The following is a 228,137-nucleotide window of genomic DNA, read 5'->3' as shown; positions in this document are numbered from 1 at the left end:
CCGGACGATCGCCCGGCCCATCGCCACCCGCTGCCGCTGGCCGCCGGAGAGCGTGCCCGGCTTGCGGTCGAGCGTCTCGTCGATGTGCAGCGCCTTGGACAACTCGGTGACGCGCTCCTGGACGAGCGCCGGGTCGGACTTGGCGATCTCCAGCGGGAAGGCGATGTTCCCGCGCACGGTCCTGTGGGGGTAGAGCGCGCCGTTCTGGAACACCATCGCGACGTCGCGGTCGCGGGGCGGCAGGTGGTTGGCCACCTCGCCGTCCAGCCAGAGATCCCCTTCGGTGATCTCCTCCAGGCCCGCGATCATCCGCAGCAGCGTGGACTTGCCACATCCCGAGGGGCCGAGGAGGACGAGGAACTCGCCGTCGTCCGCGTGGAGGCTCAGCCGGTCGACGGCGAGGTAGTCGCCCGGATACACCTTGGTCACTTTGTCGAGAACGACCGAGCTCATGGGCCCACACCTTGCGCGCGTGTCACCTGTGACGGGGGCTGATTGAAGAGGTAGTACATCGCGCCTTAACGCTGCATGTCCACCCTTGACATAAAGAATCTCGCTCATAGGAGTTTTCGAGTGACGATTTGTACATTAAACAGCCTCTATTTCTGAATCGAGGAAGGTGGAAGGGCTTGCGGAAAATTGCGGCAAGAGCTTTCATGGTCGGGACGTCCAGGGAGATCCGGAGGGCACGATTGGCCGCATGGTGCGAGAAGCGCGAGCGCCGCGTCCCGCGCGGCCCGGCCGTGGCACCCGCGACGCCCGCGAACGACGCGGCGCCCGGCGGAGCGCTCCGGGCCGCCCCCTGCGCCCCTGGAGCAGCGGATTCGGCGGTCCGGCGGAAAGTAAAGTGTCAGCCATGAACGGTCACGCTCGCCTCGCCGACGTCGCCGCCCAGGCCGGGGTGAGCGAGGCCACCGTCAGCCGGGTGCTCAACGGCAAGCCCGGCGTCTCCGCCGCCACCCGCCAGGCGGTGATGACCGCGCTCGACCTCATGGGCTACGAGCGCCCGCCCCGCCTGCGACAGCGCAGCAACGGGCTGGTCGGCCTGGTGACGCCCGAGCTGGACAACCCGATCTTCCCCGCCTTCGCGCAGGCCATCGAGAAGGCGCTGACCCAGCACGGCTACACGCCCGTCCTGTGCACCCAGCTCCCCGGCGGCGCGCCGGAAGACGAGTTCACCGAGCTGCTCGTCGATCGCGGTGTGAGCGGCATCGTGTTCGTGTCCGGTCTGCACGCCGACACCACCGCCCGGATGGACCGCTACACCCGCCTGCGCGACCGCGGCCTGCCGATCGTGCTGGTCGACGGCTACAGCGAGCACATCGACGCGCCGTTCATCTCGCCCGACGACCGCCTGGCCGCCCGGCTGGCCGTGCAGCACCTGGTCGACCTCGGCCACGAGCGGATCGGTCTCGCACTCGGGCCGCGCAGGTTCGTCCCGGTGATCAGGAAGATCGAGGGCTACCGGCAGGCCATGGCGCAGCTCCTCGGCGCGCGCGACGTCGACGAGCTGATCGCGCACTCGTTGTTCTCGGTCGAGGGCGGGCAGGCGGCGGCGGCCCAACTGCTCGCCCGCGGCTGCACCGGCATCGTGTGCGCGAGCGACCTCATGGCGCTGGGCGCGATCCGCGCCTGCCGGGAGAGGGGGCTGTCGGTGCCGGTCGAGGTGTCCGTGGTCGGCTTCGACGACTCGCCGCTGATCGCGTTCACCGATCCGCCGCTCACCACCGTGCGCAAGCCGATCGGGGCGATGGCCTCGGCGGCCGTGCAGACCCTGCTCGAAGAGGTCAACGGCGCGTCCGCCCGGCACGTCGAGCTGGTCTTCCAGCCCGAGCTGGTCGTGCGCGGCTCCACCGGCTCCGGCCCGCTGGTCAACCGGTGACCCGCGACCTGCCCGCCCCGCCCGACCCGTTCGACCTCCTCGTTCTCGGCGGCTCCGGGGTCGACACCACGGTCTACGTGCCCGGCCTGCCCCTGGCGTACCGCGACACCTACCACGTGCCGCCGGTCGTCGACCGGATCGGCAACACCGGCGCGGGCGTCGCGCTCGGCTGCCACGCGCTCGGGCTCGGCGTCGCCTTCGCCGACCTCATCGGCGACGACCCCCAGGGCGCGCTCATCCGCCACGCGCTGCGCGAGATCGACTGCCGCTTCGGCCCGGCTCGGGCAGGTACCCGGCGCAGCGTCCTGCTCGTCGGCCCCGACGGCCGCCGCACCTCGCTGCACGACGCCAGGGCCACACCCGGCGAGCGCCTGCCCCGAGACCTGTACGCCGGGCCGCGCCCCCGGCACGCCCACGTGTCGATCACCGACTTCTGCCGCCATGCCTACCCCGACCTCGACGGCCTGCCGATCTCCACCGACCTGCACGACTGGGACGGCGTCGACGACTACCACGAAGACTTCGCCTACCGCTCCGACCTGGTCTTCATGTCGGCCGCCGCCCTGGCCGACCCGCTCGCCGTGATGCGCGGCGTCATCGAGCGCGGACGGGCCCACACCGTCGTGTGCACGCGCGGGGCCGACGGCTGCCTCGTGCTCACCCGCGACTCCGCCGTACGGGCCTTCCCCGCCGCGCCGCTGCCCGGCCCGGTGGCCGACAGCAACGGCGCGGGCGACGCGTTCGTCTCCGGCTTCCTGTACGGCACCCTGCGCGGCCGTCCGCTGGACGAGTGCGTACGCCTCGGCGCGATCGCCGGGGCGCACGCCTGCACGGCGCCCGGCACGCACGAGTCGCCGATCACCGAGTCGCTGCTGCTGGCCCGCGCCTCGGCGTAGGCCCCGGCCGGCCGCCGGGCCCGGTCAGGCGCCGGCCGGGTGCGGCTGGTCGAGCTCCCGCCACGAGCGGAAGACGAAGGGCGGCACGGAGATCACCAGGTAGACGCCGGTGAAGGCGAGGAGGGTGACGTGCAGCCCGGCCAGGGCGCTGAGCGAGCCCGCCAGCAGGCCGCCGACGGGCATGCCCACGTACGCGGCGGCCGTCATGGTGCCGATCACCCTGGCCCGCAGCGGGACGGGGATGCGGTCGTACTGGAGGATGCCCAGGATCGGGTTGATGGCGCCCGCGGCGAACCCCGACAGCATGGTGACGGCCAGCGCCAGGGGGAAGGGCGCGCCCAGCGCCAGCACCAGCACCCGCGGCACCCCGGCCAGCAGGAAGCACAGCCCGTACGTCAGCCGCATCGGCAACCGCCCGCCGGCCGCCCCGTACACGATCGTCCCGGCCACCGCGCCCGCCCCGAGCACCCCGGTGAGCAGCCCGAACGCGCGGGGGTCGGCGGCCACGTCGCGCGCGTACAGGGCGAGCAGCACCTGCGTCACGCCCGTGTCGAGCAGGTTGACGATCACGATCATCCCGGTGGCGCTGAGCTGCAGCCGGTCGCGCCAGAGGAAGACCATCCCGGCTCTCAGGTCGTTCAGGTAGCCGTCCGACTCGCGCCCGCTCCTGGCGACGCGCGACACCCCGGTCCCGACGACCAGCGCCGACAGCAGGAACGTGACCCCGTCCACGAACAGCAGCGTGCTCGGGCCGATCCACAGGATCAGCACCCCGGCCAGCGGCGCGCTCACCATCGCGGCCCCGCGGGACACGCCGTCGTAGGCCGCCGCCGCCCGCTCGATGCGTACGCCCGCGCCCTCGGCGAGGTCGGGCAGCATCGCCTTGCGCGCGGTCTCCCCAGGAGTGGTCGTCAGCCAGCGCAGGAAGAGCAGCACCAGCAGCAAGGGGTAGCTCAGGCCGGTGGTCAGGAAGAGCGCCGGCACCGCGAGCACGATGAGCCCGCTGATCAGGTCGGACCACACGCTGGCCGCGCGGAACCCGAGCCGGTCCACCAGCGAGCTGCCGAAGGCGGCGGAGATGATCGTGGGGAAGGTCGTGGCGAACGAGGCCAGCCCCGTCAGCACGGCACTGCCGGTGGTCTCCAGCACGAACCAGGGGATGGCGAGGAGCGAGACCATGTTCCCGGTGACGGAAAGGGCGTTGGCGGCCAGCAAGGTGATGTATGGACGCCTCACGCGCAATGCCCCCGGCAACGGTTGTCGATTCAGCGTTGCTCACGGGTGGCCTGTGGTCAAGCGAACCTGTTGGCACTGGTTTGTGGCTCTTGAGCAGGTACATCCGCCTGCCCCTTCGTCACGTGACCGCCCGGAGACGAGGCGCCCCCTATGCTCATTCGCGATCAACGCGTCACAACCCGGGAGGCTGCCCCGATGACCAGACCCCACGCCAGCCCCGCCGCGAGGATGGTGCTCAGGTGACCGTCGCCGTCCACGTCGGGCCCGAGCCCGTGCCCGCGCTCGTCGACGCCGTACGCCGCGCCGGCGGCCGGGTCGTGCCCCTGGAGGAGGCCGAGGCGATCGTCTACTTCGGCACCGGCGACCCCGGCGAGCTGCGTTCGATGATCCACGAGGGCATCCGCTGGGTGCAGCTCCCGCACGCGGGCGTCGAGCGGTGGGCCGACGCCGGGGTCGTCGCCGCGCACCCGGTCTTCACCGCAGCCGCCGGCGCGTACGGGCCGCAGGTGGCCGAGCACGCCCTGGCCCTGATGCTGGCCGCCGCGCGCGGGCTGCACCGGCTGGCCAGGGCCACCTCCTGGGGGCCCAACACCTCCAGGGAGCTGGCCGGTTCGACCGTGGCGATCCTCGGCTGCGGCGGCATCGGCCGGGCGCTCGTCCGGTTGCTGGAGCCGTTCGGCTGCACGGTGGTGGCGGTCACCGATCGCGGCGAGGTGCCCGGGGTGGCCAAGGTGGTCCCGCGCGCCCGCTACCGCGAGGCGCTGCCCGAGGCCGACTACGTCGTCGTCGCCGCGCCCGCCACCCCCGGCACCAGGGGCATGATGGGGGCGCGCGAGTTCGGCCTCATGCGGTCCGACGCGTGGCTGGTGAACGTGGCCCGAGGCGGCCTGGTCGTCACCGGCGACCTCGTGGAGGCGCTGCGCGAGGGCCGGATCGGCGGGGCCGCGCTCGACGTGACCGACCCCGAGCCGCTGCCGGCCGGCCATCCGCTGTGGGGGCTGGACAACGTACTGATCACCCCGCACTGCGCCAACCCGCGCCCGGCCTACTGGCGCGGCCTGGCCGAGCGCGTCACCGCGAACGTGCGCCGCTTCCGCGACGGCGCCCCGCTGGACGGCGTCGTCTCACCGTCACAGGGCTTCTGACCCGGCGTGGGGCCTAGCCCCGGCCTAGCCCAGGTTGAGCCTGGCCCCGGCGCTCAGGCCGGAGTCGTGCACCTCGAGCCCCGCCGGCTCCAGGTTCTTCGGCAGCTCGAAGACCAGCGTGCCGGTGAACGAGCGGCCCGCCTCGATCCGGATCGGCATGATCTCCTTGCCCGCCTCGTCGAGCAGCCCGGTGCCGCCGTGCAGGGCGTCGTCCTCGTCGATCAGCTTCTGCTGGCCCGGGTAGAGCACCCTGGCCTCCGTGCCCACGTTGCTCACCTCGACGCCGACCCGGCACGTACGCTTCGTCGCCGCGCTGTCCGGCTTGGGGCACTTGGTGTCCGTGACGGCGAACCGCAGCTTGCCGTCCTGCACCGGCCCGTCCTCGCCGACGGCGGGGGACCTGAACAGCCAGCCCATCAGCGTGAGCAGGCCCACCATCACCAGGGCCGCGATGACCAGGGCGGTCAGGCAGCCCGTGAGCACGCGCCGCTTCGGCCGCGCGGGCGGGTAGCCCGGCAGCCGTCCCTGGCCGGTGACCGAGTGGTGCGGCAGCGGTCCCTGGCCCGTGTGGTGGGGGAGCGGCCCCTGCCCGGTCTGGTGCGGCGGCGGCATCCGCGCGCCGCCCGGCAGCGGGCCGGTGCGCTCGGCGGGCGGCGGCTGCCGCACGCGCGACGACGAGCCAGGCCCGGGCCCGGCGCGCTCGGCGGGCGGGGGCTGCCTCATCCGGCCAGTTGGCCCCGTACGTTCGGCAGGCGGGGGTTGCTGCATGCGGCCGGTCGGCCCCGTGCGCTCGGCGGGCGGCGGCTGCCCCATGCGGCCGGTCGGCCCGGTGCGTTCGGCAGGCGGGGGTTGCTGCATGCGGCCCGTCGGCCCCGTGCGCTCGGCGGGTGGCGGCTGCTGGGGGACGTGCGGCCCGCGCGGCGAACCCGGCGTCGGCCCGGTGCGCTCGGCCGGTGGCGGCTGGGGCAGCCGGGAGGCGCCAGGGGTGGGCCCGGTGCGCTCGGCGGGCGGTGGCTGGGGCAGGCGGGTGGAGCCGGTGCGTTCCGCGGGCGGCGGCCGGTGCCCCTCGGGGCGGCGCGGCGGCCCGGCGGGGCCGGGCACCTGGCCCGTGCGGTCGGGCGCGACCGGCGGCGGCATGAGCGGCCCGAACTCCGACGGGTTCCACGCGCTGGTCAGGTGCTTGGTGGCGGCGAGCTGGGCCGCCGGCTCGTCGGCCGCGCCCACCAGCTCCAGCAGGAGCTGCCGGGCCGCGGGCCGCCGCGCCGGGTCGGGGTGGATGGCCGTCGCGACCAGCCGGTCGAGGGGCGCGGGCAGCCCCCGCAGGTCGGGCGGCGCCTGCCGGGCCCTGGCCGCCATCACGTACGCGTCGCCCTCGCCGAACGGATGCCCGCCCAGCCCCGCGTACGCGATCAGCGACCCCCACGCGAACACGTCGCCCGCCGGGCTCGTCCGCCCCTCGAAGACCTGCTCGGGAGCGATCCAGCCAGGGGTGCCCATCACCATGCCGGCGTTGGTGTGCCGGGAGTCGACGTGCGTCGAGCGCGCCAGCCCGAAGTCGATCACCCGCGGCCCCGCCAGGGTCAGCATCACGTTGGCCGGTTTGAGGTCACGGTGCACCAGGCCCGCCGCGTGGATCGCGGTCAGCGCGGCGGCCACGCCCACGGCCGCCGAGTGCAGCACCGACGGCGACAGCGCGCCGTGCTCGATGAGGTGGTCCTCCAGGGAGATGCCGTCGATGTACTCGGTGACGAGGTAGAGGACGCCGTGGTCCTCGCCGTGGTCGAGCACCCGCGCCGTGCAGAACGAGGCCACCTTGCGCGCGTTGGACACCTCTTCGTGGAAGCGCGCCCGGTAGACGGGGTCGGCGGTGAAGTCGCGCCGGATCGCCTTGAGCGCCACCCGCGAGCCGTCGGCGCCCTTGGCGAGGTAGACCACCCCCATGCCACCGGAGCCGAGACGGCTGGCCAGCTCGTAGGGGCCGATCGCCGGCGGGTCATCCGGCTGGAGAGGAGTGCCTGCGGAGCGCCCCAACGTCGCCGTCCTCTCGCCGTCGTCATCCCGTCTCAACCCGAACCGTTCCTCCCGCCGGTTCGTCCCTGGCACCCGAACCGTTCCGCCGCCCGGCATCCCGTTTGTACCCCAAGACTCTAACGGAGGAAGGGCCTGCCCGTAGGCCACTAGCCCTGAGCAGGGTCGCGCCGCAGGGGGCGCATCGACACGCGCAGCCGGGTCAGGTCGATCGCCTGGGGCAGCGGACGGTGCGGCGACAGCAGCCGTCCGACCGGCTTGGGCCGGGCCGTGCGCAGGACGGCCGCCAGGAAGGCGGTGCCGACGGCGAGGGTGAGGTTCACGCCGTCACAGCCCGGCCGGGCCCACCACTCGTCGGCGGCGGTCCCGTCCAGCCAGATCTCGGGGGCGAACGTGTTCGCGTACGGCAGGCGCGGGCTGCGCTGGTGGGCGGCGACCGGCACGAGCACGGTGCTGCCCGCGGGCAGGGTGACGCCGTACCACTCGGTCTCGGCGGTCGTGACCCGCGACAGGGCCGGCACCGGCGGCCACAGGCGCAGGCCCTCGCGCAGGCAGGCCCGCAGGTAGTCGGGGTCGGCGCGGGCCGACTTGCGGTGGGGCGGGTGGGCGGCCAGCAGCGCCAGGGTCTGCGTCAGCCCTGCCGCGGTCGAGCCCAGCCCCATGAGCCAGAACGCCGCCTGCATGAGCCCGCGTGACTCGGGCTCCGGCGTCTCCGCGATCAGCCCGGCCAGGCTGCCCGGCTCGGCCCTGCGCAGGTGGTCGATGATGCGGGCGTCGTAGCGGCCCGAGAGGATCTCCTGTCGCCGCCTGGCCCGCCACCGCCCGGCCCGCATGACCCCCTCGAGCAGCCGGGTCAGCTCCTCGTCGCGGGCCGCGCCGTCGCCGTAGACGCAGCGCCTGGCCACGCGCTGCCAGCAGGAGTTCAGGCGGGCGTGGTCCAGCACGCCGCTGGTCACCTGCTCGGCCTCGGCCGTGGCGATCTCGATGAAGCGCGGGCGCAGCACGTCCGCGGACAGGTCGAAGGGGCGCTCGCAGAGCACCGGGCCGTAGGCGTCGTCGTCCTCGCTCAGCACCCGCAGGGCGTCGCGCTTGGACAGGACCAGCAGGACCTGGCCGCGCAGCCCGCGCACCAGCACGGGCCGGCCGCCGTAGCGGGATTCGAGGGTGGCCAGCAGCGTACGGGAGCGCAGCGGGTCGCGGCCGTACGCCGCGTGCGCGGCGCCCGGTGGCACGAGGACCCCCGTCAGGCGCAGGCTCTCCATCAGGGTGGCCCTGGGCAGTCCTCTGGGCACGTGCGACCTCCCGGGATCCGGCCGCCCACGCTCGGGTCCCCGCGGCGGACGGGACGTTCATGCCTCGATGTGATCGTCCCGGGAGGCGCGCCCGCAATCGGGGGTTTCGGCCAATGGAACACTTCCGGTCCCAAGATCGGTCGGTGTTCCGATGATCGGAACGCGGTCAGACGCCGAGGAGCATGGCCGAGATGGCCTGGGCGGCGCCGCGTACGGAGATGCCCAGCTTGGCCAGCGGCGCCTGATGGGCGGGCGCGGCCACGCCGAGCGACATGCAGACGCGCCCGCCGGGACCGAAGACGGGCGCGGCCACGCAGGCCACGCCCTCGGTGTACTCCTCCTGGGAGTAGGCGATGCCGTGCCTGCGGACCTGGGCCAGCTCGCGCTCCAGCGCGGCCAGGCCGGTGATCGTACGGCGCGTCATCCGCTCGAACGTTCCGCGTGCCAGCAGCTCCTGGCGCAGCCTCGGGTCGAAGGCCAGCAGCGCCTTGCCGGTCGCCGTGCAGTGCAGCGGAGCCCGGTCGTGCCCGTCGGAGCGCGAGCCGACCCGGTTGTGGCCGTACAGGCGTTCGACGTAGCGGGCCTCCAGGCCCGAGGGGACGGCCAGGTTCACCGTCTGCCTGGTGGTCTCGTACAGGTAGAGCAGGTACGGGAGCACCGCCTTGCGCGTGCCGGGCACGCGGGCCCTGGTGATGCCCGCCATCGACTCCAGCAGCTCGCCCGGCAGGTACCCGTTGCCCACCCGCCGGGCCAGCTCGCGCGAGCACAGCACGCCCAGGATCCGGTGCGCGGTGGACTTGGGCAGGCCGGTGACGCGGCAGAGCTGCGACAGCGTGACCGGGCGCGAGGCGGCGCTGAGCGCGAGAAGGAGGTCGATCCCGCGCTCGAGGCTGCCCGGCTGGGACGCGGGGCGCTCGTCCGCCAGGGGCTGTGCTTGACTGACCGTTTCCGTCGGCATCAATGTCCCTTTCGCTCTCCGAGGAGCGAAAGGGGCTTCCCGGGGCTGCGGTTTTACATGTCCTGGCGTACCCGGCTGCCGCGTGGTGATACACGCTCAGTGAGGAGCGGTGATCTCCGTGTGCGCGGAGATCGCTCTCCCGGGTCAGCGCAGGGCCGCGGCCTCGGCTGCGAGCTTCTCCACGCGCCCCCAGTCGCCCGCGGCCAGCGCGTCGGCCGGGGTGAGCCAGGTGCCGCCGACGCAGCCCACGTTCGGCAGCGCCAGGTAGTCGGGGGCGGTGTTCACGCGGATGCCGCCGGTCGGGCAGAAGCGCAGGTCGGGCAGCGGCCCGGCCAGCGACTTCAGGTACGGCACGCCGCCCGCCGCCTCGGCGGGGAAGAACTTCAGCTCCTTGATCCCCCGCTCGGCCAGCGCCATCGCCTCGGACACGGTGGCCACCCCCGGCAGGTACGGGACCCCGCTGGAGTCGAGCGCCTCGACCAGCGACAGCGTCGTGCCCGGCGAGACCAGGAACCTGGCCCCGGCCGCGACGGACCCCGCGATGTCGTCGGTCGTCCGGATCGTGCCCGCGCCCACCACGGCCTCGGGCACCTCGTCGGCGATCCTGGCGATGGCCTCACGCGCGGCCGGGGTGCGCAGGGTGACCTCGATGACCGGCAGACCCCCGGCCACCAGCGCGCGGGCCAGCGGGACTGCCGTCGAGGCGTCCTCGATCACCACGACGGGGATCACTGGGGCGAGATCGAGCAAGCTCATGGATTCCTTCTCCTCATCGGCCCTCTGCGAGGCCGCATCGTCGGCCCCGTTCGAGGCCCCTCGTCGGCCTCGTCGCGAGGCCGGGTCGTCACGCGGTGGTCGCGCGGGGGTCGCGCGGCCGTCCCTGTGCTCGGCACGGCCGCGCGCCGCGCTCAGCCCACCAGCTCCCTGCGGGCGCGCCGGCTCAGCCAGGCGGCCGCGCCCGTCATGCCCGGCTGCGGCGCGACGATCAGCACGGTGCCGATCCCCGCGAGGTAGGCGGCCATGTCGGGATTGGACTCGAACCGCGTACGGAAGCCACTGGTGCGCACACGTTCCACGATACGGGGCAGCACTCCGCCGGCCAGGTACACCCCTCCACGGGCACCCAGGGTCAGCGCCACGTTCCCGGCGAAGCCCCCCAGCATCCCGCAGAACAGCTCGATCGTCTCCGCGCACAACGAGTCGTCGACCCGCGCCACGATGTCGGAGGCGCTCAGGTCGGGGGCGCCGACGCCGTTCACCAGGGCGAGCGCCCGGTGCAGCCGCACCAGGCCGGGCCCCGACAGCACGTGCTCGGCCACCACGTGCGCGAGCCCCTGCTCCCGCAGCGCCCGGACGACCTCGAACTCCCGCGGCTCGACGACCGGCACCGTCACGTGCCCGCCCTCGCCGGGGATCGGGGACCAGCCGTCGTCGACCGGCACCAGCCCGCCCACGCCGAGCCCGGTGCCCGGCCCGAGCACCGCCTTGACCCCGTGCGCGGGCGCGGGCCCGCCCAGGGACACCAGGTCGTCGCCCTCCAGGTGGGGCAGCGACACGGCCAGCGCCTCGAAGTCGTTGAGCAGGCGGGCGTACGGGATGCCCAGCTCGCGTACGGAGCCGGCCCACGCGGAGTTCGTCAGCCGGTAGTCGTCGCCCTCGACGGGACCGGCCAGCGCCAGGCAGGCCGCCCCCGGCCGTACGCCGCCCGCGTGTTCGGCGAGATAGGCGGCCACGGCCTCGGGGAGGGTCGCGTAGTCGGCCCCGGCCAGCACCGCGACGTGGGACGGGCGCGCTCCGAGCGAGGTGACCAGGCCGAACCGGGCGTTGGTCCCCCCGATGTCGGCGACGAGCCAGGGAAGGTCAAAGGCACTCACGCATACCTCCGGACGGACGCCTGGCACCGTGCCGGGCACCGTACTGAGCACTGTAGTGAGCCTCCAAGTGACACCGTCGTGCCTGGGGTCCGCTCACCGGGCGAGCCCGGCGGGCCGCGCGCCGACCGGCGTGCCCGTCTCCAGGTGCGAGGCGCCGGCCTCCACGGGGAACCCCAGCCCCGGGCCGTGGTCCGGCGACTCTGCGCCGCTCACCCCGAAGATGCCCGCGCCCTGCTCGGCGTGCCCGGCCATCCTGCGGAAGGTGGCGAACAGCTCGCGGCCGGTGCCGACCCACTGCGCGTCGCTCAGCGGGCGGCCCTCGGGGGAGCGCCCGGCCAGCACCTCGGCGGGCACCAGCAGCTCAAGGGTGCCCGCCGCCGAGTCGAGCCTGATCACGTCGCCCTCGCGGACCAGCGCGATCGGACCGCCGTCGGAGGCCTCGGGCGACAGGTGGATGGCCGCGGGAACCTTGCCGGACGCGCCCGACATGCGGCCGTCGGTGACGATCGCCACCCGCTGCCCCCTGTCGAGCAGCACGGCCAGCGGCGGCGTGAGCTTGTGCAGCTCCGGCATGCCGTTCGCGCTCGGGCCCTGGTAGCGGATGACCGCCACGAAGTCCTGCCCGTCCAGCTCGCCCGCCTCGAACGCCTTCAGCAGGTCGAGCTGGTCGTCGAAGACCTTGGCCGGAGCCTCGATCACCAGGTGCTCGGGCTTGACCGCCGAGACCTTGCTGACCGCGCGGCCGAGGTTGCCCTCGAGCATGTGGATGCCGCCGTCGGCCGAGAACGGGGCGGAGACCGGCCGCAGCACGTCCAGGTCCTGGCTGCCGCCGGTCAAGGGCGCCCAGACCAGCTCGCCGTCCACCAGCTCCGGCGCCTGCCGGTAGCGGCCGAGGCCGGGGCCGGCCACCGTCATGACGTCGTCGTGCAGCAGCCCCTCGTCGAGCAGGTCGCCGATGAGCACCTGCATGCCGCCGGCGTCGCGGAAGTGGTTCACGTCCGCCTCGCCGTTGGGGTAGATCTTGGTCAGCGACGGCACGACCCGTGACAGGCAGGCGAGGTCGTCCCAGGTCAGTACGATGCCGGCGGCGGCGGCCATGGCCACCAGGTGCAGCGTGTGGTTCGTGGAGCCGCCGGTGGCCAGCAGCGCGACGCAGGCGTTCACGATCGACCGCTCGTCGACCAGCTCGCCGATCGGCGTGTACTCCGCGCCGTGCGCGGTGATCTCCACCGCCCGGCGGCCGGCCGCCTCGGTGAGGGCGTGGCGCAGCTCGGTGTGCGGGTTGACGAACGTCGAGCCGGGCAGGTGCAGGCCCATGACCTCCATGAGCGCCTGGTTGGAGTTCGCGGTGCCGTAGAAGGTGCAGGTGCCGGGGGAGTGGTACGACCTGGCCTCGGCGTCGAGCAGCTCGACCCTGCCGACCTTGCCCTCGGCGAAGAGCTGCCGGGTGCGCGCCTTGACCTTGTTCGGCAGGCCCGAGGTCATCGGCCCGGCCGGTACGAAGATCGCGGGCAGGTGCCCGAAGTGCAGCGCCCCGATGAACAGTCCGGGCACGATCTTGTCGCACACGCCCAGCAGCAGGGAGGCGTCGAACATGTCGTGCGACAGCGCGATCGCGGCGGCCATGGCGATCACGTCGCGGCTGTAGAGCGACAGCTCCATGCCGGCCCGGCCCTGCGTGATGCCGTCGCACATCGCGGGAACGCCGCCCGCCACCTGCGCCACGCCCCCGGCCGCGCGCACGGCCGCCTTCAGCTCCCCGGGGTACGTCTCGTACGGCTGGTGCGCGGACAGCATGTCGTTGTAGCTGGTCACGATGGCCACGCCGGGCTTGGCCGCGGCGCGCAGCGCCGGCTTGTCCTCCGCGGGGGCGCCCGCGAAGCCGTGCGCGAGGTTCGCGCAGCCGAGGTGGGCGCGGGCGGGACCCTTGGCCCTGGCCGCCTCGCCGTCGCGCCGGATCCGCGTCAGGTAGGCGGCCCGGCTGGCAGCGCTCCGCTCGGCGATGCGGTCGGTGATCTCCTGGATGACGGGGTTCACAGTTCCTCCTCGTGCCACGCGCGACCGCTGCGGCCGAGCAGTTCGTGGGCTCCGGCGGGGCCGGTGGTTCCTGCGGGGTAGGGCTCGGGCAGGGCGGGATCGGCCGACCAGGCGTCCAGGATCGGGTCGATCCAGCGCCAGGCCGCCTCGACCTCGTCACGGCGCATGAACAGCGTCGGGTTCCCGGCCAGCACGTCGGTCAGCAGCCGCTCGTACGCCTCGGGCACCCGCGCCGTGAACGTCTTGCCGAAGCTCAGCGACAGCGGCACCGGCTTCAGCGACACCTCGCCCGCGCCCGGCTCCTTGGCCATGATGTGCAGCTCGATGCCCTCCTCGGGCTGCAGCCGCAGCACGAGCCGGTTCGGCGTGCCGCCGGGGTAGATGGAGTGCGGCACGTCCTTGAACTGCACCACGATCTCCGAGCGCCGGTACGGCATCCGCTTGCCCGTACGCAGGTAGAACGGCACTCCCGCCCACCGCCAGTTCTTGACCTCGGCCCGGATCGCGGTGAACGTCTCCACCCGCCGCGACGCCTCGGTGGGCGCCGTGGAGGCGGGCTCGTCGAGGTAGCCCGGCATGTCGCCGGCCGCGGTGTACTGGCCGCGCACGGTGAACCGGCCGACCTCGCCGCCGGTGATCGGGCGCAGCGCCTGGAGCACCTTGACCTTCTCATCGCGGATGGCCTCGCGGTCGTTGCGGGCCGGCGGCTCCATCGCGGTCAGCGTCAGGAGCTGGAGCAGGTGGTTCTGCACCATGTCGCGCAGCGCGCCCGCGTGGTCGTAGTACCCGCGCCGGCCCGGCGTGCCGACGGTCTCGGCGGCGGTGATCTGGACGTGGTCGATCCACAGGGAGTTCCAGATCGGCTCCAGGAAGGCGTTGGCGAAGCGCAGCACCAGCAGGTTCTGGACGGTCTCCTTGCCCAGGTAGTGGTCGATCCGGAAGATCTGGCGCTCGTCGAAGATGGCCCCGACCTCGTCGTTGATGCGCTGCGCGCTGGGCAGGTTGTGGCCGAGCGGCTTCTCCAGCACCACCCGCGAGCGCGGGGTCACCAGGCCGGCGTCCTGCAGCTCGCGGCAGAAGGGGCCGAACGTCCTGGGCGGGCTGGCCAGGTAGAAGACCCGGTCGCGCTGCTCGTGCCCCGCCAGGAGCCGGGTCAGGGTGCTCCAGCCGGACCGGTTCTCGCCTCCGACGTCCACCGAGACGTGGTGCAGGCGCTCCAGGAAGCGCTGCCACTCGGCCGGGTCGTCGACCGGGACCTGGCCGCGGACCTCGGCGTCCACCTTGCCGCGGAAGTCGGCGTCGGTCAGCCCGCCCCGGGACATGGCGATGACGCGGGTCTCCGGCGCGAGCCGGCCCTCCCGGTCGCTGTGGTAGAGCGCAGGGAGCAGCTTGCGCATGGACAGGTCGCCGGTGCCGCCGAACACGACGAGGTCGGCGCTGTGCCGGACAGCGGAGGCCGCGGCGGAGGCGGCAGGCGCGGTGGGCACGGCGGGCGCGGTGGAGGTGGCGGGTGCGGCGGACGTGGTGGACACGGTGAGGGGCTCCGATGATCTACCAAGCAAGGACAGAACGGACACTATCGAGAGTTTGGGTCCTATACAAGCAGAGTTTTGGCACGCGAGATAAAAAAGTCTCGACTTTTCATTACGTAACCCCGTGTGGTTCACTTAGCCGATGCCACGACGTACCGCCGCCGCGCTCGCCACGAGTGGCGAGGTGCTCCGCCTCATCCGCACCGGAGAGGCCGTGACGCGGGCCGACCTCGGCCGGGTGACCGGCCTGTCGCGCCCCGCGGTGCAGTTGCGCGTCGGCGAGCTGCTGGAGCGCGGCCTGGTCGTGGAGCGCACCGACGCCCCCTCCACGGGCGGGCGGCCGCCGGTCCGGCTGGAGTTCAACGCCGCGGGCGGCGTGGTGCTCGTCGCGGCGCTCGGCGCCAGCCGCACCCGGGTCGCCGTGTGCGACCTGGCCGGGAGCGAGCTGGCCGGCCGCGAGTTCACGATGGACGTGGAGGAGGGGCCCGACGTCGTGCTGCCCCTGCTCATGGACACCTGGGACGAGCTGCTCGGCGACCGGCCGCGCTCGATGATCAGGGGTGTCGGGATGGGCGTGCCGGCCACGGTCGAGTTCGCCCAGGGCCGTACGGAGAGCGCCCGCGTCATGGCCTCCTGGACCGGCGTGGTGATCCCCCCGCGCATCCACGAGCGCTTCCCCGTGCCGGTGCTCGTGGACAACGACGTCAACGTGCTGGCCATCGGCGAGCACCGGGGCGCCTACCCCGACCTGGACGACCTGATGTTCGTGAAGATCTCCACGCGCATCGGCGCGGGCGTGATCGCCGGTGGCGGCATCCTGCGCGGCGCGCTCGGGGCGGCGGGCGAGATCGGCCACATCCCCGTGCTCGACGGGGGCGGCGTGCTGTGCCGCTGCGGCAACCTCGACTGCGTCGACTCGGTCGCCAGCGGCACCGCGCTGCTGCGCGACCTGCGGGCGCTCGGCAAGGACGTCAAGACCATCGGTGACGTGACGGCGCTGGTGCGTGCGGGCGACGCCGAGACGATGGCCACCGTGCGCGAGGCCGGCCGGCGGATCGGGGAGGTGCTGGCCGGGGCGGTCAACATCCTCAACCCGTCGGTGGTCGTCCTGGGCGGCGACGTGGCGGAGGCGTTCGGGCCGCTCGTGTCGAGCATCCGCGAGGTCGTCTACCGCCGCTCCACGGCCCTGGCGACCCGGCGGCTGCGCATCGAGCCGAGCCGCCTGAGGGCCGGGGCGGGCATCAGCGGGTGCGCGGTGATGGTGCTGGACCACGTGCTGTCACCCGAGGCCGTGGACGACGCCGTGGCCGAGAGCATGACGCTCACCCCCCTGAGCCGCGCCGCCTCGACCCGGGCGGGTTAGAGGTCCCAGTGGGGTTCGCCGCTCTCCCGCACCACCCCGTCCGCGCCGAAGATCAGGTATCGGTCGAGGTCGTCGGCGAACCACCGGTCGTGCGTGACGGCCAGCACCGTCCCCTCGAACCCGCCGAGCCCCCGCTGCAACGCCTCCGCGCTGGCCAGGTCGAGGTTGTCGGTCGGCTCGTCGAGCAGCAGCAGCGTCGCCCCCGACAGCTCGAGCAGCAGGATCTGCAGCCTCGCCTGCTGCCCGCCCGACAGCGTCTCGAACGGCTGCCCGCCCGCCGGGGCCAGCTCGTAGCGGGCCAGCGCCGCCATCGCCTCGTTGCGGGTCATCGCGTGCTCGCGCATCACCACCTCGGCCACGAGCCTTCCCTGCAGGTCGGGCCGCAGGTGCGTCTGGGCGAACCGGCCGGGGGAGACCCGGGCGCCCAGGCGGGCCAGGCCCCGGTGCGCGATCGGCTCGCCGGCCAGCAGGCGCAGGAAGTGCGACTTGCCGGTGCCGTTCATGCCGAGCACGCCGACGCGCTCGCCGTACCAGATCTCGGTGGAGAACGGCCGTAGCAGCCCGGTCAGCTCCAGGTCCGCGCAGACGACCGCCCGCTTGCCGGTGCGCCCGCCGCGCAGCCGCATGCGGACGTTCTGCTCCTTGGGCGCGCGTTCCGGCGGCCCCGCCCGCTCGAAGCGCTCCAGCCGCGTCACCGCCGACTGGTACGCCCCCGCCAGCGCGTCGTTGCCGGCCGAGCGCTGCCGCAGCGTGTGCACCAGCCGCCGCAGCCGGGCCCGCTCCTCCTCCCAGCGCTGCCGCCGCTCCTCCAGCCGCTCCTTGCGCTGCCTGCGCGCCTCGGCGTAGCTCGCGAACCCGCCGCCGTGCACCCACACGCCCCGCCCCTCGACGGTGACGACGCGATCGGCGGCCTCGGCCAGCAGCCGCCGGTCGTGCGAGACGAGCAGCACGGTCTTGGCCGAGGCCCTGATCGCGCGTTCGAGCCACTGCTTGGCGCGGACGTCGAGGTAGTTGTCGGGCTCGTCGAGCAGCAGCACCTCGTCGGGGCCGCGCAGCAGCGCCTCCAGCATGAGCCGCTTCTGCTCACCGCCCGACAGCGTGGCCAGGCTCCGGTCCTTGATCCGCTCGTACGGCAGGCCCAGCGCCTCGGTGGCGCACACGTCCCAGACGACCTCCAGCTCGTAGCCGCCCGCGTCGGCGTAGTCGGCGATGGCCTGGGCGTAGCCGAGCTGGTGCGGCTCGTCGTCGCACGCGGCCAGGGCCGCCTCGGCCCGCTCCAGCGCCGTGAGGGCCTCGCGGGCCCGGCGCGGGGCCACGTTCACGAGCAGGTCGCGCACGGTCCCCTCGCCGAGGAACTGCCGCATGACCCCGATCCCGCCCCCGACCGTGATCCGCCCGTCCATCGGCGTCAGCTCGCCGGCGATCAGGCGCAGCAGCGTGGTCTTGCCCGCGCCGTTCGGCCCCACCAGCGCGGCCTTGGCGCCCTCGCCCACCTTGAACGACACCTCCAGCAGCAACGGCCGCCCGTCCGGCAGCAGGTACGTCACCCCGCTCACGTCGACGTGTCCCATGAGGCCCTCCTCCTCGACCAACGTTCTACTTACTAGACCATCGATCCGGTCATCCGTACAACGTATTATTCCGAGGTGGACACCGTGTGGTCGCGCCCCCAGCGGGCGCCCAGGCAGACGCTGACGCTCGACCGGATCGTCGAGGAGGCGCTGGCGCTGCTCGACGAGGAGGGCGTCGGCCGCCTGACCATGCGCCGGCTGGCCGAACGCCTCGGCACGGGCTCGACCACGCTCTACTGGCACGTCAAGACCAAGGACGACGTCCTGGACCTGGCCCTCGACGCGATCTTCCAGGAGGTCCGCGTGCCACGCGGCGAGGCGGACGCGGGCGGGCCGGAGGGCGACTGGCGGGTGCGGGTGCGCGGGCTCATGCGCGGCTGGCGCGCGACCCTGCTCCGGCACCCGTGGTCGGCCACGCTCCTCGACCGGCCGCTCCTGGGGCCGAACGCGCTGGAGCGCACGGAGTTCCTCTACCAGACGCTGACGGCCGCCGGGTTCGGTGCGCCGAAGGCGGCGGCGTACAGTCTGTCCAACTATGTGATGGGCTCGGTCATCATGCAGGTGACCTGGGAGGGGCGCGGCGAGACGGGCGCGGGGGTGTTCCTGGGCGAGCACGCCGGCCGCTACCCCGCCCTCGCCGAGCACGGCCTCGACCACGAGTGGGACACCACGTTCGACGAGGGCCTCGGCTACCTCCTCGACGGGATGGCCCGCTCGCGCGCACCGCGCAACGACGCCTGACCGGCGGCGCGCGGCCGCTCGGGGCTCAGCAGGCGCAGAGCAGCCCGCGCAGCGCCGTCTCCAGGCACAGGCTCGAACGCGCGGGCGTCGGCCACGGGAAGCGCACGAGCGACTCGTCCACCCGTACCGTCGCCCCGAACCGGTCCAGCTCCCACAGCCACACCTCGTCGGCCCGCTCACCGAGCTGCCGCGCCACCCCGGCCGCGAGCTGCGGGCGGTGCGAGGCGTTGACGTGGGCCAGCGCCCGTTCGGCCGTGTCCGTCAGCGGGTCGGGCGCCGCCGCCAGGTAGTCGTCGGCGTCCAGGAGCCCCGACTCCTGTCCCGTCAGGTACACGACCTGTCCCACGTCGAGTCGCAGCAGCCGGGGCGCGTCCGGCCGGCCGAACCGTTCCAGCGCCTCGAACAGGCTCTCGTCCGCGCAGTGCGCGGCCACCGCCACCGCCGCCGAGCGCGCCTCGGCCTCCGGTACGGCCTCCGCCCAGCCCTGCACCTCGATCAGCCCTCGCGGGTGCGTCACGGAGCCCAGTTGCCGCATCGCCGTCAGGTTCACCGCCACGACGGCGTCCTCGCGCAGGCCGTGCAGCGCCTCGCCGGGACGTACCAGCAGCACCGGCCGCCCGCGCGGGTCCACCCCGCCCCGGGCGGGGGAGGGCGCGCCGTCGACGGAGAGCTTGGCGACGTCGGCGGTCGCGGCGAGGGTGCGGACCCGCTCGGGGATCGGCAACATGGGCGCCTCCTTGAGGGCGACGGCAGTGATAGGTTAGCCTTGCCTAAGTAAGGATTACCTAATCACATCGAGGTGAACGTGCGCTACACCGGTCCGAAGGTGCGACTGTCGCGTCGCGCGGGCGTGCCGCTGACCAGGAAAGCCGTCCGCTACTTCGAGCAGCGCCCCTATCCGCCGGGCGAGCACGGCCGCAAGACCAACCGCCGCAACACCGGCGACTACGGGCTGCGGCTGATGGAGAAGCAGAAGCTGCGCTGGTACTACGACGTGTCGGAGCGGCAGCTCCGCCGCTACTGGGACCTCGCCGTACGCAAGTCGGGCGCCTCCGGCGCCGAGCTGGTCACGATCCTGGAGAGCCGCCTGGCCTCGCTCGTGCTGCGCGCCGGCCTGGCCCCGTCGATCTACGCCGCCCGGCAGTACGTCAACCACGGCCACATCGCCGTCGACGGCCGCAAGGTGGACATCCCCAGCTACCTGGTCAAGCCCGGCCAGGTGGTGACGGTACGCGAGCGCTCCCGCCGCATGCAGCCCTTCGTGGCGGCGGCCGAGGGCGTCCACGCCGACGAGCGGACGGCGGCGTACCTGTCGGTCGAGCTGCCGGACCTGCGTTTCACGCTGACCCGCCGGCCGGAGCGAGCGGAGATCGCCATCCCCGTGGACGAGCAGCTCGTGGTGGAGCACTACTCCCGGTAGTTGCGGTGGGGCGGTGGGGGCCGGTCAGGTCGCGCGGCGGGCCCGGCCGCCCGATCGGCCCCGCTTGTTCCGCGCGCCGCCGGTGGCCGTCGCCGGCGGCGCCTCCGCGCGGAGCCCGCGCAGCTCGGCGACCTCCTTGCGCAGCTCGGCCAGCTCGTCCAGGATCCGCTGCGCCTGCCCCGCCGAGTCCTCCAGCACGCGCCGGGCCTGGTCGGCGGAGTCCGCCAGCGCGAGCTGGGCCTGGTGCGTGGAGCTCTCCATCGCGGCCCGCTCCTCGGCGTTCTCCTCGTCCATCGCGCTCACCACGACGGCGAGGAAGAGGTTGAGCACCACGAAGGTGCACACCAGGATGAACGTCGCGAAGAAGATCCAGGCCGTGGGGTGCCGGGTCATCACCTCACGGGCGATGTTGCCCCAGTCGTCGCCGGTCATCGTCTGGTAGAGGGTGAACAGCGAGGTCGGCAGGCTGCCGAAGCGGTCGGGCGCGGTCTCGCCGTAGAGCTTGGTGGCCATGACGGCGGCCACGTACAGCACCAGCGACAGCAGCACGACGATCGAGCTCATCCCCGGCATCGCCCGCAGCAGCGCCGAGACCACGCGGCGCAGGCTCGGCACGACCGACAGCAGCCGCAGCACGCGCAGGATACGCAGGGAGCGCAGCACCGACAGGCCGCCCGTGGTGGAGGCGAAGGCGACGCCGACGATGAGGGTGTCGAAGAGGTTCCAGGGGTCGCGCGGGAAGGCGGTGCGCTCGACGTACAGCTTGGCGGCCAGCTCGGCGGCGAAGATGTAGAGCGCGACGTGGTCGACCACGGTCAGCAGGGTGCCGTGGCGCTCCACGACGGCCGGGAAGGTCTCGAGGCCGAGGGTGGCCGCGTTGATCAGGATGACGGCGATGATGAACCGCTGGAAGTGCCGGTGGGAGAGGAAGTCGCGGGTGCGTTCACGCACGGGGGCAGGCTCCTAAGGCATGGATCTTGTGCCCCACCATGATGACGCAACATGATCAAGCAGGAGACTGTGGTATAAAATCGCACCTGCCCCCAAAGAGAGGGAGCCGAGCGACGGTGTCCTACCCCAACTACGGCCCCGGCCCCTACGGCCAGGCCCCGCAGAGCCACCCCAACGGCACCACGATCCTCGTGCTGGGCATCCTCAGCCTGGTGGTGTGCACCTTCATCGGCCCCTTCGCGTGGTCGATGGGCAACAAGGCACTGCGCGAGATCGACGCCAGCGGCCATTACTACGACAACCGCGGCCACATCCAGGCCGGGCGCATCTGCGGCATCGTCAGCTCGGCGCTGCTAATCCTCACGCTCGTCCTCGTCGCGCTCGGGCTCACGGCCGGCATCATCGGCGCCGCCTCGGAGGGCGGCTACTAGGGTCGCGGCGGGGCCTCCCCACGCCCCCAGCCCCGCCTCCAGCAGGTCGAACGCCTGCTCCGCCTGCGTCCTGAGCAGCGGCGCGACGCGCTCCCACGGCTCGCCGGCCAGCAGCATCGCCACAGCGTGCTCGGTCAGGATGCGCGTGGTGCCCAGCAGGTACGCCGCCGCCATCTCCGGCGCGAGGTCGTCGGCGTCGGCGCCGAACTCGTCGGCCAGCGCCCGCGCCAGCGCGCGCTCCCGCCCGACGCCGACCTCGCGCATCCGGGCGACCAGCGCGGGGCTGTCGTTGACGATCCTGGCGAACACGTCGTTGCCCGCGTTGAGGCCGTGACGCCAGTCGCGGGTGTCGATCGCGTCGAGGTAGTCGCGCCGGAACGCGCGTACCACGCTCTCTCCCGGCCGCCGCTCCCGCAGCACCCGCACCGGCAGGTCGATCGCCACCTCCTGCCGGTCGGCGAAGAGGTCCTCCTTGGTGCTGAAGTAGTTGAACACCGTGTTGACCGACACGTCGGCGGCCTGCGCCACCTCGGCCACCGTCACGTTGTCGAAGCCCCTGGCCATGAACAGGCCCGTCGCGATGTCCGAGATGCGCTCCCTCGTCTCGCGCTTCTTCCGCTCCCGCAGGCCCTCTCGCATGCCGCCCATCGTACCAAGTTTGCAGTGACTCCAAAATTGTGGTTACTTAAATTTTGGAGGCGATAAAATGATCAAGACTTCGGGTCTGGGCAAGACCTTCAAGGACGGCGCGGAAGCCGTCAGAGGCGTCGACCTTTCTGTGGCGCCCGGCGAGATCGTCGGGTTCCTCGGTCCGAACGGCGCCGGCAAGACCACGACCATGCGCATGCTGACGACCCTGCTGCGCCCCACCGCCGGCACCGCCACGGTGGCCGGCCACGACCTGCTCGCCGAGCCGAGGCAGGTGCGGCGGCGCATCGGCTACGTCGCCCAGGGCGGCGGCGTGCCGTCCTTCACCCCGGCCAAGGGCGAGCTGGAGCTGCAGGGCCTGCTGTACGGCCTGAGCCGCCCCGTGGTCGCCGCCAGGATGGAGGAGGTCCTGGCCGCCCTCGACCTCACCGGGCAGGAGACCAAGGCCCCCGCCACGCTCTCCGGCGGCCGGCGCCGCCGCCTCGACCTCGCGTTCGCGCTGCTGCACCACCCGGTGCTGCTCTTCCTCGACGAACCCACCACCGGCCTCGACCCGCAGAGCCGGGCCGGCCTGTGGGACCACATCCGCGCCCTGCGCGCCGACCGGGGGATGACCGTGTTCCTGACCACCCACTACCTCGACGAGGCCGACGCGCTCTGCGACCGGGTGCTGATCATCGACCACGGCCGCATCGTGGCCGAGGGCGCCCCGGCCGAGCTGAAGACCGGTGGCCGCACGCTCGACGACGTCTTCCTCGACCTCACCGGCAGGTCGCTGCGCGAGGAGAGCGCCGCGCCGGGAACGGGGGCCTGATGCCGCGCGACACCTGGGTGCTGTTCCGCCACGGCGTGCGCACCACGCTCCAGCAGAAGGTGGGCGTCGTCTTCGGCGCGATCCAGCCGCTGCTGTTCCTGGTGCTGTTCGGGCCGATCTTCGCCACGTTCGGCGCCTGGGAGACGCTGGTGCCCGGCCTCATCGTCCAGCTCGGCCTGATGAGCGCGGGGATGGCCGGCTTCGGGATCGTCTTCGAGAAGCGCACGGGCGTGCTGGAGCGGCTGCGCGTCACCCCGGCCAGCCGCCTGGCGCTGCTGCTCGGACGGGTGCTCGACAACGTCGTGACGCTGGCCGTCCAGACGGCGCTGCTGCTCGCCGTGGCCTTCGCCTTCGGCCTGCGCGCTCCCGCGCTCGGGCTGGCCGGCGGGTTCGTGCTCGTCATGGTGCTCGGGGCGAGCCTGGCCGCGCTGTCGTACGCGATCGCGCTCACCATCGACGAGCAGCTCTTCCCGCCGGTGATGACCACGGCGGTGGTGCCGCTGGTCCTGCTGTCCGGCTCGTTCCTGCCGATGTCGATGGCGCCCGGCTGGCTCGACGGCCTCTCCCGCCTCAGCCCGTTCCGTTACGTGCTGGAGGCCCTGCGCGACCTCTTCCACGGCCGCTACGCGACCGGCACCGTGGGCGTCGGCGTGGCGGTCACCGTGGTGTTCGCGGCGGTGTCGCTGGCGATCGGGACGCGCGTCTTCAACCGGGAGCACGCCTAGCGACGAGGGCGCCGGCGGACGTCATTTCTTCCGGGCGGCGAGACTTCCCTGTTCTCGCTCGGTTCACTACGGTGAGGCGTTATGACGCTCCAGGCGCAGAAGCCGGTCGGTGACGGGGAGAAGGCACACTGGCTGGCGGTGCGGCCGAGGCTCGTGCTCGCCAGCGCCTTCATGCTCTTCCTCGAACTCGCGCTGATCCGGTGGACCGGATCCAACATCGTCCACCTCAGCTACTTCACCAACTTCGTGCTGCTCGGCTCCTTCCTCGGGATCGGGCTCGGCTTCCTGCGCGTGGGGCGCTCGCGGCGGCAGCCGTACTACTCGCCCGTCGTGCTCGCGGTGCTGGTCATCGTCGTGCTGCTGTTCCCGGTCACCGTCGACCGCAACACCGAGGGCGTCCTGTACTGGACGAGCCTGTCCACCAGCGGGCCGCCCGCCTGGGCGATCCTGCCGGTGATCTTCTGCGCCGCCGCCGTCGTGCTCATGGGCCCCGCCGAGCTGGTCGGACGCTGCTTCCCCGAGCTGCCCCGCCTGGAGGCGTACCGCTACGACCTGATCGGCAGCCTCACCGGCATCGCGGCGTTCACCGCGCTGTCCTTCCTGAGCGCGCCGCCGGTCTTCTGGGGGCTGATCGCCGCCGTCTGCTACGCGCTGCTGCTGGTGCCCCGGCCGCGTTCGCTGTACGTGGGGCTCGTCGTCGTGCCCGCCCTGGGCGTGGTCGGGCTGCTGCTGACCGAGACGCTCACCGCCGGGGCCATCTGGTCGCCGTACTACAAGGTCACCACCAAGCAGCTCACGCAGCTCGGCGTCCCCGTCACCGACATCGCGGTCAACGGCATCCCGCACCAGCAGGCCGTGCCCGCCGCCGCTCGCCTGCAATGGGAGGCCCAGTACGGCCTGCCGTACGAACGCACCACCAAGCCGCCCAAAGACGTGCTCATCGTCGGCGCGGGCAGCGGCACCGACGTGGCCATCGCCCTGTCGAAGGGGGCCACCCGCGTCGACGCCGTGGAGATCGACCCCAAGCTGCGCGAACTGGGCGGCTCGACGCACCCCGACCGCCCCTACGACGACCCGCGCGTCACCACCCACGTCACCGACGGGCGCGCCTTCCTGGAGCGCACCGCCGCCAAGTACGACCTCATCCTCTTCGCGCTGCCCGACTCGCTCACCCTCGTCTCCGGCGCCAGCTCGCTGCGCCTGGAGAGCTACCTGTTCACCGAGGAGGCCATGCGGGCCGCCCGCGACCACCTCAGGCCGGGCGGCACGTTCTCGATGTACAACTACTACCGGGAGAGCTGGCTGGTCGACCGCCTGGCCTCGACCATGCAGAACGCCTTCGGCCACAAGCCGTGCGTCGACGTCGTCAGCACCGCGGGCCAGCAGGCCGTGATCACCGCCGGGCTGTCCGCCGCCGACCAGCGCTGCGCCGCCGAGTGGCCGGGCGCCGCCGCCGGCACCCCCGAGCCCGCGGGCGACGACCGGCCGTTCCTCTACCTGAAGGACGCCACGATCCCGCCGATCTACATCATCACGCTCACCCTGATCCTCATCGTCAGCCTGCTCGCGGTGCGCGTCGTGGCCGGTCCCTACCAGCGGATGCGCCCGTACGCGGACCTGTTCCTGCTGGGCGTGGGCTTCATGCTGCTGGAGACCAAGAGCGTGACCGGGTTCGCGCTGCTGTTCGGCACCACGTGGGTGGTCAACGCGATCGTCTTCGCCGGGGTGCTCGTCGCGGTGCTCGCCGCCGTCGAGGTGACCCGCCGCTTCCGCACGCCGCCGCTGCCGGTCATGTACGGCGTGCTGTTCGCGGGCCTGCTGCTGGCCTGGCTCGTGCCGAACGAGTGGCTGCTGTCGCTGCCGTTGCCGGTGCGCGCGGTGGCGGCCGTGACGGTGGCGTTCCTGCCGATCTTCGCCGCGAACGTGGTCTTCGCCAAGCGCTTCGCCGAGACCGCCGACGCCACCACGTCCTTCGGCGCGAACCTGCTGGGCGCCATGGTCGGCGGGTGCCTGGAGTACGCGGCACTGGTGATCGGCTACAAGGGCCTGCTCATCGTGGCGGCCGTCATCTACGTCGGGGCCCTGGCGCTGCTGCCGAGGAAGAACTCGGCGCTGGTGTGACGCCGAGCCCGTTCCGCGGGGTTTTCGCGGCCGGTCAGCGGCCGCAGAGGGTCAGAGGCCGCAGAGGTCGTCGATGGCCTGGGAGTTCTGGGTGGGCGTCTGCGTCGGACGGCGCTGGGTGGACGTCTGCGCGGACGGCTGAGCGGGCTTCTGCGCCTGCGCCGCCGTGGGCGTCGTCGTGGGCGTCGGCGGCGTGGCGCGGGCGCCGCTGGGGGAGGCGCTCACGTTCGCGGTCTGGGCGCGGCGCGGGCGCGTCGAGTCGCTGATCGCCTTCTTCGTCGCCTGGCGGATCTTCGCCCAGTCGGGGCGGCCCGAGTAGAACTCCGGCGGCACGAACTGCAGACTGGTGATCTTGGCGTCCTTGACCTTGACGCCCAGTTCGAGCAGCGGCGGCAGCAGGTCACGCGGGATGTTCGTCTCGGCCAGCCGCTTGGCCGCCCCGGCGATCTGCTCGAACCGGGAGAGGATCACGGTGGGCGTGGCCTGCTGGGCGAAGGCGCCGATGACGCAGCGCTGGCGGGCCATGCGGGAGAAGTCGTCGCTGCCGACGCGCGAACGGCCGTACCAGAGGGCCTGCTCGCCCGTCAGCTTGCGGTAGCCCGCCTTGATCGTGCCCGCCGTGCCGTACAGGCCGCCCCACTTGACGTCCTGCTCCACGCGGATCTTGAGGCCGCCGATGGCGTCCACGAGGTCGGCGAAGCCGTACATGTTCATCAGCATGTAGTAGTCGATGTCCAGGCCGAGCGTGTGGCCGATGGCGTCCATCAGGGCCTGCGGGCCCTTGTTCTTGCCGCCCATGATCTGCGGGTTGTCGTTGGCGTACTGCCAGACCTCGTTGAGCAGGCCGCCGTTGGGCAGTTCGGCCATGAAGCCGTGCGGGAACTGCTTGTGCAGCGGGGAACCGGCCGGGAAGCGTACGTGCTGGAGGTTGCGCGGCAGGCTGAACAGGACGGTGGCGCCGGTCTTGAGGTCGACGCTGGCCACGTTCATGCTGTCGGTACGCACGCCGGTGCGGTTGCCCGCCGCGTCACCGCCGATGAGCAGGAAGTTCACCCGGTCCTTGTCGCCCCACGGGTTCTCGGGGTCCTGGCCCACCTGGGGGACGCCGGGCTCCGGAGTGGAGCGGAAGATGCTGCCGATCGTGTCGCGCGCGGCCAGCACCTTGCTGGTGGCCAGCGCGAACGGCGACATGACCGCCACGCACAACACGCCCACCACGATGCCGGTCACCACCTGGCCCTGCTGGTGCAGCCTGCTGGGGCCGAGCGCCACGTACGAGGACACCACCACCGCGAACCAGGCCAGCGCGCACACCGACGCGACCACGATCACCGTGACCAGCACGCCGTCCCGGGCGAGCAGTGCGGCGTTCGACAGGTCGCCGAGCACGCTCAGGCCGTAGGCCAGGACCGCCAGCAGCAGCATCGCGTACAGGCTGACCAGCACCAGGCCGGTGCGGCGGCGCCCGGCCCGCAGGTGGGCGGCGCCGGGGACGAGGGCGGACAGGGCCGTCCAGCCCAGGACCGAGCCGGTCGTGAGCGGCTTGGCGAACCGCGGCGCGCCCTGCCCGGAGCCCCGTCCCGAGCCCCGTCCCGAGTCCGGTCCGGAGTTCGGGCGGGAGCCTCGTCCCGAGTCCGGCCCGGAGTTCGGGCGGGAGCCTCGCCCTGAGTCGGGTCCGGAGTCGGGCCGGGAGCCTCGCCCTGAGCCCGGCCCTGAGTCGGGCCCGGAGTCCGGCCGGGCGTCGCGGGCCCCCGTGGGTTTCGCGGGCCGCCTGGCGGGCCTCGTGGCACGCTCTCCGGAGCCCGGGGCGGCCGCCTCACGCGGTCCGGAGCCCGGTGTGGTGCTCCTGCGCGGCCGGGGCCGCGCGGAGGCCGCGTCGGGCGCTCCGGAATCCGGGGAGGCCGCGCGGGGTGAGGCGGAGTCCGGGGTGGGCGTGGCGTCAGGCGCGGCCCCCGCGCCGGGCGCGGAACCGGCCGGGCCGGGAGCGGGCTCGCCGGACGACCGGGGCGACCGGGAGGGCCGGGGCGAGCGGGACGCGGGCTTGGCCGCCGTGCCGGAGCCGGGGTCGGTGGACGAGCGGGATCGTCGCGTGGGGCGCCGTTTCCTGCCTTCTGGCACGGGTTCATCCCCATCGCGATTGCTCACACCTGGCTCCTTATATGCCTTACCAGGAGAAACCTGGTATTTGCCCACAAAGGCAGAAGATTGCCAGGAGTCTAGTCCCCTTATATGGACAACAGGGACATGTGCTCAAGCTGAGATGAACGTCCCACGTCCATCAGGAGACCGTCGAAGAGGGCGCCAGCCACGTGTTGCACTGGTACGCCTTGTTCCGCTCCCACCCCTGCCGGAACCACCGGTTGTTGTTGACCGGCTTGCCGTGGTCGCGCGGCCAGCCGGGATAGTCGCCCACCTGCGCGTAGAACGCGAACAGCCGGCCGCGATCGGCCGTGCTCACCGGGTACGACGACGCCACCGACCGCATCCACATGCCGCCGAAGCAGGTGGCCTGCAACTCCAGGCGCCGGCTCAGCGCCAGCTTGCCGCTCTGGCTGCCGGAGTCGAGGGTCGAGCGCCACCACGAGTCCATCAGGCCGGTGATGTTCTGGACGTGGTGGCCGTACTCGTGGGCCATCATGCTGATGATGCCGCCGTGCCACGAGATGATCTGGCCGTACCCGCGGGCGTTGCCGTTGCCCCTGGCCATGGCCGAGGTGGAGGCGTAGATGGTGTTGTTGCGCGGGCAGTAGTACGGCACGATGCTCCCCGCCGACGGATAGTCGCCGCACGCGCCCCTGCCCCGTCCGGACGCGATGGCGTAGCCGGGCGGGCTGAACCGGATGCCCTGCTTGTCCAGGATCGGCTGCCAGGCCCGGTCCATGCACTTGCCGGTCTTCAGGATCAGCGCCTTGAGCTGGCTGTGGCTGTGAATGCTGGCGTTGCCCGCCCGGCAGTTGTGCCGGGGCAGCGTGCCGGCCCTGTACATGGTGTTGTTCTTCAGGCTCGTGTCGAGCGTGACCGTGGTCTCGGGCTCCTCCGGCTGCCGGGTCGGCTCCTGGGTCGGCTGCCGGGTGGGCTCGTCGGTCTCCCGGTCCGAGGGCTCGTCGGACGGGTCGTCGGAGGGCCGGTCCGAGTGGCGGTCGTGGGGGTCGTCCGACGCTTCGTACGTCGGGATCGCGAGCGGCGTCGAGGTGTCCGAGCCCGCCGCCCGGTCGATCAGCACCGCCCCGACGACGATCAGCACGAAGAGCGCCGCCAGCGACCCGAACACGACACCGAGCACCCCGCCGACGCCCATCCCCTGCTTCCTGCGCGGCTGCGGCTGCCACTGCCGCCCCGGCATGGGCGGTGGCGGCATGGGCGGCGGTGGCGGAGGCGGCGGCTGCCGGTAGGGCTGACCGTGCGGCCCCTGGGGCCCATGCGGCCCGGGAGGTCGCTGTGGCCCGTGCGGCCCATGGGGCGGCGGCGGGTAGGGCCCCTGCGGATGAGCCGGCGCGGGCTGGTACGGATTCCCCCGAGGAGGCGGCGGCGGCGGGGGCGGCGGCGGGTACGGGCTCCCCTGCCCGCCCCCCGACGGCCGGTGGCCCGGCGGCGGCCAGGGTAACGAGGGTGGCCGCTGAGGCTGCCCTGGCCCTGGGGGCGGGGGTGGATATTGCCCGTTCCCTGTCACACTGTCTCCCCGTTTGCCCCGTTGTCCGCAATGCCCAGCTTTGTGCGGCGACTTGCCGGGCCCTTGGCAAATTTGGGGCAAAAGCATACTGATGTATCACCCGTCACGGATGTAGCAGTGCTCGGTCACAGTCCGAAATCATTCGAGGTGATCTCCGCTATCTCCCGGTCCGGGCGGCGGGTGGTGTCCTAGCTTTCTTGCATGAATCTCCAGCAGCTCCGCTATGTGGTCGCGACTGCGGAGCACCGCACCATGACCGACGCGGCCAGGTCGCTCTACATCGCGCAGCCCGCACTGTCCCGCGCGATCCGCGATCTCGAGCGCGAGCTCGGCATGACGCTCTTCGCACGTTCCGGTCGCGGGGTGGTCGTCACCACGCACGGACGGCGAGTGGTCAAGCTGGCGAGGGAGGCGCTCGACGCGGTTCACGAGATCGAGGGCCTGGCCAACCAGAGCACGGTCACCGAGGCGGAGCTCCGCATCGCCGCCACACCCAGCCTCGAACCGGGACTGGCCGGCCGCCTGCTTCCCGCCTACGCGGCAGCGCATCCGGGCGTACGCGTGCACATCGTCCGCTGCGACGGCCGTGACGGCGTCGTCAGCGCCATCCGGGACCAACGGGCCGACCTCGGTCTCACGGACCTGCCCGTGCCCACCGATCTCATCACCCATCCACTCGAACGCCAGGAGATCGTCCTGATCTCACCCCCCGGGCTCGACCTGCCCAACCCGGTGCCCATGGGCAAGCTGAACGGCATGCGCCTGGCGCTGCCCGCCCGTGGCAGCATGCGGCGCAGAGAGCTCGACGCGATGTTCGGCAAGTTCGCGGTCACCCCGGTGGTCGTGCTCGAGACCGACGAACGCAACGGCTGGCTCAAGGCCGTACGCAACGGGCAGGCGTCGCTGCTGTGGTACCGCGGCCTGGCCGAGCAGGCCGGACGCGCGGGCCTGGTGGTGCGCTCGCTCGAACCCGCGGTGCGGCGCGTCATCGCCGTCGTGCACGCCCGCCGTCGGCTGCCGCTCATCGCCCAGGACTTCCTGGCCACCGCAGAGAAGGGAACAGCCGCCTGACCGCATTGGGAACGATCCATTTCCGGTTTCGAGCCATGAGAGCCGCCGGTCCTCCGGCCGCCCGTCCCGCCCGGAGCCGTCGCCGACCATCCATCACCCCCTGATCCGCAGCACCTCCCCGGAACCCGCCATTGTGCCCTTTCTGGGCCCTTTCTGGACACGGAGTACGCGCCGTCCGGCCCGGCCGCCACTCCCGTCGGGGAGAGCAGGCCGTCCCTGGCGATCAGCGTCCTGGTGCCGCCGCGCTCGACGCGGTGCAGGGCGCCCGCCGGGTCGCCGAAGGCCGGGCCGCCGGAGGCGATCTCCAGTACCGGCACGTCATCGGCGCCCGCGTCCACGACCGGCGCGCCCGCGCCCTCGGGCAGCACCGCGTACGGCCGGTTGCCCGGGCCGGCGCCGGGCTGTCCCCGGTCGGGGTCGTGGGCGCTCTCGTGCGCGCCCAGGCCGGCGACGTGAGCACGGCCGCGCGGGCGGCGCTCAGCGTGGAAGAGGCCCTCGCGTGCTGCGCGCATGACCTGTGCCTAACACGCCACGCGCCCCCGGACCAGGGTCCGGGGCCGATCCCGACAGGACGGGTATGGCTCACGCCATCCGCGGGAGGGTGACGACCGCGCGCAGCCCCGGCCCGGCGTCCTCCAGGGTGACGGTGCCGTCGTGCGCCCGTACGGTCTCGCGGACGATCGCCAGCCCCAGCCCGGCCCCGCCCTCGTCGCGGCTGCGCCCGGAGTCGAGCCTGGTGAAGCGGTTGAAGACGCGCTCGCGGTCCTGCTCGGGGATGCCGGGGCCGTCGTCGGTGACCGTCAGCACGCCGTCGGCGGTCAGCGCCACCTCGACCTTGGTGGTGGTGTGGCGGACGGCGTTGTCCATGAGGTTCGTCAGCACCCGGCTGAGGTCGAGGGCGTCGCCGCGCACCACGACGGGGTCGCAGACGGCCAGGCGCGCCTCGGCGTACCTGTCCACCGTCTGCCGTACCACCTCGTCGAGGTCGACCGGCTCGCGACGCGCGGGGACGCCGCCGCGTTCGTCGAGCCTGGCCAGCGCGAGCAGGTCCTCGGCCAGCCGCGACAGCCGCAGCGTGTCCTCCAGCACGCCCTCGGCGGTCTCCTGCCAGTCCTGCCCGTCGGGGTGCCCGAGCGCCACCTCCAGTTGCAGCCGGATGCTGGCCAGCGGGCTGCGCAGCTCGTGCGCGGCGTCGGAGACCAGCGCCCGCTGGCGCTGCTCGGCCTCCTCCAGGCGGGCCAGCATGCCGTTGAGCGTGGTCGCCAGCGAGTGCACCTCGTCCCGCGACTGCGGCACCGGCAGGCGGCGCGACCTGGCCGTGTGCGTGATGTCCGCGGCGCCCCTGCGCAGCGCCGCGATCGGGCTCAGCGTACGGCCGATCATGAGCCAGCTCGCCACCCCCAGCAGCACGACCAGCGCCGGGGTGCCCACGAGCAGCACCCGCCCGGCCGTGACCAGGCTCGTCTGGATCTCGCTGATCGGCCGGGCCGCCACCACCGTCAGCCCCCGGTCCGCGCTGAGCACCACGACCCGCAGGAACCCGGGGATCGCGTACGGCCGCCCGTCCAGCAGCGTCGCCTTCCCGTGGGTGAGCACCCCGGCCCTGGCCCCGGCGTCGAGCAGCGGCACCAGCCGGTCGGTGCCGTACGTGACGTGCGTGATCCGCCCCTGCGCGTCGATGACCTGCACGATCGTGCCGTCGTGGGTGGTGATCGGGCTGGTGAGCGTGCCCGCGTCGGCCGCCACGCGCACGGCCTGCGCCTGGGCCCTGGTGGACTCGTCCACCGTGTCCATCAGCGCCCGCTCCAGCACGCTGAGCAGCACCGACGCCGACAGGGCCAGGGCCAGCGCGAGCACCGCGGCGGCGGCCGCCGTGAGCCGGAAGCGCAACCCCTGGCGCCGCCACCAGACCAGCGGCGAGTCAGCCACCGTCGCCCGCCAGCCGGTAGCCCGCGCCGCGCACGGTCTGCAGCGCGTTCCTGCCGAACGGGGCGTCGATCTTGCGGCGCAGGTAGCCGACGTACACCTCGACCACGTTCGGGTCGGTGTCGAACGTGTCCCAGACGTGCTCCAGGATCTCCGCCTTCGACACCACCTCGTCCCGCCGCCGCATCAGGAACTCCAGCAGCGCGAACTCCCTGGGCGTCAGCTCGATCGGGCTCTCCCCCCGCTCCACCCGGCGCCGGGCCGGGTCGAGCGACAGGTCGCCCGCCAGCAGCACCGACGGCCGCCGTCCCGCGTCGCGCCGCATCAGCGCCCGCAGCCGGGCCACCAGCACCACGTACGAGAACGGCTTGGTCAGGTAGTCGTCGGCGCCCAGGTCGAGCCCGTCGGCCATGTCGTACTCGCCGTCCTTGGCGGACAGCATGAGGATGGGCACCCAGTTCTCCTCGGCGCGCAACTGCTTGCACACGTTGTAGCCCGACAGCCTGGGCAGCATGATGTCGAGCACGACCACGTCGTAGTCGCCCTGCCGGGCCGCGTGCAGCCCCTCCTCGCCGTCGTGGGCGAGGTCCACGGCGAACCCCTCGGCCTGCAGCCCCCGCTGGAGCGCCGCCGCCATGCGGCGCTCGTCCTCGACGACAAGTACTCTCATGTGGCAATTCTCCTGTTCCCGCGCTGAGACCACGCTGAGAAGGCTGAGAGCCGTCTCAGGCCGCCAGGATCAGCGCCGCGACCTGCACTCTAGCCAGCCAGGACGGCTGCTCCCGCCGCCTCCCCACAGCCTCCCCACCGCCGCCGGCCCGGCCGGCCTGAGAGGCGTCTCAGACTGTCTCAGGCTTGCCACAGGAACGATGCCGCAGGCTCTGGGCATCGACATAACGTTAAGGAGTGAGATGCGCAGAGGCACGTTCGTGAGGTGGGGAGTCCCGATCGCGGCGGCTGCCGTGATCGGAGCCGCGGTCGGCGCCGGCCCCGTCATCGCCGCGGTGAGCGGCGAGCCCGTGCTGCCCGAACGCTCGGCCCAGCAACTGCTGGCCGACGCGGCGGCGGCCACCAGCAAGAAGGGCGGCGTCCCGCCCATGTCCGGCACCGTGCAGCAGACGGCCTCGCTCGGCCTGCCCGCGCTGCCGGCGACCAGCGCCGCGTCACCGCTGAGCCTGCTGTCCGGCTCGCACGAGGTGAAGGTCTGGTACGGCGCCGCCGACAAGCTGCGGGTGGCCATGCCGACCCAGCTCAACGAGACCAACCTGATCGTGAACGGCGACCAGGCGTGGTACTGGGACAGCGCCACCAACACCGCCACCAAGCTGACCGTCAAGCAACCGGCCGGGGGCCAGGAGCACACCCCCGTGCCGCAGCCGACCGACCTGACGCCGCAGCAGTTGGCCCAGCGCCTGCTGGCCAACGCCGACGAGCACACCGCCGTCCGTGTGAGCAACACGGCGACGGTGGCGGGCCGCCCGGTCTACCAGCTCGTCCTCTCGCCCAAGGCGGAGGGCTCGCTGGTGCAGGAGGTACGCATCGCGCTCGACGGCGAGACGTACGTCCCCCTCCAGGTCGAGGTCTACGCCAAGGGCTCGGCGGAGCCGGCGTACCAGGTGGGCTTCACCCAGGTGACGTTCACGCCCCCGGCCGCCGAGAACTTCACCTTCACCCCGCCCGCGGGCGCCAAGGTGGAGGAGCGGACGCTCGGCGGGGACGACGGCCTCGGCGCCAAGGCGGAGGAGCGGGCCGAGCACGCCAAGGACGTCGCGGGCGAGGTGAAGGTCGTCGGCGAGGGCTGGGCGAGCGTGGCGGTCCTGCCGTTCTCGGTGTCCGACCTCACCGCCGGGCCCGCCGAGTCGTCCGCGTCTCCCGAGTCGTCCGCATCGCCCGGGTCGTCCGCATCGCCCGGGTCGTCCGAGGGGCGCGGCGGCGGCGCGGGCTTCGGCGGCGAGACCGACCCGAGCGCGCTGGTGGACAGCGTGCTCGAGTCCGCCACCCCGGTGAGCGGAACATGGGGCTCCGGCAAGCTGATCAGGACCAAGCTCGTCACGGCCCTGGTGACCGACGACGGCCGCCTTCTGGTCGGCGCGGTCACGCCGGAGGAGATCACCAAGGCGGCGGGCATCAAGTGACCGCCGTCACGCAGGAAGCGGGGGCGCCCTTCGGGGCGGCCCCGCCCTCCGGGGACGCCGCCATCGTCACCGAGGGGCTCACCAAACGCTTCAGGGGCGGCCAGGTCGCGGTGGACGCGCTCGATCTGAGCGTGCCGCGCGGCTCGGTGTTCGGCTTCCTCGGGCCCAACGGCTCGGGCAAGACCACCACGATCCGCATGCTGCTCGGCCTCGTGGCGCCCACGTCGGGCGACTACTCCGTGCTCGGGCTGCCCCAGGCCCAGGCCCTGCCCAGGGTGGGTGCGCTGGTCGAGGGGCCGGCCTTCTACCCGTACCTGTCGGGCACGGCCAACCTGATGCGCTTCGACGCGGCCGACCCGGCGGCGGCGCGGAGCACCGCCGGGCGGCGTGTCACGGACGCGCTCGAACGCGTGGGGCTCTCGGCCGCCGCGGGCAAGCGTTACCGCAACTACTCGCTCGGCATGCGCCAGCGCCTGGCCATCGCCGCCGCCCTGCTCGGGCCGCGCGAGCTGCTCGTGCTGGACGAGCCGACCAACGGGCTCGACCCGCAGGGCACGCGCGAGGTGCGCGCGCTGGTCAAGGAGATCGCCGCCGACGGCACCACGGTGTTCGTCTCCTCCCACCTGCTGGCCGAGGTCGAGCAGATGTGCACGCACGCCGCGATCATGCGGACCGGCAGGCTCGTCGCGCAGGGCACGATCGCCTCGCTGAGCGGCGGCCGGGTCGCCAGGATCCGGGTGGAGACCCCCGACGCGGCGCAGGCCGCCCGGGTGCTGGCCGGGCTGGGCCTGGACGACGTGCGGCCGGAGGCCGGCCGGGTCACGGCGGAGCTGGCCGGGCACGCGCCGGAGCGGATCAACGCCGCCCTGGTCGAGGACGGTGTGGCCGTGCGCGGGCTGGCCGTGGTGCGGCCGAGCCTGGAGGACGTGTTCGTGGGACTGACCGGGGAGGGTTTCGATGTCGACGGCTGACGGCGCGACGCCTGCGGGGGGCGCGACCGGGACGACGACGCTCGGGTCGCAGGAACGGCGCACGCCCGGGCTCGTCCCGGTGACGGAGACCATGCGCACCACCGAACGCCGGGCCCCAGAACCCACGCCCGCCGCCTCCCCGCCCGCTGGGCGCGCCTCTGTGCCGGAGGCGGGCACGGGGCCCGTGGGGGCGTTCTGGCGGCTGCTCGGCTCGGAGCTGGGGCTGACCTTCCGCCGCCCGCGCAACGTGGCGATGCTGGCCGTGCTGGCCGCCGTGCCGATCGTCATCGGCGTCGCGCTGCGCATCATCGGCTCCTCCGACGACGGCGGCATGGGCGGGATCATCCAGGACGTGGCGGGCAACAGCCTCATGCTGACGTTCCTGTCGTTCTCGTTCCTGGTGATGCTGCTGATGCCGGTGGCCGTCAGCGTGGTGGCGGGCGACTCCGTCGCGGGCGAGGCCGGCGGCGGGACGCTGCGCTACCTGCTCGCCGCCCCGGCGGGGCGGACCAGGCTGCTGGTGGTGAAATACCTCAACGCGGTCGTCTTCGGTTACGCGGTGACGGCGGTGGTGGCGGTGTCGGCGCTGGTCACGGGGCTGATCCTGTTCCCCGCCGGGCCCGTCACGCTGCTGTCGGGCACCACGATCTCCATGGTCGACGGGCTGCTGCGGATCGCCGTCGCCGTCGGGTACGTCGGGGCCGCCATGGCGGCGCTGGCCGCGATCGGGCTGGCGCTGTCGACGTTCACCGAGGTGTCCATCGGGGCCATCGCCGGGACCATGGTCCTGGTCATCGTCTGCCAGGTGCTGCGGGCCATCCCCGACCTCGCCGCGATCAGCCCGTACCTGCTGCCGACCTGGTTCACGAACTTCGACGCGGTGCTGCGCAGCCCGATGGACGCCGGGGCGCTGGGGGAGGGGCTGCTGGTGTTCGGGGCGTACATCCTGCTGTTCGGGTCGATCGCGTGGGCGCGGTTCTCCGGCAAGGACATCACGTCCTGAGCGGCCGGGAAAGGCGCGGTCGGGAGAGGGAGAGGAACGGGCGGTGACCCGCTCCTCTCCCGGGAGCGCCCGTCAGGCGGACGGGCGGCGGCGCAGGCCGAGGGCGCCGATCACCACGCCCACGACGCCCACGGCCAGCCCGGCCCCGCCGAGCAGCCGGGCCGTCCCGTCGGACGACGAGGACGCGCCGGCGGCCACCGGCGTCACCGACGGAGCAGCCGCCGCCGGGCTCGCGCTCGCGCTCGCGTGGGCGGTGCCGTCCTCGGCGGCGGGCACCAGCTTGAGCAGCGGCGCCGGGTGCTCGGGCTCCGTGCCGTCGGCCTTGGGCGCCTCGGACCAGTCGACGACCTCGCCCCCGGAGTACGTCTGCTTCGTCGGGAACATCAGCGAGTCGACGTCCTCGGGCAGTTGCCCCATGGAGACCTCGAACTCCTGGAACTCCCCGGGATTGATCTTGCCGCCCGACCAGACGACCTTGGTGACGGCCTCCTCGAGGTCGCCGTACTCGGTCTTGACCGGTGCGGGCAGCTTGCCCTCGGTGACCTTGACCTCCCATCCGGGCACGGGCTTGACCGACACGAAGGCCAGCGGGTGATCGGCGGGGAAGGACACCTCGACCTGGGTGGTCGAGTCGTTGTCGCGCTCGTTGGGCACCCGGAACGCGACCTTGCTGAAGCCGCCCTGCTCGGCGGTGCCCGGCTGGATGCTGACGTGGGCAAGCGCGGGCAGCGCCAGAGCGGCGGTGACGGCGGTGGCGGCGGCGAGCACGGTCGCCGCACGGCGTACGAAGGACATGCGAGAACTCCACTTGGCTGAAAAGGGGATGGAACAGGGGTGTCAGACGGTCAGGCGGGAAGTGGAGGACCACGCCTGGCCACGCAGAGCCGGACACCCGGCTGGAGCGGCACCACCCTGGTGCGGACGATCGGCACGCACGGCCACAGGACGGGCACGGCGGCCGGGGTGAGCAGCACGAGGCGGCGGCCGAGCCGGCGCAACACCGACCAGAGCGCGGCCTCGCCGCGCGAGAGCCAGAGCCCCGTGATCACCGTGGCGGTCACGTGCGTGAGCAGCATGCCCGCGTTCACCGCCAGGCCGCCCTGCGCGTGCCCGTGCACCGAGACGTAGGCGGCGCCCTCGCCCGCGAACAGTTCGTGCAGCCCGAGCTGCGCCGCGACCAGCGCCAGGTTGATCGTGCCCGCCGAGCGCTCCCTGCCGCACAGCGCCAGCCCCAGCACGCAGACCGCCGCGAGCCCGAGCCCGGCGGCCGGGGGCGCGGGCGCCGCGCCACCGCCGAGCATGTGGGCGAGCGCGGCCAGAGTCACGCAGACGGCGGAGAAGGCGGCCGCCCGCGCGAGCCTGAGGGGGAGTAGCGCACGCATGGGTGTGCCCCATGCTCTCACGGGGGGCGCAATCTTGAGCCCCCCGAGTTCCAACCTGAGCATTAGGTGGGACGAAAGGGGCATTTCTCGCTAGGGTCGTGCCGATCGCGTCGACATTGAGGTGAGAACGTTGCGGCACTTAGCAGGTTTGCTCATCGGGCTCGTGGTGACGGCGGCCGTGCTCGGAGGTGGCGGATGGGCGGTGCAGCAGGCCCTCGCGAACGCCGCGGCCACCCCGCCCGACGAGCAGAAGACGTGGATCGCGCTCGGCGCCATGGCCGCCGTCGGGCTCGTCGTGGGGCTCGTGACGGCGGGCCGGGTCTCGCCCGTGGCCACGTTCATCCCGTCGATGGTGCTGCTGGCCTGGACCGTCGTGTACGCGCTCGACGTGAACCGGGCGCTCTCCTTCATCCCGACCGAGCCCTCGGTCAACCAGATCATCAGGGACGCGGGGCTCGGCGACAGGACCATGCTCACGACCGGCGTGTTCGCGCTGCTCGGCGTGGCCCTGTTCATCCCCGTGCTGATGCCGTCGCGGTGGTCGCGCCGGCAGGACGACCTCGACGACGACTACGAGGCCACCCCGGAGGGCGGCTACTACTAGCCCACTCCCCGGGGCGACCTCCCGGTGGTCAGGTGGTGCCGGGGCCCTTGTAGAGGCGGGTCACCACGTCCTCGATGGACGCATGGCCGGGCGCCGTGGCCATCAGGTCGTCGAGCGAGCCGTCGAAGGCCAGCCGCCCGTGGTCGATCAGCATGACCCGGCGGCAGAGGCGTTCGATGTCGCCGAGGTCGTGCGTGGTCAGCAGCACCGTCACGCCCCGCTCGGTGTTCAGCCGCAGCAGGAAGTCGCGGATGCCGGCCTTGCTGACGACGTCGAGGCCGATCGTCGGCTCGTCGAGCACCAGCACGTCGGGCGCGTGCAGCAGCGCCGCCGCCAGGTCGCCGCGCATGCGCTGGCCCAGGCTGAGCTGCCGCACCGGCGTGCGCAGGAACCCGCCCAGGTCGAGCGTCTCGGTCAGCTCGCCGAGCCGCGCCGTGAACGCGGCCCGCTCCACCTTGTACAGGTGCCGGATCAGCTCGAAGCTGTCGGCCAGCGGCAGGTCCCACCACAGCGTCGTACGCTGCCCGAACACCACCCCGATGCGCCGCGCCAGCGTGGTGCGCCGCCGCGACGGGTCGAGCCCGGCCACCCGGACCTTCCCCGAGGTGGGGGTGAGGATGCCGCACAGCATCTTGATCGTGGTGGACTTGCCCGCGCCGTTCGGGCCGAGGTAGCCGACGAACTCACCCGCCGAGACGGTGAACGACAGCTCGCGTACGGCGTGGACGACGTTCCGCTTCACTTTGAACGAGCGGCCCGCCCGGTCAAGCTCGATCATCGATCAACTCCCCGTGGATCGGTAGTGCCGGACGCCCTGCCGCCAGGCCAGCGCGGACAGCAGGGCCAGGACCAGCGCGGCGGCCGGTCCGAGGAAACGCATGAACTCGGGTGTGCCGAAGGGGTCGTCGCGGCCCAGCGCGTACAGGCCGGGCTGCCAGTTGATGTACGCCAGCGGCAGCACGTACGTCACGCCCTTGACCAGGTCGCGGCCGTAGACGTTGAGCGGGTACTGGGTGAGCTGCTGGCTGCCGTAGGTGAAGGCGTTGACCACCTCGGTGGCCTCGGTCAGCGCGAACTGCAGCGCCCCGGCGATCGTCCACAGCGAGGCGAAGATCACGATGCCGGTGAGCACCATGACCGGGATCATCCAGGCCCGCCGCCCGTCGATGCCGAGTTCGGCGACCGCGTAGCCGAGCACGAGCCCGGCCTGCACGATGCGTCCGGCGCGGGTGGCGTTGAAGCGGTCGGTGGTGAGCTGGATCCACGCGCTGACCGGCCTGATGAGCACGGTGTCGAGCGTGCCTGCCTTGATGTGCTGGCCGACCCGGTCGAGGTTGCTGACGAACGTGTCGCAGATGGTGAAGGACAGGCTCGCGGCGCCGTACAGGAACAGCACCTCGTCGCGGGAGAACCCGGCGAGCGTGGTGGTGTTGGCGAAGATGATCAGGATCACGGCCACGTCGAGCGCGGCGATGACGAAGCCGAGCAGGGTCATCAGCGCGAACGAGACCGGGTAGGCGGCGGCGGCCCGCGTCCACGTCCACAGCAGCAGGAAGTACGTCCTAACCACCCTGGATCACCACCTTGTGGCGGATCGCCCGGGTGCCGAGCGCGCCGAGCCCGAGCAGGACCACGGCCCAGAACGCCTGGAAGGCCAGGGCCTGCGGCACCGAGCCCCTGCCGAGGTAGACGTCGGTGGGCACCTGGACCATGGCCGCCCAGGGCAGCGACCTGGCCAGGTCGCCCAGCCAGCCGGGGAAGATGTGCAGCGGCACCATCATCCCCGAGAAGAACGTGGTCAGCACGAGCGACAGGACCGCGACGCCCCGGTCGTCGAGCAGCCAGCAGACCGACAGCGCCAGCAGGTAGCGCCATCCGAAGCTGACCACGACGGCGAGCGTGAAGCTCGCCGCGAAGCCCGCCCACCGCCCCGGGTCGGTGGGCACGACGATGCCGAAGACGGCCGCGCCGACCAGTACGGGCGGCAGACTGCGCACGAGGAACAGATAGGAGGCCCTGCCCACGTCCTCCGACAGCGTCCACAGTTGCAGGGAGGCGGGGCGGACCAGGTCGAGCGCGATGTCACCGCTGCGGATGCGCTCGGGGATGCCGAGGCCCCCGCCGAAGAGCTGCATCGGGCCGATGCACGCCTGGGTGACGAAGCAGTAGGTGATGGCGTCGGCCACGTCGTAGCCGGCCAGGCCGGGGCGGGCCTGCCACAACGCGATGAGGATGTAGGCACGCAGGATGCCGAACACGCTGTTGGTGAACGCGCCGGCGAGGGCGGCCCTGACGTAGGTGGAGTGTTTGCGGAAGCCGTACCGGACGAGCCGGGCGTAGAGCGGTATGGTTTTGCACCTCCGGTGGGTGAGGGCACGGTGACGGACCGTGCTGGGGATCGGGCACGGGTTCACGGGCGGGAAACACGGATTATCGAGGGTGGCACCGTCGGTCCGCAACGCAATAACCGGGGCTTGGTGCCCGGCCGGGCACGCGGGGGCGGGCGTAGCACCCGATATGCGGGGAATCCAGTTACAAAGGCGAAATGTCCGCGTAAGAGATGAGTTACTTACTGGCCGGTAGGAAGATGGTCATGGGGGAAGAACTGTTCTTGGAGGGTCGATATGCGGATCGACGAGGACGTGCTCCTGGAATACCCCTTGAGCTGGCAGGCCCGCGCGCTCACCGGACTCCTGCGCGGCACGGTGAAGCCGGCCTTCAGCCTGTTGATGCGTCATCCCCTCGCCCTGGCCGGGGTCGCCCACCTCGGGGAGATCGGGCGGCTGGTCCAGATGGCCTGCCCCGAGCACGTCGTGGTCGAGCCGGTGTCGTTCGCCTCGTGCGGGGGTGAATGGGTGCGCGGCGGGCGCAGGCTCGATGAGCGCAAGGCCGTGCTCTACTTCCACGGCGGCGGATACTTCTCGTGCTCGCCGCTCACGCACCGGTCCATCACGTGGCGGTTGTCGGTGGCGGCCGGGCGGCCGGTGCTGGCGCTCGACTACCGGCAGGGGCCGGAATATCGGCTGGCCGACGCGCAGGCCGACGCGCTGGACGCGTACGAGGGCCTGCTGCGGCGCGGCCACGCGCCCGAGCACATCGTCCTGGCGGGCGACTCCGCCGGCGGCCATCTGACCCTGGTGACCCTGCTGGCCCTGCGTGACGCCGGGCGTCCGCTGCCCGCCGCGGCGATCTGCCTGTCGCCCTGGGCCGACCTGACCGACATCCCGCGCCGGGTCAACCGCTGGCAGGACCCCATGGTGCCGGCCGGTCGCGTACGGTGGCTGGCCCGCAGGTACACCCTGGGCCTGGACCCGTGGGACCCGCTCGTCTCGCCGGTGCACGGCGACTTCACGGGCCTGCCGCCCCTCATGATCGTGACGGGATCGACGGAGGTGCTCAGGGACGAGGCCCGGCGGGTGGCACTGCGGGCGCGGGAGGCGGGGGTGCCAGTGCGGTACGAGGAGTGGCCCCAGATGCCGCACGTCTTCCCGATCCTGGCCGACGTGCTCCCGGAGGCGCGGCTGGCCTTCCGGCACATGTCGCGCTTCCTGCGGGCCGCGGCCCGCAGGTCCGAACGGATGGGCGGCACGACGGCCGCCTGATCGCGCGTGGGCGGGCCCCTGACCGCTTGACCGCCTGATCGCGGGTGGGGCGGCACGAGCGGCCGCCTGATTTCCGCCCGACCCTTTTAGGGGGATCGGCTTACCCGGAGCGACCAGAGCGGTGTAGGTTAGGTATACCTAACTTTTTGCAGGGGGCTTTTGATGGCGGACCAGCATCGGGGTGTCGTCCAGAGGACCGAGCGCCTGTCCCGGAACATGGTACGCGTCGTCGTCGGCGGCGACGGGCTGGCCGGCTTCGCGACCTCCGGTCTCACCGACCACTACGTGAAGCTGGTCTTCCCGTACGAGGGCGTGCGCTATCCGGAGCCGTTCAGCGTGAAGGTCTGCCGTGAGACCATGCCCCGCGAGGTCTGGCCGAGGCTGCGCACCTACACCGTACGCGCCTGGGACCCCTACTCCCGCGAGCTGACCCTCGACTTCGTCGTGCACGGTGACGAGGGCCTGGCCGGGCCCTGGGCGGAGCGCGCGGCCCCGGGCGACGAACTGCTCATCCTGGGCCCCGGCGGCGGTTACGCCCCCGACCCCGGGGCGGGCTGGCACCTGTTCGTGGGCGACGAGAGCGCGTTGCCCGCCATCGCGGCCTCGCTGGAGGCGCTGCCCGAGGGCGCGCGGGCGCACGCGCTCATCGAGGTGGACGCCCCCGAGGACGAGCAGAAGCTGCTCACCCCCGCCGACGTCCTGGTCTCGTGGATCCACCGGGGACGGCGGCCCGTCGGCGAGCGGCTCGTGGCCGCGGTGCGGGCGCTGGAGTTCCCCGGCGGTGACGTGCACGCGTTCGTGCACGGCGAGGCCGGGTTCGTCAAGGAGCTGCGCCGTCACCTGCGCCTGGAGCGGGGCGTCGGGCTCGACCGGCTGTCGATCTCCGGCTACTGGCGGGCCGGCGTGGACGACGAGGCGTGGCGGCAGGTCAAGGGCGACTGGAACCGGCGGGTCGAGGCCGAGGAGCAGGCCGCGATCGCGTCCTGATCCCATCGCCGGGCAGCCATGATCCCGCCTGGCACCCCAGGCGCAAAGATGCACTTCGTACCCGCTCTGTCACATCACTTACTCACCTCGAAGATATGACCGCCTTACCTCCAATACCCCTTATGTAAGACATGCGGAAAGCCTCCGCGGATGCCGCCACAGTGTGCTTTGGCCACGACACTGATCAGGAGAGGCGGACCCGGATGGCGCGTGGTGCGAGCGGCATGCCTCCTGGCGTGCGACCGCTTACGGTGGGGGACCCGGTCATCATCGGCCGACACCTGCTCCTCGGCCGCCTCGGAACGGGCGGGATGGGAGTGGTGTATCTGGCCGAACACCCTCAGGGTGGCCTCGTCGCGCTCAAGACACCGCATGCGGTGCATCTCAACGATGCCACGTTGCGGGCGCGTTTCGCGGAGGAAGTGGCTTTCTCCCGCAGATTGGTGCCCTTCTGCACGGCGGCGGTCGTGGCGGACGGCACCGACGGAGACCGTCCTTACCTGGTCAGCGAGTACATTCCCGGCCCCGCGCTCTCCCAGGTCGTCATGGCCCGGGGGCCGCTCACGCCCGACCTGGCCTACGGCGTGGCGCTCGGCGTCGCGGCGGCGCTGGTGGCGGTGCACGAGGCGGGGCTGGTGCACCGGGACCTCAAGCCGGGCAACGTGCTGCTGTCCACGCGGGGGCCGCGCGTCATCGACTTCGGCATCGCCCGCGACGTCGACACGCTCGCCGCGCACACCCAGGCCGGGCAGGTCATGGGCAGCCCGGGGTGGGTGGCGCCCGAGCGGCTGACGGGCGGCCCCGCGCTGCCCGCCTCCGACGTCTTCGCGTGGGGCTGCCTGGTGGCCTTCGCCGCCGCCGGGCACCACCCGTTCGGAGGCGGCGAGGACGACGTGCTGACCCGGCGCATCCTGTTCGAGCCGCCCCGTGTGGAGGGCGTGCCCGCGCTGCTCAGGCCCGCCGTCGAGGCCGCGCTGGCCAAGGAGCCCGCCGGCCGGCCCAGGGCCGCCGACCTGCTGCGGGCGCTGCTGGCGGCCGGTGGGGTGGGGGATCCGTGGGATCTGCGGCAGTCGGTGGCGGAGGTGCTGGAGGCGATCTGGACGCCGGTCGCGTACCCGGCGGGGGGAGGGGCGGTGAGCCCCGCGGATCCCTACGGCGGGCCGGGATCGGACGGGTCGGTGAGCGGCGTGGACCCGTACGGCGGGCTGGGGTCGGACGGGGCGGTGGGTGGCGCGGATCCGTACGGCGGGCCGGGGGCGGGCGCGTCGCGGCCGTCCGGTGAGCCGGGGACGACGGTGGAGCGTTCCCGTACGCGACGGCGCAGGGTGAAACCGGCGGCCCAGCTCTCGCACGCCACCTTCGCGGCCCTGGCCACGGTCTCGATCGCGGCCCTCACGGTCATCGCGGCGGCGAGCGGCGACGGGCTGAGCGCCGGGGGCGGCTCGCCGCTGCCCGGAGATCCGCCTGCCGTGCGGTCGTCCGGCAGCGCGCACTCCACGGCGCGTCCCAGCGTGGCGACGGGCCGGGTGCCGCCGTCGGTCCGGTCCGTGACCACGACCGCGCCGGGCACGCCCACGGTGTCCGTCACGCACACCCGCACCAAGGGGCCGGGGACGCCGGCGCCGCCGCCGGAGCGGGAGGGCGGCGACACGTTCCCGCCCTCGCAGACCAGCGGCCCCGGCGACCAGGGCGATGACGACCCAGGCGAGTGCGAGAGCCCCGCCGGGCGCGGTCGCGGTGACGCGGCGGCCCGCCGTGACTGCCCGCGGCCGTCCGGTTCGGTCACCTCGATCCCTCAGGACGGGCCGGGCGAGTCCCCGGGCCCGTCGGTCCCCGTCTCCGAGACCCCGGCGGCCACCGCGACCGTCAGCCCATGACGTCCGCCCGTGACGTCCGCACGGCCCCGCCGGTCACGGGGCCGCGCGGCGGGATGCGCCGGGCTCAGTGGGCGAACTGCTCCTCCTCCGTGGAGCCCTTGAGCGCGGTCGTCGAGGAGTCGGGCGCGACGGCGGTGCTGACCAGGTCGAAGTAGCCGGTGCCGACCTCGCGCTGGTGCCGGGTCGCGGTGTAGCCGCGCGCCTCGGCGGCGAACTCGGCCTCCTGCAGCTCGACGTACGCGCTCATGCCGTCGGCGGCGTACCCCTGGGCCAGGTCGAACATCGAGTGGTTCAGCGAGTGGAACCCGGCCAGCGTGATGAACTGGAACTTGTACCCCATGTGCCCCAGCTCCCGCTGGAACTTGGCGATCGTCGAGTCGTCCAGGTGCTGCTTCCAGTTGAACGACGGCGAGCAGTTGTAGGCGAGCATCTGGTCCGGGTACTCGGCCTTGATCGCCTCGGCGAACTCGCGGGCCACGTCCAGGTCGGGCGTGCCGGTCTCCATCCAGAGCAGGTCGGAGTACGGCGCGTACGCCAGGCCGCGCGCCACGCACGCCTCCAGCCCGTTCCTGACCCGGTAGAAGCCCTCCGAGGTGCGCTCGCCGGTGGTGAACGCCTGGTCGCGCGGGTCCACGTCGCTGGTCAGCAGGGTCGCGGCCTGTGCGTCGGTCCGCGCGACGATCAGCGTGGGCACCCCGGAGACGTCCGCGGCGAGGCGGGCGGCGCTGAGGGTCTTGATGTGCTGGCCGGTGGGGATCAGCACCTTGCCGCCCAGGTGACCGCACTTCTTCTCGGAGGCGAGCTGGTCCTCCCAGTGCACGCCCGCGGCGCCGGCCGCGATCATGCCCTTCATCAGCTCGAACGCGTTGAGCACGCCGCCGAAGCCGGCCTCCGCGTCCGCCACGATCGGCGCCAGCCAGTACGGCGCGTCACTCACGCCCTCCGACCAGGTGATCTGGTCGGCCCGCAGCAGCGCGTTGTTGACGCGGCGCACGACGGCGGGCACGGAGTTGGCCGGGTACAGGCTCTGGTCCGGGTACGTCTGGCCGCCCAGGTTCGCGTCCGCGGCCACCTGCCAGCCGGACAGGTAGATCGCCTTCAGACCGGCCTTCACCTGCTGTACCGCCTGGTTGCCGGTGAGCGCGCCGAGGGAGTTGACGTAGTCCTCGGTGTGCAGCAGGCTCCACAGCCGCTCGGCGCCGAGCCGGGCCAGCGTGTGCTCCTCCTGGACGCTGCCACGCAACCGGATCACGTCCTCGGCGCGGTAGGTGCGCTCGATCCCCTCCCAGCGAGGGTCGTTGTCCCATTCGTCCTGTAGCTGCTCGGCAGCTCCCTTGAGGCGATCGATCATCGTCCGCTCCTTTGTCGTCCCCTGGGGCTCACGCCGAGTCTGTGCCCCGGTGGGTGGCGTCAAACAGGATGGAGGAGTGAGAAGAAGAGCAGAAATTTCGTCGATGTGCATTACTCGCGGGTATTCGGCAGTGAAGAAATCGCAAGTTTTACCGTTGGCCTAGACCAATGGCGCGGTGGGAACGGCGGGCCCGAAGGCGCCGCCCGCGGGCTCGCCGAGACTAGAAAATGGGCTGAATTTCTGTCTAAGATGCCCGTATGGCCTCCTTGCTGGGCGAAGAACCGCTGTCTTTGACGCAGGAGCTTGATCTGATCGCGTTCGGCCAGCGGCTGCGCCACCTGCGCAAACAGCGCGGCTTCACGCTGTCCGACCTGGGGTCCCGGGTCGGAAGGGCACCCAGCCAGCTCTCCCTGCTCGAGAACGGCAAGCGCGAGCCCAAGCTCTCCCTGCTCAAGGCGCTGGCCACCGCCCTGGGCGTGCCCGTCGAGGAACTGCTGCGCCGCCAGCCGCCCAACCGCCGCGCCCAACTGGAGATCGCGCTGGAGGAGGCCCAGCGCGACCCCGTCTACGCCGGGCTCGGCCTGCCCCGGCTGAAGGTCTCCACCCGCGTGCCCAACGACGTGCTCGAACACCTCCTCGGCCTGTACGGCGAGCTGCGCGCCCGGCAGGCCCGCGGCACCGCCACCCCGGAGGAGGCCAGGGTCGCCAACGCCGAGCTGCGCCGCCGCCAGCGGGAGGTGGGCAACTATTTCCCCGACATCGAGCAGGCCGCCGCCGAGGCGCTCGACGCCGTCGGGTACCGCACCGGGGCGCTGTCCCAGAGCATGATCCAGAGCCTGGTCACCCACTTCGGCTACACGGTGCACACCGCACAAGACCTGCCCCGCTCCGTACGTTCCATCACCGACCTTCGCAACCGCCGCATCTACGTCAAACACGAGCAGCTCGGCATGCACACCCCGCGTACGATCCTGCTCCAGACGCTCGGCCACCTCGCGCTCGGCCACGACAAGCCCCGCGACTTCGCCGACTTCCTGCGCCAGCGCACCGAGGCCAACTACTTCGCCGCCGCCGTCCTCGTCCCCGAGAAGGCCGCCGCCCTCTACCTCCAGGAGGCCAAGTCCGGCCGGGCGCTGTCGGTGGAGGACCTGCGGGACGTGTTCGCGGTCTCGTACGAGATGGCCGCCCACCGCTTCACCAACCTCGCCACCCACCACCTCGGCCTCGTCTGCCACTTCGTGCGCAACGACGCCGGGGGCACGATCTACAAGGCGTACGAGAACGACGGCATCGTCTTCCCCGCCGACGAGCAGGGGGCCATCGAGGGGCAGCGGATGTGCCTGCAGTGGTCGGGGCGGCAGGTGTTCGCCTCGCCCGACCGGTTCTCGGTGTACTACCAGTACTCCGACTCGCCGACCGGCACCTACTTCTGCGTGGCCCACGTCGATCCGTCGCGCGAGCGGGACTTCGCGATCACGCTGGGGGTGCCGTACAAGGAGTCGCGGTGGTTCCGGGGGCGCGAGACCACCAACCGCACCAAGTCCAACTGCCCCAACGGCGACTGCTGCCGCCGCCCCCCGGCGGCCCTGGCCGAGCGCTGGGAGGGCTACGCCTGGCCGTCCGCCCGCGCCAACTCCCACGTGCTGGCCGCGCTGCCCCCTGGCTCGTTCCCCGGCGTGGACGAGGCCGACGTCTACACCTTCCTCGAACGCCACGCCACCACGGCCTGAGGGGGCTCATGCCCGCGGTGCGGGCCTCCTGAGCACCTCGGTGAGCGCGGAGACGCTGTGGTCGCCGTGGCCCGCCTCCGCCGCCCGCCGTACCAGGTCGTGCATGGGGGCGAGCCAGGCCGTGTCGACGTTCGTCTCCTCGGTCAGGTCCGCGTCGTCGGCCTCTGCGGTCAGGAAGAGGTTCACGGAGGAGGCGGCGTCGGTGTAGTCGCCGGTGTCGATCTCGCGGGCGAAGACCGGGAGCAGTGACTTGATCATGTCCAGCCACTTGCCGGCGAACCGCACCATCGAGGCCACCTCGAGACCGCGCGCCTGGACGGCGGCGGCGCCCTGGAAGAAGCCCACGAGGGCGGGCAGCAGCATGGCGCCCACGGCCATCTCGTACAGGGCGGCCAGGTCGGGCTCCTCGCCCAGGTGCACGGTGTCGCCGCCGAGCACGTGCAGGGCCGCCCCGAACTCGTCGAAGGCGGTCCTGTCGCCACTGTAGTAGAGCAGGGTGTCCGGCGCTCCCACGGCCGAGGGGACGTTCTTGACGGCGCCGGCGAGGAACCGCGCCCCGTGACCGGCCGCCCAGGCCGCCGTCTCGCGGGCGTCCGCCGGGGAGCCGCTGTTCAGGGTGACCAGGGCCCGGCCGGGCAACGCGGCGACCGCCCGGCCCAGGGCCTGCCGGGTGTCGTCGAAGGTGGTCAGGCAGGTGACGACCAGCGGGCTCGCCGCCACCGCGGCCTCGACGTCCGCCGCCCGCGTGGCTCCCAGGGCGAGGAGGGGCTCGGCGCGGGCGGCGGTCCTGTTCCAGACCGTGGTCGGGTGCCCGGCCCGGACGAAGGCCCCGGCCAGGGCGGAGCCCATCGAGCCCAGCCCGATGACGGACACCGGCGTGAGATGAGGTGCGGGCATGCGCGTACTCCAGACAAAGAGGGGACGGTGGTGCGGCGCCAGGTCCATGCTGGATCCGTACCGGCATTTGCTCAAGTACCGACATTTTTGCCAGGTACTGATAAGAAGGTAAGTGTGGAGAAGATGATGAAGAGGACGTTCACCTGCGGGCTCGACGCCGCCATCGCCGTCATGGGAGGCAAGTGGAAGGGGCTGATCCTCTTCGCGCTCCAGGACGGCGCGCTGCGCTTCGGCGAGCTGCGGCGGGCGATCCCCGGCATCAGCGAGCGGGTCCTGATCCTCCAGCTCCGTGAGATGGAGGCCGCCGGGCTGCTGCACCGGGAGGTCCACCACCAGGTGCCGCCGAAGGTGGAGTACTCGCTCACGGCGTTCGGCCATTCGCTCAACAGCGCGATGGCGCCGCTGGGGGAGTGGGGCGAGGAGCACATCGAGCGCATCGAGGCGATTCCCTGGGACCGGCCGACCCCGTCCGCCCGCTGACCCCGTGAACGCCTGCCGGGATCAGGGAGCCTGGGACGGCGGCGGCGGGTCGGCGGGGGAGGGACGGGTGAGCACGTCGAGGGCGTGGCGGCGGTGGGCGGCGAAGAGCGCCAGGGCGTCGCCCGCGTCGCGGGCGCGCAGCGCGGCGGCCAGCTCGCGGTGCTCCTCGGCCAGGTGCGAGCGGTAGTCCTCGGCGCTGCGGCCGATCCGGGTCAGCAGGAACAGGTGGACCTGGGAACGGATGGCCTGCCACGCCTCCTGGAGGCGCCGGTGGTGGGTGGCGGCGTACACGGCGTCGTGGAAGGCGATGTCATGGCGCACCGACGCGTGCGCGTCCTCGGCGCGTTCCATGTGCTCGGCCGCCGTCTCGACGGCCGCGAGGTCGTCGTCCGTGGCGCGGGCGACCACCAGTTCGACGGCGAGCCGCTCCAGCGCGCCCCGCAGGCTGTCGAGTTCGGCGACGTCGTCAGGGGTGAGCGCGGTGACGGTGGCGCCGCGGTGCCAGGCGCTGCGTACGAGGCCCTCGCTCTCCAGCCGGAGGAGCGCCTCGCGTACGGGGCCGCGGCTGACCTCCAGCGCGCCCGCCAGCTCCACCTCGCGCAGCGGCGCCCCGGGGGCGTAGACACCGGCGAAGACGGCGTCGCGGATGCGGTCGGCGACCTCGTCGGCGAGGCCCCGGCGGCGGGCCGGCGTCACCTTGCCGCGACCGCTCCCGGCCCCGGGTTCGCTCATGTGTCCCAGCCTCTCACGCCCTCACCTGGCCTGCCTGATTGTCCGAATGTTAACATTCAGACATCGTTGGTGATTTCCGGAAGGACGTGCCCCGTCATGACCGTTCTCGACTCGCCGATCCCGCGCTTCCACCTCGCCGTGCCGGTCGACGACCTGGCCGCCGCGCGGCACTTCTACGGCGAGACGCTGGGCCTGGAGCAGGGCCGCAGCGCCGACACCTGGGTCGACTGGAACCTGCGCGGCCACCAGTTCGTCACCCACCTGGCGCCGGGCCGCTCCCAGCGGATCCACAACCCGGTCGACGGCCACGACGTCCCGGTGCCCCATTTCGGGCTGATCCTGACCGTCTCGGAGTTCCACCGGCTCGCCGACCGGCTCCGCGCCGCGGGCACCGCCTTCGTGATCGAGCCGTACGTGCGCTTCGAGGGGCAGGCCGGGGAGCAGTGGACGATGTTCCTGCTCGATCCCGCGGGCAACGCCCTGGAGTTCAAGGCGTTCGCCGACGACGCTCAGGTCTTCGCCGTCTGACGCGGGCCTCGGGTCACCTCGTCAGGCGTTGTACCACGAGGCGGAGGCCGGTCGCAGGAGCAGCACGATCGCCGCCGCCGCGAGCGCGAGCCCGGCGATCGTGCCGAGGCTCAGCTCGCTGAACAGGCTCGTCACGTAGGAGACCACCAGGATGACCTGGACACCCAGGCCCGTCCACCTGACCCAGCCCTTGCGCGTCCCCGTCCTGAACACCGCCAGGCTTATCGCCACGACGGCGACCACCCCCACGAGCACGTTGACCAGGAGGCCCGCGTCGAGGCCCGCGGCCAGGGTGAGCATGGTCACGAGGGCGGTCCCGACGAGCGTCAGGGCCAACTGGACACACATGATGACCCGGGCGGCTCGTACGGTGCCGGGCATGATCGAACTCTGCGGGGGGTGCAACGAACCTCCACGGCGCGAGGGACCGAACGTGGCTTATCACCCAAGCGGCATCGGCTGGGGCTGTCAAGGCGCGCGTGGCAGGGCCTGACGGACCTCGCCTCGGGCCGCTCCGGCGGGGACCGGCAGATCGGCCCCCGCCCTGTCGTGGGCTCGCCGGGCGTGCCTATGATGCGCCCCATGTCTCCCCTCACGCTTCCCCGTCAGCACGCCCGTACGGCGCGGTTCAGGCTCGGTGTCCCCCGCGACTTCACGATCGCCCCCGACGGCAGCCGGGTGGTCTTCCTCAGGTCCTCGGCCGGTGACGACCCGGTGAACCGGCTGTGGGCGCTGACCGTGGCCACGGGGGAGGAACGCCTGCTCGTGGACCCCGGCCGGCCCTCGGGTGAGGCCCTGTCGGAGGCCGAACGCGCGCACAGGGAACGCACCCGCGAACGCGCCGCCGGCATCGTCGCCTACGCCACCGACGCCGCCGTCACCAAGGCCGCGTACGCGCTCAACGGTGAGATCCACACCGTCGACCTGCTGACCGGCGAGGTCACCCCGCTCGGCGTGACCGGCTCCGTCCCGCGGCCCGACCCCACCGGGCGGCACGTCGCGTACGTGTCCGACGGCGCGCTGCACGTCGACGGCAGGGCGCTGCTGACGCCCGACGGCCCCGAGGTGACCTGGGGGCTGCCCGAGCACGTGGCGGCCGAGTCGATGGCCAGGCACCGCGGCTACTGGTGGGCGCCCGACGGCACCCGCCTGCTGGCGGCGCGGGTGGACAACGCCGGGGTGACCAAGTGGCACCTGTCCGAGCCCGCCGACCCGGCCCGGCCGCCCAGGACCGTGGCCTACCCGGCGGCCGGCACCGACAACGCCGACGTGACGCTCTGGCTGACCACGCTGGACGGGGAGCGTACCGAGGTGGTGTGGGACAGGGCGGCCTTCGAGTACGTCGCCGCGGTGTCGTGGACCGCGCAGGGCCTGCTGGTCCTGGTGCAGAGCCGTGACCAGCGCACCACCCGCGTCCTGGAGGCCGACCCCGAGACGGGCGGGACCACGCTGCTGCGCGAGGAGACCGACGCCGCCTGGCTGGAGCTGGTGCCCGGCACGCCCGCCCGCACGGCCGACGGGGAGCTGGTCAGGACGGTGGACCGCGACGACACCCGCCGCCTGGCGCTGGGAGACGACCTGGTCACGCCGCCCGGTCTGCAGGTGCTCGGGATCCTGGCGGTGGACGGCGACACCGTCCTCATGCAGTGCTGCGACGAGCCCACAGAACGCCACCTCTACACCTACTCCCGGGCAGAAGGGCTGGTCAGGGTCACCGTCGAGCCGGGGGTGCACACCGGCACCCGCGCCGGCGGCGTCACGCTGGTGGTGAGCCGCACCTTGGCGGAGCACGGGGTGCGCGTCACGGTGACCGGCGGCCCGGCGGCCACCCGGATCGCCTCGAACGGCGCGGTGCCCGTCCTGCGGCCGACGGTGGAGATGGTGGCGCTGGGGAAGCGGGAGCTGCGCGGTGCGATCATGTTCCCGTCCGGGCACGTGCCGGGCTCGCGGAGGCTGCCGGTGCTGCTGTCCCCCTACGGCGGGCCGGCTGGCGCCCTGGTCCTGCGCGGTCTCGACGACTTCGCGGTCGGGCAGTGGTTCGCCGACCAGGGCTTCGCGGTGCTGGTCGTGGACGGACGCGGCACGCCGGGCCGGGGCCCCGCCTGGGAGCGGGCCGTTCACCTCGACAAGCTGAGCGCGGCGCTGGAGGACCAGATCGACGCCCTGCACGCCGCCGGCGCCCGCTTCCCCGACCTGGACCTGGGCCGAGTGGCGATCCGCGGCTGGTCGTACGGCGGGTATCTGTCGGCCGCGGCCGTGCTGCGCCACCCCGAGGTGTTCCATGTCGCCGTCGCGGGCGCGCCGGTCACCGACGCGCGCCTCTACGACACCCACTGGCAGGAACGCTTCCTCGGCCACCCCGACACGCACCCCGAGGCGTACGACCGCAGCTCCATCGTCGCCGACGCCCCGAACCTGCGCCGCCCGCTGCTGCTCGTGCACGGCCTGGCCGACGACAACGTCTTCGCCGCCCACACGCTGCGGCTGTCGGGCGCGCTGCTGGCCGCCGGGCGCCCGCACACCGTGCTGCCGCTGTCGGGGGTCTCCCACATGACCGCCCAGGAGGACGTCGCCGAGAACCTCCTCCTGCTCGAACTGGACTTCGTCCGCAAGAACCTCCGATAACCGGCCCGGATCACGCCTCGAAAGGAGCCATACCGGAACAGGCGCATCTCTTTACCCGATCGCGCACGTCGCCGGACCCGCGGGGAGGGCGGCGTCGCGGAACGCGCGCCCTCCCCACCGATCCGATCGCCCTCCCTCCGGCGGGCCGCCCTTGAAGGTGATCAAGGAATCTGCAGGTAGGCGGGGGGTTTTGTGGAAAGGGGCAGGCGGACCGGCTTCACCTAAGCTGAAATGTGGGGCAACGGGGGGAGGTGTCGCGTGCTTCGTGAAGTGAGCGGATGGTTGCGGCGCCGCACTTCGTCCGCCGGGGACTGGCCGATCCGGGACCTGGTGGCCGCCAAAGGGAGCACCACGGTCAGCGTGGTGCTCCCGGCCCGTGACGAACGCGAGACCGTGGGAGAGATCGTCGGAGTGATCCGGCGGGAGCTGGCCCCGCTCGTGGACGAACTCGTGGTCATCGACTCGCGTTCGACCGACGACACGGCGCTGGTCGCCGCACGGGCCGGGGCCAGGGTGCACGCCCAGGACGAGATCCTGCCGCGGCTCAAGCCGCTCGACGGCAAGGGCGAGGCGCTGTGGAAGTCCCTGGCCGTCACGTCGGGGGACGTGGTGGTGTTCGCCGATGCCGACATCCGCGACTTCCGCGCCTCCCTGATCCTCGGCGTCCTCGGGCCGCTGCTGGCCGACCCGACCGTCGTGTACGCCAAGGGTTGCTACGACCGTCCCCTCCACGGGTCTCCCAACGGCGGCGGCCGGGTCACGGAACTGGTGGCCCGCCCCCTGATCAACCTGCACTGGCCGCTGCTCGCGGGCTTCGTGCAACCGCTGGCGGGCGAGTACGCGGGCCGGCGCTCGGCCCTCGAACGCGTACCGTTCATGACCGGCTACGGCGTGGAGCTGGGGCTCCTGATCGACCTGCTGGAGCTGGCGGGGCTGGACGCCTTCGCCCAGGTGGACCTGGGCTCCCGCGAGCACGCCCCGCAGTCCACGGAGGCACTCGGGGGGATGTCGGCGCAGATCATGCTCGCGGCCTGGTCCCGCCTGGAACGCCAGGGAAAGATCCGCTCGTTCCACGAGCCGTCGGGCCGCCTGTGCCAGTTCCGCAGGTGCCAGGGCGGCCACGACGTCCTGATCCGCGACGTCGGCATCGGCGAACGCCCTCCGATGCTCACGATCACCACGACCTGAGACCAGCTCGACGTCCTGCGCGCCACGGCGGTCGTGCCGGCCGGGTCACGGTCCGATGCCGAAACCGGTCACCCCTCGCGACAGGTCGAACTGGTGGATCCGGGTCAGCGGCCACTCCTCGTACGGAAAGGTCCGCGGCGCGTCGCCGTCGAGAGCGTCGGTGACGTGCTCGGACCGGAGCCGATCGGCGAGCAGCGCGGTCAGCCGATCGGCGTCCCGCGGCCGTTCCGCCTGCACCGGCGTCAGCTCGTGCGGATCGGCGGCGAGATCGAACAGCAGCCGGTGCCCGCCGTTGGCCAGCCAGATCAGCTTCAGGTCGCCCTGACGGACCATCGCCTTGAACCGCCGGGTCCCGGGCCGTCCGAGGAAGCCGAACAGCGTCTGCCTGGCGGGCGCCGCACCGGTCAGCAGGCCGAGCAGGTCGCTGCCCTGCCGCAGCTCCGGCCGCCCCGCCGCGGAGGTCGCCAGGCCGAACAGGTCGGTCAGGCACGCCGGCTCCGACCGGCGGTCGCCGGCCGCGATCCGCTCCGGCCAGGAGACCAGGAACGGCACCCGGGCGGAGGCCTCGAAGAAGCTCTCCTTCTGCCAGCCGTGATGGTCGCCGAGCAGGTCGCCGTGATCGGCGTAGAAGCAGATCACGGTGTTGTCCGCGTCCGGTCTTCGCTCCACCGCGTCCAGCAGGTCGCCGACGCATCCGTCGATGTAGCTGATCTCGCCGTAGTAGCGGGCCTTGAGCGTCCTGGCCCGGTGCGGGTCGACGTCCTCGGCGTAGACCAGGTGGTTCATCCAGGGGATGTGCTGGTCGAGATGGTCGATGTCGCGATCGCCGCACACCGGGTCGGGCATCCGGTCCGGGTCGTACATCCGGTTGTACGGCAGCGGCGGCGCGAACGGCGGGTGCGGGCCTATGTAGGACACGAACCCGAACCAGGGCCTGCCGTCGTCGGCGGCCATCAGGCCGATCGCCTCCCTGGTGGCCCAGGACTCGACCGTGCGGTCCGCGGGCAGGGGGCTGAGCTGCGGCATGTAGTACATGTCGGTCCGCTCGCCCATCAGCGCCTCGATCCAGTCGTAGGCGGGATGCTCGGCCGCGATCCACGACGCGTACGCGTCACCGGCCCGCTGCTCGGGACTCTCGTAGAACTCCTCGCTGTGCCGCTGCACCTCGTAGCCGACCGGCGCGTCCCAGGGCGTGGTGTGGAACTTGCCCACCCCCCAGGTGCGGTACCCGCGCAGACCCATCGCCTCGGCCAGGTACGGGCCGCAGCGCTCCCGGATCAGGGCGTGCCCCCTGTCCGGGACGGTGTTGTCGTACACGCCTGTCCTGGTCGGCTCGCATCCGCTGCGGAGCGTGTAGCGGGCCGGGACGCAGACGGGAGCGGTCGAGTACGCGTTGTCGAAGACGGTCCCGCGGGCGGCCAGGCGATCGAGGTTGGGCGTCGCGAGGTGCGGGTTGCCGAGCGCCGCGATGGTGTCGAACCGCTGCTGGTCGGTCATCACGAACAGCACGTTCGGGCGGGTGGGCATGGACGGATCTCCTCACAGAGCGGGCGGCGGGCCTGACGGCCGGCGAAGGTGCACGACGACGTCCTGAGCCGTCACGCGCGGAACTCCTGCGGGTCGATCTCGCCGCTCTTCACCGCGGCGTCGTAGGCCGCCTGCATCCGCCGCTGCATGTCGGCGAGCGCGGGCCCGAGCGGCACGGACGGGTCGAGCAGCAGCTTCTCCACGGTCTGGTCGACGCTCTCGCCCTCCACCTGGAGCAGGCCGCCGGGCGTCTTCGGCCACTGCCGATCGAGTTCGGCGGGACGGAACCGCTGCAGGAGCGCGTTGTCCCTGACCGCGGCGGAGTCCCAGACGGCGGTGTTCAGCGGCGGCGCGGACTTCGCGGCCAGCGCCTCCTGGACTCCGTCGCCGACCATCACCTCGAACACCCTGGCGGCCTGGTCCGGGCTCCTGGTGGTCGACGAGATCGCGTACGGGTACCCGGCGTTCATGGGCGAGCGCACCAGCCGCTGTCCGTCGGGCACCGGCAGCGGCACCGCGACCGCCTTCACCGTGCTGCCGAGTTCGGCCAGCGACGACACCACCGCGCTGCTGCCGAGGTACATCCCGGCCTCTCCCTTGCCGAAGGCGTTGATCGCGACGTCGCCGGTCAGGGTCGCGGCGCCAGGGTAGGCGGTCTTGTCGATGATCAGGCTCCGGTAGAGCTCCAGCAGCGGCGCGTACTTGGCCGACTCGTACCGCTGCGTGGTCGCGTTGAACAGCCCGAACATGGCCAGCGCCGGGTCACCCGCCATCAGCGGGACGTCCACGTTCCACTGCCGGAACCCGGTCGCCTTGATCGGGACCAGCAGGCCGAACGCGTCGCCGCCGCCGGCCTTGGTGATCGCCGCCGCGGCCTGCCGGACCTCGGAGAACGTCGAGGGCGGCGCGTCCGGGTCCAGCCCGGCCCGCTCGAACAGGTCGGTGTTGATCACCATCCGGTTGGTGAAGGCGGTGGTCGGCACCGCGTACGGCACGCCGCCCCAGACCAGCTCCCCGTTCTTCTGGTGGTACGGCGCGGCCTTGTCCAGCACCGCCTGGTCGACCAGGTCCGGCAGCGGCTGGACCCATCCGGCCGCGACGAACGCGCCGAGCTGCGCCGACGGGCTGTGGAACAGGTCGGGGGCCCGCTTGGTCTGGAAGCCGAGCCGGACGATCTCCTCGTACTTGTCCGTCGCCTGCGGCTCGTACCGCACCGCGATGCCGAGAGACCTGCCGTGCTGCTCGTTCCACGTGCGGAAGAACTCCTGCCGGGCCGTGGCGTGCGCGCCCGCGCGGTCCCAGACCACGATGGTCGTCAGCTCGTTCGAAGCGCCGGTCGGGGAGCCGGTCGAGGAGTCACCGCATCCGGCCAGGACGCCCGCCGCGCCGGCGGCGAACGTGCCGAGGAAGCCACGGCGGGTCAAGGAGGAATCAATCATCAGGGGGCCTTTCTCATCCGGAAGGGACCGAACCGGACCCGATCCGGCCGGAGGGGCTCACGTCCAGGCGCGGCGGCTCGGTCGGCGAGCCCGGCCACGAGGCTCGCCACGGCCGCCGGCAGCGCGACCAGCAGCAGCGGACCGGCGTACGGCACCCGGACGGCCAGGAAGAGACCGGCGACGACGGCGGCGGGTACGGTCGCCGCCGCGAGCAGCGCCAGCTCCGGCCGCGACAGCGCCAGCCGGTACGCCGCCGGCAGCGCCGCGCCGACCCGGCCGTCGCGTTCGAAGACGACCACCGACCACGGGGCCACCAGCAACCAGGTCACCCCGGTCACCGCGCTGGTCACCAGCACCAGCCAGCCGTAGGGCCCGCCGGGCGACGGCCCGAGCAGGCCGACGAGCACCAGGCCGGCGATGCCGGCATGACAGCCGGCCAGCCGCAGGCCCGGCAGCAGCCGGCCGGCCAGGAACCGCAGCGTCTCACCCGGTCCGAGCGCGGGCTCGCCGGCGGCGTGCCGCCGTTGCTGGGCCACCAGCCACAGGGTGGCCGCCGGCGCGGTGACCAGGGGGAGGCTCAACAGCAGCCAGCAGCAGCTCGTCCAGGCCCAGAACCACCAGCGGGACCAGCCGCGCATCAGCGCGCCGTCGGGAGCGAACGGGGTCATCCCTTCACCGACCCGTCCGTCCAGCCGCGCACGAAGTGCCGTTGCAGCACGATGAAGATCACCACGATCGGCACCAGCGCCATGTTCGCGCCCGCCAGCACGGTGTTGTACGGCGTCATCCCCTCGGCGGCGTCGTACTGCAGCGCGCTCACGCCCACGACCAGGGTGCGCAGGTCGGGCTCGGCGAGGGAGAACACCAGCGGCACCTGGTAGTTGTTCCAGGAAGCCTGGAATCCGAGTATCACCGTGGTGGCCAGGATCGGCCGCATCATCGGGAAGGCGATCCGCCAGTAGGTGCCGAACAGCCCGCACCCGTCGACCCGGGCCGCGTCCTCCATCTCGGTGCCGAGGCCGAGCACGAACGCCTTGATCAGGAAGACGTGCACCAGCATGATCCCGGCCATCTGGACCAGTGCGATCCCGAGCAGGTTGTCCAGGCCCAGCGCCTGGGCGATCACGTACTGGGGGTAGAGCGTCGCGGTGGTCAGGCCGACGAACAGGGTCCCGACGTACAGGCCCTCCAGCAGCCGCTGGCCGCGCAGCCTGCGCCGCGCCAGCACGTAGCCGGTCATGCTGGAGGCGAGCGTGTCCAGCAGCACGACCAGCGCCGTGACGATCAGGCTGTTGACGAAGTAGCGGGAGAAGTCGGCCGTGGTCCAGGCGCGCAGGTAGGTGCCCCACTCCCAGACCCGGGGCAGGATGCCGCCGTCCCTGCTGAGGATCTGGTCCAGCGGCGACACCGAGGCGAACAGGCCGAAGACCAGGGGCGAAAGCATGATCAGTGCCACCGCGGTCAGGGCCGCGTGCAGCAGCACGGTCCGCGGGCGGACCCTGCGCCGACGCCGGGCCGGCGCGGTCCGGGCGGTCTGCTCGGTGGTGCGGCTCGCGGGACCGGTGACGGTGGGTGTGCTCATGACGGGGTCCTCCCGCTTCGGCTGATCCGCAGGTAGGCCACGGAGATGAGGCCGACGATCACGCTCGCGGTGACGCCGAGCGCGGCGGCGTACCCGATCTGGGGGATGGATTCCGGCTCGAAGAAGAACCGGTAGAGGTAGGTGAACATCACCTCGGTGCCGCCGGCCGGGCCGCCGTCGGTGAGGGTCTTGACCAGGTCGAAGCTGCGCAGCGTACCGATGATCGAGATCAGGACCACCACCCGGGTCACCGGGGCCAGCATCGGCAGGACGATGTGCCGCAGCGTCGACCAGTGACCCGCGCCCTCCAGCGACGCGCTTTCGAGCACCTCGTTCGGGATGGTCGTCATCCCGGCGAAGAAGAGCAGCAGGTTGATCCCGAGGTGGGCCCACACGCCGACCCCGATGAGGCTGCCGAGCGCGCTGCCCGCCTCGCCGAGGAACCGGATCGGCGTCTCCAGCAGGCCCGACCCGGTGAGCAGTTGGTTGACCGGCCCGCCTGTCTCCCGCAGCAAGAAGACGAAGACGATGCCGACGATCGCCGGCGACAGCACGTGCGGCAGAAACAGAATCGTCCGGTACGCCGTCCCGCCGCGAACCCCGCGGAAGAACACGTAGGCCAGCACCAGCGCCAGCGGAATCTCGATGGCCAGCCGCCCGGCCCCGAACTTCACCGTGTTCAGCACCGCCAGCCACCACTGCTCGTCGCCGATCATCCGCTCGTAGTTGGCCAGCCCGGTGAACCGCGGCGCCGAGAACCCGTTCCAGCGCTGGAAGCTGAACCAGAACAGCCAGCCGATCGGCAGCAGGGCGAAGGCGAGATACGGCAGCAGGCTGGGCAGCAGCATCAGGCGGCCGACGCCGTCCTCCTGCCTGCGCCAGTGCGCGGGACGCGGGGAACGGACAGTTCCGGGCATCCGTGCCCTCCCTCGGTCGGTGGGCCGGGGCTCGCGCCGGTTCGGCCTCGTGAACTCGGATACCGACCTTAGATCGATCTAAATGAATGGGTCAACCATATCGGCAAAAACCGGTAGGTCAACTATGAAATAGCTGTGAACCGGCAGCCGCGAGCGACTGCTCAGCGGCAGCCGCAGGACGCGCGGGCGTGCACCTCGGGCCGCGGCGGGGTGCGGCTGCCCTCGACCGGCATCCCCATCTCGGCCAGCAGCACCCGGCCGCAAACCCGGCCCAGCTCGACCGGCTCGGTGGCGATGCTGCTGATCGACGGGTTCCACATCGCCGACTGGCGCAGGTCGTCGATGCCCAGCACCGCGCAGCGCGCCGCGTCGGGCGTGCCGAGCCGCAGCGCCCGCGCCACGCCGTAGGCCACGTTGTCGCTGTGGCACAGCAGCCCGTCGGGCGGCGGCCCGGCCGCGAGCAGCTCGGCCGCGCGGCGGTACGCGGCCTCCGCGGTCGCCTCCACCGGCTCCGACCAGGTCGCGTCCCAGTCGGCCCCGGCTTCGCCGACCGCCCGGCGGAAGCTGTCCAGGCGGCGCACCCGCGGCGAGGCCAGCGGGTCGCCGCCGAAGTAGGCCACCCGGCGGCAGCCGTGCACGGCGGTCAGGTGCTCGGCGCCGAGCCGGCCGATGGCCACCTCGTCGGTGCCGACGAAGGGCAGCTCCACGCCGTCGATGTGCCGCAGCAGCAGCACCGTCGGCAGACCGCTGCGGCGCAGGCCGGTGAAGTGGTCGGCGGCCGAGGTCAGCGCGGGGATGGAGACCACGCCGGCCGCCCGGTGCTCGACCAGCGACTGAAGGATCTGCCGTTGCAGGTCCAGCCGGTCGACGGTGTTGGCGATCACGACGAAGAAGCCGAGCCGGCCGAGCACCTCCTGCACGCCCAGGGACACCTCGGCGACGAACGGGTTCATCACGTCCGGCATCACCAGGCCGACCAGGTCGTTGCGCTGGGTCCGCAGGTTCGCGGCGGCCTGGTTGTAGATGTAGCCCAGCCGCTCGGCCTCGGCCAGGACGGCGGTCCTGGTCGCCGCCGACACCAGCGGGCTGTCGCGCATCACCAGCGAGACGGTGGCCCGGGACAGGCCGAGCGAGTTGGCCACGTCGATCATCCGCACCCGCCGGACGCGGTCACCCCGTTCGCGCGCTTCCCGCACGTCTCACCTCCCGCGCCCGTATCGCGTGCGTGGGCCGGCACGTCGTCGCCGAGGCCGGCACCGTCGCGATCATCAGGTGATCGGACGGCCCCAGGATAGCCCGATCCCGACCGGCGGGAGCAGCGCGAGGGCCGTGGGAGGCGTTCCTGGCCGGGTTCGGGGGCCTTAAGGTGTTACCAGTGGTAACGGCTGCTCGCTTCGAGGGGTGCGGCGCATGACGGGGTTCTGCCCGGAGCTGAGTGACGACGTGGTGCGGGTGCGCGACTGGGTGCACGGGTTCGCCCGCGACGTGATCCGCCCGGCGGGTGCCGAATGGGACGAGCGCGAGGAGACGCCCTGGCCCGTCATCCAGGAGGCGGCCAAGATCGGGCTGTACTCGCTCGACTTCTTCGCGACCCAGTGGTTCGAGGAGAGCGGGCTGGCGCTGCCGGTGGCGTTCGAGGAGATCTTCTGGGGCGACGCGGGGATCGGCCTGTCCATCACCGGCACCGGCCTGGCCGCCGCCGCCCTGGCCGCGAACGGCACCCCCGAGCAGATGGGGGAGTGGCTGCCGCAGATGTTCGGGACGGAGAGCGAGGTCAGGCTGGGCGCGTTCTGCGCCTCCGAGCCCGACGCCGGCTCCGACGTCGGCGCCATCCGCACCAGGGCCGTCCGCGACGGTGGCGACTGGGTGCTGAACGGCGTCAAGACCTGGGTCACGAACGGCGGCATCGCCGACGTCCACGTGATCGTCGCCTCCGTGGACCCGTCGCTCGGCACCCGGGGCCAGGCGTCGTTCGTCGTCCCGCCGGGCACGCCGGGGCTGTCCATGGGGCGGAAGTTCCGCAAGCACGGCATCCGCGCCTCGCACACGGCCGAGGTCGTCCTGCGGGACGTACGGGTGCCCGCCGCCTCGTGCCTGCTCGGCGGTGCGGAGAAGCTGGAGGCGCGGCTGGCTCGCGTACGCGAGGGGGAGCGGGCGGGCGAGCAGGCCGCGATGCGTACGTTCGAGACCACGCGCCCGTCGGTGGCGGCGATGGCGGTGGGCATCGCGCGGGCGGGCTTCGAGTACGCCAGGGACTACGCCCGCGAACGCGAGCAGTTCGGCCGCAGGATCGGCGAGAACCAGGCCGTCGCCTTCCTGCTCGCCGACATGGCCACGCGGGTGGACATGGCCCGGTTGCTGACCTGGCGGGCGGCGTGGATGGCCCGCCGGGGCAGGCGGTTCGAGCGGGCGGAGGGCTCGATGTCGAAGCTGGTGGCGGGGGAGACGGCGGTGTGGGTGACGGAGCAGGCGATCCAGATCCTGGGCGGCGCCGGGTACACCAGGGAGCACCCGGTGGAACGCTTCCACCGGGATGCCAAGATCTTCACGATCTTCGAGGGCACGTCCGAGATCCAGCGACTGATCGTCGGCCGCGCGGTCACCGGCCTGCCCGTCAGGTGACGTTCCCGCGTCAGCAGTCGCAGGAGACGGCGAGGGCCGGAGCGGTCAGGTCGTCCGCCGGACGCCGGATCAGGCCCCGCTCCGTGCGCACCGGGAAGCCCTCCCGCACCCAGTACTCGTAGCCGCCGATCATCTCCTTGACCGGGTAGCCGAGCCTGGCGAACTCCAGGGCCGCCCGGGTGGCCCCGTTGCAGCCGGGACCCCAGCAGTAGGTGACGACGGCGGCGCCGGGCGGGACGGTCTCCGCCGCCCGCGCGGCGATCTCCCGGGCCGGCAGGTGGACCGCGCCGGGCAGGCGCCCCTGCCGCCAGGACTCGGCGCCGCGCGAATCGACCACGACCAGCCCAGGTACGCCCGCCTCCAGGTCGGCGTGGACGTCGCTGACATCGGTCTCGAACGACAGCCGCGCGGCGAAGTGGGCGAGAGCCGCCGCCGGGGCGGCCGGAGGGACGGAGAGGACGTTCGACGAGAGGGGAAGCGCGTTCGCCGGGTTCGGGATTCTGCTCATGTCCAGGATCCTGCTCATGGCCGGAGGGCGAGACCAGCGGCGTAAACGACAGCCTCCGCTAATATTCCGCCACATGGCGCCACGACCCGACCGTCCTGACCGTCCTGGCCGACGCCGTACGGTGGCCGTCCTCGCCTACCCCGGCATGTCGGTCTTCGAGACCGGGATCGTCACCGAGGTGTTCGGGCTGCCCCGCCCCGAACTCGACGTCCCCTGGTACGACCTGACCATCTGCGCCGAGCGGCCAGGACCGGTGCCCGTCATAGGTGGCGCCGGCCTGCACACGCCGTACGGCCTCGACGTCTTCGCGCGGGCGGAGACCCTGATCGTGCCCGGGGTGCCCGACGTCCGGGCCGACCCGTCGCCGGAGCTGGCGGTGGCGCTGCGCCAGGCGCACCAGCGGGGCGCCCGGGTCATGTCGATCTGCTCCGGGGCGTTCGCGCTGGCAGGGGCGGGCCTGCTCGACGGGCGCCGGGCCACCACCCACTGGCAGTACGCCGACCTGCTGCGCCGCCGCTACCCGAACGTCGACGTCGACCCCAACGTCCTCTACGTCGACCACGGCACCCTGCTGACCAGCGCGGGCAGCGCCGCCGGGCTCGACCTCTGCCTGCACGTCGTCCGGCAGGACCACGGCTCGGCCATCGCCAACGCGGTCGCCCGGCGGCTGGTGACCCAGCCGCACCGGGAGGGCGGGCAGGCCCAGTTCATCGAGGCGCCGATGCCCGCGGGCCCGGACGACGACCGCGTCACGCAGAGCATGACCTGGGCGCTGGAGAACCTGGGCCGTCCCATCACCGCCGACACCCTGGCCCGCCGGGCGCACATGTCGACCCGTACGTACCTGCGGCACTTCGCCCGCGCCACCGGCACCAGCCCGATCCGCTGGCTGATCAACCAGCGGGTGCAGGCCAGCCTGGCGCTGCTGGAGGGCACGGACGCGCCGGTCGAGGAGATCGCGCGGACGGTGGGGTTCGACACCCCCGTCACCTACCGCCACCACTTCACCCGGGTGATGCAGACGTCCCCGTCCGCCTACCGCCGCGCCTTCCACACCGGAGGCTAGCCCGCTGTCGGGACGCCTGCCGAGACGGCGGCGACTCGCTTCGACAGGGTGACATATGGGCTGAGCTGCACACTTTTCATTACATCGTAAGCAGAGCTAATATTTCTCTATGAGTGTGGAGGATCTGCCCGTAGCCCTGGCCGGTGTCCTGACCGGGATCAACCGGTTGATCCGGCGCAGGCTGCGGCGGGAGATGACCGGGCCGCCGTTGCGTGGCGCGCAGGTCGAGCTGCTGCGGCTGGTCGTCGCCGAGCCCGGCGTCAGCGTCTCGGCCGCGGCCAAGGAGCTCTACCTGGCGGGCAACTCGGTGTCCACGCTGGTCAACCAGCTCACCGCCGCCGGGCTGCTGCGCCGCGAGACGCGCCGCGACGACCGCAGGGCCGTGCGGCTGCTGCCCACGCCCGAGGCCGAGGCGCGGCTGCGGGCCTGGCAGGAGCGGCGCGCGGCGCTCGTACGCGAGCACGTGGAACGACTGGACGAGGACGACAGGAAGGCGCTGGCCGCCGCGCTCCCCGCACTGCGCAAACTGGCCGGCAACCTGCGGGAGGAGGCGACCACGGCGTGACGGACACGCGTGAGAATGACGACGGGATGCCGCCGGAGGCGGACGCGGTGACGTGCACCGGTCTGAGCTACGCGTTCGGCGGCTCGAAGGCCGTCGACGGGCTCGACCTGACCGTGCGTTCCGGCGAGGTGTTCGGGCTGCTCGGGCCCAACGGCGCGGGCAAGACCACCGCGATCCGCTGCGTGACGACGCTGCTGCCCGTCCCGCCCGGCATGGCACGGGTGTTCGGGCACGACGTGGCCACCGACCGGATGGGCGTGCGCCGGCTGCTCGGCTACGTTCCCCAGCAGTTGTCGGCCGACGCGAGCCTGACCGGCCGCGAGAACGTCTCGCTCTTCGCCCGCGTCTTCGACGTGCCGCGCCGCGAGCGCGCCGGCCGCGTCGCCCAGGCGCTGGAGGCGGTCGGGCTCGCCGACGCCGCCGAACGGCTGGCCGGCACCTACTCCGGCGGCATGGTACGCCGCCTGGAGCTGGCCCAGGCCCTGGTCAGCGCGCCGCGACTGCTGATACTCGACGAGCCCACGATCGGGCTCGACCCCATCGCCCGCACCGGCGTGTGGGAGCACATCATGGCGGTACGCGCCGCCAGCGGGATGACCGTCCTGGTCACCACGCACTACATGGACGAGGCCGACCAGTACTGCGACCGGGTCGCGCTCATGCACCAGGGGCGGATCCGCGCGCTCGGTGAGCCGGACCGGCTCACCGACGACCTGCGCGCCCGGCTCGGCGGCGACTCGGCCCCGACGCTGGAGGACGTCTTCCGCGACGTCGCCGGCAGCGGCCTCGACGACGGAGGGGAGTTCCGCGATGTCCGCCGTACCCGCGCCACCGCCTCCCGCGTCGGCTGACGGCGGGATCGGGCTGCTGCTCAGCCCGCCGCGCTCGCGGCCGGCGTGGCGGCTGGTCCCCGCCAGGGTCGTCGCGATGTGCGTGGTGGAGCTGCAGAAGCTGCGCCACGACCGTACCGAGCTGTACACCCGCGCGATCCAGCCCGCACTGTGGCTGTTGATCTTCGGAGAGACGTTCACCCGCATCAACGTGATCCCGACCGGCGGCATCGCCTACCGCGACTACCTCGCGCCGGGGATCATCGCCCAGTCGACCATGTTCATCGCCATCTTCTACGGCATCCAGATCATCTGGGAACGCGACTCCGGTGTCCTGACCAAGCTCCTGGTCACGCCGACGCCGCGGATCGCCCTGGTGACGGGCAAGGCGTTCGCCGCCGGGGTGAAGGCGATCATCCAGGCCGTGGTGGTGGTGGTCATCGCCGCGCTGCTGGGGGTGAGCATGTCGTGGAACCCGCTGCGCCTGGCGGGGGTGATCGTCGTCGTGCTGCTCGGGTCGGCGTTCTTCGCCTGTCTTTCGGTGACGATCGCCGGGATCGTACGGACGCGCGACCGGCTGATGGGCATCGGGCAGGCCATCACCATGCCGCTGTTCTTCGCCTCGAACGCGCTCTACCCGACCGCGGCCATGCCCGGCTGGCTGCAGGTCATCAGCGCGGTCAACCCGCTCAGCTACGAGGTGGACGCGCTGCGCGGGCTGCTGCTGGGCATCCCCGCGCACCTGCCGCTGGACTTCGCGGTGCTGGTGGTGGCCGCGGCCCTCGGCATCACGGCGGCCTCGGCGCTGCTGGGACGGCTGGCCCGCTGACCGCCCGCCGCGCGCGGCTCACGCCGTCTGGCCCGCCTGCTCCTCCAGATGGGCGAGGGCCCCGACGGGCTCCTCGGCGAAGAAGACCAGGTCGGTGAGCGGCAGCGGCAGGAAACCCTCTTCTTCCATGCGCTGGAACTGCTGCTTGAGCCCGTCGTAGAAACCGGCGGTGTTCAGCAGCACGACCGGCTTGGCGTGCAGGTTGTGCTTCTTCAGCTCCAGGATCTCGGTGGCCTCGTCGAGCGTGCCCGTGCCACCGACCATGATCACGATGGCGTCGGCGCGGGAGAGGAGCTGCGCCTTGCGTTCGGCCAGGTCGCGGGCGATCACCATCTCGTCGGCGCCCGCGCGGGCCTTGTCGGCCAGGAACTCGACCGAGATGCCGACCAGGCGCCCGCCCGCCTCCTGCACGCCGTCGGCCATGACCTTCATCAGGCCCACGTCGGAACCGCCCCACACCAGGGTGTGGCCGCCCTTGCCGAGCAGCTCGGCGAACTGGCGGGCGGGCACGGTGTAACGGTCGTCGAGGTCGGCGGCGGAGCAGAAGACGCAGACTTTCACAGCCGCCACTGTACGCCAAGCCCGGCAGGAGCGGGCCTTTCGCCCGAAGCGGGCACCCGTCGGCGTGGTGGTCCGGTCAGTCGCGAGGGCGGTGGAGGAGGAGCATGGCGGCGTCGTCCAGCAGCGGGCCGCCCGTGTGCTCGACGAGGTCCGCGCGCAGCGTGTCGAGTGCCGCCTGCGGGTCCTCGCGCCGCAGCAGCCCGGACCGCTCCACCAGCGGGTAGAACTCCCCGGCCGCGTTCCTGGCCTCGATGACGCCGTCGGTGAAGAACAGGATCCGGTCCCCGCCCTCGAACGGGATACGGTGCGCCTTCGCCGCCGTCGGGTCGAACGCCCCCAGCCCCAGGGGCAGCCCCGGCTCGGACGGCTCGACACTGAGCAGCCCGCCGGCGCCCAGGACGAGCAGCGGCGGCGGATGGCCGAAGTTCACCAGCGCCATCTCCGTCTCGTGCACCTCGGCGATGATCGCGGTGACGAACTTCTCGCCGCCCAGGTGCCGGGCCAGGCTGGCCTCCAGCCGGTCGCCGATGTCGGCCAGGTCGGCCTCGTCGTAGGCCGCCTCCCGGAAGGCGCCCAGCACCCAGGCCGCCGTCTCGACCGCCGCCAGGCCCTTGCCCTGCACGTCGCCGATCAGCAGCCGGACGCCGTGCGGGGTCGTGACGATCTCGTACAGGTCGCCGCCGATCCGCGCCTCGGCCGCCGCCGACGTGTACGACAGCGCCACCCGCAGATCCCCGGCCCGCCGCGGCACCGGCCGCAGCAGCACCCGCTGGGCCGCCTCGGCGACCTGCCGGACGCTGGCCAGCTCCCGTTCGCGCTCCAGGCGCAGGCGGGCGGCCAGCATGCTCGCCGCGGTGACGCCGGCGATGCCGATGACGGTGAGGTTGTTCTCCCAGGTGAACAGCAGGTCGTTGTAGAGCGCCATGGGCACGCAGATGGCTAGCGCGACCGCCCCGACGGCGGCGGTCCTGCGTACGCCGCCCGACACCGACGCGAACGCCGGCCCCAGCGTGAGCAGCGGCAGGAAGACCACGGATTGGCCGGCCAGCAGATCGATCGCGGCGACGCCGAGCATGACGACGAACGGAAGCCACCGCAGAACCCGCAAAGACCTCACCCGACCCCCGAAGAACACGCATCAACCGCCGTTGACGTACCAGCATCGCGTACGGCGTGTCCCGTTCTCAAGCGAGATCGGCATCCGGTGCTGAACAGACTCCGCTGCTGGTTCCGTCAATTGATGATTTCGCCGCTTCTATTATCATATTTGCCGGAATTTGTGGTCATCACGGTACGCAGCGTGAATCCGCCCGTCGTTTCCCGCGCCCCGCCGCATTTCCTTGAACCCGGCTGGATTCGGGTTTGACAGAAAGGGGTCACGAGGGGGGGCCGTGGCCGGCCCGGGCCTTCGGTGATCACTGGTGGACTCCCAGGTCGGACCGCAAGGACACCCGGACCTGGGGCTCTCCGGCGTTGTCAGGGGTCTCAGGGGTCGGGCTGATGGTCGACGCCTGGGCGCACACCAATCTGCGCGAAATGGAGACGTACTTCACACCGTGGCACGCGGTGCTCTATTCAGACCAATGCGGCACACGTTCCTCGGTATCTAGACAAGTCTTGATATTCTGCTCATCCGGCCCCAGCACGCCACCGGCGACCACATCGCCACCCTCGCCTCGCCGCCGTGACGGTGTTCGGGGCGAGCGGGTGCCTGGTGGCCGAGCCCCTGCCTCGCCACGACAGGCACGCGGCGCGCCGTCACCGCGCTGGTCGAGCACCCGGTCCCCGGGTGCGGCACCTTCCCCCAAATGCCCACCTCCAAAGGGTTGACAGAAGCCAAGGCTCCTTAAATTATTATTCCGACTTGTATAGTAGGAATCATAGGGAAGGGGAGATCGTGCGAGCGCTCATCCTGCTCGGGCTGGTCGGCCTCGCGGCCCAGCTCGTCGATGGCAGCCTCGGCATGGCGTACGGCGTCACGTCGACGACACTCCTGCTGGCCATCGGCACGAACGCGGCAGCCGCCTCGGCCACCGTTCACCTCGCCGAAATCGGCACCACGCTCGCCTCGGGCATCTCCCACTGGCGCTTCGGGAACGTGGACTGGAAGGTCGTCGCCAAGATCGGCATTCCCGGGGCCGTCGGGGCGTTCGCCGGGGCGACGTTCCTGTCCAGCCTGTCCACCGAGATCGCCGCCCCGGTCATGTCGATCATCCTGCTGACCCTGGGCCTCTACATCCTCATCCGCTTCACCGCCTTCGGCCTGCCGCGCGGCAACCTGGGCAAGCCGCTGCGCAGGCGCTTCCTGGCGCCGCTCGGCCTGGTGGCCGGCTTCGTCGACGCCACCGGCGGTGGCGGCTGGGGCCCGGTCGGCACCCCCGCCATCCTGGCCAGCGGCCGGATGGCCCCGCGCAAGGTGATCGGCTCGATCGACGCCAGCGAGTTCCTCGTCGCCATCGCCGCCAGCATCGGCTTCTTCGTCGGCATCGGCTCGGAGAACATCAACTTCTCCTGGGTGGCCGTGCTGCTGCTCGGCGGCGTCATCGCCGCGCCGATCGCGGCCTGGCTCGTTCGGCACATCCCGCCGCGCATCCTGGGCTCGGCCGTGGGCGGCGTCATCATCCTGACGAACGTGCGCACCCTGCTGCGCAGCGACTGGATCGACGCCTCCAGCGCCGTCCAGACGGTCGCGTACGTGGTCATCGCCATCCTGTGGGCGGCCGCCATCGCCTGGTCGGTCCGCGAATACCGTCGTGACAAGGCGAACGAGTCGGTCGAGGCGGTGGAGAGCGACCTGCAGCGGCGTACCGAAGAGGAGGAGACGGCCCCCGCCTGAGCCGGCCCATGAGAATATCCGCGCGCACTCAGTACGCCCTCGGCGCCATGCTCGCCCTGGCCGTGGCCGACCGTCCGGTGCACGCCGAACGGATCGCCGTCACCCAGGAGATCCCGCGCCGATTCTGTGACAACATCCTTCTCCAACTGCGCCGGGCCGGGCTGATTCGCAGTCAGCGCGGCCCGGACGGAGGCTACTGGCTGGCCCGCCCGGCCGGGGAGATCGCGCTCGCCGACGTCATTCGCGTGACGGAGGGCGTGGAGCCGGAGATCCGGCCCTTCTCCCCGGCCGCCGCGCCGCTGGCCGCGATCTGGGACCGGCTGCGCAGCCACGAGGACGCGCTGCTCAGCGAGATCACCCTCGCCGACGTCGTCGCCTCCGGCGCCTCCTCCGCCAACGGTCACCCCGGCCCCGCCGACCTGATCGAGCCCGCCGCGCCCGCCGCGTTTGCCCGGTCAGCCGAGTCCGCCCCGTCCGACCACCCGGCCGACCCAGAGCCCGCCCCGGCCCCTCCCGAGTCCGACCGGCCGGCCGATCCAGGGTCCGTCCCGGTCGCTCCCGAGTCGGCCCGCCTGGTCGGCCCAGGGGCCGTCCCGGTCGCTCCCGAGTCCGACCGGCCGGCCGACCCCGAGCCTGTCCCGGCCGATCCGGGGCCCGCCCGGCTGGCCGCACCGGAGGCGTCATGACGTCCGGCCGCCGCCCGGAGTGCCGGGGCTCCGTGACATGGCAAGCTGGCACCCGTGGGTTTCGGAGTGCGGGAGTTCGAGCTGGCGTTGATGCACCGCATGCGCGACCTCAACCCCGCCAGGGTCGAGCAGGCGCTGCACGCGATCGACGCCTCCCGCGCCGAGCTACGTGACGCGCACACCCGCTGGACCCGCCTGGCGCACGCCCCCCGAGCGCCGAAGGGGGCCGCCGCGCTGCGGATGGCGCTGGGCCCGGCCCCCTACCGGGGCAGCAGACCGGCGGGCAGCCTGACCTGCGACGTCCTGCGCTGGCCGCTGCCCTCGTGGCCGGGCCTGGAGTACGAGGCGCTGCTCGGCCCCGGCGGCGAGCTGTGGAACCAGTGGTTCGTCCGCGCCTCCGGCCCCGCCGCGCTCGCGCTGACCGACCTCACCCCCTGGACGTGCGTCGTCGCCGACCTCGGCGCGAGCTTCCCCGGCGCGGTGCAGATCGACGGCCCCGCCCCGCACCATTGGACGGTCGACTTCCGCCACGGCGGGCGGGCCCACCGAGCCCGGTTCGTCCACGGCCTCCTCCAGCGCCTCGACCCGGCCCCGCCCGGCTCCATGGGGGAGGGGCGCAGCGGCTGATTAGAGTGCCGGGCATGACGAATCTTGATCTGAATCGTCCGGAAATGGCGGCGTTGGGGCGGCAGGCCGTGGAGGTGCTGGCCGACTGGCTGGAGGCGCTGGAGGAGTCCCCCGCCAGCGACTACACGAGCCCCGCCGGGCTGGCCGAGCGGGTGCGGCGGCCGCCCGGCGACGATCCCGGCGACTTCGGCGAGCTGGTGGCGACCTTCCTGGAGGCGGCCGGGCAGGGCGTCAACACGGCGGGGCCGGGCTACCTGGCGTACTTCCCGGCCGGTGGGCTCTACTCCGCCGCGCTGGCCGAGCTGCTGGCCAACGCCGCCAACCGCTACACCGGTCTGGCGCAGACGGCTCCCGCCCTGGTCGGCATGGAGCACGGCGTGCTGACCTGGCTCTGCGAACGGTTCGGGCTGCCCCGCGGCGCGGCCGGGATCACCACCACCGGAGGGTCGGTGGCCACGCTGTCGGCCGTGCTGGCCGCCCGGCACGACCGCCTGGGCGAGGACCTGTCCGGCGGCACCCTGTACGTGACCGGCCACACCCACCACTGCGTGGCCAAGGCCGCGCGGGTGTGCGGCCTGCCCGCGAAGAACGTCCGTCAGGTGCCATCCGCCGACGGCCTGCGCATGGACGTGCGCGCCGCCGCCGAGCTGATCGCAGCCGACCGGGCCGCCGGGTTACGGCCCTTCCTGCTGGCCGGCACCGCGGGCACCACCGGCACGGGCACGATCGACCCGCTGCCCGAGCTGGCCGGGCTGGCCCGCCGCGAAGGGCTGTGGTTCCACGTGGACGCGGCCTACGGCGGCGGCTTCCAGCTCACCCGGCGCGGCCGGGCCAGGCTGTCCGGGATCGAGCGCGCCGACTCGATCGCGCTCGACCCCCACAAGAGCCTCTTCCTGCCCTACGGAACCGGGGTGCTGCTGGTGCGCGACCCGGCCCCGCTGCACGCCGCCCACGCCGCAGACGGCGACTACCTGCAGGACCTCAACCCGCTGGACGACCTGCCCGACTACGCGAACCTCGGCGTCGAGCTGACCCGCGAGTTCCGCGGCCTGCGGCTGTGGCTGCCGCTGCACCTGCACGGCGTACGGGCCTTCGAACGCGAGCTGGACGAGAAGCTGGACCTGGCCGCGCTCGTGCACCGCGAGCTGGCCGCCGACCCCCGCTTCGAGGTGCCCTGGGAGCCGGATCTCACGGTCGTGATGTTCCGGCTGCGCGACGAAGGGGGCGGCGGCGACGGCGGCGACGAGCTGAACCGGCGGCTGCTGCACGAGATCAACGCCACCCGGCGGGTCTACCTCAGCAGCACCACCGTGGGCGGCCGGTTCTACCTGCGCCTGTGCGTGCTCAGCTTCCGCACGCACGCCCACCACGTCCGGCGGGCGCTGCGCATCGTGCGGGAGTCGGCCGGCCGCCTGGCCGATGGGTGCCTGCCCGATGGGTAACCGTCCGGCCGGGTCAGGCCACCTTCGTCCGGTGGGCGACCTTGCCCCACACCTTGAACAGCCGCTTGGCCGAGCCGCCCACCGGGCCGACCGCCTCGTAGAGCACCTTCCGCGAGACCGGCTCGGCCGTCTCGACGGCGGTGACGGCGTCGTCCGCCGAGGTGATCGTGTGCGTGCAGACGCTCAGCAGGTAGTCGGGGATCTTCAGCTCCGGATCGGTGCAGCCCACCAGTGGCACGCCCATGGCGGCGACCACGGGGAAGACGGTCCCGGGGATGCCGATGGCGGCCTCCGCCCTGGCCGACGCCTGGACCGACGTCACGGTGCTGATCTCATACTTGTCCCAGAGCGTGCGGTCCTCGCGCGGGTGCAGGCCGACCAGGATGTGCTTGCCGGCCGCCGCGAGCCGCTCGGCCGCGGCGAGCAGCAGCTCGGTGCCGGGCGCGGAGCCGCCGGTCTCGCTCGACTTCGTCACGCTGGTCAGCACCAGTACGGTGCCCGCCTCAGGCGCGTACCTGGGCAGGTCGTCGGTCTGCGGCGTGCCCAGGACCTCGATGTGCTGGCGCGTGCCGAGGTAGTCGTCGAACACCTTCGCCTCCGCGGGCGACGACGCGGTGATCGCCCGCAGCCGTCTGCGGAACTCCTTGGCCCGCGGCGCCTCGACCGGCAACTGGTACGCCAGCGAGCTGGCCACCAGCGGCAGCCGGCGCAACCGGGCGGCGCACTCGGCCGGCCAGTCGCCCGCACCCGTCACCACGAGGATGTCGGCCTCGGTGATCTCGTCGATCAGCGCGACCGGCACCGGGTCGCCCGGCTTGATCCCGGACCGGTCCGGCACGAGCTGCACGACCTCCCAGCCCTGGCGGCGCGCCTCGGGGAGGAGCGGGGCCGCGTGGTAGGTGCCCCATTGCTCGTTGGTGGCGATCAGCAGGCGCGGCTTGCGCCCGGGTCGCGTCGCCGCCTGAGCCGGGACGCCGCCGCCCAGGACGGTGAGCCCGGCCCCGGCCAGCGCACCGGTGAGCAACGACCGCCGGGAAAGGGTGCTTACGGGAGAAATGTCATTCAAAGCCATGAAATGGCAATTTATGGGGTAGTTCAGGCTGTTTTGTGAACACAGCTCGTCCGCCAGGCGAACGGGAGCGGGGAAGGCCCGCGACGGCCGGGCCCGCCCACCAGGCCGCGGCCTTCCTGATGGTCACCGCAGAAGGCCGCGGCCCTGGCAGCCTACTCCCTCGAACGGGTCAGGCGACCGCACTCAGGCGAACCGCGTTGATCTCGTCGGCCAGGGCCTGCAGCCGGGGCCGCAACTCCTCGTCCAGCGGCGTGATCTGGGTGTCCAGCACGAACAGGCCGCGGGTCACGTGCCGCGCCCCCAGCACGCTGAGCACGGGCCGCAGCGCGTAGTCGACCGCCAGCAGGTGCGCCTGCGTGCCGCCCGTGGCGATGGGCACCACGGTCTTCCCGGCGAACGCCTTCTGCGGCAGCCCGTCGAGGAACGCCTTGACCAGCCCGGTGTAGGCGGCCTTGTAGATGGGGGTGGCCAGGACGATCACGTCCGCCTCCGCCACCGACCGTGCCGCGTCGGCCAGGGCCGGATCGTCGGAGTGGCCCAGCAGGAGCGGCTCGGCGGGCAGGTCGCGCAGCCGCAGCAGCGAGACGGCGCCGTGCACCAGGCCGGCCACGTGGTTGAGCAACTGTCCGGTACGGGAGCTGGCGGAGGGGCTGCCCGATACCAGGAGCACGCGGGTCGTCACGGAGGATCCCTTCAGAAGAGGCCGTTCAGCGGAGGTTGCGCGCCGGTCAGGCGATAGGCGCCGACCACGGCGGCCTTCCACGCGCGCGGATTGTGGTTGGCGACGGTCCTGGCGTTGCGCCAGTGCCGGTCGAGGTTGTGGCGGCGGGCCACCGCGGAGCCGCCGCCCACGTCGAACACCAGCTCGGCGGCCTTCAGCGCGGACTCGACGGCCACGTACTGGGCCTGGGCCACCTCGACCGTCGCGTCGGTGAGCAGGCCGGGGTCGAGCCCGCCGGACCAGGCGCGGTCGATGCTCTCGGCGGCCCGCAGCACGGCCGACTCCGCCGCGTACGCCCGCGCGGAGATCTCACCCACGGCGTGCCGCACGTACGGGTCGTCCACCGACCTGGCCGCGCCGCTGTGCTCGATGGGGCGGGCCCGCTCCCTGGTGAAGGCCACCGCGTCGGCGAGCGCGGCACGGGCGATCCCCGCCTCCACGGCGGCCAGGTAGAGCTGCATGAACGGGCCGACCGGCGAGCGCCCCGCGTCCCCCGGCCGCTTGACGAACTCCTCGGGCAGCACCTTGACCGCGTTCAGCCGGGTGGTGCCGCTGGCGGTCAGCCGCTGGCCGATGCCGTCGAAGTCGTCGAGGAGCTCCAGCCCCTCGCGGTCGCGCGGCAGGGTGAAGAACACCTTCTCGCCGTCGTCGTCCACGGCGGCCAGGCTGATCCAGTCGGCGTAGAGCGCGCCGGTGCTGTAGTACTTGCTGCCGGTCACCGTGCCGTCGCGGGTGATGCGGGTGCGTACCTCGCCGTTGGCGCCGCCGATCTCCCAGCCGGCGTTGCCGAAGACGTCACCGGCCAGGTAGCGCGGGAACCAGCGCTCGCGCTCCGGCTCCGAGGCGGTGAGCAGGTGCTCGACCCGGCCGTAGCTGGAGCGTACGGCCTGGGCGACGTTGGAGTCGGCGGCGGCCAGGCCGATGAGGAAGTCGAAGACCTCCGCCACGCCCGCGCCGGCCCCGCCGTGCTCGGGCGGAATCCTGAACGTGAACAGCTCCGCGGCGGCCAGCGCGCGGATCTGCGCCCTGGGCAGCTCCCGGGACAGCTCACGCTCCGCGGCGCCCTCCGCCAGCTCGGGCAGCAGCTCCGCGGCCCGCCGCCGCAGCTCCGCGAGGGTGGTCACCGGGCTCCCGCCGCGGCGAACGGGACCGGGGCGGGCTCGTCGGGGGAGTGCTGCCCGGGGTGGCTCCACAGGCCGCGCTCGCGCAGGATGGGCAGCACGCCCTCGCCGAACCAGTACGCCTCCTCCAGGTGCGGGTACCCGGACAGCACGAACTCGGTGAGCCCGAGCCGGTGGTACTCCTCGATGCGGTCGGCCACCTCGGTGTGGCTGCCGACCAGCGCCGTGCCCGCGCCGCCGCGCACCAGCCCGACGCCCGCCCACAGGTTGGGGTAGATCTCCAGGTCGTCGCGCCTGCCGCCGTGCAGGGCCAGCATGCGCTTCTGCCCCTCCGACTCGCTGCGGGCCAGCCCCGCCTGCACCTTCTGGACGGTGGCCGGGTCGATGCCGTCGAGCAGCCTGCGGGCCTGGGCCCACGCCTGCTCGGCGGTGTCGCGGGAGATGACGTGCAGCCGGATGCCGTGCCAGAGCGTACGGCCCTCGGCGGCGGCCAGCCCGTTCACCCAGGCGAGCTTCTCGGACACCGCGGCCGGCGGCTCGCCCCAGGTGAGGTACGCGTCCGCGTGCCGCGCCGCCACCGGCCCCGCCGCGGCCGACGAGCCGCCGAAGTAGACGTCGGGCACCGGTGCGGGCAGCCGGTTCAGCCGGGCCTGCTCGACCCGCAGGTGCGCGCCCTCGTGGGTCACCGTCTCGCCCCGCCACAGCGAGCGCACCACGTGCAGGAACTCGTCGGTGCGCGCGTAGCGGTCGTCCTTGTCCAGGAAGTCGCCGTAGGCGCGCTGCTCGTGGGGCTCGCCGCCGGTCACCACGTTGAGCAGCAGCCGCCCGCGCGAGTGCCACTGGAAGGTGGCCGCCATCTGCGCGGCCAGCGTGGGGGAGACCAGCCCGGGGCGGAAGGCCACCAGGAACTTCAGCCGCTCGGTGGTGTCGGCCAGCATGGCCGTGGTCAGCCAGGCGTCCTCGCACCACGCGCCGGTGGGCGTCAGCGCCCCTTCGAAGCCGACCTGCTCGGCCGCGTGCACGATCTGCCGCAGGTAGGGCAGGGTGGCGGGGCGGGCGCCACCGGCCGCGCCCGCCGGCAGCCCGTGTCCTCCGCCCACGACGTCGCGGCTGTCGCCGTACGTGGGCAGGAACCAGTGGAACATCAGGGTCATCGTCTCGTCTCCTAGAGCAGGCCGTGCCGGGGCGGGAAGCGGCCGTCGAGTACGTACCGGCCGATGTGCTGGATCTTCCAGCGGGCCGGGTCGTGCAGGGTGTGCGTACGCGCGTTGCGCCAGTGGCGGTGCAGGTTGAGCCCGTTCAGGCTGGACCGGGTGCCGCCCAGCTCGAAGATCGCGTTGCCCAGCTCCACGGCCACCGGGTCGGCGAACGCCTTGGCGGTGGCCACCGCGATCGAGGCGGCGGCGGCCGACTCGTCGGTCAGGTCGTCCCCAGCGGCGTCCACGGCGGTGCCGGCGGCGTCGAGCAGGGCCTCGGCGGCGCGTACCTTGACGGCCAGCTCGCCGGCCCGCTGGATGACGAGCGGGTCGTCGGCCGCCCGCTCCTGGCCGCTCTCGAACCACGGCCTGGCCTTGGTGCGGACGAACTCCAGGGCCTCCTCCAGCGCGCCCCCGGCGATGCCGACGTCGATGGCGGCGTGCAGGAGCTGCGCGTACGCGCCGTGGAGCTGCGGCCCCTCGAACGTCAGGTGATGGGGGACCACCCGCCCCTCGGGCACGGGCACGTCCTCGAGCCGCACCGTGCCGCTGGCGGTGGTGCGCTGGCCCATGCCGTCCCAGTCGTCGACGACGGTCAGGCCGGGGGCGTCGCGGGGCACGTACGCCACGTGCAGCGTCCGGTCCTCGCGCCGGGCCAGGACCGGGATCCAGTGCGCGAACAGCGCGCCGGTGCTGTAGTGCTTGGTGCCGTTCAGCAGGAAGCCCCCGCCGGGGGCCGCCACCAGCGAGGTCCGGTAGTCCTGGACGTGCTTGGTGCCCGCCTCCGACTGCGCGTTGCCGAACCGCTTTCCGTCGAGCACCTCGGCGAAGAAGAACTTCCGCTGCTCCGGCGTGCCCTGGCGGCGCAGCACGTTGACGTAGACGAAGTGGCTCTGCGGGATCTGCGCGATGTTGGGGTCGGCGGCGGCCAGCAGTCTGAACACCTCGGCGACCGTGCGCGCGCTCACGTCGGCGCCGCCGTACGCGCGCGGCACGGTGATCGCGAGCAGCCCCCGGGCCGACAGCCGGTCGAGTTCCGCCTCGGGCAGGCGGCGCTCGGCGTCGCGGTCGGCCGCCTGCGCCGCGAACTCCCCGGCCAGCTCCCTGGCCGCCGCCAGCGCCTCGGCGTCGTCGGCGATCACGTGGGTCATGTTGTTTCGTCCGTTCTGCGTGTTACGTTATGGTTCACCGTAATCCCTGCAATGCAGGTAGGCAATACCTGTTTAAGGACGCCCATGCGCACCCGCTCGAAACTGCCGCTCGTCACGGCCCTGCTCGCGACGGCGCTGACCGCGTGCGGCAACGTGCCTGCCAATGGGCCCGCCAGTGGGCCCGCCGCCGGTGGGGCAGCCGAAGGTTCCCCCAAGCCCGGAGGCACGCTCGTGCTCGGCGAGAACGGCGACGAGCCCGCCTGCCTCGACCCCCACCAGTTGTCCACCACCAACACCACGGTCGTCGGCCGCCCGATCTTCGACTCGCTGCTGTGGCAGGACGCCGACGGCAACCTCAAGCCCTGGCTGGCGTCCGCGTGGCAGATCTCGGACGACGGCCTCACCTACACCTTCACCCTGCGGCAGGGCGTACGGTTCCACGACGGGTCGGCCTGGGACGCCGAGGCGCTGAAGGCCAACTTCGAGCACATGAGGGACCCGGCGACCAAGTCGCCGCTGGCCGCCGCGTACATCGCGCCCTACCAGGACGCCGAGGTCGTCGACGAGCACACGCTGAGGGTGCGGCTGTCCTCGCCGTACTCGGCCTTCCTCAACGTGCTCGCGCAGTCGTACCTGGCGATGATCTCGCCCGAGCAGCTCAAGGAGGACCCGGCGAGCACCTGCGAGCACCCGATCGGGTCGGGGCCGTTCGTGTTCGACAAGTGGACCAAGGGCCAGAGCATCGCCTACCGCAGGAACCCCGGCTACGCCTGGGGCCCGGCCGGGCGCGGCGGACCGGCCTACCTCGACCGGCTGGAGATCCGCTTCCTCGCCGAGGACGCCACCCGCTACAACGCCCTGCTCGCAGGCGAGGTCGACGTGATCGACAACACCCCGCCGCAGAACGTCGAGGACGTCAAGGCCAACCCCGACCTCGCCTTCGACACCGTCGACCGGCCGGGACACCCGTTCTCGGTCTGGCTCAACACCGGCCGCGCCCCCCTCTCCGACCAGCGGGTACGCCAGGCGCTCACGCTCGCCGTGGACCGCGAGGCCATCATCGGCAGCGTCTCCTTCGGCCAGTGGAACGTCGCCACCGGCTTCGTCACCCCCTCCACCCCCGACCACGCCGAGTCCGGCGGCATCGCCCACGACCCGGCCAGGGCCGCCGCGCTGCTGGACGAGGCCGGCTGGACGGCCAAGGGCTCGGACGGCATCCGCGTCAAGGACGGCCGGCGGCTGACCGCCGTCGCCCTCGACACGGGCGTCAATCCGCAGAACACCCAGATCCTGGTGCAGACCCAGGCCACCGCCGCGAAACTGGGCGTCGAGCTCAAGATCGAGAACGTCACCGCCCAGGTCTCGTCCGACCGCACCGCCAAGGGCGACTTCGACGTCTCGGTCGGCATCTGGACCACCAACACCGCCGACGTCCTCTGGATCCAGTACTCCTCCGAGAACATCACCACCGCCGAGCGGCGCGGCCAGAACACCACCAGGCTCGCCGACGACCAGCTCGACGAGCTGCTCGAAAAGGCCAGGCAGAGCACCGACGCCGCCGAACGCGCCGCGATCTACGACCAGGCGCAGGCCCGCCTGGTCGGGCTCGCACCCGCCATCCCCCTGTACGACCGGCCGAGCCTGGTCTCCTCGCGTACCAAGGTGCACGGGCTGACCTGGGACTACGCCTACGGCGCGGTCACCTTCCACGACACCTGGGTGAGCTGACACATGACCAAGAAACTCGCCGTCCTCGCCATCCCCCTCCTGACCGCCCTGCTGGTTGCCGGGTGCGGCGGCGCCGCGCAGGTCTCCGGCGGCGCGGCCGGCCCGTCCGGCGCCCCGAAGCCCGGCGGCACACTCGTCCTGGGCGAGAACGGGCAGGAGCCGCCCTGCCTGGACCCGCACGGCAACGCCAGCTCCGACGGGCCGGTGGCCACGGTGCCGGTCTCCGACTCGCTGGTGTGGTTCGACGCCGACGGCACGATCCAGCCGTGGCTGGCCGACGCCTGGGAGATCTCCGACGACGGGCTGACCTACACCTTCAAGCTCCGCCAAGGGGTGAAGTTCCACGACGGAGCCGTCTGGGACGCCGAGGCGCTGAAGGCCAACTTCGAGCACATGAAGGACCCGGCGACCAAGTCGCCGCTGGCCGCCGCGTACATCGCGCCCTACGAGGACGCCGAGGTCGTCGACGAGCACACGCTGAAGGTGCGGCTGTCGTCGCCGTACGCGCCGTTCCTCGACATCCTCGCGCAGGGCTACCTCGGCATGATCTCGCCCAAGCAGATCAAGGAGGCGCCCGAGACCATCTGCGAGCACCCGATCGGCTCGGGGCCGTTCGTGTTCGACAAGTGGACCAAGGGCCAGAGCATCACCTACCACCGCAACCCCGACTACAACTGGGGCCCGAAGAGCGCCAAGCACACCGGCCCCGCCTACCTGGAGAAGCTGGAGATCCGCTTCCTGGCCGAGGACGCCACCCGCTACAACGCGCTGGCCGCCGGCGAGGTCGACGCCATCGACTTCACCCCGCCGCAGAACGTCGAGGACGTCAAGGCCAACCCCGACCTCGGCTTCCTCACCGCGATCCGGCCGGGGCACCCGATGTCGTTCTGGCTGAACACCTCGCGTCCCCCGTTCGACGACATCAGGGTGCGCCAGGCGCTGCTGGCCGCCGTGGACCGCGACTCGATCATCCAGGGCGTCTCCTTCGGCCAGTACCAGGTCGCCCAGGGCTTCGTCACCTCCTCCACCCCCGGCTACGCCAAGGGCCTGGCCGGCACCATCGCCCACGACCCGGCCGCGGCCGCCCGGCTGCTCGACGAGGCCGGCTGGACCGGCCGGGACAAGGACGGCATCCGGCTCAAGGACGGAAAGCGGCTGACCGCGTACTTCCCGATCGCGGCCAACTTCCCCGCCCAGCGCATGCAGATCGCCGTGCAGACCCAGGCGGCGGCCAGGAAGATCGGCCTGGACATCCAGATCCAGACGCCGCCCGAGCAGGAGCTGACCGACCGCTCGACCAAGGGCGACTACGACCTCGCCTCCGGCCTGTGGGCCACCAACACCGCCGACGTGCTCTGGATCCAGTACTCCTCCAAGAACATCACCACCGCGGAACGGCGCGGCCAGAACACCGCCCGCCTGTCGGACGCCCGGCTGGACGACCTGCTGGAGCGGGCCAGACGCGCCACCGGCCAGGCCGACCGCACCGAGCTGTACAACCAGGCGCAGGCCAGGCTCCTGGAGCTGGCGCCGGCCATCCCGTTCTACGACGACCCGCGCCCGGTCGCCTACCACAACAGGGTCCGCGACCTGGCCTTCACCCCCGCCTACCCCTCGCCGTACTTCTACGACACGTGGCTGGACGAATGAGGACCCTGGCCTTCATCGGATGGCGCCTGCTGGCCGGGGTCGGCGTACTGTGGGGCGCGGCGACCCTGACCTTCCTGGTGGTGCACTTCACCCCCGGCGATCCGGCCGAGGCCATCGTCGGGGGTGAGGGCGCCGCCCCGACCCCGGAGGTGCTCGCCCAGGTCCGCGCCGAGTACGGCCTCGACCGCCCCTGGTACGCCCAGTACGCCTCACACCTGTGGCGCATCCTGCGCGGCGACTTCGGCACCTCCTACCGGCTGCGCAGCCCGGTCACCCAGGCCATCGGCGAGCAGGCCGCCGCCACCGTCGAGCTGGCGCTGGCCGCCGCCGTCACCGGCCTGCTGCTGGCCGTCGTGCTCGCGCTGGCCACCGCCAAGCGGCGGCGCTGGCTGCGCGGGCTGGCCGCGGGGGCGGAGCTGGTGGCGGCCTCCACCCCGACGTTCTGGCTGGGCATCGTGCTGCTGACCGTCTTCTCCTTCGGGCTGCGGCTGTTCCCCGCGACCGGCGGGCAGGGGCCGGCCTCGCTGGTGCTGCCCGCGCTCTGCCTGGCCCTGCCCATCGCGGGCGTCCTCGGCCACGTCCTGCGCGAGGCGCTGGAGGAGGTGCTGGACGAGCCGTTCGTCGTCAGCGCCAGGGCCCGGGGGCTGACCGACACGGCCGTACGGCTGCGCCACGCGCTCAGGCACGCCCTGACCCCGCTCGTCACGATGACCGGCTTCTGGGTCGGCGCGCTGCTCGGCGGCGCGGTCGTCACCGAGACGCTCTTCACCCGCCAGGGCATCGGCCGCCTGCTCGTCACGGCGGTCAACGCCAAGGACCTGCCGGTCGTGCTCGGCGTGGTGCTGCTGTCCGCGCTGGTCTACGTGCTGGTCAACCTCGTCGTGGACCTGCTCTACCTGGCCATCGACCCCCGGCTGAAGGAGGCCGCGTGAACCGCCCGGGCGTCTACCTCGCCGCCGCCGTCCTGGTGGCGCTGGTGCTGGCCGCGCTCGTGCCGCACCTGTTCACCGGCCAGGACCCGCTGGCCGTGGACAGCGGCGGGACCCTGCGGCCCCCGAGCGCCGAGCACCTGCTCGGCACCGACGAGAACGGCAGGGACGTGCTGGCCCGCATCGTGTACGGCACGCGTACCTCGCTGCTGCTCGGCTTCGGCGCGATCGCCGTAGCGCTCGTCTTCGGCGGGCTGCTCGGCCTGGCCGCCGGGCTGGGCAACCGGGTCGTGGAGAACGTCATCATGCGCCTGTCGGACGTCGGCCTGGCCTTCCCCGAGCTGCTGCTGGCGCTGGTGGTCATCACCGTCGCGGGCGGCGGCACCGCCAACGCGATGCTGGCCATCGGCGTGGCCAACATCCCGTCGTACGCGCGCCTGGTGCGCGCCCAGACGTTGGCCGTGCGCAGGTCGAGCTACGTCGAGGCGGCGTACGCGCTCGGCCTGACGGCGCCACGGGTGATCCTGCGGCACGTGCTGCCCAACGCCGTCAAGCCGGTGCTCGTCCTGGCCACCATCGGCGTCGGGACCGCCCTGGTGGCCGGGTCGGCGCTGAGCTTCCTCGGGCTCGGCACGCCGCCGCCGGAGCCCGAGTGGGGCTCCATGCTGTCCACCGCCCGCAACTTCATCTCACGGGCCTGGTGGTACGGCCTCTTCCCCGGCGCCGCGATCACGCTGACGGTGATCAGCGTGACCGTGGTCGGCCGGGCGCTCAGACTGCGATCGGAAGGGAGGACCTCGTGAGCGTGGTGAAGGTGGACGATCTGCGCGTCGCCTTCGGCGCGGCCCAGGTCGTGCGCGGAGTGTCGTTCGAGATCGGGGCGGGGGAGTGCCTGGCCCTGGTGGGGGAGTCGGGCTCGGGCAAGAGCGTCACCGCCCGCACCCTGGTCGGCCTCACCGGCGAGGGCGCCCGGGTCAGCGCCGCCGCGCTGAGCTTCGCCGGGCAGGACCTGACCGCCCTGCGCGAGCGCGGCTGGCGCAGGCTGCGCGGCAGCCGCATCGGATTCGTGCTCCAGGACGCGCTGGTGTCGCTCGACCCGCTGCGCAAGGTCGGCAAGGAGATCGAGGAGGTGCTGGCCGCCCACACCGCCCTGTCCGGCGCCGCCCGCCGGGCCCGCGTGCACGAGCTGCTCGCCTCGGTCGGCGTGCCCGAGCCGGAGCTGCGGGCCGGACAGCTCCCGCACGAGCTGTCCGGCGGGCTGCGCCAGCGGGCGCTGATCGCCGCCGCCATCGCCGGCGACCCCCACCTGGTGATCGCCGACGAGCCCACCACCGCCCTGGACGTCACCGTCCAGGCGCAGATCCTCGACCTGCTGGCCGGGCTCAAGGCCCAGGGCAGGTCGCTGCTGGTGATCAGCCACGACCTGGCGGTGGTCGCCCGGCTGGCCGACCGGGTCGCGGTCATGAAGGACGGCGGGATCGTCGAGCACGGGCCCACCGCCCGGGTGCTCGGCACCCCTTCCCACGACTACACCAGGCGGCTGCTGCGGGCCATCCCCGCCGAGCACACCAAGGGCACCCGGCTCTCCGACGCCGCCCCCGCCGCGCCCCGGCGCGAGCCCGGCGAGGTCGTGGTCAGGGCCCAGGGCCTCGGGAAGTCCTTCGGCGGGCGGGCCGCCGTCCAGGAGGTGTCGTTCGAGCTGCGCGCGGCCGAGACGCTCGGGATCGTCGGTGAGTCGGGGTCGGGCAAGACCACCACCGCGCGGATCGCGCTCGGCCTGACCCGGCCCGACACCGGCACGGTCGAGGTCCGCGGCAGGGCGTGGACCGGCCGCGACCCGGCCCCGCGCAGGGACGTACAGGTCGTCTACCAGGACCCCCTCGCCTCCTTCGACCCCCGCTACACCGTGGCCAAGGTGTTGGCCGAGGCACTCTCGGTCGCGGGCGTGCCGCGCGGCGAGCGCCGCGCGCGCTCCGTCGAACTGCTGGAGCTGGTCGGGCTCGGCGCCGAGCACCTCGACCGGCGGCCGCTGCGGCTGTCGGGCGGCCAGCGCCAGCGCGTGGCCATCGCCCGCGCCCTGGCGCCGCGGCCCTCGGTCATCGTGTGCGACGAGCCGGTCTCCGCGCTCGACGTGTCCGTGCAGGCGCAGGTGCTCGACCTGCTGGAGGACGTACAGCGGGAGACGGGCGTGGCCTACCTGTTCATCTCGCACGACCTGGGCGTGGTGCACCACGTGTGCGATCGGGTCCTGGTCATGAAGGACGGGCGCGTGGTCGAGGAGGGGCCGGTCGGGACCGTGTTCCGCACGCCCGCGCACCCGTACACGAAGGAACTGGTGGCGGCCATCCCGAGATTGGCGGCGGCGTGACATGGCACATGTGATCAAGACCGACGAGGAGGCCGTCGAGGTCGCCCGCGAGCTGGCCCGCGGCTTCGCCGAGGGGGCCGCGCGGCGCGACGCCGAGCGCGTCCTGCCCGCGGCCGAGGTCGAGGCGCTCTCGGAGAGCGGGCTGCTCGGCATCACCGTCCCGGCCGGGCACGGCGGCGCGGGCGTGCGTACGGCGACGCTCGGCGCGGTCATCAGGGAGCTGTCGGCGGCCGACGGCAGCATCGGCCAGATCCCCCAGAACCACTTCTGGTACGTCGACTGCCTGCGCGAGTTCGGCACCGAGGAGCAGCGGGCGTTCTTCTACCGCGAGGTGCTGGCCGGACGCCGCCTGGGCAACGCAGCCGTGGACGCGCGCGGCCCCGGCGGCGAGCGCGAACGCGCCGTGCTGCGCCCGCACGAGGACGGCTACCTCGTCTCCGGGCGCAAGATCTACTCGACCGGCGCGTTGTTCGCGCACTGGGTCCCCGTCGCCGCGCTGGGCGACAGCGCCCCCGCTGACGGAGAGGTCGCCGACGGCGAGACCTACACGGTGGCGTTCGTGCCGCGCGAGAGCCCCGGGCTGACCGTGGTGGACGACTGGGACGGCTTCGGGCAGCGGACGACGGCCAGCGGCACCGTCCTGCTCGACGACGTGTTCGTGCCCGCCGCGCACGTCATGCGAGTGCGCCGCGACGGCGGCGGCACCTTCCGCAGCTTCGGGCTGCTCATCCACGCCGCCATCGACACCGGCATCGCGGAGGGCGCGCTGGCGGACGCCGCCGCGTTCCTGCGCGGCTACCTGAGGGGCGGCTACGGCAGCGTCGGCGCCACTGGCGGCCCGCCCGGAGGGCTGGTCGAGAAGGTCGTGGAGGACCCGGTCGTCGTACAGCGCTTCGGCGAGCTGGCCGTGCTGACCAGGGCCGCCCGAGCGCTGCTGGAGAGCGCGGGCGACGCCGTCGACCGGGCCCGCGCCGCCCTGCCGGAGGACTTCGAGCACCTGGCCGACGAGGCGGCCGTCGCGATGGCCGCCGCCCGCGCGCAGGCCGACCGGGCCGCCAACCGGGTGACCGGCGAGTGGTTCGAGCTGGCCGGGGCGAGCGCCGTACGCGGCCCGCTCAACCTGGACCGGCACTGGCGCAACGCCCGCACCCACACCGTGCACGACCCGCGGCGGGCCAAGGTGCACGACGTCGGCAACTACCACCTCAACGGCATCGCACCCAGGAGCCTCACCCGATGAGCGGCCTCATCCACTTCAACCTGTTCGAGATGAACTGCGTGGGCCACATCCAGCACGGCCTGTGGACCCACCCCGCCAACAACCGCCACCGCTACACCGACCTGGAGTACTGGACGGACCTGGCCAGGCTGCTGGAGCGCGGCCTGTTCGACGCCGTCTTCCTGGCCGACGTCGTCGGCGCCTACGACCGTTACCGGGGCGGGCCCGAGACCGCCATCCGCGAGGCCGTGCAGATCCCGGCCAACGACCCGCTGCTCGTGGTGCCGGCCATGGCGGCCGTGACGCGGCACCTGGGGTTCGCGGTGACGTTCTCCACCACGTACGAGCCGCCGTTCGCGCACGCCCGCCGCATGTCCACCCTCGACCACCTGACCAAGGGCCGGGTGGCGTGGAACATCGTGACCTCCTACCTGCGCAGCGCGGCCCGCAACTTCGGCCTCGACGACGAGATCGAACACGACCTGCGCTACGAGATCGCCGAGGAGTACCTGGAGGTGCTCTACAAGCTGTGGGAGGGGAGCTGGGAGGACGGCGCCGTGCTGCGAGACCGCGAGCGGGCCGTCTACACCGACCCGGCCAAGGTGCACGCCATCGAGCACGTGGGCAAACACTTCCGGGTCGCCGGGCCGCACCTGTCGGAGCCGTCGCCGCAGCGCACCCCCGTCCTGTACCAGGCGGGCAACTCCGAGCGCGGCAAGGACTTCGCGGCCAGGCACGCCGAGGCGGTGTTCACCGGCGCCGCCTCCCCGGAGGCGCTGCGGGAGGAGATCGCCGACACCCGGCGGCGGGCCGCCGCTTTCGGGCGCGATCCCGCGCACATCACGTTCTTCCCCAGCGCGTCCGTCATCGTCGCGCCCACGGAACGGGAGGTCGAGGCCAAGGTCGCCGAGCTGCGGCGGCACATCAGGCCGGAGGGGTTCCTGGCGCAGCGGGGCAGCGGCATCGACCTGGCCGCGTACGGACCGGAGGAGCTGATCGACGACATCGTGGCCCGCGGCGGCGACTTCACCGAGCGGGCCGTGCGCCCCCTGGTCGGCCGGGGCCTGCGGGTGCGCGACGTGCTCGGCTCCGTCGGCCGGATCGGCGGGGGCGGGCCGTTCTTCGTGGCCGGCACGCCCGGTCAGGTCGCCGACGAGATCGAGCGCTGGGCCGACGAGAGCGGCGCCACGGGCTTCAACCTCATGCAGTACCTGTCGCCGGGCACCGCCGAGGACTTCATCGACCTCGTCGTCCCCGAACTGCAACGCCGGGGCCGCTACCGCACCGCGTACGGCGACGCGACGCTGCGCGAACGGCTGCTCGGCCCCGGCGCGCACCGCCTGCCCGCCACCCACCCGGGGGCCGCCTACCGGCGGGCCTGATCGCGGGTCCGCCACGGGGCCTGGTAGGCCCACTGCCAGGCCAGCTCCAGCGGCCCGCGCTCGAAGCGGCGCAGCCACAGGGACGAGCCCGCCATGAACGACAGGCAGATCCCCGCCCACGCCACCGGCACCCACCAGGGCCGCCACCCGTCGAGCCGGTCCGCGAGCCCGAGTCCCCAGTCGTAGCAGAGCACGCCGGCCGCCACGTTCTGGAAGACGTAGCAGGACAGCGCGGTCCTACCGACGCCGCCGAGCCCCCTGCGCAGCACGCCGGGGGCCCCGCGCAGGCCCAGCACGATGGAGGTGATCAGCCCCAGCAGGCCCAGCGAGACCAGCGGCGCCACGAGGTAACGGTCGACCATGAACCAGCCGGGCCCGCCGAACGCGGTGCACAGGTTCAGCGGCACCCCCAGGCCGAGCCCGACGGCGATCAGCCTGCCGCGCAGGCGCGCGCCGCCCTCCTCGAAGACCCCGGCGCGCAGCAGGCGGGCGCCGAGCAGGAACAGCACGATGCCCATCGGCACGATGAGCACCAGCTCCGCGCGGAAGATCCCCGGGTTCTGCAGCCGGAACAGCACCTGGTCGAGCCAGCCGCCGGGCGGCGCCGCGCCGGTGACCTGCCCCTGCCCGGTCATCAGGCCCAAGGTGACCAGGCCCACGACGGCCACGTGCAGCGCGCCCGCGACTGCCATCCACGTCGTGACCGTACGCGCGCCCCGGCCCACCAGGTACGCCACCACCACGGAGGTGATCGCGTACCCCATCAGCACGTCGAACTCGAAGACCAGCACGTAGTGCAGCACGCCCTCGCCGAACAGCAGCGCCGCCCGCCACAGGTACCGGCCGGGCCAGGTCGTCCCCTTGCGTACGGCGCTGCGGTACTGCAGCTCCAGCCCCACGCCGAACAGCAGCGTGAGCAGCCCGAGGAACTTGCCGTTCGACAGGAACCGCAGGAACGTCTCCACCGCGCCGCCGCTCCCGCCGCCGAGCAGCTCCATGGGGCCGGCGGGAGAGGTGAAGATCCAGATGTTGGTGCCGAGCGTGCCCAGGATGGCCACGCCGCGCAGCACGTCGAGTGCGTCGATGCGTCTGCTCACGCTCTCAACTGTGCCGGTGCGCGGGGCCGCCGTGATCGTCCTGGGGAGCGAAAGGGGTCGTACATCGATCGATGTACGGCCCGCGACTTTGGTCTCGCGCGCAGGTCAGGCGGGCGGCGCGGGCTGCGGCGGTCAGGGCGCGGTGAGGGGCTCGCTCTCGTACGCCTCGTGCAGCAGCCGCAGGAACGTCGGCGCCTCGGGGACGGGTACGGAGCCGATCCGGTGCACTGGCACGCCCGGCGTCCAGGAGTTCATCACCACGGCGCCGGCCAGCGCGGGCAGGTCGTCGAGCGTGATCTCCCTGACCTGCTGGGGCACGCCCAGGCCGTCGAGCCGGCGGCGGACGATGCCCATGGTGACGCCGGTCAGCATCTCGGCCTCGGGCCAGACGACCGTGGAGCCGTCCCAGAAGGCCAGGTTCCAGATCGTCGCCTCGCTGAGCCGGCCACGGCGGTCGAGGAACGCGGCGTCGTCGAAGCCCCGGGCCACGGCCTGGCGCAGGAAGTAGGTCTTGGCCACCTCGCCGACGTGCTTGACGGCCGGGAGGGCGCGTTCGTGCTCGACGACGTCCAGCGCGAGCGGCCCGGCGGGTCCGGAGGCGGGCGGCCCGGTGCGGACGAGCACCTCGGGCTCGACGTCCGGCCCCGCGACGGTGAACTCACCTGCCGGTGAATAAATGGTGGCCGTCAGCGAGAGGTCGGCCCCGTCGGGGATGGCGGCCCGCAGCAGGGCCCGGATGCGGTCGTCGGGCAGCGCCCGGCCGAACAGCTCGACGGAGGCGTGCCGGAGACGGGCCAGGTGGAGGTCGAGGCCGCGTACCCGGCCGTCGCGGATCTGCATGGCGGTGAAATGGGCGTAACCCGCGAACGCCAGCGGCGCCAGGTCGCCGGCGCTCGCCGCGCGGCCGTCGCGGTGCACGACAAAGGTGGACATGATGCCCTCCAGGGTGGTCGGAATGTGTGTTCAGGACTGGACGTTAAAGCTTCACACCGATGGAAAGGTCAAACTACGGGGTGGGTGAGATGCTGATCGGGGAGCTGTCCCGGCGCACGGGGGTCACCTCGCGGCTGCTGCGCTACTACGAGGATCAGGGGCTCCTCGCCGCCGGGCGCGGCACGAACGGCTACCGCAACTACGACGAGGACGCCGTCGTCACCGTGGCCCAGGTGCGCGCTGCTGAAGGCCGGGCTGTCGACCGAGGTGATCCGCACGGTGCTGCCGTGCGTGCGGGGCGAACGTCCGGAGTTCGACTGGTGCGCGGAGCTGTGGGACATCCTGAACGGCGAGCTGGCGGCCATGGACGAGCGCATCGACGACCTGCAGCGCAACCGCGCCACCCTGGCCACCTTCCTGACCGGCCCCTGAGCCGCCCCGATCTGCCCGATGCCGCCGGCGGCGGGCCGGGGTCAGAGCTGGAGGGCGTGGTCCAGCAGGGACTGCAGGGTGACGGCGCCGGTCAGGCGGCCCTCCTCCACCACCGCCACCAGCGGGCTGCGCGTACGCGCCATCAGCGCCGCCAGCTCCAGCACCGTCGCCTTCGGGTCGGCCACCGGCAGCTCGCGCGGCTGCTCCGGCAGGCACTCGCGCACGGTCTTGCCCCCGAGCCGGTGCAGGAACCGGTCGGCGTGCGCCTCGTCGACCACCCGGGCCAGCGCCGGATCGTCCTGGCAGTAGGCGGGCACCGCCAGGCGCAGCACCTGCGTGCCGGGCAGGATGCTGAACGGCCGCCCGTGGTCGTCGACCAGGATGAGCCCCGGCAGGTCGCGCTCGGCCAGCAGCCTGGCCGCCTCCAGCGCCGGGGTGTCGAGAGCGACCGTCGGGAACTCGACGGCGAGATCGCGTGCGCGCATCAGTGGCCTCCGACCTCCAAGCCTAGCCGGGTCCGACCCCACTCAGGTGATCGGCGCGGGCAATGGTTCAGGGGAGTTCGGCGAAGCGCTCGACCTGCTCCGTACGCCCCGACACCAGCACGATGTCCCCGTACGTCAGCTCAGTCTCAGCCGTCGCGTACGTGAACTCCTCGCCCGGCGGTTTCACGGCCACGATCGTGACGCCGTACTTGCGGCGCAGGTTGGAGCGGCCGAGGGGGATGCCCACGTACTCCTTGGGCGGGCTGGTCTTGGCCAGCGCGAAGTCCTCGTCGACCTGCATGTAGTCGAGCATGCGCCCGTTTACCAGGTGGGCCACCCGCTCGCCCATGTCGTGCTCGGGGAAGACGACGTGGTGGGCGCCGATGCGGCTCAGGATGCGGCCGTGCTGGGTGCTGATGGCCTTGGCCCAGATGTCGTTGATCTCCAGCTCGACCAGGAGCGACGTGGTGAGGATGCTGGCCTCGATGTCGCTGCCCACGGCCACCACCGCCTGGTAGAAGTCGGCCACGCCGAGCTGGCGCAGCGCCTCCATGTCGGTGGCGTCGGCGGTGGCGATCTGGGTGATGCGCCCCGCCAGGCCCTGGGTGATCTTCGGACGGTGGTCGATGGCCAGGACCTCGGTGCCGCGCCGGGTGAGCTCCAGCGCCAGCGACGTGCCGAAGCGGCCCAGGCCGATGACGACCACCGGATTGCTCGTGTAGTCAGCCAACGATGACTCGCTCCTCGGGGAGTTCGTAGTGGCGGGTCCGCCTGTTGAGGGCCAGCGCGGAGCCCAGGGTGAGAGGGCCGAGGCGGCCGACGAACATGAGCAGCACGAGCAGGAGCTGACCGGCCGTGCCGACGTCGGCGGTGATGCCGGTGGACAGGCCCGCCGTGCCGAACGCCGCCACCACCTCGAACATCACCCGGTCGAGGTCGTGCGGGGTGAGGGCGAGCAGCACGTACGTGGCCACGCCCACCAGCGCCACCCCCAGCACTGTGATCGTCACCGCCTGGCGCTGCGTGGTGTCGGGCAGGCTGCGGTGGCCGACGTGTACCCGGCTCTCGCCGCGCAACTCGGCCCACACCACGAACGCCAGCAGCCCGATCGTGGTCACCTTGATGCCGCCCGCCGTGCCCGCGCTGCCCCCGCCGATGAACATCAGCAGGTCGGTCGCCAGCCAGCTCGACGGATGCATCTCGGAGATGTCGAGGACGTTGAACCCGGCCGAGCGCGGCATGACCGCGGTGAAGAAGGCCGCCAGCAGCTTGCCGGAGTCGTCGAGCGCCCCGAGCGTCTTCGGGTTGCGCCACTCGGTCAGCAGGAAGACCAGCGTGCCGAGCACCAGCAGCGTCACCGACACGCCCACCGTGATCCGGGTCAGCACGCTCCACCTGCGCGGGTGCCGCCAGGAGCGGGCCAGCTCGAACACCACGGGGAAGCCCAGCCCGCCCACGATGCAGGTCACGGCGATGGTCAGGCAGATCCAGGCGTCGGAGACGAACCGCATGAGGCTGTCGGACCAGAGCGTGAACCCGGCGCTGTTGAACGCCATCACCGCGTGGAAGGCGCCAAGGTAGGCCGCGCGGCCGAACGACTCGTCGTACGCGATCATGAAGCGGCCGGTGAGCACGACGGCGGTCAGCACCTCGCACAGCAGGCTGAACAGCACCACCTTGCGGATGACCCGCCGGATGTCGCTCATGCTCAGGGACTTGGTCTCGGTCTGGGCCACGATCCGGGCGCGCAGCCCCAACCGGCCCGAGATGAGCAGCGTGAACACGGTCGCCATGGTCATGATGCCGAGCCCGCCCGCCTGGACCAGCCCGGCGATCACCAGCTCGCCGAACACCGACCAGTGCGCGGCGGTGTCGACCACCGCCAGCCCGGTCACGCACGCGGCCGACGTCGCCGTGAACAGCGCGGCCACCCAGCCCGCCGACTCGCCGTCGGTGGTGGCGATGGGCAGCATGAGCAGGAGCGTGCCGGTCGTGATGGCCAGCCCGAACCCGATCGCCACGACCTGCGCCGGATGCGTGAAACGGGACGAGAGCGGTTTGAGCACCCCCATCACCGAGCCCCGCTCCACTCCGCAGAGCAACGGTCGCACATCGTGAACGCCTCCCCGAGCAGCCGACCGGCAGTCTCATGCCGACCAGACTTCCCGGCGCGCCGTGCACTACCGTAACAGCCCGGTGGGCGCCAGCGTACCGGCACGTCCTTGACGACGAAACCACGCGTTCTTGACGCCCCCGGTGCCGTACGCTACCGGTCCCCGGTGTGGGACGGTGAGGGACATGTCCGACGAGATCCCCATGACGGTGGACGCGCTCATCGCCGCCGAGCGGTCCGGCCGCCGTCTCAAGTACGTCTTCTTCTGGGGCCACCAGCCCGCCCGCGACGGCGGCGCCGGTCCCGGATGCCTGAGCCAGTGGTGGCCGGTCACCTTCACCGAGGACGGGCACACGTTCGCCTCGGCCGAGCACTACATGATGGCCCACAAGGCGTGGCTGTTCGGGGACGGGGAGCGCGTCCTGGTGGAGGCCAGCCCCCGTGACCGGGTGTGGGGCATCGGCCTGGCCGCGGGCGACGAGCGCGCCGCCTCCCCGGCGGCGTGGCAGGGGCTGAACCTGCTCGGCTTCGCGCTCATGGCCGCCCGTTCCGCGCTGAGTGTCTAGCCCGGGGGCGGTGGCCAGGACGCGTACTTGATCTGGAGTCGGCTCCAGGACGTAGGGTCGCTCCGCAAGCGTCTCCGCCGACCGTCAGGGAGTTCGACCACCATGCGCTACCGCGTACTCGGGGGCACCGGCATCGAGGTGAGCGTCCACTGCCTGGGCGCCATGATGTTCGGGGCCGTGGGCAACACCGATCACGACGAGTGTGCCCGGATCATCCACACCGCCCTCGACCAGGGCGTCAACTTCGTGGACACCGCCGACATGTACTCCTCGGGCGAGTCGGAGGAGATCGTCGGCAAGGCGTTGCAGGGGCGGCGGGACGAGGTCGTCCTGGCGACCAAGGTGCACTTCCCGATGGGGGAGGGGCCGAACAGGGGCGGCAACTCGCGGCTGTGGATCACGCGGGAGGTCGAGGAGAGCCTGCGGCGGCTGCGTACGGACTGGATCGACCTCTACCAGGTTCACCGGCCCGACCACACCACCGACGTCGAGGAGACGCTGGCGGTGCTGACCGACCTCGTCCGGCAGGGGAAGATCCGCGCGTTCGGCTGCTCGACGTTCCCCACCGAGGAGATCGTCGAGTCGCACCACGTCGCCGAGCGGCGCGCGCTGTACCGGTTCAGGACCGAGCAGCCGCCGTACTCGCTGCTCGCGCGGGGCGTGGAGAAGGACGTGCTGCCGCTCTGCCGCCGGTACGGCATGGGCGTGCTCACGTGGAGCCCGCTGGCCAGCGGCTACCTGTCGGGCCGCTACCGCAAGGGGCTGCCCGTCGACATGTCCGCCGGACGCGCCAAGCTCACGCCGCACCGCTTCGACCCCGCCCTGCCCGAGAACGTGGTCAAGCTGGAGGCCGTCGAGCAGCTCGCCGAGGTGGCCGACGGGCTGGGCAGCACGCTGCCGCAGCTCGCCGTGGCCTTCGCCGCCGCGCATCCGGCCGTCACCTCGGTGATCACGGGGCCGCGTACCCTGGCGCAGCTCGAAGACCTGCTGAAGGGCGCCTCGCTCACGCTCGACGACGCGACGCTCGACCGCATCGACGAGATCGTCCCGCCCGGCACGAACCTCTACCACCCGGACGGCGCCTGGCGCCCGCGCTCGCTGACCGACCCGGCCCAGCGCCGCCGCCCTCTCGGAGAACGCGCCGCCTCCGCCTAACGCCCGGCTCGGCCCCGGGTAGGGCTCAGGACGGGAACCGCAGGTACGCCGGAGGCACGCGATCCACCAGCCAGACCCCGTTCGCGCTGAGCCGGAACGTGTGCCCGTCGGCGCGCATCGCCCCCGCCGCCACCACCACCAGCACCACCGGAGCCCCGCGCCGCGCCCCCACCCGGGTGGCCGTCTGCCGGTCGGCGGACAGATGCACGTGGTGCCGGTTCATCGCCCGCAGGCCCTCGGCTCTGATGGCCGCGAGGAACCGGCCCACGGTGCCGTGGTAGAGCACCTCCGGCGGCTCGGCCGCGGGCAGGCCGAGATCGACCGGCACCGAGTGGCCCTGGCTGGCCCGGATCCGCCCGTCCTCGAGCGCGTAGCGGCGTTTGTCGTTGGACGCGACGACCTCCCACAGCTCGTCGGCCGTGATCGGGAACCCGTGCTCGGCCGCGGCGCTGAGCAGCTCCTCCACCTCCACCCAGCCGCCCGGGTCGAGGGTGAGGCCGATGCGCCGCGGGTCGTGCCGGAGGTGCCTGGCCAGGTATTTGGAAATGCGTGTCATACGACGCTCGTCCATCGAGGACATGCTCGCGTACCCGGCTTCCGCCGCCAAGCCGATTTCGAATGCGTCTCAATGTTCCACCGCGTCACACGGGCATGAGACGTTCTCCTGGTGACCGCGCAGATCCCGGACACGATCGACGTCGACGCCACGCCCCACGCGCTGGCCGCCGTGGACGGCGCCGAGCCGCTCTTCGAGCCCGCCGGGCACGGCATCGTGCCAGGGCCGTTCCACACGGCCTGCTACCGCGGCTTCGTCTGCTCCTTCACCGTGGACGACGGGCGCCTGATCCTGCGGGAGCTGACGCTGGGCCCGCACGCGACCGTGGCCGGGCGCCCGGCCTCCGGCGGCACGGCGATCTTCGGGACGCCGCTCGCCGAGGACACGGAGGACGGCTCCTTCACGGTCGCCCCGCTGCGGGTGGACGTGCCGTTCACGGGCAGGCTGCTGGCCGGGCGGGGCCTCATCGGGGACCTGCAGGTGAACATGGGATACGCGCCCGGCTGGAAGTACGAGCACGTCGTGGAGCTGGTCCTCGACCGGGGGCGGCTGGCGGGACGGCGGGACCGCTCGCCCGAGGTGGCGGCGATCCGCCGCGCCATCCTCGCGGGCACCCTGCCCGACCCCGACGGCGAACGGGGCGGCAAGGGCTGGGTCACCCGCACGTTCAGCCTCGCCTTCGAGCGCACCTTCCCCCTCGGCATCCGATGAGCGGGACGCGGCGCGCCCGCCCACGGCCGATCACGGCAGCTCAGCCCATGGCAGACCAGTCGGCCCAGCCCGTGGTGGGTGCGTCGGCGGAGCCAGTGGCGGGCGCGTCGGCCCTGCTCGTGGCGGGCATGTCGGTTCAGTCCGTGGCGGGCGTGTCGGGACGGCGTGGGGCCGGCACGTCGGCCCAGGACGGGGGCGGTTCGCTCTGGCGCAGCCACTCCGGTGGCGGCGGCGTGCGGGCGCCGACGATGCCGCCCACGATCGCGCACGTCGTGTCCACGTCCCCGCCGGCCGCCGCCGTGGTCCAGAAGGCGGCGGCGTAGTCGTTCAGGTGGCGGGCGGCGACCCAGAGCGTGAACGGGACGGTGTCCTGGGCCGAGACGGCCCGGCCGTTGCCGAGCCGCCGCGCGGCGAGCACCGGGTCGCTGATCGTCAGCAGGCGGCGGGCCAGCGCGATGCCGTCGCGCACCGGACCCGGCGGCGTGTGCCGCAGCACCTCGTCGATGAGCCCGCCGGGAGTCGGCCGCGCAGGGGCCGCCGCGACGGCCGCCGCCACGGCCACCGCGACCGCCCCGGCCGCCGCCTCCGGGTGCGTGTGCGTGACCTCGGCCGACAGCCGGGCCTGCGCCGCCGCCAGCGGCACGTCTCCGGCGAACCATGCCCCGAGCGGCGCCACCCGCATGGCCGCGCCGTTGCCCCACGACCCCTTGCCGTCGAACAGCTCGGCCGCCAGCGCCCGCCAGTCGCCGCCCTGCCGGACGAGGCGCAGCATCCGGCCGGTCGCCGGGCCGTAGCCACGGTCGAAGTCGTGGTGGTCGGCGAACGCGCGGGCGAGCAGGTCCTGGTCGACCCGGCCGCGCCCGGCCAGGACCTGGTGGACGGAGCAGGCCATCTCGGTGTCGTCGGTCCACTGCCACGGCCCCGGCGGCGGCGTACGCTCGCGCAGCGCCTGCCTGTTGGCCGGGACGAAGAACTGGGAGCCGAGCGCGTCACCCACGAGCAGACCGTGAAGGGAGGCGGTGGCACGAGCCAGGGAGTCGGCTGACATCACCGACCATTGTGGCATCCTGCGATGAGTCGTGAGTCGGGCCGACCACGGCACCGGGGTGCCGGAACCGGGGTCAGGTGTCGAGGCCGAGGGTCAGCCGCCGGGCCAGGCCCGTGTTGCGGCGGTGCCCCAGCCGGTGGACGGCCAGCTCCAGCGCCTCCCGCTGCCCCACCAGCACCACCCACGCCTTGGCCCGCGTCACCAGCGTGTACAGCAGCTTGCGCCGCAACATGATCCCCCCGGCCTCCGCCACGATCGGCGCCACCACGAACGGGTATTCGCTGCCCTGCGACCGGTGGACGCTGATGGCGTACGCGTGGGTGAGGTCGTCGAGCTCGTCGAACCCGTAGCGGACGGTCTCGCCGTCGTCGGTGCGGATCTCGACCGTACGCTCCTCCCGCACCACCGCCGTCACCGTGCCCGTCTCCCCGTTGAAGACGCCCTTGTCGTAGTTGTTGCGGATCGGCATCACCCGGTCGCCCACCCGGAACACGGTGGCCCCCGACCAATGTTCGGGCTTGTCGTCGGCGGCCGGGTTGAGCTGGTCCTGGATCAGCCGCCCGAGCGCGGTGGCGCCGGTGTCGCCCTTGCGCATCGGGCACAGCACCTGCACCTCGCCCGGCTCGACGCCCTGCTTGCGCGGGATCGCCACCATCGCCAGGTGCGCCACCCGCCTGGCCACCTGCTCGGGGTCGTCGAGCTCCTCGAACCAGAAGCCGCCCCCGCCCGGCGTGCCCGGCAGCCGGCCGGCGCGGATGCGGTGGGCGGCGTCGACGATGCCGCTGCCGTCGGCCTGCCGGAACACGTGCGTGAGCTGGACGCGCGGGATCGCCTCGGCCCGCAGCAGGTCGGCCAGGACGTCGCCGGCGCCGATGCTGGGGAGCTGGTCGCCGTCGCCGATGAGCAGCAGGTGGCAGCCGGGCCGGACGGCGGCGGTGAGCCGGGTGGCCAGGTGCAGGTCGAGCATGGACGCCTCGTCGACCACGATCAGGTCGGCCTGCGAAGGCCGCTCGTCGAACAGCGTCTCGGGGTCGGGATCGGGCTGCTGGGCCAGCATGCGGTGCACGGTCATCGCGGGCAGCCCGGTCAGCTCGGACAGCCGCTTGGCCGCCTTGCCGGTGGGGGCGGTGAGCGTCACCGTGCCGCCCCCGGCCCGCACCGCCGTGGCGATGGCCCTGACCGTGTGGCTCTTGCCGCACCCCGGCCCGCCCGTGATGATCGAGACGGTGCTGGTCAGCGCCATCGTCATCGCGGCGCGCTGGTCGTCGTGCAGCTCGGGGTCCTCGCGGAACGAGCGCAGCGGCAGCGTCGAGCGGGCCCGTACGAGCGCCGTGAGCTGGGCGGTGAGCGCCACCTCGCGGCTGTGCACGTGCTTGAGGTAGGCCACCGCCTGCCCAGGCCGGTCGGGCGCCGCCTCCACCACCAGCCGCCGCTCGGCCGCCAGCGCGTCGATCATCGGCCGGACGAGGTCGGGATCCTGCTCGATCAGCTCGGCCGTCTCCCTGACCAGCGTGGGCACGGGCACGAAGCAGTGGCCGTCGCGGTTGCCGGCCGCCTCCAGCCGGTCGAGCAGCGCCGCCTGGATCCGTTGCGGGCTGCGCTCGGGCACCCCCGCCTGCAGGGCGATGCGGTCGGCGATGCGGAAGGCGATGCCCCTGACCCGCCCGATCAGCCGGTAGGGGTCGGTGGCCAGCACCTCGTCGGCGTCGTGGCCGAACACCTGGTAGATCTTGGCGGCCAGCAGCGGGCTGACCCCGAGCCCCTGCAACGTCACCATGAGCGCGGCGATGGCCTTCTGCTCCTGCCACGCCTGGACGATCTGGCCCTGCCGCTGCGGCCCGATGTTGACGACCTCGGTGAGCCGCGCGGGCTCGGTGTCGATGACCTTGAGCGTGGCCTCGCCGAAGTGGTCGACGATCGCGTACGCCAGCCGCGGCCCGATGCCCCTGATCAGCCCCGACCCCAGGTAGACGCGGATGGCCCGGACGGACGACGGGGTCACCCGCTCGCAGGCGCTGACCGCGAAGCGCCGGCCGTGACGGGCGTGCCTGCCCCACTCGCCCAGCAGCCGCAGCGTCTCGCCCGGCTGCACCCCGGCCAGCGCCCGCCCGGTGGCGACGAACTCGGGCTCGCCGTCGGCGCTCATGCGCGCGACGGTGTATTCGTCGTCACGGACGTAGACGAGCTGCTCGACGGACGCCTCCACACGGGAGATCCAACCATCCGCGACCGACAAACGCCTCACCCAGGGCGCCTCACCCGGCAACGAGCCGCCCGATCACATGCCGTCCGAGCACCAGCGTCCGGTCACACGCCGTCCGGTCACACGCCGTCCGGTCACACGCCGTCCGGTCACACGCCGTCCGGTCACACGCCGTCCGGTCACACGCCGTCCGGTCACACGCCGCCCGAGCACCAGCGGCCGGTCACACGTCCTCGGCCAGCATGCGCAGGCATTCGCGGGCGAGCTGGAGCTCTTCGCGTACCTGGACCACCAGGACGGGCACGGCCGCGTCGCCGGCGCTGACCGGGCCGTCGTCGTGCCGGTTGCCCAGCACCGGCGGGCCCACGCCGAGCAGCCCGAGCCGCCCGCAGACGGCCTCGCGCACCTCGGGCTGGTCCCAGCCGATCTCCCCCGTGAACACCAGCGCGTCGAGGCGCCGCAACGAGGTGGCCGCGGCGGCGATCTCCCGGCTCACCCGGTGGGCGAACACGCGCAGCGCCAGCCCGGCGGCCGCGTCGCCGTCCCGCTCGGCCGCCACCAGCTCCCGCGTGTCCGCGGAGCGGCCTCGGGACAGCCCCAGCAGGCCAGAACGGCTCTCCAGCCCCTCGGCCAGCTCCGCCACCGACAGGTCCCCCTGCCTCAGCAGCCACACCAGCATCCCCGGGTCCACGCTGCCGGAACGCCTGCACATGGGCAGCCCGTCCAGCGGCGTGAAGCCCATCGAGGTGTCCAGGCTGCGCCCGCCCGACACGGCGCACACCGAGCAGCCGCCGCCCAGGTGGACGAGCACGAGGTCGAGTTCGGCCAGGGGCCGTCCGAGCAGCTCGGCCACCCGGTCGGCGGCCCACGCGTACGACAGGCCGTGGAAGCCGTAGCGGCGCAGGCCGTACCGGTCGCGCCACTCGGCGGGCAGGGCGTAGGTGGCGGCCTCGTCGGGCAGCCCGGCGTGGAAGGCCGTGTCGGGGCAGAGCACGTGCGGCACGGCGGGCAACTGCTCGCGGGCCGCGTCCAGCAGCGCCAGGGCGGGCGGCAGGTGCAGCGGAGCCAGGCTGGTCAGGCCGCGCAGCGCCGCCGCCGTCTCGTCGTCGGCGACCGCGGGCGCGCGTACCACGTCGCCGCCGTGCACGAGCCGGTGCGCCACCGCCCTGATGTCGCGGTCGAAGTGCCCGCCGAGGAACCTGTCCAGCTCCTCCCCGGCCGCCGCGGGGTCGACGGCCCGCTCGGACCGGGCGCTGTCCAGCAGGCTGCCCCCCTGTACGAGGTCGAGCCGCAGACTCGACGATCCGGCGTTGACGGTGAGGATCGCCGCCTGCTCCGCGGTCTGCTCGTCCATGGCCCGGCCCATGCCCGCCCGGCTACCCCCCACCGTTCCGCCAAAACGGACGCCAAGGGACGAACGGCTGATCCGGCTTTACCGCCCTCAGGGGTTGTCCCTTCTGCGGCTCGGGTAGTCGTGCGCCATGGAAATCACCCTGCAGGTGAACGGCGTGCCCCGCACGGTGGACGTGGACCCGCGGATGTCGCTGCTCGACCTGCTGCGCGAACGTCTCGGGCTCATCGGCGCCAAGAAGGGCTGCGACCACGGCCAGTGCGGCGCCTGCACGGTCCTGATCGACGGGCGGCGGGCCGTCTCGTGCCTGGCGCTGGCGGTGGCGGTGGACGGCTCGCAGGTCACCACCGTCGAAGGGCTCGCCGACGGTGAGAACCTGCACCCGTTGCAGGCCGCGTTCATCGAGCGCGACGCGTTCCAGTGCGGGTACTGCACGCCGGGGCAGCTCTGCTCGGCGGCCGGGATGCTGGGCGAGCCGGGCCCGAGCGCCGTCACCGGCGACCTCCTCGCCGACCCCGAGCTGACGCCCGAGGAGATCAGGGAGCGGATGAGCGGCAACCTGTGCCGATGCGGCGCGTACGTCAACATCGTCAGCGCGATCGCCGAGGTGGCCCGGTGAAACCCTTCGAGTACGCCCGCGCCGCCACCGCCGCGCAGGCCGTGCGCGGCTTCGCCCCCGGCACCATGTACCTGGGCGGTGGCACCAACCTGGTGGACCTCATGCGGCTGGGCGTGGCCGAGCCGGAACGCCTGCTCGACGTCAGCCGCCTGCCCCTCGACGCCATCGAGCCCGTGGGCGACCGGGTGCGCGTCGGCGCCGCCGTCCGCAACAGCGACCTGGCCGCCCACCCGCTCATCCGCGCCCGCTACCCCATGCTGGCCCGCTCGGTGCTGGCCGGCGCCTCCGGCCAGGTCCGCAACGTCGCGACCGTCGCGGGCAACCTGCTCCAGCGCACCCGCTGCGCGTACTTCCAGGACGTCACCCGGCCCTGCAACAAGCGCCGCCCCGGCTCCGGCTGCCCCGCGATCGCCGGGGACCACGCCGGTCTGGCCGTGCTCGGCGCGTCCGGCGCCTGTGTGGCCACCCACCCGTCCGACATGGCCGTCGCCCTGGCCGCGCTGGACGCGCAGGTGCACGTCACCGGCCCCGGCGGCGACCGGATCATCCCCATGCCGGGGCTGCACCGCCTGCCCGGCGACGAGCCCGAGCGTGACACCGTGCTGGAGCCCGGCGACCTCATCACCGCCGTGGAGCTGCCGCCGCCCCCCGAGGGCGCCTCGGCCTACAGGAAGGTGCGCGAGCGGGCGTCGTTCGCGTTCGCGCTGGTGTCCGTCGCGGCCGTGCTCGACGTACGCGACGGCGCGGTCGCGGGCTGCCGCGTCGCGCTCGGCGGCGTGGCCCACGTGCCCTGGCGGGCCGAACGGGCCGAGCGGGCGCTGGCCGGCGGCCCGGCCACCGGGGAGGCGTACCTGCGAGCCGCCGAGACCGAGCTGGAGCAGGCCGGCCCGCTGCCGCGCAACGCCTTCAAGGTGCCGCTGGCCCGCAACCTGATCGTCGCCACGCTGGAAGGGCTCACGCCGTGAACCGCGTCGAGGCCCGCGTCAAGGTCACGGGGCTGGCCACGTACGCCGCCGAATACCCGGTCGCGGGCGTCACGTACGCCTGCGCGGTGCAGTCGCGCATCGCCAAGGGCCGCATCAAGCGCGTGGACGGCGGCCAGGCGCTGGAGATGCCCGGCGTGCTGGCCGTGCTGTCCTGCGAGGACCCGCCCCGCCTGGCCGAGGACGCCGATCCCGAGCTGGCGCTGTTCCAGAGCCGCGAGGTCGCCTACCGGGGCCAGCTCGTCGCCGCCGTCGTCGCCGACACCTACGAGAACGCCTGCGCCGCCGCCGCGGCCGTGCGCGTCGACTACGACCCCGACGACCACGACGTCCGCCTGAGCGCCGACCACCCCGGCCTCTACCGGCCGGAGGTCGTCAACCCCGGCCTGCCCACCGACACCGGGCACGGCGACGTCGAGGCCGGTCTGGAGGCCGCCGCGGCCACCGTGGACGTCACGTACGAGACGCCCGTCCTGCACAACAACCCGATGGAGCCGCACGCGGCGCTGGCCTTCTGGGACGACGAGGGCCGCCTGATGGTGTACGACACCGCGCAGGGCGCCACGGCCAGCCGCGACCTCATCGCCGCGACCCTGGGCCTGCCGCCCGAGCGGGTACGCGTGGTCTCCAGGCACGTGGGCGGCGGGTTCGGCTCGAAGGGCACCACCAGGCCGCAGGCCGTGCTGGCCGCGCTCGCCGCCAGGGCCGTGGGCCGCCCGGTCAAGATCGTGCTCACCCGGCAGCAGATGTTCGACGTCACCGGCTACCGCACGCCCACGATCCAGCGGCTGCGGCTCGGCGCCGACCCCGAGGGGCGGCTGACGGCGCTGGAGCACGTCGCGTACGAGCAGAGCTCCACCCTGGTCGAGTTCGCCGAGCAGACCGCCGTGGTGGCCCGCGTCATGTACGCCACGCCCGCGCTGCGCACCGCGCACCGGCTCGTCCGGCTGGACGTGGCCACCCCGTCCTGGATGCGCGCCCCCGGGGAGTGCCCCGGGATGTACGCGCTGGAGTCGGCCATGGACGAGCTGGCCTACGCCGCCGGCCTGGACCCGGTCGAACTGCGCGTCCGCAACGACGCCGAGACCGAGCCGGACAGCGGGCTGCCGTTCAGCTCGCGCAACCTGGTGGCCTGCCTGCGCGAGGGCGCCCGCCGCTTCGGCTGGGAGCACCGCGACCCGGCGCCGGGGATCAGGCGCGAGGGGGAGTGGCTGGTCGGCACCGGCGTGGCCGCCTCGACGTACCCGGCCAGGCGGCTGCCCTGCAAGGCAGTGGCCACGGTGCACGACGGCGACTTCCTCGTCCGGCTGGCCGCCGCCGACATCGGCACCGGCGCGCGCACGGCGCTGGCCAGGATCGCGGCGAGCACGCTCGGCGTCGCCCCCGAGCGGATCCATCTGGAGCTGGGCGACAGCGACCTGCCGGACGCGCCGCTCGCCGGGGGCTCGATGGGCATGGCCTCGTGGGGGACGGCGGTCGTACGCGCCTGCGAGGACCTGCGCCGCGACGGCAAGGAGGGCCGCGCCGACACCGCCGAGGAGATCCGGGCGGACGCCCCGCTCGCCCGGCACGCGTTCGGCGCCCAGTTCGCCGAGGTCCGGGTCAGCGCCGTGACCGGCGAGGTGCGCCTGGCGCGGCTGCTGGGCGTGTTCGCGGCCGGGCACATCGTGGACGCCACGCTGGCCAGGTCGCAGTTCATCGGCGGCATGACGATGGGCGTGGGCATGGCGCTGATGGAGGAGACGCTCACCGACGCGGAGTTCGGCGGCTTCCTCCACCGCGACCTGGCGCAGTACCACGTGCCCGCGTGCGCCGACGTGCCCGACGTGGAGGCGGTCTGGCTGGAGGAACGCGACGGCGCGCTCAACCCGATGGGCAGCAAGGGCATCGGCGAGATCGGCATCGTGGGCACGGCCGCCGCGATCGGCAACGCCGTCCACCACGCCACCGGCCACCGGGTGCGCCAACTGCCCATCACTCCGGCGAAGATCCTCGTACCGAGGTTTTAGCGCCGCCCGGCTTGGAAGAGGAAGCCTCTTGTATTCGGGGTGGGAGGCGGTGTGAGGCACGAGTCTCGATGGGAGCGCGCGGACCGTAACTTCGTCGAGCTGCTCCAGGGCGCGCGGGTGGCGGTCACCGGCGTGCAGGTGCTGTTCGCGTTCCTGCTCACCGTGCCGTTCTCGCCCGGGTTCGCCCGGCTGGGCGAGGTCAACCGGTGGCTGTACTACGCGGCGCTGGTCAGCGCCGCGATCGCGTCCGTCTGCTACATCGCGCCGACCGCGCAGCACCGGGTCCTCTTCCACCAGGGCCGCAAGGAGACCCTGGTACGGCGTTCCAGGACGTACGGCATCCTCGGCGCGTTCGCCCTGGCGGTGTCGATGACCACGTCCACCATGTTCGTGGTCGGCTACCTGTTCAACGCGACGCTGGCCTGGATCACCGCCGGCCTGGTGGCCGTGCTGGCGCTGTGGACCTGGTTCGGGCAGCCGAGCCTGGACCGGGCGGATCACTCGTCGGACGGCGGCCCGGTGTCGTCGCCGGACGACTGACGCGGGTACGCCGCCCGCGCCACCATGTACGCCGCGACCGACACGGTGACCACCTGGGAGAGGCCCACCAGCAGCAGCGGCCCGGCGTCCGTCCAGGTGGGCCGGTGCAGCCACATGGCCAGCAGCACCAGGAGCACGCCGAGCACCTGCGGCTTCGTACCGGCGTGCATGCGCTCCAGCGTGGTGCGGAAGCGCACCAGCCCCACCCCCGCCGACAGCGCGAGCACCGCGCCGGTCAGCAGGCAGGCCCCGGCCGCCACGTCCAGCGCCCTCATCGCGGCCCCTCCTCCGCCCGGCCCGAGTCCCCCGCCCGGCCCGATTCTCCCGTGCGATCGGCGAAGAACCGGGCCAGCGACACCGACCCGACGAACCCCAGCAACGACAGGACCAGCAGGATCGGCAGGTCGGAGTAGTCGTTCCTGATCACGGCGAACGCCCCGACGCCGCACATCGACAGCGACGTGAACACGTCCAGCGCCACCGCCCGGTCCAGCATCGACGGCCCGCGCCCCACCCGGTAGAGCGCGGCCGCCGCGCCGCAGCCCAGCAGGGCCAGCGTCAGCAGGTACACCGTCGTCATCCCAGCTCCTCCCGGTCCCGGCGGGTGCCGAACGCGGCCACGATCCGCGACTCCAGCCCCGCCACGTCGGCGCGTACGGCGTCCGCGATGTCGCCGGGGCGGCCCAGCACGTGCAGCAGCAGCTCTCCCGGATACCGTTCGACGACCAGGCTGCCCGGCACCGTGGTCAGCGCGATCATGATCATCACGGTCATCGACTCCGACGACGTGCGCAGCGGCACCCGTACCAGCCGCACCGGCGGCGGCCCCGGATGCGCCACCCAGAAGACCACCCGGACGGTCGAGGTCACCATGTCCCAGCCGAACCAGAGCAGGAACCGCACGAGCGGCAGCGGGCGCACCCGGATGCCGGGGTCGAGCACCGGCAGCGGCAACGCCCACGTCACCACCAGGCCCGTCACCAGCCCGCCCAGCACGTTGCCCGCCGACAGGTCGCCCCACAGCGTCACCCACACCAGCGCCAGCCAGGCCACCAGCGGCAGCGGCACCCGCCGCCCGAACAGGCGCGGCGCCAGCACGTCCCGCCTCACGGGAGCCTCACCACCCCGCCCGGCCCCGCCCGCCCCCGGCCGCGCCTCATGACGGCCTCCCGAGCACGGCCGTGACGTACGGCTCGCGCGCCATCAGCTCGGCCGCCGCCCGGTGCGCCAGCGCCGACAGCGGCCCCGCCAGCACCGTGAACGCCAGCCCCAGCACGACCAGGGCCGACACCGCCACGGTCAGGCCAGCCGGCAGCCTGGTCGTGGTCACCGTCGGGTCCTCGCCGGTGTACTCCTCGCTCTCCACGACCTGGCCGGGAAGCTCGGAGCGCGGGCCGCGCCAGAACGCCTTGCCCCACGTCTTGGCGACCGCGTACAGCGTGAGCAGGCTCGTCACCAGCCCCGCCGCCACCAGCGTCACCGGCAGCCACCCCCCTCGGGCGAACCCGGCCTGCACCAGCATCAGCTTGCCGAGGAACCCCGACATGGGCGGGATGCCCGACAGGTTCATGGCCGGGACGAAGAACAGCACGGCGATCAGCGGCGTCGCCGTCATCAGCCCGCCCAGCCGGGTCACCGACGTGGTGCCGGTACGCCGCTCGACCAGCCCCGTCACCAGGAACAGGCTCGTCTGCACGGTGATGTGGTGCACCACGTAGAAGATCGCCCCCGCCAGGCCCGCCACCGTGGACAGCGCCACCCCGAACACCATGTACCCGATGTGGCTGACCAGGGTGAAGGAGAGCATCCGCTTCATGTCGGTCTGTGCCACCGCGCCCAGCACCCCGGTCAGCAGGGTGGCCAGCGCCACCCACATCAGCAGCGTCGAGACCGGCCCGCCGGGGAACAGCAGCGCCTCCAGGCGGATGATCGAGTAGACGCCCACCTTGGTGAGCAGCCCGGCGAACACGGCCGTGGCCGGGGCGGGCGCGGTGGGGTAGGAGTCCGGCAGCCACGCCGACACAGGGAAGATCGCCGCCTTGATCGCGAAGGCCAGCAGCAGCGTCAGCTCCACCAGCGTCCGCACCTGCGCGGGCAGGGTGGAGAAGCGCTCGGCGAGCTGGGCCATCGACAGCGTCCCCGTGGCGCCGTAGGTGACGGCCAGCGCGATCAGGAACAACATCGACGACGCCAGCGCCATCACCGTGTACGTCGCCCCCGCCCGGATCCGCGACTCGGTGCCGCCGAACGTGAGCAGCACGTACGAGCCGCTCAGCAGCAGCTCGAACGCCACGAACAGATTGAACAGGTCGCCCGACAGGAACGCGTCGGCCACCCCCGCCACCATCACCAGGAACGCCGGATGGAAGATCGCCATCGGCGCGTCGTGCTCCTGCTCGTCGTACGCGCTCGTCACCGAGTACGCCATCACGCAGAACGTCACCGCCGACGACACCACCAGCACCAGCGTCGAGAGCCGGTCGGCCACCAGGCAGATGCCGACCGGCGCCGCCCAGCCGCCCAGGTCGGTCACCAGCGGCCCGCGCGAGTCGGCCGCGACCAGCAGCACCACCGAGACGGCCAGCGACAGGCCCAGCGTGCCCAGGCTGATGAACGACTGCAGCCGGCGCAGCCGCGCGCCGATCGCCAGCTTCACCCCGGCCGCCAGCAGCGGCAGCAGCACGGGCACGCAGACGAGGCTCTCCAGCCGGATCGGGCCGTCCATGGCGTCAGTCCTCGCCCTCCAGCTCGGGGTCCTGGGCCAGGGCCTGGCGCTCCCGCTCCTCCCTGATCGCCGCCCGCAACTGCCTGCGCGACTCGCGCTGGCGGGCCCTGAGCTTCCTGCGCAGCGTCTTCTCCCTGGCCGTCTGCTCCCTGCGGCCCCGCTCGTACTCCTCGCGCAACTGCTCGATGCGTTCGAGGTTGCTCAGGCCGCCCAGGTCGTCGCGCAGGCCCACGTCCTCGAAGCGGCGCTGCAGCTCCTCCTCCGTCACGCCCCGCTGCCGGTGCCCGCGCATCCACCGCTCCAGCTCGGTGTGCACGCGGGCGATGCGCCGCTCCAGATCGGCCTCCTCCAGCCGCTCCCGTTCGGCCTGCTCGGCCTGCAGGTTCGCCAGCTCCGCCCGCTGCTCGACGACCAGCCGCCGGTAGGCGTCGCGCCGGGCGCGTACGGCGTCGCCCAGCTCGCCGCGCCGGGCGCGCAGCCGTACGCGGCGGTCCTCGGTGTCGTCCTGGACCTCGTCGCTGCCGGTGAGCTGCCACGAGCGGTGCACCAGGGCCAGCAGGAACGCGGTCACCCCCAGGGTGATCACGATGGCGGTGAGGACCATGGCCTGCGGCAGCGGGTCGGCCATGCCGCGGTCGCCCACGAAGGGCGGGCCGCCCGCGTCGCCGCCGGAGGTGACGATCAGCAGGTTCACGCCGTTGCCGAGGACGATGACGCCGGCCAGCACCCGTACCAGGCTCCGCTCCAGCAGCAGCGTCACGCCCACGGTGATCATCACGCAGCAGGCGGCGAACGGCGCCAGGGAGACGCTGTTCACGCCCGCCCCTCCGCGCCACTCCCAGTGGCGTCGCCCACAGCGGCGCCGCCCGCGGTGGTCTCGGCCCCGGGCTCCGTGTCGATCTGGCGGTCCAGCTCGCCGCCCAGGGCGCGCAGCACGTCCTGGACCATGCCGACGACCGACACGTAGACGCCGAGGTCGAACAGCAGGCCCGTGGACAGGTGCACGTGTCCCACCACCGGCACGCTCACGTCCGTGGCCAGCATCTCCAGCGCCGCCCGTCCGAACAGCAGCCCGATCAGCGCCGTGCCCGCCGACAACGTCAGCCCGGCCCCCATGAGCACGCCCGCGTGCACCGGCACCGCCGCGGCCAGCTCGTTCCTGCCTCCCGCCAGGAACCGCACCGTGATCGCCAGCCCGGCCACGATGCCGCCCGCGAACCCGCCGCCCACCGCGCTGTGCCCGATGACCATCAGGAACACCGACAGCGCCAGCACCGTGTGGAACGTCAGCCGGGCGGCCACCTCGAACGCCAGCGCCCGCTGCCCGCGCGGCAGCGTGGCCGCCAGCCAGTGCGTGCCCCGCCGTCGCCCCGCCTCGCTCGGCTCGATCCGGTACGCCCTGCGCCGCAGGAACACCAGGCTCGTCACGCCCAGCGTCAGCACCACGAGCACGGCGCTCTCGCCCAGCGTGTCCCAGGCGCGGATGTCGAGGATGATGGCGCTGACGACGTTGCGGGCCCCGGCCTGCTCGGCCGCCCCGCCCATCAGCGCGCCGACCGGCTCGGTGGTCCGCGCGGCCGTCGCCAGCATGCCCGCGCCCGTGGCCACCACGCCCACGGCCAGCCCCAGCCCCAGCCGGAACGGCATCGGCAGCCGCCCCTTGACCGGGTCGACCGGCAGCCGCCGCAGCACCAGCGCGAACACCACCAGGCTCAGCGTTTCGGCGAGGAACTGGGTCAGCGCCAGGTCGGGGGAGCCGTGGGCGAGGAACAGCAGCGCCGTGCAGTAGCCGGTCAGGCCGGCGACCAGGGCCAGGAGGATGGAGGCGCGGGCGTACAGCGCCAGTACGGCCGCCGCCGTCAGCAGCACGGCGATCACCGGCTGCTCGGGCCGCTGCCAGGCCACGACCGGCACGTCGAGGTGGGGGGCGCCCCCGTACGCGAGGGAGAACAGGCCCACCCCGACCGTCGCCACCAGCGTCAGCACCAGGTAGTCGGGCAAGGAGCCGCGCTGGATGAGGCCGGTCACCTGGATGGCGAACCGGTCCAGCCGCCGCACCGCCGACCAGAACACCTGGCCGGAGTCCACCGCCTGCAGCGCGACGCCCGTCTGCGCCACCGGCTCCCTGGCCAGGAACAGCAGCACCCCGGCCGCCAGCGCCGCCGCCGACAGCAGCAGCGGCAGCGAGGGCCCGGCCCAGGCCGCCAGGTGGGCCTGGTGTCCGGGGTCGCGGAACGTGCCCGTGTAGCCGGAGACCGCGCCCGCGTACCAGGGGGCGAACGGCGCGAGCGCCAGGCCCAGCACCGACAGCAGCGCGGCCGGCGCGAACATGGCGGCGGGCGTCCCGCGCACCGGCCGCGCCTGCCTGCCCGGCTTGCCGGCGAACGCCCCCCACAGGAACCGCAGCGTGTACGCCGCCGTCAGCGCCGCCCCCGCCACCACCCCCGCCAGCGTGAACGGGGAGTCCAGCAGCGACTCGAGGGCCGCCTCCTTCCCCGCGAAACCCGCAAGCGGCGGCAGCCCCGCCATCGACGCCCCCGCGAGCACCGCGACCCCGCACACCCACGGCGCCGCCCGGCCCACGCCGCTCAGCTCCCGCAGGTCACGGCTGCCGGCCGCGTGGTCGACGATGCCCACCACCAGGAACAGCGCCGCCTTGAACAGCGCGTGCGCCACCAGCATGCCCGCCCCCGCCAGCGCCGCCCCCCGCGTGCCCGCCCCGAACAGCACCACGAGCAGGCCGAGCTGGCTGACTGTGCCGTAGGCCAGCAGGCGCTTCAGGTCGTTCTCCCGCAGCGCCCGCCACCCGCCCAGCAGCATCGTCGCGACCCCGAGCGGCACCGCCACCGCCCGCCACCACGCCAGGTCGCCGAACGCCGGGCCGAGCCGGGCCAGCAGGTACACCCCCGCCTTCACCATGGCCGCCGCGTGCAGGTACGCCGACACGGGCGTCGGCGTCGCCATCGCGGCCGGCAGCCACGTGCTGAACGGGAAGATCGCCGACTTCGACAGCGCCCCCGCCAGGATCAGCACCAGGGCGGCCGGGGCCAGGGCGGGAGGGTGGGCGACGATCTGCGAGATCCGGTAGCTGCCGGCCGCCTGCCCGAGCAGCACGGACCCGGCCAGCATGGCCAGGCCGCCGAACGTGGTGACCACCAGCGCCTTCATCGCGGCCTGCCGGCTCGTCCGGCTCGCGGGGTCGTACCCGATGAGCAGGTAGGAGAAGATGGTGGTCAGCTCCCAGAACACGTACAGCAGGAGCAGGTCGTCGGCCGTCACCAGGCCCAGCATCGAACCGGCGAAGGCCACCATCACGCCGCCGTAGCGGCCGAGCCCGGCCTCGCCCTCGGGGAAGTAGCGGGCGCTGTAGCAGAGCACGAGCACGCCGACCCCGGTGACCAGCGACATCATCACCACGGCGAGCGGATCGACGCGGAACGACAGCTCCAGCCCCAGCACCGGCGCCCACGGGGTGCTCTCCCGGCTCGGCAGGCCCCGCACCGCCAGCCAGATCGTGTACGCGAGCCCGGCGGCCGGGGGAAGGGCCAGCAGGGCGAAGGAGGCGCGACCCAGACGGGCCACCAGCCAGGGAGCGCAGGCCGCCGCCACCGCGTGCAGGATCAGCAGCGACTCCATGGGCTCCTCGGGCGGGAATCTCCGGCTACGTCCGCCCAATCTCTCCCGCTGCGACCCGGGCCACCACGCAGGCACGGCCAGGGTTGACCCGAACGACACCAGTCCCACACCGAGGTGTGGGACTGCCCTCCTGAACCGTCACCAGACCGCTGTGCTCACCCGGTGTGCCTACCCGGTCGCTTCAGCGCGGACGGTCGCACTCACGCCGGGTCGGACATCGCGGCGGTGGTCAGATCGGCGCACGTTCCGGGGCGCGGCGCCTCGGCCGTGATCAGGTACCGGTCGATCTTGCCGTCGAGGCAGGCGGAGCCCCTGCCGTACCCGGTGTGGCCGTCGGCGTCGTTGGTGAGCAGCACGCCGCCGGGAAGCTGCGCCACCAGCGCCTCGGCCAGCTTGTACGGCGTCGCCGGGTCACGCGTCGTGCCCACGACCACGATCGGCGGCGCGCCCTTGGCCTGCACCTTCTTCGGGTAGCGGGTGCCCTTGACCGGCCAGTTCGGGCACGGGTTCTCCGGGTGGTCGACGCAGTTGATGGCCATGAGCGCCTCGAAGCTGTTGTCGTAGCGCCCGTTGGACCGCCGCCCGTTGCCCTCGTCGGACAGCGCCAGCAGCCTCGTCCCGTCGCCCCCGAAGGCGTCGGTCAGCGCCAGCCGCAGGCGGGGCCAGTTGTCGGGCTGGTACATCGCGTACTCCACCGCGCTGCGCACGACGGCCTCGGTGACCTGCCGCCCGTCGGAGTCGTTGCGAAGCGGCGTCCGGTCGGCGCGGTCGTAGAGCGCGTCGAGCCGCTTCGTCGCGGCCTTGACCGTGTGCCCGCGCACCGGGCAGTCGCCCTGGTCGAGGCACTGGCGCAGGAACGACTCCGTGGCCATCCGGAAGCCGCGGTCCTGGTCGAGAACGAGTTGGTCGCTGCTCTGCGACGGGTCCTCGGCCCCGTCGAGCACCATCGCGCGCACCCGCGTCGGGAACGTGTCGGCGTAGATCGCCCCGAGGTAGGTGCCGTACGAGAAGCCCAGGTAGGTCAGGCGCTGCTCGCCGAGGGCGGCGCGCATCACGTCCAGGTCGCGCGCGGTGTCGACCGTGCCCACATGGGCGAGCAGTTTCTCGCCGGATTTCGCCAGGCACTTCTTGGCGAATACTTTGTCCCACTCTTCCGCCTGCTTGACCTCCGCGTCGGTGTCGGGGGTCGGGTCGATGGCGAAATAGGCGTCGAGGTCGACCGCGCCCATGCAGTGCACGGGAGCGGAGCCGCCGACGCCGCGCGGGTCGAAACTCACCACGTCGAAACGCTCGCGGAGGTCCGCGGTCACGGTCTCCTTGCTCGCCTTCAGCGAATCCACGCCGGACGCGCCCGGACCGCCGAAATTGAGCACGACCGAGCCGATCTTGTCACCGGTGGCCGGCAGGCGGACCATGCTGATCCCGATCTGGTCGCCGGTCGGCTCGGAGTAGTCGAGCGGGACCGGCAGGGTCGCGCACTCATAGCCGTCGCCACACCCTGACCAGGACGGACGCTGGTCGTAGAAGTCGTCGAGGCGGTCGCGGGCGGCGGACTTCGCGGCGCCGGCCGAGCCGGTCACGGCCACCAGGCAGGCCAGGACGGGCGTAAGGAATCTGATAAGAGATCGCATACTCAGAGGTGGGTCGGTAAACCGTATGCCGCCCTTTATAGACATAGGAAAAGATCGAATGCAAGGAAAGTTATTCCCAGGGCAGCGGCAGGGCAGACAGAGTGTCCATCCGGGGAAACACGATACCGGACGTCGAAGAGCGGTCCTGCGGCCCTGATTTCGCGCGGTCCCGGCCTTTGCCGCCGGGATTTCCTTTCCCTGCGGGGATTCTCGGCGGGTGGCGGCGACGGCCCGGGGTGGGCCGCCTCGTGGATCGGCCGTTCCCGTGCCGTGCTCGCGCGGGCCACGTCGAAGTGGTCGTTCGCCCGCCATGAATGGGCACTTGGTCACTCTGCCAGTCTGGTGGCGACCGGCCGGGAACGAGAAGGGGAGGGCACATTGCCGACAGGGGTGGCCATGCGCGACGCCCGCGCGCAGCTCTTCGACGCCGCCGAGCGGGTCCTGCTCCGCGACGGGGCCCACGGGCTGACCAGCCGGGCGGTCACCACGGAGGCGGGTTGCGCCAAGGGTGTCCTGCACCGGCACTTCGCCGACTTCGACGCCTTCCTGGCCGACCTCGTACGCGAGCGCATCGCGCGGATCCACGCCCGGCACGCCGCCCTGCGCGCCGCCGCGGGCACCGGCGGCGTCACCGCCAACCTCACGGGCGCGCTGACGGAGCTGTTCGGGCCGGTGGTCGTGGGCATCGTGGGCCTGGTCGTCTTCCGCGACGAGCTGCGCGCCCGGCTGCGCGAGACCACGCCGCGCGGCGTCCCCCTGCTGGCGGAGGCCGCCGCCATGATCGCCTCCTACCTGACCGAGGAGCGGGCGTTCGGGCGCATCGCGGCGGACGCCGACGTCGACACGCTCGCGCTCACCCTCATCGGGGCCACGCACCTGCTGTACGCCGGGCAGGAGGGCGCCTCGCGGGACGCCACGGCGATGGAGCCGGCCGTCGAGAAGATCGTCGGCACGGTCATGGCCGACGTCGTGCAGCGACGCCTCCTCTGAGCCGCCCGCCCGGCGACCACCTCCCCGCGCCGGACAGCCGGGTTCGGTCGGCCCGGGTCGTCAGCCCGGGTCGGACACGCGGCGGCGGACCTCGTCGGCCAGCCGGTCGAGTGAGCGGTCGAGCAGGTCGCGCACCTCGTCGGCCCGCGCCCCCGACTGCGGCTCGTCCAGCAGGCTGATGTGCACCGTGACCTCGCTGGCCCCGGCCGCCGCGTCCGAGACCTGCAGCCAGCCCGAATAGTCGGGATGGTCCCGGCCGCCCCACTCCACCCGGAGCTGCTCCTCCGACGCGCGGAACAACCCCTCGTGCCTCCCGGCTCCGGGCACCAGCGACCCATCCGCCTCCACCGTCCCCGGGCCGGTGTCGTGCACCGACAGCCCCTGCGGGAGCCACCGGTCCATGATCTCCACGTCGGACGCGACGCCGAACACCACCGAACTCCCCGCCGGCATCCCCCGCGACGCCTCGAACTCCGCCATACCGCCCCCCGGCTTCCAATGCCAGCGCCGTACCCCTGTGATCTGCTCGCAAACACCAGCCGTCCCGTGGGCCTCTCCCGCTACGGTGGCGTCGGTGCCAATCCAGCGGGGAGGGGAGCGGGGCGATGGCGGAGCCGCCAAGGGTGCCGCCGGAGATGTTCCGGTTCACCACCACCGAGCGGGCAGACCTGCACACCGCGGTGCTCTACGCGTTCGGCGAGGCCGGTGAGTGGCTGGAGAGCGCGCTGACGGTCGAGGAGGTGCGCGAGCGGCTGCGTACCGTGGGATGGTACGCGCCGGTCGGCGAGCACGACCTGTCCGGCACGCTCAGGCAGCTCGTGGGCTGGGGGCTGCTCGACGCGGTCTTCAACCACGCAGGGAGCTTCGCCACGGCCGAGGAGTACGAGCGCAGGAACCTGCAGTACTCGCTCACCAGGCGGGGCGAGGCGGCGTTCGCGGCGGTGCGGCACGCGATGGCCACGCTGGCCTCGTCAGGGGCGCTGCAGACCGCCGTGCTCGACGCCCTCGCCGACCGGCTGGCCGAGCTGGACGGCCTGCTGCGCGACCCGAGCCCAGGGCGCGACCGGCGCGTCTTCGCCTGCCTGCAGGAGCTGGAGTGCCACCTCGACGGGCTGCGGAGCAACACCAGGCGGTTCAACGGCGAGCTGCAACGGCTGCTGCGCCTCGAAGACGCCGACCTGGCGACGTTCCACGAGGTCAAGGCGGCCACGGTGGCCTATCTGCAGGAGTTCGTGACCAATCTGGAGCAGCGGGGCGAGACCATCGCGGCGGCGCTGCGGACGGTGTCCGGGCACGGGGTGGGCGCGCTGCACGCCCGCGCCCTGCGCGGCGCCGACCTGCCGAAGCCGCCCGGCGCCGACCACGCCACGCCCTGGCTCGCGGCCCGCGTGGCGGCCTGGGACGGGTTGTGCCGGTGGTTCGCCCCCGACGTGGCGCTCGACCCGGCCACCGCGGACGAGGCCGTGCCGCGGGTGCGCCTGCTCCACGACGTGGCGCGGCGGGCGATCGTCTCCCTCCTCCAGGTGCTCGATCGGATCACCGACTCCCGCCGCCGTTCCTCCAGCGCCGCCGCCGACTTCCGTACGCTGGCCCGCTGGTTCGCCGCCGCGCCCGCCGAGGACGACGCGCACCGGCTGTGGGACGCGGCGTTCGGGCTCGGCTCGGCCAGGCACGCCCACCTGGGGCACGCCGACGCCGAGCTGATCCCGGCCGGGGTGCCGTGGGCGGAGGCCGACCCGGTCGAGGTGTCGGCGCTGCTGCGCTCGCGCGGGCGGACGGAACGCATGGGGCGTACGGGCAAGGTCCGCGACGTGGCGGCGCTGCGGGCCGAGCGCCGCTCGCGCGCCGAGCGGGAACGCGCCGAGCTGGAGGCCGCCTGGTCGGCCCTGGCCACGAGCGGCGCGATGCGGCTGTCGCAGTTCGCGGAGCTGGACCACGACACGTTCGGCAGGCTGCTCGACCTGCTGGGCAGGGCGCTGGCCGAGCGGCCCGACTCCACCGGGTTCCGCCGGGCCGTCACCTCGGACGGGAGGGTGGAGATCGTGCTGCGAGCGCCGGACGACGGGTCGGTGGCGGTGCTGCGTACGTCGGAGGGCTGGTTCCGCGGCCCCGACTACCTCATCGACGTACGCGCGCCCGGCGCCCGCCGCGGACGGGTGGTGGGCGCGTGAGCAGCCTGGCCAACCAGCTCGTCAGGGCCGAGAAGGAGGAGATCGCCCGCGCGATCCGCACCCTGCTCGGGCGGCCCCTGGTGTCCCAGCACGACGACCCGGCCGCCTTCGACCTGATCAGGAAGCGCCGCCGCCCGCTGATCCAGTGGTTCGACTACTTCTGCGGCTGGCGGCTGGTCGTCGAGCCGCGCCAGGGGTACGCCCGCCTGGTCAAGGTGCGTTCCGAGCCCGGCGCCACCCGCCCGGCCCGCCGCCGTCGCACCACCAGGGCGCCGTTCGACCGCCGCCGCTACACGCTGCTGTGCCTGTGCGCGGCCGAGTTGCTCGCCTCGCCGGTGACCACGATCGGGATGCTGGCCCAGCGGGTGGTCCAGGCGGCGGCGGTGGAGCCCGGCGTGCCCGCGTTCGAGCCGGTGCGGGGCGAGGAGCGCGCGGCCTTCGTCGACGCGCTCAAGCTCCTGGAGCACTACGGCGCCGTCACCGCGATGGACGGCGCGACCGACACCTACCTCGACGACGAGGAGGCCAAGGTGCTCTACCGGGTGGACACCACGCGGGTGATCCGGCTGCTGGCCGCACCGGTGCCGCCCTCCCGGCAGGTCGCGGCGTCCGGTACGGGCCCAATGGGTGACCCAGCGGGTGACCCAGTGCGTGACACAGCGGGTGGCACCGTCGGCGACCCGGCCGAGGCGTCGGACGGAGAGGCGTCCTTCGGGGCGGACGCGCCACCCGGCGGGCCCGCCGCCCTCACCGTCGAGGCCCGCTACGGCGGCGACGAGCCCACCGAGACCCAGCGCAACCTGTGGGCCCGCCACTCCCTCATCCGCCGCCTGCTCGACGAGCCCGCCGTCTACCGCGACGAGCTGACCCCCGCCCAGGCCGCCTACGCCGCCTCCCTCACCGGCCGCCGGCTCCTGCGCCGCGCCGCCGAGGAGGCCGGGTTCGTGCTGGAGGAGCGGGCCGAGGGCTTCCTGCTCATCGACCCCGACGCCATCGCCACCGACGCCCGCTTCCCCGACGACGGCAGCCACGCCAAGGTGGCCGCGCTGCTCATGCTCGACCTGCTCGTCACCTCCGGGCCCGTCACCGCCGCCCGGCTCGACGCCGAGGCGGCCGGGCTGCTGCGCCGCTTCCCGCAGTGGGCCAAGGCGTACCAGTCCGAGGGGGGCGGGCCACGGCTGGCCGCCGACGCGCTGGAGGTGCTCTCGCTGTTCGGGCTGGCCCGCCGTACGGGTGACCGGGTCGCCGCCCTGCCCGCCGCCGCCCGCTACCGGGTCGACCGCGCCGTACAGGAGGCCGTACAGGAGGAGGACGCATGACCGTTACCGAGCTGGCTCCGTCGCGCGCCGTGCAGGGAGTGGACGCCCGCTGGACCCCCGTACGCGCCGGGATCCTCAACGTGTGGCGCTACTACGACGAGGTGTTCGAGTTTCACCGGGGGCGGCTGCTGCTGCGCGGGCCCAACGGCAGCGGCAAGTCCAAGGTGCTGGAGCTGCTGCTCCCGTTCGTGCTGGACGCCAGTCTCAAGCCGAGCAGGCTGTCCACGTTCGGCGGCGGCGAGCGCACCATGCACTGGAACCTCATGGGCGACGGCGCCACCGGCACCACCCGGGTCGGCTACGTGTGGCTGGAGTTCCGGCACGCCGACGGCCGCTGGTTCACCTGCGGGGCCCGGCTGCAGGCCACCGTGCACACCAAGAACGTCACCGCCGCCTACTTCACCACCGAGGCGCGCATCGACGCCCCCGACGGCATCCGGCTCACCGGTGACGCCGGTCAGCCGCTGACCAAGGCGCAGCTCGCCGCCGAGCTGGACGCGTCGGGAACGGTCCACGACTCGGCCGAGTCCTACCGGGCCGTCGTGCGCGGGACGCTCTACCGGGAGCTGAACGAGCAGCGCTACGACTCGCTGCTGACCGCCCTGCGCCAGTTGCGCACGCCCAAGCTGTCCGAGCGCCTCGACCCGGGGCTGCTGTCGGAGCTGCTGTCCAGCGCCCTGCCGCCGCTGGGGGAGGGCGAGATCCACGAGATCGCCGAGGGGTTCGAGCGGCTCGACCGGCAGCGCGAGGAGCTGCGGCTGCTCGACCGCGACGTGGAGGAGGCCGAGCGGCTGGCCGTCCGGCAGCGCGGCTACGCCCAGCGGGTGCTGCGCGCCGCCGCCGCGGCCGTGACCTCCGCCGGGTCCGCCCTGGAGTCGCTGGCCGCCGAGGTCAAGGCCAAGCGGCAGGCACTCAAGGAGGCCGAGGGGGAGCTGGACGCGGCGACCGTGCGGCTGGGCGAGGAGGAGGCCCAGGAACTGGCGCTGGCCGCGCAGCTCGACGGGCTGAAGGAGAGCCAGGCGTACCAGGCGGGGGGTGACCTGCACCGGCTCCGTACCGAGGCGCAGGCGGCGCACGAGGTGGCGGGCCGCCTGCGTGACCAGGCGGGGCAGGCGGCGCGGGCCGTGTCCGCGCGGGAGGAGCTGGCGGCCCGCGCCGCCGAGACCGCGCGCCTGGCCGCGGCGCTGGCCGACCGCGCCCGTACGGAGGCGCGCCACGCGGCCGAGCGCGCCGGGCTGCTCACCGTCCACGAGGAGGCGGCCAGGCCCCCCAGGAACCGCGACGACGAGTCCGGCGGTGCGCCCGACGACGGGTCCGGTGGTGGGCTTGACGGCGAGGCGGCCGTGCGCAGGGCCAGGGAGCTGCTGCGGGCGGCCGTCACCAGCCGCGCCGCCCAGATCAGGGAGGTCAGGGCCGCGGTGGCCCGGCACGACGAGGCGATCGACCGCCGCACCACCGCCGAGCACGACCGCGACCAGGCCCGCGACGACCTGGCCGCCGCCCAGGAGGCACGGGAGCGGGCCGAGCGGGTACGCGACGACCGCGCCCGCGACCTGGCCGCCGCCCTGGCCGACTGGTCGGGCGGCTGCACCCAGCTCCAGCTCGACCCGGCCACGCTCGCCGGGCTGGCCGACGACTTCGAGCGGGCCGACGACCTGGTCGGCACGGCCCGTACGATGGCCGCCGTCGAGCTGGCCGCCCGCGAGCAGCACCTGACCGCGCAGCGGGAGAGGCTGACGGCCGCGCGGGCCGAACTGGCGGCCGAGCGCGAGCGACTCAACGACGAGGCCGTGCTGGAGCCGCCCGCCCCCCACAGCCGTACGGCCGCCAGGACGGGACGCTCCGGCACCCCGCTGTGGCGGGCCGTCGCGTTCAGGTCGGGGCTCGACCCCGTGGCGCAGGCCGGGATCGAGGCCGCGCTCGAAGCCTCGGGCCTGCTCGACCTGTGGCTGCGGCCCGACGGCGGGTTCGACCCCGGCGAGCACGACGCCTTCGCGGTGACCTCGCTGACCAGGCCCGCCCCCGGCTACAGCCTGGCCCACGTGCTGTTCACGGAGGCCGACTCGCCGGTGCAGGCCGACGGGGTGCTGTCGGGCATCGCGTTCGCGCCCACGGCGATCGGCGTCGACCACCCCGCCGTCATCGGCGCCGACGGCACCTGGCGGCTGGGCCCGGCGACCGGTCGGTGGGTCAAGCCCGAGCCGTCGTACCTGGGCGCCACCGCCCGCGAACGCGCCAGGCGGCGCCGCATCGCCGAGCTGGACGACCGGCTCGGGGAGCTGGCCGGGCGGATCGCCGAGTGCGACCACCTGCTCGCCGTGGCCGACGCCGAACGCGGCACGCTCACCGCCGAGTTGCGGCGCAGGCCGGGCAGGGGCCCCTACGCCGAGGCCGTCCAGGCGCTCGACGGCGCGGTGCGCAGGGTCGCGCTGCTGGAGGACCGGCTCAGGACCTGCGAGCGGCGGCTGCACGACCGCGAGCGGGAGGTCGCCAGGTCGCTGCGGCGGCTCACCGAGACGGCCGACCGCCACGCCCTGCCCACCGCGCCGTCCGCGCTCGGCAACCTGGAGGAGGCGCTGCGCACCGCCGAGACCACCGGCACCGTCTGGCACGACCGGCGGGCCGACGCCCGCGCCGCGGGCGAGCGCGCCGACCTGGCCGCCGAGACCGCCGCCCAGTACGAGCGGCTCGCCGTCGAGGCCGTCGAACGCGCCGAGGAGGCCGCCGCCGCCGCGGTCGTGCTGGCCGAACGGCTGGCCGCGATCGAGTCCGCGGTCGGCGTGGAGCACCGGCGCGTGCTCGACCGGCTCCAGGAGGTCCAGGGCGCGCACCAGAGCTGCCGCCGTCTCATCAAGGCGGTCAACGCCGAGCTGGCCCGGCTCAACGGCCGGGTCGGCCGGCTCAAGGGCGAGCTGGGCACCACCGAGGACAGGCACGCCGAGGCGGGGCGGCTGCGCGACGAGGTGTCCGACCGGCTCCGCCGCCTGGCGGCCGGGCACCTGCCGGCGGACGCGCGGGTGGCCGTCGAGCTGGCGCCCGAGGCCGGGGTGCGGGCCGTGCTGGCGGCGGCCAAGGCGGTGGCCGAACGGCTCGGGTCCGTCCCGTACGAGCTGAAGAGCGTCAGGGAGGCCGAGGCGCGCCTGCAGGACGCCTTCCACCACGCCAGGGAGGTCCTCGCCGACCGGGCCGATCTGGAGCTGGCGCCCGACGACGACGTCCAGGTGCTCACCGCCACGGTCGACGGCGTGCGCGCGGGCGCGGCGGCACTCAGCGAGGCGCTGGGCAAGGAGCGCGACGAGCGGCGTTCGGACATCACGGAGGCCGAGCGCGACCTGTTCGACCGGACGCTGGCCGGTGACACCCGGCGGCACCTGGCCGATCGCATCAGGCAGGCGACGGCGCTGGTCGAGGGCATGAACCAGCGCCTCGAACGGGTCCGCACCGCCTCCAGGGTGGCCGTGCGGCTGGTCTGGCAGGTCGACCCCACCCAGCCGCCGGGCACCAGGGCCGCCCGCGACCTGCTGCTGCGCGACCCGGCGGGGCTGACGGAGGCCGACAAGGAGGCGCTGTACGTCTTCTTCATGGACCGCGTGGAGGAGGCGCGGGCCGACGACTCCTCCGCGAGCTGGGCGGACCAGCTCATGAAGGTGCTCGACTACACGGCCTGGCACCGGTTCGTGGTCAAGCTCGACCGGGGCGACGGCCACGGCTGGCAGGACCTGACCAGGAAGCTGCACGGGGCGCTGTCGGGCGGGGAGAAGGCGATCGCGCTGCACCTGCCGCTGTTCGCGGCCGTGGCCGCCCACTACCAGACCGATCCGGGCTGCCCGCGGTTCATCCTGCTCGACGAGGTGTTCGTGGGGGTGGACAAGACGAACCGGGGGCAGGTGTTCGAGCTGCTGGTGGATCTGGGGCTGGATCTCGTGCTCACCTCCGACCACGAGTGGTGTGAGTATCGCGAGCTGGACGGGATCGCGATCCACCAGCTCATCACGGGCGACGGCGACGACGCGGTGACGACGGCCCGTTTCGTGTGGAACGGCTACCGGACCGTCCCGTCCGATTGACACGTATCCGGCGATCGTTTTACGTTCGGGGAAAATTAAAACGTTTTGCCGGAAGTGGTGCCGGAGGACCGCATGAGTGAACCGCCTGCCCTTCTGTCGCTACGCAACGTGAGCAAGTCGTTCGGCGCCGTACAGGCCCTCCGCGACGTACGGCTCGACCTGCGCGCCGGCGAGGTCCACGGCCTGGTCGGGGAGAACGGGGCGGGCAAGTCCACCCTGGTGAAGATCCTGGCCGGCGCCCATCCGGCCGACGCGGGAACGTTGCGGGCCGGTGGGGCGGAGCTGACGTTCGCCGGGCCCGCGGACGCCCGTGCCGCCGGGATCGCGGTGATCTACCAGGAGCCGACGCTGTTCCCCGACCTGACGGTGGCCGAGAACGTCTTCATGGGCCGCCAGCCGCTGCGCTCCCTGCGCCGCGTCGACGCCGGGGCCATGCACGAGGGCGCGGCGCGCCTGTTCGCCAGGCTCGGCGTCCGGCTCGACCCCGCCCGCCCCGCCCGTGGCCTGTCCATCGCCGACCAGCAGCTCGTGGAGATCGCGAAGGCGCTGGCGTCCGACGCCCGCATCCTGATCATGGACGAGCCCACCGCCGCGCTGTCGGGCGTCGAGGTCGAACGGCTCTTCTCGGTCGTGCGCTCGCTGCGCGACGCGGGTGCGGCGGTGCTGTTCGTCTCCCACCGCTTCGACGAGATCTTCGCGCTGTGCCATCGGATCACCGTGATGCGCGACGGCCGCCGGGTCTCCACCGACCCCGCCGCCGACCTCACCGTGGACGAACTGGTACGCCGCATGGTCGGCCGCGAGGTCTCCACGCCGTACCCCAAGCCGGCGGACCCCGGCACGGGGACGGCCGGGGGAGAGCCCCGGCTGGAGGTGCGCGGCCTGACCCGGCACGGCGTCTTCGCGGACGTCGGACTCGCCGTGCGCGCCGGCGAGATCGTCGCGCTGGCCGGGCTGGTCGGGGCGGGCCGCAGCGAGGTCGCCCGCGCGCTGTTCGGCATCGACCGCCCCGACGCGGGGGAGGTCCTCCTCGACGGCGTCCGGCTCCCGCCGGGCGACACCGCCGCGGCGATCGCCGCCGGGCTGGCCCTCGTCCCGGAGGACCGGCGCCAGCAGGGCCTGGTCATGGAGCTGTCGGTGGCGCGGAACGCCACGCTCACCAGGCGGTGGTCACTGAGCAGGCTCGGCCTGCTGCTCGGCGGCCGGGAACGCGCCGCGGCCCGCGAGTGGGCCGAGCGCCTGCGCGTCAGGAGCGCCCGCCTCACCGACCCCGTCTCCACCCTGTCGGGCGGCAACCAGCAGAAGGTCGTGCTGGCCAAGTGGCTCTCGACGAAGCCGCGCGTACTGATCGTGGACGAGCCCACCCGCGGCATCGACGTGGGCACCAAGGCCGAGGTGCACCGGCTGCTGGCGGAGCTGGCCGGGCAGGGCGTCGCGGTGCTGATGATCTCCAGCGAGCTGCCCGAGGTGCTCGGCCTGGCCGATCGCGTCCTGGTGATGCACGAAGGCCGCCTGGTCGCCGACCTCCCGCGCGCACGGGCGGACGAGGAGTCGGTCATGTACGCCGCCACCGGCCAGGGCGGCGCCGGATGACGGCGGTCAGGACCGGAGCGGCGGTCGCGGCGGGGGAGGGCGCCCGCCTGGTCCAGCGCGTGTTCGTGATCAGGGAGCTGGGCATCGCGGTCGCGCTGGCGCTGCTCGTCGTGACCACCGTGCTCGTCAACCCGCGCTTCCTGACCGCGCAGGGCGTCAAGGACCTGCTGCTCGGCTCGACCGTGCTGGCCGTGCTCGCGGTCGGTCAGAGCATCGTCGTCATCACCCGCAACGTGGACCTGTCGGTCGGCTCGGTGCTCGGACTGTCGGCGTTCGCGACCGGGAGCCTGTTCGCGGCGAACCCGGGCCTGCCGATCCCGGTCGCGCTCGCGCTCGGCGTGCTGCTCGGCGCCGCCTGCGGCGTCGTGAACGGCGCGCTGATCGCCGCCGCCCGGGTGCCCGCGCTCGTGGTCACCCTGGGCACCCTGTACGTTTTCCGCGGCCTCGACCACACCTGGGCGGCCGGGCGGCAGATCAACGCGGCCGACATGCCGCCGGGCTTCCTGCGCCTGGGCAGCGCGACCGTGCTGGGCGTGCCCGTGCTCGCCCTGTTCGCCGTGGTGGTGCTAGCGGTGGCGGGCTACTACCTGCGCTCGTACCGCGGGGGCCGGGAGCTGTACGCGATCGGGTCCAGCCCGGCCGCCGCCCGCCTGGCGGGCATCCCGGTCGGCCGCCGCGTGTTCGCCGCGTTCGTCGTCTCGGGGGCGCTGGCGGGGCTGGCCGGAGTCCTGTACGCGGCGCGCTTCGGCACGCTGGACGCCAACGCGGGCAACGGGCTCGAACTCAACGTGGTGGCCGCCGTGGTGGTCGGCGGCGTGGCCATCTTCGGCGGCAGCGGCTCGGTGTACGGCGCGGCCCTGGGCGCGGTGCTGCTGACCACGATCGGCAGCGCGCTGCCGGTGCTCGGCGTCAGCCCGTTCTGGCAGCGGGCCGCGGTGGGCGCGCTCATCCTGGCCGCCATCGGCCTCGACCGCGCGCTGGCCGTCCGGCTCGCCCGGACCCTGCGACACCAGAACGCCCGCAGCCCCGCCTCCCGCAGCCCCGCCTCCCGCGGCCCGGACGGGGACGCGGACGGCCAGGACACCGGCGGGCAGGACATCCGAGGGAGGAGTGGTCGTGGCTGAAGGGACGGCGGCACGGGTGCGTTCCGTCGCGGGGTCGTGGGCGGCGTTCCTGATCGTCGCGCTGGTCCTGGTCGTCGTGGTCGGCGCGGTGAGCGTCGAGGGCGTGGCCGGTCCGCGGTTCTGGCGGTTCGTCACGCTGGAGACCATCCCGATCGCGCTGATCGCGCTGCCCATGACCCTGGTGGTCATCACCGGCGAGATCGACCTGTCGGTGGCCAGCGTCCTCGGCCTGACCTGCACGGTCATGGGCGGGCTCTGGGCCTGGGGAGTCGATTCGCTGCCCCTGTTGATCGTGCTCTGCCTGCTGCTGGGAGCGCTGCTCGGCGCGGTGAACGGCCTGTTCGTGGCCGGGTTCGGGCTCCCGTCGCTGGCCGTGACGATCGGCACGCTCGCCCTCTACCGCGGCCTGGCGTACGTGGTGCTCGGCGACCGGGCGGTCGCCGACTACCCGCCGGAGTGGACCACGGGAGCGATCGGCGCGATCCCCGGCCTGACCATCCCCTGGGTGGTCGTCGTGGTGGCCGTGCTCGCGCCGGCCGCCGCGATCGTGCTGCACGCCACCCCGGTCGGCCGCGGCCTGTACGCGATGGGCAACAACGCCGAGGCCGCCCGCTTCACCGGCATCCGCGTGGCCCGGACGAAGTTCTGGCTGTTCGTGGCCACCGGCACGATGTCGGCGCTGGCCGGGGTGTTCTGGACGCTGCGCTTCGCCAGCGCCCGCGCCGACAACGGCATGGGGCTCGAACTCGCCGTGGTGGCCGCGGTGCTGCTGGGCGGGGTGTCCATCTTCGGCGGGCGCGGCGGCCTGCTCGGCGTCATCGCCGCGGTGATTCTGCTCGGCACCCTGCGCAACGTCCTGCAACTGGCGTACGTGCCCGCCAACACCCTCACGATCGTCACCGGATCCCTGCTCATCGTCTCCGTAGTGGGACCCAACGTGGCCGGCCTGCTGCGCGACCGTCTGCGCCGCCGGCGATCCGCCGTTCCCTGACCCCGCCGTTCCTGACCCAGCCGTTCCCTGACCCCGCGGCCCCGGCCGCGGAAGACCCGCCGTCGACCCGGCGCGGTCCACGAAAGGAAGCACGACATGGCAGCGACAAGTCGAGGAGGCCGGGCCATCGCCCTGGCGGTGCTCGCCGCGTTCAGCCTCGCCGTCACCGGATGCGCCGCCCAGGAGGAACCGGCCGTCCCCCAGCCCGGCGCGAGCGGGGCGGCGGCGACCATCGAGAAGGGCCTGAAGATCGCCTTCCTGCCCAAGCAGGTGAACAACCCGTACTTCGACGCCTCCGACAACAAGGGCGGCAAGGTCGCGGTGGCGGAGTTCAAGGGCGTCTACAGCCAGACCGGCCCGTCGGAGGCCAGCCCGTCGGCGCAGGTCAGCTACATCAACACGCTCTCGCAGCAGGGCGCGGACGCGATCGTGGTCTCGGCCAACGACAAGGACGCCATCTGCGGCGCGCTCAACGAGGCCCGCCAGGCCGGCGCCAAGGTCGTCACCTACGACTCCGACACCGACCCCGCCTGCCGCGACGCCTTCATCAACCAGGCCAGCGCCGAGGGCATCGCCGCCTCCCAGATCAAGCTGATCAGCGAGGCGGTCGGCCCGGACGGCGGCGAGATCGCGATCCTGTCGGCGACGGCGAACGCGACCAACCAGAACGCCTGGATCGGGATGATGAGGACGGAGCTGGCCAAGCCCGAGAACGCCAAGCTGAAGCTGGTCGCCACCGTCTACGGCGACGACGACGACCAGAAGTCGTTCCAGGAGGCGCAGGGCCTGCTGGCCCGCTACCCCGACCTGAAGGGCATCGTCTCGCCCACCACGGTCGGCGTCGCCGCGGCGGCCCGCTACCTGTCCGGCTCGGAGTACAAGGGCAAGGTTCGGCTCACCGGCCTGGGCACGCCCAACCAGATGCGCGCCTACGTCAAGGACGGCACGGTCGGGTCGTTCGCCCTGTGGAACCCCTCCGAGCTGGGCTACCTGGCCGCCTACACCGGCGCGGCGCTGGCCTCCGGCCTGATCACCGGCCAGGAGGGAGAGACGTTCACCGCGGGCAGGCTGGGCGAGTACACCGTCGGCGAGGACGGCGTCGTGCTGCTCGGCGACCCGTTCGTGTTCACCGCGGACAACATCGACGACTTCGACTTCTGACGCGCGTGCCGGGGCACCCGCGTACGGGCCGGGCGGTCTCGTACGCGGCGGGTCAGCCGTCGGCCGCGAGCCGGTCGGCCCACGGCGGGTCGGCGCCCGGGACCGAGCACGTCAGCGCCGCCACCCAGGCCGCGAAGACCGCAGCAGCCACCGCGCTCTCCAGATCGAGGGCGTCGAGCCGCCCGCCGAGCAGCCCTTGCCCGCCGAGGTGGTGCAGCAGCCCGGCCGTGAACGAGTCGCCGGCCCCCACCGTGTCCACGACGTCCACCCGCGGCGCGGCCACCTGGGCGCGCTCCCCGTCGAGCGAGACCAGCGCCCCGCGAGCCCCACGGGTGATCACGATCAGCCGGGCGCCGGCGGCGTGCCACAGGTCGCAGGCGCGTTCCAGGGAGGTGCCGGGCAGCAGGAACTCGAGGTCGTCGTCGCTCAGCTTGAGAATGTCGGCCCACTCGCACCACCGGGCCACCTGGTAGTCGTCCTTCGAGGCCAGCGTCGGGCGGACGTTCGGGTCGACGGAGACCGTGGCCCGCGCCGACGCCTTGCGCGCGAACTCCTCCACCGCCGCCGCGCCGGGCTGCCTGACCAGCGCGAGCGAGCCGGTGTGCAGGCAGGAGGCGGGGCCGAGCCGGGCGGAGTCCAGCTCGTACGCGCTCCACTGCCAGTCGGCGGCGCCCTCGGCGTAGAAGGTGTAGTCGGCCCGGCCGCCCGCGTCGAGGGCGGCCACCGCGAGCGTGCTCGGCTCCCCGGCCTCGACGGCGGCCGACAGGTCGACCCCTGAGGCGGTCAGGTGGTCGCGGAACAGCTCCCCGAACACGTCACGCGAGATCCGCCCGAGGAAGCTGGCGGGCGTGCCCAGCCGCGCCAGCGCCACGGCCGTGTTCGCGGGACTGCCGCCGGGCAGCGCCCGCAACTCCAGCCCGGGTGCCCGGCCCCGAGGGCCGGTGAAGGCGTCGGCGACGCACTCGCCCAGGACAGCGATCATCGAGTCGGCCTCTCATCAGGCACATTGCCGATTCGTTACGGCACGGGGGCATTGACGTTTCTGAAATCGGAGTTCATCATCGCAGAACAGCAGATGTCAACGTTGACAGGTGTCAACGATGACATCGAATCCCCGCTGATAGGAACGGCATGAACGCGAAACTTCCAGCCGGACTCCTCACCGCCGCCCTCCTGATCACCGGCTGCGGCGCAGGCAGCCAGAGCACCCCCGGCTCCGCCGGCGCCCCCAAGGTCGGCCTCATCACCAAGACCGAGACCAACCCGTTCTTCGTCAAGATGAAGGAAGGCGCCCAGAAGGCGGCCCAGGCCAACGGGCTGGAGCTGATGAGCGCCGCGGGCAAGTTCGACGGCGACAACGCCTCCCAGATCACGGCCGTCGAGAACATGGTCGCCGCCGGGGTGAAGGGCATCCTCATCACGCCGAGCGACACCAAGGCCATCGTGCCCGCCATCAAGAAGGCCCGCGACGCGGGCGTCATGGTCATCGCCCTCGACACCCCCACCGAGCCCCAGGACGCCACCGACGCCCTGTTCGCCACCGACAACCTCAGGGCCGGCGAACTGATCGGCCAGTACGCCAAGGCCGCCCTGGCCGGCAAACCCGCCAAGATCGCCACTCTCGACCTGGCCCCCGGCGTCACGGTCGGCCGGCTCAGGCACGACGGCTTCCTGAAGGGCTTCGGCGTGCAGGAGGGCGACCCGTCCGTCGTCTGCTCCCAGGACACCCGCGGCGACCAGGCCAGAGGCCAGACCGCCATGGAGAACTGCCTGCAGAAGGCCCCCGACATCAACCTCGTCTACACCATCAACGAGCCCGCCGCCCTGGGGGCGTACACGGCGCTGAAGGCGAAGGGCCGGGAGAAGGACGTGCTGATCGTCTCCGTGGATGGCGGCTGCACCGGCACCAGAGCCGTGCAGTCCGGCCAGATCGCCGCCACCAGCCAGCAGTACCCGCTCAAGATGGCCGAGGACGGCGTCAAGGCGGTGGCCGCGTTCGCCAAGGGCGGCCAGAAGGCCACCGGGTACACCGACACCGGCGTCACCCTCATCACCGACCGGGCCGTCCCCGGGGTCGAGGCCGAGGACACCGCCTTCGGCCTGGCCAACTGCTGGGGCTGAGCATGGCCGTGATGGAAGCGTCGCTGCCGCGCCGCCTGGTCAGCACCCCCGTCGCCGGGCCGCTGGCCGCGCTGCTGCTGGCCTGCCTGTTCTTCGGACTCAACACCGGCCAGTTCTTCACCGGGCCCAACTTCTCGCTCATCATCCAGCAGGTCATGGTGGTCGGCACGCTGGCCGTCGGGCAGACCCTGATCATCCTGACCGCGGGCATCGACCTGGCGTGCGGCGCGGTCATGGCGTTCGGCGGGATCGTGATGACCAAGCTGGCCGTGGACTCCGGCCTGCCGCCGCTGCTCGCGGTGGCCGCCGGGCTGGCCGTCTGCGCCGGGTTCGGGCTGGTCAACGGGCTGCTGGTGACGCGGATCTCGCTGCCGCCGTTCATCGTGACGCTGGGCATGCTGAACGTGGCGTTCGCCCTGACCCACATCTACTCCGCCGAGCAGACGGTGACCGACCTGCCGGCGCTGCTGACGTTCCTCGGGCAGACGTTCCAGGTCGGCCAGACGAACGTCACCTACGGCTCGCTGCTGACGATCCTGCTGTTCCTGCTGTTCGCGTACCTGCTGGGCTCGACCGCGTGGGGCCGCCACGTGTACGCGCTCGGCAACAACCCCGAGGTGGCCCGCCTGGCCGGCATCAGGACGAGCCGCCTGCTGGTCGGCGTCTACACGCTGGCCGGCCTCGTGTACGGCGTCGCCGCCCTGCTCCTGGTCTCGCGTACCGGCGTGGGCGACCCGCAGGCCGGGCAGACCGACAACCTCGACAGCATCACCGCGGTCGTGCTCGGGGGCACCAGCCTGTTCGGCGGCCGGGGCCTGGTGCTCGGGACGCTCGTCGGAGCGCTCATCGTGGGGGTGTTCCGCAACGGTCTGCAGCTCATGGGCGTCGCGTCGATCTACCAGACGCTCATCACCGGCGTCCTGGTGATCCTCGCGGTCGCCGTCGACCAGCTCTCCCGCAGGAGGACCCGATGACCACCCTGATGACCACTCCGGTGCTCCAGGCCCGCGGCCTGGTCAAGAGGTACGGCCACGTGACCGCGCTCGACGGCGCCGACTTCGACCTCCTGCCCGGCGAGGTGCTGGCGGTCATCGGCGACAACGGCGCGGGCAAGACGAGCCTGATCAAGGCGCTGACCGGCGCGCTGCAGCCGGACGCGGGCGAGATCCGGCTCGACGGCGAGGCGGTGCGCCTGCGCGACCCCCTCGACGCCCGCAGGCACGGCATCGAGACCGTCTACCAGGACCTCGCGATCGCCGCCTCGCTCGACATCGCCACCAACATGTTCCTGGGCCGCGAGCTGCGCAAACCCGGTGTGCTCGGCAAGGTCTTCCGCATGCTGGACAAGAGGCGCATGCGCGAGGAGTCGGCCCGGCACATGGCCGAGCTGAAGATCGGGCTGCGCTCGCTCACCCAGCCGGTCGAGTCCCTGTCGGGCGGGCAGCGGCAGGGCGTGGCCGTGGCCAGGGCGGTGGCCTGGGCCACGCGCGTCGTGGTCATGGACGAGCCCACCGCCGCGCTCGGCGTCAAGGAGTCCGGGCAGGTGCTCGACCTGATCAGGCAGGTGCGCGACCGGGGCACGCCGGTGGTGCTGATCAGCCACAACATGCCGCACGTGTTCGAGATCGCCGACCGGGTCCACGTCCAGCGGCTCGGTCGCAGGGTAGCCGAGCTGAGCCCGCGCGACCACAGCATGGCCGAGGTCGTGGCCATCATGACCGGGGCGCTCCAGGTGACGGAGGGCAGGGCCGTGGTGGCGGACCAGGGCGCGGCGAAGGCGATCGGCCTGTCCTGATCGCGGGCGGCTGACTGGGGCGGCCGTAACGATGCCGCCATGACGGTGCCGCCGCAACGGTGCCGCCGCAATGGTGCGGCCACAACGGTGCGACGCGGAGTGAGACGGCCGAAATGAGATGGCCGAAATGAGATGGTTGGCATGAGACGGCTGGTATGAGATGGCCGGTAAGAGACGGCTAGCATGAGCGAAATGCGGCGTCCGACGATGACAGACGTGGCGCGTGAGGTCGGGGTCACGGCCAAGACCGTCTCCCGGGTGCTCAACGACGAGGGCCCGGTCGCCGTGGAGACGCGCGAGCGGGTCCTGGCGGCCGTCAGCAGACTGGGCTACCGGCCCAACCTCATGGCCCGCAACATCCGGATCGGCGCACGCGACGCCGCGATCGGGCTGGTCATCCCCGAGCTGGGCAACCCGTTCTTCGGCACGGTCGCGGACGGCGTGGAGAGCGCCGTACGCGCCCGCGGGCTCACGCTCATCGTCGGCACCTCCGACGAGACGGCCGACCTGGAGCAGTCGCTGATCGCGACGTTCCTGGGCCGCCGGGTGAGCGCGCTCATGGTGGTGCCTGCGGCGGCCAGCGACCACCGCCACCTGCGCTCCGAGCGGATGGCCGGGCTGCCGATCGTCTTCCTCGACCGCCCCGCCGTCGGCCTGACCGCCGACTGCGTGGTCAGCGCCAACCGCGACGGCTCACGGGCCGGGGTCGCCCACCTGATCGCCCACGGCCACCGCAGGATCGGGTTCGTGGGCGACCTGCCCGCCACCCTCTACACCCGCCGCGAACGCCTCCAGGGCTACCGCGACGCCCTCACCGCCGCGGGCCTGCCGTTCGACCGATCGTTGGTGGAGACGGGGCACTCGGTGGAGGCCGCCACCCTCGCCACGCAGCGCCTCTTAGACCGGGACGACCCGCCGACGGCGCTGTTCACCGGCAACAACTTCGCCTCCACGGGCGCGGTGGTGGCGCTGTCGAGGGCGGGACGCAGGGACGTGGCGCTGGTCGCGTTCGACGACCTGCCGCTGGCCGAGGCGCTCGAACCGCCCCTGACTGCGGTGGCACAGGACCCGGCCGCGGTCGGGGCCGCGGCGGCCGAGCTGGTGCTGTCGCGGCTGGACGGCGACCGCTCGAAGGCACGCCGCGCGATCGTCCCCACCCGGCTGGTCGTCCGCGGCTCCGGCGAACTGCCCCCGCCCACCCCGTAGGGCTCCCGGCGACCGCCACGGTCGCCGGGAGTACGGGCTCGGTGCCTACTCGGCCGCCGGGAGTACGGGTTCGGTGCTTACCTGGCGGTCGGGGAGGGCGGGTTTGATGCGTTCTCGGCCGCCGGGAGTACGGGTTCGGTGCTTACCCGGCGGCCAGGGGGAACGGGTCTGGTGCTTACTCGGCGGCCGGGGGGACGCGGACGATGCGGTCGTCCTGGGGCACCGGGGTGCCGCGGCCGTCGTGGTTGCTGGTCGCCACCCACAACCGGCCGTCAGGCCCCGCGGCCACCGCGCGCAGCCGCCCGTACGTGGCCGTGAACTCGGCGCTCGGCGTGCCCGGGATGCCGCCGCTGATCGGCACCGTCCAGAGGCGCTGGCCGCGCAGCGTCGCCATGAAGAGCGTGTCGTGGGCGTACGCCAGGCCGCTGGGGGACGCCTGGGACGTGGGCCAGGTGACGATCGGGTTGCGGAAGGTGGTGCCGGAGCAGGTGCCCTCGCAGGTGGGCCAGCCGTAGTTGCCGCCCGGCAGGATCAGGTTGAGCTCGTCCCAGGTGTTCTGGCCCAGTTCGCTGGCGTACATCCGGCCCTGGGAGTCCCACGCCAGGCCCTGGACGTTGCGGTGGCCGTAGCTCCAGACGCGGGAGTTCGTGAACGGGTTGCCGGACGGGACGCCGCCGGTCGGCGTCATACGCAGGATCTTGCCGGCCGGGCTGCCGAGGTTTTGCGAGTTGGCGGTGTTGTTCGCGTCGCCGGTGGCCACGTACAGCAGGCCGTCGGGGCCGAAGGCGATGCGGCCGCCGTCGTGGATGGTGGCGCTCGGCACGCCGGAGAAGATCACCGGCTGCGTCTGCGGGGCGCTCAGGCGCAGCCTGACCAGGCGGTTGTCGCCGCTGGTGCTGGTGAAGTAGGCGTACACCCAGCCGTCCTGGGCGTAGGTGGGCGAGACCGCGATGCCGAGCAGGCCGCTCTCGCCGGAGGCGCGTACGCCGTTGACCGTGGCGACCGCGGCCGGTGCCTGGCCGGGGCGCACCTGCATGATGCGGCCGGTGTTCCGCTCGGAGACGAGCGCGCTGCCGTCGGGCAGGAACGCGATTGCCCACGGGACCCGCAGGCCCGTGACGGACACCTCCGCTCGGGAGAAGTCGAAGCCGTTCTGGGCCTGGGCCGGTGGGACGCCGATGCCCAGGGCGAGCAGGACCATGATCAGGACCGGGACGAGGCGGGCGCGCATGACGGACTCCTTGACCGGACAATGGGGGGTGTTGTCAGCACCGTAGGATGCCCGCGGCCGGATCTCAACCGGCACGCCCGATCCGATCCACCCGATCAAGGTGACAGTGCCGTAGCGGTGAAACTTTCCCCGCGTTCCGCGTTCCGCGGCTCCCGGGCTTCCAGCGTCCGGGCTTCCAGCGTCCGGGCTTCCCGTGTCCGGGCGGGGTGGTCAGGTGTCGCGCAGGCCCGCGAACAGGTCGTCCTCGCGGTCGGGGGCGTCGGTCTTGTCGAGCACCCGCTCGAACGTCTCGTGGGCGAACGCCAGGTGCTGAACCTCGTCGGGCATGCGCAGCAGGAAGATGTTCTCCCCCTGGCTCTCGTGCGCCCGCAGGGACTTGATCTTGCGCTCCACGAAGGGGCTGACGTCGATGACGCTGGTCACCCGCTCGTCGGGGGTGCCGAAGTCGTCGCCGGGCTCGAAGTCGCCGAGGTCGACGCCGTGCTCCTGCATCAGCTCGAACATCCGCCGCATGGCCGACCTGGGCATGGCCGTGTAGTAGAGCTTGTCGGGAATGCCGCTGCGCTCGGCGGCGGCCATCGTGACCCGGTGCGTCTGCACGTGGTCGGGGTGGCCGTAGCCGCCTCCGCCCGTCTCGTCGTAGGTCACCACGACCTGCGGCCGGTAGTGCTCCATCAGCGCGGCGAGCCTGGCGGCGGCCGTCTCGACCGGGATGTTGGCGAACGCCTCCGGGTGCGCGTTGGTCTCCCAGCCGACCATGCCGGTGTCGCGGTAGCCGAGCAGCTCCAGATGGTCGATGCCCAGGTGGGCGATCGACTCGCGCAACTCGCCGAGCCGCCGCCGGGCCACCGCAGCGTCGTCGTGGCCTGGCTCGCCCGGCTTGACGCCGCCCTCGTCGTCGCCCTGCTCGCCGTTGGTGCAGGTGACCAGGACCGTGCGGATGCCCTCCTCGGTGTAGCGGGCGAGGATGCCGCCGGTGCTGAGACATTCGTCGTCGGGGTGGGCGTGCACGACCATCAGAGTGAGTTGCCGATCCATGGGCCGACACACTACTCGCAGCCCCCGACAGTTCCGGCACCCCGCCTCCCCGTCAGGACACCGCCGGCTCTTCCCGCTGCCCCAGCAGGTTCCTCGCGAGGACCGCACCTGGACGACGGCGAAGTTCATGGGCGCGGCGGGCGTTCCCCGGGACCTCCGGGAGGGGCGGTGAGCGCCCGCCGTGCCTGGCCCGTCAGAGGGAGCGCTTGGCCACCACCGCGCGGCCCATCGACGGGTCGTCGCAGAACGCGCCGTCGATGCCCAGGTCGAGCAGCCGCTGCAGCCAGCCCATCACGTTCCCGGTGGCCCGCGCGTAGGCGGGGGAGGCCGGGTTGCCGAGCCGGTAGTCGGCAGGGAGCTGGGAGTTCTCGTTGCGGACCGTCCAGACGTGCACGTCGAGGCCCTTGCGGTGGGCGTCGGAGACGAGCGTGGTGGGCTCCAGCGTACGGCCGGAGGCGTCCTGCGGCACCACCCGGCGGGTGTCCACGCCGATCCCGTCGGCGTAGCGCGCGACCTCGCGCAGCCCGTCCGGCTTGACCATGTCGTCGTAGGTGCGGGTGCTGCCCGAGGCGACCCAGTCGTAGGGGGCGCCGCCGGACGTGATGAGCTGGATCAGCGGCAGCCGCGTCCTGCCGCGCAGGTCACGCAGGTTCGCCGTCTCGAAGGACTGGATGTACGCCTTGCGCACCCGGTACCGGTTCAGCACGTCGAGCAGCGGCTCCTCCAGCGACAGGCCGATGGAGTCGAAGTAGGTCGGGTGCTTGGTCTCGGGGTAGACGCCGACGCCGTGCTCCAGCGCCAGCTTCACGACCTCCTCGAAGGTCGGCACCTCCGCCAGCCCGTCGAACGCGGTGTTGTCGGGCCGCAGGTCGGGCACGCGTTCCTTGGCGCGCAGGGTCTTCAGCTCGGCCAGCGTGAAGTCCTCGGTGAACCAGCCGGTCACGGGACGGCCGTCGATGGTCTTGGTGGTGCGCCGGTCGGCGAACTCGGGGCGCGCGGCCACGTCCGTGGTGCCGGAGATCTCGTTCTCGTGCCTGGCCACCAGCACGTGGTCCTTGGTGGAGACGAGGTCGGGCTCGATGTAGTCGGCGCCCATGGCGATGGCCGCCTCGTACGACAGGAGGGTGTGCTCGGGCCGGTCGGCGCTGGCGCCCCGGTGGCCGATCACGAGAGGGGTGTCGCCACGGCGCTCGGCCGTGGCGGGAGGCGTCTGGGTCAGCACGACGGCGACCGTACCGCCTGCGAGGACGGCGGACAGCACGCTCGCGAATAACCTGCGGATCGTCATGCGCGCACGGTAGGCGGCCCAGGTGGACCGCGAGTTACGGGTGGGCACACAGTGGTGGACGTATGCGGATGTGCCCTCTGGGGAAGTGCGGGGCACGCGGCCGCTCTCGACGGCCGCGTCGCGCCGGTCACAGGTCGGTGGCGATGATGTGCTCGATGTTGCGCTCGGCCAGCGCCGTGATGGTGACGAACGGGTTGACCGTGGCGTTGCCGGGGATCAGCGCGCCGTCGATGACGTACAGGCCCGGGTAGGCGGTCAGGCGGCCGTAGTTGTCGGTGGCCCGGTTCAGCACGGCGCCGCCCAGCGGGTGGTATGTCAGGTGGTCGCCCCAGATCTTGTAGATGCCGAACAGGTCCGTCCGGTAGATCGTGCCCTCCTTCGCGTTGATCTTGTCGAAGATCGTCTTGGCCATGTCGATGGACGGCTGCTTCCAGGCGGTCTGCCAGTTCAGCTCCACCTTGCCCGCCCCCGCGTTCCAGGAGAACTGCGCCCGGTGCGGGTTGTTCGTGATGGACAGGTAGAACGAGGCGAACGTCTCGATGCCGGTCGGCAGCGGCGCGACCTCGGCGAACGCGCCCCCGGCGGCCCAGTTGTCGATGCCGCAGCACGGGATGGACGACTGGAGACTGCCGGTCGGGTCCCACAGGTGGTTGGCCCGGCCGCACATGACGTTGCCGTTGTCGCCCCAGCCCTTGCCGACCTCGGCGTTCAGCGCGGGCAGCGCGCCGGTGGCCTTCAGCCTGACCAGGAGCTTGCTGGTGCCGACGCTGCCCGCGGCGAAGAACACCCGGTCGGCGGTGACGGTCTTGGTGGCGACCGTGGCGCCGGTGGTGTCGATCTGCTCGATGGCCACCGTGTAGCCGCCGCCCGCCGCGGGGGCGACCGAGGTGACCTTGTGCAGCGCCGAGACCGTGACCCGGCCGGTGGCCTTGGCCAGGGCGAGGTACGTCTTCTGCAGCGACTTCTTGCCATGGTTGTTGCCGTAGAGGATCTCGCCGGCCAGCGCCGACTTGGTGACGGTGCCGGCCGCCTCCTGCTTCATGTAGTCCCAGTCGTACACGTCGGGGACGAACACGAACGGGAAGCCGGAGCGCTGGGCGTGCTTGCGGCCGACGCGGGCGTACTGGTAGCAGGCCGTGGTCTCGAACCAGGCCGGGTCGATCGTGGCCACGCCGAGGGCGGCGTTGGCGCGCGGGTAGTAGACGGAGTACATCTCGTCGGCGTTCACGGACGGCAGCACGGAGGCGAAGTTCTCGCGCCTGGGCGTGACCGCCATGCCGCCGTTGACCAGCGAGCCGCCGCCGACGCCGCGGCCCTGGTAGACGGTGATGCCGCCGAACTCCTCCGCGTCCAGGACACCGGTGTGGCGGGGGATGTCGCGGTCGAGGGGGAAGCCGAGGAAGTAGTTGAGCGGGGCCTTGGTCCGCGTCCGCAGCCAGTAGGAGCGGTAGTCGGGCTCCAGCGTGTTGCAGAAGATCTTGCCGTCCGGGCCGGGGGTGTCCCAGGCCATGCCCATCTCGACCAGGTGGACGTCCACGCCGGCCTGGGCCAGGCGCAGGGCGGCCACGGAGCCGCCGTACCCGGTGCCGATCACGAGGGCCGGGACCCGCGCGCCGGAGGGGATCGCGCGGGCCGGCCCGGCGTGCACCCCGAGGGCGGCGGCGCCCAGCAGGGAGCCTGTTCCGGCGATGAAGCCGCGGCGGGAGACGCTGTTCTGACTCATCTGGCGGGCCTCACTCTCGGCTTGGGGAAGGGGAGCGACCGCTGGGCAGCCGGCACATCGTGTCCAGGCCCAGGACGTGGTTGAGCCGGCCGAAGGCCAGCCAGGAGCCGAGGCACATGCTCAGCTCCACGATCTCCACCTGGCTGTAGCAGGCGGTCATCCGGGCCCAGAACTCCTCGTCGAGCCCGTGGTGGTCGAGGGCGTACCGCTCGGCGTACTCGGCGGCCAGCCGGGTGCGCTCGTCGAAGGCGCCGGTCGTGCGCCACTGCGCCACCGACTCGGCGAAGTCCTCCTCGACCCTGTGCCCGTCGCGCTCGGTCCGCCAGTCCAGGCAGAAGGCGCAGCCGTTGATCTGCGCCATCCGCAGCCGGGCCGCCTCAAACTCGCGCAGCCCGAGCGTGGTGTGGGCGTAGACGGCCATCGAGAAGCGGGAGGCGGCGGGGCCGATGCCCGGCACCAGCTCGCCCCACACGTACTCGATCGCGTCCTTGCCCTCCGGGATGTCGATCCTCATGGCAGCCTCCTTCCGAGCCTGCCGGCGGCAGGTCGCAGCGGTACGTCGAGCGCGTCGTAGAGCCCCGGCCCCGCCGCCACGAGCCAGTCGATGGCCCCGACCAGCCGCCCCACGGCGGTGGCGTTGCCGCCCGCGGAGCGGTTGCCCTCCTCGTCGACGGCCTCGACCGTGACCTCGATGCGCGGCAGGCCCTCGATGATCACCCGATGCGCCCCCGCGCCGCTCGGCGGCAGCGGCCAGCCGGGGGCGCAGGACGGGTGGATGCGGGTGACGTGCTCGACCACGATGCGCGGCACGCCGCCGACGACGCCCTGCACCTCGAAGCGCGCCGCGCCCTGGGTGCCCGCCTCGAACGCGCCCATCGAGGCCGTCGTCACCGTGGCGTCGAGCGGGAGGCGCTCGACGTGCTCGCGGATCTCGTCCAGCTCGGCGCCCAGGGCGCGGGCCATCAGCCGCACCTGGCCGCCCCACACCATGGACGGCACCGTCGGCGCGAGCATCGGCGGCTCGTAGTCCATCGGCTGGCCCATGCCGACCAGGTAGCGGACGGAGTCGGGCTGGTCGTAGGTGGAGTAGTCGAAGATCTCCTGGCACCGTACGGTGTCCACGGTCGTGGCCAGCCCGCTGACCAGCAGCGGCAGCACGTCGTTGCCCCAGCCGGGGTCGACGCCGGAGACGAACAGTGAGCCGCCGCCCTCGGCGATGGCGGCCAGCACGGGCTCGCGTACCTCGGGCGGGGCACCGCGGTGGTCGTAGAGGGCGTAGAGGGAGGGCGTGACGACCACGGCACCGGCCAGGATCGCGCGGACGACGTCCGCCAGGGCCTCGTCGGGGCGGATGTCGCCGGAGGCCGCGTACACGACGGCGCGGGGGCCCGCGGCCAGCGCCGCCCCGGCGTCGGAGGTGGCCGCGACGCCCAGGCGGCGGCCGAGACCGCCCAGCTCGCCCGCGTCACGGCCGATCTTGGCGGGGTCGTGGACGACGACGGCGGCGAGTTCCAGCGCCGGATGGGCCGCGACGGCGCGGATGGCGGCGCGGCCGATGTTGCCGGTACCCCAGACGATCGTGGACACCATGGGCGGAGCGTAGCAAGCGCTTGGTTTGGTGTATAGGCCCAGGTTTTCGCGTGGGTTACCGGAGCTTCACGGACCCGCCTTTGGCCGGGTGAGCGGGCGGAAACGCCCGTGACCGCGCCGGTTGGGTAGTCACTTTCTCACTTTTCGTGGCGGATCCGGCTCGCGTCCGGCAAGCTGCTGTTCACCGAAGGCGGCGGACGGAAGCCGGACGGGTGGGGATCATGAACATGGGTGGGCGGCACGCCGGGAATCTGCCGCCGGAGATGACCAGCCTGGTGGGTCGTCGCGGAGAACTCGCTCACATCCGCCGACTGTGCGGCGAGCACCGGATGGTGACGCTGACCGGCGTGGGCGGCGTCGGCAAGACCAGGCTCGCGCTGCGGGCCGCCACCCTCATGGAGCCCGGCTACGCCGACGGGGCCTGGCTCGTCGCGCTCTCGGCGCTCGACCAGGGGGCGCTGGTGCCGTACGCGATCGCCGAGGCGCTGCCGCTGGCCGACCGTACGACCCGGCCCATGACCGAGGTGCTCGGCGAGTACCTCATGGACCGTGACCTCCTCCTGGTGCTCGACACCTGCGAACACCTCATCGACGCCTGCGCCCGCACGGCCCGCGAGCTGCTCGCCGCCGCGCCCCGGCTGTCGATCCTGGCCACCAGCCGCCGCCCGCTGGGCCTGCCGGACGAGCAGGTGCTCGGTATCGACCCGCTGCCCCTGCCCGACGCCGCCGGGGGCGGCCGCCAGGACGCGGTGACGTTGCTCGCCGAGCGCACCGCCGCCGTCGTCCCCGGCTTCACCGTCACCGACGGCAACCGCGCCGAGGTCGTCCGCCTGTGCCGCCGCCTGGAAGGGCTGCCGCTGGCGATCGAGCTGGCCGCGGCCCGGCTGCGCGAGCTGCCCGCGCAGGAGCTGTGCGACCGGCTGGACGACCGCTTCGCGCTGCTGGGCGACGTCGAGGCCGAGGTGCTCGACGCCGACCCGCCCTGGCACCAGGCGCTGCGTACCGCGGTCGGGTGGAGCCACGAGCTGTGCACCCCCGAGGAACGGCTGCTCTGGGCCCGCGCCTCGGCCTTCGCCGGCAGCTTCGACGACCGGGCCGCGGCGGAGGTCTGCGCGGACGCGCTGCTGCCCGCCGCCGGCATCCCGGACCTGCTGGCCGGGCTGGCCGACAAGTCGATCCTCATCTGGGCGCCGACCGGCGGCGGCGAGCGCTATCTCATGCTCGACACCATCCGGGAGTACGGCGCCATGTGGCTGCGCGCCCTCGGCGAGCAGGAGGAGCTGCGCCGCCGCCACCGCGACCACTTCCTGGCCATGGCCCGCCGCGGCGACACCGCCTGGCTCGGGCCCGACCAGGTCTCGTGGATCGACCGCACCACCGCCGAGCACGAGAACCTGCGGACCGCGCTCGACTTCAGCCTGGCCACCCCCGGCGACCACGCCGCGCTGGAGCTGGCCGCCGCCCTGTGGTTCTTCTGGTACCCCTGCGGCTTCCTCCGCGAGGGCCAGCACTACCTGGAACGCGCGCTCGAACTCGACACCGAGCCCAGCGTCGTGCGCAACCGGGCCCTGTGGGTGTGCAGCCTGATGCTCATGGTGCAGGGCGACCCCGCCGCCGGCATGGCCTGGGCCGCCGAGTGCGCCGGGGTCGCCGAGCAGCTCGGCGACCCCGCCGCCGCGCTCGCCGCCCAGGCCATGGTCATGGCCGCCGCCACCATCAGGGGAGACCTGGCGCTGGCGCTCGCGCTGGCCGAGAGCCTGCTCGCCGTGCACAGGCCCGAGCACGGGCTCAGCCTGCCGACGCTGCTGGCCCGGCTCGGGCAGAGCCACGTGCACACCGCGCAGGGCCGCGTCGAGGAGGCGATCGAGACGCTGGAGGCGATGTGCGCCGAGTGCGACAGGCACGGGGAACGCTGGATGCGCGCGTACGCCGAGCTGTTCCGCGCCCAGGTGGAGCTGTCGCTCGGGCGCTTCGAGGCGGCCCAGGGCTTCGCCCGCGCGGCGCTGGCGGTCAAGCACCGCCTGCGTGACAACATCGGGATCGCGCTGGCCCTCGACGTGCTGGCGTGCGCCGCGTCCGCCTCCGGGCAGGCCGAGCCCGCCGCGCGCCGGCTCGGGCTGGCCCAGCAGGTGTGGGACACGGTCGGGCGGGCGCAGATCGGCATCCGCCAGTGGGTCGCCGCCCGCGAGCGCTGCGAACGGCAGGCGCGGGAGCTGCTCGGGGACCGGGCGTACCGGGCGGCCTTCCTGGCCGGCTACGACACCGGCCTGGAGACCGGCATCCTGCACGCCCTCGACCCCGCCGCCCACGACCGTACGGCCCCAGAGCGCTGACCGGTCGTCAGCTCCCGGCCAGGCGGGTGGCCGCGGCGCGGAAGAGCAGCGGCTCGTCGCCGGGGCGGCAGACGAGCTGCAGGCCGACCGGCAGGCCGTCCACGGTGCCCGCGGGGACCGTCAGCGCGGGGAGACCCAGCACGTTCCACGGGCAGGTCAGCGCCAGCAGGGCGGGACGGACCTCGACCGTCCGGCCCGCCGGCGCCACCTCGCGCCGGTCGAGCGGCGGCGCGGTCAGCGGCACGGTCGGCAGGGCGAGCACGTCGTGCCGCTCGAACAGCGCGCCGAACTCCGCGGCCAGGCGCTCGCGGGCGGCCAGGGCGCGGACGTGCCGCCAGCCGGGCACCTCCGCGGCGGCGCCCAGGCGTTCGAGCACCTCGGGGCCGAACAGCTCGGGCGCGTCCGCCAGCCGCTCGGCGTGCACGGACGCCGCCTCGCAGGACTGGATGACGGTGTACGTCACGCGCGCCTCCTGGGCCAGCCCCTCGGGCAGGCGCACCTCGTCCATGGGGCCCGCCGCCGCCCGGACGGCCCGCACCACCCGCGTGTCCCAAGCGTCCGGGCCGTCCGTGTCCAGCCACGCGATCCGTCCCTGCGCGTCCGCGCGCTCTTCCTCGTCCCCGGCGGGCTCCGCTCCGGCCAGGCGGCGGTAGGCGATCAGGCAGTCGGCCTCGTGGCCCGCGAGCACGCCCACGTGGTCGAAGGACGTCGCCAGGGGGAACACGCCGTCCGCCGGGATCGCGCCGTACGCGGGCTTGAACCCGGCGATCCCGCACAGGGCGGCCGGGATGCGGACGGAGCCGCCCGTGTCCGTGCCGAGGGCGAGCGGGACGATGCCCGCCGCCACGGCCACCGCGCTGCCCCCGCTGGATCCCCCCGACATGCGCGCCGGGTCCCACGGGTTGCGCGACGGGCCGGAGGCGGAGCGGTCGCCGGTGGGGCCGTAGGCGAACTCGTGGGTCGTGGTCTTGCCGACGACGACCGCGCCCGCCCGGCGCAGGCGGGCCACGCACTCGGCGTCCTCGCCGGGGACGTACCCGGCGAAGTGCCGCGACCCCATGGTGGCGGGCAGCCCGGCCACCATGATCAGGTCCTTCACCGCCACCGGGATCCCGTGCAGCGGGCCCCGGTCGGCGCCCCTGGCCAGCTCGTCGTCCGCCTGCCGGGCCGCCCGCAGCGCTCCGGCGGCGTCGACGGTGACGAACGCGTTGAGCGCCGGGTTCAGGGCCGCCGCGGCGTCCAGGGCCTGCTCGGCCAGGGCGGCGCAGGTCGTCCTGCCGTCGCGCAGGTCGCGGGCCAGCTCGGGGATGGTGCGGCCGGTGAAGGGGCCGGGGGGCGGGATCGTGTGGCCGGTGAGAGAGCCGGGGGAGAAGGACATGGCTCTCTTTCTACACATTCCCGCCCTTCGGGTCACCGCTGGTTCGCGGCCCCGAGGCGGTGGGCCAGCCGGTCCAGCGCCATGTTGATCACGATGAAGATGGCCGCGATGAGGATCGCCGCCGGGATCACGTTGGAGAAGTTGGCCGCGATCCCGTTCAGCCCGCGGTCCACCAGCTCGTCGTAGCCCACGATCAGGCCGAGCGCCGAGTCCTTCAGCAGCACGATGAACTGGCTGACCAGCGCGGGCAGCATGGCCTTCAGCGCCTGCGGCAGCAGGACGAGCCGCATCACCTGGCCCTTGCGCATGCCGACCGCGTACGCCGCCTCCCGCTGCCCCTTCGGCAGGCTCAGCACCCCGGCCCGGATGATCTCGGCGATCACCGACCCGTTGTAGAGCGTGAGCCCGAACACCACCGCCGCGAAGGCCGAGATGTTCACCCCGATGAGCACGTACGAGCCGAAGAAGGCGAAGAAGATCAGCAACAGCAGCGGCACGGCGCGGAAGAACTCCACCACCACGGCCGCCGGCACCCGGATCCACCGGTGCTCCGACAGCCGGGCCGTGGCGAAGACGATCCCGAACAGCCCGGCCAGCACCACCCCGGCGACGGCCGCGGACAGCGTCCCGGCCAGGCCGGGCAGGATGAACGTGGCCCAGACGTCCCCGCGCAGCAGCGGCAGCCACTTCTCGGCCGCCCACTGGTCTTTCGCGTCGAAGCGCACGTAGACGACGTACGCCACTGCCAGCAGGCCGAGCGCGACGGCCGCCGTCAGCATCCGGTTGCGGGCGATGCCGCGCGGCCCCGGGGCCTCGTACAGGTTCGTGTAGGCGCTCACCTGGCCACCGCCAGCCGCCGCGACAGCCAGCCGAACAGCAGCCCCGTCGGCAGGCACAGCAGCACGAAGCCGGCGGCGAAGCCGAGGAAGATCTCGATGACCTGGTCACCGTAGGTCTCGATCAGCTCGCGCATCCGCACCGACGCCTCGCCCACGCCCACGACCAGCGCGATCGTGGTGTTCTTGGTCAGCGCGATGAGGATGCTGCCCAGCGGCGCCACCACCGCGCGGAACGCCTGCGGCAGCGTGATCAGCAGCAGCGTCCTGACGAAGCTCAGCCCCAGCGAGCGGGCGGCCTCCGCCTGCCCCACGGGCACGGTGTTGAGCCCGGAGCGCAGGGCCTCGCAGACGAACGCCGAGGTGTAGGCGGTCAGCCCGATGACCGCGAGCCAGAAGTTGTTGGTCGCGAGGTCGTCGGACAGCTCCAGCCCCAGGTTCGCCCCGATGCCCAGGCCGGTGAACAGCAGCACCAGGGTCAGCGGCGTGTTGCGGGCCACGGTCACGTACGCGCTCGCGGCGCCGCGCAGGGAGGACAGCGGGGAGACCCGCATGGCGGTCAGCACCGTCCCCAGCACGAGGGAGCCGAGCGCGCTGACCGCAGTCAGCCGCACCGTCATCCAGAAGGCGGCCAGGATGGTGCCGCCCTCGGTCAGCAACGCGTCCATGCCGCCTCAGTACCGCTCGAGCTGCGGGGCCTGCGGCGCGGTGAAACCGGAGGAGCCCACGCTGGCCTGCAGCGCCTTGGTCCAGCTCCCGTCGGAGAACATCTTCTCCAGGGCGTCGTTGACCGCCTTGCGGCCGTTCGTGTCGTCCTTCTTCAGGCCGATGCCGTACTTCTCGGTGCTGAACGGCTTGCCGACCACCTTGAGCTTGCCGGCGTGCTGGGCGGCGTACCCGGCGAGGATGACGTTGTCGGTGGTGAGCGCGTCGAGCTGGCCGCCGAGCACGCGGTCCACGCACGCCGAGTACGTCCGCTCCTCCTGGAGCTGCACCTCCTTGGCGTACTCGGTCTTGACCTTCTGCGCCGGGGTCGAGCCGGCGACCGAGCACAGCTTCTTGCCGTTGAGCGTCTCCGGCCCGGTCAGCGCGGCGTCGTCGGTCCTGACCAGCAGGTCCTGCCCGGCCACGAAGTACGGCCCGGCGAAGGACACCTTCTGCTTCCTGGCGTCGGTGATCGAGTACGTGGCCACCACCAGGTCCACCTGGCCCTGCTCGATGAACGCCTCACGGTTGGCCGACACGGTCTCCTTGAACGTGATGCCCGCCGGCTCGACCCCGAGCTGCTTGGCCACGTACTTGGCGACCTCGATGTCGAAGCCGGTGAAGCCGCCGTCCGGGGTGCGCAGGCCGAGGCCGGGCTGGTCGGCCTTCACCCCGATCACCAGCTTCTTGTCGTTCTTGGCCTTGTCCACGACGGAGGCGTAGTCGCCCTGGCCGCCGCCGCACCCGGCGACGGTGGCGGTGACGGCGACCACGGCGAAGACGGCGTAGAGGGATCTGCCGAACATGACACTCCTTAGTGGGTGAGGATCTTGGCGAGGAAGGACTGCGCGCGGTCGCTGCTGGGCGCGCCGAAGAAGGCGTCGGGGGTGTTCTGCTCGACGATCTCGCCGTCGGCCATGAAGACGACCCGGTCGGCCGCCCGCCGGGCGAAGCCCATCTCGTGGGTGACGACGACCATGGTCATGCCCTCGCGGGCCAGCGCCGTCATGACCTCGAGCACCTCGTTGACCATCTCGGGGTCCAGCGCCGAGGTGGGCTCGTCGAACAGGATCGCCTTCGGGTCCATGGCCAGCGCCCTGGCGATGGCCACCCGCTGCTGCTGCCCGCCGGAGAGCTGGGCGGGGAACTTCGCGGCCTGGCTGCCGATGCCGACCCGGTCGAGCAGCTCGCGGGCCTTGCGCACGGCCTCCTCCTTCGACCGCTTGAGCACGTGGACCTGCCCGAGGACGACGTTGTCCAGGACGGTCTTGTGCGCGAAGAGGTTGAACGACTGGAAGACCATGCCGACCTCGGCCCGCAGCCGGGCCAGCGCCTTGCCCTCGGCGGGCAGCGGCGTCCCGTCGAGGCTGATCGTGCCGGAGTCGATGGTCTCCAGCCGGTTGATCGCGCGGCACAGCGTGGACTTGCCCGCCCCGGACGGGCCGATGATCACCACGACCTCGCCCTGCCCGACGGTCAGGCTGACGTCCCTCAGCACATGGTGATCACCAAAGCGCTTGTTGACCTGGTCCAGGACGATCAGATCCGCCTGGCTCATGCGTCACGCTCCTTGTGTCGGTCAGCGTTGGCGTAACCGTAGGAGCCGGGTGTGCCGGGGAGAGGCTTGTGATCGTTCTGCTCAGCGTTTGATCGTTCTGCTCAGCGATTGGCCGGCCGGGCGGAGTCGGAGGTGGCGCCGGGGGTGATCCCGATGGTGGCCATGTAGGCGCGGTCCCACTCCCCGTCGCGCAGCCAGCGGGAGATCAGCCCGTTGAGGTAGTCGCGGAAGGCCACGTCCTGCCTGCGGATGCCCATCCCGTACGGCTCGCGCCCGAACGGCTTGCCGACCAGCCGCAACGTGTCGGGGTGCTGGGCCAGCAGCCCGAGCAGGATGGTGTCGTCGGTGCTGAGCGCGTCGACCCGGCCGGCCACCAGCGCCGGCACGCAGATGCTGTAGGCGTCCACGATCTCCAGGTCGGCCTCGGGCACGGTGGTGCGCAGGCGGTCGACGGAGGTGGAGCCGATGGCGGTGCAGACGACCTTGCCCTTCAGGTCGGACACCTGGTTGATGGTGGAGTCGTTCCGCCTGACCAGGAGGTCCTGTCCGGCGTAGTAGTACGGGTCGGTGAACGAGACCCGCTCGGCCCGCGACGGCGTGATCGAGTACGTGGCGACGACGAGGTCCACCATGCCCTGCTCGATGAAGTTCTCGCGCTCGCGGGAGACGGTCTCGACGAAGCGGATGTTGCGCTCGCTGCCCGTCAGGTCCTTGGCCACCAGCCTGGCCATCTCCGCGTCGAACCCGGTGATCCGCCCGCTGACCGGGTCCTTGTAGCCGAACAGGGGCTGGTCGAACTTGATGCCCACGGTCAGCACGCCGCGCTCCCTGATGCGGGCCATGGTGGAGCCTTCTGGGAAGGTGCCCGGCTCGGTGCAGCCCGCGGTCGAAAGGCACACCAGCATCGCCGCGACCAGCGCCCGGAGCGCTCTCACCGGACCCGGTACCGGTTCTGCGGCCGGCCGGTCGGCCCGTAGCGCGGGCGGCCCTCGACCAGGCCGCGCTCGGCCAGGTGCTCCAGGTAGCGGCGGGCGGTGGCCCGGCTGACGCCGATCATCCCCGCCAGCTCGTGCGCCGAGGCGTCCTCGTCGACCCCGGCCAGCGCGTCCAGCACCGCCTGTTCGGTCGCGGCGGAGATGCTCTTCGGACGGGCGGCCTGGTCGAGGTGGAGTGAGCGGAAGATGCGGTCGATCTCCTGCTGCTCGGCGAAGCGGCCGCCCGACTCGAGTTGCTCGGCGGTCGCCGCGTAGCGCAGCAGGGTCTGTTCGAGTATGCCCGCCCTGGTCGGCTTGACCAGGTAGTACAGGGCGCCGCGCTGCATGGCCGCGCGTACCGTGGCCGACTCCTTGCGGCCGGAGATCACGATGACGTCGGTGGGCGGCTGATCGGGCCGCCGCAACCGGTGCGCCACCTCCAGGCCGGGCATATCCGGAAGGTGCAGATCGAGCAGGACCAGCCGGGGCGCGAAGCGGCCGGCGGCGGCCAGCGCCGCGTGCCCGGTGTGCGCGATGCCCACGACCCTGAACCCGAGCACCCGGTTCACCTGAGCGTGCAGTGCGGCGGTGACCACCGGGTCGTCGTCCACGATGAGAACGGTGATGTCCCTGAGCTCAGGCATCGCCACGCTCCTCGTCAAACTGGTAGATCATTCCAGCTTAGGTGGGTTTTATTAAAAAAGATCGACTTTTGTGCGTTCTGCTCACGGGGAACCAGCGAACCGGCTGGTTCTTTCCTACTCTGTACCCGAACGAGTGGGGGGAGGGACGGACGCCCGTGCGGTGGTTGCTCGCGGTGACGGCCCTGTGGACGCTGCTCGGCCTGCTGCCCCTGGCGCTGCTCACCTCCTCCAGCATCTCCATGTCGGAGGACGCGGTCCGCCAGGAGGTCACCGACCGGGTCACGACCACCGCCTCGGTCAGCCGGGTCGTCGTCGAGCAGCAGATGAGCTCGCTCAAGCAGCTCGTCACCTCCTTCGCCCAGCGCCCCCAGGTACGCGACGCGGTGGGCGACACGACCCCCGTCACCCTGCGCGACTGGCTCGGCGAGCTGAAGCGCATGCGCGACGGCGTCAGCGGCCTGATCATGATCTCCCCGGAGGGCGACATGCTCGGCGCCGAGCCGCCGACGGTCCTCCCGCAGGACGCCACCAGCACCGACTGGTACCGCGCCGTGCGCGACCGGCACACGGCCCACGTCTCGCAGGCGTACACGCCCACGATGGTCGGCGTGTCCAGGGCGGTGGCGGTGGCCGTGCCCATCGAGAGCGCCGACCGCACCCGCATGCTCGGCATGCTCACCGTCGTCTACAGCCTCGACGCCATCCAGGAGTTCGCCGAGGAGGCCGCGGAGGCGCAGGACATCCGGCTGCTCATCACCGACAAGGCCGGCGTGCTGGTCGCCGACCCGGGCCGCAAGCTCTACGCCCTCACCTCCCTGCGCGAGGACCCCCGGGTGGACGCCGCGCTCGCCGGGAAGGCGTGGAACGGCATGTTCCACGGCATCGACGGCACGGTGCTGTCGGCCTCCGAGCCCATCCCGAGCATCGGCTGGACGGTCACCGCCGAGGTCTCCGCCGCCGAGGCGCTGGCCTCGGCCGAACAGGTGCGCGCCAACGTGCTCACCGTCGCCGCCCTGCTCGCCCTGCTCATCCTCATCGGGCTCGGCCTGCAGATCCACAGCACGCGGGTCCGCCGCCGGGCCCAGAACACCCTGTCCAGGTACGCCGCCGAACTGGCCGCCGCCAGGGACGAGGCCGTCAGCGCCTCCAGCGCGAAGTCGGAGTTCGTGGCCAAGATCAGCCACGAGATCCGCACCCCGATCAACGGCGTGCTCGGCATGAACTCCCTGCTCATGGGCACCCGCCTGGACGACGAGCAGCGCTACTACGCCACCACCGCCCAGGAGTCGGCCCAGAACGTGCTGCGCCTGCTCGACGACTTCCTCGACCTGTCCAGGATCGAGGCCGGGCACCTGCAGGTCGAGGCGGTCCCGTTCGACCTGCCGCGCCTGTGCGACGAGGTGGTGGCGCCGTTCGCGCCGCACGCGTACGAGCAGGGGCTCTGGCTGACCCTGCGCCTCGACGAGAACGTGCCGGGCCAGGTCTGCGGCGACCCTGCCCGGCTGCGCCAGGTGCTGACGAACCTGGTCGGCAACGCGCTGAAGTTCACCGTCCAGGGCGGCGTGGACCTGCAGGTCAGCCTGCACGAGGGTGAGCCGGGCCAGGAGCGGGCGGTGCTCAGGTTCGCGGTGGCGGACACCGGGATCGGGGTCGGCCCCCATGACCGCGAGCGGGTGTTCGGCGTCTTCCGCCAGGTCGACTCGCCGATCACGCGCAGGACCGGCGGCAGCGGGCTGGGCCTGGCCATCAGCCGGCAGCTCGTCGAGCTGATGGGCGGCTCGATCGGGCTGGACAGCGTGGAGGGGGTGGGCAGCCGGTTCTGGGCGACCCTGCCGGTGGACGTCCTGGACTGGTCGGAGCCGGGGGCCGGGGCGCTGGAGGGGCGGCGCGCGCTCGTCGCCGACCAGCGTCCCGAGGACCGTACGCTGGCCGCGCGCTTCCTGGCGCAGGCCGGGGCCGAGGTCGAGGAGACCATGGACGAGGAGTCCGCCCTGGCGCTGCTGCGGGCCGCCGCCGGGAGCGGGGAGCCGTACGAGCTGGCCGTCGTGGCGCTCGACCTGGGCGCGGGCCCGCACCCGGCAGGCCCCACCCAGGCGGGCCCTCTTCAAGCGGGCGCGCCGGGCTCGCTCGCCCACGTCATCCTCACCGACCCGCTGTTCCAGGCCACCAGCGTGATCGTGGTGGTGACGCCGGGGCGGGCCGGGTTCGCCTGGCCGGGCGCGGCGGGGGAGCGGGCCGTCCAGTCGATCACCCGGCCGCTCAGCCGCCGCCGCCTGCTCGCCGCCGCCGAGAACGCCCTGGGCACCTGCGACTCCCCCGGCGACGCCGTCACGGGCAACGGCGGCAGCCCCGACGGCGGCGTACGGATCCTGGTGGCCGAGGACGACGAGGTGAGCCGCCAGGTCGCGCTGCTCGTGCTGGCGCAGGCCGGGCACGCGGTCGAGGTGGTCGACGACGGCGAGAAGGCCGTGCGGGCGGTGCTGGCCGGCGAGTACGACCTGGTCTTCATGGACTGCCAGCTCCCCGTGCTCGACGGCCTGGCCGCCACCGAGGAGATCAGGAGACGCGAGCAGGTCCACACCCCGATCATCGCCATGACCGCCGCCGCCATGCCGGACGACCGGATCCGGTGCCTGGAGGCGGGCATGGACGACCACCTGGCCAAGCCGGTGGACTGGCCGCGCGTGCTGGCCAGGATCCCGGAGTGGGCGGCCTCGGCCGGGCTCCCGCCCGAGCTGGCGGGGCTGTCTCAGGAGGCGCTGGCGGACGTCGCGCGAGCCTATCTGGCGACCGCGACGCGTACGTTCGAGGAGCTGGGGCAGGCGGTGCGGGCCGGTGACCTGGCGGCGGCGGCCGAGCTGGCGCACCGGCTCAAGGGCGCCTGCGCGACCGTCGGGGCGACCCGCGAGGCGGAGCTGTGCCGCCGGATCGAGGACCTGTCGCGGGCCGGGCAGGCCGTGGACGAGGCCCTGCTCGACGAGCTGCGCACCCTGCTCGGCGAGGCCCCCGAGTGGATGAACGCCGCCTACTCCTGACCTGAGGCCCGCCGGCTCGGGCGCGAAGGGCGGCCGCCGTTACGGTTTTCCGCCATTCAGCTCGGCGGCTCACCCCCATGGTGGCGGCCCGGCGGGGCTCCTAGCGTGGGCGGCGTGATCAGCCTGACGAGTTTGAGCAAGAGATACGGCGACCGTCTCGCCGTGGACGACCTGTCGCTCGAGGTGAGACCGGGCACGGTGACCGGCTTCCTCGGCCCGAACGGGGCGGGCAAGTCGACCACGATGAGGCTGGTCCTCGGCCTCGACCGGCCCACCTCCGGCACCGCGCTCGTCGGCGGCGTCCCGTACGCCCGGCTCAGGGATCCGCTGCGCACCGTCGGCGCGCTGCTCGACGCCCGCGCCGCCCACCCGGGCCGCAGCGGACGGGCCCACCTGACGGCGCTGGCGCGCAGCAACGGCATCGCGCGGCGGCGGGTGGACGAGGTGCTGGAGACGGTCGGGATGGCGGGCGCGGCGCGCAGGCGGGCCGGAGCCCTGTCGCTGGGGATGAGCCAGCGGCTCGGGATCGCGGCGGCGCTGCTGGGCGACCCCGAGGTGCTGATGTTCGACGAACCCGTCAACGGGCTCGACCCGGACGGCGTGCGCTGGGTCCGCGGTCTCATGCGCTCGCTGGCGGCCGAGGGCCGCACGGTGTTCGTCTCCAGCCACCTCATGAGCGAGATGCAGCTCACCGCCGACCACCTCGTGGTCATCGGCAAGGGCCGGCTCATCATGGACGCCCCGCTCGCCGACGTCCTGGCGGGCAGCTCGCTGACGGCCGTACTCGTCCGCACCCCGCACGCCGGCGACCTCGCGGAGCGCCTGCGCGCCGCCGGGATCGCGGTACGGCGGCTCGGCGAGAACGAGCTGGAAGCCACCGGCGCCCCCGTCGAGCGGATCGGCGACCTGGCCCACGAGGCCGGGATCCGCCTGCACGAGCTGCGGAGCAGGGAGGCGTCCCTGGAGCAGGCGTACCAGGAGCTGACCTCGGGCAGCGTCGAGTACGGAGTGGGCAGATGAGGACACTGCGGCAGGCCATCGGGTCCGAATGGGCGAAGCTGTGGTCCGTCAGGTCCACGTGGTGGTGCCTGGCCTGCGCGTCCGCCCTCATGGTGCTGACCGCCGTCACCCTGGGCGGCGCCACCGCCACCGAGGCCCTGCGTGACGGTGGGACGGGGGTGCGGGTCGTCGCCAGCGAGCCCGTGGTGTCGGCCACGACGTTCGTGCAGTTCGCGCTGGTGGCCCTGGCCATGCTGACGATCACCTCGGAGTACGCCTCCGGCGGCATCCGCGTCACGCTCCAGGCCACGCCCGGGCGCGGGATCCTGCTGGCGGCCAAGGCGCTGGTGGTGGCCCCCGTGATGGTCGCGGTGGGGGTGCTGACGGGCGCGGCGGCGACGGCGGCCGTCTACGCGCTGTTGTCGCTCGACGTGTTCGGCGGCCTCGTCGTGGCCCCCGCCGGGCAGGTGGTGGCCGACCTGCTGGGGGTCGGCGTGTTCTTCGCGCTGGTGTCGGTGCTGACCCTGGGCGTGGGCGCGGCCGTGCGCAGTGCGGCGGGCACGCTCACCGTGGTGTTCATGCTGCTGCTGGGGTTGCCGCTGATGCTGCTCATGACGGGCAGCCAGGCGGCGGTGGCCGCGGCGCTGCGCATGCCGGCGTTCGCGGGGCTGGCGTTCATGGGCAGCACGGACAACGTCACGGCCGGGCCGATGCCGTACTCGGCGGGGGAGGGGCTGGTGTGGCTGCTGGCCTGGACGGCGACGGCCGTGGTGACGGGCCACGCCGTGCTGCGCCGCCGCGACGCATAGACTCGCGACACATGGACTCCACGCCCGCGGCAGAGCAGGTCGCAGGGCCGGGCACTGGGCCGATCACTGGGCCGATCATTGGGCCGGTCACTGGGGGCGTCGCAGGGCGCGTGACAGGCGGCCGGATCGCCCGCGTGCCGGCCGCGGTCGTGCTCGGGACGCTCCTCGCCCTGGCCGAGCTGGTCTTCCTGATCGCCGCGGGGCCCGCGGCGCTGATCCCCGCGCTGCGGCCCGCCGCCAGGCGCGGGCTGGCCCGGCTGACCGCGCTCGAACGCGCCCGCCTGTCCCGCTGGCTCGGCACCGACACGGCCGTTCGCGAAGACCGGTACGCCTTCCTGGCCGCCCGCGCCGCGCTCGGCGTCCTGGGCGGCTACGCGTGCGCGATGGTCCTGTTCCTGGCCGTCCTCCTGCTGCTGGGCGGCACGTGGGACCTGCTGTGGGGCCACTCGCGGCCGGTGCCGCTGGACCTGCCCGGCGTCAAGATCGTCACCAGCGACGGCGCGCTCGGCCTGGCCACCGGCCTGCTCACGGTGGTCGTGCTCGCCCTGCTGACCGTGGCCATGGCCGCGGCCGACCGCCGCCTGGCCGAGCACTTCCTCGGCCCCGGCCCCCAGGAACGGCTGCGCAGGCGCATCGCCGAGCTGACCGCCACCCGTTCCGGCATCGTCAGGGCCGTCGACGACGAGCGCCGCAGGATCGAACGCGACCTGCACGACGGCGTGCAGCAGCGCGGCGTCGCCCTGGCCATGCTGCTCGGCCGCGCCCGGCACAGCGGCGACCACGACCAGATCGCCGAGCTGGTCGAACAGTCCTACACCGAGTCGCGCCGCCTCCTCGACGAACTGCGCAGCGTGGCCTGGCGCGTCTACCCCACCGCGCTCGACGAGCTGGGCCTGCGCGCCGCGCTCGCCGGAGCCGCCGAGCGGGCCGGGGTGCCCGTCACCGTGCACTACGGTCTCGGCGCGCGGCTCGCCTCGGAGGTCGAGACCGCGCTGTACTTCGTCGCCCGCGAGGCCCTCACCAACGCGGTCAAGCACGCCGCCGCGCGTGACATCCTGGTGGTCCTGAGCGAGGACGAGCGGACGGTGAGCGTGGCGATATCCGACGACGGCAAGGGGGGCGCCGACCCCTCCGGCGGCGGCCTGTCCGGGCTGGCGCGGCGGGTGCTGGCCCTCGACGGCACGTTCACCGTCGACAGCCCGCCCGGCGGCCCCACCAGGATCGGTGCCACGCTGCCCAAGGCGCCGCCGTGCGGGTGATCCTGGCCGACGACTCCGTCCTGCTGCGCGAGGGCCTCACCCGGCTGCTCGCCGACGCCGGGCACGAGGTCGTCGCCGCCGTCGGCGACGCGCCCGCGCTGCTCGACGCCGCCGCGCGGCACCGTCCCGACGTGGCCGTGATCGACGTACGCATGCCGCCCACGCACAAGGACGAGGGGCTGCGGGCGGCGCTGGAGATCCGCGAGCGCCTGCCGGGGGTCGCCGTGCTCGTCCTGTCGCAGTACGTCGAGCAGCACTACGCCGCCCGGCTCCTGGCCGGTTCCACCGAAGGGCTCGGCTACCTGCTGAAGGACCGCGTCTCGGAGGTGGCCGAGTTCCTCGACTCGCTGGAGCGGGTACGCGCGGGCGGCACGGCGTTCGACCCCGAGGTGGTGCGCCAGCTCTTGGCGCGCACCACCCGCGCCGACCCGCTGAGCAGGCTCAGCCCACGCGAGGGCGAGGTGCTGCGCCACCTCGCCCAGGGATACGTCAACGCCGCCATCGCCGAACGCCTGCACGTCTCGCTCAGCACGGTCGAGAAGCACGTCAACGCCATCATGGACAAGCTCGACCTGCCCCGCGACCCCGGCTACAGCCGCCGCGTGCTGGCCATCCTGCGCTACCTCGAAAGCTGACCGGGCCGCCCCGCCCCCCGGGACCGGCCGGTTGGGGGCGGATCGCGAGGGTAGGAGGAGCCCTCGCCGAAGGGACCCGCCACGCCGAAGCGGATCCCGTCAGGTCAACGGGGGAAGGACCACGCCATGACCGTCATGCTCGCCGACGGCCACTCGATGCCACGCCTGGGCCTGGGCACCTGGCCGATGAACGACCAGGAGGCCCACCAGGCCGTGACGACCGCCCTCGCGCTCGGCTACCGGCTGATCGACACGGCCGCCTCGTACGGCAACGAACGCGGCGTCGGGGCCGCCGTGGCGGAGACGCCGGTGGCCCGCGAGGACCTGTTCGTCACGACGAAGCTGCGCGGCTCCCACCACGGCTACGACGCGGCCCTGCGCGGCTTCGAGGCGAGCCGGGCCAGGCTCGGCCTCGACTACGTCGACCTGTACCTCATCCACTGGCCGCTGCCCGGCCGCGGCCTCTACACCGAGACCTGGCGGGCCCTCGTCCACCTGCGCGAGCAGGGCCTGGTCCGCTCGATCGGGGTGTCCAACTTCACGCCCGAGCACATCGAACGCGTGGTCGCCGACACCGGAGTCCGGCCGGTCGTCAACCAGATCGAGCTGCATCCCGGCTTCCCCCAGAGCGGCCTGCGCGCCTGGCACGCCGACCACGACATCGTGACCGAGTCGTGGAGCCCGCTCGGCGCCGGGAGCAAGCTGCTGGACGAGCCCGTCGTGACCGAGCTGGCCGCCGCCCACGGGCGTACTCCTGCGCAGGTGGTGCTGCGCTGGCACCTGCAGTTGGGCACCGTGCCCATCCCCAAGTCGGCCGATCCCGGCCGCATGCGGCAGAACCTCGAGGTGTTCGACTTCGACCTGTCGCCGCAGGACATGGCCCGCCTCGACGACCTGTCCACCGGCGGACGCATCGGCGGCGACCCGGAGACGTACGTCGAGCTGTGACCCGACCGCCCTTCAGAACGCGGTGTGCGCCAGCCAGTGCTCCAGCAGCGCCCGGTCGCCGGTGACGTCCCGGGGCGGCAGCCGCCGCGCCAGCACCAGCATGCACTCGGCCACCGGCCCTGACAGCACCACGTCGCCGTGCCCGCGCCCGCGCTCCCACCGGATCCCCTCGGGACCACGGGTGACCAGCCAGCCCGCCATCCCGTCGTCCGGCAGGACGGCGAGGCGCTCGCCCCGGCCGAGCAGCCTCGCCAGCTCCGGTTTGGCGGACCGCGCCCATGGCGTCGCCAGGAGCTGCATGCCCTCGGTCAGCACGTCGGCCGCCAGGTCGTCGGCGATCTCGAACGCCGCGCCCGTCGTGACGGCCGCGTCGTAGTGGTGCACGGCGGTGTCGCAGAACATTCTGCGCAGCCAGAAGCGCGGCGGCACCGGCCCCAACATCGACCACACCTCGGCCCGTCCCCGGTCCTCGGCCTCCCGCAGGGCGGCGACCAGTTCCCCTGCGCCGGTCAGCAGCCACTCCTCCCACGCGGCGGGCGCGCCCGGGCCGGCCTCGCGCGGGTCGGGCACCGGCAGCGGCGTCCCGGCGCGGACGACCTCGGCCGCCCAGCGGTGCGCCTGCCCGATGTGCCCGACCAGATCGCGCAGCCGCCACTCGGGGCAGGTGGGCACCCGGGCCTCGGGCTCCCCTCCGGCCACGGCGCGCGCGAACCCGGCCGTCTGCTCCCACAGCCCCTCCACGATCCGGGCGGCATCCACCGAGCCATCCCCTACGGTCATGACGTGACTCCTCTCCACGGGGGTACGCCGCCACCGTAGAAACTCCAGTCCGACTGGAAGTCAAGTCCACACGCGCGGGTCGGCTCCATGCGCCGGTCTGATGCCGCACACCGTGTGCAGAATGTGCAACTCCGCTCACTGATCGCGACTGGGCGGCGTACCGTTGGAAGGACTCTGGGTGATCGCAGGAGCGCTACATGTACGCACGCGATGCGCTATGGGACTCAGCATGGGTCCGGGCGCTCATCAGCGTTGAGGACATCGGTGGCGTGCTCAAGGCCGCCCGGCAGGCTCGCGGGTGGCGGCAACCGCCCTCCAGCCTCAGTCCCAGGAGGATCCAGTGAGACGCCGTACCTTCTTGGCCGCAGCGGGCCTCGCGGTCCCCGCGCACATGCTGACCTCGCTGGACGATGCTCTGGCCATCCTGCCGGCACCGGCCGTTCCGCCGACGGCGAGCGAGGTCGCCGCTCGCCTCGCCCGCGCCCGCACGCTGTTCGACGCCGGAGGGCTGGACACGCTCGTGGACCGGCTCCCGGGGCTGCTGAGCGTCGCGCACGCCGTTGCCAAGCAGGACCGTGGCCCCAGCGGGTACGCGCGGCTGGCCTCGTGCTATGAGCTCGCCACCGACGTCCTGGCCAAGCTCGGTGCGCCGGCGCGGCGAATCACAGCCGACCGCGCGACGGCGTACGCCCGGCTGTCCGGGTCGCCGGTCGCGATGGCGTCCGCAGCGCGTCAGCTCAGCATCGTTCTGCGCCACGAGGGACGGCATACTCTGGCCGACCGGGTGACGGCGGAGGCCGCCGACCGACTGGAGGCGGCCGGCCTGACGACTCCCGCCGAGGCGGCGACCTACGCGCAGTTGTTGTGCACGTGCGCGTACAACGCGGCACATTCAGGCGACCGGGAGCGCGCCCTGGAGATGATCACCGACGCTGAACGCGCCGCAGCGCGTCTATCGGACTCTCATGGTCAGCCGTTCACGGTCACACCCGCGAGCGTCGCGCTGTACCGAGTCGGAATCCACTGGTCTCTCGGTGACGCAGGGGCAGCACTACGGGTCGGCCGGCTACTGCACCCAGGCCAGTTCCCCACCGCCGAGCGCCGCGGGCGCCTGCACACCGACATGGCGCGCGCCTGGTGGCAAGCGGGCCGTCCGGAAGAGACCGCCCGCGCGCTGCTGGTCGCACACCGCGAGGCTCCCGGTGAGATCCGGCGCCCCTCCATCCACAAGATTGCGACCGACCTTGCCACACGGCATCCCAGGGCAGCGGGGGTACGGCAACTAGCGGTGCTCGTCAGGACTCAGGGGTCTCAGGCGGGCCGCAGGTAGTGGTCGTCGCCCCGGCGGCTCTGGGGCGTGGGCCCTATTCACTCCATCCCAAGTGTTCGCGCCCCAGGGGGCGAGGAGAGCGCGGGGTGACGCTTGAGCCTTTTGCGCCTCAGAACAGTCAGGCAGCGTTGCGACTGACTTCCAGTAGCGGAGTAGGTCGGAAGGCCGCGTCGGGCAGCCCTCCGAACGTGTGCCGGTTGCCGCTCCCCGACGGGGCTGCCCCGTGCTTATCGCCGCCGGATGCCGAACCCCAAAAGATGAGCCGAGTCGGCGCGCAGCGCGGCGCCGCTTCGAACACCGCGGCGGCATCCTTCCAGGGCATGTCGGAGTGCTTCCTGGTCGTGCGCTTCTGCGTTGGTCACGGGCTCCGATCGTTCCAGGATGTCGAACCTGACATTCTTTTGTGAGACTTCCCGGTGAAGGCTGTTGTTTTGGGAAATGTCGCTCATATGGTCGTGGCCATGACCATCGACGACTTCATCGACGCGCTCCCCAAAGTCGAGCTCCACGTGCACCTGGTCGGCTCGGCCTCGGTCGCCACCGTGCTCGAGCTCGCCCGCCGTCACCCCGGCGGTACCGTCCCCACGACCGAGGAGGAGCTGCGCCGCTTCTACGCCTTCCGCGACTTCCCCCACTTCGCCCAGGTCTACCAGGCCGTCAACGCCCTCGTCAGGGAGCCGGAGGACGTCGCGACCCTTGTCCTCGGCCTGGCGCGTGACCTGGCCCCGCAAGGCGCCCGCTATGTGGAGCTCCAGGTGACGCCGTACGCCCACCACCTGGTCGGCATGCCCATGCGCGAGGTGACGCAGGCCCTGGATCTGGCCGCGAGCCGCGCCCTGGCCGACCATGGGGTGGAGGTGGCGTACATCTTCGACATCATCGGCGAGTACGGCGAGGAGGCCGCCAGGGTGACGGTGGAGCACGCGTTGCAGGAACCTCCCGTCGCGCTGGTAGGTTTCGGGATCGGCGGCATCGAGCAGGAGCGCCCGAAATATCGGGACGCGTTCCGCTCCGCGTTCTCGGCCGCCCGCGCCGCCGGTCTGCACAGCGTCCCGCACGGCGGTGAGATGTCCGGACCCGAGACGATCTGGGAGGTCATCGAGGGCTACGGGGCCGAACGCATCGGCCACGGCATCAACTGCCTCGCGGACCCGCGCCTGGTCGCCTACCTGCGCGACACCCAGCTCCCGCTGGACGTCTGCCCGACCTCGAACGTCTGCACCGGCCAGGTCACCGCCATCGGCGAGCACCCGCTGCCGAGGATGCTGGAGGAGGGCCTGTACGTGACGCTGAACAGCGACGACCCGCCCATGTTCGCCACGACGCTGGCCGACGAGTACCGGACCGCCGCGCGGGCCTTCGGCTTCGGCAGGAGCGAGCTGGCTCAGTTGGCCAGGAACGGTGTCAAGGCGTCGTACCTGGCCGAGGAGCGCAAGCGGGCGCTGCTCACCGAGATCGACGACCTGGTGGGGTGACGACGCCGCAGGGCGGCTCCTGGTCCCGGTTGATCGCGGCGAGCGTTCCATAGAAGGGCCGCTGAAGGGCTTCTCCGGCCATCGGTAGTGTTGGTGTCGTTGAGACGTTCGGTCTCAGTGGAGGTTCAGGTGCCTGTGCGCGACGACACACTCGGGATCGGCGGCCTGAGCCGTCTCACCGGTGTGTCCGTGCGGACCATCCGCTTCTACTGCGACGAGGGCATCGTCGCGTCGGTGCGGAGCGTCGGCGGTCACCGCAGGTTCGGCCGCGACGCCGTCGAGCGGCTGGCCATGATCAGGCGGCTGCGCGGGCTCGGCCTCGGGCTGACCGCGATCGCGGCCGTGTTCAGCGGCGAGCGTTCCATGGCGGAGGCGGTCGCCGCCGAGCGGGCCGCGCTCGATCTGCGCCTGGCCGAGCTGGCCTGGCGGCGGGCCGCGCTGCGGTCCGTGGAGGAGGCCGACCCGGGCGAACAGGCCGCCAGGCTCGCGCTGCTGGCCGTGGTCGAGGACAGTGCAGCGGCCCGCGAGGCGCTGGTCGAGTTCTGGCGGCTGCAGATGGTGGCGCCGGTCTCCGAGGAATTGTTCGTCTCGTTCGTGGCCATGGCCGTTCCGCAGCCGCCGTTCGACCCGACGCCGTCGCAGGTGGTCGCGTACGCCGAGCTGGTCGCCCTGGCCGGTGACCGTTCGCTGCGGCGCGAGCTGCGCGACAGCGCGCGGGCCAACTCCCGGACGATCGGCGACGAGAACGAGCTGCTGCACGGCATCGGTGAGGCGATCACGCTGGCCGGGCCGCCCGTGATCGCGGGTGAGCCGCCGCGCGAGGGGCCGGAGCTGGACCGGTTCGTGGCCGCCCACGCCACGGTCAGGCGCAGTGAGGACACCCCGGCGTTCCGCCGCGAGCTGCTGGGCGCCGTCGAGCGCGACCGCGATCCCCGCGTACGCCGCTACTGGCGGCTCGTCGGTGAGGTCAGCGGCGAGCGGGCCACGGTCGGCGCGATGCACGGCTGGCTGACCGACTCCCTCGAGCGCTCCGTCACGTGACGCGGGCCCGGCCCCGGCGACCCTCCACCCGATCCTCCACCGTGGGCCCCTTCGCCCCGAACGCCCCGAACCTACCGAACGACCCGAACCTCCTGGACGCACCCGACGCACCCGACGCCCCGGACGCGGTGCCTGCGAGCGCCGGAGCCCGCGCGTGCCGGTGGGTCAGGACGACGGCGAGCGCGGCCAGTGCCAGCCACGCCGACGTCATCACGATCAGCCAGGTCCAGCCCGCGTGCCCGTACACGACGGCCCCGGCCGTGCCGCCGGCGCCGCTGCCCAGGTAGTAGCTGAGGGTGTAGATCCCGGCGGCCCGGCCACGGGCGGCGGGGGGCGCCTCGGCGGTGGCCCAGGCGTTGGCGATGGCGTGCGCCGCGAAGAACCCGGCAGTCAGTACGGCGAACCCGGCGGCGACGACCGGCAGCGACGGGTGCGCGGTCAGCGCGGACCCCGCCACGGTCACGGCCAGCGCGGTCACCAGCGCCGGCGTCCGCCCTAGACGCCCGGTCAGCCGCCCGGCCGCGGCCGAGGACGCGGTGCCCATCGCGTACGACAGGAAGACCAGGGACGCGGCGGCCGGGGCGAGCGAGAAGGGCGGGGCGGCCAGCCGGAACCCGGCCGCGTTGTACAACGCCACGAACGCCCCCATCCCCAGCCCTCCGACGAGCACCGGCACCACGAGCCCCGCCCCACCCCAGCGCCCCCGCGCCGCCGAGGCGCTGTGGGTCCGAGCGCCGTCCACCGAAGCACTGTCGGCTCGACCGCCGTCCGCCGGAACGCTGTGGGTCCGAGCGCCGTCGGCCGGAGCGTCGCCTGCCGGAGTGCCGTCGGCCGGAGCACCATGGGCCGGAGTCCCGCCCGCAGGAGCGTCGGCAGCGGCTTCGGTAGCGGCTTCGGTAGCGGCTTCGGCGGGGGCTTCGGCAGGGGTGGCGGTGGTGTCGCGGGGGAGGGTCAGTGCGGTGAACGCCGCGCACACCGACGCCACCCCCGCGACCGCCAGCAGCGCCCCCTCCCACCCCAGAGGCTCGGCCGCGAACCCGGCCCCGAGCCGCCCCAGCATCCCCCCGACCGAGTTGCCCGCGATCATGACCCCGACGGCGCCGGCCAGCCGTCCCGTCCCCAGCCGGTCGGCCAGGTACGCCGCCGCCACCCCCGCGAACCCCGCGATCGCCACCCCCTGCACCCCGCGCATCACCAGCAGCGCGGGAAAGGACGGCGCCAGCGGCAACGCCAGCCCGAGCACCGCCGACACCACCACGGACCACAGGATCACCCGCCGCCGCCCTACCACCCCGGCGAGCCAGGCGAGCGGCAGCACCGCGACGGCCAGCGCCCCGGTCGCCGCCCCGATGGCCAGCGACGCGCTCCCCGGATCCAGCCGGTAGGCCGTCGCGAGCTGCGGCAGCACCGGTTGTGGTGCGTACAGCAGGGCGAACGACGACAGGCCCGCCGCCGCGACGGCCGCGCTGACCCGCCGGGTGCCGCCGGAGACGGGGAAAGCCTTGAGAAGCGTCACTCCTCAAACGCTAAGCACGGCTAATAAATACGTCCAATGCGGTAATGGGCGATAATTCATACTGTGATGGATGAATCGGCCGACCGGCTGGCCGCCCGCCTGGCCCCGGCCCTCGCCCTGCTGGCCGCCGTCGGCGAGACCGGCCACGTGACCCGGGCGGCCGAACTGCTCGGCATCCCCCAGCCCACCGCCAGCCGCCGCCTGGCCGCCCTCGCGGACCTGGTCGGGGCCCCGCTCGTCCTCCCCTCGGGCCGGGGCATCCGCCTGACCAGGGCCGGGCGTACCCTGGCCGCCGCCTCCGGCCGCGCGCTGGCCACCATGACCGCTGCCGCCCGCGAGGTGCGCGAGGAGATCGACCCGGGCAGCGGGCACGTCGTCCTCGGCTTCCTGCACCTGCTCGGGCGCACGCTCGTGCCGTCACTGATCGGCGGTTTCCGGGAGCGCAACCCGTCGATCCGCTTCAGCCTGGCGCAGGGGTCCCGTCAGGACATGCTGGACGCCCTGCGCGCGGGCGAGATCGACCTGGTGTTCGTCGCCCCCATGCCGCTCGGCGATCCCGACCTGGTCAGCCGCCCGCTCGCGGACCAGGAGCTGGTGCTGTCGGCGCCCGAGTCGCACCGCCTCGCCGCCAGGCGACGGGTACGGGCGGCGGATCTGGAGGGGGAGGACCTGGTGACGCTGGAGCCCGGGTACGGCCTGCGCCAGATCACCGACGACCTGTGCGCGGCGGCCGGGTTCGAGCCGCGGATCGCGTTCGAGGGGCAGGAGACGGAGACCGTGCGTGGGCTGGTGGCGGCGGGGCTCGGCGTCGCCGTCCTGCCCCGTTCCGACCTGCCGCCGGCCGCGGCGGGCATGGTGGAGATCCCGCTCTCGCCGCCGCTGTTCAGGACGATCTGCGTGAGCTGGCCGGCGGGCGACCGCCTCACCCCGGCGGCCCGCTCGTTCCGCGACCACGTCTGCTCCCACCACGCCGGCCTCGGCCTCGGGCGCGGCTTCCGTCCCGCGCCCGCGAGCTGAGCGGAGCGCCGGGTGCGCCAGACTGGGGGCCATGACACATGACGGCGACGCGGGCGTGCCGGGCTCGCTGGCCCGGGTCCTGGCCGAGGTCACGGCCGAGCGCGCGGCGCAGGACGCCAGGTTCGGCATGCAGGTGCTGCCCGACGGCACCGGCGGCGCGGGCGCGGCCGGCGAGTCCGCACGCGCGCGGCGGGCGACCGACACCGCGGCCGAGGACGGCGGCCTGACCTGGCGGCACATCCTGGCCGAGGAGGTGATGGAGGCGTTCGCCGAGTCCGACCCCGAGCGGTTGCGCGCCGAGCTGATCCAGGTGGCCGCCGTGGCGGTCAAGTGGACGCAGGCACTCGACCGCCGCCCGCCGGAAGGACGACGAGCGGCCGGGTGACGCCCGACCGGGGCCCGCACACCGTTCACGTCCGGCCGGGTGACGCCCGACCAGGCCCCGCACACCATTCACGCCTGACCAGGCCCCGCACACGGTTCACGCCCGGCCGGTCCTCACCCCAGGCTGTCGCGCAGTTCGCGCTTGAGCACCTTGCCGGAGGCGTTCTTCGGCAGCGCGTCCACGAACATCACCCGCTTGGGCGTCTTGAACGCCGCCAGCCGCTCCCTCAGGAACCCGATCAGCTCGTCGGCGGTCAGCTCCGCACCCTCGCGCAGCACCACCGCGGCCGTCACCGCCTCGATCCACCTCTCGTCCGGCACCCCGAACACGGCCGCCTCCGCCACCGCCGGATGCCCGTAGATGGCCTCCTCCACCTCGCGTCCCGCCACGCTCTCGCCGCCCGACTTGATCATGTCCTTCTTCCTGTCGACCACCGACAGGTAGCCGTCGTCGTCCATGACGCCCAGGTCGCCGCTGTGGAACCAGCCGCCGCGGAACGCCTCGGCGGTCGTGTCGGGGTCGTTCCAGTAGCCGAGCATGGCGTGCGGGCTGCGGTGCACGATCTCGCCGACCACGCCCGGCGGCACCGGCCGGTCGTGGTCGTCCACGATCCTGGTCTCGACGTTGAGCGCGGGCCGCCCGGCCGAGCCCAGCCGGGTGAGCTGCTCCTCCGGGCCCAGGATCGTGGCGACGGGGGCCATCTCGGTCTGCCCGTAGAAGTTGAACAGGCGCACGCCGGGCAGGCGCGCGGCGATCTCCTTCAGCACCTCCACCGGCATGATCGAGGCGCCGTAGTAGCCCTTGCGCAGCGACGACAGGTCACGGCGGTCGAAGTCGGGGTGGCGCAGCAGCGAGATCCACACGGTGGGCGGGCAGAACAGCTTCGTGACGCGCTCGCCCTCGATCGTGGCCAGGATGGCCGCGGGGCTCGCGCCGGGCAGGATGATGTTGGTGGCGCCGAGGTAGACGCCCGGCGTGAGGAAGCAGTGCAACTGGGCGCAGTGGTAGAGGGGCAGCGCGTGCACCTCCACGTCGTCGGGGCTCATCTCGCCGTCGACCACGCAGGTGACGTACTGGGCGATCAGGCTCCGGCTGGACAGCGTGGCGCCCTTCGGCCGGGCCTCGGTGCCGCTGGTGTACATGAGCTGGATCGGGTCGTCGTCGCCGATCTCCACCCGGGGCTCCGCGTCGTCGTCGTGGGCGGACCACGCGCCGAACGGCTCCCAGCCGTCCGCTCCCGCGCCGATCACGCCGCGTACCCGCACCCGATCGGTCACCGCGGCGGCGGCCACCGGCAGCAGCGCCTCCTCGGCCAGCAGCCCGGTCGCGCCGGAGTGCTCCAGCACGTACGCCACCTCCTCGGCCCGCAACATGAAGTTGACCGGCACGGAGATCGCCCCCAGCCGGGCCAGCGCGAAGTACGCCACCACGAACGCGTGGTTGTTGTGGCTGAACACGGCGAACCGGTCGCCCTTGCCCACACCGCGGGCGGCCAGCGCGTTGGCCGTCCGGTTGACGGTGCGATCGAGGTCGGCGTAGCTCTGCCGCAGGTCTCCGTAGACGACGGCGGTCTTGGCGGGCTGGCGCGCGGCGGTGCGCCGCAGGAGGTCACCGATGGCGTGCTGGCGTGTCATCAGAGCACCCTTCACTGGCACGGAACGATGTTCGGGTGATCCTAACCCCTGAAGATCGACGCGAGGCGGCGGTAGGAGTCAAGCCGCCGGTCGAGGTCGTAGGTGTTCATGGTGACCAGCACCTCGTCCGCGCCGCTCGTCGCGACCAGCGAACCGAGCGCCACCGCGACCTCGCTCTCGGTGCCGTGGAGCTGCCCCTTGAGCGACTCCTCCAGGTACGCCCGCTCCCGCGCGCCCATCTCCGTCGCCGCGACCTCCTCGGCGGGCACCAGCGGCGGGAAGGCTCCGCCGACGCGCGAGCGCGTCGTCGACCACGCCTCGGGGAGCAGCAGCGGCGCCGCCTCCTCCGCGCTCGCGCCGACCGCGACGCTCACCGCGACGACGACGTACGGCCGCGCCGCCCACGCCGACGGCCGGAACCTCGCCCGGTAGCGGGCCACCGCGTCCGGCATCCGCGCCCCCGCCCCGATCACCATCGGCAGCCCGTGCTCGGCCGCGAGGTCCGCCCCGGACCCCATCGCCAGCACGAACGCCTGCGGCCGCAGCCCTTCCGCGGGCAGCGCGTGCACCCCGGGGTGCGCGGTCTGCGTGCCGGTGAAGTAGCCGAGCAGCTCGGTGAGCTGGTCGCCGAAGCGGTCGGCGTCGTCCTTGTCGTGCCCGAGCGCCCTGCGGATGCCCCCCGTGAAGCCCACGGAACGCCCCAACCCCATGTCGACCCGGCCGGGATACAGCGACTCCAGCACGCCGAACTGCTCCGCCACCACCAGCGGCCGGTGGTTGGGCACCATCACACCGCCGGTGCCGACCCGGATCCGCGTGGTCGCCGCGGCCACGGCCGCCGCCAGCACCGTCGGGGCCGACCCCGCCACTCCGGGCACGCTGTGGTGCTCCGACACCCAGAACCGGTGGTATCCCAGCTCCTCGGCCTGCCGCGCGAACCGTACGGTCTCGCGCAGCGCGGCGGCCGGTGTCGACCCCCGGCGGACGAGTGAGCGGTCGAGAATCGAGTAGGCGGTCACGTCCTGGTGCAACGCGCCCGCCTCCCGGATCAATCCAGCGGATCGCGGGCGACGCCCTCGTAGAACTCCAGCAGCCGCGCCACCAGCCCGGGATCCTCGCGCAGCGGCACCTCGCCGACCTGCCCGACGGGCATCACGCCCCAGGAGTTGCAGACGAAGACCTGGTCGAACCCGCTCAGGTCGGCCACCGTCACCGGCCGCCGCTCCTGCGGCACGTCCATGCGCTCCAGCAGGCGCATCGTGATGCCGTGCAACATCGGCGCGTCCGGCCAGACCAGCCGGCCGCCGGCGAAGCCGCCCAGGTTCGTGATCGCGCCCTCGCTGATCAGGCCGTCGCCGGTGGTCAGCAGCGCCTCGTCGTAGCCCTCGCGGGCGGCCAGCCGCAGGATGTGGGCCTGCTGGAAGCCGCTGGCCTGCTTGATGTGCGGGAGATAACGCTGGTAGACGACCGGCAGGACGCGCAGCGGGCCCTTCGGCGCCAGGTGCGGCGGCATCTGGGTGGCCACGACGCGCGGCCGGCCGCCGGCCTCGACGACGTAGACGCGTACGCTGGCGTCGCGTGCGTCGTCGCCCAGCACGGCCAGGATCGAGCCCAGCACCGCCGCCCGGTCGAGCCCGCCGCCGAACAGCTCGCGGTTGGCCCGCTCCAGTCGCTCGACGTGCAGCTCCAGCCCGCGCACCCCGCGGTCCCTGACCTGCATGGCGGTGAAGTGCCCGTAGCGGGCTTCCAGCATGAGGAGCGCCTCGGCGCCCATGAGCTCGCCGTCGACGGCGACGCGTCCGTTCACGATGATCTACTTTACGTATCGTCCGGTGGGCTCGCGAACCGGGTGGCCCGTGCGCTCGCCCTGGGTCAGGCGCTCTCGGCGCGGACCACCGTGAACGGAGCCAGCTCGCCCAGCCCGCGCACCGACAGCCGGTTGACCTCGCTCAGCCGGAAGGCCCGGTCGCCCTCCAGCTCCTCGGCGAGCTGCGGGTCGGCCAGGATCGTGCCGGGCAGGGACAGCGCGGTCAGCCTGCTGGCCAGGTTGACCGTCGTGCCGAACACGTCGCCCATGCGCCAGACCACCGGCCCGGACGCCAGCCCCACCCGCAGCTCCGGCATGTCCCGGCCGCGGGCGTGCGTCTCCACCAGCCGCAGCGCGATCTCCGCCGCCACGTGCGCCTTGTCGGAGACGAACAGCACCGAGTCGCCCAGCGTCTTGACCACCCGCCCGCCGGAGGAGGTGACGATGTCGGCCGACCGGCCCTCGAACCTGTCGACCAGCCGGGCCAGCTCACCGGCCGTGATCTGCCGGCTCAGCCGGGTGAAGGCGACCAGGTCGGCGAACCCGACCGCCAGGCGTACGGCGCTCATGTCCTGGTCGGCGATGCGCCCGGCGGCGGCGGCGAGCTGGCGCTGCCAGGCGTAGACCAGCAGCCGCGCCAGGTCGGGCACCACCCGCTCGGCCCGCACGCGCCAGGCGCGCGAGCGCTCCGCCAGCGGCACCCCCGCCTGGTCGAGCGCCTCGACGCCCAGCTCGGCCTGCGACTCGGCGAGCCTGGCCGTGGCCCGGCCCAGCGAGCGGGCCATGAGCAGCACGTGCTCCTCGTCGTAGACGCCCGCGGTCACCATGCCGAGCAGCGTCTTGAGCGCCTCGACGTCGGACTGGGTGAACTCGACCGCGTCGTCGGGCACGTTCGCGAACCCGAGCGCACGCCAGAACCGCCGCGCGCGATAGACCGGCACCCCCGCCATCTCGGCGACCTGGTGACTGGTGTATCGCCGCGGCTCGCGCAGGAAGGCCTCCGCCAGCCCGTCCCCGTCCACGCGCGCCACCTCGGCAACATAACACTCTGTGGGCCAGGTCACTCCAGCAGAGCCCGGAGGGCACCTCGCTCACATTCTTCTACATACCCGGCGTAATAGTCATACATCGCTTTTCTCGACAATCTCGCGGCGAGCGGCCCGTCGCCGGCCCGCACCGCCGCGATCACCTCCTCGTGGTGGCGGATGCTCCGCCGCATCAGCGCCTCCCGGTCGGGAGCCTCCGCGATGCGCTCGGCGATCAGCTTCAGCACGATCGACCGGACCACGTCGGTGCAGATCTCGATGAGCTTGTTGCCGCCCGCGCGTACGACCGCGTCGTGGAAGGCCACGTCGGCCGCCCCGAACGCGTCCTCCCCCGCCTCGACCGCGCCCCGCATGGCCTCCACCGCCCGGCCCATCTCGGCGAGCTGCTCCTCGGTGCGCAGCCGCGCGGCCAGCAGGATGGCCGCCGAGTCCAGCACCATCCTGAACTGCACCAGCTCCGCCAGCGACAGCTCCTCCACGCGGGCCAGCGTGGTCATCGACTTGTGCAGCGCGGCGGGGGAGAACGGCAGCACCTCCGCCCCGTGGGGATCGCCCGGCCGCGACCGCACCAGGCCACGGGCCTGCAGCACCCGCAGCGCCTCACGCACGGTGGACCTGCTCACGGAGAACTGCACCATCAGCTCGCGCTCGCTCGGCAACCGCCCGCCCGGAGAGAGAGCACCGCTCTCGATGGCCTCCTCGATCTGCTCCACGACCCGCTCGTAAGCGCGTACGGCGCGCACCGGCTCGAACCGCGGACCACCCATGCAAGCCCCCTTGACCCGAGCCGCCGCCGACTGGCAATGTGCGTAGCCTACTGGTCCGACCAGTGCACTAGCCAGGAGGCTGTCAGACATGAGGCGAATCGGGATCTGGCTCGCCGCGGGCGGCCTCCTGCTGGCCGCCGCCGCGTGCGGCGGCGGCTCCGGAGGCGGCGCGGGCGGTGGCGCGGGCGGCGGTTCCAAGGCCCAGTCGCTGGCGGTCGGATTCGTCGCCGAGCCGGCCAACCTCGACTTCACCTCCACCGAGGGCGCCGCGATCCCCCAGGCATTGCTCGTCAACGTCTACGAGGGGCTGGTCAAGCTCGGACAGGACGGCCGGATCGTGCCGCTGCTGGCCGAGAAGTGGGACGTCTCCGCCGACCGCAGGACCTACACCTTCACGCTGCGCAAGGACGTGAAGTTCACCGGCGGAGCGCCGTTCACGGCCGACGACGTGGTGTTCTCCCTCGACCGGGTCAGGACGGACTGGAAGCTCAAGATCAAGTCGCAGCTCGACGTCATCGACACGGTGACCAAGAAGGACGACTCCACCGCCGTCGTCACCCTCAAGCGGCCCAGCAACGGCTTCCTGTACTCGATGGCCACCAGGCTCGGCGCCATGTTCAGCCGCACCGGGGTCGCCGACCTGGCCAACAAGCCGGTCGGCACCGGCCCGTACGCGCTCAGCTCGTGGCGGCGCGGCGACTCCATCCAGCTCGACGCCAACCCCTCCTACTGGGGCACGAAGCCGCCGCTGTCGTCGATCACCCTGAAGTACTTCAAGGACGCCACGGCGATGAACAACGCCCTGCTGACCGGCGGCATCGACGTCATCTCCAGCGTGCAGGCGCCCGAGTCGCTCCAGCAGTTCGCCGACCCCGGCCGCTTCCAGACGGTCGAGGGCACCACGAACGGCGAGGTGGTGCTGTCGATGAACAACGGCCGCCCGCCGTTCGACGACAAGAAGGTCAGGCAGGCCGTCCGGCACGCGATCGACCACAAGGCGCTGCTCGACACCGCCTGGGCCGGGCGCGGGCAGCTCATCGGCTCGATGGTGCCGCCCACCGACCCCTGGTACGAGGACCGCACCGGCGACTACCCGTACGACCCGGCCAAGGCCAAGGAGTTGCTCGGCGGCAGGACGTACACGGTCAGGATGCGGGTGCCCAACCTGCCGTACGCGGTCAACAGCGCCCAGGTGGTCAAGTCGCAGCTCGCCCAGGTGGGCATCACGGCCGAGATCGAGCCGCTGGAGTTCCCGGCCCGCTGGCTGGACCAGGTGTTCACCAAGGGCGACTACGACCTGTCGATCATCAACCACGTCGAGCCCCGCGACCTGGGCATCTTCGCCGACGGGTCGTACTACTTCGGCTACGACAACCCCGAGTTCGGCAAGCTGCTCGCCGCCGCCGACGAGGGCACCGAGCAGCAGCAGGCCGACGACCTCAAACAGGCCGCCAAGCTGCTGTCCGACGACGCCGCGGCCGACTGGCTCTTCCTGTTCCCCAACCTGATCGTGGCGAAGAAGGGCGTCACCGGGCTGCCGGAGAACGCCATCGCGGAGTCCTTCGACTTCACCGCGCTCGCCAGGCAGCAGTGACGCTGTACCTGGTCAGACGACTGGCGGTGCTGATCGCGAGCGCCGCGGTGGCGGCGGTGGCGGTGTTCGCGTTCATGGCGCTGCTGCCCGGTGACCCCGCCGAGATCGCGCTGGGCGTCAACGCCACCCCCGAGGCGGTGGCCGAGCTGCGCCGCCAGTTCGGCACCGACCGGCCGCCGGTGGCGCAGTTCCTCGACTGGGCCGGCGGGCTGCTCCAGGGCGACTTCGGCACCTCGTACGTCACCAGCGCCCCCATCGGCCCCCAGATCTCCGACCGGCTCGGCGTCACGGCCGTGCTGGTGCTCGGCGGCATGGTCGTGGCGCTGGTGCTGGCGGTGCCGCTGGGCACGTTCGCCGCCGTGCACCACCGCGACCCCCTCGGCGCGCTCATCAGCGCGGCCAGCCAGGTCGGCATCGCGATCCCGGCGTTCCTGGCGGGCATCCTGCTGGTGTTCGTGTTCGCCGTGCGGGCGCAGGCGCTGCCGTCCGGCGGCTACGTGCCGTTCGCGGACGACCCGGGGGAGTGGCTGCGCGGCCTGCTGCTGCCGTGGCTGTCGCTCGGCCTCGTCCAGGGCGCGGTGCTCACCCGCTACGTACGCAGCGCCGTGCTCGACGTCATGCGCGAGGACTACCTGCGCACCGCCCGCGCCAAGGGCCGGGGCAGCACCGGCGCGCTGTGGCGGCACGGGCTGCGCAACGCCTCGATCCCCGTCGTCACCGTGCTCGGCCTGCAACTGGCCACCCTGCTGATCGGCGCGGTCGTGGTCGAGCGGGTCTTCGTCATCCCCGGGCTCGGCGACCTGCTGCTCAACGGCGTCGCCGGGCGCGACCTGCTGCTCGTCCAAGGGGTGGTGATGGTGCTGGTGGCGGCTGTGCTGCTGATCAACTTCGTGGTGGACGTGGCCTACCGCGCGCTCGATCCGAGGCTGCGATGAGGAGGCCGCGATGAGGAGGCCGCGATGAGAGGGCGGGCGAACGCCGGGCTGCTCGTCGGCGGCACGCTCGTCGGGCTCGTCGTGCTCGCCGCGCTCGTGTCGTTCTTCTGGACCCCGCACGACCCGACGTTCGTGGACGCGGCCCGCAAGCTGCGCGAGCCCGGCGGCGGCTACCCGCTCGGGGCCGACAAGTTCGGCCGCGACACCTTCAGCCAGCTCATGGTCGGCGCCCGCACCACCCTCTACGTCGGCGTCGTCGCGGTCGGCATCGCCGCCCTCGTCGGCACCCCGCTCGGCGTGGTCGCCGGGATGACGCCGCGCGGCTGGCTGTCGGAGCTGATCATGCGGGTCAACGACCTCGTGTTCGCCTTCCCCGCGCTGCTGCTGGCCGTCATGCTCGGCGCCGTCTACGGGCCGGGCACGCTCACCGCCATGATCGCGATCGGGGTGGCCACCGTGCCCGCGTTCGCCCGGGTGGCGCGGGCCGCCACGCTCCAGGTCATGGTCACGGACTACATCCTGGCCGCCAGGGCCGCCGGGCGGCGGCGGCCCGCGATCGCCGTCCGGCACGTGCTGCCGAACATCGGCTCCGTGCTCATCGTCCAGGCGTCGGTGTCGTTCGCGATCGCGATCCTGGCCGAGGCGGCGCTGTCGTTCCTGGGGTTCGGCACCAGGCCGCCCGTCCCGTCGTGGGGGCGCATGCTGCAGGAGTCCCAGGAGCTGCTGTTCTCCACCCCGCGCCTGGCGCTGTGGCCCGGCCTCGCGATCGCGCTCGCGGTGCTGGGCTTCAACCTCCTCGGCGACGGCCTGCGCGACTTCCTCGACCCCAAGCTCAGGAGGATGCGTGCTGAGCGTTGAGGGCCTGACCGTGCGCGCGGACGGCGTCGAGCTGGTCCGCGAGGTGTCGTTCGCCGTCGCGTCCGGCGAGCGGGTCGGCCTGATCGGCGAGTCCGGCTCCGGCAAGTCGCTGACCGCGCTGTCGCTCATGGGCCTGCTGCCCGAGGGCGTCACCGCGTCAGGACGGGCCAGGCTCGGCGAACGGGACCTCGTGGGGGTGCCGGAGCGCCGGCTGAAGGCGCTGCGCGGGCGCGAGCTGGCCATGGTCTTCCAGGAGCCCATGACCGCGCTCAACCCGCTCATGCGGATCGGCGCGCAGGTCGCCGAGGTCATGACCCTGCACGGCCGGCCCCGCCAGGAGGCCCGGCGGCGGGCCGTCGAGCTACTGGAGCGCGTACGCCTGCCCGAGCCCGTCCAGCTCGCCCGCGCGTACCCGCACCAGCTCTCCGGCGGCCAGCGTCAGCGCGTCATGCTCGCCATCGCCCTGGCCAACGGCCCCGAGCTGCTCATCTGCGACGAACCCACCACCGCGCTCGACGTCACCGTGCAGAAGCAGATGCTGGAGCTGATCGCCGAGGTCGCGCCCGCGCTGCTGTTCATCACCCACGACCTGGCCGTGGTCGCGTCCGTGTGCGAACGCGTCCTGGTCATGTACGGCGGACGCGTCGTCGAGTCCGGCCCCATCCGCGAGGTCTTCACCCGGCCCCGCCACCGCTACACCCAGGGCCTGCTGGCCGCGTCCAGGCTCACCCCGCGCGGCACCCGGCTGCCTGTGATCGCGGGCTCCGTCCCCCCGGCGGGCCGCTTCCCCGGCGGCTGCGTGTTCCGCAACCGCTGCCCGCACGCCAGCAGCGCGTGCGAGGCGTCCCCGGCGCTGAGAGGAGACGGACATGCCTTCGCCTGCTGGCACCCCGCCTGAGCCGCCGCCCTCGGGGCCGGTCGAGGCGGGGACACCGCCGCCGCTGATCGAGGTGCGCGGGCTGAACCGCGTCTACCGGCGGCCCCGCGCCTCGCTCACCCGGCCGGGCGCCGCCGTCCACGCGCTGCGCGACGTCTCGCTGACCGTGCGCCGCGGCGAGCGCTTCGGCATCGTCGGCGAGTCCGGCTCGGGCAAGTCCACGCTGCTGCGCCTGCTCTGCGCGCTCGACCAGCCCACCAGCGGCTCCATCCGCTTCGACGGCCAGGAGATCACCGGCAGGCCCGAGCGGCGGCTGCGCTTCCTGCGCGAGAACCTCCAGATCGTCTTCCAGGACCCGATGGGCTCGCTCGACCCCCGCATGCGCGTGCGCGACCTCGTCGCCGAGCCGCTGACCGCACTCGGCCTGCCCGCCGGCGACCGGGTGGCCGAACTGCTGGAGGGGGTCGGCCTGCCCGCCGACGCGGCCGAGCGGTACCCGCACCAGTTCTCCGGCGGCCAGCGGCAGCGCATCGCCATCGCCCGCGCGCTCGCGCCCCGGCCGAAGGTGCTGGTCGCCGACGAGCCCGTCAGCGCACTGGACGTGTCCGTACGCGGGCAGATACTCAACCTGCTGGCCGACCTCGCCGACGACCTGGGTCTCACGCTCGTGTTCGTCTCGCATGACCTGTCCGTGGTACGGCACGTGTGCGAGACCGTCGCGGTCATGAGCGGGGGCGAGATCGTGGAGAGCGGGACGGTGGACGACGTCTGGGCCGCGCCCGCCCACCCGTACACGCGGGCGCTGCTGGAGGCCGTACCGACTCTGGAGGGGTTTGCATGATCGACGTCGATGCCGGCGGAGTGGTGGAGTTCACGCAGGCGCTGGTGCGCATCCCCAGCACCAACGACCCGGCGCGCGGGCGCAGCGAACGGCCCGCCGCCGAGCTGGTCGAGGCCAGGATGCGCGAGTGGGGCTGGGAGCCCGTCGTGTACGAGGCCGCGCCCGGCAGGCCCAACGTGGTCGCTGTGGTCGAGGGCGGCGGCGGCCCGGGGCCGACGCTGATGTTCGAGGGCCACACGGACGTCGTCACCGAGGGCGACCTGTCCACCTGGACCGTGGACCCGTTCGGCGGCGAGATCCGCGACGGGCGGCTCTGGGGACGCGGCAGCGCCGACATGAAGTCCGGCCTGGCCGCCACCCTCTACGCCACCCGCGCCCTGCAACTGGCCGGACCGTTCCCCGGCCGGATCAAGGTGTGCGCCCTGGCCGACGAGGAGGGCCTCATGCTCGGCGCGCACCACTTCGTCTCCCAGGGACTGACCGCCGACGTGGACGGCGCCATCGTGGCCGAGCCGGAGGCGGGCGAGATCTGCGCCGTAGCCAAGGGCGCGCTGCGGCTGCGCGTGGACCTCACCGGCAGGATGGCCCACGGCGCGATGCCCCAGCACGGCCGCAACCCCATCCAGGCCGTGGGAACCCTGCTGGTCGCGCTGCGCTCCCTCCAGGAGGAGCTCCAGGCGCGGCACCCGGCCCACGAGCACCTCGGCGAGGTGTACGTGACGCCGACCGTGCTGCGGGCCGGCTCCGAGGAGCAGGTCAACGTGATCCCCGCGGTCGCCTCGCTCTTCGTGGACGTGCGGACGATCCCGGGCGTCGAGCACAAGGACCTCGCCGACCGGGTGGCCGCCCTCGCCGCGGCCGACGGGATCACCGCCGACGGGATCACGGCGCAGGTGTCGGTGCTGGTGGACCGGCCGCCGGTCGAGGTGCCGGTGACCGACCCCGTCGTGGCCGCGCTGGCCGCCGCCCATCGCACGGTGACGGGGGAGGAGCCGGTGTACGGCGGCGTGCCGGGCTCCACCGACGGGACCGTGCTGACGCACTGGGGCGGGATCCCGTCCGTCGTGTACGGGCCGGGGGGCAAGTGGATCGCGCACCAGGCCGACGAGTTCGTGGAGGTCGAGGAGATCGTCCGCTGCACGCGGGTGTTCGCCGAGGCCGCCCGGCGCTTCCTGAGCGGCGAGCCGGTATGACGGCGGGGCCGACGAACTCGCTGGTCGACGTGGCCGGTCTGCGCGTGGGCCACGCGCACCGGGTCGGGGGCGGCTTCCGTACCGGGACGACCGTCGTCCTCGCCCAAGGGGAGGGCGCCGTCGCGGGCGTGGACGTACGCGGGGCCGCCCCGGGGACGCGGGAGACCGAGCTGCTGGACCCGCGCAACCTCGTCGAACGCGTGCACGCCGTGGTGCTGACGGGCGGGAGCGCGTTCGGGCTGGGCGCGGCGTGCGGGGTGATGGACCGGCTGGCCGACGCCGGAGTGGGGTATCCGGTGGCGGGCGGGGTGGTGCCCATCGTGCCCGCGGCGGTCATCTTCGACCTGGGACGCGGCGGCGCCTTCCGCGCGGTCCCGGACGCCGCCCTCGGCGCCGCCGCCTACGACGCCGCCTCCTTCGCCACCCCGTCCGCCGCACCCTTCACCGCCGCCGTCGCCGGGCCGTCGGGGACGGCGCATCCGGCCGCGAGCGGGTCTGTGGGAGCCGGGGCCGGGGCGGTGGCGGGCGGGCTGGCCGGAGGGGTGGGGACCGCGAGCGAGATACTCCCCGACGGCGTCACCGTCGCCGCGCTCGCCGTGGTGAACGCCGCCGGCTCCGTGCTGGACCCCCGCGACGCCACCCTCGCGGGCACCAGGTACGGCCTCCCCGGCGAGTTCGACCACCTCCGTCCCCCGGCCCCCGAGGAGGCGGAGGCGTGGAAACCGGCCGACGCCCCCTCCTTCAACACCACCATCGGCGTCGTCGCCACCGGCCTCACCCTCACCAAGGCCCAGTGCGGCAAACTGGCAGCGGTCGCCCACGACGGCCTGGCCAGGGCGATCAGGCCCGCCCACACCATGACCGACGGCGACACCGTCTTCGGCCTGGCCACCTGCGCCGCCCCCGCCCCCGCCCACGACGCCTTCCAGGACGTCCTGGCCGCGGCGGCCGACGTGTTCAGCCGGGCCGTCGCGCACGCCGTCCTCGCCGCCACCGGCCGTGAGGGCGCGCCCGCCTACCTCGACGTGTTCCCGAGCGCCCGGCGGAGGCGGCCATGAACCGGAGGCGGCCATGAACCACGAGGCGGCCATGAAGCGGAGGCAGTCATGAACCACGACGCCCGCCTGCCCATCGGCGACGGATGGGAGGAGACCGCCGGCACCACCGACGTGATCTTCCCCTACGACGGGTCCACGGTCGCGACCGCCCCGCTGGGCACGCCGCAGCTCGCCAGGCGGGCCGTGGACGAGGCGCTCGCCGTGGCCCCCGCCATGGCCGCGCTGCCCTCCCACGCCCGCCGCGCCGCCCTCCTGCGCACGCACGACGCGCTGCGGGCCGAACGCGCGGAGTTCGAGCGGCTGCTCGTGCTCGAGACCGGCAAACCGCTGGTGGACTGCCAGGTGGAGGTGTCCAGGACGCTCCTCACGCTCGCCACCGCCGCCGAGGAGGTGGCCCGGCTGCACGGCGAGACCGTGCCGCTCGACCTGCTGCCGTCCGGCGAGGGGCTGATCGGGTTCTGGACGCGCCGGCCCATCGGTGTGGTCGTCGGCATCACCGGCTTCAACTATCCGCTCCTCCTCGCCGCCCACAAGATCGCCCCGGCGGTCGCGGCCGGGTGTCCCGTGATCGTCAAGCCCGCCCCCGCGACCCCGCTGTCCACGCTCCGGCTGGTACGCCTCCTGCGCGCGGGCGGCGAACTGCCCCCCGCCGCCGTCCAGCTCGTCACCGGCGACGTCGAGGTAGGCAGGACGCTGGTGGCGGACCGGCGCGTCGGCGCGGTCTCGTTCACCGGCTCGGCCGCCGCCGGGCACGCCATCGCGCGGGCCGCCGCCCCGACCAAGGTGCTGCTGGAGCTGGGCTCGAACGCGGCGCTCGTCGTCGCGGCCGACGCCGACCTCGAAGCCGCCGCCGACGCGGTCGTGCGCGGCGGCTACTACGCCTGCGGCCAGGCGTGCATCTCCGTGCAGCGGGTGCTGGTCGAGCAGGACGTGGCCGCCCGCTTCCTGCCCCTGCTGGCCGACCGGGTCAAGGCCGTCGCCGTCGGCGACCCGCGCCTGCCAGGCACCCGCGTCGCACCGCTCATCGACGAGGCCGCCACCGAACGGGTCCTGGAGTGGATCGCCGCCTCCGGGGCCGACGTGGTCACCGGCGGGCACCGCGAAGGGCGGGCCATCGCGCCGACCGTGCTGTCCGGGGTGCCGGACGGCGCCGCCGCCTGGGACGAGGAGATCTTCGGGCCGGTCGTGTGCGTGCGCACGGTGCCCGACCTCGACGCCGCCTTCGCCGCGGTCAACGACTCCAGGTACGGCCTGCACGCGGCGGTGTTCACCCGGTCGCTGGCCACGGCGTTCGCGGCGATCGAGCGGATCGAGGCCGGGGGCGTGGTGGTCAACGACGTGCCGGGGTTCAGGGCCGACAACATGCCGTACGGGGGCGTCAAGGACTCGGGGACCGGCCGCGAGGGGCCGAGGTTCGCCATCGAGGAGTTCACGGTCACCAGGATGGCCGTCATCCGGCCACAGGGGTGACGGGACCGGCGGGTCGTGGGTCAGTTCGGGGGGTCGAAGCGGCCGTCCACCGCGGTCCAGCCGCCGTCCACGTACAGGACGGAGCCGGTGACGAAGCTGGCCGCGTCACCGGCCAGGTAGACCACCGCCCCGGCCAGTTCCTCGGCCGTGGCCCACCGGCCCAGCGCGCTCTTGGCGGCGTACGCGTCGTACCAGGCGGGGTGGTCCTTGATCTGCTTGGTCAGCGGGGTCTCCACGACGCCCGGCGCGATCGCGTTCACCCGCACCCCGCTCGGGCCGAACTCGGCCGCCGCCGTACGCAGGAGCTGCACCAGCCCGGCCTTGGTGGCCGCGTAGACGCCCTGCCCAGGCTCGGTGACCGAGGCGCGGATCGAGGCGAACCCGATGATCGAGCCGCGCCCCCGTTCGACCATGCCCGCCCCGAACGCGCGCACCACGTCGAACGAGGCCCGCAGGTTGAGCCCCACCACCCGGTCGAACTCCGCGCCCGAGTAGTCGAGCAGCCGCTTGCGCACGTTCGTGGCCGCCGTGAACACCAGCACGTCGGCCGGGCACGCCGCCGCCAGGTCGCGCACCGCGCCCTGGTCGAGCACGTCGACCAGCCGGGGGTCACCGCCGCACCCGGCGGCGGTCTCCTGCGCGGCGGGCAGGTCGCGGTCGGCGCAGACGACCGAGGCCCCGTGGGCGGCCAGCGCCAGCGCCGCCTCCCGGCCGATGCCGCTCCCCGCCCCGATCACCACGGCCCGCCGCCCGTCGAGGCGGAACAGCGCGTCATATCCCATACGAGGCACCCTAGCGACTGGTCCGACCAGTGCACCAGGTCTACCACCCGGTGTCGGCCCGGCGCCGGTTCGGCGCTGGTGCGGCGCCAGTTCCCGTGCCGGTTCAGTGCCGGTCGGGCCCGTGCGCGGCCGCCCATTCGGGGCGCAGCAGCTCGTACTCGACCTCGCCCTGCTCCGACCCCTCGATGGGATCGGGCCAGTCGGGATGGAACGTGCGGACGTGACGCAGCCCGCACTTCTCCATCACCCGCCGCGACCCGAGGTTGACCACCATCGTCTGGGCGAACACCCGGCGCGCGCCCAGCTCCGCGAACGCCTTGTCGATCAGCCCGCGCGAGCCCTCGGTCGCGTACCCCTTGCCCCAGGCCGCCTGGTGCAGCCGGTAGCCCAGCTCGGGCTCGTCGTCAGGGCCGCCCTTGGCCGGGCGCAGGAGGAACCAGCCGAGGAAGCCGGCGGAGTGCCGGTCCAGGGCCGCGTAGAAGCCGCCGCTCAGGAACCTGGGCATGGTCTCCCCTGCGAGCACGGAACGCGGCGTCGGCTTCCCGCCGTTGAGGTATCGCATCACCTCGGGGTCGTTGTGCAGGCGGAACAGGTCGTCCTCGTCGGACGCGGCGATGGGGCGCAGCGTGAGCCGCTCGGTCTCCAGGAATATGCGCACCGGCGTACGCTAACCGCCCCCGAGGACCGCCTTCGACCGGTTTTCCGTAACCGCGCGAACGTGCCTGGCTGGTGGCCGCGGCTGCGCCCGTACCAGCCTTGACCGCACCTGAGCGCAAGAAATTGGAGTCCCATGTCGGACCCAGTTTGACGCACAGTGAGGAAGTATGGTCGTCTCGTGACCTATGTTTCTGATGGGATGATTTAGCTAGGTCCGGGGGAGAAAGCTACATGCCGCACGCCCTTCTGCGCGTGCTCGCTTCGGCGTCCATCGCCGCCACGGCCCTCGTCGCCGTACCGGCCGCAGAGGCAGCAGAAAGATCGGTCGCTGTGCCGATTACCGGGCCGATCATTGGGCCGATCACCGGGCCGGTCCGGGCGCAGGAGCGGCCCGTGTCGACGAGGGTGACGCCCGTGCCCGCGGTCCAGGAGCCGCCGGCCGCCGCCGTGACCGTCCCGCAGCGAGCCTCCATCGCACTCCAGCCCGCCGGGAACGAGCGGGTCGGGCCGGAGCCGCCCGAGGTCACCACGCCCGCCGGGCCCCAACTGGCCGACGAGGTCGCCAGGGACGCCGCCGCCGCCCAGGAGCGGCAGGGCTTCGGCGGGCAGGCGCCCGACGTGCGCGACATGCTGCCCGACACCACACAGGCCCAGACGCTCTCGCTGCTCAAGCCGCTGGCGGCGATCGCCAAGACCTTCGAGGGGCTCGGCAAGGTCGTGCCCGGCCTGACGTACCGGATCTGCGTGGAGAGCGCCGCCGTGCCGGTCTCCTGCTCGATCCGGCAGCCGGTCGGCGTGCCGGTGGCCGCCGACGTGACCGGCGACTCCACCCCCGACCTGGCCGCCGACCTGGTGCCCACCGCCGATCCCGGTGAGAACGCCGTCGGGCTCTCGTTCGCCGTCAAGCGGCTCGGCGGGGAGAACCTCAAGGCGCAGGTCTGGGCCGAGTACGACGACAAGGTCTCGGTCGGGTTCGACGGCCTGCGCCGCGGGTCGTCGCTGTCGGCCTCCGACCGCGGGACGTTCACCGTCGACCTGGCGGGCAAGCGGGTCAAGGCCGTGGTCGAGCGCAAGGAGGCGGGGGAGTCGGCCGCCGTCGTGGCGGGCCTGAGCGGGCGCACCGCCGTGAGCCTGCGCCAGTCGCCGGCCACCGGCAAACTGACCGTCAACGCCGCGCTCGACACCCTCGCGCTCGACGTCACCGCCTCCGCGCCCGCCAGGCTGGAGGCGCTGGCCGTGACGGGCAGCCGGTTCACCCACGCCGTGCTGGAGCGCATGCCCACCCGCGCCGAGGTGCGGCTGTCGGGCGGCGAGATCCGCTTCGCCAGCCCGTCCTCCATCCCCCGGGCCCGGCTGGACGACTTCGGCTACCGCGACGGCCGTCTGTCCCGCGTCACCCGGGTGGAGCTGGAGCGCGTGCCGCCGTCCTTCACCGCCAGGTACGGCAACGCGAACGGCCGCCAGTCCCTGTCCGTCGCCGCAGGGTCCGTCGCCACTGGGTCCGCCACTGGGTCCGGCGGCTCGCGCTCCGGGGCCGCGAGCCTGCTCTACTACGACCGCGCCGCCGACAGGACCGTGCTGAAGGCCGAGCTGAGCGAGCTGCCCGCCAAGGTGAGCCTGGTCAACGACCTGGCCGGGCACCGCGTGACGCAGACGACCAGCTCGCCCATCGGCAGGTTCGCCGTGCTGTTGCAGCGCGCCGGCGGCGCCGTCTCCAGCCCGCGCGGCGGCCACGTCACGATGATCAAGGACGGCGCCGCCGTGGGGGTGTCGGGGCTGCTGACGGGGCTGTCCGGCTTCGACGTCACGTACGGGGCCGCGCCGCACGCCCACCTCGAAGTGGACTCCAGCGGCCGTTCGTTCACGGGCGCGGCCAGCATCGACCGCACCCACGTCGCCCGCCTGGAGATCTCCAACACGCCCGCCACCGTGGACGTCACCCTCGACCCCGCCGCCAGGAAGGCCGTCTACCAGGCCAGCGGTGTGATCGACAAGCTGCGCGCCGCGTACGCGAACCTCACGTCCGGCCCCACCATCGACGGCACCCTCCTGGGCGTGCACGACGACGTGAAGGCGTCGTGGGCGCTGGGCGAGCGCTCGACGGTGAAGGTCGAGACGTCCGCGAAGCTCGATCAGGTGCGGATTTATGCCAATAAAGCGCACGTCACGCAGGCGGGTGGAGAGGACGTGCGCGTCACCGTCGAGGGCGTGCGCAAGCTCGCCGAACTGGTCGCCGACGCCAGGGCCCGCACCCTGAGCTGGACCTCGGACGGCCCGGTCGCCAAGGTCTCGGCGCTGGCCAGGGCCAAGCTCGGCGACCGGTACGCCAGGGCCGCCGCCGAGGTCACCGGCGTGCCCGCCCGGTTCGACGCCTCCTGGGACGCCGCCTCCTACCGCTTCCGCGGCCAGTCGGGGCCGGTCGGGACGGCCGCGCTGGCGTTCACCAACCACGACGGCGCCAAGGCGCCCACGGGCCCGCACCTGGCCGCCCACTACTCCGAGGCCACCGGCGACCTGGACGCCAGCGTGCAGGTCGAAGGGCTCTCGAACGTCGAGTTCACCCCGGCTGCGCAGGGGTTCGCCGCCGACTTCCGCGCGGCCCGCCAGACGCTCGCCGTGGACGCCGACGTCACGCGGGGCGACACCCGCTTCGGCCTGATCGGCACGCTCGGCCCCGTGCCGGGACGGCTCGCCGTCACCTCGGCCGACGGCCGGCTCACCTACTCCGGCTCGCGCCTGGACGTGCGCGCCCGCGCCTGGCTCGGCAAGACCGCCGCGCTCGACCGGATGCGGGCCGCCCCGGCCGTCGACGGGGGCGTGTCGCTGGTGGACGGCGGCTGCGCGGCCGGCTCGCCCGGCTGCGCGCAGGGTCCCTTCTGCGTCGCCCAGCGCGGGTGCTTCGGCCTGCAGGGATACCTGGACGTGCGCGGCCTGCCCGACCAGGTGTCGGTGGACCTGGCCGGGAAGACGTTCGCGTTCTCCGGGTTCCGCCCGGAACGCCGCAGCCTGGCCCTCTACCTGGCCAGCAGCGTGCTGTCACCCGTGCCGATCAGGGCCAGCGCCAGGCTGACCGGCCTGCCGTCCAGGATCACCGGCCTGTCGGTGGGGCCGTTCGCAGTGGGGCAGGACAACGCGGTGCAGGCGGCGTACCGGATCGAGCCCGCCGCCACGCTCGGCGCGCTCGACGTGCGGGCCGAGGCGGGCGGGGCGCGCGGTCACGTCGCCATCGACCCGGTGCCCGCGGCGGTGTCCGTCCAGGGCACGTACGGCGCCAGGACCCGCATCCGCGTCAGCAACTCCGCCGCCGTCAAGCGGCTCACCGCCAAGGTCACCCTGCCCGGCAAGGGCACCGGCGAGCTGAACCTCTCCGACGTGCCCGCCGTCTTCGGCGTGGACGCCGACGCCTCGGCCGCGGGGCTGAGCGTGCCCACGCTCACGTACAAGGCGGAGGGCGGCGCCAGCACGCTCGACGGCGGCCTCGCCGTGGAGGGCGGCCTGGTGGACCCGTCGGGACGGCTCGGGGACGTGTCGTTCTCGGTCGAGGACCTGGCCGCCGACACCACGATCCGGCTCAACCCCGACCAGTCGCTCGACCTGGTCTCCAAGCCCGTGCCCACCGGACGCGTCACGCTGCGCGCCGGGCTGCGGATGGACCCGGTGGCGCCGCAGGCGATCGCGGTCAGCAAGGAGGTCCCGTACACGACCGGGTTCCTCACCTACCACGTCGGCGGCCGGTTCGGGTTGGGCAGGAGCGCGGTCGAGGCCGTCTCGCTGTCCGTCGACCGGATGTCGTGGCTGCGGGTCAGGCCGGGCAAGGTCCCGTTCGGCCTGAAGGCGCCCCCTGCCCTCGGCTACGTCGCCCCCGGCTTCGAGGGGAGCTACGGCGACCTCAAGATCAGCACCAAGGGCGTGGACCTGCGGCCCGACGTGCGGCTGGACGTCAGGCTGAGCAGGAAGGTCGGCGACGACGCCTTCCGCGAGACGGTCCACATCGGCCCGGCCACCTCGCTCACCCTGCGCCGCTACGACCAGCGCATGCGCAGGATCGGGGCCGAGCAGGAGATCAAGGCGGCCGGGATCAGCCTGGCGTGCGTGACCGTGGACGCCAAGCCCGGGTTCGTGGCCGACGGCGGCGGCGGCTCGATCACGCTGCGCGGCGCCGACGGGCCGCAGATGGTCTCCTTCCTGGATCCGGGCGGGCAGGTGCCGGACTACGCGGTGGACCTCCTGACGCACTTCATGAGCCCGTTCCCGGGGGCGGACTGGAAGGTGGCGGGCACCGTGGCGGGCTCCTGCTCCTCCGGGCGCGACACCGGGCGCGACGCCGTGAGCGACACTGGGCGCCCCGAGACCCGCTGAGCCGTCCTTTCCCGCCCTCGTCGATAATGGCCGTCGGCAAAGACGGCCGTCGTCGGCGACGGCGGCCCTCAGGCCCGGGTGACCGGCGACGAGAGAGCGAGACGGAATGTCCCAGCCCACCCCACGCACCCCCGAGCAGCGCAGGCGCGACACGCTGGAGCGCCTTGAGCACGACGTGGACGCCTGGGTGGCCACGGCGAGCGCGGACGGCACGCCGTACATGGTGCCGCTGTCGTTCCTGTGGGACGGCGGCGCGCTGCTCGTCGCCACGGCCAGCGCCAGCCCGACCGCCCGCAACCTGCTGGCCAACGGCCTGGTGCGGGTGGGCATCGGCCTGGTGCGCGACGTCGTGCTCGTCGAGGGCACGGCGCGCGCCACGCCCGCGGACGAGATCCCCGGCGAGGTCGGCGACGCGTTCGCCGGGAAGGCGGGCTTCGACCCGCGCAAGTCGACCTCCCCCTACCACTACTTCCACATCACGCCGCGCCGGATCCAGGCGTGGCGCGAGGCGGACGAACTGGCCGGGCGCGACCTCGTCCGCGACGGGGAGTGGACCGTCAGGTGAAGCGCGGCGCCGGGGTGGTGTGACGCGGGCCGCCGGCCGGGACCAGTTGGTAAAGAAACGGTCACGAAGGATTGAGTCCGGATGGAGAGGGAAGGGCAGCCAACTCCTGAACGTCGACCGTGAGGAGGAGCCATAGTGCTCACCCTGACTGCCAACGCTGCCCAGGCGATCCGTGATCTGACCGCGACCGCGCCCGAGCCCGCCCAGAGCGGGATCCGCATCTCGTCCCAGGGCGAGGGCGCCAGTTCGCTCACCCTTACGCTGGCCACCGCTCCGGAGCCGGCGGACGCGGTGGTCGAGTCGGAGGGGGCGCGGGTCTATCTCGACCCGGTGGCCGCCACCGTACTGGACGACAAGTCCCTGGACGCCGGAGCCGACGACCAGGGGAGCGTGTCCTTCCTGGTCACCGAGCAGACCGCGTGAAGCGGCGCCCGCCGCGCCGGCGCACCGGCGCGGCGGGCACCGCCCCTACTCCTCGCCCAGGAGCTTGTGCAGGTAGCGCACCTGCTCCTCCGCCTGGTAGCCGCCACCGCCCTCGTGGTTGTTCCACGGCCACACGGAGATCTCCTTGGGCCCCTGCCAGTGGTTGTAGGCGGCGAACACCGTCGACGGCGGGCACACGTCGTCCATCAGCGCCACCGAGTAGAGCGCGGGCACCCGGGCGCGCGCCGCGAAGTTCACCCCGTCGAAGTACGCCAGCGTGCGGAACACCTGCTCGGCCGCCTCACGCCGGGTCGACAGATAACGCACCAGCTCCTGGTACGGATCGCGCCCCGTGATCTCCACCGCCCGCCGGAAGTGCGACAGGAACGGCACGTCGATGAGCGCCGCCCTGACCCCCGGGCACAGCGCGGCCGTCGCCTGGGCGATGGCGCCGCCCTGGCTGCCGCCCGACACCACGATCCGGTCTTCGTCCACCGCCGGATGCGCGGCGGCCGCCTCGACCGCCCTGACCGCGTCGGTGAACACGCGCCGGTAGTAGTAGTCGGCGGGATCGAGGATGCCGCGCGTCATCATGCCGGGCGCCTGCGGGCCCGCGCTGCCGTGGGGGTCGCCGGTGGCGCCGGGGCTGCCGGGGTTCGCGCCGCCGTGGCCGCGCGTCTCCATCACGAACACCGCGTACCCCGCGACCGGCCACAGCAGGTGGTCCTTCGGGAAGCCGCGACCACCGCTGTAGCCGATGTAGTGCATCACGCACGGCAGCGGGCCCCGCGCGCCCTTCGGCACCAGGAACCAGCCGTTGACGCGATGCCCGCCCCACCCGGCGTACGACACGTCGAACACGTCCACCCCGGCGAGCGGCAGATCGTACGGGACGTACTCGACGGCCAGGTCGAACTCCCCGGCCTCCGCCAGCGTCGCCGACCAGAACGCGTCGAAGTCGGCAGGCTCGTCACGGTCGGGGAGGTAGTCGCGGAGTTGGTCGAGCGGCAGGTCGAACAGCGGCACGGTGGTACTCCAACCAGTAGAAGGTTCTTGTCATTTCACCCCATAACACCCGGAAGGCGCTATCCCGCCCCACTGATCCGTGCGGACGCGCCCGAGTGCGGAGGGGTACAGGGGTAGCGCAAAGCTGATGGTTACGCTCTGTGTGTAGATTGTGGCACTACGTCAGAGGAATCCTCATGCGTACTCGTCTGTCCCTGTCGCTGGGCGTCGTGACCGCCCTGATCGCCCTTCCCGGCTGCTCCGGCGGGGCGCCGGCCGACACCGCCGCACTGGTCGCGCCGACCGGCGCCCAGCCGTCCGAGCGGTCGTCCGAGCAGCCGTCCGAGCAGGACACAGCCTGGATGGTGGCCATCCACCAGGGCAACCTGGCCGAGATCGGGGCCGGGCGGCTGGCGCGGGAGAAGGGCACCACCGAGCCGGTCAGGTCCGTCGGCGAACTGCTGGTCAAGGACCACACCGCGCTCGACGCCAAGGTCACCCAGGCGGCCACGCAGCTCGGCATCCAGCTCCCGGCGTCCACGGACGCCGGCCAGCGCAAGAGGCTGGACAAGCTGGAGGGCGCCACCGGCAAGGACCTCGACCGGGGCTTCCTGTCCTGGATGATCGAGGCGCACAAGGAGGCGCTGGCCGTGACCGAGGAGGAGATCTCCAAGGGTTCGTCGGAGACGGTCAAAGCCCTGGCAAAGGAGGCGGCGCCGTCGCTGCAGGCGCACCTGGACGCCTTGGAGAAGGCCCAGAAGGGCGACTGAGGCTCCCGATCCCAGGGTGACGACTGGGGACGTCCCGCGAAAACTAGAGGGAAACGTGCCCTGCCCCTGTGTGGCGAAATGGTGATTTGGGGTATTTGTCCTATTTGACGCAGAGGACACAGAGGACAAGGCATCAGGGGGGATCACCGTGGCTTTGCAAACAGAGATCCGCAACCTGCTCGACTGCCATGTGGTGGGTTCGGACGGACAGTCGATCGGAAAGGTGGGTCAGGTCTACCTCAACGATCGTACGGGCGAGCCGGAGTGGGTGACCGTACGCACGGGGTTCTTCGGGGTGAAGCAGACCTTCGTGCCTCTGGCCAGCGCCCGACGATCGGGTGAGGAGATCCGGGTCCCCTACGACAGGGAGACGATCAAGGGAGCCCCCAACATCGACGTGGACGGCCGCCTGTCCCTGAACGAGGAGGCCGACCTCTACCGCTACTACGGCATGCAGCCCGAGGACCTCCCGCGGCAGCGTACCGGCGAGACCCGTACGCGGGGGCCGGTCACCGGAGAGCCGCAGGACTCGGCCGCCGGGCAGCGGCGAGGCATGTCCGCCGAGACGCGCGGGACGCCGGGGGAGACGCGCGGCGGCGTGACGGACGACGGCGACATCGACATGACCCGTTCGGAGGAACGGCTCCACATCGGAAAGGAAAGCCGCGAGACCGGTCGCGTCCGCCTGCACAAGTTCGTCGAGACCGAAACCGTCCGGGAAAGGATTCCGCTCACGCACGAGGAGGTCGTGATCGAGCGCGAGCCCATCCGCGACGGGGAATTGGCCGGGACGTTCGAGATAGGCGAGGAAGACCGGCAGATGATCCTGCACGAGGAGCGTCCCGTGGTCTCCAAGGAGACCAGGCCGGTCGAGCGCGTCCATGTGCACAAGCAGGCGGTCCGGCACGAGGAGACCGTCGAGGGCCAGGTCCGCCGGGAGCGGCTGGAGATCGACGAGGAGGGTCTGACCAGGGAAGACAAGCGCGGACCCGGCCGAGGCGGCAACCTCCCGCCGAAGCGGTGAGCGCGGTCCCGTCCGGCGCGGAGACGCGACGGGAAGGGGCGCGGGAAAGGCGTGCGGGGGCGCCGGTGGGAATCGGTCCCCCGCGCTCCCGTGCCCGGCGGAGAATGCCGGGCGGAGAACGCCCGGTGGAGAACGCCGGGCATGGGAGCGCGGGGCGGAGAATGCCGGGCGCGGGAGCGCGGGGCGGAGAATGCCGGGCGAATTTCCGGCGGAATTCGGCCGGCCCAGTTCGCCGCGACCCGGGAAAGTCAGGGGCGAATTGCCCGACCGGCGAAAAGCGCGGCCGGTCCGCGACTCGGTGATTTCGCGGTTCAGTGATAGAGCTCGATCTCGTTCAGCACGCTGCACGTCCGTCCTATCTCGCGGTCGCAGCCCTTCGACGGCTCGACGACGATCTTGACGTGCTGGGCGGTGCGGCCGATGGCGTCGTACTGGATGGCGTGGTCGGTCCTGCCGCGAACGGTGACGACCGGCTCGCCCCATGAGCGCCCGTCGCGCGAGACGTACACGCGGGCGTCCGCCGGATGGCCGGGGCGCAGGCTGAGCCCGATCCTGCTCAGCGGGTAGGGCCGGTCGAGGTGCAGCACGTAGCGGCCGCGACCGGCGGCGACGGCGCTGGACCAGTAGCCGGTGCTGCCGTCGAGGGCCCCGCCGGGGCCGGTCCTCGGCCGGGAGCGGCTCGACCAGCGCATCGTGGTGGAGACCCGTACGTCGCCGCGCCGCCGCAGCCCCGCCAGGTCCAGCCGGGTGCCGGGCGTCGCCAGGTCGAACAGCAGGCGTTTGATCGCGTACCAGCCTCCGTGCTCGAAGCGCCCGTGCGCCGGGCACGCCGTCTCGTCGAGCGTGCCGTCGGTGCGCACCCCCACGAGCTTGCAGTTGTCGAACACCTGGATCAGCCGGTGCGGCCCGACCGCGGCCAGGCCGGTGTAGCCGGACGAGCCGTGCGCGTCCCAGATCCCGTCGCGGTTGTGGTAGGTGACCTGTGGCTCGTGCCACTCCTCGCCCAGCCCGTCGGGGGAGATCGCCAGCCAGTTGTCCGGCCGCCCCGCGCTCAGCACGAGCTGCCCGTCGGGCATCAGCAGCAGCCGGGGGGCCACGCCGCGCGCGACGCAGTCCAGCCCGGCGAAGCGCAGCTCGCGCACCGGCGACCAGGTGTGCCCGCCGTCGGCCGAGCGGCTCTGGCGCAGCGTCGCGTACGGCCCGCCGTCGCGCCGCAGCACCGCCACCAGGGTGCCGTCCATCGCCTGCTCGACGGCCGCCTCGGTGTAGGCGAAGCCGGGCTCCGGCTCGGCGATCACCCCGCGCCGGGCGAAGGTGCGGCCGCCGTCCGAGCTGGCGTACACCTCGGCCTGGAAGGCTCCCGTGGGGTGGTAGCGGGCGTAGACGGTGATCAGGATCGTCCCGTCGGCGAGCTGGATCGGCGTGCCGTGCGCGGCCCCGCCGGGCAGCAGGTCGCCGGGTGTGGTCAGGACGGCCTCGGCACGCAGCCAGCTCTCGCCGTCGTCCAGCGCGGACGAGGTGAGCACCCCCAGCTTGGCCTGGTGCGGGCCGGTCCTGATCGGATAGTACTCGGTGGCGAAGAAGCGGCCGTCGTGCAGCTCGACCGGCGACTCGCGCAGCGGCGTGGCCTCCGCCGGGCCGAAGGTGCGCCCGTCGTCGTCGGAGACCGCCGCGGAGCTGGTGAGGGTGACGACCCTGTCCACGTTCGTGGTGAAGGTCGTGATGACCTTCTGCCGGGGCGCGCCGCCGGGGCCGGTCACGTCGAGCGCCGACACGTTCGGGAACCCCGCGAACTCGAGGCGTTCGGCCTCGGTCGGCTCGCGTGCGGCGGGCGGCGGATTGGGATGAATCCAGTCCAGTGAGGAAGCAGTATCGATCAGGTAAGCCCCGGACTGCTGGGAGCGATCCGGTAGCACGCAGTAACCGGCTCCGGCCTGCGCCGGACCCGGGCGCGCGGGCAGCGCGACAGCCGCCGACACGGCCACCGACGTGGCCACGACCATGGCTCTGGGCACCGGCACGGGCTCGCTCCTCGTCTGTCGTCCACCGCTCTGACGCAACGTATGGACTCTAGATCAACGACAGTCCGTAACAGCGGATTCACCTGCGGGGAGTCGCCGGTTCCTGCCTCTGGCCACTGTGACGGCGGGCGAATCATGCCATATCCGTTAAGTGGCAGTTGACAGAGAACCGCCTCCTAACGACGATCGGGACGGCACTATTAAGTGTCAATTTACGTAGGTCGACAGACCGTGCGGGTCAGGAGGTGGCCCAGATGAGCATCGAGCCGAGGGCGAGGGTGGCCCCCGAGCGAGTGCTGCCGACACCGGCGCCCATGGCGCCGGAGACGGCCGCGCAGCAGCGGGTCGTCCAGCGGATCTGCGCCAGGGTCGCGCCCGCCGGCATGGACGTAGGCGTCGCCGAGTTGCCCCCCGGGGGTCTGCAGGTGTGGATCGACTCCCCGCTGGGCGAGCAGGAGCCATGGGTGCTCTACCACCGCATGGCCCGCGAAGTGGCACTGGTCGGCTGGCACTGTGAGGCCGACGCCGACCGCCTGCTGGTCCTGGGCTGGAGCGCGGCGTGCCTGCACAACCGGGTACGCCTGCTGCAGAGCGGGCTGCGCCGGCTCACCGACTTCGAACCGACCGCCCAGCGGGCCGTGCAGCTCGACGGGCGCAGCCCCGACGACGAGCACCCGTCGCACCTGGTCGCCGCGGTGTGCGCCGCGATCGAGCGGCGGCTGCGCTGGCCCGAGCGGCTGGCCGAGCTCGACGGGTTCGAGCGCAGCTCGGGCCTGCCGCATCTGCAACTGCTCCTCGCCCAGGTCACCGGCCTGGAGACGAAGGTCGCGGGCGCCTGCGAAGAGCATCTCGTGATGGCACGGGTGCTGGCGCGGGCCGTCTGCGAGCACTACGCGCAGCACGCGGACCTGCCCCGCGCGCGGCGCGAGGTGCTGGCGGAGTCGCGCCGCTGGGTGCACGCCAGCTCCATGATCCGAGGCTCGGCCACCGCGCGGCCGGTCTCACCCGGCGCCGGCCGTCCCCACCTGAGCCTGGCGGAGCGCCGCATCGCCGCGAGCGTCATCAACCACGGCGTGCCGCGGGCGATCCCCGCGGTCGTCACTCCACGGGCCGGGCGCACCGGCCTCCAGGAGGACGCGCGCTGATCCCGATCCGCTCAACGGCGAGCGGTCACCCGGAAAACCCCACCCGAGTCCGGTAGGAGAGCTCCCGTCATGCGTACCCCCCCGCACCTGCCCAGCCGCGCCAGGCACGAGAACACAGGCCACGCCCGGCGTCACCCGTACGGCCCGCACGAGATCCCCGCGCAGACCGCGCCCCGCGGCACGCTCGACTTCCCCGACACCCTGTCGGGCACCTTCTCCGACAGCTTCCCCGGCACCACCCCCCAGTCCGACCTCTCCGACCTGCCCGCCGACCCGCAGGCCGACGTGTTCGTCGAGCGGCGGCTGCTCGGCATCAGGGAGATGTCCAACCAGGCCATCGGCTCCATCGACGACCTGCTCCAGCACACCGCCTGACGTGTGCCCCCAACGGCCCCCGTCCGAGGGCCGGAAGAGCGAATCTCACCTCTGAGGAGAGTCATGCAAGGACTGTCGCGACTGGACCTGCGGTCGCGTGACGTCGGGGGCCACCAGCCGCGCACCGTGTCGGGCATCGAGACGCCGCGCACCCTCGACGAGGTACGCGCGCTCGTACGGCAGGCAACGGCCGACAAGCGCCGCCTCTACCCGATCAGCACGGGCAGGAACTGGGGCATGGGTTCGGCCATGCCGGTCACCGACGACAACCTGGTCGTCGACCTCGGCGGCATGAACCGGGTGCGCAGCCTCGACCTGGAGGCCGGCTTCGCGGTGATCGAGCCCGGAGTCACGCAGCGGCAGCTCGCCGCCGTGCTGCGCGACACCCCGTGGATGCTCAACGTCACCGCCTCGTGCGCCGACACCTCCGTCATCGGCAACGCGCTGGAGCGCGGCGACGGCTGCATCCGCTCCCGCGTGCACGACGTGGCCGGGATCGAGGCCGTGCTGGCCGACGGCAGCGTGGTCACCACCGGCGGGCTCGACCCCGCGGGCCGCTACCACGGCCGGGTCGCCGGGCCCGACCTGACGCAGGCGTTCGTCCAGCACAACCTGGGCATCGTCACCGCCATGGCCGTCTCGCTGGTGCCGCGCCCGAGCACGATCGGGCTCGTGCACGGCCGCCTGCCGCGCGACCAGGCCGGGGTGGCGCTCGGCGCGGTCTCCCGCTTCCTGCGCGACGGCAACCCGGCCACCGGGCTGATGCGCGTGCGCGAGCTGTCGCTCGTGCCGGAGCACGGCGACTGGACGCTGCCCCACGGGGCCGACCCGTCGCTGTTCACCGTGCTCGGTCCGCTCATGGGCAGCGACGCCACGGTCGAGCTGGCCGAGGGGCTGCTGCGCAAGGCGCTCGTCGAGGTCGAGGGCGCCGAGGCGGTGCGCGTCGTGGACGCGGCCGAGGTGCGCGCCGACGACCCGCTCTACCCGCGGGCGCTGATGGCCCAGGGCATCCCCACCTGCCGCGGCATCCACAACGCGCTCGGCGTGACCTCGTGCGACCAGATCGACGAGGGCGCGATGGGCTTCCTGGTGCTGCTGCCGCTGATGCCCATGCACGCACGCAGGACCGAGCACATCCTGGACGCCCTGCAGACCTCGGTCGACGCGCACTCCACCGCCCTCATGGTCGAGTGGAACCTCGTCGGCGACCACCTGGCCAACGGCGTCATCCAGATCTTCTTCGACCGCGCCGCGCCCGACGCGGCCTACCGGGCGCACCAGCTCCGCAACGACGGCAACTGCGTGCTGCGCGGGCACGGCTGCGCCATCTACCGCTCCGACATCGATCACGCCGCCGCCGACGTCTGGTCCGAGACCAGCACCGCCGGTCTCGGCATGCTGCACCGGCTCAAGACGGCGCTCGACCCGGACGGCCTGCTCTCGCCCGGCCGCTACGGCGCCTGACCCCAGCCGGAAGGCCGCGGGAAGCACCGGAAGAGCCGCCTGAACCGCCTGAACCACCAGAACCGCTGAAAACCGACGTCCGGCTCCGCCGCTCGCACAGGCCCCCGGCGGAGACCGACCGACGCTTCCATAGGAGGGAACCACGTGCGTTCGTCACCAGCCGCCGCCAGGGCGACGGGCACGACCGGCGCCGACCGGCGTCACGGAGTGATGCTGCGCCTCGTCGGTGCGGGTGTCATGTTCACGGTGATGGCCGACACCACGGCCACCACCCTGGCAGTCGGAGTCCTGCGCTACACGTCCGCCGGCGCTGGGATGCCGCTGGGCGACCTGGTCTGGCTGACCAGCGCGGCGTTCATCCCGATCGCGGCGCTGCTGGCCACCGCCGGCCGCTGGGCCGACCTGTTCGGCCGCCGCCGGGTGCTGGCCGTCGGGCTCGTGGTGTTCGTGCTGGGCGCGATCGCCACCGTCACCGTGGACTCGTGGTCGTGGGTGCTGGCCGCGCGGGCCGTCCAGGGCGCGGGGGCCGCGGCGATCATCCCGGCCAGCCTCGGGCTGCTGCTCGGGGAGCTGCCCGAGTCGCAGCGGCGCGGCGCGATCGCGATGTGGAGCTCCGCCTCAGGGCTGGGCTGCCTGCTCATGCAGGCGGGCGGCGGCTGGCTGGCCGCCACCGTCGGCTGGCGCTCGCTGTTCGTCCCCGACGTCGTCATCGGCGTCGCCCTCCTGATCGCCTGCTTCGCGCTCCCGCCGGGCAAGCGCAGCACCGCCAAGGGCGTTCCCGACGTCCTCGGCGCGTGGCTGCTGGCCGCCGGGATCGCCGTGATCGTCCTGGCCATCTCCAAGGCCATGGCCTGGGGCATGGACGTGGTGTGGCTGGCACTGGCCGCGCTGGCCCTGCTCGGTGGCGCGCTCGCGCAGGCCAGGCACCACCGCCTGCCCGCCATCGACCTGGCCCTGTGGCGGCGTCCCAGGTTCGTCTGGGGCTGGATGGCGACCTGGGGCTTCGGCGCGCTGTCGTACGGGCTGCTGACCGTGCAGCCTCTCTACCTGCTGCACCTGGGCTACCCCATGCTCGAAGTGGCCATGTGGCTGACCCCGACCTCGGTGGCCATGGTCGTCACCAGCTATCTGGCCGGGCGCGCCGTCAAGCGCATCGGCGCGTACGGACTGATCTACGCCGGGTCGCTGCTGTGCGGCGGGGCCTGCGTGCTCGTCCTGATGCAGGCCGGGCCCACCGTCTGGGGCCTGATCGCCAGCGTCGTGGTCGGCGTCGGGGTCGGCGCGCTCGCGCCCGGCACCTCCGTCGCCACCACCCTGTCCGCCCGCCCCCACCAGTACGCCTCCGCCGTCGGCGCGGCCACCATGGCCCGCATGGTCGGCGGGGCCGTCGGCGTCGCCGTCGTGTCGGTCGTGATCGACCACCCGTTCATGACCGGGCCCTTCGCGGGCCTGGCCGGCGCGCTCGCGATGTGCGTGGCCATCTCCGTGCTGATCGGAGCCCTGGCCCTGACCAAGATCACCCGGATGCGGCCGGACCCGGGTGACGTCATGATCAAGGTGCCGCGCCGGATGCTGCTGGAACTGCGCATGACCCTCGCCACCGTGGCGGCCGAGGCCGACGCGCTGCTGCCAGTCGAGACCCGCACACCCCCCGCAGACACCCCCATGGACTCCCGCACGGGCTCCCACTCGGGCTCCCACACGGATGCCTCCATGGACCCGGTCCCGCGACAGCGGGCGGCCGAACCCGGCCCGCTCGCCGGCACCCGCGGGCCCTCGAACTAGTTCAACCATTCAGAAGGGCTCTCGTCATGGCAACCACATCGTGCGACGTAGCCATCGTCGGCGCCGGGCTCGGCGGCTGCTTCCTGGCCCTGCTCCTGGGCCGCCGTGGCCGGCACGTCGTCGTCATCGAGCAGGGACCCTCAGTCCCCAGCGCCGGCGCCGACTTCCTCAAGCCCCCGGGCCTGCGGGTGCTGGCCCGGCACGGACTGGCGGACCTCGTCGGACGCCATGGCCTCTGGCGCGACACGGTCCGCTACTACCACGACGGCGACCCCATCCAGGAGTGCCGCTTCCCCGACGGCGGGTTCCTCATCCGCCCCTACCGGGAGCTGGTCGAGCTGATCTACACCTCCTGCGCGATGGAGGGCGTCGAGTTCTGGTTCGACGCCGCCATCGACGACATCGCCATGGGCGACGGGCAGGTGGAAGAGCTGACGCTCGCCGACGGACGGCGGCTGCGGGCCGGCGTCGTGATCGGCGCCGACGGCACCAAGTCAGCGATCCGCCGGGCGCTCGGCATCGAACAGCGCACGACGCCGTACGAGCGGCTGCAGATGCGGGTGGCCACCGTGCCGCTGAGCGCCAGCGTCGCCCAGCTCAACCGGCTGTACTTCAGCTCGGAAGGCTGGTTCGCCTACCTCTACCCGCTCGACAGGGACCAGGCCAGGGTGTTCGTCGGCCTGCCCCCCGAGGACGACGAGGAGATCTTCCAGGACGGCATCCCGGCGCTGCTGGACGAGCTGAAGAAGTTCGTGACCGACAGCTCCGACGCCTTCAACTCCCTGCAGGCCGCCACCTGGCAGCCGATCAAGGTATCGTCGCTGCGGGTGGAGGCGTACCACCGGGGCAACGCCGCGCTGCTCGGCTCGGCCGCGTTCGCCTGCCATCCGATGACCGGCATGGGCATGAGCTACACGCTGCGCGACGCCGAGATCCTGGCCGACGTCATCTGCGCCGCCGCGGGCGACCAGGAGCTGCTCGACCGGCTGCTGCAGGCCCGCTACGAGCCTCGCGGGCACGCCCACCGGCAGCTCATCGACTACGGCGACTCGCTGGTCGCGACCTTCCGCGACCCGCGGGCGTACCTGGCGGCCTTCCGTTCCGACCTGCACGTGTACGGCGACGCCGACCTCACGAAACCCGCGCCCCCCGAGTTACAGCTCACCTAGAGCCGCGCCCCCGTCGTCCGCCATTCCCCACCTGGTGAGGTTCGTCCAGTGCCACGCTGAGTGCGGTGGGCAGCCCGATCCCCAGGCGGCGGGGGCGCCCCCAAGGGTGGGGTGTGCACTACCACGATGACGGGTGACAGCGGGGGTCCGCCCGGGCACCGGCTCTCGGGATGCTGAGGAGCGATCAACCACTCCTCGGCATCGGAGACGAATGTGACGGTGACAGAGACCCCCGGCCCCTCGGCGCGGAGGGGGAGCGACTTCGCGGCGCTGTCGCGGCGCATCGCCCAGGCGGGGCTGCTCGACCGGCGGCCCGGCTACTACGCGGCCAGGATCGGCCTGGTGGCCGCGCTGTTCGCGGGCACCTGGGCGGTGTTCGCCGCGGTGGGCGACTCCTGGTGGCAGATACCGGTCGCGGTGCTGCTCGCGGTGGCCTTCGCGCAGGTCACGCTGCTGGCCCACGACCTGGCGCACGGGCAGATCTCCCGTTCGCGGCGGGCCGCCAGGATCGCCGGGCTGCTCGTCGGCAACCTGGCCGTGGGGCTCAGCTACGGCTGGTGGATGGACAAGCACACCCGTCACCACGCCAACCCCAACCACGAGGACCACGACCCCGACGTCTCACCCGACGTCCTCATCTGGTCGCGCCGCCAGGCCGAGGCCAGCCGGGGGCTGCCCCGGGTCATCGGGCGCTGGCAGGCGTTCCTGTTCTTCCCCCTGCTGACGCTCGAAGGCGTGAACCTGAAGGTGTCGAGCTTCCGCGCGCTGCGGCGGCCCTCGCTCAAGAACCGGTGGGTCGAGGGGCTGCTGCTGGGGACGCACGTGCTGGCGTACGCGGGGGCGGTGTTCCTGGTGCTGCCGCTGCCCAAGGCGCTGCTCTTCCTGGTCGTGCACCAGGCGTGCTACGGCGTCTACCTCGGGTGCACCTTCGCGCCCAACCACAAGGGCATGCCCGTGCTCACCGCGGCCGACGAACTCGACTTCCTCCGCAAGCAGGTGCTGACCTCCCGCAACGTCAGCGGCGGGCGCCTGGTCACCGTCGCGCTCGGCGGCCTGAACTACCAGATCGAGCACCACCTGTTCCCGAGCATGCCCACCGCGAACCTGCGCAGGGCACGGCCCATCGTGCGCGAGTACTGCGCCTCGCTCGGCGTCGAGTACGCCGAATGCGGGCTGCTGGAGTCGTGGGGGCTGGCGCTGCGCCACCTGCACGAGGTGGGCCGTCCCCTGCGCGGTGTCAGGACATGACGATCAGCTCCTGGCCGTTGAGGTCCTCCTTGACCTGGTGACCGGCGGCGGCCAGCACGGTACGTAACGCGAGCTGGACCGCGGCCCTGATGGTGGAGCGCTCGACGAGATGCTCGGCCGGGCTGCCCCAGGTGACGACCACCCCGCGTGCGGGGTCGTGCCAGACTTCGAGCCCGCCGTCGGTGGACAGCGGCGACGGCTCGACCATGAAACCCGCGTCCGCCAGCTCCCGGCGGACCGCGCGTTCCAGGTCCTGGCCGGTGCTCGGGGCGATGTCCATCCGGATCCGCTGCCCGCGCACACGCGTTTCGAACCTCGGGGACGCGGCGAAGTGTGTGTAAGGATGGCGGCATGTCCGCGGACGCGTCCGGGACGCCGCGCCTGTCGAGGGCCGTCGTGGCATTCCCCGCCGCGACCCCCGCGCCCGGCGGCCGAGGGGGAGTGTCGCCCGATCGGGAGGAAGTGGATGCTGATCGAGCAGGCCAGGAGGGTGGCCAGGCAGTGGGTGCTGGAGGAGGGCGCCGCGCTGCCCGGGTTCGTCGGCGCCTTCCTGACCGGGTCGGCGCTGTGGGCCGGTGCGGGGGACGAACTGGCTCCGACGTCCGACGTGGACGTCATGCTGGTCACGGATCCGGTCGACCGTATCGGGCATATAGGGAAATTTCGGTATAAAGGGGTGTTGCTGGAGGTCTCCTCCATGGCGGAGCCCGGCTCGACCCACGGCGTCCTGAGCGACTACCACCTGGCCGGCAGCTTCCACCTGCCGTGCGTGCTGGCCGACCCGTCGGGGCGGCTGACCGAGCTGCAGCGCGTGGTGGCCCGCGACTTCGCCGAACGCCCCTGGATCCTGGCCCGCTGCACCGACGCCATGGACCGCGTACGGGGGTGGATCAACGGCATGGACGAGTCCGCGCCGCTGCCCGACCAGGTCACCGCGTGGCTGTTCGGCACGGGGGTCACCGCCCACGTGCTGCTGGTGGCCGGGCTGCGCAACCCCACCGTCCGCCGCCGGTACGCGGCCGTGCGCGAGCTGCTCGCCGAGCACGGGCGGCTGGAGTTCTACGAGGGCCTGCTCGACCTGCTCGGCTGCGCCGAGCTGAGCCCCGCCCGGGTGGCGGGGCACCTGGCCGCGCTGGAGAAGGTGTTCGACGCCACCGCCTCCGTACGCGTGCCCTCCTACCGCTTCGACTCCGACATCAGCCCCGCGGCCCGCCCGGCCGCCATCGACGGCTCACGGGAGCTGATCGACCGTGGGCTGCACAGGGAGGCGGTCTTCTGGCTGGTGGCCACGTACGCCCGGTGCCTGGCCAAACGGGCGGCGGCCGGCCAGGGCGGCTACGAGGAGGGGCTGCGCGAGCTGCTGGCCGACCTCGGGGCCGCGACGTTCGCCGACCGGCGGCGGCGCGGAGACCGCGTCCTGGCGGCGCTGCCCGGCCTGTGGCAGACCGCCACGGCCCTCTGCTGACCTGCACCCTTCCCCGGCGGCCTCAGCGGCCGTCCAGGAGCGGGAGGTCGTCGCCGTAGATGTCCGGGCTGCGGTCCACCTGGCCGATGAACTCGCCGGGGAAGCCCAGCTCGAACTCCACCGCCGACTCCAGCCGACTCACCGCCTCGCCGGGCAGCCGCACCTCCGACGCGCCCAGGACGTCCTTGAGCTGCTCGGGGGTGCTCGTACCGAGGATCGGGTGCACGCCGCGGTGCACCGCCCACGCGAGGGCCACCTGCGCGGCCGTCACGCCCAGCTCCCCGGCCACCTCCAGCACCGCCCGCACCCCGGCCCGGTCCCGCTCGCTGATCGACTCGGGGCGTACGCGGGACGCCGCGGCCCCGGGCGCGGCGTACCGTCCGGACAGCACGCCCTGCGCGAGCACTCCCCACGCCGCCACGCTCATCCCGTACGCCCGCGCCATCGGCAGCAGCTCCCGCTCCACGTCGCGCCACAGCAGGCTGTAGGGCACCTGCAACCCCGCGAACGGCGTCCACCCGCGCCACTCGGCCAGCGTGCAGGCCCGGCTGACCACCCACGCCGGCGCGTCGGAGATGCCCACGTAGAGCACCTTCCCCGAGCGGACCACGTCGTCCAGCGCCCGCATCGTCTCCTCGATCGGGGTGTGCCGGTCCCAGACGTGCACCCACAGCAGGTCGACGTAGTCGGTACGCAGCCGCCGCAGGCTCTGCTCCAGCGACAGGACGAGGTTTTTGCGATGGTTGCCGGCCGCGTTCAGGTCGGTGCGGTCACGGGTGCCGGTGTACTTCGTGGCCAGGACGAAACGGTCGCGGCGGCCCTGGAGCAGCTCGCCGACGACGCTCTCGCTCTCGCCGTACATGGAGGCGGTGTCGACGACGTTGCCCCCGGCGTCCGCGTACGTGTCGAAGATGCGCCGCACCTGCGGCGACGCCTCTTGGTAGGTCATCGCGCCGAGGAACAGCTCGGAGACCCTCAGCCCGGTACGGCCCAGCAGGCGATAGCGCATCGGCCCCCCTCACGCCCGGCCGGGGCGGGAGTGCCCGGCCTCGCGCCCGCCTTGGCGGATGCCGCCCTTGGTGATCACCGATCTCGTGTTCGTCATGGGCACCAACCTGCCGTGCCGCGGCCCGCGAAGGAAGGCCGCGCTCAGACTGGCCGTGGCGGGGCCACGATAAGCGGAGCGCGGCCTCGTACACTCTTGGGGGTGAGCGACAACGACCTCGGAGCCTTCCTGCGCGCCCGTCGCGAGGCGCTCAAGCCCGAAGACCTCGGCCTGCCCGGCAGCGGCCGTCGGCGCACCCCGGGGCTGCGCAGGTCGGAGCTGGCCACCGTGGCCGGGGTGAGCGTCGAATACCTGACCCGGCTGGAGCAGGGGCGCGACCGCAACCCGTCCGTCCAGGTGCTCGTCTCGCTGGCCGACGCCCTGCGCCTGGACCCGGATGAGCGCCTGCACCTGCGGCACCTGGCCAAGCTGACCAGCGGCAGCATCGCCCTGTGCCCGAACGGCGGGCTGGCGCCCGCCCGCACCGTGCGGCCCACCGTGCGGATGCTGCTCGACCGGCTGGAGCCCACGCCCGCCGCGGCGGTCAACCGGCTGGGGGAGGTGCTGGCGCACACGATGGGGTTCGAAGCGCTCGCCGGGCCCATCGGGCTGCTGGACGGTGAGGCGCCCAGCCTGATCCGCTACGTCTTCGCCGACGCGCGGGCCAGGATGGCGTTCCCCGACTGGGACAAGGTGGCCGACGAGCAGGCCGCCGCGCTCAACTACGAGGCCGGGGCCGACGACCCGTACGCGGCCGAGCTGATAGAGGAGCTGTCGTTCGCCGTCGGGGCGGCGTTCACCTCGCGCCTGGCGGGGCCGCCCGTGCCGCCGCGCCTGGAGCCCGTGCAGCGCCTGGCGCATCCGCAGGCCGGAGAGCTGCGGCTGGCCAGGGAGGCGCTCGACCTGCCGGCGGGCGACCAGCGGATCATGGTCTATCTGCCCGCCGACACCGCCACGGCGGGGGCGCTCGACCGGCTGACCGGCTGCCGCCCCGGCGCCCTGCGCGCGGTCTCCGCCTGACGAGGCGGTTCTCGGCGGGAGGGTCCGGTCAGGCGCGGCGGAGGGTGCGGGTCAGGCCGGCGGCGATCGTCGTGGCCAGCACCCAGCCAGCCGCGATCAGCCCGTACGCCAGCCACTGCGTCCCCCCGCCCGGGTTGAACGCCTTCTCCTGCCCGAAGTCGATGATCGGCAGCAGCAGGTCGAGGGTGTAGACCAGCGGGCTGAACTCCGGCGCCTCACCCCGCTTGAGTGGCGGCGGTTCGTCCAGCCCGAACACCACCGTGCCCACGGCCAGCAGCGCCAGCAGCCAGCCGGCCGCGCGGAGCGGGCGGAAGCCGTACCCGACGGTGACGTCCTGGAGGCGGCCCCATGACCGGGCGTTCCAGGGGAGGGTGGCCCGCCGCTGCCGCTGGCCGGCCAGGAGCGTGTCACGGGCGTCGGCGTCATCGCCCTGCCGCCGGTACATCTCGGCGAGCTGCTCGTAGGCGTTCGGCAGGTAGCCGTCGGGGTCGCGGCGCAGCCAGCCGAGGCGTTCCGCGGCCGGCAGCCTGGGCTCCAGCACCTCGTACGACAGGCCGTCCATGCGCAGTTCGCCCGGCCACACCGCGGGGTCGTCGCGCAGCACCCCGATGCGCGCGTGCCGCAGCTCGACCGTGCCCAGGATCGGCCGGGCGGTCCGCATCGCCAGCTCCCGCGTCTCCACCCGGCGGCACACGAGCGCCTCGCCGCCGGGCGACTCCAGCGTGGCGTCGTCGACGCACAGACGGCTGCCGACGTGCGCGTTCGTGAGCCCGACGCGGCCCCGCGCCGAGAATCCGTCGCACAGGTTGAGCACTTTGCCGACCGTGATGCCGGTGGCCGTCAGCACCGCGCGGCCCGGGTTGACCAGTGTCGCGCCCTCGAAGAACACGCCCCCCGAGACGGACGCGTCCACGAGGCTGATCTCGCCCTCCGCCGACAGCCCCTCGCGGCCCCGCAGCGCGCCGTCCACGACCACGCCGTCACCCGCCAGCGCCAGGCCGTCCGGGTTGCGCAGGCGCGCGCCGTCGAGGCTCAGCGTGCGGCCGATGGCGGCGGCCTCCAGCCAGACGACGCCCTCGGTCTCGGCGCGCGCCATGAACAGGCCGCTCTCGGCGTTCAGCCCGCCGCCGTGCACGGCCAGGCCGCCGGGGTTGCGCAGGCGCGAGCCGCGCAGCGTGAGCGGCCCGCCGACCCGGGCGAAACGCAGCTTGACCTCGCCGTCCACCTCCATGTCCCGGGCGAACAGGCCCACCTGGACGACCAGGTTCGAGCCGCCGAACGCCAGCCCGCCGGGGGCCCGCAGCCGGGCGCCGTCGAGGTTCAGGGCCGCGCCGACCCGGGCCGCGGTGAGGATCAGCTCGCCGTCGCACGCGAACCCGTCGTGGGCCCGCAGGTCGCCGCCCACGTCGAGGCGCTCGGCGTTGACGGCCGCGCCGCCCGGGTGGTCGAGGCGGGCGCCGTTCATGGTGAGGGTGCCGTTGATCCGGGCTCCGGACAGGCGCAGCTCGCCGGTGACGTGGCAGCCGGTCAGCCGCAGGTTGCCCTCGACCTGGAGGTTGGCGGCGACCAGGCCGGGCAGCGCGGAGCCGTCGAAGCTGAGGAAGCGGGTGCGGGCCTGGTAGAGGTCGGGGGCCTCGTCGAAGGCGCAGCGCCGGAACGTGACCGGGAAGTCGATCTCCCCGAACGCCAGGTGCAGCAGCCCCGTGATCCGCGCCCCGGTCAGGCGCAGGGCCGGTTTGTCGGCGGGGTCGGCGTACTCGCCGAGCAACAGCCCGGCCAGCACCTCCGCGCGTACGGATCGGCCGGGCCCGGCGGCGCTCAGGTCGACTTCCTGCCCGCGGGGGACGGCGGCGGCGACGGCCTGCTCGGCCGGGGTGAGTTCGGCGTTTCGCACACCGACATCCTCGCGTGGATCGGCGGCGGGCCAGGCACCCGTTCGCCGGGCGTGCGCGTCAGCCCCGCACGTCAGCCCGCACGTCGAACCCGCACGTCGTCAGCCCCGCACGTCGAACCCGAGCGCGCCCGCCACGACGGTCGCCTGGAAGGGGTCGATGACCGCGCCCGTGAGCGTGGCCTCGTGCGGGTCGAACGTGCTCAGATCGCTGCCCCGCAGATCGCACCTCGACAGGTCGGCCCCGCGCAGCCACGCCCCCGACAGGTCGGCCCGCCGCAGCTCGGCGCGCTCCAGCCGGGCCCCGCTCAGGTCGGCCTCGCGCAGCCGCACCCCGACGAAGGAGCTGCCGCGCAGGTCGGCGCCGGGCAGCCCGACGTAGGACCAGTCGCCGCCCGCCACCTTCAGCAGCCCGAACGTGCACCCGTCGAACCCGCTGCCCGTCAGCTTGCAGCCCCTGAACGTGGCGTCGAAGAACGAGCAGTGCGAGAACGCGCAGTTGAGGAACTGCGCGTCGTCGTGCTCCGACACGTTGAAGCGCACGTTCCTGAACTGGCACTCCTCGAACGACGAGCCGCGGTCGATCAGCTCGGTCATGTCGACGTCCTGGAACAGCACGCGGTGATGGCGCTCACCGGAGATCTCCAGGCTGTCCCAGTCGGCGGACGTGATCGTCTTCTCCGGGGGCGGCATGGGGACGCCGTTCCTTCGCTCTGCCATGCGAACAAACTAGCGGATGCGACGGACGGCGCTAGGCCCGTTTGGCGATGGCGGTGATGAGCGGCTGCACGAGCTTGGCCGCCAAGGGGCCGAACGCCGCCAGGATGAGCACGTACGCGGCGGCCAGCGCGCCCAGGTCGGGGTGCACGCCCGCGCCCACCGCCAGCCCGGCGATGACGATGTTGAACTCGCCGCGCGGGATCAGCGCGATGCCCGCCCGCGCCTGGCCGGCCTTGGCGATGCCCGCGCGCCTGGCGGCGTATGCGCCGGTCAGGAGCTTGGTGATCATGCTGACCAGGGCCAGCAGCGCGGCCAGCCCCGCCACCGGCAGGATCTTAGCCGGATCGGTCTGGAGGCCGAAGAAGACGAAGAACACCGCCGCGAACAGGTCGCGCAGCGGCGCGAGCAACGACTGCGCGTCCTCGGCCAGCTCGCCCGACAGGGCGATGCCCACCAGGAACGCGCCGACGGCCGCCGAGACCTGGAGCTGCTGGGCCAGCCCGGCCACCAGCAGGGCCAGGCCGACGACCTTGAGCAGCAGCACCTCGGAGTTGGGGCTGGAGACGAACGCCTCGATGAAGCGTCCGAACCGCAGCGCGACGACGAGCACCACGCTCACGGTCAGCAGCGCGATGCCCACCGCCATCGCCCCGCTGAGCAGGCTCAGCCCGGCCAGCATGGTGGTCAGGACCGGCAGGTAGATCGCCATCGTGAGGTCCTCGAACACCAGCAGCGAGAGCACGGTGGGCGTCTCCCGGTTACCGATCCACCCGAGGTCCGACAGCACCTTGGCGGTGATGCCGGAGGAGGTGGCGTAGGTGACGCCCGCCATGGCCACGGCCGCGACAGGACCCCAGCCCAGCAGCAACGCGCAGATCGCGCCGGGGGCGGCGTTGAGCACCAGGTCGACGAGGCCCGCGCGGGCGTTGCTGGTGAGGCTGGTGACCAGCTCGTCGGCGTTGTACTCGAGGCCGAGCGTGAGCAGCAGCAGGACCACGCCCAGCTCCGCGCCGACCGCGATGAACTCCTCGCTCGTGGCCAGCGGCAGCACACCGCCGGTCCCGAACGCCAGCCCGGCGATCAGGTAGAGCGGGATGGGGGAGATCCCGACGCGCAGCGCGAGCGCGCCGAGGATCCCGAGACCCAGGAGGACAGCGCCGAACTCCAGAAAGATGACCGCAGTATGGTGCACCCGCGGCCCTATCCGCTCGCCAGGATGCCGGCGACCTCGGACGTGCTGTCCTCGCTGCCGACGACCACCACGACGTCCCCGACGGAGAAGACGAAGCCCGGCCCGGGGCTGGCGAACACCTGTCCGGCCCGGACGATGGCGACGATGGAGGCGCTCGTACGGGTCCGCACGCGGGCGTCGCCCATGGGGCGGTTCGCGTAGGGGGAGTCGGCCGGGATGGGGAGCTGCACGCTGACCAGACCCTCGACCTGCTGGTGAAGCTGGTTGAGCCGCGCCACGATCCGGGGGGCGCCCAGCAGCTCTGCCAGGGCGTCGGCCTCCTCGTCGTTGAGCTTGACCATGTGGCAGACGGCGTCGGGGTCTTCCTTGTCGTAGATGACGAGATCCCGGCGTCCGGTGCGGTGGGAGATGACGCCTACCCGCTGGCCTTTGCGGGTGGTGAAGTCATGCCGCAGTCCGATCCCCGGTAGTGCTGTTTGTTCGACCTCCACCTAATCCCACCTGTCCAGAGCCGCATATTTCCGGACAACCCTACCAATTCCATACTCCAAAGGCTTCCGTCCCATTTACCGGCTCTTGGGGTGTAGGTGGTGTGCGTCCCGGACAGGTGGTCGCGGGGGGTGACTGCGGGAGGACGGGCGGGCGTGGGAGACTGCTGTCAGGCGTGGACCACGGCCCCGCACCCCCGGGGTCCCGGCCCGCGCCCCGCGTACGCCCGGCGGCAGCCCGTACGCACCAGAGCAGGCGACGCCGAAGGACCGACCATGCCCACCGCCCCCTCGATCACGACCACCGAGGCCGCCGGGCTGCCGGTGAGGTCCTCCCTACCGGGCGGGCCGGCGGCGTGGTGAGCGAGGAGGCCGAGACGTACCAGGTGGACCTCCGTTTGCCGGAGGAGATGGCCAGCATCACGGAGGCCCGCCGCCTGGCCCGCGAGGCCCTGCGCGCGTGCGGTTTCCAGGGGCGTCACGACGACGTCCTGCTCGTGGTGTCGGAGCTGGTGACCAACGCGCTCGTGCACGGCGACGGCCCGCCCACGCTGCGGGTGCGGGGCAGCGCCTCGCACGTGCGGGTCGAGGTGGGCGACGCGGGCGACGGGCTGCCCGAGGCGCGCGAGCCGGGTCCGGCGAGCGGCTGGGGGCTGCACGTCGTGGGGCTGCTGTGCACCGGCTGGGGCAGCTCACCGGGTGCGGACGGCAAGGTGGTGTGGTGCGAGCTGGCGGCCCGCCTCGCCCCGGTGCGGACCGGCCCCGCACAGACCTGACGGTCCCTTCCAGCGTGACGGGGTCGTGGCGTGTCACGTTCCGTCGGCGTCGTCGCCGATCAGCGCGAGCGCCTGCCGGGCGATCTCCCACTCCTCGTCCGTGGGGACGACGAGCACCGCCACCTCGGCCCCCTCCGGCGACACCGCCCGCTCCCGTACGGAGTCCGCGAGGTTGCGCCCCGGATCCACCACGACGCCCAGCCGCTCCAGCCCGGCCAGGGACTCGGCGCGGGTGGCGGCGTCGTGCTCGCCCACCCCGCCGGTGAACACGATCGCGTCCACCCGCCCCAGCAGCGCGTAGTACGCGCCGACGTACTTGCGGACGCGCCGCGTGTAGACCGCCAGGGCCAGCCGCGCCCCGGCGTCGTCGCGGGCGCGCACCTCGCGCATGTCGCCGGTGCCCGCGAGCGCCAGCAGCCCGCCCTCACGGCCGAGCGCGTCCTCCACCCGCTCCGCGTCCAGCCCCGCCACGCGGGCCAGGTAACCCGGCAGCGCGGGGTCCACGTCTCCGGAACGGGTGCCCATGACCAGCCCCTCCAGCGGCGTCAGGCCCATGGAGGTGTCGGCGCTGCGCCCGCCGGAGATCGCGGTGGCGCTGGCCCCGTTGCCCAGGTGCAGCACGATCAGGTTGAGGTCGGCCAGGTCGCGGCCGAGCAGGACGGCGGCGCGGCGCGAGACGTACGCGCAGGAGGTGCCGTGGAAGCCGAAGCGCCGCACGCCCAGCCGCTCGCGCCAGTCGCGGGGCACCGCGTACGTGTACGCCTCCTCGGGCATCGCGAGCTGGAACGCCGTGTCGAACACCGCGACCTGCGGCACCGACGGGAACGCCGCCCGCGCGACCCGGATCCCGGCGAGGCCGACCGGGTTGTGCAGCGGCGCGAGCGGGGCCAGCGCCTCGATGGCGGCGATCACCTCGTCGTCGACCAGCACGGCCGTGGCGAAGCGGGTGCCGCCGTGCACGACCCGGTGCCCGACCGCGACGGGGTCCAGCTCGGGCCCGGCCGCCGCGAACGCGTCCATCATCGCCGCCAGCCCCTCGCCGTGGCCGGGGAAGGGCCGCGTCCGCACGTACGCGGGGGCGTCGCCGGCGTGGTGCGTGAGCCGTCCGCGCCGCTCGCCGATGCGCTCGACCAGGCCCCTGGCCGGGCGCTCGCCGGTCCGCACGTCCACCAGCTCGTACTTGATGGACGAGGAGCCGGTGTTCAGGACGAGGATGTGCCCGGCCACGTCCACGACCTGATCTCCGCCGGGTCCTCGCCGTGCTCGCGCGTGTAGGCGCGTGCCCGCAGCCGCCGGTCGCTCATGCGCTGGCGCAGGTGGGCCTGCGTGGCGCCGAGGCCGGGCACCCGGTCGATCACGTCGAGCACCAGGTGGTAGCGGTCGATGTCGTTGAGCATGCACATGTCGAACGGCGTCGTCGTGGTGCCCTCCTCCTTGTAGCCGCGTACGTGCAGGTTCGCGTGGCCGTGGCGGCGGTAGGCGAGGTGGTGGATGAGCGAGGGGTAGCCGTGGAAGTTGAAGATGACCGGTTTGTCGGTGGTGAACAGGCCGTCGAACTCGGCGTCCGGCATGCCGTGCGGGTGTTCCGACGGCGGTTGCAGCCGCATGAGGTCGACCACGTTGACCACGCGTACCCGCAGCTCGGGCAGGTGCTCGCGCAGGAGCGCGGCGGCGGCCAGCGTCTCCAGGGTGGGCACGTCACCGGCGCAGGCCAGCACCACGTCCGGCTCGCCGCCCTGGTCGGTGGAGGCCCACGGCAGGATGCCCAGGCCGCGCGTGTTGTGCGCGATGGCCTCGTCCATGGTGAACAGGTCGAGCACCGGCTGCTTGCCCGCGACGATCACGTTGACGTAGTCGCGCGAGCGCAGGCAGTGGTCGGCCACCGACAGCAGCGTGTTGGCGTCCGGCGGCAGGTAGACGCGCACCACCGACGCCTTCTTGTTGACCACCACGTCGAGGAAGCCGGGGTCCTGGTGGCTGAAGCCGTTGTGGTCCTGCCGCCACACGTGTGACGACAGCAGGTAGGTCAGCGACGCGACCGGCCGCCGCCACGGGATCCGCTGCGACGCCTCCAGCCACTTGGCGTGCTGGTTGAACATCGCGTCCACGATGTGGATGAACGCCTCGTAGCAGTTGAACAGCCCGTGCCGCCCGGTCAGCAGGTAGCCCTCCAGCCAGCCCTGGCACAGGTGCTCGCTCAGCACCTCCATGACCCGGCCGCCGGGACCGAGGTTCTCGTCGGTGGGCAGCCTCTCGGCCTCCCAGGCCCGGTCGGTGACCTCGAACACGTCCGTCAGCCGGTTGGACGCCGTCTCGTCCGGCCCCATCAGCCGGAACGTGCGCGGGTTCGCGGCGATCACGTCGCGCAGGAACCCGCCCAGCACCCGCGTCGGCTCGCTCGACTGCTCCGCCGGAGACTTGACCTCGACCGCCAGCCTGCGGAAGTCCGGCAGCCGCAGCGGCTCCAGCAGCTCGCCGCCGTTGGCGTGCGGGTTGGCGCTCATCCTGCGCGGGCCGCGCGGCACGGTGTCCAGGATCTGCCGTACCGGCCGCCCGTCGGGGCCGAACAGCTCCTCCGGCCGGTACGAGCGCATCCACTCCTCCAGCATGCCCAGGTGGGCTGGGTTCTCGCGGACGCCGGCCAGCGGCACCTGGTGCGCGCGCCACGTGCCCTCCACCGGCTTGCCGTCCACCTCGCGGGGGCCCGTCCAGCCCTTCGGCGTGCGCAGCACGATCATCGGGAGGCGGTCGGCGTCGCCCGCCTTGTACGCGGCCATCTCCTCGAACGCCGTGTCCAGCGCGTCCGCCATCTCCCCATGGTCGGCGCCGACCAGGAGGGGGCGGTGGCCGTAGCCCTCCATCAGCTTGACCAGCTCCGCCTCGGGGATCCTGGCCAGCACGGTCGGACCGGCGATCTTGTAGCCGTTCAGGTGCAGGATGGGCAGGACGATCCCGTCGCGGCGGCGGTTCAGGAACTTGTTGGAGTGCCAGCTCGCGGCCAGCGGGCCCGTCTCGGCCTCCCCGTCGCCCACGACGCAGGCCACGACCAGGTCAGGGTTGTCGAAGGCGGCGCCGTACGCGTGCGCGAGCGCGTACCCCAGCTCGCCGCCCTCGTGGATCGAGCCGGGCGTCTCGGGGGCCACGTGGCTGGGGATCCCGCCGGGGAAGGAGAACTGGCGGAACAGCCGCCGCATGCCCTCCGCGTCCTGCGACACGTCCGGGTACCGCTCGGAGTACGTCCCCTCCAGCCACGCGTGCGCCACCGCCGCGGGTCCGCCGTGGCCGGGGCCCACGACGTAGATCATGTCCTGGTCCCGCTCGCGGATCACCCGGTTGAGGTGCGCGAAGCAGAAGTTCAGGCCGGGGGTCGTGCCCCAGTGCCCGAGCAGGCGCGGCTTGATGTGCTCCGGCCGCAGCGGCTCGGTGAGCAGGGGGTTGTCCAGCAGGTAGATCTGCCCGACGGACAGGTAGTTCGCCGCCCGCCAGTACGCGTCGATGTGGTCCATGCCCCTGCTGCTTCCTCCACAGACCGTGCCGAATCCCCCGCGCCGCCGATAAGGTGCCGGGCATGGAGCTGAGGAGTTCGCGCTGGTACTCGGGAAACGACCGCAACTCCTACATCCACCGGGCCTGGATGCGGCGCGGGCTGCCGCGCGAGGCGTTCGAGGGCGGTCGGCCGCACATCGCGATCGCCAACACCGCCTCCGACCTGACCCCCTGCAACTCCCATCTCGACGAGGTGGCCCGGAGCGTCGCGAACGGCGTGTGGGCGGCCGGTGGCGTGCCGCTCAACCTGCCCGTCGTCTCCCTCGGCGAGACCAACGTGCGCCCGACCGCGATGCTGTGGCGCAACCTGGCCGCCATGGCGGCCGAGGAGCTGCTGCGCGCCAACCCCGTCGACGGCGCGGTGCTGCTCGGCGGCTGCGACAAGACCATCCCTTCGCTGCTGATGGCCGCCGCCTCCGTCGACCTGCCCGCCCTCGTCGTGCCCGGCGGGCCGATGCTGACCGGGCACTTCAGGGGAGCGCCGCTCGGCTGCGGCACCGACGTGTGGCGCCTCAGCGAGGAGGTACGCGCGGGCACGCTCTCCCGCGAGGCGTTCCTGGAGTCGGAGTCGTCCATGATCCGCAGCCGCGGCCACTGCAACACGATGGGCACCGCGTCCACCATGGCGTGCGTGGCCGAGGCGCTCGGCATGACCCTGCCCGGCACCGCAGGCACCCCCGCCCCCGACAGCCGCCTGCTCGAACGCGCCCACGAGAGCGGCCGCCTGGCCGTCGAGCTGGTCAGCCGGGGCCGCCGCCCCAGCCACGTGATGACCAGGGGCTCGTTCCTCAACGCCATCGTCACCCTGGCCGCCGTCGGCGGCTCGACCAACGCCGTCGTGCACCTGCTGGCCATCGCCGGGCGGCTCGGCGTGGAGCTGACCCTCGACGACTTCGACCGCACGGGCTCCGGCGTGCCGTTGCTGGTCGACCTGCAACCGGCCGGCCGCCACCTCATGGACGACCTCCACCGGGCGGGCGGCCTGGCCGCCGTGCTCAAGGAGGTCGAAGACCTGCTCGACCCCACCGCGATCGCCGTCACCGGCCGGCCGCTGGTCGAGCACCTGGCCGGGGCCGAGATCCACGACGGCGACGTGATCCGGCGCCGCTCCGACCCGCTGCTGCCCGACGCCGGCATCGCCGTGCTGCGCGGCAACCTCGCCCCAGGCGGCGCGGTGATCAAGCCCGCCGCCGCCTCACCCGAGCTGCTGCGCCACCGCGGCCGGGCCGTCGTCTTCGACAGCGTCGAGGACGTCCACGCCCGCCTCGACTCACCCGACCTCGACGTGGACGAGACGTCGGTACTGGTGCTGCGCGGCTGCGGCCCCAAGGGCTACCCGGGCATGCCGGAGGTCGGCAACCTGCCGCTGCCCGCCAAGCTGCTGGAGAAGGGGGTGCGCGACATGGTCCGCGTCAGCGACGCCCGCATGAGCGGCACCGCGTACGGGACGGTCGTCCTGCACACCGTCCCGGAGGCGGCGGCCGGCGGGCCCCTGGCCAGGGTGCGCACCGGCGACCCGATCGTGCTCGACGTGGCCGCCCGCCGCCTCGACGTGGACGTCCCGGACGCCGAGCTGGCCGCCAGGCCGCCGGTCACGACCGGGCACGCCCGCCCCGCGCGCGGCTGGGAGCGCCTCTACGTCGAGCACGTCACCCAGGCCGACCGCGGCGCCGACCTCGACTTCCTCATCGGCTCCGGCGGCGACCACGTGGGCCGTGAGTCCCACTGACCGTCCAAAGACACTGAACGTCCAAAGACTCCGCTCCGCCATGCGCGGAATCAATCTCGTGGGGTACACGGTTACGGGACGATGGGACCAGGCATGATCGGCTTGGCGACGCGAGGAGGAGACGCGTGAACGGCGACATCACCCAGAGCCAGGAGTGGGCGGCCCTGGGCAAGCACCACGAAGAGCTGGCAGGCAGGCACCTGCGTGAGCTGTTCGCGCAGGACCCGGGGCGGGCCGGGCGCATGACGGTCACCGCGGGCGACCTCTACCTCGACTACTCCAAGCACCGCGCCACGCAGGAGACCGTCGACCTGCTGCTGGCCCTGGCCGAGCGGGCCAGGCTGCGCGAGCGGATCGAGGCCATGTTCTCCGGCCGGCACATCAACGTCAGCGAGGACCGCGCGGTCCTGCACGTCGCGCTGCGCCTGCCGCGCGCGGCCGAGCTGGTCGTCGACGGCCAGGACGTCGTGGCCGACGTGCACGCCGTGCTCGACCGGATGAGCGCCTTCGCCGACCAGGTGCGGTCGAAGGAGTGGCGGGGCGCCACCGGCAGGCCGATCGAGACCGTCGTCAACATCGGCATCGGCGGCTCCGACCTCGGCCCCGCCATGGCCTACGAGGCGCTGCGCGACTACGCCGACGCCGGCATCACCGCCCGGTTCGTCTCCAACATCGACCCGGCCGACATCACCGGCAACCTCGCCGGCCTCGACCCCGAGACCACGCTGTTCGTGGTCAGCTCCAAGACCTTCACCACGCTCGAGACCCTCACCAACGCCAGGGTCGCGCGCCGCTGGCTGGTCGAGGCGCTCGGCGAGGAGGCCGTCTCCCGGCACTTCGTGGCCGTCTCCACCAACGCGCCCAAGGTCGAGGAGTTCGGCATCGACCCCGGCAACATGTTCGGCTTCTGGGACTGGGTGGGCGGCCGCTACTCCTACGACGGCGCCATCGGCCTGTCGCTGATGATCGCCATCGGGCCCGAGCGCTTCCGCGAGATGCTCGACGGCTTCCACACCGTCGACGAGCACTTCCGCACCGCGCCGTTCGAGGCCAACATGCCGGTGCTGATGGCCCTGCTCGGCATCTGGTACACCGACTTCTTCGGCGCGGAGACCCGCGCCGTGCTGCCCTACAGCCAGCGGCTGCACCGCTTCCCCGCCTACCTGCAGCAGCTCACGATGGAGTCCAACGGCAAGTCGGTGCGCGCCGACGGCGCCCCCGTCACGACCGGCACCGGCGAGATCTTCTGGGGCGAGCCGGGCACCAACGGCCAGCACGCCTTCTACCAGCTCCTGCACCAGGGCACCCGGCTGGTGCCGGCCGACTTCATCGGCTTCGCCGAGCCCCACGAAGACCGCGAGGGCATGCACGACCAGCTCACCGCCAACCTGCTGGCCCAGACCTCGGCGCTGGCGTTCGGCAAGACCGCCGACGAGATCGCCGCCGAGGGCACCGCGCCGGAGATCGTGCCGCACAAGGTGATGCCGGGCAACCGCCCCACCTCCACGATCCTCGCGCCCAAGCTCACCCCCCGCACGCTGGGCCAGCTCGTCGCCCTCTACGAGCACGTCGTCTTCGTCGAGGGCACGGTCTGGGGCATCGACTCCTTCGACCAGTGGGGCGTCGAGCTGGGCAAGAAGATGGCGCTCGACCTCGCGCCCGCGCTCACGTCCGACGAGCCGCCCGCCGGGTTCCCCGATCCGTCCACCGGGCAGCTCATCCGCCGATACCGCGAGCTGCGCGGAAGGCGCGTCTGAGATGGCGGCCGTGACCGAGCGGGCGGGCGCGCTGGTCCTGTTCGGGATCACCGGTGACCTCGCGCGCAAGATGCTGCTGCCCGCCCTCTACCACCTGACCGCCGACAGCAGGCTCGACCTGCCGATCATCGGCGTGGCCAAGACCGACCTCGACCTCGACGGGCTGCGCGAGCACGCCCGCGAGGCGTGCGGCGGCGTGCGCGACGCGGCGTTCGAGAAGCTGGCGGGAAACCTGCGGCTGGTGTCCGGCGACTACCGCGACCCCGACGTCTTCACCCGGCTGCGCGACGAGGTCGAGGGCCTGGGCTTCCTCGTCCACTACCTGGCGGTGCCGCCGTCGCTGTTCTGCCCGGTGGCCGACGGGCTGGCCGGGGCGGGCCTGCACCGGGACGCGCGGCTGGTGGTGGAGAAGCCCTTCGGGCACGACCTGTCCTCGGCCCGCAGCCTCAATGCCGAGCTGCTCAGGCACTTCGACGAGGACCACCTGCGCCGGGTCGACCACTTCCTGGGCAAGGAGCCGGTCGAAGACCTCATGGTGTTCCGCTTCGCCAACACGCTGCTGGAGCCGATCTGGAACCGCGCCCACGTGCGCAGCGTGCAGATCACCATGGCCGAAGACTTCGACATCCGCGACCGGGGCTCCTTCTACGACGCCAACGGCACCGTCCGCGACGTGGTCCAGAACCACCTGCTGCAGCTCCTGGCGCTCCTCGCGATGGACCCGCCGCCGTCCACCGACGCGCGGGCTCAGCTCGACGAGAAGTGGCGGGTGCTGCGCGCGGTCAATGCCCTCGACCCGGCCGACGTCGTACGCGGCCAGTACGACGGCTACCTCGGCACCGACGGCGTGCGTCCGGACTCCACGACCGAGACCTACATCGCCCTGCGCGCCTATATCGACAACTGGCGCTGGGCCGGGGTGCCGTGGTGCATCCGCTCCGGCAAGGCGCTGCCCACCACCGACCTGGAGGTCGTCGCCGAGCTGCGCGAGCCGCCGGTGGCGATGTTCGGCAACCGCGGCGCTCCCGACGGCCCCAACCTCATCCGGTTCCGGCTCCAGCCGGACGCGGGGGTGACCTTCGATCTGCTGGCCAAGGAGCCGGGCAAGCAGCACACCCGTCCGGTGCCGGTCAGCGTCGACTTCACCAAGGTCCTCGGGCCGATGGAGGCCGCCTACGAGCGGGTGCTGGCCGACGCCGTCAGCGGTGATCCGCGCAGGTTCGCCAGGTTCGACCTGGTGGAGGAGTCGTGGCGGATCGTGCAGCCGGTGCTCGACCTGCCGGAGCGGCCGCTGCCGTACGCCAAGGGCTCCTGGGGGCCCGCGGCGGCGGCGGAGATCCCGCCGGGCGGCTGGCACGAGATCTCCACCACCTTCGACTGACCACCCACCGGCGTCCGTCCCCCGGCCAGGGGGCGGTCTCCGGGTGCCTCGCCCCGCCTCGCCCCGCCTCGCCCCGCCTCGCCCCGCCTCGCCCCGCCTCGCCCCGCCTCGCGGGCTCGTTCGCCGAGGGTCTTTCCCGTCGGCAGGACCCGCGCAGGGGTGCGGTGAGGCGGGGAGGTCAGCATCGCGTTTCCGATTTTTCCCGCCAAAGGTAACTTTGCCCAAGTTTGTTGGGTAGGGGGAGCGGACCCCGGCCTGCTCCTCGGCGGGCGCGGAGGTCCCGGAGGTGACGATGGAGATCATGGAGCTGGTGGCACGACCGAACCCGCGGTCGCGGAGCGGCGCTGTGAGCGCTGACGAACCGTGACGGCTGACGTGCTGATCATCGACCTGCTCGACGACGCGGAGCTGCCTGGGGAGACCTTCCTGGTCCCCGGGACGAACCTTCCTGTGCGGGTGGCCCGCCTCGACGGCACCGCGTCGCTCATGCGCTTCCCGCCCGGCTGGGCACAGTCCGAGCACGGCCACTACCTGGCGGGGGAGGAGTTCGTGGTGCTGGAGGGAGAGCTGCACGTCTCCGGCATCACGTACCTGCCGGGGCAGCACGGGTGGCTGCCCGCGGGCACGTTGCGCCACTCCGCCGCCGCCCCGCCCGGCGCGCTGGTCTACACGGCCTTCTGCGGCCCGGCCACCTGGATCCGCAGCGAACGCGACGAACCCGACGGCCCCGCCGAGCGCACACCGCTCGAGACCGTGGTCATCCCGCAGGGCGGCCTACCGCTCACCCCGCACTCGGTCCTGCTCGACACGCCGATCCCGCTCGACCGCACGGCCGAGATGATCACCGTGCCCACCTGGACCTGGGAACGCTCCACCTTGATCCCGGAGGGACGGGTGCTCGTAAGGTGGGAGTCATGACGTTAACGGGGCACGTCGCGGCGTTCGGTGGTGTGGTGCTGCTCGGGGCCATGTCGCCCGGGCCCGACTTCGCGGTGGTGGTACGCCGCTCGGCCGTCTCGGGTCGCGGGCACGGCATGGCGGCCGCGGTAGGCATCGCGGTGGGGGTGTTCGCCTGGGTGGTGGCCGCCGCCACCGGCATCGCGGCGCTCCTGGAGGCTTCGGCCGTGGCGTTCACGGTGGTGAAGGCGGTGGGCGCGGCGTACCTGGTCTATCTGGGCGTCAGGTCCCTGCGCTCGGCCTGGCGCGGGGACGGCGGGCCGAGGCTGGACGAGCCCGGCCGGGAGGGGCGCGGCTCGTGGGCGGCCTTCGCGGAAGGGTTGCTGACGAACGTCCTCAACCCCAAGGCGGCGCTGTTCTTCGTGGCCCTGGTGCCCCAGTTCCTCGGGGCCGGGGTGTCCGCGCTGACGCTGTCGGCGGTGGCGCTGGCCGCGACGATCGCCTGGTTCCTGGTGGTGGCGAACGTCGTGGGCGCGCTGCGGAAGGTGTTCGCCCGCCGGTCCGTACGCAGGGCCGTGGACGGTGTGACCGGCGTCGCCCTCATCGGGCTCGGCGTGAAGCTGGCCGCCGCCGGCCGTCCCTGACAGGCCGGTCAGGACACCGCGACGCCCAGCAGGTGCCCCAGGCCGAACGTGACGGTCGCGGCGCCCACGCCCAGGGCGAGCTGGCGCAACCCGCCCCGCCACCACGGCCGCGCCGTCATCACCGCCACGGCCGCCCCGAACCCGAACAGCGCCACCACGCTCAGCACCAGCGCCACCACCAGGCCCGAGGCCCCGAACAGGAACGGCGCCAGCGGCACCAGCGCCCCGGCCGCGAACGCGCAGAACGACGACCCGGCCGCCACGTACGGAGAGGGCAGGTCGTCGGGGTCGACGCCCAGTTCCTCGCGTACGTGCACGCGCAGCGCCCGCTCGGGATCGGCCGACAGCCTCTCGGCGACCCGCTCGGCCAGTTCGGCGTCGAGCCCGCGCGAGCGGTAGAGCGCCGCCAGCTCGGCCCGTTCCCCCTGGGGGTTGCGGGCCAGCTCGCGCCGCTCGACGGCGATCTCGGCCCGCATCAGCTCGGTCTGCGACTTCACGGACGTGTACTCGCCCGCCGCCATGGAGCACGCTCCGGCGATCAGCCCCGCGCACCCGGCCAGCACCGCGCCCTGCCCGGCCCCGGCCGCGCCGACCACTCCGGCGATCAACGCGAAGTTGGACACGAGCCCATCCATCGCCCCGAACACCGCCGGCCGCAGCCAGCCACCGGTCACGTCGCGGTGACCGTGGTGCTGCTCGGGGGAGTAGGGGTGGGCGAGCTCGACGGTCATGAGTTTTCCTCCGGCTTATGGGCTCCTTTTCGTAAATGTGGCATATGGGCAAAAGATCCGCAACGCAGGAAAGCCTTGCCTGACCAGCGCAAACGCCCTGTCGGCGTGGGTGTCCGGCGGTCCCTGCACGGGCCGCACGCGTGGGCAGCTCCAGCCGACCGCGCCGCGCGTACGTGCGGGCAGCTTCAGCCGATCGAGCCGCCGCCCCGCGTACGTGCGGGCAGCTTCAACCGACCGCGCCGCCGCCACGTGTGCGTGCGGGCAGCCTCGGTCGACCGCGCCGCCAGGCGGGCGGTGGTGGGCGTCGGTCAGGCGTGGACCGGCGTGGTGGTGGCCGGAGCGGTGACGGGGTGGTGGCCGTGGATGAGCACGGTGCACTCCTCGATCGTCTCCTCCAGCAGCGTACGCAGCAGCGTGTCGGGGTCGGGGATGCACGCCTGCACGATCCCCACCACCGACAACTGCACCGCGTTCGGCGCCGCGTACCGGCGGAAGCCCTTGTCCGTGATGCGGGCCGCCCGGCTGAAGCGCCTGGCCTGGTCGGCCGCCTGCGGGACCTCCGCCATGGCCCGCAGGCTGCGCTCGCTCATCCGTCCCGACGGCGCCCCGTCGAGCCGGGCGAGCATCTCCTCGGCCGCCAGCACCGAGACTGCCAGCGCGAGCTGGCGCTCGGCCGCGGCCACCGGCAGCGCGGTGGTCGCGCAGCGTAGCGCGATGTGCGCGTCGACGCGCAGGTCGTCGCCGGCCAGCCCGATGATGGACGGGACGAGGTGGACGAGCTTGGCCCGGCTCTCGTCACCGGAGTTGTCGTTCACCAGGCGGGCGAGTGCGGCCAGCAACGGGTGCGTGCAGGCCGGATGGTCGCTCCAGCGCTCTCCGGCCAGGTAGGAGGCCAGCTCCATGAAACAGGCCCCACGCTTCGGGTTGCGATGCCTGCCGCGGGAAAGTACCGGCATGTGATCAAGGTGATTGTCCACGGGGTGCTCCACTGCTCCACGCGATCGCCGTCTATCCAGTCTGCGCCGATGTGTGGCGCATTGCCAGTGATGCGAGGTGTTCCCGATGAAGGTTCCCTCTACCCACCTATGCCACACTCAGACCTCCACGAATACCGCGACCGTCCGGGCCGGGACCGTCAGCGTGCCCGTGGCCGGGTCGTAGGCCGATTCCCGCACGACCGGATCGTCCGACGCGGCCTGTACGGGGTGCAGCCTCAACCCGCTTCCCGCTGTGGCCCCGGAGGACGGTGGTGCCGCCTGGGTCTGCGGGGACGGTGTGGCGTTGAAGACGACCGTGACGGATCTCCAGCGCGGGTCGAGGCCGTCGGTGTCCACGTGCATGGCGATCACGCCCTCGGCCGAGGCGGGGAACGACAGCCGCCGCCGTACCTCCCGCGCCGAGCCCAGCGCGAACGCGGGCGACGACGCCCGGATCCGCAGCAGCTCGCCGAACCTGGCCCTGGCCGCCCCGATCGCCGCGCAGGCGGGCCGCAGCGCCGGGTCGGCGAGCAGCGGGCGCGCGTACGGCCACGCGGCCTCGTTGTCCGCCCTGGGCGGCAGGCCGGCGCCGAAGCCGTTGCCCTGCGCGCAGTCCCACAGCAGCCGGTTGAACCAGTCGCCCGAGTCGTAGGAGTTGCGGTCGAGCGACTTCGAGCGCAGCCGTTCCGAGCCCGCGTGCACGAACGCCATGCCCTGCGCGAACACCACCGTGGCCAGCGACAGCGCCTGCATGCGCACCCGGTCTGCCATCGGCGTGTCCCGCGGCAGCTTGTACGCCAGCGCGTCGAACAACGTCTCGTTGTCGTGCGCGTCCACGTACGTCACCGCCTCCCCGGGCGCGGCCGTGTACCCGGCGGGCGAGTCGTGGTAGCCGACCTCCGAGCCCTTCCTGCCCGACGGCAGCACGTAGTCGGCCAGGTTCCCGGTCAGCCCGATCCTGATGAGGTCGCAGTAGTGCGCCAGCCGCGCCCGCTGCTGCTCGGCGGTGCCGTTGGCCGGTGCGCCGTTGGGCGCGCCCGCCAGCCCCGAGCCGAAGCCCTGCACGCGCGGGTCGGCGTCGAACGGGCCGCCGCCGCGCACCGCGTCCCGCAGCCGGTCGGTGAAGGTGCCGATGCCGGTGCCGGCCAGGTTCGCCTGCGTGGCCTGCTCGAACCGGGCGTCGCCGGCCACCTCGCCGAAGCTCCAGCCCTCGCCGTACAGGAGGATCGAGCGGCCGTCCACGCCGTGCTCGGCCACGGTCAGCCGGTCGAGCGCCGCGCGGACGGCGAGCATTCCCGCCTTCGGGTGGTGGCCCATGAGGTCGAAGCGGAAACCGTCGATCCTGTACCGCGTGGCCCAGGTGACGACCGAGTCGACCACGAGCCTGCCCATCATCAGGTGCTCGGGCGCGGTGTTGGCGCAGCACGTCGAGGTGGCCACGCTGCCGTCGTCCAGGAGCCGGTGGTAGTAGCCGGGGACGATCGGGTCGAGCACGGCGGTGGAGTGGGTGTGGTTGTAGACCACGTCCATGACGACGCGCAGCCCGGCCCGGTTGAGCGCGGTGACCATGCCGCGCAGCTCCCTGATCCGCTCGTCGGGGTCCGTCGCGTACGAGCCCTCCGGCACGGTGTGGTGCAGCGGGTCGTAGCCCCAGTTGTAGGAGTCGGTCGCGGCCGTGCGGGCCACGCGCTCCTGCTGGACTTCGGAGTCGGGCGGCAGCGCGGCCAGGTCGCCCGCGGGCTCCGTCCGGTCGGCCCGGCGCTCGGGGACGGTGGCGAAGTCGAAGACGGGCAGCACCTGCACGTGGGTCAGCCCGTCGGCGGCCAGGGCCCGCAGCTCCCGCATCCCGGCCGAGTCCGTCCCGAAGGCGGCGTACGTGCCGCGCAGCCCCTCAGGGACGGTGGCGTCGGAGGCGGAGAAGTCGCGTACGTGCAGCTCGTAGATCGACGCCCGCTCCGGCGGCACCGCGGCCGGTTTGGCCTGCCGGTCCCAGCCGGGCGGCTTGAGCGCCGCGGAGTCGAGGTCGACGAGCCTGCTGTGTGCCCCGTCGGGGGTGACGTCGAGGCCGTAGGGGTCGGTGACCTCGTTCGTCACGACCTTCCCCGCGGCGGGGGAGTAGACGGTCACCAGGTACGTGTACGCGCGCCCCAGCCACGCGGGCGGCCCCTGCACCGACCACACGCCGGTCTCGTCGTCGCGCCGCATCGGGTGCACGGTGCGCCCGCCGGGGCCGTACAGCGCCAGCTCGACCGTACGCGCGGTCGGCGCCCACAGCGCGAGCCTCGGGACCGGCCGCGCCGACGGGCCGAGCGCGGCGGTGGCGGCCGGGGCGTAGAGGTCGTCGAGCACCCCGGGGAGCTGTACGCCGGTCGCGGCCCGCAGGACGCCCTCGGGGTCCCGGCGCACGGCCGCGACCTGGCCGCGCAGCGCCTCCCGGACGAGGCAGGAGTCGCACGGGTTCACCTTGAGCGCGGTGTGTCCGGCCAGGTGCGGCCACCTGCGCCGCTGGGCCTCGCTCAGCGTGCCGGGGACGAGCCGGATGAGCCGCGGGTGGCCGGTCAGGTCGCCGTCGGCGCAGGTGATGCCGCCCTCGGCGCTGAAGGCCAGGAAGTGGCGGCCCGACGGCTCGATCCGCCAGGCCACCGTGTCGCGGTCGATCCAGTGCGCGCTGGAACCGCCGAGTCCGGCGGGCCGGTCCGCGCCGTCGCCGTCATGGCTGATGTGACTCAGGCTGCCTCGCCTCCTCGGCGGCGTCGCCCCGCACGTGCGCGCCCCAGCGTCGTCGTTCCCGCCGAGCGCGGGGCTGATGCGCGTCCTCGGCGCCGAGCGTGGGGGCGGTGCGCGCCGTTCGGGCCGGGCGGGGGTGAGGTGCCTCGTTCGATCTTTGTCATGCTTTCTGGAAATTTCTGAAATGCCGCCCCGCTTCTTGACGGACGCGCCCGCGCCCGCGAGACGGTGCCGCGTTCCAGCACAGGGCGTCCGCCGCCCGCCGAATGGCCGGTGACCTGCCGAAAGCCCGGCCCCGTCGGCGCTAAGGGCCTCGCCCGCGACGAGGTTCGATCAATGTAACAACTTGCAGAAACCTTGCGTACCCATCTACCCGCGCCCGTTACGGCGGCGTACCCTCCGCTTACTCCGACCTCCGACGAGTTGTGAGAGAGAAGAAACATGCGACGACAGTTACCGTCCGCGGCGGCCGTTGCGGCACTGGCTCTGGTGGTCTCCGCCTGTGGCGGCGGCGGTGGGCAGGGGGCCGCCCCGGCGGCGTCGGTCTCCGACCCGTCGCAGGTGAGCGGCGAGCTGACGTGGTGGGACACGACGCGCCCCGAGAGCGAGGGGCCGACGTTCCAGGCGTTGATCAAGGAGTTCGAGGCCAAGTATCCGCAGGTCAAGGTCAAATATGTGAACGTGCCCTCCGACCAGGCGCAGGGCCAGTTCCAGACCGCGGCGCAGGCCGGCACCGGAGCGCCCGACGTGATCCGCTCCGAGGTCGCCTGGACCGCGCAGTTCGCCTCGTTGGGCTACCTGCAACCGCTGGACGGCTCCAGGGCGGTGGACAACCCCGGCGACTTCCTGGCCGGCCCGGCGAGCAGCACGAAGTTCAACGACAAGACGTACGCCGTGCCGCAGGTCACCGACACCCTCGCGCTGCTCTACAACAAGCGCCTGCTGAAGGAGGCCGGCCACGACGAGCCCCCGAAGACGGTCGCCGAGCTGAAGCAGACCGCGCTCGACGTCAAGGCCAAGACCGGCGCGGCCGGGCTGGCGCTGAACGTCGACTCCTACTTCCTGCTGCCCTTCATGTACGGCGAGGGCGGCGACCTGCTCGACGTCGCGAACAAGAAGATCGTGGTCAACTCCCCGGCGAACGTGAAGGCGATGGAGACCGTCGCCGACCTGATCAGCTCGGGCGCTGCTCCCAAGCCGGCCACGACCGAGAGCTACGCCAACGCCATGACCGCCCTCAAGGAGGGCAAGGCGGCGATGATCTACAACGGGCCGTGGGCGCTGTCGGAGATCTACCAGGGCAAGGAGTTCCAGGACAAGACGAACCTGGGCATCGCGCCGGTCCCGGCCGGGTCCGTCAAGGCCGGGGCGCCCACGGGCGGCTGGAACCTGGCCATCTACGCGGGCTCGAAGAACATCCCGGCCGCGTACGAGTTCGTCCGGTTCATGACCACCCGCGAGGCCCAGGCGAAGATCGCGAAGGAGATCAGCCTCCTGCCCACCCGCACCTCCGCCTACACCGATCCCGGCGTGCAGGGCAACGCGGACGTCGCCGTGTTCAAGCCGATCATGGACACCGCGGTGGCCCGCCCCTGGATCCCCGAGGGCGGGCAGCTCTTCCAGCCGCTGCTGGAGGGCTACGAGGCGCTCGTCGGTGGCGAGTCCGCGCCCGCGGACATGCTCAAGCAGGTCGACGAGCAGTACCGCGGCATCATGAAGGACTGGAGCTGACCGGTGGCGGTGTCCACCGGACGGGCGCCGGCCGCGGGCGGGTCCGCCGCCGGCCGGCGCCCCGGCACGCCAGGACGCCTGCGGCGGGCAATGGCCACCCACTGGTACGCCTGGGCGATGGTCGCGCCGGTGCTCGTCGTGATGCTCGTGCTGATCGGCTGGCCGCTGGCGCGCGGCGTCTACCTGTCGCTGACCGACGCGACCGAGGCCAACATCGGCCGTACCATCGGCGTCAACGTCATCCCGGCCACCTATGAGTTCGTCGGCCTGGACAACTACCTGCAGATCCTGACCAGCGCCCTGTTCTGGGACAAGCTCCTGTGGACCGTGGTCTGGACGGCCGCCTGCGTCGTCCTCCACTACGGCATCGGCCTGGGCCTGGCCGTGATGCTCAACCGCCGCCTGCGCCTGCGCTCGCTCTACCGCGTGCTGCTGATCCTGCCGTGGGCGGTGCCCGCGTTCGTGGCCGCCTTCATCTGGCGCTACCTCTACAACAGCGACTACGGCGTGATCAACGGCTTCCTCGAACTGGCCGGCCTGAGCGGGGTGGGCTGGCTGGACGACCCGGTCACGGCGAAGCTCGCGGTGATCGTGGTCAACGTGTGGATCGGGGTGCCGTTCATGATGGTGGCGCTGCTGGGCGGCCTCCAGTCGATCCCGGCCGAGCTGTACGAGGCGGCCGAGGTGGACGGGGCCGGCCCCTGGCAGCGGTTCAGGGCCATCACGCTGCCCGGCCTGCGCCGGGTGTCGAGCACGGTGGTGCTGCTGGGCACGATCTGGACGTTCAACATGTTCCCGATCATCTTCCTGGTCACCCGCGGCGGGCCGGGCAGCGAGACGGAGATCCTGGTCACGTACGCCTTCCGCAAGGCGTTCACCGGCGTCCGCGACTACTCCGGGTCGGCGGCCTGGGGCGTGCTCATCCTGGCCATGCTGGTCGTGCTGGCCGCTGGCTACCGCCGTACTCTGCGCAGTCAAGGAGATCCCTGGTGAGCGGACCCGTGAGCCCGCCGAAGAGCCCCCGTGTCCGGCGGCGGGGCGAGCGGGGCCCGCTGGCCTCGATCGGCCTGCACACCGGCCTGCTGCTGGCCGTCGCCATCTCCCTGTTCCCGGTCGTCTGGCTGGTGCTGACCTCGCTCAAGCCGCGCGACAGTTGGCTGTCGGCCGAGTTGCGGCTCTTCGACGACTCCTCGCTGGACAACTACGTCCGTGTCCTGACCGCCACCGAGTTCCCGCGCTGGCTGCTCAACAGCGTGCTGACGGCCGGGCTCACCATGGTGCTGGGCGTGTTCCTGGCCGCCACCACCGGCTATGCGGTCAGCCGCTTCCGCTTCCCCGGCCACCGCTCGGTGATGTGGCTGCTGCTGGTCACCCAGATGTTCCCGGTGGCCATCCTGATCGTGCCGCTGTACAACCTGATGGCCGGGCTGGGGCTGCTCAACCAGATCCCCGGGCTGGTGATCGCGTACATGACGATCGCGGTGCCGTTCAGCGCCTGGATGATGAAGAGCTACTTCGACACGGTGCCGATCGAGATCGACCAGGCCGGCCTGGTCGACGGGCTGACCCCGTTCGGCGTCTTCTGGCGCGTGGTGCTGCCGCTGGCGCGTCCCGGCATCGCGGTCACGGCGTTCTACTGCTTCATGACGGCCTGGGGCGAGGTCGGCTACGCCACCGTGTTCATGTCGCAGGAGGACAAGCGCACGCTCGGCGTCGGGCTGCAGCAGTTCGTCGGCCAGCACTGGTCCGACTGGGGCCTGATGACGGCCTCCGCCGTGCTCATCGCCCTCCCGGCCGGAGCGGTGTTCCTCCTCGTGCAGCGGCACCTGATCACCGGGCTCACCGCGGGCGCCACCAAGGCGTGAACTCCATAAGTAACCGATCGGTCACTGTACGCGACCAGGGTCGGCGCAGGATCCTGGTCGCATGGACGGATTCCTCGACGAGACCCGGGGAGGAGTGACCGAGCTACGCGTCCACGGCGTCTCCGGCACACCCCCGGCCGGCATCCTGAACCACCCCCACCCCCGGCTCGTGGCGGGCGACGGCACCACCGGGTTCTACCGGCGCTGGTGGGAGGGCGGCCAGCCCACCGGCGACCATCCCGACGTGCCGGGCGTCCGCCACCGCGAGGCGTACGCGTGGGGCAACCTCACCTCCGGCGGCCGGGCGGTCGCGCTGTGGCTGCTCCTGCTGCCGTTCTCGCTGGCCAACCTGTCCTACTTCATGCTCCCCAGGCCCGCCAGGGGCAGACGGCTGCGGCGCGTGACCGAGGCGGCGCAGCGGCTGTTCGCCCTGCTGCTCACCGGTACGCTCGTCGGCGCCGTCACCCGGGCCGCCGTCGACCTGATCGGCTGGCAGTGCACCGCGGCCGGCCACGCCTGCGACTCCGGCGCCGCCCCCGGCTGGGTGCGCTGGCTGGCGACGCTGTGGGGGGAGGAGCCGTCCAGGCGGCTGGCGGTCACGGCGATGGTCCCCCTGGTGCTCGTCGTCCTGCTGTGGTGGCTCGGGCGGCGCACCTGGCGGCGCGACGAGAACACCGTGCCGCCCGCGCCTCCCGTGCCGCCCTCCGCGTCGCCCCCCGTGCCGTCCCCCGTGCCGTCCCCTGTGCCGTCCTCTGTGCCGTCCCCTGTGCCCTCCTCCGTGTCGCCCTCCGTGCCGCCCGAGGAGGGCGCGCGTGGCGGGGCGCTGCTGGCCAGGCCGCGCCTGTGGCACGGCGGCGCGCCGGTGTGGCGGCTGCGGGTCGTGCACGTGTCCTTCTCGATCGCCTCGATCGGGGTGGCCGTGTCGGCGCCGTTCGCCGGCACGCCGCGCGGGTTCGCGCTGACCCTGGCCAACGCGGCCGTGCTGCTCGCCGCCGCGGTGCTGGTCACGCTGCCGTGGACGGCCAGGCGGCTCGACCCGCGCTCCGGGCGGCAGGTGCCCGCCCGGCTCACGTACGCGTGCCGGGCGCTGCGGGTGGCGGCCCCGCTGGTGTTCCTGGTCACGATCACGGCGGCGCTGGCCGGGCTGCCGTCCGGCGCGGGCGGAAGCGTGCTGTGGCGGCTGCCCGGCGTCGGCATCGGAGCGCTCCACTACGGGCTCACCGTCGCACTCGGGCTCTTCCTCCTCGTCGCCATCGGGGCGCTGGCCCGCCTGGACAGCCGCGACGGGCCGGGCGAACGGCCCGCGCTGGGCGGACTGGCCGCCTGGGTCACGCTCATGCTGGCCGTGGCCGCCGCGAACGTGCTGGCGCTCGGCCTGCTGTTCTGGACCGCGGACTTCTTCGGCGATCCCGGCAGCGCCGCCGGTCCGCGCGTGCCGGAGCGCACGCTGCTCCTCGACGACATGATCTGGTGGTCCGCGGCCCTGGTGCCGCTGCTGGCGCTGGGGCTCCTGGCCGTGGCCGGGGTGCTGCTCCTGATCCGCCGGGCGGAGGCGGCGCGGCTGACGCCGGGGCTGAAGGCGTACTACGGAGAGCGCGACGACGCCCAGGTGGTCGCCGGGGCGTGGGCGCTGGCCTCGCTCACCGATCGCGCCGGGCTCGTGCTGGGCGTGCTCACCTGGATCGGCGTGACCGGGTCCGGCGCCGTGGCGGTGGTCCACCTGCTGCGGCTGTCCACGCCCGAGGGCGGGATCGCCGGGCTGTCGGCCACGGCCGGGAGCTGGGTGATGGTGGCGGCCCTGTCGGGGCTGGTGCTGCTCGGCCGCCGTACGTACACCGACCGCGGGCTGCGCAGGACGATCGGGATCCTGTGGGACGTCTCCACCTTCTGGCCCCGGGCCATCCACCCGCTCGCGCCGCCCTGCTACACCGAGCGGGTCGTCCCCGAGCTGACGGCCAGGGTCGGCCGCCTCGCCGCGGGCGAGGACGACCACGTCGTGGTGTCGGGGCACAGCCAGGGCAGTGTCATCGCCGCCGCCCTCGTGCTGCAGCTCGACCCCGGCCTGCGGGGGCGCGTCGGCCTGCTCACGCACGGCTCGCCGCTGCGCCGCCTGTACGCCCACTACTTCCCCGCCTACTTCGGCGGGCCGGGGCTGTCGGCTGTACGCGACGCCGTGAGCTGGTGCAACCTCTACCGGCTGAGCGACCCCATCGGCGGGCCCGTCTTCTGGCGCGTCGATCCCCTCGCGCCCGCCGAGCCCGGCAGGTCCTCCCTGGACGCGGTGGACCGGTTCCTGTGGGACCCGAAGCCGCCCGGCCCCGGCGAGCCGCTGCCCGAGCCGCAGCGCCACTCCGACTACTGGCTCGAACCGTCCTACGAGGAGGCGCTGGACCGGCTCGTCACCGTCAAACGTGCCGTCTGAGCCCCAGGGCCCGCTCGCCCCGCGAGCGGGCCCCGGTGGAGCCTCGTGGAGCCTCGCGCGGAGCTTCATGGGGAGCCTCACGGGCGGCGGCCGATTCTGTCAGCCTCCGTGTAAGCCGAGGTCATGGGCGTGCAAGATCTGAAGTTTTCTTTTAGTTCACTCCTAAGTCTTGAAAGTTATATCCACGAGCGATTGAGTGCGGTCGTGCAGACCCTCCGATTCCTGGCCGCCGCCGCGATCGTCTTAGGCCCGATGGCCTTCGGCGCGCCCGCGCAGGCCGATCCCACAGCTCCCGCAGAGGACGCCCCCGAGGCGTCGTCCTATTCGGCGCCCTCCACGCTGCTGGCGCAGACCCCCGCCCTGTCCACGGCGGGGCAGCCCCGGCTGGAGACGGCCATGAAGACCCGGCCGGTCGCCCCGGGCATCTCGCTCACCTCGTTCGACACCTACGACGCGCTCGGCTGGCTGCGCGCGGACGCCGTCACCGCCGACCTCGGCGGCTCCGGCCCGAGCGCCGACTACGTCTTCTCCGGCGAGGTGTCCAAGACCGAGCCGCTGTCCGGGCCCGCCAAGCGCTCGCGCGCCGTCGCGGCCGTGAACGGCGACTTCTTCGACATCAACAACTCCGGCGCCGCCCAGGGCATCGGCGTGCAGGACGGCAAGCTGATCCAGTCGCCCGTCTCCGGGCACGAGAACGCGGTCGCGGTCACCGGAGACGGCGTCGGGCGTGTGCTCAAGATGTACTTCGAGGGCAGCGCCACCCCGGCCGGCGGCTCGCCGGTCAAGCTCACCCAGTTCAACCAGATCGTCCAGCGCGACGGCGTCGGCCTGTTCACGCCGCTGTGGGGCTCCTACAACCGGGCCCGCGCCGTCGAGGGCGCCGCCTCCGTCGCCGAGGCCGTCCTGGTGGACGGCGTGGTCACCGAGGTACGCACGTCCGCCGGCACCGGCCCCATCCCCGCCGGCACCACGATCCTGCTGGGCCGCGACGCAGGGGCCGCCGCCCTGAAGGCGCTGAAGCCCGGCGACAAGGTCGACGTCAAGTACCAGCCGAAGCCCTCCGACGGCAGCTCGGTCAAGGCCGCCGTGGGCGGCAACTGGGTGCTGGTCAAGGACGGCGTCGTGCAGAACTCCACCGACGCCGCCGCCCACCCGCGCACCGCCGTCGGCTTCTCGGCGGACGGCAGGAAGATGTACCTGCTCACCGTGGACGGCCGCCAGGCCGACAGCCGCGGCGTCACGCTGAACGAGCTGGCCGCCATGATGGTCGACCTCGGCGCGGCCAACGCGCTCAACCTCGACGGCGGCGGCTCCTCCACCATGCTGGCCCGCGAGCCCGGCTCCGCCGACGTCCAGGTGGAGAACAGCCCCTCCGACGGCGGCGAGCGCCACGTCCCCAACGGCCTGGCGCTCTACGCGCCCGAGGGCAGCGGCCGGCTCAAGGGCTTCTGGCTGGAGACCGCTAGCGACCCGGCCAAGGCGCCCGGCGTCGGGCCCGTCGCCGGCGGCCGCCCCGACCGCGTCTTCCCCGGCCTCACCAGGCGGCTGACCGCCGCCGGCTACGACGAGACGTACGGCCCCGCCGCCGGCGCCCCGTCGTGGCGGGCCAACCCGGCCGTGCACGGCGTCGTGCGCGACGGCAAGTTCCACGCCCTGATCCCCGGCCAGACCACGGTCACCGCCTCGCGCGGCAACGCCAAGGGCGCCATCGAGCTGACCGTGCTGCAGCCCCTGGAGCGGCTCGGCGCCACCGCCGACCGCCTGGGGATGGCCGGCCAGGACGGTACGGCCACCTTCGGCGTCGTCGGCTACGACCGCAACGGCAACTCCGCGCCCATCGAGCCCGGCGACCTCACGCTCGACTACGACCGGGACCTGTTCGAGGTCATTCCGGCCGAGCAGGGCTACTTCACCGTCAAGGCCAAGCGGGCCACCGGCTCCGGGCTGATCACCGCCAAGGTCGGCAAGATCACCACCGCCGTGCCGGTGACGGTCGGGTTCGAGGACAAGCCGGTCGCCGACTTCGAGGACGCGGCCAAGTGGACGTTCGCCGCCGCCCGCGCCACCGGCTCGCTGTCGGCCGCGCCGGGCCAGAGCGGAGGCGGGCTCAAGCTCTCCTACGACTTCACCACCTCCACCGCCACCCGCGCCGCCTACGCCAGCCCGCCCCAGCAGATCGTGGTCGACGGGCAGCCGCAGGCGTTCGGGCTCTGGATCAACTCCACCGGCAAGGGGGAGTGGCCGAGCCTGGAGTTCTACGACGCGCTCGGCCAGTCGCAGATCCTGCGCGGGCCGTACATGACGTGGACCGGCTGGCGCTACGTCGAGTTCGCGGTGCCTCCCGGCGTCAACTACCCGCTCAAGCTGCGGCGCTTCTACGTGGCCGAGACCAAGGCCGACGTGAAGTACACCAACCAGATCCTCATCGACGGCCTGGTCGCCAAGGTGCCGCCGTCGGTCGAGGCCCCGGCCGCGCCCGAGACGGCCGACCCCGTGGTCAAGAACGACGTGTCGAAGATGCCGTGGCGCTTCGCGGTCATGTCGGACGCCCAGTTCGTGGCCAGGAACCCGGACAGCGACCTGGTCAAGAACGCGCGCAGGACCCTGCGCGAGATCAAGGCGGCCAAGCCCGACTTCCTGGTGATCAACGGTGACCTGGTGGACGAGGCGTCGCCGGAGGACTTCGCGCTGGCCAAGAAGATCCTCGACGAGGAACTGGGCGGGACGGTGGAGTACCGCTACGTCCCGGGCAACCACGAGGTCATGGGCGGCAAGATCGACAACTTCAAGGCCGTCTTCGGCGACACGTACGGGACCTTCGACCACAAGGGCACCCGCTTCGTCACGCTGGACACCTCCCGCCTGAACCTCAGGGGCGGCGGCTACGACCAGATGGCCATGTTCCGCTCCGAGCTGGACAAGGCGGCCAAGGACGGCTCGGTCGGGTCGGTCGCCGTCCTGTTCCACGTGCCGCCGCGCGACCCGACGCCCGGCAAGGGCAGCCAGCTCGGCGACCGCAAGGAGGCCGCGCTCGTGGAGGGCTGGCTGGCCGACTTCCAGCGCGACACCGGCAAGGGCGCCGCGTTCATCGGGGCGCACGTGGGGACGTTCCACGCCGAGCGCGTGGACGCGGTGCCGTACTTCATCAACGGCAACTCCGGCAAGAACCCCGCCACCGCCCCCGACGACGGCGGGTTCACCGGGTGGTCGCTGTGGGGCGTGGACCCGGTGACGCGGGCCGAGGCCGAGCAGGTCAAGCGGAGCTGGTTCACCGACGCGCCCGACTGGATCGGCACGCAGGTGCGCCCGCACGTGGACGAGCTGACGCTCACCGCCCCCGCCACGGTCGCCGCCGGCTCGCCCGGCACGGTGACGGCCGCGATCCTGCAGAGCGGCCGGACCGTGCCGGTCGCCTACCCGGTCTCGGCCACCTGGTCCGGCTCGCCGAACCTGCACGTCGGGACGCGCAAGACGGCCAAGCCGTGGCACGTGGCCGTGCTCGACCCCACGACCGGCACGCTGACGGCGCTGCGCGCGGGACGCGTGACCGTGGCCGTCACGGTCAACGGGGTCACCCGGCAGGCGGAGGTCGCGACGACCGCCAGGGCCGCCGCCTGACCGCGCCGCACCGCGCCTGACCGTGGCTGACCGTAACGCACCTCGGGCCCCGTGGGACGGACGCCGTCCCACGGGGCCCTCGCGCGTTCGTCCGGGCAGGTCGCGGGCAGGGGCCGGGTACGAGATCGTGGAAGCGCCCGGCGCCCGCGCGGCCGAAGGAGGAGGAGCGCCCATGTCCGTAGAGCTCGATCTCGTGCCCGCCGGGCTCGCCCGCGTCCTGGAGGAGCTGCCGCTGGTGGACCACCACGTCCACGGGGCCTGCGCGCACGATCTGTCCCGAACGGCGTTCGAGGAGATGATCACCGAGTCCGACCGGCCGGTGCCCGACTGGATGACCCAGTTCGACTCCCAGCTCGGCTTCGCCATCCTGCGCCACTGCGCGCCCGTGCTCGGGCTCGAACCCTTCTGCACCCCCGAGGAGTACCTCGCCCGGCGCGCCAGGCTCGGCGTCGACGAGGTCAACCGGCTGCTGCTCGGCGCGAGCGGCGTCGGGCACTTCCTCGTGGAGACCGGCCACCGGGGCGAGGAACTGCTCGGGCCGTCCGGGATGGCCGAGGTCACCGGGGTGCCCGCGGACGAGGTCGTCCGGCTGGAGAGCATCGCCGAGCAGGTGGCCGCCGCCGGGTGCGGGGCGGGCGCGTTCGCGGCGCGGTTCGCGGAGGCGCTGTGGGAGCGCACCCGTACGGCCCGCGGGCTCAAGACCGTCGCCGCCTACCGGTGCGGGCTCGACTTCGACCCCGCCCCGCCCACGCCCGCCGAGGTCACCGAGGCCGCCGGGCGGTGGCTGGCCGGCGGGGGAGGGCGGCTGGCCGACCCCGTGCTCGTTCGGCACCTCCTCTGGGCCGGGCTGGAGCGGGGGCTGCCCCTGCAGTTCCACATCGGGCTCGGCGATCCCGACGTGGACCTGCGGCGGGCCGACCCGCTGCTGCTGCGCGGGCTGATCGAGCGGGCCGCGCCGACCGGGGTGCCGCTGCTGTTGCTGCACTGCTATCCGTACCAGCGGCAGGCGGGGTTCCTGGCGCAGGCGTACCCGAACGTGTTCTTCGACGTGGGGCTGGCGATCAACCACACGGGGGCGCGGAGCACGGCCGTGGTGGCCGAGAGCCTGGAGGTGGCGCCGTTCGCGAAGCTGCTCTACTCCTCCGACGCGTGGGGGCCGGCCGAGCTGCACCATCTGGGGGCGCTGCTGTGGCGGCGGGCGATGGCGCGGGTGCTGGGGACGTTCGTGGCCGAGGGGGAGTGGTCGGCCGCGCAGGCCGAGCGGGTCGCGGTCATGGTGGGCGCCGAGAACGCGCGCCGGATCTACAAACTGGGAGCCGGACGATGAGGAGCACCACCGGCGAAACTGTCACAAACGGCTTCGACCCTCTAGGCTCGCTCGCGATGGATCTCGAAACATTCACCCCTGGTTCGGGCAGGCTCGAACCTCGGGCCGCACTCCGCTCCGACGCCCCCGCACTCGACCTCAACGGGACGTGGCGCTTCCGCCTCTCGCCCACCGCGAACGTCCCCGACGACTTCGCCCGCCCCGGCTACGACGACTCCGGCTGGACCGGCCTGCCCGTCCCCTCCCACTGGAACCTGCACGGCCACGGCGCCCCCGCCTACACCAACGTCTCCTATCCCATCCCGGTCGACCCGCCCCACGTCCCCGACGACAACCCGACGGGCGACTACCGCCGCGTCTTCGACCTGCCCGAGGGGTGGACGGGCGGGCGGCTGCGGTTCGAGGGCGCCGAATCGTTCGCCCGGGTCTGGCTCAACGGCCACGAGCTGGGCTTCTCCAC

The 228,137-nt window shown here is 72.9% G+C and carries 198 protein-coding genes and 1 pseudogene (2 of these 199 cut by a window edge); 106 read left to right on the top strand and 93 right to left on the bottom strand.

Annotated elements, in window-relative coordinates; genetic code table 11:
* A protein-coding gene (locus tag ACZ6S0_RS29740) for an ABC transporter ATP-binding protein (protein WP_465922606.1) crosses the window boundary here: on the bottom strand, positions 1-453 show its 5' end (the start). It extends 837 nt beyond the left edge of the window; only the first 453 of its 1,290 coding nucleotides appear in the window; its start codon is at positions 451-453; its stop codon lies beyond the left edge, outside the window.
* Between the two features lie 403 nt (positions 454-856).
* Between ACZ6S0_RS29740 and ACZ6S0_RS29735 the strand changes: the two genes are divergently transcribed.
* Both ACZ6S0_RS29735 and ACZ6S0_RS29730 read left to right on the top strand, forming a co-directional pair.
* On the top strand, positions 857-1,882 hold the full coding sequence (locus tag ACZ6S0_RS29735; RefSeq protein WP_465922605.1) for a LacI family DNA-binding transcriptional regulator: 1,026 nt from the start codon (positions 857-859) through the stop codon (positions 1,880-1,882).
* Positions 1,879-2,778, top strand: coding sequence for a PfkB family carbohydrate kinase (locus ACZ6S0_RS29730; protein ID WP_465922604.1), 900 nt, complete (start codon positions 1,879-1,881; stop codon positions 2,776-2,778). Before ACZ6S0_RS29735 ends, ACZ6S0_RS29730 begins: the two co-directional genes overlap by 4 nt.
* A 24-nt stretch (positions 2,779-2,802) precedes the next feature.
* Here the strand turns inward: ACZ6S0_RS29730 and ACZ6S0_RS29725 are convergent, their stop codons facing one another.
* Positions 2,803-4,014, bottom strand: coding sequence for an MFS transporter (locus ACZ6S0_RS29725; RefSeq protein WP_465922603.1), 1,212 nt, complete (start codon positions 4,012-4,014; stop codon positions 2,803-2,805).
* Between the two features lie 239 nt (positions 4,015-4,253).
* Between ACZ6S0_RS29725 and ACZ6S0_RS29720 the strand changes: the two genes are divergently transcribed.
* A complete protein-coding gene (locus tag ACZ6S0_RS29720) occupies positions 4,254-5,159 on the top strand; it encodes a D-isomer specific 2-hydroxyacid dehydrogenase family protein (RefSeq protein ID WP_465922602.1) in 906 nt (301 codons plus the stop codon).
* A gap of 24 nt (positions 5,160-5,183) precedes the next feature.
* Here ACZ6S0_RS29720 and ACZ6S0_RS29715 read toward each other — a convergent pair whose 3' ends face one another.
* From ACZ6S0_RS29715 to zwf (ACZ6S0_RS29685), 7 genes are all read right to left on the bottom strand, one after another.
* Positions 5,184-7,190: a protein kinase domain-containing protein gene (locus ACZ6S0_RS29715; protein WP_465922601.1), complete on the bottom strand. Its 2,007-nt coding sequence runs from the start codon at positions 7,188-7,190 to the stop codon at positions 5,184-5,186.
* Positions 7,191-7,336: 146 nt separating this feature from the next.
* Positions 7,337-8,479, bottom strand: a complete 1,143-nt coding sequence (locus ACZ6S0_RS29710) for a cytochrome P450 (protein WP_465922600.1) — start codon at positions 8,477-8,479, stop codon at positions 7,337-7,339.
* Between the two features lie 166 nt (positions 8,480-8,645).
* Positions 8,646-9,437, bottom strand: coding sequence for an IclR family transcriptional regulator (locus tag ACZ6S0_RS29705; protein WP_465922599.1), 792 nt, complete (start codon positions 9,435-9,437; stop codon positions 8,646-8,648).
* A gap of 144 nt (positions 9,438-9,581) precedes the next feature.
* Positions 9,582-10,193 carry a bifunctional 4-hydroxy-2-oxoglutarate aldolase/2-dehydro-3-deoxy-phosphogluconate aldolase gene (gene eda / locus ACZ6S0_RS29700; RefSeq protein WP_344885798.1) on the bottom strand — a complete coding sequence of 204 codons (612 nt, stop codon included), beginning with the start codon at positions 10,191-10,193 and terminating at the stop codon, positions 9,582-9,584.
* A gap of 152 nt (positions 10,194-10,345) precedes the next feature.
* Positions 10,346-11,311, bottom strand: coding sequence for a glucokinase (gene glk / locus ACZ6S0_RS29695; protein WP_465922598.1), 966 nt, complete (start codon positions 11,309-11,311; stop codon positions 10,346-10,348).
* Between the two features lie 93 nt (positions 11,312-11,404).
* Complete coding sequence (gene edd / locus ACZ6S0_RS29690; protein WP_465922597.1) at positions 11,405-13,348, bottom strand: phosphogluconate dehydratase; 1,944 nt, start codon at positions 13,346-13,348, stop codon at positions 11,405-11,407.
* The gene (gene zwf, locus ACZ6S0_RS29685) at positions 13,345-14,745 is read right to left on the bottom strand and encodes a glucose-6-phosphate dehydrogenase (RefSeq protein WP_465922667.1); all 1,401 of its coding nucleotides are present in this window, start codon (positions 14,743-14,745) and stop codon (positions 13,345-13,347) included. The genes edd and zwf (ACZ6S0_RS29685) overlap by 4 nt, the downstream gene beginning before the upstream one ends.
* 277 nt (positions 14,746-15,022) lie before the next feature.
* Here zwf (ACZ6S0_RS29685) and ACZ6S0_RS29680 point away from each other — a divergent pair, with 277 nt between their 5' ends.
* Complete coding sequence (locus ACZ6S0_RS29680) at positions 15,023-16,243, top strand: ROK family protein (protein ID WP_465922596.1); 1,221 nt, start codon at positions 15,023-15,025, stop codon at positions 16,241-16,243.
* Here ACZ6S0_RS29680 and ACZ6S0_RS29675 read toward each other — a convergent pair.
* Positions 16,240-17,814, bottom strand: a complete 1,575-nt coding sequence (locus ACZ6S0_RS29675; protein WP_465922595.1) for an ABC-F family ATP-binding cassette domain-containing protein — start codon at positions 17,812-17,814, stop codon at positions 16,240-16,242. The two genes, ACZ6S0_RS29680 and ACZ6S0_RS29675, sit on opposite strands and share 4 nt — an antisense overlap.
* A 75-nt stretch (positions 17,815-17,889) precedes the next feature.
* Between ACZ6S0_RS29675 and ACZ6S0_RS29670 the strand changes: the two genes are divergently transcribed.
* Positions 17,890-18,555, top strand: coding sequence for a TetR/AcrR family transcriptional regulator (locus ACZ6S0_RS29670; protein ID WP_465922594.1), 666 nt, complete (start codon positions 17,890-17,892; stop codon positions 18,553-18,555).
* A gap of 25 nt (positions 18,556-18,580) precedes the next feature.
* Here ACZ6S0_RS29670 and ACZ6S0_RS29665 read toward each other — a convergent pair whose 3' ends face one another.
* Positions 18,581-19,282, bottom strand: a complete 702-nt coding sequence (locus ACZ6S0_RS29665; protein WP_465922593.1) for a DUF2470 domain-containing protein — start codon at positions 19,280-19,282, stop codon at positions 18,581-18,583.
* Positions 19,283-19,360: 78 nt separating this feature from the next.
* On the opposite strand from ACZ6S0_RS29665, the gene rpsD reads away from it, so the two are divergent.
* Positions 19,361-19,975, top strand: coding sequence for a 30S ribosomal protein S4 (gene rpsD, locus ACZ6S0_RS29660; protein ID WP_465922666.1), 615 nt, complete (start codon positions 19,361-19,363; stop codon positions 19,973-19,975).
* Positions 19,976-19,999: 24 nt separating this feature from the next.
* On the opposite strand, the gene ACZ6S0_RS29655 is transcribed toward rpsD, so the two are convergent.
* Complete coding sequence (locus ACZ6S0_RS29655; RefSeq protein WP_465922592.1) at positions 20,000-20,926, bottom strand: ion transporter; 927 nt, start codon at positions 20,924-20,926, stop codon at positions 20,000-20,002.
* Positions 20,927-21,042: 116 nt separating this feature from the next.
* Between ACZ6S0_RS29655 and ACZ6S0_RS29650 the strand changes: the two genes are divergently transcribed.
* Positions 21,043-21,357, top strand: coding sequence for a DUF4190 domain-containing protein (locus ACZ6S0_RS29650; RefSeq protein WP_465922591.1), 315 nt, complete (start codon positions 21,043-21,045; stop codon positions 21,355-21,357).
* Here ACZ6S0_RS29650 and ACZ6S0_RS29645 read toward each other — a convergent pair.
* Positions 21,280-21,996, bottom strand: a complete 717-nt coding sequence (locus ACZ6S0_RS29645) for a TetR/AcrR family transcriptional regulator (RefSeq protein ID WP_465922590.1) — start codon at positions 21,994-21,996, stop codon at positions 21,280-21,282. The genes ACZ6S0_RS29650 and ACZ6S0_RS29645 overlap by 78 nt on opposite strands.
* 67 nt (positions 21,997-22,063) lie before the next feature.
* Here ACZ6S0_RS29645 and ACZ6S0_RS29640 point away from each other — a divergent pair, with 67 nt between their 5' ends.
* The 3 genes from ACZ6S0_RS29640 to ACZ6S0_RS29630 all read left to right on the top strand — a co-directional run bounded on the left by ACZ6S0_RS29640 (position 22,064) and on the right by ACZ6S0_RS29630 (position 25,665).
* The gene (locus ACZ6S0_RS29640; RefSeq protein WP_465922589.1) at positions 22,064-22,819 is read left to right on the top strand and encodes an ABC transporter ATP-binding protein; all 756 of its coding nucleotides are present in this window, start codon (positions 22,064-22,066) and stop codon (positions 22,817-22,819) included.
* Positions 22,819-23,544: an ABC transporter permease gene (locus tag ACZ6S0_RS29635; protein WP_465922588.1), complete on the top strand. Its 726-nt coding sequence runs from the start codon at positions 22,819-22,821 to the stop codon at positions 23,542-23,544. The genes ACZ6S0_RS29640 and ACZ6S0_RS29635 overlap by 1 nt, the downstream gene beginning before the upstream one ends.
* A gap of 81 nt (positions 23,545-23,625) precedes the next feature.
* Positions 23,626-25,665: a spermine/spermidine synthase domain-containing protein gene (locus ACZ6S0_RS29630; protein WP_465922587.1), complete on the top strand. Its 2,040-nt coding sequence runs from the start codon at positions 23,626-23,628 to the stop codon at positions 25,663-25,665.
* Between the two features lie 51 nt (positions 25,666-25,716).
* Here the strand turns inward: ACZ6S0_RS29630 and ACZ6S0_RS29625 are convergent, their stop codons facing one another.
* Both ACZ6S0_RS29625 and ACZ6S0_RS29620 read right to left on the bottom strand, forming a co-directional pair.
* On the bottom strand, positions 25,717-27,810 hold the full coding sequence (locus ACZ6S0_RS29625) for an LCP family protein (RefSeq protein WP_465922586.1): 2,094 nt from the start codon (positions 27,808-27,810) through the stop codon (positions 25,717-25,719).
* 133 nt (positions 27,811-27,943) lie between these two features.
* Positions 27,944-29,023 (bottom strand): neutral zinc metallopeptidase, encoded by a 1,080-nt coding sequence (locus ACZ6S0_RS29620; protein WP_465922585.1) that lies wholly within the window; start codon positions 29,021-29,023, stop codon positions 27,944-27,946.
* A gap of 513 nt (positions 29,024-29,536) precedes the next feature.
* On the opposite strand from ACZ6S0_RS29620, the gene ACZ6S0_RS29615 reads away from it, so the two are divergent.
* A complete protein-coding gene (locus ACZ6S0_RS29615; RefSeq protein ID WP_344872277.1) occupies positions 29,537-30,406 on the top strand; it encodes a LysR family transcriptional regulator in 870 nt (289 codons plus the stop codon).
* Between the two features lie 582 nt (positions 30,407-30,988).
* Here the strand turns inward: ACZ6S0_RS29615 and ACZ6S0_RS29610 are convergent.
* Positions 30,989-32,335 carry a sensor histidine kinase gene (locus ACZ6S0_RS29610; protein ID WP_465922584.1) on the bottom strand — a complete coding sequence of 449 codons (1,347 nt, stop codon included), beginning with the start codon at positions 32,333-32,335 and terminating at the stop codon, positions 30,989-30,991.
* A complete protein-coding gene (locus tag ACZ6S0_RS29605) occupies positions 32,328-33,002 on the bottom strand; it encodes a response regulator transcription factor (RefSeq protein WP_465922583.1) in 675 nt (224 codons plus the stop codon). The genes ACZ6S0_RS29610 and ACZ6S0_RS29605 overlap by 8 nt, the downstream gene beginning before the upstream one ends.
* 241 nt (positions 33,003-33,243) lie before the next feature.
* On the opposite strand from ACZ6S0_RS29605, the gene ACZ6S0_RS29600 reads away from it, so the two are divergent.
* Genes ACZ6S0_RS29600 through ACZ6S0_RS29590 form a run of 3 tightly spaced genes read left to right on the top strand, consistent with a single transcriptional unit; the run spans position 33,244 to position 36,441 of the window.
* On the top strand, positions 33,244-34,467 hold the full coding sequence (locus ACZ6S0_RS29600; RefSeq protein ID WP_465922582.1) for a LolA family protein: 1,224 nt from the start codon (positions 33,244-33,246) through the stop codon (positions 34,465-34,467).
* The gene (locus ACZ6S0_RS29595; RefSeq protein ID WP_465922581.1) at positions 34,464-35,438 is read left to right on the top strand and encodes an ABC transporter ATP-binding protein; all 975 of its coding nucleotides are present in this window, start codon (positions 34,464-34,466) and stop codon (positions 35,436-35,438) included. The genes ACZ6S0_RS29600 and ACZ6S0_RS29595 overlap by 4 nt, the downstream gene beginning before the upstream one ends.
* Positions 35,425-36,441: an ABC transporter permease gene (locus ACZ6S0_RS29590; protein ID WP_465922580.1), complete on the top strand. Its 1,017-nt coding sequence runs from the start codon at positions 35,425-35,427 to the stop codon at positions 36,439-36,441. The genes ACZ6S0_RS29595 and ACZ6S0_RS29590 overlap by 14 nt, the downstream gene beginning before the upstream one ends.
* Positions 36,442-36,513: 72 nt before the next feature.
* On the opposite strand, the gene ACZ6S0_RS29585 is transcribed toward ACZ6S0_RS29590, so the two are convergent.
* Together ACZ6S0_RS29585 and ACZ6S0_RS29580 are read right to left on the bottom strand one after the other, a co-directional pair.
* Positions 36,514-37,236 carry a YcnI family copper-binding membrane protein gene (locus ACZ6S0_RS29585; protein WP_465922579.1) on the bottom strand — a complete coding sequence of 241 codons (723 nt, stop codon included), beginning with the start codon at positions 37,234-37,236 and terminating at the stop codon, positions 36,514-36,516.
* Between the two features lie 50 nt (positions 37,237-37,286).
* Entirely contained in the window at positions 37,287-37,823 is a 537-nt protein-coding gene (locus tag ACZ6S0_RS29580) for an MFS transporter (protein ID WP_465922578.1), read from the bottom strand.
* 130 nt (positions 37,824-37,953) lie between these two features.
* Here ACZ6S0_RS29580 and ACZ6S0_RS29575 point away from each other — a divergent pair, with 130 nt between their 5' ends.
* A complete protein-coding gene (locus ACZ6S0_RS29575; RefSeq protein ID WP_465922577.1) occupies positions 37,954-38,427 on the top strand; it encodes a hypothetical protein in 474 nt (157 codons plus the stop codon).
* A gap of 28 nt (positions 38,428-38,455) precedes the next feature.
* Here the strand turns inward: ACZ6S0_RS29575 and ACZ6S0_RS29570 are convergent, their stop codons facing one another.
* From ACZ6S0_RS29570 to ACZ6S0_RS29560, 3 genes are read right to left on the bottom strand one after another with little or no spacing between them, the layout of a single operon-like run.
* A complete protein-coding gene (locus ACZ6S0_RS29570; RefSeq protein WP_465922576.1) occupies positions 38,456-39,205 on the bottom strand; it encodes an ABC transporter ATP-binding protein in 750 nt (249 codons plus the stop codon).
* A 3-nt stretch (positions 39,206-39,208) separates the two neighbouring features.
* The gene (locus ACZ6S0_RS29565) at positions 39,209-39,997 is read right to left on the bottom strand and encodes an ABC transporter permease (protein WP_465922575.1); all 789 of its coding nucleotides are present in this window, start codon (positions 39,995-39,997) and stop codon (positions 39,209-39,211) included.
* A complete protein-coding gene (locus ACZ6S0_RS29560; RefSeq protein WP_465922574.1) occupies positions 39,990-40,841 on the bottom strand; it encodes an ABC transporter permease in 852 nt (283 codons plus the stop codon). Before ACZ6S0_RS29560 ends, ACZ6S0_RS29565 begins: the two co-directional genes overlap by 8 nt.
* A 210-nt stretch (positions 40,842-41,051) precedes the next feature.
* On the opposite strand from ACZ6S0_RS29560, the gene ACZ6S0_RS29555 reads away from it, so the two are divergent.
* The 3 genes from ACZ6S0_RS29555 to ACZ6S0_RS29545 all read left to right on the top strand — a co-directional run bounded on the left by ACZ6S0_RS29555 (position 41,052) and on the right by ACZ6S0_RS29545 (position 44,893).
* Positions 41,052-42,029, top strand: coding sequence for an alpha/beta hydrolase (locus tag ACZ6S0_RS29555; RefSeq protein ID WP_465922573.1), 978 nt, complete (start codon positions 41,052-41,054; stop codon positions 42,027-42,029).
* A gap of 162 nt (positions 42,030-42,191) precedes the next feature.
* Complete coding sequence (locus tag ACZ6S0_RS29550) at positions 42,192-43,016, top strand: siderophore-interacting protein (protein ID WP_465922572.1); 825 nt, start codon at positions 42,192-42,194, stop codon at positions 43,014-43,016.
* A gap of 131 nt (positions 43,017-43,147) precedes the next feature.
* Positions 43,148-44,893 (top strand): serine/threonine protein kinase, encoded by a 1,746-nt coding sequence (locus ACZ6S0_RS29545; protein WP_465922571.1) that lies wholly within the window; start codon positions 43,148-43,150, stop codon positions 44,891-44,893.
* A gap of 64 nt (positions 44,894-44,957) precedes the next feature.
* Here the strand turns inward: ACZ6S0_RS29545 and aceA are convergent, their stop codons facing one another.
* Positions 44,958-46,244: an isocitrate lyase gene (aceA, locus tag ACZ6S0_RS29540; RefSeq protein WP_344872250.1), complete on the bottom strand. Its 1,287-nt coding sequence runs from the start codon at positions 46,242-46,244 to the stop codon at positions 44,958-44,960.
* A 257-nt stretch (positions 46,245-46,501) separates the two neighbouring features.
* Between aceA and ACZ6S0_RS29535 the strand changes: the two genes are divergently transcribed.
* Positions 46,502-47,974 (top strand): helix-turn-helix domain-containing protein, encoded by a 1,473-nt coding sequence (locus tag ACZ6S0_RS29535; protein WP_465922570.1) that lies wholly within the window; start codon positions 46,502-46,504, stop codon positions 47,972-47,974.
* A gap of 6 nt (positions 47,975-47,980) precedes the next feature.
* On the opposite strand, the gene ACZ6S0_RS29530 is transcribed toward ACZ6S0_RS29535, so the two are convergent.
* Positions 47,981-48,871, bottom strand: a complete 891-nt coding sequence (locus ACZ6S0_RS29530) for an NAD(P)-dependent oxidoreductase (RefSeq protein WP_465922569.1) — start codon at positions 48,869-48,871, stop codon at positions 47,981-47,983.
* A gap of 123 nt (positions 48,872-48,994) precedes the next feature.
* Between ACZ6S0_RS29530 and ACZ6S0_RS29525 the strand changes: the two genes are divergently transcribed.
* Positions 48,995-49,351, top strand: a complete 357-nt coding sequence (locus ACZ6S0_RS29525; protein WP_465922665.1) for a winged helix-turn-helix transcriptional regulator — start codon at positions 48,995-48,997, stop codon at positions 49,349-49,351.
* Positions 49,352-49,372: 21 nt separating this feature from the next.
* On the opposite strand, the gene ACZ6S0_RS29520 is transcribed toward ACZ6S0_RS29525, so the two are convergent.
* Complete coding sequence (locus tag ACZ6S0_RS29520) at positions 49,373-50,083, bottom strand: GntR family transcriptional regulator (RefSeq protein WP_465922568.1); 711 nt, start codon at positions 50,081-50,083, stop codon at positions 49,373-49,375.
* Positions 50,084-50,179: 96 nt separating this feature from the next.
* Here ACZ6S0_RS29520 and ACZ6S0_RS29515 point away from each other — a divergent pair, with 96 nt between their 5' ends.
* Complete coding sequence (locus ACZ6S0_RS29515; protein ID WP_465922567.1) at positions 50,180-50,611, top strand: VOC family protein; 432 nt, start codon at positions 50,180-50,182, stop codon at positions 50,609-50,611.
* A gap of 21 nt (positions 50,612-50,632) precedes the next feature.
* Here ACZ6S0_RS29515 and ACZ6S0_RS29510 read toward each other — a convergent pair whose 3' ends face one another.
* On the bottom strand, positions 50,633-50,992 hold the full coding sequence (locus ACZ6S0_RS29510; protein ID WP_465922566.1) for a hypothetical protein: 360 nt from the start codon (positions 50,990-50,992) through the stop codon (positions 50,633-50,635).
* Positions 50,993-51,193: 201 nt separating this feature from the next.
* Here ACZ6S0_RS29510 and ACZ6S0_RS29505 point away from each other — a divergent pair, with 201 nt between their 5' ends.
* Positions 51,194-53,236, top strand: coding sequence for a S9 family peptidase (locus tag ACZ6S0_RS29505; protein WP_465922565.1), 2,043 nt, complete (start codon positions 51,194-51,196; stop codon positions 53,234-53,236).
* Positions 53,237-53,494: 258 nt separating this feature from the next.
* Positions 53,495-54,424 (top strand): glucosyl-3-phosphoglycerate synthase, encoded by a 930-nt coding sequence (locus tag ACZ6S0_RS29500; protein WP_465922564.1) that lies wholly within the window; start codon positions 53,495-53,497, stop codon positions 54,422-54,424.
* A 45-nt stretch (positions 54,425-54,469) separates the two neighbouring features.
* Here ACZ6S0_RS29500 and ACZ6S0_RS29495 read toward each other — a convergent pair whose 3' ends face one another.
* From ACZ6S0_RS29495 to ACZ6S0_RS29470, 6 genes are all read right to left on the bottom strand, one after another.
* A complete protein-coding gene (locus ACZ6S0_RS29495; RefSeq protein WP_465922563.1) occupies positions 54,470-55,951 on the bottom strand; it encodes a sulfatase family protein in 1,482 nt (493 codons plus the stop codon).
* Between the two features lie 71 nt (positions 55,952-56,022).
* Positions 56,023-57,390, bottom strand: coding sequence for an ABC transporter substrate-binding protein (locus tag ACZ6S0_RS29490; RefSeq protein ID WP_465922562.1), 1,368 nt, complete (start codon positions 57,388-57,390; stop codon positions 56,023-56,025).
* Positions 57,390-58,058 (bottom strand): hypothetical protein, encoded by a 669-nt coding sequence (locus tag ACZ6S0_RS29485; RefSeq protein ID WP_465922561.1) that lies wholly within the window; start codon positions 58,056-58,058, stop codon positions 57,390-57,392. Before ACZ6S0_RS29485 ends, ACZ6S0_RS29490 begins: the two co-directional genes overlap by 1 nt.
* Positions 58,055-58,972: a carbohydrate ABC transporter permease gene (locus ACZ6S0_RS29480; protein ID WP_465922560.1), complete on the bottom strand. Its 918-nt coding sequence runs from the start codon at positions 58,970-58,972 to the stop codon at positions 58,055-58,057. Before ACZ6S0_RS29480 ends, ACZ6S0_RS29485 begins: the two co-directional genes overlap by 4 nt.
* Entirely contained in the window at positions 58,969-59,889 is a 921-nt protein-coding gene (locus ACZ6S0_RS29475) for a carbohydrate ABC transporter permease (protein ID WP_465922559.1), read from the bottom strand. Before ACZ6S0_RS29475 ends, ACZ6S0_RS29480 begins: the two co-directional genes overlap by 4 nt.
* 161 nt (positions 59,890-60,050) lie before the next feature.
* Positions 60,051-61,085, bottom strand: coding sequence for a LacI family DNA-binding transcriptional regulator (locus ACZ6S0_RS29470; RefSeq protein WP_465922558.1), 1,035 nt, complete (start codon positions 61,083-61,085; stop codon positions 60,051-60,053).
* Positions 61,086-61,299: 214 nt separating this feature from the next.
* On the opposite strand from ACZ6S0_RS29470, the gene ACZ6S0_RS29465 reads away from it, so the two are divergent.
* The gene (locus tag ACZ6S0_RS29465) at positions 61,300-62,511 is read left to right on the top strand and encodes an acyl-CoA dehydrogenase family protein (protein ID WP_465922557.1); all 1,212 of its coding nucleotides are present in this window, start codon (positions 61,300-61,302) and stop codon (positions 62,509-62,511) included.
* Positions 62,512-62,521: 10 nt separating this feature from the next.
* Here the strand turns inward: ACZ6S0_RS29465 and ACZ6S0_RS29460 are convergent, their stop codons facing one another.
* The gene (locus ACZ6S0_RS29460) at positions 62,522-63,019 is read right to left on the bottom strand and encodes a rhodanese-like domain-containing protein (RefSeq protein ID WP_465922556.1); all 498 of its coding nucleotides are present in this window, start codon (positions 63,017-63,019) and stop codon (positions 62,522-62,524) included.
* Positions 63,020-63,092: 73 nt separating this feature from the next.
* On the opposite strand from ACZ6S0_RS29460, the gene ACZ6S0_RS29455 reads away from it, so the two are divergent.
* From ACZ6S0_RS29455 to ACZ6S0_RS29440, 4 genes are all read left to right on the top strand, one after another.
* The gene (locus ACZ6S0_RS29455) at positions 63,093-64,085 is read left to right on the top strand and encodes a helix-turn-helix domain-containing protein (RefSeq protein WP_465922555.1); all 993 of its coding nucleotides are present in this window, start codon (positions 63,093-63,095) and stop codon (positions 64,083-64,085) included.
* Positions 64,086-64,194: 109 nt separating this feature from the next.
* Positions 64,195-64,650, top strand: coding sequence for a MarR family transcriptional regulator (locus tag ACZ6S0_RS29450; protein ID WP_465922554.1), 456 nt, complete (start codon positions 64,195-64,197; stop codon positions 64,648-64,650).
* The gene (locus ACZ6S0_RS29445; protein ID WP_465922553.1) at positions 64,647-65,501 is read left to right on the top strand and encodes an ABC transporter ATP-binding protein; all 855 of its coding nucleotides are present in this window, start codon (positions 64,647-64,649) and stop codon (positions 65,499-65,501) included. The genes ACZ6S0_RS29450 and ACZ6S0_RS29445 overlap by 4 nt, the downstream gene beginning before the upstream one ends.
* A complete protein-coding gene (locus ACZ6S0_RS29440; RefSeq protein WP_465922552.1) occupies positions 65,461-66,309 on the top strand; it encodes an ABC transporter permease in 849 nt (282 codons plus the stop codon). Before ACZ6S0_RS29445 ends, ACZ6S0_RS29440 begins: the two co-directional genes overlap by 41 nt.
* An 18-nt stretch (positions 66,310-66,327) precedes the next feature.
* On the opposite strand, the gene ACZ6S0_RS29435 is transcribed toward ACZ6S0_RS29440, so the two are convergent.
* Together ACZ6S0_RS29435 and ACZ6S0_RS29430 are read right to left on the bottom strand one after the other, a co-directional pair.
* On the bottom strand, positions 66,328-66,870 hold the full coding sequence (locus ACZ6S0_RS29435; RefSeq protein ID WP_465922551.1) for an LOG family protein: 543 nt from the start codon (positions 66,868-66,870) through the stop codon (positions 66,328-66,330).
* A 76-nt stretch (positions 66,871-66,946) separates the two neighbouring features.
* Entirely contained in the window at positions 66,947-67,987 is a 1,041-nt protein-coding gene (locus ACZ6S0_RS29430; RefSeq protein ID WP_465922550.1) for a PP2C family protein-serine/threonine phosphatase, read from the bottom strand.
* A 780-nt stretch (positions 67,988-68,767) separates the two neighbouring features.
* Here ACZ6S0_RS29430 and ACZ6S0_RS29425 point away from each other — a divergent pair.
* The 4 genes from ACZ6S0_RS29425 to ACZ6S0_RS29410 are packed head-to-tail and all read left to right on the top strand — an operon-like array spanning position 68,768 to position 72,461.
* On the top strand, positions 68,768-69,706 hold the full coding sequence (locus ACZ6S0_RS29425; RefSeq protein WP_465922549.1) for a sulfite exporter TauE/SafE family protein: 939 nt from the start codon (positions 68,768-68,770) through the stop codon (positions 69,704-69,706).
* An 8-nt stretch (positions 69,707-69,714) separates the two neighbouring features.
* Positions 69,715-70,392, top strand: coding sequence for an RrF2 family transcriptional regulator (locus ACZ6S0_RS29420; protein WP_465922548.1), 678 nt, complete (start codon positions 69,715-69,717; stop codon positions 70,390-70,392).
* Between the two features lie 54 nt (positions 70,393-70,446).
* Positions 70,447-71,019: a hypothetical protein gene (locus ACZ6S0_RS29415; RefSeq protein WP_465922547.1), complete on the top strand. Its 573-nt coding sequence runs from the start codon at positions 70,447-70,449 to the stop codon at positions 71,017-71,019.
* A 14-nt stretch (positions 71,020-71,033) separates the two neighbouring features.
* Complete coding sequence (locus ACZ6S0_RS29410; RefSeq protein WP_465922546.1) at positions 71,034-72,461, top strand: pyridoxal phosphate-dependent decarboxylase family protein; 1,428 nt, start codon at positions 71,034-71,036, stop codon at positions 72,459-72,461.
* A 13-nt stretch (positions 72,462-72,474) separates the two neighbouring features.
* Here ACZ6S0_RS29410 and ACZ6S0_RS29405 read toward each other — a convergent pair whose 3' ends face one another.
* The 5 genes from ACZ6S0_RS29405 to ACZ6S0_RS29385 all read right to left on the bottom strand — a co-directional run bounded on the left by ACZ6S0_RS29405 (position 72,475) and on the right by ACZ6S0_RS29385 (position 77,722).
* Positions 72,475-73,533, bottom strand: a complete 1,059-nt coding sequence (locus ACZ6S0_RS29405; protein WP_465922545.1) for a hypothetical protein — start codon at positions 73,531-73,533, stop codon at positions 72,475-72,477.
* A gap of 169 nt (positions 73,534-73,702) precedes the next feature.
* On the bottom strand, positions 73,703-74,215 hold the full coding sequence (ssuE, locus tag ACZ6S0_RS29400; protein ID WP_465922544.1) for an NADPH-dependent FMN reductase: 513 nt from the start codon (positions 74,213-74,215) through the stop codon (positions 73,703-73,705).
* An 11-nt stretch (positions 74,216-74,226) separates the two neighbouring features.
* Entirely contained in the window at positions 74,227-75,378 is a 1,152-nt protein-coding gene (locus ACZ6S0_RS29395; RefSeq protein ID WP_465922543.1) for an acyl-CoA dehydrogenase family protein, read from the bottom strand.
* Positions 75,375-76,529: an LLM class flavin-dependent oxidoreductase gene (locus tag ACZ6S0_RS29390; RefSeq protein WP_465922542.1), complete on the bottom strand. Its 1,155-nt coding sequence runs from the start codon at positions 76,527-76,529 to the stop codon at positions 75,375-75,377. Before ACZ6S0_RS29390 ends, ACZ6S0_RS29395 begins: the two co-directional genes overlap by 4 nt.
* An 11-nt stretch (positions 76,530-76,540) precedes the next feature.
* A complete protein-coding gene (locus ACZ6S0_RS29385; RefSeq protein WP_465922541.1) occupies positions 76,541-77,722 on the bottom strand; it encodes an SfnB family sulfur acquisition oxidoreductase in 1,182 nt (393 codons plus the stop codon).
* 84 nt (positions 77,723-77,806) lie between these two features.
* Between ACZ6S0_RS29385 and ACZ6S0_RS29380 the strand changes: the two genes are divergently transcribed.
* Genes ACZ6S0_RS29380 through ACZ6S0_RS29350 form a run of 7 tightly spaced genes read left to right on the top strand, consistent with a single transcriptional unit; the run spans position 77,807 to position 86,998 of the window.
* Positions 77,807-79,450, top strand: coding sequence for an ABC transporter substrate-binding protein (locus tag ACZ6S0_RS29380; RefSeq protein WP_465922540.1), 1,644 nt, complete (start codon positions 77,807-77,809; stop codon positions 79,448-79,450).
* A 3-nt stretch (positions 79,451-79,453) separates the two neighbouring features.
* Positions 79,454-81,100, top strand: a complete 1,647-nt coding sequence (locus ACZ6S0_RS29375) for an ABC transporter substrate-binding protein (RefSeq protein ID WP_465922539.1) — start codon at positions 79,454-79,456, stop codon at positions 81,098-81,100.
* Complete coding sequence (locus tag ACZ6S0_RS29370) at positions 81,097-82,032, top strand: ABC transporter permease (RefSeq protein WP_465922538.1); 936 nt, start codon at positions 81,097-81,099, stop codon at positions 82,030-82,032. Before ACZ6S0_RS29375 ends, ACZ6S0_RS29370 begins: the two co-directional genes overlap by 4 nt.
* On the top strand, positions 82,029-82,832 hold the full coding sequence (locus ACZ6S0_RS29365; protein WP_465922537.1) for an ABC transporter permease: 804 nt from the start codon (positions 82,029-82,031) through the stop codon (positions 82,830-82,832). The genes ACZ6S0_RS29370 and ACZ6S0_RS29365 overlap by 4 nt, the downstream gene beginning before the upstream one ends.
* Positions 82,829-84,397 carry a dipeptide ABC transporter ATP-binding protein gene (locus ACZ6S0_RS29360; RefSeq protein ID WP_465922536.1) on the top strand — a complete coding sequence of 523 codons (1,569 nt, stop codon included), beginning with the start codon at positions 82,829-82,831 and terminating at the stop codon, positions 84,395-84,397. Before ACZ6S0_RS29365 ends, ACZ6S0_RS29360 begins: the two co-directional genes overlap by 4 nt.
* A 1-nt stretch (position 84,398) precedes the next feature.
* A complete protein-coding gene (locus tag ACZ6S0_RS29355) occupies positions 84,399-85,637 on the top strand; it encodes an SfnB family sulfur acquisition oxidoreductase (protein WP_465922535.1) in 1,239 nt (412 codons plus the stop codon).
* Entirely contained in the window at positions 85,634-86,998 is a 1,365-nt protein-coding gene (locus ACZ6S0_RS29350) for an LLM class flavin-dependent oxidoreductase (protein WP_465922534.1), read from the top strand. The genes ACZ6S0_RS29355 and ACZ6S0_RS29350 overlap by 4 nt, the downstream gene beginning before the upstream one ends.
* Here ACZ6S0_RS29350 and ACZ6S0_RS29345 read toward each other — a convergent pair.
* Positions 86,983-88,095, bottom strand: coding sequence for a DUF418 domain-containing protein (locus ACZ6S0_RS29345; RefSeq protein WP_465922533.1), 1,113 nt, complete (start codon positions 88,093-88,095; stop codon positions 86,983-86,985). The genes ACZ6S0_RS29350 and ACZ6S0_RS29345 overlap by 16 nt on opposite strands.
* A gap of 132 nt (positions 88,096-88,227) precedes the next feature.
* Complete coding sequence (locus ACZ6S0_RS29340; RefSeq protein ID WP_465922532.1) at positions 88,228-89,028, bottom strand: aminotransferase class IV family protein; 801 nt, start codon at positions 89,026-89,028, stop codon at positions 88,228-88,230.
* A gap of 59 nt (positions 89,029-89,087) precedes the next feature.
* On the opposite strand from ACZ6S0_RS29340, the pseudogene ACZ6S0_RS29335 reads away from it, so the two are divergent.
* Together ACZ6S0_RS29335 and ACZ6S0_RS29330 are read left to right on the top strand one after the other, a co-directional pair.
* Positions 89,088-89,210, top strand: a pseudogene (locus ACZ6S0_RS29335) (MerR family DNA-binding transcriptional regulator); the annotation flags it as partial.
* An 85-nt stretch (positions 89,211-89,295) separates the two neighbouring features.
* A complete protein-coding gene (locus tag ACZ6S0_RS29330) occupies positions 89,296-89,460 on the top strand; it encodes a hypothetical protein (RefSeq protein WP_465922531.1) in 165 nt (54 codons plus the stop codon).
* Between the two features lie 41 nt (positions 89,461-89,501).
* On the opposite strand, the gene ACZ6S0_RS29325 is transcribed toward ACZ6S0_RS29330, so the two are convergent.
* The 3 genes from ACZ6S0_RS29325 to ACZ6S0_RS29315 all read right to left on the bottom strand — a co-directional run bounded on the left by ACZ6S0_RS29325 (position 89,502) and on the right by ACZ6S0_RS29315 (position 92,017).
* Entirely contained in the window at positions 89,502-89,945 is a 444-nt protein-coding gene (locus ACZ6S0_RS29325; protein WP_344872167.1) for a CBS domain-containing protein, read from the bottom strand.
* 67 nt (positions 89,946-90,012) lie between these two features.
* Complete coding sequence (locus ACZ6S0_RS29320; RefSeq protein ID WP_465922530.1) at positions 90,013-90,675, bottom strand: potassium channel family protein; 663 nt, start codon at positions 90,673-90,675, stop codon at positions 90,013-90,015.
* Complete coding sequence (locus ACZ6S0_RS29315; protein ID WP_465922664.1) at positions 90,668-92,017, bottom strand: TrkH family potassium uptake protein; 1,350 nt, start codon at positions 92,015-92,017, stop codon at positions 90,668-90,670. The genes ACZ6S0_RS29320 and ACZ6S0_RS29315 overlap by 8 nt, the downstream gene beginning before the upstream one ends.
* Before the next feature lie 226 nt (positions 92,018-92,243).
* Between ACZ6S0_RS29315 and ACZ6S0_RS29310 the strand changes: the two genes are divergently transcribed.
* A complete protein-coding gene (locus ACZ6S0_RS29310) occupies positions 92,244-92,624 on the top strand; it encodes an NADAR family protein (protein ID WP_465922529.1) in 381 nt (126 codons plus the stop codon).
* A 102-nt stretch (positions 92,625-92,726) separates the two neighbouring features.
* Positions 92,727-93,779, top strand: coding sequence for an aldo/keto reductase (locus tag ACZ6S0_RS29305; protein WP_465922528.1), 1,053 nt, complete (start codon positions 92,727-92,729; stop codon positions 93,777-93,779).
* Positions 93,780-93,804: 25 nt separating this feature from the next.
* On the opposite strand, the gene ACZ6S0_RS29300 is transcribed toward ACZ6S0_RS29305, so the two are convergent.
* Positions 93,805-94,350, bottom strand: coding sequence for an RNA 2'-phosphotransferase (locus ACZ6S0_RS29300; protein WP_465922527.1), 546 nt, complete (start codon positions 94,348-94,350; stop codon positions 93,805-93,807).
* Positions 94,351-94,446: 96 nt separating this feature from the next.
* On the opposite strand from ACZ6S0_RS29300, the gene ACZ6S0_RS29295 reads away from it, so the two are divergent.
* Positions 94,447-95,046, top strand: coding sequence for a hypothetical protein (locus ACZ6S0_RS29295; RefSeq protein ID WP_465922526.1), 600 nt, complete (start codon positions 94,447-94,449; stop codon positions 95,044-95,046).
* A 136-nt stretch (positions 95,047-95,182) separates the two neighbouring features.
* Here the strand turns inward: ACZ6S0_RS29295 and ACZ6S0_RS29290 are convergent, their stop codons facing one another.
* From ACZ6S0_RS29290 to ACZ6S0_RS29280, 3 genes are all read right to left on the bottom strand, one after another.
* Positions 95,183-96,094 (bottom strand): ADP-ribosylglycohydrolase family protein, encoded by a 912-nt coding sequence (locus tag ACZ6S0_RS29290; protein WP_465922525.1) that lies wholly within the window; start codon positions 96,092-96,094, stop codon positions 95,183-95,185.
* 73 nt (positions 96,095-96,167) lie between these two features.
* Complete coding sequence (recD2, locus tag ACZ6S0_RS29285) at positions 96,168-98,300, bottom strand: SF1B family DNA helicase RecD2 (protein ID WP_465922524.1); 2,133 nt, start codon at positions 98,298-98,300, stop codon at positions 96,168-96,170.
* A 220-nt stretch (positions 98,301-98,520) separates the two neighbouring features.
* On the bottom strand, positions 98,521-99,651 hold the full coding sequence (locus ACZ6S0_RS29280) for an acetate/propionate family kinase (protein ID WP_465922523.1): 1,131 nt from the start codon (positions 99,649-99,651) through the stop codon (positions 98,521-98,523).
* Positions 99,652-99,778: 127 nt separating this feature from the next.
* Here ACZ6S0_RS29280 and ACZ6S0_RS29275 point away from each other — a divergent pair, with 127 nt between their 5' ends.
* The 4 genes from ACZ6S0_RS29275 to ACZ6S0_RS29260 are packed head-to-tail and all read left to right on the top strand — an operon-like array spanning position 99,779 to position 103,799.
* Complete coding sequence (locus ACZ6S0_RS29275; RefSeq protein ID WP_344872150.1) at positions 99,779-100,267, top strand: (2Fe-2S)-binding protein; 489 nt, start codon at positions 99,779-99,781, stop codon at positions 100,265-100,267.
* Entirely contained in the window at positions 100,264-101,232 is a 969-nt protein-coding gene (locus ACZ6S0_RS29270; protein WP_465922522.1) for an FAD binding domain-containing protein, read from the top strand. Before ACZ6S0_RS29275 ends, ACZ6S0_RS29270 begins: the two co-directional genes overlap by 4 nt.
* Complete coding sequence (locus tag ACZ6S0_RS29265) at positions 101,229-103,259, top strand: xanthine dehydrogenase family protein molybdopterin-binding subunit (protein WP_465922521.1); 2,031 nt, start codon at positions 101,229-101,231, stop codon at positions 103,257-103,259. The genes ACZ6S0_RS29270 and ACZ6S0_RS29265 overlap by 4 nt, the downstream gene beginning before the upstream one ends.
* Positions 103,260-103,310: 51 nt before the next feature.
* The gene (locus tag ACZ6S0_RS29260) at positions 103,311-103,799 is read left to right on the top strand and encodes a DUF6328 family protein (protein WP_465922520.1); all 489 of its coding nucleotides are present in this window, start codon (positions 103,311-103,313) and stop codon (positions 103,797-103,799) included.
* Here the strand turns inward: ACZ6S0_RS29260 and ACZ6S0_RS29255 are convergent.
* From ACZ6S0_RS29255 to ACZ6S0_RS29225, 7 genes are all read right to left on the bottom strand, one after another.
* Positions 103,757-104,074: a cation:proton antiporter gene (locus tag ACZ6S0_RS29255; RefSeq protein ID WP_465922519.1), complete on the bottom strand. Its 318-nt coding sequence runs from the start codon at positions 104,072-104,074 to the stop codon at positions 103,757-103,759. The genes ACZ6S0_RS29260 and ACZ6S0_RS29255 overlap by 43 nt on opposite strands.
* A complete protein-coding gene (locus ACZ6S0_RS29250) occupies positions 104,071-104,379 on the bottom strand; it encodes an MrpF/PhaF family protein (RefSeq protein ID WP_465922518.1) in 309 nt (102 codons plus the stop codon). Before ACZ6S0_RS29250 ends, ACZ6S0_RS29255 begins: the two co-directional genes overlap by 4 nt.
* Positions 104,376-104,909: a Na+/H+ antiporter subunit E gene (locus ACZ6S0_RS29245; RefSeq protein ID WP_465922517.1), complete on the bottom strand. Its 534-nt coding sequence runs from the start codon at positions 104,907-104,909 to the stop codon at positions 104,376-104,378. Before ACZ6S0_RS29245 ends, ACZ6S0_RS29250 begins: the two co-directional genes overlap by 4 nt.
* A gap of 46 nt (positions 104,910-104,955) precedes the next feature.
* Positions 104,956-106,524 (bottom strand): Na+/H+ antiporter subunit D, encoded by a 1,569-nt coding sequence (locus tag ACZ6S0_RS29240; RefSeq protein ID WP_465922516.1) that lies wholly within the window; start codon positions 106,522-106,524, stop codon positions 104,956-104,958.
* Between the two features lie 4 nt (positions 106,525-106,528).
* Positions 106,529-107,341 (bottom strand): Na(+)/H(+) antiporter subunit C, encoded by an 813-nt coding sequence (locus ACZ6S0_RS29235; protein WP_465922515.1) that lies wholly within the window; start codon positions 107,339-107,341, stop codon positions 106,529-106,531.
* Positions 107,338-110,160, bottom strand: a complete 2,823-nt coding sequence (locus ACZ6S0_RS29230; RefSeq protein WP_465922514.1) for a Na+/H+ antiporter subunit A — start codon at positions 110,158-110,160, stop codon at positions 107,338-107,340. Before ACZ6S0_RS29230 ends, ACZ6S0_RS29235 begins: the two co-directional genes overlap by 4 nt.
* A 200-nt stretch (positions 110,161-110,360) precedes the next feature.
* Positions 110,361-111,791 (bottom strand): alpha/beta hydrolase, encoded by a 1,431-nt coding sequence (locus ACZ6S0_RS29225; RefSeq protein ID WP_465922513.1) that lies wholly within the window; start codon positions 111,789-111,791, stop codon positions 110,361-110,363.
* 378 nt (positions 111,792-112,169) lie between these two features.
* Between ACZ6S0_RS29225 and ACZ6S0_RS29220 the strand changes: the two genes are divergently transcribed.
* On the top strand, positions 112,170-112,781 hold the full coding sequence (locus ACZ6S0_RS29220; RefSeq protein ID WP_465922512.1) for a TetR/AcrR family transcriptional regulator: 612 nt from the start codon (positions 112,170-112,172) through the stop codon (positions 112,779-112,781).
* A gap of 60 nt (positions 112,782-112,841) precedes the next feature.
* Here the strand turns inward: ACZ6S0_RS29220 and ACZ6S0_RS29215 are convergent, their stop codons facing one another.
* Positions 112,842-113,261 (bottom strand): SRPBCC family protein, encoded by a 420-nt coding sequence (locus tag ACZ6S0_RS29215; RefSeq protein ID WP_465922511.1) that lies wholly within the window; start codon positions 113,259-113,261, stop codon positions 112,842-112,844.
* A 125-nt stretch (positions 113,262-113,386) separates the two neighbouring features.
* Here ACZ6S0_RS29215 and ACZ6S0_RS29210 point away from each other — a divergent pair, with 125 nt between their 5' ends.
* The 7 genes from ACZ6S0_RS29210 (at position 113,387) to rhaS (ending at position 125,207) form a co-directional block, all read left to right on the top strand.
* Positions 113,387-114,952 carry a TIGR02677 family protein gene (locus ACZ6S0_RS29210; protein ID WP_465922510.1) on the top strand — a complete coding sequence of 522 codons (1,566 nt, stop codon included), beginning with the start codon at positions 113,387-113,389 and terminating at the stop codon, positions 114,950-114,952.
* Entirely contained in the window at positions 114,949-116,271 is a 1,323-nt protein-coding gene (locus ACZ6S0_RS29205) for a TIGR02678 family protein (RefSeq protein ID WP_465922509.1), read from the top strand. The genes ACZ6S0_RS29210 and ACZ6S0_RS29205 overlap by 4 nt, the downstream gene beginning before the upstream one ends.
* A complete protein-coding gene (locus ACZ6S0_RS29200) occupies positions 116,268-120,338 on the top strand; it encodes a TIGR02680 family protein (RefSeq protein WP_465922508.1) in 4,071 nt (1,356 codons plus the stop codon). The genes ACZ6S0_RS29205 and ACZ6S0_RS29200 overlap by 4 nt, the downstream gene beginning before the upstream one ends.
* Before the next feature lie 72 nt (positions 120,339-120,410).
* The gene (locus ACZ6S0_RS29195) at positions 120,411-121,931 is read left to right on the top strand and encodes a sugar ABC transporter ATP-binding protein (protein ID WP_465922507.1); all 1,521 of its coding nucleotides are present in this window, start codon (positions 120,411-120,413) and stop codon (positions 121,929-121,931) included.
* Entirely contained in the window at positions 121,928-123,055 is a 1,128-nt protein-coding gene (locus tag ACZ6S0_RS29190; RefSeq protein WP_465922506.1) for an ABC transporter permease, read from the top strand. Before ACZ6S0_RS29195 ends, ACZ6S0_RS29190 begins: the two co-directional genes overlap by 4 nt.
* A complete protein-coding gene (locus ACZ6S0_RS29185; protein ID WP_465922505.1) occupies positions 123,048-124,046 on the top strand; it encodes an ABC transporter permease in 999 nt (332 codons plus the stop codon). The genes ACZ6S0_RS29190 and ACZ6S0_RS29185 overlap by 8 nt, the downstream gene beginning before the upstream one ends.
* A 96-nt stretch (positions 124,047-124,142) precedes the next feature.
* A complete protein-coding gene (rhaS, locus tag ACZ6S0_RS29180; RefSeq protein ID WP_465922504.1) occupies positions 124,143-125,207 on the top strand; it encodes a rhamnose ABC transporter substrate-binding protein in 1,065 nt (354 codons plus the stop codon).
* 52 nt (positions 125,208-125,259) lie between these two features.
* On the opposite strand, the gene ACZ6S0_RS29175 is transcribed toward rhaS, so the two are convergent.
* Complete coding sequence (locus tag ACZ6S0_RS29175; RefSeq protein ID WP_465922503.1) at positions 125,260-126,189, bottom strand: carbohydrate kinase family protein; 930 nt, start codon at positions 126,187-126,189, stop codon at positions 125,260-125,262.
* Between the two features lie 149 nt (positions 126,190-126,338).
* Between ACZ6S0_RS29175 and ACZ6S0_RS29170 the strand changes: the two genes are divergently transcribed.
* From ACZ6S0_RS29170 to ACZ6S0_RS29155, 4 genes are all read left to right on the top strand, one after another.
* A complete protein-coding gene (locus ACZ6S0_RS29170) occupies positions 126,339-127,328 on the top strand; it encodes a substrate-binding domain-containing protein (protein ID WP_465922502.1) in 990 nt (329 codons plus the stop codon).
* Positions 127,329-127,339: 11 nt separating this feature from the next.
* A complete protein-coding gene (locus ACZ6S0_RS29165; protein WP_465922501.1) occupies positions 127,340-128,302 on the top strand; it encodes an ABC transporter permease in 963 nt (320 codons plus the stop codon).
* A complete protein-coding gene (locus tag ACZ6S0_RS29160; protein WP_465922500.1) occupies positions 128,299-129,123 on the top strand; it encodes an ATP-binding cassette domain-containing protein in 825 nt (274 codons plus the stop codon). Before ACZ6S0_RS29165 ends, ACZ6S0_RS29160 begins: the two co-directional genes overlap by 4 nt.
* A gap of 192 nt (positions 129,124-129,315) precedes the next feature.
* Entirely contained in the window at positions 129,316-130,329 is a 1,014-nt protein-coding gene (locus ACZ6S0_RS29155; RefSeq protein WP_465922499.1) for a LacI family DNA-binding transcriptional regulator, read from the top strand.
* Positions 130,330-130,504: 175 nt separating this feature from the next.
* On the opposite strand, the gene ACZ6S0_RS29150 is transcribed toward ACZ6S0_RS29155, so the two are convergent.
* From ACZ6S0_RS29150 to ACZ6S0_RS29125, 6 genes are all read right to left on the bottom strand, one after another.
* Positions 130,505-131,560, bottom strand: coding sequence for a PQQ-dependent sugar dehydrogenase (locus tag ACZ6S0_RS29150; protein ID WP_465922498.1), 1,056 nt, complete (start codon positions 131,558-131,560; stop codon positions 130,505-130,507).
* Between the two features lie 210 nt (positions 131,561-131,770).
* Positions 131,771-132,598 (bottom strand): PIG-L family deacetylase, encoded by an 828-nt coding sequence (locus tag ACZ6S0_RS29145; protein WP_465922497.1) that lies wholly within the window; start codon positions 132,596-132,598, stop codon positions 131,771-131,773.
* A 193-nt stretch (positions 132,599-132,791) separates the two neighbouring features.
* Positions 132,792-133,886, bottom strand: a complete 1,095-nt coding sequence (locus ACZ6S0_RS29140; protein WP_465922496.1) for a glycerophosphodiester phosphodiesterase — start codon at positions 133,884-133,886, stop codon at positions 132,792-132,794.
* A gap of 127 nt (positions 133,887-134,013) precedes the next feature.
* On the bottom strand, positions 134,014-135,609 hold the full coding sequence (locus ACZ6S0_RS29135) for a GMC oxidoreductase (protein ID WP_465922495.1): 1,596 nt from the start codon (positions 135,607-135,609) through the stop codon (positions 134,014-134,016).
* A 10-nt stretch (positions 135,610-135,619) separates the two neighbouring features.
* Entirely contained in the window at positions 135,620-136,123 is a 504-nt protein-coding gene (locus tag ACZ6S0_RS29130) for a carboxymuconolactone decarboxylase family protein (RefSeq protein ID WP_465922494.1), read from the bottom strand.
* On the bottom strand, positions 136,120-137,199 hold the full coding sequence (locus tag ACZ6S0_RS29125) for an NAD(P)H-dependent amine dehydrogenase family protein (RefSeq protein WP_465922493.1): 1,080 nt from the start codon (positions 137,197-137,199) through the stop codon (positions 136,120-136,122). The genes ACZ6S0_RS29130 and ACZ6S0_RS29125 overlap by 4 nt, the downstream gene beginning before the upstream one ends.
* 221 nt (positions 137,200-137,420) lie before the next feature.
* Between ACZ6S0_RS29125 and ACZ6S0_RS29120 the strand changes: the two genes are divergently transcribed.
* A complete protein-coding gene (locus tag ACZ6S0_RS29120) occupies positions 137,421-139,532 on the top strand; it encodes an ATP-binding protein (protein WP_465922492.1) in 2,112 nt (703 codons plus the stop codon).
* A gap of 7 nt (positions 139,533-139,539) precedes the next feature.
* Here the strand turns inward: ACZ6S0_RS29120 and ACZ6S0_RS29115 are convergent, their stop codons facing one another.
* The 7 genes from ACZ6S0_RS29115 to ACZ6S0_RS29085 all read right to left on the bottom strand — a co-directional run bounded on the left by ACZ6S0_RS29115 (position 139,540) and on the right by ACZ6S0_RS29085 (position 145,627).
* A complete protein-coding gene (locus ACZ6S0_RS29115) occupies positions 139,540-140,910 on the bottom strand; it encodes an amidase (RefSeq protein ID WP_465922491.1) in 1,371 nt (456 codons plus the stop codon).
* A 32-nt stretch (positions 140,911-140,942) separates the two neighbouring features.
* Entirely contained in the window at positions 140,943-141,749 is an 807-nt protein-coding gene (locus tag ACZ6S0_RS29110) for an amino acid ABC transporter permease (protein ID WP_465922490.1), read from the bottom strand.
* Positions 141,746-142,414 (bottom strand): amino acid ABC transporter permease, encoded by a 669-nt coding sequence (locus ACZ6S0_RS29105; protein ID WP_465922489.1) that lies wholly within the window; start codon positions 142,412-142,414, stop codon positions 141,746-141,748. Before ACZ6S0_RS29105 ends, ACZ6S0_RS29110 begins: the two co-directional genes overlap by 4 nt.
* Before the next feature lie 6 nt (positions 142,415-142,420).
* Positions 142,421-143,257, bottom strand: coding sequence for a glutamate ABC transporter substrate-binding protein (locus tag ACZ6S0_RS29100; RefSeq protein WP_465922488.1), 837 nt, complete (start codon positions 143,255-143,257; stop codon positions 142,421-142,423).
* 8 nt (positions 143,258-143,265) lie between these two features.
* A complete protein-coding gene (locus ACZ6S0_RS29095; RefSeq protein WP_465922487.1) occupies positions 143,266-144,009 on the bottom strand; it encodes an amino acid ABC transporter ATP-binding protein in 744 nt (247 codons plus the stop codon).
* Positions 144,010-144,110: 101 nt separating this feature from the next.
* The gene (locus tag ACZ6S0_RS29090) at positions 144,111-144,944 is read right to left on the bottom strand and encodes a glutamate ABC transporter substrate-binding protein (protein WP_465922486.1); all 834 of its coding nucleotides are present in this window, start codon (positions 144,942-144,944) and stop codon (positions 144,111-144,113) included.
* Positions 144,941-145,627, bottom strand: coding sequence for a response regulator (locus ACZ6S0_RS29085; RefSeq protein ID WP_465922485.1), 687 nt, complete (start codon positions 145,625-145,627; stop codon positions 144,941-144,943). Before ACZ6S0_RS29085 ends, ACZ6S0_RS29090 begins: the two co-directional genes overlap by 4 nt.
* Positions 145,628-145,782: 155 nt before the next feature.
* Between ACZ6S0_RS29085 and ACZ6S0_RS29080 the strand changes: the two genes are divergently transcribed.
* From ACZ6S0_RS29080 to ACZ6S0_RS29055, 6 genes are all read left to right on the top strand, one after another.
* Positions 145,783-148,662 (top strand): hybrid sensor histidine kinase/response regulator, encoded by a 2,880-nt coding sequence (locus ACZ6S0_RS29080; protein ID WP_465922484.1) that lies wholly within the window; start codon positions 145,783-145,785, stop codon positions 148,660-148,662.
* A 114-nt stretch (positions 148,663-148,776) separates the two neighbouring features.
* Positions 148,777-149,682: an ATP-binding cassette domain-containing protein gene (locus tag ACZ6S0_RS29075; protein WP_465922483.1), complete on the top strand. Its 906-nt coding sequence runs from the start codon at positions 148,777-148,779 to the stop codon at positions 149,680-149,682.
* On the top strand, positions 149,679-150,470 hold the full coding sequence (locus ACZ6S0_RS29070) for an ABC transporter permease (RefSeq protein ID WP_465922482.1): 792 nt from the start codon (positions 149,679-149,681) through the stop codon (positions 150,468-150,470). Before ACZ6S0_RS29075 ends, ACZ6S0_RS29070 begins: the two co-directional genes overlap by 4 nt.
* Before the next feature lie 11 nt (positions 150,471-150,481).
* Entirely contained in the window at positions 150,482-151,729 is a 1,248-nt protein-coding gene (locus ACZ6S0_RS29065; protein ID WP_465922481.1) for a sensor histidine kinase, read from the top strand.
* On the top strand, positions 151,720-152,364 hold the full coding sequence (locus ACZ6S0_RS29060) for a response regulator (RefSeq protein ID WP_465922480.1): 645 nt from the start codon (positions 151,720-151,722) through the stop codon (positions 152,362-152,364). The genes ACZ6S0_RS29065 and ACZ6S0_RS29060 overlap by 10 nt, the downstream gene beginning before the upstream one ends.
* A 126-nt stretch (positions 152,365-152,490) precedes the next feature.
* Positions 152,491-153,312: an aldo/keto reductase gene (locus ACZ6S0_RS29055; protein ID WP_465922479.1), complete on the top strand. Its 822-nt coding sequence runs from the start codon at positions 152,491-152,493 to the stop codon at positions 153,310-153,312.
* 12 nt (positions 153,313-153,324) lie between these two features.
* Here ACZ6S0_RS29055 and ACZ6S0_RS29050 read toward each other — a convergent pair whose 3' ends face one another.
* Positions 153,325-154,092: a maleylpyruvate isomerase family mycothiol-dependent enzyme gene (locus ACZ6S0_RS29050; protein ID WP_465922478.1), complete on the bottom strand. Its 768-nt coding sequence runs from the start codon at positions 154,090-154,092 to the stop codon at positions 153,325-153,327.
* Positions 154,093-154,432: 340 nt separating this feature from the next.
* On the opposite strand from ACZ6S0_RS29050, the gene ACZ6S0_RS29045 reads away from it, so the two are divergent.
* The 3 genes from ACZ6S0_RS29045 to ACZ6S0_RS29035 all read left to right on the top strand — a co-directional run bounded on the left by ACZ6S0_RS29045 (position 154,433) and on the right by ACZ6S0_RS29035 (position 157,938).
* A complete protein-coding gene (locus ACZ6S0_RS29045; RefSeq protein WP_465922477.1) occupies positions 154,433-155,422 on the top strand; it encodes a hypothetical protein in 990 nt (329 codons plus the stop codon).
* 461 nt (positions 155,423-155,883) lie between these two features.
* Positions 155,884-156,897: an adenosine deaminase gene (add, locus tag ACZ6S0_RS29040; protein ID WP_465922476.1), complete on the top strand. Its 1,014-nt coding sequence runs from the start codon at positions 155,884-155,886 to the stop codon at positions 156,895-156,897.
* Between the two features lie 129 nt (positions 156,898-157,026).
* The gene (locus ACZ6S0_RS29035; protein WP_465922475.1) at positions 157,027-157,938 is read left to right on the top strand and encodes a helix-turn-helix domain-containing protein; all 912 of its coding nucleotides are present in this window, start codon (positions 157,027-157,029) and stop codon (positions 157,936-157,938) included.
* On the opposite strand, the gene ACZ6S0_RS29030 is transcribed toward ACZ6S0_RS29035, so the two are convergent.
* Positions 157,931-159,454: an MFS transporter gene (locus ACZ6S0_RS29030; RefSeq protein WP_465922474.1), complete on the bottom strand. Its 1,524-nt coding sequence runs from the start codon at positions 159,452-159,454 to the stop codon at positions 157,931-157,933. The two genes, ACZ6S0_RS29035 and ACZ6S0_RS29030, sit on opposite strands and share 8 nt — an antisense overlap.
* Positions 159,455-159,520: 66 nt before the next feature.
* Between ACZ6S0_RS29030 and ACZ6S0_RS29025 the strand changes: the two genes are divergently transcribed.
* Both ACZ6S0_RS29025 and ACZ6S0_RS29020 read left to right on the top strand, forming a co-directional pair.
* Positions 159,521-160,471 carry a LysR family transcriptional regulator gene (locus ACZ6S0_RS29025; RefSeq protein ID WP_465922663.1) on the top strand — a complete coding sequence of 317 codons (951 nt, stop codon included), beginning with the start codon at positions 159,521-159,523 and terminating at the stop codon, positions 160,469-160,471.
* Positions 160,472-160,502: 31 nt separating this feature from the next.
* A complete protein-coding gene (locus ACZ6S0_RS29020; RefSeq protein WP_465922473.1) occupies positions 160,503-160,856 on the top strand; it encodes a hypothetical protein in 354 nt (117 codons plus the stop codon).
* A gap of 113 nt (positions 160,857-160,969) precedes the next feature.
* On the opposite strand, the gene ACZ6S0_RS29015 is transcribed toward ACZ6S0_RS29020, so the two are convergent.
* From ACZ6S0_RS29015 to ACZ6S0_RS28995, 5 genes are all read right to left on the bottom strand, one after another.
* Positions 160,970-162,490: an acyl-CoA synthetase gene (locus tag ACZ6S0_RS29015; protein ID WP_465922472.1), complete on the bottom strand. Its 1,521-nt coding sequence runs from the start codon at positions 162,488-162,490 to the stop codon at positions 160,970-160,972.
* 41 nt (positions 162,491-162,531) lie between these two features.
* Complete coding sequence (locus tag ACZ6S0_RS29010) at positions 162,532-163,521, bottom strand: MsnO8 family LLM class oxidoreductase (RefSeq protein WP_465922471.1); 990 nt, start codon at positions 163,519-163,521, stop codon at positions 162,532-162,534.
* A gap of 17 nt (positions 163,522-163,538) precedes the next feature.
* Positions 163,539-164,297: an aminotransferase class IV gene (locus tag ACZ6S0_RS29005; protein WP_465922470.1), complete on the bottom strand. Its 759-nt coding sequence runs from the start codon at positions 164,295-164,297 to the stop codon at positions 163,539-163,541.
* 65 nt (positions 164,298-164,362) lie between these two features.
* Positions 164,363-165,328, bottom strand: a complete 966-nt coding sequence (locus tag ACZ6S0_RS29000; RefSeq protein ID WP_465922469.1) for an adenylate/guanylate cyclase domain-containing protein — start codon at positions 165,326-165,328, stop codon at positions 164,363-164,365.
* Between the two features lie 29 nt (positions 165,329-165,357).
* Positions 165,358-166,110 carry a FadR/GntR family transcriptional regulator gene (locus tag ACZ6S0_RS28995; RefSeq protein WP_465922468.1) on the bottom strand — a complete coding sequence of 251 codons (753 nt, stop codon included), beginning with the start codon at positions 166,108-166,110 and terminating at the stop codon, positions 165,358-165,360.
* Between the two features lie 88 nt (positions 166,111-166,198).
* Between ACZ6S0_RS28995 and ACZ6S0_RS28990 the strand changes: the two genes are divergently transcribed.
* From ACZ6S0_RS28990 to ACZ6S0_RS28955, 8 genes are read left to right on the top strand one after another with little or no spacing between them, the layout of a single operon-like run.
* The gene (locus tag ACZ6S0_RS28990) at positions 166,199-167,704 is read left to right on the top strand and encodes an ABC transporter substrate-binding protein (protein WP_465922467.1); all 1,506 of its coding nucleotides are present in this window, start codon (positions 166,199-166,201) and stop codon (positions 167,702-167,704) included.
* Entirely contained in the window at positions 167,701-168,639 is a 939-nt protein-coding gene (locus tag ACZ6S0_RS28985) for an ABC transporter permease (protein ID WP_465922466.1), read from the top strand. The genes ACZ6S0_RS28990 and ACZ6S0_RS28985 overlap by 4 nt, the downstream gene beginning before the upstream one ends.
* Positions 168,640-168,663: 24 nt before the next feature.
* Positions 168,664-169,497, top strand: coding sequence for an ABC transporter permease (locus ACZ6S0_RS28980; RefSeq protein WP_465922465.1), 834 nt, complete (start codon positions 168,664-168,666; stop codon positions 169,495-169,497).
* The gene (locus tag ACZ6S0_RS28975) at positions 169,484-170,395 is read left to right on the top strand and encodes an ABC transporter ATP-binding protein (RefSeq protein WP_465922464.1); all 912 of its coding nucleotides are present in this window, start codon (positions 169,484-169,486) and stop codon (positions 170,393-170,395) included. The genes ACZ6S0_RS28980 and ACZ6S0_RS28975 overlap by 14 nt, the downstream gene beginning before the upstream one ends.
* On the top strand, positions 170,367-171,215 hold the full coding sequence (locus ACZ6S0_RS28970; protein WP_465922463.1) for an ATP-binding cassette domain-containing protein: 849 nt from the start codon (positions 170,367-170,369) through the stop codon (positions 171,213-171,215). The genes ACZ6S0_RS28975 and ACZ6S0_RS28970 overlap by 29 nt, the downstream gene beginning before the upstream one ends.
* Positions 171,212-172,408, top strand: a complete 1,197-nt coding sequence (locus ACZ6S0_RS28965) for a M20 family metallopeptidase (RefSeq protein ID WP_465922462.1) — start codon at positions 171,212-171,214, stop codon at positions 172,406-172,408. Before ACZ6S0_RS28970 ends, ACZ6S0_RS28965 begins: the two co-directional genes overlap by 4 nt.
* Positions 172,405-173,466 carry a P1 family peptidase gene (locus ACZ6S0_RS28960; protein ID WP_465922461.1) on the top strand — a complete coding sequence of 354 codons (1,062 nt, stop codon included), beginning with the start codon at positions 172,405-172,407 and terminating at the stop codon, positions 173,464-173,466. The genes ACZ6S0_RS28965 and ACZ6S0_RS28960 overlap by 4 nt, the downstream gene beginning before the upstream one ends.
* Before the next feature lie 48 nt (positions 173,467-173,514).
* Positions 173,515-174,936, top strand: a complete 1,422-nt coding sequence (locus tag ACZ6S0_RS28955) for an aldehyde dehydrogenase family protein (protein WP_465922460.1) — start codon at positions 173,515-173,517, stop codon at positions 174,934-174,936.
* 20 nt (positions 174,937-174,956) lie between these two features.
* Here ACZ6S0_RS28955 and ACZ6S0_RS28950 read toward each other — a convergent pair whose 3' ends face one another.
* Positions 174,957-175,718: an SDR family NAD(P)-dependent oxidoreductase gene (locus tag ACZ6S0_RS28950; protein WP_465922459.1), complete on the bottom strand. Its 762-nt coding sequence runs from the start codon at positions 175,716-175,718 to the stop codon at positions 174,957-174,959.
* Between the two features lie 103 nt (positions 175,719-175,821).
* On the bottom strand, positions 175,822-176,376 hold the full coding sequence (locus ACZ6S0_RS28945; RefSeq protein WP_465922458.1) for a GNAT family N-acetyltransferase: 555 nt from the start codon (positions 176,374-176,376) through the stop codon (positions 175,822-175,824).
* 230 nt (positions 176,377-176,606) lie between these two features.
* Between ACZ6S0_RS28945 and ACZ6S0_RS28940 the strand changes: the two genes are divergently transcribed.
* From ACZ6S0_RS28940 to ACZ6S0_RS28930, 3 genes are all read left to right on the top strand, one after another.
* A complete protein-coding gene (locus ACZ6S0_RS28940; RefSeq protein ID WP_465922457.1) occupies positions 176,607-180,734 on the top strand; it encodes a hypothetical protein in 4,128 nt (1,375 codons plus the stop codon).
* A gap of 106 nt (positions 180,735-180,840) precedes the next feature.
* Entirely contained in the window at positions 180,841-181,299 is a 459-nt protein-coding gene (locus ACZ6S0_RS28935; protein WP_465922456.1) for a pyridoxamine 5'-phosphate oxidase family protein, read from the top strand.
* A 135-nt stretch (positions 181,300-181,434) separates the two neighbouring features.
* Positions 181,435-181,722, top strand: a complete 288-nt coding sequence (locus ACZ6S0_RS28930; RefSeq protein WP_344874037.1) for a HesB/IscA family protein — start codon at positions 181,435-181,437, stop codon at positions 181,720-181,722.
* Positions 181,723-181,767: 45 nt separating this feature from the next.
* Here the strand turns inward: ACZ6S0_RS28930 and ACZ6S0_RS28925 are convergent, their stop codons facing one another.
* Positions 181,768-182,748, bottom strand: a complete 981-nt coding sequence (locus ACZ6S0_RS28925) for an acetylxylan esterase (protein ID WP_465922455.1) — start codon at positions 182,746-182,748, stop codon at positions 181,768-181,770.
* 176 nt (positions 182,749-182,924) lie between these two features.
* Here ACZ6S0_RS28925 and ACZ6S0_RS28920 point away from each other — a divergent pair, with 176 nt between their 5' ends.
* Positions 182,925-183,497, top strand: coding sequence for a DUF4142 domain-containing protein (locus ACZ6S0_RS28920; RefSeq protein WP_465922454.1), 573 nt, complete (start codon positions 182,925-182,927; stop codon positions 183,495-183,497).
* 148 nt (positions 183,498-183,645) lie between these two features.
* On the top strand, positions 183,646-184,521 hold the full coding sequence (locus tag ACZ6S0_RS28915; protein WP_465922453.1) for a DUF2382 domain-containing protein: 876 nt from the start codon (positions 183,646-183,648) through the stop codon (positions 184,519-184,521).
* A 311-nt stretch (positions 184,522-184,832) separates the two neighbouring features.
* On the opposite strand, the gene ACZ6S0_RS28910 is transcribed toward ACZ6S0_RS28915, so the two are convergent.
* The gene (locus tag ACZ6S0_RS28910; RefSeq protein ID WP_465922452.1) at positions 184,833-186,542 is read right to left on the bottom strand and encodes an exo-alpha-sialidase; all 1,710 of its coding nucleotides are present in this window, start codon (positions 186,540-186,542) and stop codon (positions 184,833-184,835) included.
* A 254-nt stretch (positions 186,543-186,796) separates the two neighbouring features.
* Here ACZ6S0_RS28910 and ACZ6S0_RS28905 point away from each other — a divergent pair, with 254 nt between their 5' ends.
* From ACZ6S0_RS28905 to ACZ6S0_RS28880, 6 genes are all read left to right on the top strand, one after another.
* Positions 186,797-187,687 (top strand): hypothetical protein, encoded by an 891-nt coding sequence (locus ACZ6S0_RS28905; RefSeq protein WP_465922451.1) that lies wholly within the window; start codon positions 186,797-186,799, stop codon positions 187,685-187,687.
* 69 nt (positions 187,688-187,756) lie between these two features.
* Positions 187,757-188,062, top strand: a complete 306-nt coding sequence (locus ACZ6S0_RS28900) for a hypothetical protein (protein ID WP_465922450.1) — start codon at positions 187,757-187,759, stop codon at positions 188,060-188,062.
* Between the two features lie 63 nt (positions 188,063-188,125).
* The gene (locus tag ACZ6S0_RS28895) at positions 188,126-189,526 is read left to right on the top strand and encodes an FAD-binding oxidoreductase (RefSeq protein ID WP_465922449.1); all 1,401 of its coding nucleotides are present in this window, start codon (positions 188,126-188,128) and stop codon (positions 189,524-189,526) included.
* A gap of 144 nt (positions 189,527-189,670) precedes the next feature.
* On the top strand, positions 189,671-191,311 hold the full coding sequence (locus ACZ6S0_RS28890; protein ID WP_465922448.1) for an MFS transporter: 1,641 nt from the start codon (positions 189,671-189,673) through the stop codon (positions 191,309-191,311).
* Between the two features lie 26 nt (positions 191,312-191,337).
* Positions 191,338-192,480: an FAD-dependent monooxygenase gene (locus ACZ6S0_RS28885; RefSeq protein WP_465922447.1), complete on the top strand. Its 1,143-nt coding sequence runs from the start codon at positions 191,338-191,340 to the stop codon at positions 192,478-192,480.
* 213 nt (positions 192,481-192,693) lie between these two features.
* On the top strand, positions 192,694-193,728 hold the full coding sequence (locus tag ACZ6S0_RS28880) for a fatty acid desaturase family protein (protein WP_465922446.1): 1,035 nt from the start codon (positions 192,694-192,696) through the stop codon (positions 193,726-193,728).
* Here the strand turns inward: ACZ6S0_RS28880 and ACZ6S0_RS28875 are convergent.
* Positions 193,718-194,029, bottom strand: a complete 312-nt coding sequence (locus ACZ6S0_RS28875; protein WP_465922445.1) for a hypothetical protein — start codon at positions 194,027-194,029, stop codon at positions 193,718-193,720. The two genes, ACZ6S0_RS28880 and ACZ6S0_RS28875, sit on opposite strands and share 11 nt — an antisense overlap.
* A gap of 165 nt (positions 194,030-194,194) precedes the next feature.
* Between ACZ6S0_RS28875 and ACZ6S0_RS28870 the strand changes: the two genes are divergently transcribed.
* Positions 194,195-195,193, top strand: a complete 999-nt coding sequence (locus ACZ6S0_RS28870) for a hypothetical protein (protein WP_465922444.1) — start codon at positions 194,195-194,197, stop codon at positions 195,191-195,193.
* 22 nt (positions 195,194-195,215) lie between these two features.
* On the opposite strand, the gene ACZ6S0_RS28865 is transcribed toward ACZ6S0_RS28870, so the two are convergent.
* Entirely contained in the window at positions 195,216-196,202 is a 987-nt protein-coding gene (locus tag ACZ6S0_RS28865) for an aldo/keto reductase (protein WP_465922443.1), read from the bottom strand.
* 198 nt (positions 196,203-196,400) lie between these two features.
* Here ACZ6S0_RS28865 and ACZ6S0_RS28860 point away from each other — a divergent pair, with 198 nt between their 5' ends.
* A complete protein-coding gene (locus tag ACZ6S0_RS28860) occupies positions 196,401-197,258 on the top strand; it encodes a helix-turn-helix domain-containing protein (protein WP_465922442.1) in 858 nt (285 codons plus the stop codon).
* Positions 197,259-197,286: 28 nt separating this feature from the next.
* Here ACZ6S0_RS28860 and ACZ6S0_RS28855 read toward each other — a convergent pair whose 3' ends face one another.
* The 4 genes from ACZ6S0_RS28855 to ACZ6S0_RS28840 all read right to left on the bottom strand — a co-directional run bounded on the left by ACZ6S0_RS28855 (position 197,287) and on the right by ACZ6S0_RS28840 (position 201,552).
* Positions 197,287-199,152, bottom strand: a complete 1,866-nt coding sequence (locus tag ACZ6S0_RS28855; protein ID WP_465922441.1) for a hypothetical protein — start codon at positions 199,150-199,152, stop codon at positions 197,287-197,289.
* 99 nt (positions 199,153-199,251) lie between these two features.
* Complete coding sequence (locus ACZ6S0_RS28850; RefSeq protein ID WP_465922440.1) at positions 199,252-199,869, bottom strand: pentapeptide repeat-containing protein; 618 nt, start codon at positions 199,867-199,869, stop codon at positions 199,252-199,254.
* A gap of 31 nt (positions 199,870-199,900) precedes the next feature.
* Positions 199,901-201,061, bottom strand: a complete 1,161-nt coding sequence (locus ACZ6S0_RS28845; protein WP_465922439.1) for a cation:proton antiporter — start codon at positions 201,059-201,061, stop codon at positions 199,901-199,903.
* Between the two features lie 8 nt (positions 201,062-201,069).
* Positions 201,070-201,552 carry a cation:proton antiporter regulatory subunit gene (locus ACZ6S0_RS28840; RefSeq protein WP_465922438.1) on the bottom strand — a complete coding sequence of 161 codons (483 nt, stop codon included), beginning with the start codon at positions 201,550-201,552 and terminating at the stop codon, positions 201,070-201,072.
* A 407-nt stretch (positions 201,553-201,959) separates the two neighbouring features.
* Between ACZ6S0_RS28840 and ACZ6S0_RS28835 the strand changes: the two genes are divergently transcribed.
* On the top strand, positions 201,960-202,325 hold the full coding sequence (locus ACZ6S0_RS28835) for an ATP-binding protein (RefSeq protein WP_465922437.1): 366 nt from the start codon (positions 201,960-201,962) through the stop codon (positions 202,323-202,325).
* Positions 202,326-202,358: 33 nt separating this feature from the next.
* On the opposite strand, the gene ACZ6S0_RS28830 is transcribed toward ACZ6S0_RS28835, so the two are convergent.
* Positions 202,359-203,552, bottom strand: a complete 1,194-nt coding sequence (locus tag ACZ6S0_RS28830) for an acetate/propionate family kinase (RefSeq protein WP_465922436.1) — start codon at positions 203,550-203,552, stop codon at positions 202,359-202,361.
* Positions 203,528-205,831, bottom strand: a complete 2,304-nt coding sequence (locus ACZ6S0_RS28825) for a phosphoketolase family protein (RefSeq protein ID WP_465922435.1) — start codon at positions 205,829-205,831, stop codon at positions 203,528-203,530. Before ACZ6S0_RS28825 ends, ACZ6S0_RS28830 begins: the two co-directional genes overlap by 25 nt.
* 62 nt (positions 205,832-205,893) lie before the next feature.
* Between ACZ6S0_RS28825 and ACZ6S0_RS28820 the strand changes: the two genes are divergently transcribed.
* The 5 genes from ACZ6S0_RS28820 to ACZ6S0_RS28800 all read left to right on the top strand — a co-directional run bounded on the left by ACZ6S0_RS28820 (position 205,894) and on the right by ACZ6S0_RS28800 (position 212,279).
* Complete coding sequence (locus tag ACZ6S0_RS28820; RefSeq protein WP_465922434.1) at positions 205,894-207,600, top strand: IlvD/Edd family dehydratase; 1,707 nt, start codon at positions 205,894-205,896, stop codon at positions 207,598-207,600.
* A gap of 125 nt (positions 207,601-207,725) precedes the next feature.
* Positions 207,726-209,357 (top strand): glucose-6-phosphate isomerase, encoded by a 1,632-nt coding sequence (gene pgi, locus ACZ6S0_RS28815; protein WP_465922433.1) that lies wholly within the window; start codon positions 207,726-207,728, stop codon positions 209,355-209,357.
* A 1-nt stretch (position 209,358) separates the two neighbouring features.
* On the top strand, positions 209,359-210,738 hold the full coding sequence (gene zwf, locus ACZ6S0_RS28810; protein WP_465922432.1) for a glucose-6-phosphate dehydrogenase: 1,380 nt from the start codon (positions 209,359-209,361) through the stop codon (positions 210,736-210,738).
* Positions 210,739-211,101: 363 nt separating this feature from the next.
* Positions 211,102-211,656: a cupin domain-containing protein gene (locus ACZ6S0_RS28805; protein WP_465922431.1), complete on the top strand. Its 555-nt coding sequence runs from the start codon at positions 211,102-211,104 to the stop codon at positions 211,654-211,656.
* Positions 211,653-212,279, top strand: coding sequence for a LysE family translocator (locus ACZ6S0_RS28800; RefSeq protein ID WP_465922430.1), 627 nt, complete (start codon positions 211,653-211,655; stop codon positions 212,277-212,279). Before ACZ6S0_RS28805 ends, ACZ6S0_RS28800 begins: the two co-directional genes overlap by 4 nt.
* An 8-nt stretch (positions 212,280-212,287) precedes the next feature.
* On the opposite strand, the gene ACZ6S0_RS28795 is transcribed toward ACZ6S0_RS28800, so the two are convergent.
* The 3 genes from ACZ6S0_RS28795 to pulA form a co-directional block, all read right to left on the bottom strand.
* Complete coding sequence (locus tag ACZ6S0_RS28795; protein WP_465922429.1) at positions 212,288-213,010, bottom strand: VIT1/CCC1 transporter family protein; 723 nt, start codon at positions 213,008-213,010, stop codon at positions 212,288-212,290.
* Positions 213,011-213,318: 308 nt separating this feature from the next.
* A complete protein-coding gene (locus ACZ6S0_RS28790) occupies positions 213,319-213,966 on the bottom strand; it encodes a hypothetical protein (protein WP_465922428.1) in 648 nt (215 codons plus the stop codon).
* Between the two features lie 138 nt (positions 213,967-214,104).
* The gene (pulA, locus tag ACZ6S0_RS28785) at positions 214,105-216,708 is read right to left on the bottom strand and encodes a pullulanase-type alpha-1,6-glucosidase (RefSeq protein ID WP_465922662.1); all 2,604 of its coding nucleotides are present in this window, start codon (positions 216,706-216,708) and stop codon (positions 214,105-214,107) included.
* A gap of 447 nt (positions 216,709-217,155) precedes the next feature.
* Here pulA and ACZ6S0_RS28780 point away from each other — a divergent pair, with 447 nt between their 5' ends.
* The 7 genes from ACZ6S0_RS28780 to ACZ6S0_RS28750 form a co-directional block, all read left to right on the top strand.
* Positions 217,156-218,445, top strand: a complete 1,290-nt coding sequence (locus ACZ6S0_RS28780; protein WP_465922427.1) for an extracellular solute-binding protein — start codon at positions 217,156-217,158, stop codon at positions 218,443-218,445.
* Positions 218,446-218,448: 3 nt separating this feature from the next.
* Complete coding sequence (locus tag ACZ6S0_RS28775) at positions 218,449-219,438, top strand: carbohydrate ABC transporter permease (RefSeq protein ID WP_465922426.1); 990 nt, start codon at positions 218,449-218,451, stop codon at positions 219,436-219,438.
* Positions 219,435-220,310 carry a sugar ABC transporter permease gene (locus ACZ6S0_RS28770; protein ID WP_465922425.1) on the top strand — a complete coding sequence of 292 codons (876 nt, stop codon included), beginning with the start codon at positions 219,435-219,437 and terminating at the stop codon, positions 220,308-220,310. The genes ACZ6S0_RS28775 and ACZ6S0_RS28770 overlap by 4 nt, the downstream gene beginning before the upstream one ends.
* A 61-nt stretch (positions 220,311-220,371) precedes the next feature.
* Complete coding sequence (locus tag ACZ6S0_RS28765) at positions 220,372-222,732, top strand: hypothetical protein (RefSeq protein WP_465922424.1); 2,361 nt, start codon at positions 220,372-220,374, stop codon at positions 222,730-222,732.
* Positions 222,733-222,936: 204 nt separating this feature from the next.
* Positions 222,937-226,350 (top strand): phosphodiester glycosidase family protein, encoded by a 3,414-nt coding sequence (locus ACZ6S0_RS28760; RefSeq protein WP_465922423.1) that lies wholly within the window; start codon positions 222,937-222,939, stop codon positions 226,348-226,350.
* Between the two features lie 172 nt (positions 226,351-226,522).
* Positions 226,523-227,677 carry an amidohydrolase family protein gene (locus ACZ6S0_RS28755; RefSeq protein ID WP_465922422.1) on the top strand — a complete coding sequence of 385 codons (1,155 nt, stop codon included), beginning with the start codon at positions 226,523-226,525 and terminating at the stop codon, positions 227,675-227,677.
* A 56-nt stretch (positions 227,678-227,733) separates the two neighbouring features.
* A protein-coding gene (locus ACZ6S0_RS28750) for a glycoside hydrolase family 2 TIM barrel-domain containing protein (RefSeq protein WP_465922421.1) crosses the window boundary here: on the top strand, positions 227,734-228,137 show its beginning. 2,446 nt of this gene lie beyond the right edge of the window; the window shows 404 of its 2,850 coding nt (coding positions 1-404); its start codon is at positions 227,734-227,736; its stop codon lies off the right edge, out of view.

It is taken from the genome of Nonomuraea sp. NPDC051298, assembly GCF_055586305.1.
This window is presented reverse-complemented; position numbering and strand designations above follow the sequence as displayed.

Bases quoted from the DNA above. Each gene is read 5' to 3' on its own strand.
- ACZ6S0_RS29370 (WP_465922538.1), top strand. From the start codon at position 81,097: ATGAGGACCCTGGCCTTCATCGGATGGCGCCTGCTGGCCGGGGTCGGC.
- ACZ6S0_RS29085 (WP_465922485.1), bottom strand. From the start codon at position 145,627: ATGCCTGAGCTCAGGGACATCACCGTTCTCATCGTGGACGACGACCCG.
- ACZ6S0_RS29280 (WP_465922523.1), bottom strand. From the start codon at position 99,651: ATGGACGAGCAGACCGCGGAGCAGGCGGCGATCCTCACCGTCAACGCC.
- ACZ6S0_RS29170 (WP_465922502.1), top strand. From the start codon at position 126,339: ATGAACGCGAAACTTCCAGCCGGACTCCTCACCGCCGCCCTCCTGATC.
- ACZ6S0_RS29140 (WP_465922496.1), bottom strand. From the start codon at position 133,886: ATGACGATCCGCAGGTTATTCGCGAGCGTGCTGTCCGCCGTCCTCGCA.
- ACZ6S0_RS28835 (WP_465922437.1), top strand. From the start codon at position 201,960: ATGGCCAGCATCACGGAGGCCCGCCGCCTGGCCCGCGAGGCCCTGCGC.
- ACZ6S0_RS29225 (WP_465922513.1), bottom strand. From the start codon at position 111,791: ATGCGATCTCTTATCAGATTCCTTACGCCCGTCCTGGCCTGCCTGGTG.
- ACZ6S0_RS29240 (WP_465922516.1), bottom strand. From the start codon at position 106,524: ATGGACGGCCCGATCCGGCTGGAGAGCCTCGTCTGCGTGCCCGTGCTG.
- ACZ6S0_RS29380 (WP_465922540.1), top strand. From the start codon at position 77,807: ATGCGCACCCGCTCGAAACTGCCGCTCGTCACGGCCCTGCTCGCGACG.
- ACZ6S0_RS29020 (WP_465922473.1), top strand. From the start codon at position 160,503: ATGACACATGACGGCGACGCGGGCGTGCCGGGCTCGCTGGCCCGGGTC.
- ACZ6S0_RS29130 (WP_465922494.1), bottom strand. From the start codon at position 136,123: ATGAGGATCGACATCCCGGAGGGCAAGGACGCGATCGAGTACGTGTGG.
- ACZ6S0_RS29175 (WP_465922503.1), bottom strand. From the start codon at position 126,189: ATGATCGCTGTCCTGGGCGAGTGCGTCGCCGACGCCTTCACCGGCCCT.
- ACZ6S0_RS29315 (WP_465922664.1), bottom strand. From the start codon at position 92,017: ATGGGGGTGCTCAAACCGCTCTCGTCCCGTTTCACGCATCCGGCGCAG.
- ACZ6S0_RS29125 (WP_465922493.1), bottom strand. From the start codon at position 137,199: ATGGTGTCCACGATCGTCTGGGGTACCGGCAACATCGGCCGCGCCGCC.
- ACZ6S0_RS28965 (WP_465922462.1), top strand. From the start codon at position 171,212: ATGATCGACGTCGATGCCGGCGGAGTGGTGGAGTTCACGCAGGCGCTG.
- ACZ6S0_RS29405 (WP_465922545.1), bottom strand. From the start codon at position 73,533: ATGGCTTTGAATGACATTTCTCCCGTAAGCACCCTTTCCCGGCGGTCG.
- ACZ6S0_RS29355 (WP_465922535.1), top strand. From the start codon at position 84,399: ATGGCACATGTGATCAAGACCGACGAGGAGGCCGTCGAGGTCGCCCGC.
- ACZ6S0_RS29070 (WP_465922482.1), top strand. From the start codon at position 149,679: ATGAGGACACTGCGGCAGGCCATCGGGTCCGAATGGGCGAAGCTGTGG.
- ACZ6S0_RS28865 (WP_465922443.1), bottom strand. From the start codon at position 196,202: ATGCGCTATCGCCTGCTGGGCCGTACCGGGCTGAGGGTCTCCGAGCTG.
- ACZ6S0_RS28950 (WP_465922459.1), bottom strand. From the start codon at position 175,718: ATGGGATATGACGCGCTGTTCCGCCTCGACGGGCGGCGGGCCGTGGTG.
- ACZ6S0_RS29135 (WP_465922495.1), bottom strand. From the start codon at position 135,609: ATGAGTCAGAACAGCGTCTCCCGCCGCGGCTTCATCGCCGGAACAGGC.
- ACZ6S0_RS29675 (WP_465922595.1), bottom strand. From the start codon at position 17,814: ATGGGACACGTCGACGTGAGCGGGGTGACGTACCTGCTGCCGGACGGG.
- ACZ6S0_RS29120 (WP_465922492.1), top strand. From the start codon at position 137,421: ATGAACATGGGTGGGCGGCACGCCGGGAATCTGCCGCCGGAGATGACC.
- ACZ6S0_RS29480 (WP_465922560.1), bottom strand. From the start codon at position 58,972: ATGAGCACACCCACCGTCACCGGTCCCGCGAGCCGCACCACCGAGCAG.
- ACZ6S0_RS29590 (WP_465922580.1), top strand. From the start codon at position 35,425: ATGTCGACGGCTGACGGCGCGACGCCTGCGGGGGGCGCGACCGGGACG.
- ACZ6S0_RS29530 (WP_465922569.1), bottom strand. From the start codon at position 48,871: ATGCCCGCACCTCATCTCACGCCGGTGTCCGTCATCGGGCTGGGCTCG.
- ACZ6S0_RS29570 (WP_465922576.1), bottom strand. From the start codon at position 39,205: ATGATCGAGCTTGACCGGGCGGGCCGCTCGTTCAAAGTGAAGCGGAAC.
- ACZ6S0_RS29680 (WP_465922596.1), top strand. From the start codon at position 15,023: ATGCCACGACGTACCGCCGCCGCGCTCGCCACGAGTGGCGAGGTGCTC.
- ACZ6S0_RS29305 (WP_465922528.1), top strand. From the start codon at position 92,727: ATGCGCTACCGCGTACTCGGGGGCACCGGCATCGAGGTGAGCGTCCAC.
- ACZ6S0_RS29290 (WP_465922525.1), bottom strand. From the start codon at position 96,094: ATGTCAGCCGACTCCCTGGCTCGTGCCACCGCCTCCCTTCACGGTCTG.
- ACZ6S0_RS29065 (WP_465922481.1), top strand. From the start codon at position 150,482: ATGGACTCCACGCCCGCGGCAGAGCAGGTCGCAGGGCCGGGCACTGGG.
- ACZ6S0_RS29350 (WP_465922534.1), top strand. From the start codon at position 85,634: ATGAGCGGCCTCATCCACTTCAACCTGTTCGAGATGAACTGCGTGGGC.
- ACZ6S0_RS28990 (WP_465922467.1), top strand. From the start codon at position 166,199: ATGAGGCGAATCGGGATCTGGCTCGCCGCGGGCGGCCTCCTGCTGGCC.
- ACZ6S0_RS28980 (WP_465922465.1), top strand. From the start codon at position 168,664: ATGAGAGGGCGGGCGAACGCCGGGCTGCTCGTCGGCGGCACGCTCGTC.
- ACZ6S0_RS29645 (WP_465922590.1), bottom strand. From the start codon at position 21,996: ATGCGAGAGGGCCTGCGGGAGCGGAAGAAGCGCGAGACGAGGGAGCGC.
- ACZ6S0_RS28905 (WP_465922451.1), top strand. From the start codon at position 186,797: ATGAGCATCGAGCCGAGGGCGAGGGTGGCCCCCGAGCGAGTGCTGCCG.
- ACZ6S0_RS28850 (WP_465922440.1), bottom strand. From the start codon at position 199,869: ATGGCAGAGCGAAGGAACGGCGTCCCCATGCCGCCCCCGGAGAAGACG.
- ACZ6S0_RS28955 (WP_465922460.1), top strand. From the start codon at position 173,515: ATGAACCACGACGCCCGCCTGCCCATCGGCGACGGATGGGAGGAGACC.
- ACZ6S0_RS29665 (WP_465922593.1), bottom strand. From the start codon at position 19,282: ATGTTGCCGATCCCCGAGCGGGTCCGCACCCTCGCCGCGACCGCCGAC.
- ACZ6S0_RS29390 (WP_465922542.1), bottom strand. From the start codon at position 76,529: ATGACCCTGATGTTCCACTGGTTCCTGCCCACGTACGGCGACAGCCGC.
- ACZ6S0_RS29550 (WP_465922572.1), top strand. From the start codon at position 42,192: ATGGCGGACCAGCATCGGGGTGTCGTCCAGAGGACCGAGCGCCTGTCC.
- ACZ6S0_RS29250 (WP_465922518.1), bottom strand. From the start codon at position 104,379: ATGACGACGGTGTACCTGCTGACGCTGGCCCTGCTGGGCTGCGGCGCG.
- ACZ6S0_RS29545 (WP_465922571.1), top strand. From the start codon at position 43,148: ATGCGGAAAGCCTCCGCGGATGCCGCCACAGTGTGCTTTGGCCACGAC.
- ACZ6S0_RS29455 (WP_465922555.1), top strand. From the start codon at position 63,093: ATGGCGCCACGACCCGACCGTCCTGACCGTCCTGGCCGACGCCGTACG.
- rhaS (WP_465922504.1), top strand. From the start codon at position 124,143: ATGGCAGCGACAAGTCGAGGAGGCCGGGCCATCGCCCTGGCGGTGCTC.
- ACZ6S0_RS28960 (WP_465922461.1), top strand. From the start codon at position 172,405: ATGACGGCGGGGCCGACGAACTCGCTGGTCGACGTGGCCGGTCTGCGC.
- ACZ6S0_RS28780 (WP_465922427.1), top strand. From the start codon at position 217,156: ATGCGACGACAGTTACCGTCCGCGGCGGCCGTTGCGGCACTGGCTCTG.
- ACZ6S0_RS28765 (WP_465922424.1), top strand. From the start codon at position 220,372: ATGGACGGATTCCTCGACGAGACCCGGGGAGGAGTGACCGAGCTACGC.
- ACZ6S0_RS29465 (WP_465922557.1), top strand. From the start codon at position 61,300: ATGACGGGGTTCTGCCCGGAGCTGAGTGACGACGTGGTGCGGGTGCGC.
- ACZ6S0_RS29515 (WP_465922567.1), top strand. From the start codon at position 50,180: ATGACCGTTCTCGACTCGCCGATCCCGCGCTTCCACCTCGCCGTGCCG.
- ACZ6S0_RS28825 (WP_465922435.1), bottom strand. From the start codon at position 205,831: ATGGACCACATCGACGCGTACTGGCGGGCGGCGAACTACCTGTCCGTC.
- ACZ6S0_RS29585 (WP_465922579.1), bottom strand. From the start codon at position 37,236: ATGTCCTTCGTACGCCGTGCGGCGACCGTGCTCGCCGCCGCCACCGCC.
- ACZ6S0_RS29255 (WP_465922519.1), bottom strand. From the start codon at position 104,074: ATGAGGGCGCTGGACGTGGCGGCCGGGGCCTGCCTGCTGACCGGCGCG.
- ACZ6S0_RS29525 (WP_465922665.1), top strand. From the start codon at position 48,995: ATGATGAAGAGGACGTTCACCTGCGGGCTCGACGCCGCCATCGCCGTC.
- ACZ6S0_RS29100 (WP_465922488.1), bottom strand. From the start codon at position 143,257: ATGTTCGGCAGATCCCTCTACGCCGTCTTCGCCGTGGTCGCCGTCACC.
- ACZ6S0_RS29160 (WP_465922500.1), top strand. From the start codon at position 128,299: ATGACCACCCTGATGACCACTCCGGTGCTCCAGGCCCGCGGCCTGGTC.
- ACZ6S0_RS28795 (WP_465922429.1), bottom strand. From the start codon at position 213,010: ATGACCGTCGAGCTCGCCCACCCCTACTCCCCCGAGCAGCACCACGGT.
- ACZ6S0_RS29385 (WP_465922541.1), bottom strand. From the start codon at position 77,722: ATGACCCACGTGATCGCCGACGACGCCGAGGCGCTGGCGGCGGCCAGG.
- zwf (WP_465922667.1), bottom strand. From the start codon at position 14,745: ATGCGCAAGCTGCTCCCTGCGCTCTACCACAGCGACCGGGAGGGCCGG.
- ACZ6S0_RS28940 (WP_465922457.1), top strand. From the start codon at position 176,607: ATGCCGCACGCCCTTCTGCGCGTGCTCGCTTCGGCGTCCATCGCCGCC.
- ACZ6S0_RS28755 (WP_465922422.1), top strand. From the start codon at position 226,523: ATGTCCGTAGAGCTCGATCTCGTGCCCGCCGGGCTCGCCCGCGTCCTG.
- ACZ6S0_RS29490 (WP_465922562.1), bottom strand. From the start codon at position 57,390: ATGATTGATTCCTCCTTGACCCGCCGTGGCTTCCTCGGCACGTTCGCC.
- ACZ6S0_RS28935 (WP_465922456.1), top strand. From the start codon at position 180,841: ATGTCCCAGCCCACCCCACGCACCCCCGAGCAGCGCAGGCGCGACACG.
- ACZ6S0_RS28920 (WP_465922454.1), top strand. From the start codon at position 182,925: ATGCGTACTCGTCTGTCCCTGTCGCTGGGCGTCGTGACCGCCCTGATC.
- ACZ6S0_RS28970 (WP_465922463.1), top strand. From the start codon at position 170,367: ATGCCTTCGCCTGCTGGCACCCCGCCTGAGCCGCCGCCCTCGGGGCCG.
- ACZ6S0_RS29200 (WP_465922508.1), top strand. From the start codon at position 116,268: ATGACCGTTACCGAGCTGGCTCCGTCGCGCGCCGTGCAGGGAGTGGAC.
- ACZ6S0_RS29410 (WP_465922546.1), top strand. From the start codon at position 71,034: ATGACGAATCTTGATCTGAATCGTCCGGAAATGGCGGCGTTGGGGCGG.
- ACZ6S0_RS29340 (WP_465922532.1), bottom strand. From the start codon at position 89,028: ATGTCCACCTTTGTCGTGCACCGCGACGGCCGCGCGGCGAGCGCCGGC.
- ACZ6S0_RS29505 (WP_465922565.1), top strand. From the start codon at position 51,194: ATGTCTCCCCTCACGCTTCCCCGTCAGCACGCCCGTACGGCGCGGTTC.
- ACZ6S0_RS29440 (WP_465922552.1), top strand. From the start codon at position 65,461: ATGTCCGCCGTACCCGCGCCACCGCCTCCCGCGTCGGCTGACGGCGGG.
- ACZ6S0_RS29165 (WP_465922501.1), top strand. From the start codon at position 127,340: ATGGAAGCGTCGCTGCCGCGCCGCCTGGTCAGCACCCCCGTCGCCGGG.
- add (WP_465922476.1), top strand. From the start codon at position 155,884: ATGACCATCGACGACTTCATCGACGCGCTCCCCAAAGTCGAGCTCCAC.
- ACZ6S0_RS28870 (WP_465922444.1), top strand. From the start codon at position 194,195: ATGCTGATCGAGCAGGCCAGGAGGGTGGCCAGGCAGTGGGTGCTGGAG.
- ACZ6S0_RS29095 (WP_465922487.1), bottom strand. From the start codon at position 144,009: ATGAGCCAGGCGGATCTGATCGTCCTGGACCAGGTCAACAAGCGCTTT.
- ACZ6S0_RS29555 (WP_465922573.1), top strand. From the start codon at position 41,052: ATGCGGATCGACGAGGACGTGCTCCTGGAATACCCCTTGAGCTGGCAG.
- ACZ6S0_RS29145 (WP_465922497.1), bottom strand. From the start codon at position 132,598: ATGGATCGGCAACTCACTCTGATGGTCGTGCACGCCCACCCCGACGAC.
- ACZ6S0_RS29510 (WP_465922566.1), bottom strand. From the start codon at position 50,992: ATGCCCGGCACCGTACGAGCCGCCCGGGTCATCATGTGTGTCCAGTTG.
- ACZ6S0_RS29015 (WP_465922472.1), bottom strand. From the start codon at position 162,490: ATGACACGCCAGCACGCCATCGGTGACCTCCTGCGGCGCACCGCCGCG.
- ACZ6S0_RS29635 (WP_465922588.1), top strand. From the start codon at position 22,819: ATGCCGCGCGACACCTGGGTGCTGTTCCGCCACGGCGTGCGCACCACG.
- ACZ6S0_RS29310 (WP_465922529.1), top strand. From the start codon at position 92,244: ATGTCCGACGAGATCCCCATGACGGTGGACGCGCTCATCGCCGCCGAG.
- ACZ6S0_RS28995 (WP_465922468.1), bottom strand. From the start codon at position 166,110: ATGGGTGGTCCGCGGTTCGAGCCGGTGCGCGCCGTACGCGCTTACGAG.
- ACZ6S0_RS29450 (WP_465922554.1), top strand. From the start codon at position 64,195: ATGAGTGTGGAGGATCTGCCCGTAGCCCTGGCCGGTGTCCTGACCGGG.
- aceA (WP_344872250.1), bottom strand. From the start codon at position 46,244: ATGATCGATCGCCTCAAGGGAGCTGCCGAGCAGCTACAGGACGAATGG.
- ACZ6S0_RS29605 (WP_465922583.1), bottom strand. From the start codon at position 33,002: ATGAGAGTACTTGTCGTCGAGGACGAGCGCCGCATGGCGGCGGCGCTC.
- ACZ6S0_RS28820 (WP_465922434.1), top strand. From the start codon at position 205,894: ATGGAGCTGAGGAGTTCGCGCTGGTACTCGGGAAACGACCGCAACTCC.
- eda (WP_344885798.1), bottom strand. From the start codon at position 10,193: ATGAGCTTGCTCGATCTCGCCCCAGTGATCCCCGTCGTGGTGATCGAG.
- ACZ6S0_RS29535 (WP_465922570.1), top strand. From the start codon at position 46,502: ATGGCCTCCTTGCTGGGCGAAGAACCGCTGTCTTTGACGCAGGAGCTT.
- ACZ6S0_RS29485 (WP_465922561.1), bottom strand. From the start codon at position 58,058: ATGACCCCGTTCGCTCCCGACGGCGCGCTGATGCGCGGCTGGTCCCGC.
- ACZ6S0_RS28895 (WP_465922449.1), top strand. From the start codon at position 188,126: ATGCAAGGACTGTCGCGACTGGACCTGCGGTCGCGTGACGTCGGGGGC.
- ACZ6S0_RS29420 (WP_465922548.1), top strand. From the start codon at position 69,715: ATGAGAATATCCGCGCGCACTCAGTACGCCCTCGGCGCCATGCTCGCC.
- ACZ6S0_RS29375 (WP_465922539.1), top strand. From the start codon at position 79,454: ATGACCAAGAAACTCGCCGTCCTCGCCATCCCCCTCCTGACCGCCCTG.
- ACZ6S0_RS29150 (WP_465922498.1), bottom strand. From the start codon at position 131,560: ATGCGCGCCCGCCTCGTCCCGGTCCTGATCATGGTCCTGCTCGCCCTG.
- ACZ6S0_RS29325 (WP_344872167.1), bottom strand. From the start codon at position 89,945: ATGCGCGCACGCGATCTCGCCGTCGAGTTCCCGACGGTCGCTCTCGAC.
- ACZ6S0_RS29460 (WP_465922556.1), bottom strand. From the start codon at position 63,019: ATGAGCAGAATCCCGAACCCGGCGAACGCGCTTCCCCTCTCGTCGAAC.
- zwf (WP_465922432.1), top strand. From the start codon at position 209,359: ATGGCGGCCGTGACCGAGCGGGCGGGCGCGCTGGTCCTGTTCGGGATC.
- ACZ6S0_RS29190 (WP_465922506.1), top strand. From the start codon at position 121,928: ATGACGGCGGTCAGGACCGGAGCGGCGGTCGCGGCGGGGGAGGGCGCC.
- ACZ6S0_RS29155 (WP_465922499.1), top strand. From the start codon at position 129,316: ATGCGGCGTCCGACGATGACAGACGTGGCGCGTGAGGTCGGGGTCACG.
- ACZ6S0_RS29275 (WP_344872150.1), top strand. From the start codon at position 99,779: ATGGAAATCACCCTGCAGGTGAACGGCGTGCCCCGCACGGTGGACGTG.
- ACZ6S0_RS29025 (WP_465922663.1), top strand. From the start codon at position 159,521: ATGGATGAATCGGCCGACCGGCTGGCCGCCCGCCTGGCCCCGGCCCTC.
- ACZ6S0_RS29630 (WP_465922587.1), top strand. From the start codon at position 23,626: ATGACGCTCCAGGCGCAGAAGCCGGTCGGTGACGGGGAGAAGGCACAC.
- ACZ6S0_RS28900 (WP_465922450.1), top strand. From the start codon at position 187,757: ATGCGTACCCCCCCGCACCTGCCCAGCCGCGCCAGGCACGAGAACACA.
- ACZ6S0_RS29615 (WP_344872277.1), top strand. From the start codon at position 29,537: ATGAATCTCCAGCAGCTCCGCTATGTGGTCGCGACTGCGGAGCACCGC.
- ACZ6S0_RS29195 (WP_465922507.1), top strand. From the start codon at position 120,411: ATGAGTGAACCGCCTGCCCTTCTGTCGCTACGCAACGTGAGCAAGTCG.
- ACZ6S0_RS28790 (WP_465922428.1), bottom strand. From the start codon at position 213,966: ATGCCGGTACTTTCCCGCGGCAGGCATCGCAACCCGAAGCGTGGGGCC.
- ACZ6S0_RS29050 (WP_465922478.1), bottom strand. From the start codon at position 154,092: ATGACCGTAGGGGATGGCTCGGTGGATGCCGCCCGGATCGTGGAGGGG.
- ACZ6S0_RS29520 (WP_465922568.1), bottom strand. From the start codon at position 50,083: ATGAGCGAACCCGGGGCCGGGAGCGGTCGCGGCAAGGTGACGCCGGCC.
- ACZ6S0_RS29600 (WP_465922582.1), top strand. From the start codon at position 33,244: ATGCGCAGAGGCACGTTCGTGAGGTGGGGAGTCCCGATCGCGGCGGCT.
- ACZ6S0_RS28885 (WP_465922447.1), top strand. From the start codon at position 191,338: ATGGCAACCACATCGTGCGACGTAGCCATCGTCGGCGCCGGGCTCGGC.
- ACZ6S0_RS29620 (WP_465922585.1), bottom strand. From the start codon at position 29,023: ATGCCGCCACCGCCCATGCCGGGGCGGCAGTGGCAGCCGCAGCCGCGC.
- ACZ6S0_RS29705 (WP_465922599.1), bottom strand. From the start codon at position 9,437: ATGCCGACGGAAACGGTCAGTCAAGCACAGCCCCTGGCGGACGAGCGC.
- ACZ6S0_RS29580 (WP_465922578.1), bottom strand. From the start codon at position 37,823: ATGCGTGCGCTACTCCCCCTCAGGCTCGCGCGGGCGGCCGCCTTCTCC.
- ACZ6S0_RS29735 (WP_465922605.1), top strand. From the start codon at position 857: ATGAACGGTCACGCTCGCCTCGCCGACGTCGCCGCCCAGGCCGGGGTG.
- ACZ6S0_RS29055 (WP_465922479.1), top strand. From the start codon at position 152,491: ATGACCGTCATGCTCGCCGACGGCCACTCGATGCCACGCCTGGGCCTG.
- ACZ6S0_RS29115 (WP_465922491.1), bottom strand. From the start codon at position 140,910: ATGTCCTTCTCCCCCGGCTCTCTCACCGGCCACACGATCCCGCCCCCC.
- ACZ6S0_RS29300 (WP_465922527.1), bottom strand. From the start codon at position 94,350: ATGGACGAGCGTCGTATGACACGCATTTCCAAATACCTGGCCAGGCAC.
- ACZ6S0_RS29230 (WP_465922514.1), bottom strand. From the start codon at position 110,160: ATGGAGTCGCTGCTGATCCTGCACGCGGTGGCGGCGGCCTGCGCTCCC.
- ACZ6S0_RS29640 (WP_465922589.1), top strand. From the start codon at position 22,064: ATGATCAAGACTTCGGGTCTGGGCAAGACCTTCAAGGACGGCGCGGAA.
- ACZ6S0_RS29475 (WP_465922559.1), bottom strand. From the start codon at position 59,889: ATGCCCGGAACTGTCCGTTCCCCGCGTCCCGCGCACTGGCGCAGGCAG.
- ACZ6S0_RS29210 (WP_465922510.1), top strand. From the start codon at position 113,387: ATGGCGGAGCCGCCAAGGGTGCCGCCGGAGATGTTCCGGTTCACCACC.
- ACZ6S0_RS29215 (WP_465922511.1), bottom strand. From the start codon at position 113,261: ATGGCGGAGTTCGAGGCGTCGCGGGGGATGCCGGCGGGGAGTTCGGTG.
- ACZ6S0_RS29495 (WP_465922563.1), bottom strand. From the start codon at position 55,951: ATGCCCACCCGCCCGAACGTGCTGTTCGTGATGACCGACCAGCAGCGG.
- ACZ6S0_RS29105 (WP_465922489.1), bottom strand. From the start codon at position 142,414: ATGGACGCGTTGCTGACCGAGGGCGGCACCATCCTGGCCGCCTTCTGG.
- ACZ6S0_RS28800 (WP_465922430.1), top strand. From the start codon at position 211,653: ATGACGTTAACGGGGCACGTCGCGGCGTTCGGTGGTGTGGTGCTGCTC.